This is a genomic window from Rhodococcus sp. SG20037, from assembly GCF_031763325.1.
Classification (GTDB): domain Bacteria; phylum Actinomycetota; class Actinomycetes; order Mycobacteriales; family Mycobacteriaceae; genus Rhodococcus_F; species Rhodococcus_F qingshengii.
On the sequence record NZ_CP134497.1, the window covers coordinates 745343 to 976028 of the forward strand.

The 230686-nt window shown below is 62.1% G+C and carries 221 protein-coding genes, 1 pseudogene and 1 riboswitch (2 of these 223 cut by a window edge); of the genes and pseudogenes, 115 read left to right on the forward strand and 107 right to left on the reverse strand.

The features are described 5' to 3' along the window. The 6 genes from RHP72_RS03460 to RHP72_RS03485 all read left to right on the forward strand — a co-directional run. Positions 1-431, forward strand: the end of a protein-coding gene (locus RHP72_RS03460) for a zinc-dependent metalloprotease (protein ID WP_047269664.1). Its footprint begins 643 nt before the window's first position; 431 of the gene's 1074 nt are visible here — the last part of the coding sequence; its start codon lies beyond the left edge, outside the window; its stop codon occupies positions 429-431. Beyond that, positions 432-1409, forward strand: coding sequence for a tRNA lysidine(34) synthetase TilS (tilS, locus tag RHP72_RS03465; protein ID WP_007727016.1), 978 nt, complete (start codon positions 432-434; stop codon positions 1407-1409). Positions 1410-1412: 3 nt separating this feature from the next. Then, on the forward strand, positions 1413-1967 hold the full coding sequence (gene hpt, locus RHP72_RS03470; RefSeq protein ID WP_020906068.1) for a hypoxanthine phosphoribosyltransferase: 555 nt from the start codon (positions 1413-1415) through the stop codon (positions 1965-1967). Positions 1968-2066: 99 nt separating this feature from the next. Then, positions 2067-2444, forward strand: coding sequence for a PH domain-containing protein (locus RHP72_RS03475; protein WP_030534814.1), 378 nt, complete (start codon positions 2067-2069; stop codon positions 2442-2444). Between the two features lie 89 nt (positions 2445-2533). Continuing rightward, positions 2534-4984 carry an AAA family ATPase gene (locus RHP72_RS03480; RefSeq protein WP_311094320.1) on the forward strand — a complete coding sequence of 817 codons (2451 nt, stop codon included), beginning with the start codon at positions 2534-2536 and terminating at the stop codon, positions 4982-4984. Beyond that, positions 4981-5337, forward strand: coding sequence for a hypothetical protein (locus RHP72_RS03485; protein WP_230587424.1), 357 nt, complete (start codon positions 4981-4983; stop codon positions 5335-5337). The genes RHP72_RS03480 and RHP72_RS03485 overlap by 4 nt, the downstream gene beginning before the upstream one ends. Before the next feature lie 11 nt (positions 5338-5348). Here the strand turns inward: RHP72_RS03485 and RHP72_RS03490 are convergent, their stop codons facing one another. The 3 genes from RHP72_RS03490 to RHP72_RS03500 are packed head-to-tail and all read right to left on the reverse strand — an operon-like array spanning position 5349 to position 11412. Continuing rightward, positions 5349-8090, reverse strand: a complete 2742-nt coding sequence (locus tag RHP72_RS03490) for a DEAD/DEAH box helicase (RefSeq protein WP_311094321.1) — start codon at positions 8088-8090, stop codon at positions 5349-5351. Further along, positions 8078-10114 carry a hypothetical protein gene (locus tag RHP72_RS03495; RefSeq protein WP_311094322.1) on the reverse strand — a complete coding sequence of 679 codons (2037 nt, stop codon included), beginning with the start codon at positions 10112-10114 and terminating at the stop codon, positions 8078-8080. Before RHP72_RS03495 ends, RHP72_RS03490 begins: the two co-directional genes overlap by 13 nt. Next, positions 10111-11412 carry a hypothetical protein gene (locus RHP72_RS03500; protein ID WP_311094323.1) on the reverse strand — a complete coding sequence of 434 codons (1302 nt, stop codon included), beginning with the start codon at positions 11410-11412 and terminating at the stop codon, positions 10111-10113. The genes RHP72_RS03495 and RHP72_RS03500 overlap by 4 nt, the downstream gene beginning before the upstream one ends. A 181-nt stretch (positions 11413-11593) precedes the next feature. Between RHP72_RS03500 and RHP72_RS03505 the strand changes: the two genes are divergently transcribed. Continuing rightward, complete coding sequence (locus tag RHP72_RS03505; RefSeq protein ID WP_042451975.1) at positions 11594-12895, forward strand: hypothetical protein; 1302 nt, start codon at positions 11594-11596, stop codon at positions 12893-12895. A gap of 73 nt (positions 12896-12968) precedes the next feature. Here RHP72_RS03505 and RHP72_RS03510 read toward each other — a convergent pair whose 3' ends face one another. Further along, positions 12969-14378, reverse strand: a complete 1410-nt coding sequence (locus RHP72_RS03510) for an acyl-CoA synthetase (RefSeq protein ID WP_311094325.1) — start codon at positions 14376-14378, stop codon at positions 12969-12971. Between the two features lie 28 nt (positions 14379-14406). Then, the gene (locus RHP72_RS03515; RefSeq protein WP_311094327.1) at positions 14407-15747 is read right to left on the reverse strand and encodes an SLC13 family permease; all 1341 of its coding nucleotides are present in this window, start codon (positions 15745-15747) and stop codon (positions 14407-14409) included. A gap of 99 nt (positions 15748-15846) precedes the next feature. Between RHP72_RS03515 and RHP72_RS03520 the strand changes: the two genes are divergently transcribed. The 14 genes from RHP72_RS03520 to RHP72_RS03585 all read left to right on the forward strand — a co-directional run bounded on the left by RHP72_RS03520 (position 15847) and on the right by RHP72_RS03585 (position 27880). Next, positions 15847-16494 (forward strand): FadR/GntR family transcriptional regulator, encoded by a 648-nt coding sequence (locus RHP72_RS03520; protein ID WP_070161950.1) that lies wholly within the window; start codon positions 15847-15849, stop codon positions 16492-16494. 267 nt (positions 16495-16761) lie between these two features. After that, positions 16762-19326, forward strand: a complete 2565-nt coding sequence (ftsH, locus tag RHP72_RS03525; protein WP_064075117.1) for an ATP-dependent zinc metalloprotease FtsH — start codon at positions 16762-16764, stop codon at positions 19324-19326. A 59-nt stretch (positions 19327-19385) separates the two neighbouring features. Then, positions 19386-20003 carry a GTP cyclohydrolase I FolE gene (folE, locus tag RHP72_RS03530; RefSeq protein ID WP_019746783.1) on the forward strand — a complete coding sequence of 206 codons (618 nt, stop codon included), beginning with the start codon at positions 19386-19388 and terminating at the stop codon, positions 20001-20003. A gap of 5 nt (positions 20004-20008) precedes the next feature. Further along, positions 20009-20869 (forward strand): dihydropteroate synthase, encoded by an 861-nt coding sequence (gene folP / locus RHP72_RS03535; RefSeq protein ID WP_311094839.1) that lies wholly within the window; start codon positions 20009-20011, stop codon positions 20867-20869. Position 20870: 1 nt separating this feature from the next. Beyond that, positions 20871-21236 (forward strand): dihydroneopterin aldolase, encoded by a 366-nt coding sequence (folB, locus tag RHP72_RS03540; protein ID WP_003945780.1) that lies wholly within the window; start codon positions 20871-20873, stop codon positions 21234-21236. After that, positions 21233-21736 carry a 2-amino-4-hydroxy-6-hydroxymethyldihydropteridine diphosphokinase gene (gene folK / locus RHP72_RS03545; RefSeq protein ID WP_064075118.1) on the forward strand — a complete coding sequence of 168 codons (504 nt, stop codon included), beginning with the start codon at positions 21233-21235 and terminating at the stop codon, positions 21734-21736. Before folB ends, folK begins: the two co-directional genes overlap by 4 nt. A gap of 17 nt (positions 21737-21753) precedes the next feature. Further along, positions 21754-22221 carry a DUF3180 domain-containing protein gene (locus RHP72_RS03550; RefSeq protein WP_153213529.1) on the forward strand — a complete coding sequence of 156 codons (468 nt, stop codon included), beginning with the start codon at positions 21754-21756 and terminating at the stop codon, positions 22219-22221. A gap of 68 nt (positions 22222-22289) precedes the next feature. Continuing rightward, positions 22290-23411: a DUF6779 domain-containing protein gene (locus RHP72_RS03555; RefSeq protein ID WP_197486205.1), complete on the forward strand. Its 1122-nt coding sequence runs from the start codon at positions 22290-22292 to the stop codon at positions 23409-23411. Positions 23412-23521: 110 nt separating this feature from the next. Beyond that, a complete protein-coding gene (locus tag RHP72_RS03560) occupies positions 23522-24463 on the forward strand; it encodes a Rossmann-like and DUF2520 domain-containing protein (RefSeq protein ID WP_003945822.1) in 942 nt (313 codons plus the stop codon). After that, complete coding sequence (gene panC, locus RHP72_RS03565) at positions 24456-25388, forward strand: pantoate--beta-alanine ligase (RefSeq protein WP_003945953.1); 933 nt, start codon at positions 24456-24458, stop codon at positions 25386-25388. Before RHP72_RS03560 ends, panC begins: the two co-directional genes overlap by 8 nt. A 27-nt stretch (positions 25389-25415) precedes the next feature. Beyond that, entirely contained in the window at positions 25416-25862 is a 447-nt protein-coding gene (panD, locus tag RHP72_RS03570) for an aspartate 1-decarboxylase (RefSeq protein ID WP_003945761.1), read from the forward strand. A gap of 3 nt (positions 25863-25865) precedes the next feature. Then, positions 25866-26681 (forward strand): type III pantothenate kinase, encoded by an 816-nt coding sequence (locus tag RHP72_RS03575; protein ID WP_007726991.1) that lies wholly within the window; start codon positions 25866-25868, stop codon positions 26679-26681. Between the two features lie 261 nt (positions 26682-26942). Further along, the gene (locus tag RHP72_RS03580) at positions 26943-27461 is read left to right on the forward strand and encodes a cysteine dioxygenase family protein (RefSeq protein ID WP_311094331.1); all 519 of its coding nucleotides are present in this window, start codon (positions 26943-26945) and stop codon (positions 27459-27461) included. Next, entirely contained in the window at positions 27458-27880 is a 423-nt protein-coding gene (locus RHP72_RS03585) for a rhodanese-like domain-containing protein (protein WP_003945445.1), read from the forward strand. Before RHP72_RS03580 ends, RHP72_RS03585 begins: the two co-directional genes overlap by 4 nt. A gap of 21 nt (positions 27881-27901) precedes the next feature. Here RHP72_RS03585 and RHP72_RS03590 read toward each other — a convergent pair whose 3' ends face one another. Further along, entirely contained in the window at positions 27902-28861 is a 960-nt protein-coding gene (locus tag RHP72_RS03590; protein WP_311094332.1) for an AraC family transcriptional regulator, read from the reverse strand. 80 nt (positions 28862-28941) lie between these two features. Here RHP72_RS03590 and RHP72_RS03595 point away from each other — a divergent pair, with 80 nt between their 5' ends. From RHP72_RS03595 to RHP72_RS03635, 9 genes are all read left to right on the forward strand, one after another. After that, positions 28942-29775, forward strand: a complete 834-nt coding sequence (locus RHP72_RS03595) for an NAD(P)H-binding protein (protein ID WP_311094334.1) — start codon at positions 28942-28944, stop codon at positions 29773-29775. Continuing rightward, a complete protein-coding gene (locus RHP72_RS03600) occupies positions 29772-30275 on the forward strand; it encodes an anthrone oxygenase family protein (RefSeq protein WP_311094335.1) in 504 nt (167 codons plus the stop codon). The genes RHP72_RS03595 and RHP72_RS03600 overlap by 4 nt, the downstream gene beginning before the upstream one ends. A gap of 11 nt (positions 30276-30286) precedes the next feature. Next, positions 30287-31798, forward strand: a complete 1512-nt coding sequence (lysS, locus tag RHP72_RS03605) for a lysine--tRNA ligase (RefSeq protein WP_003945834.1) — start codon at positions 30287-30289, stop codon at positions 31796-31798. A gap of 225 nt (positions 31799-32023) precedes the next feature. Then, a complete protein-coding gene (locus RHP72_RS03610; protein ID WP_167548962.1) occupies positions 32024-32176 on the forward strand; it encodes a hypothetical protein in 153 nt (50 codons plus the stop codon). A gap of 264 nt (positions 32177-32440) precedes the next feature. Further along, positions 32441-32779, forward strand: coding sequence for an Lsr2 family protein (locus RHP72_RS03615; protein ID WP_003945673.1), 339 nt, complete (start codon positions 32441-32443; stop codon positions 32777-32779). Positions 32780-32929: 150 nt separating this feature from the next. Beyond that, positions 32930-33826 (forward strand): triacylglycerol lipase, encoded by an 897-nt coding sequence (locus RHP72_RS03620; RefSeq protein WP_047269726.1) that lies wholly within the window; start codon positions 32930-32932, stop codon positions 33824-33826. A gap of 38 nt (positions 33827-33864) precedes the next feature. Continuing rightward, positions 33865-34722, forward strand: coding sequence for an alpha/beta fold hydrolase (locus RHP72_RS03625; protein ID WP_311094338.1), 858 nt, complete (start codon positions 33865-33867; stop codon positions 34720-34722). 297 nt (positions 34723-35019) lie between these two features. Beyond that, a complete protein-coding gene (locus RHP72_RS03630; protein WP_003945604.1) occupies positions 35020-37563 on the forward strand; it encodes an ATP-dependent Clp protease ATP-binding subunit in 2544 nt (847 codons plus the stop codon). 77 nt (positions 37564-37640) lie between these two features. Further along, positions 37641-38120, forward strand: coding sequence for a nucleoside deaminase (locus RHP72_RS03635; protein ID WP_311094341.1), 480 nt, complete (start codon positions 37641-37643; stop codon positions 38118-38120). 57 nt (positions 38121-38177) lie between these two features. Here RHP72_RS03635 and fadD5 read toward each other — a convergent pair whose 3' ends face one another. The 3 genes from fadD5 to RHP72_RS03650 all read right to left on the reverse strand — a co-directional run bounded on the left by fadD5 (position 38178) and on the right by RHP72_RS03650 (position 41628). Continuing rightward, the gene (fadD5, locus tag RHP72_RS03640; RefSeq protein WP_003945871.1) at positions 38178-39767 is read right to left on the reverse strand and encodes a fatty-acid--CoA ligase FadD5; all 1590 of its coding nucleotides are present in this window, start codon (positions 39765-39767) and stop codon (positions 38178-38180) included. Positions 39768-39862: 95 nt separating this feature from the next. Further along, the gene (locus RHP72_RS03645; protein WP_003945899.1) at positions 39863-40642 is read right to left on the reverse strand and encodes an enoyl-CoA hydratase; all 780 of its coding nucleotides are present in this window, start codon (positions 40640-40642) and stop codon (positions 39863-39865) included. Continuing rightward, on the reverse strand, positions 40639-41628 hold the full coding sequence (locus tag RHP72_RS03650) for a nitronate monooxygenase family protein (RefSeq protein ID WP_019746804.1): 990 nt from the start codon (positions 41626-41628) through the stop codon (positions 40639-40641). The genes RHP72_RS03645 and RHP72_RS03650 overlap by 4 nt, the downstream gene beginning before the upstream one ends. 339 nt (positions 41629-41967) lie before the next feature. On the opposite strand from RHP72_RS03650, the gene RHP72_RS03655 reads away from it, so the two are divergent. Next, positions 41968-43191, forward strand: coding sequence for a TetR/AcrR family transcriptional regulator (locus RHP72_RS03655; protein WP_311094345.1), 1224 nt, complete (start codon positions 41968-41970; stop codon positions 43189-43191). Positions 43192-43289: 98 nt separating this feature from the next. Next, positions 43290-43724 carry an OsmC family protein gene (locus tag RHP72_RS03660; RefSeq protein ID WP_042923588.1) on the forward strand — a complete coding sequence of 145 codons (435 nt, stop codon included), beginning with the start codon at positions 43290-43292 and terminating at the stop codon, positions 43722-43724. Here RHP72_RS03660 and RHP72_RS03665 read toward each other — a convergent pair. Together RHP72_RS03665 and RHP72_RS03670 are read right to left on the reverse strand one after the other, a co-directional pair. Next, positions 43699-44181 (reverse strand): hypothetical protein, encoded by a 483-nt coding sequence (locus RHP72_RS03665; protein WP_050656738.1) that lies wholly within the window; start codon positions 44179-44181, stop codon positions 43699-43701. The genes RHP72_RS03660 and RHP72_RS03665 overlap by 26 nt on opposite strands. Continuing rightward, positions 44178-44693: a DUF4352 domain-containing protein gene (locus RHP72_RS03670; RefSeq protein ID WP_003945701.1), complete on the reverse strand. Its 516-nt coding sequence runs from the start codon at positions 44691-44693 to the stop codon at positions 44178-44180. Before RHP72_RS03670 ends, RHP72_RS03665 begins: the two co-directional genes overlap by 4 nt. Before the next feature lie 24 nt (positions 44694-44717). On the opposite strand from RHP72_RS03670, the gene RHP72_RS03675 reads away from it, so the two are divergent. The 3 genes from RHP72_RS03675 to RHP72_RS03685 all read left to right on the forward strand — a co-directional run bounded on the left by RHP72_RS03675 (position 44718) and on the right by RHP72_RS03685 (position 47496). Then, complete coding sequence (locus RHP72_RS03675) at positions 44718-46073, forward strand: sensor histidine kinase (protein WP_054781748.1); 1356 nt, start codon at positions 44718-44720, stop codon at positions 46071-46073. 48 nt (positions 46074-46121) lie between these two features. After that, positions 46122-46775: a response regulator transcription factor gene (locus RHP72_RS03680; RefSeq protein ID WP_042451934.1), complete on the forward strand. Its 654-nt coding sequence runs from the start codon at positions 46122-46124 to the stop codon at positions 46773-46775. Positions 46776-46866: 91 nt separating this feature from the next. Further along, positions 46867-47496 carry a DsbA family oxidoreductase gene (locus RHP72_RS03685; protein ID WP_311094347.1) on the forward strand — a complete coding sequence of 210 codons (630 nt, stop codon included), beginning with the start codon at positions 46867-46869 and terminating at the stop codon, positions 47494-47496. On the opposite strand, the gene RHP72_RS03690 is transcribed toward RHP72_RS03685, so the two are convergent. Beyond that, positions 47475-48743, reverse strand: a complete 1269-nt coding sequence (locus RHP72_RS03690) for a GAF domain-containing protein (protein WP_311094840.1) — start codon at positions 48741-48743, stop codon at positions 47475-47477. The genes RHP72_RS03685 and RHP72_RS03690 overlap by 22 nt on opposite strands. Positions 48744-48802: 59 nt before the next feature. Beyond that, complete coding sequence (locus RHP72_RS03695) at positions 48803-49582, reverse strand: acetoin reductase (protein WP_054831662.1); 780 nt, start codon at positions 49580-49582, stop codon at positions 48803-48805. 220 nt (positions 49583-49802) lie between these two features. Here RHP72_RS03695 and RHP72_RS03700 point away from each other — a divergent pair, with 220 nt between their 5' ends. Continuing rightward, on the forward strand, positions 49803-50948 hold the full coding sequence (locus tag RHP72_RS03700) for a hypothetical protein (RefSeq protein ID WP_204856130.1): 1146 nt from the start codon (positions 49803-49805) through the stop codon (positions 50946-50948). Positions 50949-51088: 140 nt separating this feature from the next. Next, complete coding sequence (locus tag RHP72_RS03705; protein ID WP_311094348.1) at positions 51089-52924, forward strand: NAD(P)/FAD-dependent oxidoreductase; 1836 nt, start codon at positions 51089-51091, stop codon at positions 52922-52924. Between the two features lie 59 nt (positions 52925-52983). On the opposite strand, the gene RHP72_RS03710 is transcribed toward RHP72_RS03705, so the two are convergent. From RHP72_RS03710 to mhuD, 3 genes are all read right to left on the reverse strand, one after another. Further along, positions 52984-53760 (reverse strand): CbtA family protein, encoded by a 777-nt coding sequence (locus RHP72_RS03710; protein ID WP_007726928.1) that lies wholly within the window; start codon positions 53758-53760, stop codon positions 52984-52986. Further along, the gene (locus tag RHP72_RS03715; RefSeq protein WP_003945915.1) at positions 53751-53945 is read right to left on the reverse strand and encodes a CbtB domain-containing protein; all 195 of its coding nucleotides are present in this window, start codon (positions 53943-53945) and stop codon (positions 53751-53753) included. Before RHP72_RS03715 ends, RHP72_RS03710 begins: the two co-directional genes overlap by 10 nt. 24 nt (positions 53946-53969) lie before the next feature. Beyond that, a riboswitch (cobalamin riboswitch) is annotated at positions 53970-54109 on the reverse strand. 88 nt (positions 54110-54197) lie between these two features. Further along, positions 54198-54506, reverse strand: a complete 309-nt coding sequence (gene mhuD, locus RHP72_RS03720; RefSeq protein ID WP_007726927.1) for a mycobilin-forming heme oxygenase MhuD — start codon at positions 54504-54506, stop codon at positions 54198-54200. A gap of 45 nt (positions 54507-54551) precedes the next feature. On the opposite strand from mhuD, the gene RHP72_RS03725 reads away from it, so the two are divergent. Then, a complete protein-coding gene (locus RHP72_RS03725) occupies positions 54552-55289 on the forward strand; it encodes an alpha/beta fold hydrolase (RefSeq protein WP_065352849.1) in 738 nt (245 codons plus the stop codon). On the opposite strand, the gene RHP72_RS03730 is transcribed toward RHP72_RS03725, so the two are convergent. Together RHP72_RS03730 and RHP72_RS03735 are read right to left on the reverse strand one after the other, a co-directional pair. Next, a complete protein-coding gene (locus tag RHP72_RS03730) occupies positions 55274-55699 on the reverse strand; it encodes an HIT family protein (RefSeq protein WP_003945905.1) in 426 nt (141 codons plus the stop codon). The genes RHP72_RS03725 and RHP72_RS03730 overlap by 16 nt on opposite strands. Positions 55700-55738: 39 nt before the next feature. Then, positions 55739-58426 (reverse strand): LuxR C-terminal-related transcriptional regulator, encoded by a 2688-nt coding sequence (locus tag RHP72_RS03735; protein WP_287483004.1) that lies wholly within the window; start codon positions 58424-58426, stop codon positions 55739-55741. Positions 58427-58650: 224 nt separating this feature from the next. On the opposite strand from RHP72_RS03735, the gene RHP72_RS03740 reads away from it, so the two are divergent. Together RHP72_RS03740 and RHP72_RS03745 are read left to right on the forward strand one after the other, a co-directional pair. Further along, entirely contained in the window at positions 58651-59562 is a 912-nt protein-coding gene (locus tag RHP72_RS03740) for a hypothetical protein (protein WP_311094350.1), read from the forward strand. A gap of 59 nt (positions 59563-59621) precedes the next feature. After that, positions 59622-60647, forward strand: a complete 1026-nt coding sequence (locus RHP72_RS03745) for a hypothetical protein (RefSeq protein WP_311094352.1) — start codon at positions 59622-59624, stop codon at positions 60645-60647. On the opposite strand, the gene RHP72_RS03750 is transcribed toward RHP72_RS03745, so the two are convergent. The 10 genes from RHP72_RS03750 to RHP72_RS03795 form a co-directional block, all read right to left on the reverse strand. Continuing rightward, positions 60644-61525 (reverse strand): A/G-specific adenine glycosylase, encoded by an 882-nt coding sequence (locus RHP72_RS03750; RefSeq protein ID WP_007726916.1) that lies wholly within the window; start codon positions 61523-61525, stop codon positions 60644-60646. The two genes, RHP72_RS03745 and RHP72_RS03750, sit on opposite strands and share 4 nt — an antisense overlap. A 117-nt stretch (positions 61526-61642) precedes the next feature. Further along, on the reverse strand, positions 61643-62167 hold the full coding sequence (locus RHP72_RS03755; protein ID WP_042451875.1) for a hypothetical protein: 525 nt from the start codon (positions 62165-62167) through the stop codon (positions 61643-61645). Next, entirely contained in the window at positions 62164-63402 is a 1239-nt protein-coding gene (locus tag RHP72_RS03760) for an MlaD family protein (protein ID WP_042923604.1), read from the reverse strand. The genes RHP72_RS03755 and RHP72_RS03760 overlap by 4 nt, the downstream gene beginning before the upstream one ends. Then, a complete protein-coding gene (locus RHP72_RS03765) occupies positions 63399-64472 on the reverse strand; it encodes an MCE family protein (protein WP_042451872.1) in 1074 nt (357 codons plus the stop codon). The genes RHP72_RS03760 and RHP72_RS03765 overlap by 4 nt, the downstream gene beginning before the upstream one ends. Further along, positions 64472-65551, reverse strand: coding sequence for an MCE family protein (locus RHP72_RS03770; protein WP_037132219.1), 1080 nt, complete (start codon positions 65549-65551; stop codon positions 64472-64474). The genes RHP72_RS03765 and RHP72_RS03770 overlap by 1 nt, the downstream gene beginning before the upstream one ends. After that, positions 65548-66540, reverse strand: a complete 993-nt coding sequence (locus RHP72_RS03775) for an MCE family protein (protein WP_311094355.1) — start codon at positions 66538-66540, stop codon at positions 65548-65550. The genes RHP72_RS03770 and RHP72_RS03775 overlap by 4 nt, the downstream gene beginning before the upstream one ends. Continuing rightward, positions 66537-67547, reverse strand: coding sequence for an MCE family protein (locus tag RHP72_RS03780; protein WP_081557325.1), 1011 nt, complete (start codon positions 67545-67547; stop codon positions 66537-66539). Before RHP72_RS03780 ends, RHP72_RS03775 begins: the two co-directional genes overlap by 4 nt. After that, entirely contained in the window at positions 67544-68728 is a 1185-nt protein-coding gene (locus RHP72_RS03785) for an MCE family protein (RefSeq protein WP_311094357.1), read from the reverse strand. The genes RHP72_RS03780 and RHP72_RS03785 overlap by 4 nt, the downstream gene beginning before the upstream one ends. Continuing rightward, positions 68725-69570, reverse strand: a complete 846-nt coding sequence (locus tag RHP72_RS03790) for an ABC transporter permease (protein WP_003945610.1) — start codon at positions 69568-69570, stop codon at positions 68725-68727. The genes RHP72_RS03785 and RHP72_RS03790 overlap by 4 nt, the downstream gene beginning before the upstream one ends. Then, positions 69570-70424, reverse strand: coding sequence for an ABC transporter permease (locus tag RHP72_RS03795; protein WP_311094359.1), 855 nt, complete (start codon positions 70422-70424; stop codon positions 69570-69572). The genes RHP72_RS03790 and RHP72_RS03795 overlap by 1 nt, the downstream gene beginning before the upstream one ends. Before the next feature lie 228 nt (positions 70425-70652). On the opposite strand from RHP72_RS03795, the gene RHP72_RS03800 reads away from it, so the two are divergent. Next, complete coding sequence (locus RHP72_RS03800; RefSeq protein WP_003945421.1) at positions 70653-71291, forward strand: carbonic anhydrase; 639 nt, start codon at positions 70653-70655, stop codon at positions 71289-71291. A 97-nt stretch (positions 71292-71388) separates the two neighbouring features. Beyond that, positions 71389-72132 carry a DUF4232 domain-containing protein gene (locus RHP72_RS03805; protein ID WP_007726893.1) on the forward strand — a complete coding sequence of 248 codons (744 nt, stop codon included), beginning with the start codon at positions 71389-71391 and terminating at the stop codon, positions 72130-72132. A gap of 25 nt (positions 72133-72157) precedes the next feature. Here the strand turns inward: RHP72_RS03805 and disA are convergent, their stop codons facing one another. After that, a complete protein-coding gene (gene disA, locus RHP72_RS03810) occupies positions 72158-73243 on the reverse strand; it encodes a DNA integrity scanning diadenylate cyclase DisA (protein WP_024487741.1) in 1086 nt (361 codons plus the stop codon). Positions 73244-73339: 96 nt separating this feature from the next. On the opposite strand from disA, the gene RHP72_RS03815 reads away from it, so the two are divergent. Beyond that, positions 73340-73900 carry a PaaI family thioesterase gene (locus tag RHP72_RS03815; RefSeq protein WP_003945494.1) on the forward strand — a complete coding sequence of 187 codons (561 nt, stop codon included), beginning with the start codon at positions 73340-73342 and terminating at the stop codon, positions 73898-73900. 23 nt (positions 73901-73923) lie between these two features. Here RHP72_RS03815 and radA read toward each other — a convergent pair whose 3' ends face one another. Both radA and RHP72_RS03825 read right to left on the reverse strand, forming a co-directional pair. Then, on the reverse strand, positions 73924-75357 hold the full coding sequence (radA, locus tag RHP72_RS03820; RefSeq protein WP_003945739.1) for a DNA repair protein RadA: 1434 nt from the start codon (positions 75355-75357) through the stop codon (positions 73924-73926). Between the two features lie 98 nt (positions 75358-75455). Continuing rightward, entirely contained in the window at positions 75456-76091 is a 636-nt protein-coding gene (locus tag RHP72_RS03825; RefSeq protein ID WP_003945942.1) for a copper chaperone PCu(A)C, read from the reverse strand. 265 nt (positions 76092-76356) lie between these two features. Here RHP72_RS03825 and carD point away from each other — a divergent pair, with 265 nt between their 5' ends. The 5 genes from carD to rlmB are packed head-to-tail and all read left to right on the forward strand — an operon-like array spanning position 76357 to position 80423. Beyond that, on the forward strand, positions 76357-76845 hold the full coding sequence (carD, locus tag RHP72_RS03830; RefSeq protein WP_003945666.1) for an RNA polymerase-binding transcription factor CarD: 489 nt from the start codon (positions 76357-76359) through the stop codon (positions 76843-76845). Positions 76846-76867: 22 nt separating this feature from the next. Further along, positions 76868-77566 (forward strand): 2-C-methyl-D-erythritol 4-phosphate cytidylyltransferase, encoded by a 699-nt coding sequence (gene ispD / locus RHP72_RS03835; RefSeq protein WP_003945606.1) that lies wholly within the window; start codon positions 76868-76870, stop codon positions 77564-77566. Next, on the forward strand, positions 77567-78043 hold the full coding sequence (gene ispF, locus RHP72_RS03840) for a 2-C-methyl-D-erythritol 2,4-cyclodiphosphate synthase (protein ID WP_047269647.1): 477 nt from the start codon (positions 77567-77569) through the stop codon (positions 78041-78043). 11 nt (positions 78044-78054) lie between these two features. Continuing rightward, on the forward strand, positions 78055-79449 hold the full coding sequence (gene cysS / locus RHP72_RS03845) for a cysteine--tRNA ligase (protein ID WP_003945830.1): 1395 nt from the start codon (positions 78055-78057) through the stop codon (positions 79447-79449). Between the two features lie 2 nt (positions 79450-79451). Then, on the forward strand, positions 79452-80423 hold the full coding sequence (rlmB, locus tag RHP72_RS03850) for a 23S rRNA (guanosine(2251)-2'-O)-methyltransferase RlmB (protein WP_003945749.1): 972 nt from the start codon (positions 79452-79454) through the stop codon (positions 80421-80423). 34 nt (positions 80424-80457) lie between these two features. Here rlmB and RHP72_RS03855 read toward each other — a convergent pair whose 3' ends face one another. Both RHP72_RS03855 and RHP72_RS03860 read right to left on the reverse strand, forming a co-directional pair. After that, the gene (locus tag RHP72_RS03855) at positions 80458-82239 is read right to left on the reverse strand and encodes an ABC transporter ATP-binding protein (protein WP_311094362.1); all 1782 of its coding nucleotides are present in this window, start codon (positions 82237-82239) and stop codon (positions 80458-80460) included. Then, positions 82236-83864 carry an ABC transporter ATP-binding protein gene (locus tag RHP72_RS03860; protein ID WP_007726874.1) on the reverse strand — a complete coding sequence of 543 codons (1629 nt, stop codon included), beginning with the start codon at positions 83862-83864 and terminating at the stop codon, positions 82236-82238. The genes RHP72_RS03855 and RHP72_RS03860 overlap by 4 nt, the downstream gene beginning before the upstream one ends. A 200-nt stretch (positions 83865-84064) precedes the next feature. Between RHP72_RS03860 and RHP72_RS03865 the strand changes: the two genes are divergently transcribed. Next, positions 84065-85054, forward strand: a complete 990-nt coding sequence (locus RHP72_RS03865; protein WP_311094363.1) for an iron-siderophore ABC transporter substrate-binding protein — start codon at positions 84065-84067, stop codon at positions 85052-85054. A 4-nt stretch (positions 85055-85058) separates the two neighbouring features. On the opposite strand, the gene RHP72_RS03870 is transcribed toward RHP72_RS03865, so the two are convergent. Next, complete coding sequence (locus RHP72_RS03870) at positions 85059-85856, reverse strand: AraC family transcriptional regulator (RefSeq protein WP_031332820.1); 798 nt, start codon at positions 85854-85856, stop codon at positions 85059-85061. A gap of 180 nt (positions 85857-86036) precedes the next feature. Continuing rightward, complete coding sequence (locus tag RHP72_RS03875) at positions 86037-86756, reverse strand: hypothetical protein (protein WP_003945935.1); 720 nt, start codon at positions 86754-86756, stop codon at positions 86037-86039. 308 nt (positions 86757-87064) lie between these two features. Here RHP72_RS03875 and RHP72_RS03880 point away from each other — a divergent pair, with 308 nt between their 5' ends. Beyond that, positions 87065-87781: a hypothetical protein gene (locus RHP72_RS03880; protein WP_231915057.1), complete on the forward strand. Its 717-nt coding sequence runs from the start codon at positions 87065-87067 to the stop codon at positions 87779-87781. Positions 87782-87869: 88 nt separating this feature from the next. On the opposite strand, the gene RHP72_RS03885 is transcribed toward RHP72_RS03880, so the two are convergent. The 7 genes from RHP72_RS03885 to RHP72_RS03915 all read right to left on the reverse strand — a co-directional run bounded on the left by RHP72_RS03885 (position 87870) and on the right by RHP72_RS03915 (position 93747). Next, a complete protein-coding gene (locus RHP72_RS03885; protein WP_054781073.1) occupies positions 87870-88562 on the reverse strand; it encodes an LpqN/LpqT family lipoprotein in 693 nt (230 codons plus the stop codon). A 77-nt stretch (positions 88563-88639) separates the two neighbouring features. Beyond that, on the reverse strand, positions 88640-89512 hold the full coding sequence (locus RHP72_RS03890; protein WP_311094364.1) for a biotin-dependent carboxyltransferase family protein: 873 nt from the start codon (positions 89510-89512) through the stop codon (positions 88640-88642). A gap of 57 nt (positions 89513-89569) precedes the next feature. After that, positions 89570-90184 carry a 5-oxoprolinase subunit PxpB gene (gene pxpB / locus RHP72_RS03895; protein WP_158646408.1) on the reverse strand — a complete coding sequence of 205 codons (615 nt, stop codon included), beginning with the start codon at positions 90182-90184 and terminating at the stop codon, positions 89570-89572. Next, on the reverse strand, positions 90181-90942 hold the full coding sequence (locus tag RHP72_RS03900; RefSeq protein WP_054781063.1) for a LamB/YcsF family protein: 762 nt from the start codon (positions 90940-90942) through the stop codon (positions 90181-90183). The genes pxpB and RHP72_RS03900 overlap by 4 nt, the downstream gene beginning before the upstream one ends. A 34-nt stretch (positions 90943-90976) precedes the next feature. Continuing rightward, positions 90977-91858 carry a metal ABC transporter permease gene (locus RHP72_RS03905; RefSeq protein WP_003945811.1) on the reverse strand — a complete coding sequence of 294 codons (882 nt, stop codon included), beginning with the start codon at positions 91856-91858 and terminating at the stop codon, positions 90977-90979. Beyond that, positions 91855-92697, reverse strand: a complete 843-nt coding sequence (locus tag RHP72_RS03910) for a metal ABC transporter ATP-binding protein (protein ID WP_020723636.1) — start codon at positions 92695-92697, stop codon at positions 91855-91857. Before RHP72_RS03910 ends, RHP72_RS03905 begins: the two co-directional genes overlap by 4 nt. 99 nt (positions 92698-92796) lie before the next feature. Beyond that, entirely contained in the window at positions 92797-93747 is a 951-nt protein-coding gene (locus RHP72_RS03915; RefSeq protein WP_047269639.1) for a metal ABC transporter solute-binding protein, Zn/Mn family, read from the reverse strand. 139 nt (positions 93748-93886) lie between these two features. Between RHP72_RS03915 and RHP72_RS03920 the strand changes: the two genes are divergently transcribed. Continuing rightward, positions 93887-94975, forward strand: coding sequence for a LacI family DNA-binding transcriptional regulator (locus tag RHP72_RS03920; RefSeq protein ID WP_007733995.1), 1089 nt, complete (start codon positions 93887-93889; stop codon positions 94973-94975). Between the two features lie 3 nt (positions 94976-94978). Here RHP72_RS03920 and otsB read toward each other — a convergent pair whose 3' ends face one another. Together otsB and kstR are read right to left on the reverse strand one after the other, a co-directional pair. Next, entirely contained in the window at positions 94979-97519 is a 2541-nt protein-coding gene (otsB, locus tag RHP72_RS03925) for a trehalose-phosphatase (protein WP_003945932.1), read from the reverse strand. Positions 97520-97606: 87 nt separating this feature from the next. Next, positions 97607-98245 (reverse strand): cholesterol catabolism transcriptional regulator KstR, encoded by a 639-nt coding sequence (kstR, locus tag RHP72_RS03930; RefSeq protein ID WP_003945752.1) that lies wholly within the window; start codon positions 98243-98245, stop codon positions 97607-97609. 94 nt (positions 98246-98339) lie between these two features. Between kstR and RHP72_RS03935 the strand changes: the two genes are divergently transcribed. From RHP72_RS03935 to RHP72_RS03960, 6 genes are all read left to right on the forward strand, one after another. Beyond that, entirely contained in the window at positions 98340-100502 is a 2163-nt protein-coding gene (locus RHP72_RS03935; protein WP_275231348.1) for an acyl-CoA dehydrogenase, read from the forward strand. 83 nt (positions 100503-100585) lie between these two features. Next, complete coding sequence (locus tag RHP72_RS03940; RefSeq protein ID WP_311094369.1) at positions 100586-101626, forward strand: acyl-CoA dehydrogenase family protein; 1041 nt, start codon at positions 100586-100588, stop codon at positions 101624-101626. After that, positions 101611-102762 (forward strand): acyl-CoA dehydrogenase family protein, encoded by a 1152-nt coding sequence (locus RHP72_RS03945; protein WP_042451834.1) that lies wholly within the window; start codon positions 101611-101613, stop codon positions 102760-102762. Before RHP72_RS03940 ends, RHP72_RS03945 begins: the two co-directional genes overlap by 16 nt. A gap of 7 nt (positions 102763-102769) precedes the next feature. Then, positions 102770-103762 carry a bifunctional MaoC family dehydratase N-terminal/OB-fold nucleic acid binding domain-containing protein gene (locus tag RHP72_RS03950; protein ID WP_064075134.1) on the forward strand — a complete coding sequence of 331 codons (993 nt, stop codon included), beginning with the start codon at positions 102770-102772 and terminating at the stop codon, positions 103760-103762. 2 nt (positions 103763-103764) lie between these two features. Further along, complete coding sequence (locus tag RHP72_RS03955) at positions 103765-104205, forward strand: MaoC family dehydratase (protein WP_020968404.1); 441 nt, start codon at positions 103765-103767, stop codon at positions 104203-104205. Beyond that, positions 104202-105371: a lipid-transfer protein gene (locus tag RHP72_RS03960; protein WP_019746856.1), complete on the forward strand. Its 1170-nt coding sequence runs from the start codon at positions 104202-104204 to the stop codon at positions 105369-105371. The genes RHP72_RS03955 and RHP72_RS03960 overlap by 4 nt, the downstream gene beginning before the upstream one ends. A gap of 111 nt (positions 105372-105482) precedes the next feature. Here RHP72_RS03960 and RHP72_RS03965 read toward each other — a convergent pair whose 3' ends face one another. Further along, positions 105483-106799, reverse strand: coding sequence for a DUF222 domain-containing protein (locus RHP72_RS03965; RefSeq protein WP_311094370.1), 1317 nt, complete (start codon positions 106797-106799; stop codon positions 105483-105485). An 85-nt stretch (positions 106800-106884) separates the two neighbouring features. Here RHP72_RS03965 and RHP72_RS03970 point away from each other — a divergent pair, with 85 nt between their 5' ends. The 6 genes from RHP72_RS03970 to RHP72_RS03995 all read left to right on the forward strand — a co-directional run bounded on the left by RHP72_RS03970 (position 106885) and on the right by RHP72_RS03995 (position 112758). Beyond that, entirely contained in the window at positions 106885-107451 is a 567-nt protein-coding gene (locus tag RHP72_RS03970) for a GNAT family N-acetyltransferase (protein ID WP_285181509.1), read from the forward strand. A gap of 31 nt (positions 107452-107482) precedes the next feature. Next, on the forward strand, positions 107483-108484 hold the full coding sequence (locus RHP72_RS03975) for an AraC family transcriptional regulator (protein WP_285181508.1): 1002 nt from the start codon (positions 107483-107485) through the stop codon (positions 108482-108484). Between the two features lie 134 nt (positions 108485-108618). After that, positions 108619-109029, forward strand: a complete 411-nt coding sequence (locus RHP72_RS03980; protein ID WP_047269632.1) for a VOC family protein — start codon at positions 108619-108621, stop codon at positions 109027-109029. 126 nt (positions 109030-109155) lie between these two features. After that, positions 109156-110349 (forward strand): serine hydrolase domain-containing protein, encoded by a 1194-nt coding sequence (locus tag RHP72_RS03985; RefSeq protein WP_397517604.1) that lies wholly within the window; start codon positions 109156-109158, stop codon positions 110347-110349. Between the two features lie 103 nt (positions 110350-110452). Continuing rightward, the gene (locus RHP72_RS03990; RefSeq protein ID WP_003945658.1) at positions 110453-111301 is read left to right on the forward strand and encodes a mycofactocin-coupled SDR family oxidoreductase; all 849 of its coding nucleotides are present in this window, start codon (positions 110453-110455) and stop codon (positions 111299-111301) included. Then, on the forward strand, positions 111298-112758 hold the full coding sequence (locus tag RHP72_RS03995) for an MFS transporter (RefSeq protein WP_047269629.1): 1461 nt from the start codon (positions 111298-111300) through the stop codon (positions 112756-112758). Before RHP72_RS03990 ends, RHP72_RS03995 begins: the two co-directional genes overlap by 4 nt. Before the next feature lie 30 nt (positions 112759-112788). On the opposite strand, the gene RHP72_RS04000 is transcribed toward RHP72_RS03995, so the two are convergent. After that, positions 112789-114747 carry a glycoside hydrolase family 71 protein gene (locus tag RHP72_RS04000; RefSeq protein WP_311094371.1) on the reverse strand — a complete coding sequence of 653 codons (1959 nt, stop codon included), beginning with the start codon at positions 114745-114747 and terminating at the stop codon, positions 112789-112791. Between the two features lie 44 nt (positions 114748-114791). Here RHP72_RS04000 and RHP72_RS04005 point away from each other — a divergent pair, with 44 nt between their 5' ends. Genes RHP72_RS04005 through RHP72_RS04015 form a run of 3 tightly spaced genes read left to right on the forward strand, consistent with a single transcriptional unit; the run spans position 114792 to position 117205 of the window. After that, complete coding sequence (locus RHP72_RS04005) at positions 114792-115748, forward strand: daunorubicin resistance protein DrrA family ABC transporter ATP-binding protein (RefSeq protein ID WP_003945489.1); 957 nt, start codon at positions 114792-114794, stop codon at positions 115746-115748. Continuing rightward, complete coding sequence (locus RHP72_RS04010; RefSeq protein WP_003945537.1) at positions 115745-116545, forward strand: ABC transporter permease; 801 nt, start codon at positions 115745-115747, stop codon at positions 116543-116545. The genes RHP72_RS04005 and RHP72_RS04010 overlap by 4 nt, the downstream gene beginning before the upstream one ends. A gap of 30 nt (positions 116546-116575) precedes the next feature. Next, the gene (locus RHP72_RS04015) at positions 116576-117205 is read left to right on the forward strand and encodes a TetR/AcrR family transcriptional regulator (protein ID WP_007734052.1); all 630 of its coding nucleotides are present in this window, start codon (positions 116576-116578) and stop codon (positions 117203-117205) included. On the opposite strand, the gene RHP72_RS04020 is transcribed toward RHP72_RS04015, so the two are convergent. Beyond that, positions 117196-117990 carry a putative protein N(5)-glutamine methyltransferase gene (locus tag RHP72_RS04020; protein WP_208689889.1) on the reverse strand — a complete coding sequence of 265 codons (795 nt, stop codon included), beginning with the start codon at positions 117988-117990 and terminating at the stop codon, positions 117196-117198. The two genes, RHP72_RS04015 and RHP72_RS04020, sit on opposite strands and share 10 nt — an antisense overlap. A 209-nt stretch (positions 117991-118199) precedes the next feature. Between RHP72_RS04020 and RHP72_RS04025 the strand changes: the two genes are divergently transcribed. Then, positions 118200-119360, forward strand: a complete 1161-nt coding sequence (locus tag RHP72_RS04025; RefSeq protein ID WP_208689888.1) for a lipase family protein — start codon at positions 118200-118202, stop codon at positions 119358-119360. Between the two features lie 10 nt (positions 119361-119370). Here RHP72_RS04025 and RHP72_RS04030 read toward each other — a convergent pair whose 3' ends face one another. Beyond that, positions 119371-119937 (reverse strand): TetR/AcrR family transcriptional regulator, encoded by a 567-nt coding sequence (locus RHP72_RS04030; protein ID WP_047269626.1) that lies wholly within the window; start codon positions 119935-119937, stop codon positions 119371-119373. A gap of 127 nt (positions 119938-120064) precedes the next feature. Here RHP72_RS04030 and zapE point away from each other — a divergent pair, with 127 nt between their 5' ends. Beyond that, positions 120065-121012 (forward strand): cell division protein ZapE, encoded by a 948-nt coding sequence (gene zapE, locus RHP72_RS04035; protein ID WP_054781070.1) that lies wholly within the window; start codon positions 120065-120067, stop codon positions 121010-121012. Between the two features lie 9 nt (positions 121013-121021). Here the strand turns inward: zapE and RHP72_RS04040 are convergent, their stop codons facing one another. Further along, positions 121022-121771 (reverse strand): AraC family transcriptional regulator, encoded by a 750-nt coding sequence (locus tag RHP72_RS04040; protein WP_276116504.1) that lies wholly within the window; start codon positions 121769-121771, stop codon positions 121022-121024. Here RHP72_RS04040 and RHP72_RS04045 point away from each other — a divergent pair. After that, positions 121746-122591 carry an ABC transporter ATP-binding protein gene (locus tag RHP72_RS04045; protein ID WP_311094372.1) on the forward strand — a complete coding sequence of 282 codons (846 nt, stop codon included), beginning with the start codon at positions 121746-121748 and terminating at the stop codon, positions 122589-122591. The two genes, RHP72_RS04040 and RHP72_RS04045, sit on opposite strands and share 26 nt — an antisense overlap. Beyond that, positions 122588-123895, forward strand: coding sequence for an FtsX-like permease family protein (locus RHP72_RS04050; protein ID WP_020906135.1), 1308 nt, complete (start codon positions 122588-122590; stop codon positions 123893-123895). Before RHP72_RS04045 ends, RHP72_RS04050 begins: the two co-directional genes overlap by 4 nt. Before the next feature lie 18 nt (positions 123896-123913). Here RHP72_RS04050 and RHP72_RS04055 read toward each other — a convergent pair whose 3' ends face one another. The 4 genes from RHP72_RS04055 to RHP72_RS04070 all read right to left on the reverse strand — a co-directional run bounded on the left by RHP72_RS04055 (position 123914) and on the right by RHP72_RS04070 (position 127451). Then, on the reverse strand, positions 123914-124762 hold the full coding sequence (locus tag RHP72_RS04055; protein ID WP_054826812.1) for a sterol desaturase family protein: 849 nt from the start codon (positions 124760-124762) through the stop codon (positions 123914-123916). 82 nt (positions 124763-124844) lie between these two features. Further along, positions 124845-125654, reverse strand: coding sequence for a PE-PPE domain-containing protein (locus RHP72_RS04060; protein ID WP_234550868.1), 810 nt, complete (start codon positions 125652-125654; stop codon positions 124845-124847). A 188-nt stretch (positions 125655-125842) separates the two neighbouring features. Next, positions 125843-127030: a serine hydrolase gene (locus RHP72_RS04065; protein ID WP_050794088.1), complete on the reverse strand. Its 1188-nt coding sequence runs from the start codon at positions 127028-127030 to the stop codon at positions 125843-125845. 133 nt (positions 127031-127163) lie between these two features. Then, positions 127164-127451 carry a MerR family transcriptional regulator gene (locus tag RHP72_RS04070; protein ID WP_003945791.1) on the reverse strand — a complete coding sequence of 96 codons (288 nt, stop codon included), beginning with the start codon at positions 127449-127451 and terminating at the stop codon, positions 127164-127166. A gap of 484 nt (positions 127452-127935) precedes the next feature. On the opposite strand from RHP72_RS04070, the gene RHP72_RS04075 reads away from it, so the two are divergent. Continuing rightward, positions 127936-128172 carry a hypothetical protein gene (locus RHP72_RS04075; protein ID WP_007734072.1) on the forward strand — a complete coding sequence of 79 codons (237 nt, stop codon included), beginning with the start codon at positions 127936-127938 and terminating at the stop codon, positions 128170-128172. Positions 128173-128307: 135 nt separating this feature from the next. Here RHP72_RS04075 and RHP72_RS04080 read toward each other — a convergent pair whose 3' ends face one another. The 3 genes from RHP72_RS04080 to kstD all read right to left on the reverse strand — a co-directional run bounded on the left by RHP72_RS04080 (position 128308) and on the right by kstD (position 132712). Further along, positions 128308-130071, reverse strand: a complete 1764-nt coding sequence (locus tag RHP72_RS04080) for a cholesterol oxidase substrate-binding domain-containing protein (protein ID WP_007734073.1) — start codon at positions 130069-130071, stop codon at positions 128308-128310. A gap of 69 nt (positions 130072-130140) precedes the next feature. Further along, complete coding sequence (locus tag RHP72_RS04085) at positions 130141-130998, reverse strand: MaoC/PaaZ C-terminal domain-containing protein (RefSeq protein ID WP_042449393.1); 858 nt, start codon at positions 130996-130998, stop codon at positions 130141-130143. Further along, entirely contained in the window at positions 130988-132712 is a 1725-nt protein-coding gene (gene kstD / locus RHP72_RS04090) for a 3-oxosteroid 1-dehydrogenase (RefSeq protein ID WP_007734077.1), read from the reverse strand. The genes RHP72_RS04085 and kstD overlap by 11 nt, the downstream gene beginning before the upstream one ends. Positions 132713-132827: 115 nt before the next feature. Here kstD and RHP72_RS04095 point away from each other — a divergent pair, with 115 nt between their 5' ends. Genes RHP72_RS04095 through RHP72_RS04120 form a run of 6 tightly spaced genes read left to right on the forward strand, consistent with a single transcriptional unit; the run spans position 132828 to position 138407 of the window. Continuing rightward, positions 132828-134426 (forward strand): FAD-binding protein, encoded by a 1599-nt coding sequence (locus tag RHP72_RS04095; protein ID WP_064443102.1) that lies wholly within the window; start codon positions 132828-132830, stop codon positions 134424-134426. A 3-nt stretch (positions 134427-134429) separates the two neighbouring features. Then, positions 134430-135215 (forward strand): 2-keto-4-pentenoate hydratase, encoded by a 786-nt coding sequence (locus RHP72_RS04100; protein WP_042449395.1) that lies wholly within the window; start codon positions 134430-134432, stop codon positions 135213-135215. An 8-nt stretch (positions 135216-135223) separates the two neighbouring features. Then, entirely contained in the window at positions 135224-136126 is a 903-nt protein-coding gene (locus tag RHP72_RS04105) for an acetaldehyde dehydrogenase (acetylating) (RefSeq protein WP_311094373.1), read from the forward strand. After that, positions 136123-137166 (forward strand): 4-hydroxy-2-oxovalerate aldolase, encoded by a 1044-nt coding sequence (gene dmpG, locus RHP72_RS04110; protein WP_007734084.1) that lies wholly within the window; start codon positions 136123-136125, stop codon positions 137164-137166. Before RHP72_RS04105 ends, dmpG begins: the two co-directional genes overlap by 4 nt. A 3-nt stretch (positions 137167-137169) precedes the next feature. Beyond that, positions 137170-137922, forward strand: a complete 753-nt coding sequence (locus RHP72_RS04115) for an SDR family NAD(P)-dependent oxidoreductase (protein ID WP_019746895.1) — start codon at positions 137170-137172, stop codon at positions 137920-137922. After that, on the forward strand, positions 137919-138407 hold the full coding sequence (locus RHP72_RS04120) for a VOC family protein (RefSeq protein ID WP_064112422.1): 489 nt from the start codon (positions 137919-137921) through the stop codon (positions 138405-138407). The genes RHP72_RS04115 and RHP72_RS04120 overlap by 4 nt, the downstream gene beginning before the upstream one ends. Here RHP72_RS04120 and RHP72_RS04125 read toward each other — a convergent pair. Then, positions 138394-140001, reverse strand: a complete 1608-nt coding sequence (locus RHP72_RS04125; protein WP_311094842.1) for an FAD-dependent monooxygenase — start codon at positions 139999-140001, stop codon at positions 138394-138396. The genes RHP72_RS04120 and RHP72_RS04125 overlap by 14 nt on opposite strands. 140 nt (positions 140002-140141) lie before the next feature. On the opposite strand from RHP72_RS04125, the gene RHP72_RS04130 reads away from it, so the two are divergent. From RHP72_RS04130 to RHP72_RS04160, 7 genes are all read left to right on the forward strand, one after another. Then, positions 140142-140618 carry an HIT family protein gene (locus RHP72_RS04130; RefSeq protein ID WP_007734089.1) on the forward strand — a complete coding sequence of 159 codons (477 nt, stop codon included), beginning with the start codon at positions 140142-140144 and terminating at the stop codon, positions 140616-140618. A 171-nt stretch (positions 140619-140789) separates the two neighbouring features. Then, positions 140790-141965 carry an alkane 1-monooxygenase gene (locus RHP72_RS04135; RefSeq protein ID WP_003945652.1) on the forward strand — a complete coding sequence of 392 codons (1176 nt, stop codon included), beginning with the start codon at positions 140790-140792 and terminating at the stop codon, positions 141963-141965. Then, entirely contained in the window at positions 141962-142132 is a 171-nt protein-coding gene (locus RHP72_RS04140; RefSeq protein ID WP_007734092.1) for a rubredoxin, read from the forward strand. The genes RHP72_RS04135 and RHP72_RS04140 overlap by 4 nt, the downstream gene beginning before the upstream one ends. A gap of 30 nt (positions 142133-142162) precedes the next feature. Next, positions 142163-142354 (forward strand): rubredoxin, encoded by a 192-nt coding sequence (locus RHP72_RS04145; protein ID WP_050655879.1) that lies wholly within the window; start codon positions 142163-142165, stop codon positions 142352-142354. Then, positions 142354-143610: an NAD(P)/FAD-dependent oxidoreductase gene (locus RHP72_RS04150; protein WP_050655880.1), complete on the forward strand. Its 1257-nt coding sequence runs from the start codon at positions 142354-142356 to the stop codon at positions 143608-143610. The genes RHP72_RS04145 and RHP72_RS04150 overlap by 1 nt, the downstream gene beginning before the upstream one ends. 74 nt (positions 143611-143684) lie before the next feature. Continuing rightward, positions 143685-144311 carry a TetR/AcrR family transcriptional regulator gene (locus RHP72_RS04155; RefSeq protein ID WP_007734097.1) on the forward strand — a complete coding sequence of 209 codons (627 nt, stop codon included), beginning with the start codon at positions 143685-143687 and terminating at the stop codon, positions 144309-144311. A 197-nt stretch (positions 144312-144508) separates the two neighbouring features. After that, on the forward strand, positions 144509-145342 hold the full coding sequence (locus RHP72_RS04160) for a hypothetical protein (RefSeq protein WP_054188050.1): 834 nt from the start codon (positions 144509-144511) through the stop codon (positions 145340-145342). Positions 145343-145412: 70 nt separating this feature from the next. On the opposite strand, the gene RHP72_RS04165 is transcribed toward RHP72_RS04160, so the two are convergent. Beyond that, positions 145413-145784: a hypothetical protein gene (locus RHP72_RS04165; protein ID WP_003945499.1), complete on the reverse strand. Its 372-nt coding sequence runs from the start codon at positions 145782-145784 to the stop codon at positions 145413-145415. A gap of 2 nt (positions 145785-145786) precedes the next feature. Then, positions 145787-146947 carry a Rieske 2Fe-2S domain-containing protein gene (locus RHP72_RS04170; protein WP_003945847.1) on the reverse strand — a complete coding sequence of 387 codons (1161 nt, stop codon included), beginning with the start codon at positions 146945-146947 and terminating at the stop codon, positions 145787-145789. A 195-nt stretch (positions 146948-147142) separates the two neighbouring features. Here RHP72_RS04170 and hsaA point away from each other — a divergent pair, with 195 nt between their 5' ends. Genes hsaA through hsaB form a run of 4 tightly spaced genes read left to right on the forward strand, consistent with a single transcriptional unit; the run spans position 147143 to position 150690 of the window. Beyond that, positions 147143-148318 (forward strand): 3-hydroxy-9,10-secoandrosta-1,3,5(10)-triene-9,17-dione monooxygenase oxygenase subunit, encoded by a 1176-nt coding sequence (hsaA, locus tag RHP72_RS04175; RefSeq protein WP_039973406.1) that lies wholly within the window; start codon positions 147143-147145, stop codon positions 148316-148318. Positions 148319-148328: 10 nt separating this feature from the next. Then, positions 148329-149207 carry a 4,5:9,10-diseco-3-hydroxy-5,9,17-trioxoandrosta-1(10),2-diene-4-oate hydrolase gene (gene hsaD, locus RHP72_RS04180; protein ID WP_003945808.1) on the forward strand — a complete coding sequence of 293 codons (879 nt, stop codon included), beginning with the start codon at positions 148329-148331 and terminating at the stop codon, positions 149205-149207. Continuing rightward, positions 149207-150109: an iron-dependent extradiol dioxygenase HsaC gene (gene hsaC / locus RHP72_RS04185; RefSeq protein ID WP_003945585.1), complete on the forward strand. Its 903-nt coding sequence runs from the start codon at positions 149207-149209 to the stop codon at positions 150107-150109. Before hsaD ends, hsaC begins: the two co-directional genes overlap by 1 nt. Beyond that, on the forward strand, positions 150106-150690 hold the full coding sequence (gene hsaB, locus RHP72_RS04190) for a 3-hydroxy-9,10-secoandrosta-1,3,5(10)-triene-9,17-dione monooxygenase reductase subunit (protein ID WP_003945677.1): 585 nt from the start codon (positions 150106-150108) through the stop codon (positions 150688-150690). Before hsaC ends, hsaB begins: the two co-directional genes overlap by 4 nt. A 67-nt stretch (positions 150691-150757) precedes the next feature. Here the strand turns inward: hsaB and RHP72_RS04195 are convergent, their stop codons facing one another. Together RHP72_RS04195 and RHP72_RS04200 are read right to left on the reverse strand one after the other, a co-directional pair. Next, positions 150758-151582 (reverse strand): Abi-alpha family protein, encoded by an 825-nt coding sequence (locus RHP72_RS04195; RefSeq protein WP_165638601.1) that lies wholly within the window; start codon positions 151580-151582, stop codon positions 150758-150760. A 2-nt stretch (positions 151583-151584) separates the two neighbouring features. Continuing rightward, complete coding sequence (locus tag RHP72_RS04200) at positions 151585-152859, reverse strand: DUF445 domain-containing protein (RefSeq protein ID WP_007734105.1); 1275 nt, start codon at positions 152857-152859, stop codon at positions 151585-151587. 330 nt (positions 152860-153189) lie between these two features. Between RHP72_RS04200 and thrS the strand changes: the two genes are divergently transcribed. Beyond that, positions 153190-154410, forward strand: coding sequence for a threonine--tRNA ligase (thrS, locus tag RHP72_RS04205; RefSeq protein ID WP_058039227.1), 1221 nt, complete (start codon positions 153190-153192; stop codon positions 154408-154410). On the opposite strand, the gene RHP72_RS04210 is transcribed toward thrS, so the two are convergent. Next, on the reverse strand, positions 154407-154853 hold the full coding sequence (locus RHP72_RS04210) for a MarR family winged helix-turn-helix transcriptional regulator (protein WP_003945852.1): 447 nt from the start codon (positions 154851-154853) through the stop codon (positions 154407-154409). The genes thrS and RHP72_RS04210 overlap by 4 nt on opposite strands. Before the next feature lie 143 nt (positions 154854-154996). Between RHP72_RS04210 and RHP72_RS04215 the strand changes: the two genes are divergently transcribed. Next, complete coding sequence (locus tag RHP72_RS04215; RefSeq protein WP_311094374.1) at positions 154997-156193, forward strand: MFS transporter; 1197 nt, start codon at positions 154997-154999, stop codon at positions 156191-156193. A gap of 81 nt (positions 156194-156274) precedes the next feature. Here the strand turns inward: RHP72_RS04215 and RHP72_RS04220 are convergent, their stop codons facing one another. From RHP72_RS04220 to RHP72_RS04230, 3 genes are all read right to left on the reverse strand, one after another. Continuing rightward, complete coding sequence (locus RHP72_RS04220; protein ID WP_311094375.1) at positions 156275-158332, reverse strand: neutral/alkaline ceramidase; 2058 nt, start codon at positions 158330-158332, stop codon at positions 156275-156277. A 95-nt stretch (positions 158333-158427) separates the two neighbouring features. Beyond that, entirely contained in the window at positions 158428-159156 is a 729-nt protein-coding gene (locus tag RHP72_RS04225) for an acetoacetate decarboxylase family protein (RefSeq protein ID WP_042920495.1), read from the reverse strand. Next, the gene (locus tag RHP72_RS04230) at positions 159153-160013 is read right to left on the reverse strand and encodes an SDR family oxidoreductase (protein WP_064075148.1); all 861 of its coding nucleotides are present in this window, start codon (positions 160011-160013) and stop codon (positions 159153-159155) included. The genes RHP72_RS04225 and RHP72_RS04230 overlap by 4 nt, the downstream gene beginning before the upstream one ends. 139 nt (positions 160014-160152) lie before the next feature. On the opposite strand from RHP72_RS04230, the gene RHP72_RS04235 reads away from it, so the two are divergent. Beyond that, positions 160153-161358, forward strand: coding sequence for a cytochrome P450 (locus tag RHP72_RS04235; protein WP_064075149.1), 1206 nt, complete (start codon positions 160153-160155; stop codon positions 161356-161358). Here RHP72_RS04235 and RHP72_RS04240 read toward each other — a convergent pair. Beyond that, complete coding sequence (locus tag RHP72_RS04240) at positions 161347-161781, reverse strand: cupin (RefSeq protein WP_003945598.1); 435 nt, start codon at positions 161779-161781, stop codon at positions 161347-161349. The two genes, RHP72_RS04235 and RHP72_RS04240, sit on opposite strands and share 12 nt — an antisense overlap. Positions 161782-161906: 125 nt before the next feature. Between RHP72_RS04240 and RHP72_RS04245 the strand changes: the two genes are divergently transcribed. Next, positions 161907-162215, forward strand: coding sequence for a hypothetical protein (locus RHP72_RS04245; protein WP_253741529.1), 309 nt, complete (start codon positions 161907-161909; stop codon positions 162213-162215). 52 nt (positions 162216-162267) lie between these two features. Here the strand turns inward: RHP72_RS04245 and RHP72_RS04250 are convergent, their stop codons facing one another. After that, positions 162268-163212: an alpha/beta fold hydrolase gene (locus RHP72_RS04250; RefSeq protein WP_058039224.1), complete on the reverse strand. Its 945-nt coding sequence runs from the start codon at positions 163210-163212 to the stop codon at positions 162268-162270. A gap of 118 nt (positions 163213-163330) precedes the next feature. On the opposite strand from RHP72_RS04250, the gene RHP72_RS04255 reads away from it, so the two are divergent. Then, positions 163331-163930 (forward strand): TetR/AcrR family transcriptional regulator, encoded by a 600-nt coding sequence (locus RHP72_RS04255; RefSeq protein WP_007734129.1) that lies wholly within the window; start codon positions 163331-163333, stop codon positions 163928-163930. A 10-nt stretch (positions 163931-163940) separates the two neighbouring features. On the opposite strand, the gene RHP72_RS04260 is transcribed toward RHP72_RS04255, so the two are convergent. The 4 genes from RHP72_RS04260 to RHP72_RS04275 form a co-directional block, all read right to left on the reverse strand. Then, on the reverse strand, positions 163941-165023 hold the full coding sequence (locus RHP72_RS04260; protein ID WP_058039310.1) for an ABC transporter substrate-binding protein: 1083 nt from the start codon (positions 165021-165023) through the stop codon (positions 163941-163943). A gap of 78 nt (positions 165024-165101) precedes the next feature. Next, positions 165102-165899 (reverse strand): ABC transporter permease subunit, encoded by a 798-nt coding sequence (locus RHP72_RS04265; protein ID WP_311094377.1) that lies wholly within the window; start codon positions 165897-165899, stop codon positions 165102-165104. Then, positions 165896-166726 carry an ABC transporter permease gene (locus RHP72_RS04270; protein ID WP_003945560.1) on the reverse strand — a complete coding sequence of 277 codons (831 nt, stop codon included), beginning with the start codon at positions 166724-166726 and terminating at the stop codon, positions 165896-165898. The genes RHP72_RS04265 and RHP72_RS04270 overlap by 4 nt, the downstream gene beginning before the upstream one ends. Continuing rightward, on the reverse strand, positions 166723-167556 hold the full coding sequence (locus tag RHP72_RS04275) for an ABC transporter ATP-binding protein (RefSeq protein WP_003945415.1): 834 nt from the start codon (positions 167554-167556) through the stop codon (positions 166723-166725). The genes RHP72_RS04270 and RHP72_RS04275 overlap by 4 nt, the downstream gene beginning before the upstream one ends. 97 nt (positions 167557-167653) lie before the next feature. Here RHP72_RS04275 and recC point away from each other — a divergent pair, with 97 nt between their 5' ends. The 3 genes from recC to recD are packed head-to-tail and all read left to right on the forward strand — an operon-like array spanning position 167654 to position 176121. Then, positions 167654-170935 carry an exodeoxyribonuclease V subunit gamma gene (recC, locus tag RHP72_RS04280; RefSeq protein WP_311094378.1) on the forward strand — a complete coding sequence of 1094 codons (3282 nt, stop codon included), beginning with the start codon at positions 167654-167656 and terminating at the stop codon, positions 170933-170935. Positions 170936-170938: 3 nt separating this feature from the next. Beyond that, positions 170939-174256, forward strand: coding sequence for a UvrD-helicase domain-containing protein (locus tag RHP72_RS04285; RefSeq protein ID WP_311094379.1), 3318 nt, complete (start codon positions 170939-170941; stop codon positions 174254-174256). Next, complete coding sequence (gene recD / locus RHP72_RS04290; RefSeq protein ID WP_311094380.1) at positions 174253-176121, forward strand: exodeoxyribonuclease V subunit alpha; 1869 nt, start codon at positions 174253-174255, stop codon at positions 176119-176121. The genes RHP72_RS04285 and recD overlap by 4 nt, the downstream gene beginning before the upstream one ends. Before the next feature lie 26 nt (positions 176122-176147). On the opposite strand, the gene RHP72_RS04295 is transcribed toward recD, so the two are convergent. Together RHP72_RS04295 and RHP72_RS04300 are read right to left on the reverse strand one after the other, a co-directional pair. After that, positions 176148-176516 (reverse strand): cupin domain-containing protein, encoded by a 369-nt coding sequence (locus RHP72_RS04295; protein ID WP_311094381.1) that lies wholly within the window; start codon positions 176514-176516, stop codon positions 176148-176150. Positions 176517-176766: 250 nt separating this feature from the next. Then, a complete protein-coding gene (locus RHP72_RS04300) occupies positions 176767-177330 on the reverse strand; it encodes a TetR/AcrR family transcriptional regulator (protein ID WP_311094382.1) in 564 nt (187 codons plus the stop codon). Between the two features lie 97 nt (positions 177331-177427). Here RHP72_RS04300 and RHP72_RS04305 point away from each other — a divergent pair, with 97 nt between their 5' ends. Continuing rightward, entirely contained in the window at positions 177428-178654 is a 1227-nt protein-coding gene (locus tag RHP72_RS04305) for an amidohydrolase family protein (RefSeq protein WP_311094383.1), read from the forward strand. Further along, positions 178651-179523, forward strand: a complete 873-nt coding sequence (locus tag RHP72_RS04310; protein ID WP_003945529.1) for an alpha/beta hydrolase — start codon at positions 178651-178653, stop codon at positions 179521-179523. Before RHP72_RS04305 ends, RHP72_RS04310 begins: the two co-directional genes overlap by 4 nt. 165 nt (positions 179524-179688) lie before the next feature. Here the strand turns inward: RHP72_RS04310 and RHP72_RS04315 are convergent, their stop codons facing one another. Both RHP72_RS04315 and RHP72_RS04320 read right to left on the reverse strand, forming a co-directional pair. Then, positions 179689-180999 (reverse strand): FAD-dependent oxidoreductase, encoded by a 1311-nt coding sequence (locus RHP72_RS04315; RefSeq protein ID WP_311094384.1) that lies wholly within the window; start codon positions 180997-180999, stop codon positions 179689-179691. 257 nt (positions 181000-181256) lie between these two features. Next, positions 181257-182597, reverse strand: a complete 1341-nt coding sequence (locus RHP72_RS04320; RefSeq protein WP_161120950.1) for an MFS transporter — start codon at positions 182595-182597, stop codon at positions 181257-181259. A gap of 401 nt (positions 182598-182998) precedes the next feature. On the opposite strand from RHP72_RS04320, the gene RHP72_RS04325 reads away from it, so the two are divergent. Further along, on the forward strand, positions 182999-184216 hold the full coding sequence (locus RHP72_RS04325) for a helix-turn-helix domain-containing protein (RefSeq protein WP_161120949.1): 1218 nt from the start codon (positions 182999-183001) through the stop codon (positions 184214-184216). 641 nt (positions 184217-184857) lie between these two features. On the opposite strand, the gene RHP72_RS04330 is transcribed toward RHP72_RS04325, so the two are convergent. The 3 genes from RHP72_RS04330 to RHP72_RS04340 all read right to left on the reverse strand — a co-directional run bounded on the left by RHP72_RS04330 (position 184858) and on the right by RHP72_RS04340 (position 188442). After that, positions 184858-186282 carry a PQQ-binding-like beta-propeller repeat protein gene (locus RHP72_RS04330; protein WP_311094385.1) on the reverse strand — a complete coding sequence of 475 codons (1425 nt, stop codon included), beginning with the start codon at positions 186280-186282 and terminating at the stop codon, positions 184858-184860. A gap of 142 nt (positions 186283-186424) precedes the next feature. Then, on the reverse strand, positions 186425-187726 hold the full coding sequence (locus RHP72_RS04335) for a TrpB-like pyridoxal phosphate-dependent enzyme (protein WP_003945451.1): 1302 nt from the start codon (positions 187724-187726) through the stop codon (positions 186425-186427). Positions 187727-187983: 257 nt separating this feature from the next. Beyond that, positions 187984-188442 carry a PaaI family thioesterase gene (locus tag RHP72_RS04340; RefSeq protein WP_003945940.1) on the reverse strand — a complete coding sequence of 153 codons (459 nt, stop codon included), beginning with the start codon at positions 188440-188442 and terminating at the stop codon, positions 187984-187986. Positions 188443-188527: 85 nt separating this feature from the next. Here RHP72_RS04340 and RHP72_RS04345 point away from each other — a divergent pair, with 85 nt between their 5' ends. The 3 genes from RHP72_RS04345 to RHP72_RS04355 all read left to right on the forward strand — a co-directional run bounded on the left by RHP72_RS04345 (position 188528) and on the right by RHP72_RS04355 (position 190958). Beyond that, complete coding sequence (locus RHP72_RS04345; RefSeq protein WP_003945856.1) at positions 188528-189103, forward strand: TetR/AcrR family transcriptional regulator; 576 nt, start codon at positions 188528-188530, stop codon at positions 189101-189103. Positions 189104-189175: 72 nt separating this feature from the next. Beyond that, positions 189176-189679 (forward strand): SRPBCC family protein, encoded by a 504-nt coding sequence (locus tag RHP72_RS04350; protein WP_042920475.1) that lies wholly within the window; start codon positions 189176-189178, stop codon positions 189677-189679. Positions 189680-189707: 28 nt separating this feature from the next. Continuing rightward, entirely contained in the window at positions 189708-190958 is a 1251-nt protein-coding gene (locus RHP72_RS04355) for an NADH:flavin oxidoreductase/NADH oxidase family protein (RefSeq protein WP_007734160.1), read from the forward strand. Here the strand turns inward: RHP72_RS04355 and RHP72_RS04360 are convergent, their stop codons facing one another. Together RHP72_RS04360 and ald are read right to left on the reverse strand one after the other, a co-directional pair. Then, positions 190959-191834, reverse strand: a complete 876-nt coding sequence (locus tag RHP72_RS04360) for an aldo/keto reductase (RefSeq protein ID WP_007734162.1) — start codon at positions 191832-191834, stop codon at positions 190959-190961. It abuts the gene before it with no gap. 68 nt (positions 191835-191902) lie between these two features. Beyond that, complete coding sequence (gene ald / locus RHP72_RS04365) at positions 191903-193003, reverse strand: alanine dehydrogenase (protein ID WP_311094386.1); 1101 nt, start codon at positions 193001-193003, stop codon at positions 191903-191905. Positions 193004-193112: 109 nt separating this feature from the next. Here ald and RHP72_RS04370 point away from each other — a divergent pair, with 109 nt between their 5' ends. Continuing rightward, complete coding sequence (locus tag RHP72_RS04370; protein WP_019746936.1) at positions 193113-193634, forward strand: Lrp/AsnC family transcriptional regulator; 522 nt, start codon at positions 193113-193115, stop codon at positions 193632-193634. 7 nt (positions 193635-193641) lie between these two features. Here RHP72_RS04370 and RHP72_RS04375 read toward each other — a convergent pair whose 3' ends face one another. From RHP72_RS04375 to RHP72_RS04385, 3 genes are read right to left on the reverse strand one after another with little or no spacing between them, the layout of a single operon-like run. After that, a complete protein-coding gene (locus RHP72_RS04375) occupies positions 193642-194706 on the reverse strand; it encodes a maleylacetate reductase (RefSeq protein ID WP_042449442.1) in 1065 nt (354 codons plus the stop codon). Between the two features lies 1 nt (position 194707). Then, a complete protein-coding gene (locus RHP72_RS04380) occupies positions 194708-195496 on the reverse strand; it encodes a pirin family protein (protein WP_311094387.1) in 789 nt (262 codons plus the stop codon). A 37-nt stretch (positions 195497-195533) separates the two neighbouring features. Continuing rightward, positions 195534-196031: a VOC family protein gene (locus RHP72_RS04385; RefSeq protein WP_007734170.1), complete on the reverse strand. Its 498-nt coding sequence runs from the start codon at positions 196029-196031 to the stop codon at positions 195534-195536. Between the two features lie 111 nt (positions 196032-196142). Here RHP72_RS04385 and RHP72_RS04390 point away from each other — a divergent pair, with 111 nt between their 5' ends. Then, positions 196143-196613, forward strand: coding sequence for a MarR family winged helix-turn-helix transcriptional regulator (locus RHP72_RS04390; RefSeq protein WP_064075163.1), 471 nt, complete (start codon positions 196143-196145; stop codon positions 196611-196613). 62 nt (positions 196614-196675) lie between these two features. Next, the gene (locus tag RHP72_RS04395) at positions 196676-197494 is read left to right on the forward strand and encodes an HAD family hydrolase (protein WP_003945542.1); all 819 of its coding nucleotides are present in this window, start codon (positions 196676-196678) and stop codon (positions 197492-197494) included. 1 nt (position 197495) lies between these two features. Here RHP72_RS04395 and RHP72_RS04400 read toward each other — a convergent pair whose 3' ends face one another. The 8 genes from RHP72_RS04400 to RHP72_RS04435 form a co-directional block, all read right to left on the reverse strand. Continuing rightward, positions 197496-198383 carry an alpha/beta fold hydrolase gene (locus tag RHP72_RS04400; RefSeq protein WP_007734173.1) on the reverse strand — a complete coding sequence of 296 codons (888 nt, stop codon included), beginning with the start codon at positions 198381-198383 and terminating at the stop codon, positions 197496-197498. A gap of 225 nt (positions 198384-198608) precedes the next feature. After that, positions 198609-199274 carry a hypothetical protein gene (locus RHP72_RS04405; protein WP_064075164.1) on the reverse strand — a complete coding sequence of 222 codons (666 nt, stop codon included), beginning with the start codon at positions 199272-199274 and terminating at the stop codon, positions 198609-198611. A gap of 122 nt (positions 199275-199396) precedes the next feature. Further along, on the reverse strand, positions 199397-200161 hold the full coding sequence (locus tag RHP72_RS04410; RefSeq protein WP_054827265.1) for an SDR family NAD(P)-dependent oxidoreductase: 765 nt from the start codon (positions 200159-200161) through the stop codon (positions 199397-199399). A 146-nt stretch (positions 200162-200307) separates the two neighbouring features. Then, positions 200308-201360 carry an acyl-CoA dehydrogenase family protein gene (locus tag RHP72_RS04415; RefSeq protein WP_003945931.1) on the reverse strand — a complete coding sequence of 351 codons (1053 nt, stop codon included), beginning with the start codon at positions 201358-201360 and terminating at the stop codon, positions 200308-200310. Next, positions 201357-202322 carry an acyl-CoA dehydrogenase family protein gene (locus RHP72_RS04420; RefSeq protein ID WP_064443119.1) on the reverse strand — a complete coding sequence of 322 codons (966 nt, stop codon included), beginning with the start codon at positions 202320-202322 and terminating at the stop codon, positions 201357-201359. Before RHP72_RS04420 ends, RHP72_RS04415 begins: the two co-directional genes overlap by 4 nt. Further along, positions 202319-203479 carry an acyl-CoA dehydrogenase family protein gene (locus RHP72_RS04425; RefSeq protein ID WP_311094389.1) on the reverse strand — a complete coding sequence of 387 codons (1161 nt, stop codon included), beginning with the start codon at positions 203477-203479 and terminating at the stop codon, positions 202319-202321. The genes RHP72_RS04420 and RHP72_RS04425 overlap by 4 nt, the downstream gene beginning before the upstream one ends. Further along, entirely contained in the window at positions 203479-204351 is an 873-nt protein-coding gene (locus RHP72_RS04430; RefSeq protein ID WP_054188068.1) for an enoyl-CoA hydratase, read from the reverse strand. The genes RHP72_RS04425 and RHP72_RS04430 overlap by 1 nt, the downstream gene beginning before the upstream one ends. Further along, positions 204348-205889, reverse strand: a complete 1542-nt coding sequence (locus RHP72_RS04435; protein ID WP_007734186.1) for a FadD3 family acyl-CoA ligase — start codon at positions 205887-205889, stop codon at positions 204348-204350. Before RHP72_RS04435 ends, RHP72_RS04430 begins: the two co-directional genes overlap by 4 nt. Positions 205890-205944: 55 nt before the next feature. On the opposite strand from RHP72_RS04435, the gene RHP72_RS04440 reads away from it, so the two are divergent. The 4 genes from RHP72_RS04440 (at position 205945) to RHP72_RS04455 (ending at position 209894) form a co-directional block, all read left to right on the forward strand. After that, positions 205945-207174: an acyl-CoA dehydrogenase family protein gene (locus tag RHP72_RS04440; RefSeq protein ID WP_007734188.1), complete on the forward strand. Its 1230-nt coding sequence runs from the start codon at positions 205945-205947 to the stop codon at positions 207172-207174. Next, on the forward strand, positions 207174-207986 hold the full coding sequence (locus RHP72_RS04445) for an SDR family oxidoreductase (RefSeq protein WP_003945582.1): 813 nt from the start codon (positions 207174-207176) through the stop codon (positions 207984-207986). The genes RHP72_RS04440 and RHP72_RS04445 overlap by 1 nt, the downstream gene beginning before the upstream one ends. Before the next feature lie 76 nt (positions 207987-208062). Further along, positions 208063-208734 carry a TetR/AcrR family transcriptional regulator gene (locus RHP72_RS04450; RefSeq protein ID WP_003945807.1) on the forward strand — a complete coding sequence of 224 codons (672 nt, stop codon included), beginning with the start codon at positions 208063-208065 and terminating at the stop codon, positions 208732-208734. A gap of 11 nt (positions 208735-208745) precedes the next feature. Continuing rightward, positions 208746-209894 (forward strand): acetyl-CoA C-acetyltransferase, encoded by a 1149-nt coding sequence (locus RHP72_RS04455; protein WP_003945727.1) that lies wholly within the window; start codon positions 208746-208748, stop codon positions 209892-209894. Between the two features lie 54 nt (positions 209895-209948). Here the strand turns inward: RHP72_RS04455 and RHP72_RS04460 are convergent, their stop codons facing one another. Next, entirely contained in the window at positions 209949-210266 is a 318-nt protein-coding gene (locus RHP72_RS04460; RefSeq protein WP_020906277.1) for a DUF4333 domain-containing protein, read from the reverse strand. A gap of 97 nt (positions 210267-210363) precedes the next feature. Continuing rightward, the gene (locus tag RHP72_RS04465; RefSeq protein WP_007734205.1) at positions 210364-211764 is read right to left on the reverse strand and encodes a cytochrome P450; all 1401 of its coding nucleotides are present in this window, start codon (positions 211762-211764) and stop codon (positions 210364-210366) included. Between the two features lie 96 nt (positions 211765-211860). Here RHP72_RS04465 and RHP72_RS04470 point away from each other — a divergent pair, with 96 nt between their 5' ends. Next, positions 211861-212448 carry a TetR/AcrR family transcriptional regulator gene (locus tag RHP72_RS04470; RefSeq protein ID WP_003945528.1) on the forward strand — a complete coding sequence of 196 codons (588 nt, stop codon included), beginning with the start codon at positions 211861-211863 and terminating at the stop codon, positions 212446-212448. A gap of 47 nt (positions 212449-212495) precedes the next feature. Here RHP72_RS04470 and RHP72_RS04475 read toward each other — a convergent pair whose 3' ends face one another. Next, positions 212496-213506 carry an ABC transporter substrate-binding protein gene (locus tag RHP72_RS04475; protein WP_311094390.1) on the reverse strand — a complete coding sequence of 337 codons (1011 nt, stop codon included), beginning with the start codon at positions 213504-213506 and terminating at the stop codon, positions 212496-212498. 82 nt (positions 213507-213588) lie between these two features. After that, positions 213589-214467 (reverse strand): bile acid:sodium symporter family protein, encoded by an 879-nt coding sequence (locus RHP72_RS04480; RefSeq protein ID WP_003945620.1) that lies wholly within the window; start codon positions 214465-214467, stop codon positions 213589-213591. Positions 214468-214599: 132 nt separating this feature from the next. Here RHP72_RS04480 and RHP72_RS04485 point away from each other — a divergent pair, with 132 nt between their 5' ends. Continuing rightward, a complete protein-coding gene (locus tag RHP72_RS04485) occupies positions 214600-214872 on the forward strand; it encodes a DUF2277 domain-containing protein (RefSeq protein WP_003945457.1) in 273 nt (90 codons plus the stop codon). A 5-nt stretch (positions 214873-214877) separates the two neighbouring features. Continuing rightward, a complete protein-coding gene (locus tag RHP72_RS04490; RefSeq protein ID WP_065351939.1) occupies positions 214878-216299 on the forward strand; it encodes an alpha/beta hydrolase in 1422 nt (473 codons plus the stop codon). Positions 216300-216534: 235 nt separating this feature from the next. Here RHP72_RS04490 and RHP72_RS04495 read toward each other — a convergent pair whose 3' ends face one another. After that, on the reverse strand, positions 216535-217491 hold the full coding sequence (locus RHP72_RS04495) for an SMI1/KNR4 family protein (protein WP_058227638.1): 957 nt from the start codon (positions 217489-217491) through the stop codon (positions 216535-216537). A gap of 89 nt (positions 217492-217580) precedes the next feature. On the opposite strand from RHP72_RS04495, the gene RHP72_RS04500 reads away from it, so the two are divergent. Both RHP72_RS04500 and RHP72_RS04505 read left to right on the forward strand, forming a co-directional pair. Next, a complete protein-coding gene (locus RHP72_RS04500; RefSeq protein WP_154100282.1) occupies positions 217581-218168 on the forward strand; it encodes a hypothetical protein in 588 nt (195 codons plus the stop codon). 101 nt (positions 218169-218269) lie between these two features. Further along, complete coding sequence (locus tag RHP72_RS04505) at positions 218270-218761, forward strand: NUDIX domain-containing protein (protein ID WP_080726636.1); 492 nt, start codon at positions 218270-218272, stop codon at positions 218759-218761. Positions 218762-219145: 384 nt separating this feature from the next. On the opposite strand, the pseudogene RHP72_RS04510 reads toward RHP72_RS04505, so the two are convergent. The 11 genes and pseudogenes from RHP72_RS04510 to RHP72_RS04560 form a co-directional block, all read right to left on the reverse strand. Continuing rightward, positions 219146-219472, reverse strand: a pseudogene (locus RHP72_RS04510) (transglycosylase family protein); the annotation flags it as partial. 484 nt (positions 219473-219956) lie between these two features. Continuing rightward, positions 219957-220862, reverse strand: coding sequence for an oxygenase MpaB family protein (locus RHP72_RS04515; protein ID WP_047269604.1), 906 nt, complete (start codon positions 220860-220862; stop codon positions 219957-219959). 24 nt (positions 220863-220886) lie between these two features. Continuing rightward, the gene (locus RHP72_RS04520; RefSeq protein ID WP_047269603.1) at positions 220887-221444 is read right to left on the reverse strand and encodes a hypothetical protein; all 558 of its coding nucleotides are present in this window, start codon (positions 221442-221444) and stop codon (positions 220887-220889) included. Beyond that, entirely contained in the window at positions 221431-222651 is a 1221-nt protein-coding gene (locus tag RHP72_RS04525) for an MlaD family protein (protein WP_311094391.1), read from the reverse strand. Before RHP72_RS04525 ends, RHP72_RS04520 begins: the two co-directional genes overlap by 14 nt. Continuing rightward, a complete protein-coding gene (locus tag RHP72_RS04530; protein ID WP_054827260.1) occupies positions 222648-223712 on the reverse strand; it encodes an MCE family protein in 1065 nt (354 codons plus the stop codon). Before RHP72_RS04530 ends, RHP72_RS04525 begins: the two co-directional genes overlap by 4 nt. Further along, positions 223709-224806 carry an MCE family protein gene (locus RHP72_RS04535; protein ID WP_311094393.1) on the reverse strand — a complete coding sequence of 366 codons (1098 nt, stop codon included), beginning with the start codon at positions 224804-224806 and terminating at the stop codon, positions 223709-223711. Before RHP72_RS04535 ends, RHP72_RS04530 begins: the two co-directional genes overlap by 4 nt. Continuing rightward, positions 224803-225858 carry an MCE family protein gene (locus RHP72_RS04540; RefSeq protein ID WP_007734231.1) on the reverse strand — a complete coding sequence of 352 codons (1056 nt, stop codon included), beginning with the start codon at positions 225856-225858 and terminating at the stop codon, positions 224803-224805. The genes RHP72_RS04535 and RHP72_RS04540 overlap by 4 nt, the downstream gene beginning before the upstream one ends. Beyond that, complete coding sequence (locus RHP72_RS04545; protein WP_042449469.1) at positions 225858-226889, reverse strand: MCE family protein; 1032 nt, start codon at positions 226887-226889, stop codon at positions 225858-225860. Before RHP72_RS04545 ends, RHP72_RS04540 begins: the two co-directional genes overlap by 1 nt. Then, on the reverse strand, positions 226886-228109 hold the full coding sequence (locus RHP72_RS04550) for an MCE family protein (RefSeq protein ID WP_007734237.1): 1224 nt from the start codon (positions 228107-228109) through the stop codon (positions 226886-226888). The genes RHP72_RS04545 and RHP72_RS04550 overlap by 4 nt, the downstream gene beginning before the upstream one ends. A 3-nt stretch (positions 228110-228112) precedes the next feature. Next, entirely contained in the window at positions 228113-228970 is an 858-nt protein-coding gene (locus tag RHP72_RS04555) for an ABC transporter permease (RefSeq protein ID WP_003945491.1), read from the reverse strand. Then, on the reverse strand, positions 228970-229779 hold the full coding sequence (locus RHP72_RS04560) for an ABC transporter permease (RefSeq protein WP_311094395.1): 810 nt from the start codon (positions 229777-229779) through the stop codon (positions 228970-228972). Before RHP72_RS04560 ends, RHP72_RS04555 begins: the two co-directional genes overlap by 1 nt. 541 nt (positions 229780-230320) lie before the next feature. On the opposite strand from RHP72_RS04560, the gene RHP72_RS04565 reads away from it, so the two are divergent. After that, positions 230321-230686: the 5' portion of a TetR/AcrR family transcriptional regulator gene (locus RHP72_RS04565; RefSeq protein ID WP_007734242.1), read on the forward strand. 894 nt of this gene lie beyond the right edge of the window; 366 of the gene's 1260 nt are visible here — the first part of the coding sequence; it begins with the start codon at positions 230321-230323; its stop codon lies off the right edge, out of view.

Here is a 230686-nt window from a genome sequence, read left to right on the forward strand (position 1 = left end):
CGCGGAAGGAACCCGACTCCAGTGACGGTGCGACGGCGGGCGGCATCATCGGGCTGCTGCGCGCCTCGCAGGCGGAGCCTCAGCGTGACGCGCTGGATCGGATGCTTGTACTCGGCACCCTCCTCGAAGGGCATGCAGACCATGTGATGGACGCCGTCGGCCCCGCCGTGGTGCCGTCGGTGGCAACTATCCGCGCGGCCTTCGACAAGCGTCGGCAGCGCAAGTCCAACCCCGTGCAGCGGATCATCAAGATGCTTCTCGGCATGGACGCCAAGATGGCGCAGTACGTGCGCGGCAAGGCCTTCGTCGACGCGGTGGTTCTCAAGGTCGGCATGGAGCAGTTCAACACCATCTGGACCGGGCCCGAGACCTTGCCGTTGCTCGACGAGATCGACAATCCCGACGCGTGGGTAAAGCGCGTTCTCGGCTAGATGCTGCTGCCTGAGACGCCTGCCCTACTGGCGCTGCGACAGGCCGTGCGGGCGTGGACGCTCGCATTCGAGCCACGACGCCGTGTGGTCGTCGCCCTGTCCGGGGGAGCCGATTCGTTGGCCCTGACAGCAGCAGCGGTGGCGGAAACCGATTCGGTCGACGCGTTGATCGTGGACCATCGCCTACAAGATGGTTCGGATGCCGTCGCGCGCTCGGCCGCAGACCAGGCGCTGGCGCTGGGTTGCCGGACCGCGACGGTGCTGACAGTCGACGTAGCCGATGGTGGGAGTCTCGAAGCCGCTGCGCGTGAGGCTCGGTATAACGCCCTACGCGACGCGAGGGCTGACCTCCCGGTTCTGCTCGGACACACGCTCGACGATCAGGCCGAGACCGTGCTTCTCGGACTCTCGCGCGGGTCCGGTGGGCGATCGATTCAAGGTATGGCTGCATTCGACGCTCCCTGGGGACGGCCGCTCCTCGGCCTCCGGCGATCGGTGACCAGGGCGGCCTGCGTCGACCTGGGAATCACGCCGTGGGAGGACCCGCACAACAACAATCCCGAGTTCACTCGCGTACGTCTGCGGCACGAGGCGTTGCCGCTGCTCGAAGAAATTCTCGGCGGGGGAGTTCCCGAAGCATTGGCCCGAACCGCGACGCAGTTGCGTGAGGACGGTGAGGCGCTCGACGAGTACGCCGAGGCCCTACTCCTACGGGTTGTCGTCGACGGGGAAGTGGAAGTGGACACACTTGCCGAAGCGCCCACCGCAATCCGCCGACGCGCTCTGCGGGCCTGGCTGCTGCAGGGCGGCGCAAAAGCATTGACGGACAAACAGTTACGCGCAGTCGACGCCCTGGTGACCGACTGGCGGGGGCAAGGCGGCGTCGCGATCGGGGGCGGAACACCGGAGGCGAGGTTGGTGGCGGCCCGGCGACGTGGCAGGCTGATCCTCGGATTCGAAGACCGACGAAGGGTTTGACGCGTGTACGAGGGCGACATCGCATCGGTACTGATCTCCGAAGAACAGATCCGTGCACGAACGGCGGAACTGGCTGAGGACATCGCCAAGCGTTACCCGACAGGCGCCCCCGAAGGGGATCTCCTGCTGATCGGCGTCCTCAAGGGAGCGGTCTTCTTCATGACCGACTTCGCCCGCGCCCTGCCGATCCCGTCGCAGATGGAATTCATGGCCGTGAGCTCCTACGGATCCTCGACCTCGTCTTCGGGCGTCGTCCGCATCCTCAAGGACCTCGACAAGGACATCGCCGGTCGCCACGTGCTGATCGTCGAAGACATCATCGACTCCGGTCTCACGCTGTCGTGGCTGATGCGCAACCTCAAGACACGTAATCCCGCTTCGCTCGAGGTCGTCACATTGCTCCGCAAGCCCGACGCGGTCAAGATCGACGTCGATGTCCGCGACGTGGGCTTCGACATCCCCAACGAGTTCGTCGTCGGTTACGGCCTCGACTACGCCGAGCGGTACCGCGATCTGCCGTACATCGGCACCCTGGACCCCGAGGTCTACGGCGGCTGAGCCTGCTCGCCGGTAACACCACTGACTCGTCCACCGATAGCGTCGCTGTCGCCTTCGACCGTGGAGGCAGCTTGGACGAGCACGGAGGTATCGGGCCTGATGGGTCTCATGGACGGGTTGATCGGTAACGCTGGAAAGATCGATCCCGCTGCGGCGCACCACGAATACGCGCGTCTGCTCGGACACGGGGAGCAGGTTCATGCGGCGTATCAGTTGGTTCGCGACGCATTTCTGTTCACGAATCGGCGACTCTTGATGGTCGACAAGCAGGGGCTGACGGGTCGCAAGATCGAGTACCACAGTGTGCCGTACCGGTCGATCACCCACTTCGCGGTCGAGACAGCCGGAACCTTCGATCTCGACGCCGAGCTGAAGATATGGATCTCGGGGAACGCGACACCGATCCAGAAACAGTTCACCAAGCAGGTCGACATCTACGAAGTCCAGGCGATCCTGTCGCATTTTGTCGTGTCCTGATGTGCAGCTGAGCTCCCTCGCCAAGACGTACTGTCGGTCCCATATGAAACCGTTGGGTCGGTTGGGATCGACGAGGCGAGGGAGTTTTGGTGACAACTGCCAACAGAGATGCAGAAAGATCGCTCGACGAGGTCGTCTGGGACGCGATCGACGAAGACACGAATCTGCCTGATGCAGCGAAGTATCTCGTTCTTGCAGCACTCGAGGGTGATGATGCGCTCAGCAAGCAGATTGGCGGTACGGAGCAGCTCAGAACCCGACCCGAAACCGCCAGCGGCCCAGCAGAAGAACCAGTTGGAGCATTCCTTACATCTATCTCGGTCGCCGGCTTCCGCGGCATCGGACCGAAAGCCGTTCTCGATCTGCATCCTGCGCCTGGCATCACGATCGTCAGTGGACGCAACGGGTCGGGTAAGTCGAGTTTTGCGGAAGCTCTTGAATTTGCAGTTACCAGCTCGAGCTACCGGTGGAAAAACAAGGCGAAATTATGGGCTGACAGCTGGCGAAACCTGCACAGCCCGGATCCATGCGAGGTGCGCGTTGGGCTGACCGTCGAGGGTTCCGAACCGACCGTCGTCGCCGTCGACTGGCCGATCGGTGCCACGTTGCACGACAACGAAGCGTGGACCCAGACGGGCAAACAGAAGCGCACTGTCGGTACCGATGAACTCGGATGGAAGTCCGCCGTCGAGCTGCATCGGCCGATCTTGTCTTACGACGAGATCGGAGGGCTGGTCGAGGACAGCCCGTCCACGCTGTACGACGCACTTGCAAAGCTATTGGGACTGGACGAGATCGCGGACGCCGAGAAACGGCTCACCGCCGCGCTGAAGTCTGCCAAGACTGCGCGTCAGTGCGCGAATGAGGAGCTGCGTCAACTCAAGGAAATTGTCGCCGAATCAGCAGACGAGCGTGCACAAACCGCCGTCACTCAGTTGAAGAAGCGGACTCACGATCTCGACGAGGTGCTTGCGCTCGCCACAGGCTCTGGTTCGGCTGTTGCGTCCACCCTGTCTGGTCTGCGCAGGTGCGCGAATCTGGCGGTCCCACAGAAGCCGGCGATCGACATGGTTGTCGCCGATCTTCGGGTTGCGGTCGCCGACACCGTCGAGCACGCTGGCGATGCTTTGTCGGTAGTGGAACAGCGCAGCGATATCCTCGATAGAGCCATTCAATTGCACAGTGAGACAGGCACAATCGAGTGCCCGGTATGTGCGGCGGGGGTGCTCGACGACGCCTGGGCTACGCAATCCCGAACGCGCCTCGCGGAACAGAACAGCAAGCTGGGGAAGTATCGGAAGTCTCGACGCGATCTTGACAACGCATGTCGGGCAGCAAAGGAATTGCTGAACGAGCTGGTGCGTCTGGAAACGGTCGAGGGTCCGGAATTGGAGTCGTTGATCCGGTACCGAGACTCAGTGGCCGCTGCCCAAGGTGCGCCGACCGGGGTAACCGAGCTCGCCGAGCACATCGAGAAGACCTTGCCTGCGGTGATCGACGCTGCGAACGCCGTGCGCGAAGAGGCGGCGGTCGCAATCGCCGAGCAGGAAGACACATGGGCTCCGATCGCGGGTCGTTTGATGACGTGGGTCAACCTCGAGCGTGACGCACGATTGAGTGATGACACCGTCAAAGCCCTGGATGCGGCGAAGAGGTGGGTAGCCGCCCATGCGGCAGAACTGCGGAATCAGAGACTCGAGCCGATCGCGGAGCAGGCGCGCGAGATTTGGTCGGAGCTCAGGCAGGAAAGCAACGTCGACATCGGGTCGATCAGCCTGGAAGGCAGCAATACTCGACGCAGGGCGGTGCTGAAAGGGTCGGTGGACGGAGTGCCGACCGAAGCATTGGCGGTGATGAGTCAGGGGGAGTTGCACGCTCTGGCGCTTGCACTGTTCATTCCACGTGCGACCACACCGAACAGTCCGTTCCGCTTCATCGTTCTCGATGATCCGATTCAGGCGATGGACCCGGCCAAGATCGACGGGTTCATCCGAGTTTTGTCGAAGCTGTCGGAGACACGGCAGGTCATCGTGTTCTCCCACGACGACCGATTGGCCACTGCGATACGGCAACTTGCGGTGAATGCGCGACTGGTCGAGGTTGCACGTGAGACCGGATCGCAGGTCTGTGTCGCAGAGACACTGAACCAGGCGACCCGCTATGTGGACGACGTCCGCGCGCTGGTGCTCGACGAGAACGTTCCCGACGAGGTCAAGCGCCGAGTGGCACCAGGTTTGTTCCGGTTGGCCTTGGAATCCGCGGCGCAGCAGGTGTATTACGCGAAGCAGCACAAGGCGGGCGAGAGTCGGGTCGATACCGAGAACCGGTGGACGTCGGTGAAAAAGACGCGGGCCAAGATCGCGCTCGCGGTGTACGGCGATGCCGAGAAGCCTTTGTCGCAGTGGCAAATTCTGCGAGAAGGGCGCAAAGCGACGCTCAACATTGCCAACGCCGGCTCGCATGTCGGGGCCGACATGTCGATCACGAGGAGCGAAGTGAATGACCTCAGGAAGACGATCGACGGGATCCTCGCGGAATGACAACACAGATGCCGCCGGCTGTTGTGCTGCGAAATGCGGAGCTACTGCTCGATGGAAGTGTCGGTGCTGCTGGAAGTTCGGCACGGTTGGCTGCTTTTCTGGCCAGGCAGGCATTGGAGGAACTGGTAGCCGAACGGTGTATCGCGCTGAATGCCGAAGCGCCGCAAGCAAGCATGCGCTCGCGATTGGTGATACTGCGTTCCCTCGACACACCGGCACGTGCCGACGCCGCAGCAGTGGCGTGGAACAGATTGAGCAATGTCTGTCATCACCATGCGTATGAACTTGCGCCGACCGTCGCCGAGGTGCGGCATTTGTGTGGAGTTGTTGCCGTCCTGTTGGAGAGCGGCTGAGTATGTGTGCGTCAGTGGGATGACTCCGTGACTGCCAAGTCCATTGTGAGTTCACGTACCAGTGACAACGGAAGAGGCACCCTAGTTTCCACACCACCCGTTTCTGCATTGTCCGCAGTACGCGTATCTCCCATGACGACGCCGAACCAACGATCTCGATCTTTGACCACTCGATACATACGTTCATCGTGGGTGCCGCCGAGGTATGGCTCGTACACGATCAAAGGTTCGCCCGCCAGTTGCGCGGCCGAGCCGAGTCGATCCAGGCGACCCGTTCGTTGTTCGAGCGTCGCGGGGTTCCAGTCCAAGTCGTGGTGAATGACATGTCGGCAGGCAACGTGCAAATCCACACCCTCAGACATCACGGAACTGGCGATGAGCACATCGGGGAAGAACGGGGAGTTGAATGACGCCATGAGCCTTTGTCGAGTCTTTTGAGCTACTTCACCATTCGCGAGCCGCACATTGGGTGCAACCGTGGTGTGAAGGGGTGAGTGCTCTGCTGGATCGATTTCGTCGTCCGCGGATTCGTCGACTGTGATGTCGCCGGTTCGCGTTGTCAGCAGAATATTCAGAATGCGTTCGCGGTCCTCCGGGGTTCTCTTGGAAAGAAACTCGGCAAATGACTCGATACGCTTTCGTAGTGGAATGCCACCCGGAGGAGCTGTTTCGAGTCCCTTCATCAGTTCTTCGACGGTCATCGAAGGGGAAATGGGCGTGAACCGAACGAGGAAGGAATCCGTGCGAAGAAATCTCACGACTACTTCGCCGAGTTGGTATCGAGATTCTTTATCGAGAAGGTCGGCCCATTCCTCGACAGTATCTCGAATGCGTTTGTTTCCAGAGGAATCGCTACGTAACAGGCGATTGCGCAATCGATTGACGGCTTCGCCGACTGCTGTCGGATCAGTGGCATCGACGAACAGTGCGCCCGCTGCTCGCTCGGTTATGCGCTTCTGTAGTGCTCGTGCGATGTGCAACCGAAGTGCGCGCCCGGTTTCTCGGTAGAAACAGAAGATCAGGACCTTGTGGCCCTCGTCCCATAAACGGAGTGTAAGCTCCACTGTGGCAGCAATTTTCGGATGGCGCGCGAGGCTCTCTGGATTGTCGGGGAGTTGTTGTTCGATACGATCCAGATACCACTTGACGGGGCCTGTCGTGGGCGCGGTGCGCTTTGCGCCCTCGACATCGTCGATATCTGCCGCCCCATTTGATCGAGTTCTGCGATAGGCCTCGAACGATGATGCTATCCCGTAAGAGAAGAGCGATCGGGTGGAGCCTGTCGAGTCGCCAGACAACCGTGCGACAGCATCTGCGCGACCTGCAAGCAGGAACGGCAAAGCCGCGGCGCCGTCGATCGGCAACCCGAGATCGCCGGCCCTACTGTCGAGGACCGCCGCACCGGCACGATAGCGACGACGTTCGGTGTCGTTGGACTTCAGATGGCGGATGACCCACGGGCGCAATGCCTCTGCGGCGCAGTCTTTGGCCTTACGCGCATCGATCCCGCTTGTTACAGCGGCACGGGCCGAACGACTCAAACTCTCGATGTCGGCATTGTCGAAGCTCGAAAGCGATTTCAAACTGGAATCCTGTACGGGGTCAATGGCTGTCCAACGCTGCTCGAACCGTTGGGCGGCTGATCGCGCAGTGTCCAATGCATCACCGAGTTCGCTGATCGAGTCTTCGAACGCGACGCGGTCGATGGGGTTCGGCCATCGAATACCGTCGAACCGCCTTAGTACACTGAGTAATTCGTGATTTCCGAGCTGGAACGGGGTTGCAGTCAGGAACAACATGCGCTCGAACATTCCGCCGAGTGGGCCCCGGAGTGCTTCGGCATCTCCTTGGGCCTCTTCGTTCGCGAACAAACCGGATGTGGCGTTGTCGTTCTTGACGTGATGGGCTTCGTCCAACACGAGCAATGGGAGGGTGACATCGAGTTGGCGAAGCCCGTCAGCCCAAGCGCCGCGCATCGCCGTCGTCAAAGCTTTCTTGGCTCCGGACAACCGATCGTCGAAATTGATCGATTGCTTCATTGGTAGCAGTGTGAGTGCATCGCGGAGTGGTTCGAGGATGTCATTGTCGATGGCATCGACAAACGCGGCGGGAACCGGGTCGTCATCCAATGGTGCAGCCCCCGAGTGCTTGTTCCACAAGTCCATCCAGTTGCTCTCGGGCGTTTCGAGAAGGCGCGTAACAAGGGCTTCGTCGCGGAAGCGTTTGTCTGAGAGGAGGAATGATGCATGCCGAGCGATCGCCGGCCGTCGCCTCTGTAATTCAGCTCTTCTGCGGCCCGCACGTCGAAGTAGTGCGAGTCGGACGAACGGATCATTTGTCGTTCTTGTCAAGGCTCCGTGCGTCAGAAAGATGATGTGACGTCGGCGTTCTGGTGGATCATCGAGAAGCTTCAAGAACTCGATTCCGTGTCGAATGGCTCCCGAGACACGAATGTCCGACGCGTCCGGCAAGCACTTTTCGGCGAAGACATTCCACTCTCGAGGCCATTTCTCGGCGACGGATGGTGGCACCATCACCACGACCGGATGCCGGTGGCCGGTTGCTCGAACGACCGATGCTGCGACTGCCAGTGCCACAAATGTTTTCCCCATGCCGACTTCGTCGGCAAGTACCAGACCCGGCTGATTCGCGAATCTACGAAGAATCTCCTCAGCGGTTTTCTGCTGGCGCGTCGAGTCTGCTGTGGGGAGGTTGTCGTTCGAGAGGTCGATGTCCGGGCTCAAAGTCCACATGAGCGCCGTGCCTCCTTGAATGCGTCGGCAACGTATTCGAGCATGTCACTCTCCAATTCATCGGAATTCAGGGATCGTTGTCTGTCCTCGATCTTCGAAAGTGCCTCGGCGAGAACACTCTGTGCGACAGCGCGATCCAAAGATTGGAGAGCGCATTTCCAGTCGACGGTCCCGACCGTCAGTGCGATCTCAGCGAGAAGGAAATGAGTCTCGGCGGGTGCTGCGGTCCCTGTGCCCGACGAACCCCCATCGAGAGCTGTCTGGTCAAGTACGAGGAGCCTACCGATCTCGACTGGCCCGACCACACCGAACAGGCGATTTCGCAATACCTCGAGCGAAGCAGCACGTGTGCCGAGTCGCTCACGCAACGCCCAGAGGGCTGCAGACCGCGCGCGTGTGCGATGCAGCAGTAGACCGCTCGAATCGAATCGGCGTAGGGCGTCGGTTGCATCCGTACCCGCCAGCTTTCGAGCTTCGATTCGCCGGAGTTCATGCTCCACCGCAGCTGGGAGCGGACGGGTCGATCCGAGGGCGTCCAGTAAGAGTTGCACAGGAAGGTCCTCAAGTTCTGCGGGAATCGGCAGCTTGCTCGTGTCGTCGACGTTCGCTACCCATTGGGCTGATACCGGGGTTCCGTCAGCCGTCCAACCGACGTCGAGGAATGAAGGTACTGCGGTCCTGTCTACCGTCACAAAAAGTTGTTCAGGTTGCAATTGCTTCCGCCACAACTCTTGGTCCACAGCGCACTCGAGGCCAAGTGCGTGCACAGACCACGAGTCCGGCTCTTGCTCCGTTCGATCGAACGAAAGCGCCAACTGTGCGGAATTCGACGTCAGTTCGATTGTGCACCAAGAGAAGAAGAGCGGAAGTGAAGGAAGCTTGCTGTCGTCGTCATCAGTGTTCACCGTTTCGATGGCATTCAAGTCGACGGATTTCTGTGTACTGACCAGTGCGCGCAAAGCTCGACCTGTGGGCGACGTACGCGGGGCGCCGACCCACACATTGAGTTCTCGGTGGCCATGGGTCGTTGCGAGCCCCCAACCGGCCGTGGTTGCGTTCGATGATCCTATGAGTGCCGCGACCCACTCGTCGTTCTCCAACACAAGTGCCTTGGCATGCAAGGTGCGTTGCTCGGCATCGAGTGGCGCCAGTGCTCGCACTCGATCCACTTGTGAGGCGAGCTCAACCGGTGCCATTACCGCACCCACACGATCAAGGCCGACGACAGCGGTCACGCTTCGCGCAGTCTTCGGCTGGCCGGTGAGTAGCGATCGAACCGAGGTCAATGCCGTCGTGCTCGTTGCGGCATCCCAGAAGGGTGACAGTACGGATGCCCGCAGTGGTTTCTTCGATGTTCGCCACACAGCCTTGTAACCGTCGAGTGGGGAAGAACCGGGAGCTGAAGGCGCGACCGCGAGGTGCACTGCGGTTTCTGTCGGCAAGGCAGGGGAATGTTGCTCGATGCGGCTGGTGATGCGGTTGAGCGTGTCCGTTGCCCGATCCGTCGTCGAACTAGCTGCACCAGGCAACAATTCAAGGTAGCTGCGCAGTTCGCTCACTATGCCGAGAAGGACTGGGCGTGGTATCTGGCAGCCTTGGGTGATGTCGAATGCAAGCGCCGCCTCGATCTTTTCTCGGTAGCCCGCAGGGGTGAGGTTTGCCGAGCCGACGACGATGCGCGCATGGCGTTCCCATATGAGTATTACGACTTTGGCATGTAGTAGGCCATTGCCCGTCGAAACCGGTATCAGGTCCCATCGAAGATTGCGTCTGTCGGTGCGAGTGCCTCGATCGACCAGGACTGAGATGGCCGCGGTTTCACTAAGTCGAAGCTCCTCTTCGAAGGTTGCGGCAATCGAGCTGATCTTGTCCCCCTCGCCGGTTACCGCAGATAGCGCAAGAAATCTGCTAAGGCAATCATCCGTGAAGAACTGAGGGTCGAATGTGAATGTTGTTGCCAGACATGCCACTGCAGATCCGCTGCCTGCCGGCGCGGACCAGTGGTCGAGCATTTTTGTGGTCATACGGCGGTATCTCGTAAGAATCGACGCAATGCGTTTATTCGGATGGGATGAATGAATGGTCCGTCGAGCGATGGCCGGGTTCGTTCCTCGTGTCCGGGCCGCACCAACCAGCCGTTCTTGTACGGCTCGAACCATGGCCGCTTGCCCAGTGGCGGCTTCGACGCTTGTATCGCGCCATGATGATTCAGAACCAGTTGGGCCAGATCGGCGGGTGTGTGTTCGTCGGCGAAACCGGTGAAACGCGCATCGAATTCAACTGTGCCCGTTGTCGCGGAGAGCGTCTCGAACGCGCGCTTGTGGAGAGCCGGGAGATTTCCTGCTGCGCGGACGAAGGTCGGATCGTGCTTCAACGCGTCGGCTTTCAATGGCGTCGTGCCCAGCGAATACGAAACGTGGCACACCGTACGGAAGCAAGTGTCGAGGTAGCGCGCAAAGTTCTCGTATGCGATGACGGCGTTGATCGTCTCGCGAAGTGCGGGCGACGAAGCGCGAACAATCTCCGAAATCACATCGCTTTCCGTCAGGGTTTCGTCGTCGAGTGAAGGTTCCAGCAAGCGCGCGAGTTCACTGCGTAGCGGGTGGCGTTCTTCGGACAGGCCCCGGAGTAAGCTGCGTTCACCTGCTCCCGGGCCGTCGGGATCTAATGCCTGCGCAAGTGTGCCGACTGTCCTACCAGTAGGAGCAACATCGCAGCGAGATGACTCGAAGCTTCGACGTAGGGCGTTGCGCAGGTCGCGACGTAGTTCGCCACCGTCCGTTCCTGCGGTCTCATCGACGAAGCCAGGAAGGTTGGCTTCGCGTTCCCACATCGACACCAATGCTGTTTGCTGCGACCCCGCCGTCAAGCTCGAAGTAACGATGTCGAGCGTTTTCGCGAGCGGCTTGTACACGCCGTGAAAACCGAACACCGACGGACCTTTGAGGTACGAGTTCGCAGACAGGCGATCTCGGCGCCCGACCACCGCCCGTGCTTTCTGCATCCCGGGGACGCCACGCAGTGCACTTTTAGAACTTCGCGCAAACGCCTCCAGAACTATCCATTCGAATGCGATTTGGGGTGTTGTCACGCCGTCTGCGGCACGTGTGGATTCGAAATCGTCACAGACGATACTGCCGACGGCCATGGCTGTCATCAGGCGAAACCGAGTCATTCGCGCGCGGAAGTCGGGAACCAGTTTGTCAGACAACTTTTCCGAAATGGCGCCGAGACCCATTGGGTCCAGGCTCCCTTCTCCTGCGACCGGCGGATCGAACTCTGAGAACTGGGGGACCGTGAAGCCCGTGAGCGCTGAGGTCATGAGCACACCTCATGACATGTTGGTGCGAGCAGTGTGTCCACGAGATGGTTGTACCAGCACTGCAGTCTTGGCGTGGGGGAACGTTGGCGGCACTGGTCCATCCCAGCCGCATACCGTGTACGCATCCAAATATCTGAGTGACCGGATAGCGTGAGCGCGACGTAACCGAGGAAGGCTCGATGTGGTCGACAATGACAATGTAATTCCGGTGTGGACGCTTGCTACAAAGCAGGCGGAGGTGCCCGCTATTCCGGACGAGGGAACCATGACGCCCGACCGACTGGCGGAGTTGCGGACAGTCCTGGCGGTGTTGGCCGAGACCCCGATCGCAACACTCGAGGCGCATCCGCTTCCGAAGTCGATCGACCTCGATCGAGGGATCTCCCTGGATAGTGCGAGTCCACTGGCTACCCATCTGTCGCAGCTGATCAGCCAGACATCCAAAGCTTCGTCGAGTTCAGCGGTCGCGAGTGGCGAGACGTTGTACCGCATGGTTGTCCCGGCAAAAGTCGCCGCGCAAGTTGGCAGTGGGCTGGTGAAACCGATGACGTCCAAGGCGGCGGCGGGTGGCGTGCACAGTGCGCTTATCGGATCTTCGGGGATTGCTGCGCAGGCCTCGTTCGTGCCTGTTGCAGGACAGGCAGCCGCGGTTGGTGCCGCTGGCGGGTCCGCCGCGACGGCAGGTCTTGCAGCAGCCAGTGCGGGTGCACTGACAGTCGCGGCTCCCCTGGTGTTGATGGCAGTCGCGGTTGGTGTCAGCGCCCACGCCGACCACAAGCGTGAACTCGCAATCGAGAACATCACCAAGTTACTCGAGAAGCTCCACGATGACGCGTTGCAAAAGGAACGTAACTCCCTGAACGGATGTCGGGGCGCGATCGACACTGCGACTGCGATTCTGCTCGATCAGGGACGCATCGGCGCGTCAGTTGGACTGGACTCCGCCGTACACGCGATCAGTGTCGGTATGGCGGATGCCGAAGGGCGACTGAAGAAATGGCAGCAGGGACTCGACGCATTGAAGACCGGTCGCGTCGAGCTCGATACTCTGCGAAAAGCGTTCACCGGAATCGACGAGGACGGTGGCGAGTTCCGCGCCCACCTCGAGCTTGCCGCACTCGCTATCGCGCTCAAGAAGCGTGTGATCGTCCTTCAAGCTGTGGAGCACGCTCAGATGGACGAAGCCAACCCTTTCGAGAGCTTCACTCGCGCGTTGAAGAGCGATCAGCAGCGTGTCGCGAAGTTGGAGTCGGGCATCGCGTCACTGCTCATGGGACTTTCCGAGCTGAGGCTTGACCGATCCCACGGTGTTCGTGATTTTGTGTTCAAGTCGAGTGAAGTCGACAAGATGCTGCGGACCGCATACCTGTTGCGGGAGTTGGGAGATGGGGTCGCAATGTCGGACAACGAATCCGACGTGGCGATCGAGATCGCAAGACGGCGTGATGGATCGGTTGTCGTCTTTCCCGCCCTGGCCGCCTAGTCCGAGCTGACTCGCACCGCAAATGAGCACGTAGCAGCCACTGGGTTCGTCGGTGGCTGCTACAGGTCCAGCCTCAGAGCGTCAGCAGCTTCTTCTGGACTTTGCCCATAGCGTTGCGGGGCAAGCTGTCCACCAGACAAACCTGGCGTGGGCGCTTGTGGATCGACAGTGATTCGGCGACGAAGTCCGAAACCACAGCGCAGTCGGCTACGTCCCCGACGATGAATGCGACTATGCGCTGGCCGAGGTCGTCGTCCGGCACACCGACGACGGCGGCCTCGCGAACGCCGGGGTATGCCAGAAGTGCCTGTTCCACCTCGCCGGCACCGATGCGGTATCCACCGGACTTGATCATGTCGACCGACTCGCGACCTACGATGCGGTGGAATCCGCTGTCGTCGATCACCGCGACGTCGCCGGTGCGGAACCAGCCGTCTTCGGTCATGGATTCCGCTGTCTTCGAGGGGTTCCCGAGGTACTCGTCGAAGAGAACGGCGCCCGCAACTTCCAGTTGCCCAAGCTGCTCTCCGTCGTGCGCCGACAATTCGCCGTTCTCGCCGCGCAACCTCGTCCTGACTCCCGGAACGGCGTGCCCGACCCAACCCGGGCGACGTTCGCCGTCGTGCGTCGTGCTGACGGTGATGAGGGTTTCACTCATTCCGTAGCGCTCGACGGGAGCCAACCCGGTCAGCGATTTCATCCGCTCGAACAATGGAACCGGAAGTGGTGCACTTCCGGACACGAGCAAGCGCGCGGATCGCAATGCTGCTGCCGCCGAGGGCTCACCGCACACGCGTGACCAGACGGTCGGAACACCGAAGTACAACGAGCCACCCGCTGCGGCATACGAATCCGGAGTTGGTCTGAAGGTATGAATCAGCGGCGAACCCACGCGCAAGGCGCCCAACACGCCGAGAATCAACCCGTGGACGTGGAAGAGGGGCAGTCCGTGGACGAGTGTGTCCTCTGGCGTCCAATTCCACACATGAGCGAGCGCGTCGAGATCCGCAGCGATCGATGCTCGCGAGAGGACAACGCCTTTCGGAGCTCCGGTGGTTCCCGAGGTGTACATGATCAGTGCGGTAGCTGCCGCGCTCGGTTCGGGATAGGACGTCGCAGATCGCGCGTGAATATCGATGGGAATCAACGGGATACTCGAATCCGACGGTCCGTCTCCGAGTATCAGTTCGGCCTGGGAATCGGCGATGATGTGCTGACGTTCGAGCGGGCCGGAGTCCGGCGGGATCGGGACCACGGCAACACCGGCGATCAGTGCGCCGGCGACGGCGACCACTGTCTCGAGGCCGGCGGCGGCTTGTACTGCCACTCGCTGTGCACCGTGGATTCGATCGGCGACCGCGGTGGCGGCGGCAAACAAGTCGGCGCGAGAGAGGGTTGCGCCTTCGCCGAAACTGACCGCCGCTCCGTGATCGTCGAAGATGCGGGGGTCGAGGGAGCGCAGAAGTGTGGATTCGCTGTTCATCGCGAGTTCCCTTTCTTTGAGCGAAGATTCAGACGGACCAGGGAACAACGAACAGCAGCCAGGCGAGGATCGGCGTCACCACCATGATGGTCATGCCCCACCGCATCGTCAGCCCGAACACCACGTCGCGTTCTTCCGGAGCGGCGTTCGCGACCACCAGCGCGCCGTTGGTCGAGAACGGACTGCAATCGACCAGAGACGAGGAGATTGCCAGCGCGATGACCAGACCGGTTGCATTGACCTGACCGGTCATGAGGAATGGAATTGCCAAAGGGATGAGTGCGCCGAGGATTCCCGTGGTGGATGCAAACGCCGACACGATCGCGCCGATCAGGCAGATCAAGAAGGCTGCGAGAAGTGGAATCCCCACGTGTGCAACAGAATCCCCGAGCCACTGGACGGTGTTCTGGTTCTGCAGAAGAGCGACGTACGTGACGATTCCGCCGATGAGGAGCACGGTGCCCCAGCTGATCTTGTCGACGGCGCCGCGGGCGGAGGCCGGGAAGATCAGGGTGAGAAGTACCGCGACGGTCAGTGCGGTGAATCCGACGTCGAGGTCGAACACCAAGGCGCCGAGTGCAAGCGACGCCAGTCCGAGCAGGGTGAGTCGCCGCTCGAGATTGAGCGCTACCTCGTGCGGAGCGGCCCCACCCGAGGACTTGCCGCCACCCTTCGAGCTGTCGCCGGAACCCGAACCGGTGATGGTGTCGCCACCGCCAGACGCATTGCCGGCTGCGTTGACGAGCACGCGTTCGGAGGCGCCGCGCGCAATCAACGCGCGTCCGCCGAACGAGACGTACGCGATGGCAGCAACAACGGCCGCGGCCGCGAAGGTCGAGACGAACAGCAAGGCCGGGCTCGACGGGAGGCCGTTCTGACGCATGACGTCGTTGGTGATCACACCGAAGATTCCGATAGGGGAGAAGCTGCCCGCCGTTGCGCCCTGGACGACCATGAAGCCCATCAGCATGGGGTGGATCCGGTAGCGGGTGGCGAAGCCCATTGCCACGGGCGCGATGATGGCGACGGCAGCGGGACTGACCGCGCCCATGGCGGTCACGGCTGCGCACACCGCGAACATCGCCCACGGCACGAGGGCCACTCGTCCTCTGACCGCGCGGACTGCCGCGTGAATGATCCAGTCGACCGTGCCGTTGTTTCTGGCCAGCGCGAACAGGTAGGTGACGCCGACCAGGATGACGAAGAGGCTGGCCGGGAAGCCGTCGAGGATCTCGCTGGTATCGACGGTGAAGACCAGTGTTCCGACGACGAAGGCAGCCACCAGGGCGAGCGCACCCATGTTCACCGACCTCACGGTGGATATGACGAACACCAGGACAAGTACTGACAGGGCTATGACATTTGCCATCGAACTCTCAATCCGTTCGCGACCAGCTTGTGGTCTGCATCACTTGGAATTGGCCTAGCCTCTCTGCCACTGCTCCATTTGTCAAGTACACTCCGAGGCATGAATTCGACGTCATCGCCCGGCTCGCGCTCGGGCCTGCCCGGACGATTGAAGCGTCCGCGCCTGTACGAGCAGTTGGCCGAGCACATTTCGAATTTCATCGAGGCTCAAGGCCTTTCGCCCGGCGATCGGCTTCCTCCCGAACGCAGCCTGGCTGCCGAACTCGGCGTGAGTCGCGCGTCGCTGGCTCAAGCGCTCGTGGCCCTCGAGATTCGGGGCAGAGTCGAAATTCAGCACGGTAACGGTGCAGTGATTCGTGAAGCTCCGACGCCCGACGCGGGCCGCTCTGCGGACTCGGGAGTGCGGCTACAGGACCGAACCGTCGACGAACTGACTGCCGCCAGGGAGGCGATCATGGCCGGCCTGGCTCGGGCGGCGGCGTCGAATCCCAACGCTGCGCTTCGGGTCGCGATGTTGACCGACGACGGGACCGCGAGAAACTTCGCCGAGACATGGCGCTGCGTCAGGCACCTGGCCGGAGGTGGCTTACTGGCTGACCTCGACGAGACCATCGCCCAGCAGGCGGACGTGCCCGAATCCTCGGCTCGACTGTCTGCGCGACTCGATCATCTCGCTCACCGCATCATCGACGGTGACCAATCGGGCGCCGCTGACGCTGTTGCGGGAATCCTCTCCGACACGGCCTGACGAATAACGACGGACAAGCGTCGGAAAAACGCACGATAACCACTATGAGCATGTTCGCTCACAGGAAACTGTGCTGCGACGTAGCCCGGGAACCTGATCGGCAATGCGCACGTTGAACACAGTGACGACCGTTCCAACCAAGCGGCACGGCCGCTGGCGGGCATCGATGGGGCCGATCGCGGTAACCTGCAGGTGTCCGGTTGGCAGCCGGAAGGCGACCTGGCAGACCCGCACTCTCGAAAGGACCGGCCACATCGGCCGACCTGTATGAACCGTAAGACTGTGTTCCGTAACGTGCTACTCGTAGCCGTCGTGCTGTTGGTGATCTATGCCTTCAGCTACTTCAGCAACGACACCCGCGACTTCAAGACCGTCGACACCTCGGTCGCGATCTCCCAACTCGACGCCAAGAACGTTGAGTCGGCGCAGATCGACGACCGTGAGCAGCAGGTTCGTCTGTGGCTCAAGAACGGCAACGACGCCACCGACGGTAAGACGCAGATCCTGGCGAAGTACCCCGCGAGTGCGTCGGAGCAGATCTTCGACAAGGTCGAAGGCGCCGGTGCGGACAAGTTCAACACGACGGTCACTCAGGAGAGCTGGCTGACGTCGATCCTTCTGTTCGTGCTGCCGATGATCATTCTGTTCGGCATCTTCTTCTTCGTCATGAACCGGATGCAGGGCGGCGGTGGTCGCGGCGGAGTCATGGGATTCGGTAAGTCGAAGGCCAAGCAGCTCACCAAGGACATGCCGAAAACCACGTTCGCCGACGTCGCCGGTGCGGACGAGGCTGTCGAAGAGCTGTACGAGATCAAGGACTTCCTGCAGAACCCGGCTCGCTACCAGGCGCTCGGCGCCAAGATTCCGCGCGGTGTGCTGCTGTACGGCCCTCCCGGAACCGGTAAGACGCTGCTCGCTCGCGCTGTCGCAGGCGAAGCCGGCGTCCCGTTCTTCACCATCTCCGGTTCTGACTTCGTCGAGATGTTCGTCGGTGTCGGTGCTTCGCGTGTTCGCGACATGTTCGAGCAGGCCAAGCAGAACAGCCCCTGCATCATCTTCGTCGACGAGATCGACGCCGTCGGTCGTCAGCGCGGCGCAGGCCTGGGCGGCGGACACGACGAGCGCGAGCAGACACTCAACCAGTTGCTCGTCGAGATGGACGGCTTCGGTGATCGCACCGGCATCATCTTGATCGCCGCAACCAACCGCCCCGACATCCTCGACCCCGCACTGCTGCGTCCGGGACGCTTCGATCGCCAGATTCCGGTCGGCGCCCCCGACCTCGCCGGTCGCCGCGCGATCCTGCGCGTGCACTCGCAGGGCAAGCCGATCGATCCCAACGCCGACCTCGAAGGTCTCGCCAAGCGGACCGTCGGAATGTCGGGTGCTGATCTCGCCAACGTCATCAACGAGGCTGCGCTGCTCACCGCACGCGAAAACGGAACCGTCATCACCGAAGCCTCGCTCGAGGAATCGGTGGATCGTGTTGTCGGTGGACCGCGGCGTAAGAGTCGCATCATCAGCGAGCACGAGAAGAAGATCACGGCGTACCACGAGGGCGGTCACACGCTGGCTGCTTGGGCAATGCCTGACATCGAGCCGGTCTACAAGGTCACGATCCTCGCTCGCGGTCGCACGGGTGGCCACGCGATGACCGTGCCCGAGGACGACAAGGGTTTGATGACGCGTTCGGAGATGATCGCTCGTCTCGTCATGGCAATGGGTGGACGCGCCGCCGAGGAGTTGGTGTTCCACGAGCCCACCACCGGAGCGTCGTCCGATATCGACATGGCGACCAAGATCGCCCGCGCGATGGTCACCGAATACGGCATGAGTGCCAAGCTCGGCGCGGTTCGCTACGGACAGGAGGGCGGGGATCCGTTCCTCGGCCGTTCGATGGGCGTTCAGTCCGACTACTCACACGAGATCGCCCGTGAAATCGACGAAGAGGTGCGCAACCTCATCGAGGCAGCGCACACCGAAGCGTGGGCAATCCTCAACGAGTACCGCGATGCGCTCGACCTCATCGCTACCGAACTGCTCGAGCGTGAGACGTTGACTCGCAAGGACCTCGAGAAGATCCTTGCCGGCGTCGAAAAGCGTCCGCGCATCACGGCTTTCAACGATTTCGGTGGGCGCACGCCTTCGGATCGTCCGCCGGTGAAGACTCCTCGCGAACTCGCGATCGAGCGCGGCGAAACCTGGCCGGAGCCCGCTGCCGCACCTGTTCTCGTCAAGGCAGGTGCACCCAACAGCGGTGCACCCAACGGTGGTCTCCCCAACAACGGTGGTCTCCCCAACAACGGCAACCAGGGACCCTCGAACGGCTACGCACAGCCTTCGTACCCGCAGCCGAGTGCTCCGCAGCAGACTCCGCAACCGGGAACACCCGACTACGGAGCGCCCGCCGGATGGTCGGCACCGGGTTGGCCTCCGCGTGAGAACCCGTCGCCGACGTACCCCGGACAGCAGTCGGGTGGGTACACCGGTGGACAGAATCCGACCCCGCCGAACCAGTCGCAGGGCCAGTACGGTCAGCCCCAACACGGTCAGCCCCAGCCCGATCAGGGGCAGTACGGTCAACCGCACCCGGGGCAGCAGGCGTACCCGGAGCAGCCGCATCCCGGCCGCCGTTACCCCGCGCAGCCCGATTACCCGGTGCAGTACCCGGACAGTGGACCCTTCGCCGATCCGAACCGGGGAAACCCGACCGGCGAAAACCAGTGGCAGAGCCCCGCACCGGAACAGCCGCAAACTCCTCCGCCGCACCATTCGGCTGAGGACGAGGGACCGAGCACCGTTCGCTGGGACGGACCGGACGGATCTCGCTGACCTTGCGCCACTAGGCTCTGCGGCGGGGGACCTGTGAACAATTCTCGAGGAGAGTTCGGTTGTCGGTGAATGATGTGGCCAGTGAACTGGTGTCGCTCGGAACGGGCCGCCCGTTCGATCAGGCGCGGGCAGAGGCTGCCGTACGGGAATTGTTGATCGCGGTCGGGGAAGATCCGGAGCGCCCAGGCCTGCTCGATACGCCGGCCCGGGTTGCGCGCTCGTACAAGGAGATCTTCGCGGGTCTGTACTCCGAACCTGACGACGCGTTGAACACGACTTTCGACGAGGGTCACCAGGAGTTGGTGCTTGTGCGAGACATTCCGATGTTCTCGACGTGCGAGCACCACCTGGTGTCCTTCCACGGTGTTGCTCACGTTGGCTACATCCCGGGAAAGTCGGGCAAGGTCACCGGTTTGTCGAAGCTCGCGCGCGTCGTCGACCTGTACGCCAAGCGTCCGCAGGTTCAAGAACGCCTGACCAGTCAGATCGCGGATGCTTTGATGCGCAAGCTCGACCCGCGTGGAGCCATCGTCGTCATCGAAGCCGAGCATCTGTGCATGGCGATGCGCGGTATCCGCAAGCCCGGAGCCAGCACGACCACGTCTGCGGTTCGTGGGCTCCTGCAATCCAGCGCGGCCTCGCGGTCCGAAGCGCTGGACCTCATCCTGCGTAAGTGAGCAAGATGTCCGCGGCTCCCGTTGCAGGCAGCGATCCGGCCCGGATGGTCGTGATGGGGATTCTGAACGTCACCGCCGATTCGTTTTCCGACGGTGGTCAATTTCTCGATCGTGACGCGGCGATCGCTCGCGGACTCGAACTGCAACGCATCGGCGTCGACATCGTCGACGTCGGCGGCGAGTCGACGCGTCCCGGAGCCACCCGCGTGGATCCGAAACTCGAGGCGGACCGAATTGCCCCGGTGATCGAAGAACTGGTGGCAGCCGGAATTCGCGTCAGCGTCGACACGATGCGTGCTTCCGTTGCCGCCGCCGCGATCGAAGCGGGCGCAGGCATCGTCAACGACGTATCGGGTGGTCGCGCAGACCCCGACATGGCCTCCGTTGTGGCCGACGCCGGAGTGCCCTGGATCCTCATGCATTGGCGCTCGGCCGGTGACTACGTCCATCGTGGCAGCGCCGATCACTACGACGACGTGGTCCGCGATGTCCGTGACGAACTGCTGTCGCAGGTCGATCTGGCGTTGAAGGCGGGGGTCGATTCGTCGTCGATCATCCTCGACCCCGGCCTCGGGTTCGCTAAGAACGCCGACCACAACTGGGCACTGTTGCGTGCACTACCCGAGTTCAACGCGACCGGATTCCCGGTACTGGTCGGCGCTTCCCGAAAGCGGTTCCTCGGGTCTCTGCTCAGCGATCCCGACGGCAATCCGCGTCCACCTGGTGGCCGCGAGACTGCGACGGCCGTGGTCTCCGCCCTTGCAGCTAGCGAAGGCGCCTGGGGAGTTCGGGTGCACGACGCACAAGCTTCGCTCGACGCCATTGCCGTGGTCGACGCCTGGAACCGTGGACGAGAAAGGGCCTGACATGGGGGACCGAATCGAATTGCGCGGACTGAAGGTTCGCGGCAATCACGGAGTGTTCGACCACGAGAAGCGTGACGGTCAGGACTTCTTCATCGACATCACCGTGTGGATGGACTTGGCTCCCGCCGCGGCGTCGGACGACCTGACGCAGACCCTGCACTACGGCGAGTTGGCGGAAGCCGCCGCAGCGATAGTCGCCGGCCCGTCGCGCGATCTCATCGAGACCGTCGCCGCGGAGATCGCCGACGACGTCATGAAAGATTCGCGAGTCGAGAGCGTCGAGGTTGTTGTCCACAAACCGTCGGCACCGATTCCGCTGGTTTTTGCGGACGTCGCCGTCGTCGCACATCGGACCAGATCGGCATGACGCGCGCTGTTCTGTCGATCGGTTCCAACATCGGCGACAGCGTGGCTCACCTGCAGTCCGTTGTCGACGGGTTGGGCAGCGCCGTCGTTGCTGTCTCACCGGTCTACTCGACCGCGCCGTGGGGTGGCGTCGAGCAGCAGGATTTCTACAACGCGGTGGTGGTGGTCGACGATCCCGAAGCCGATGCCGCTGAATGGCTTCGCCGCTCGCAAGCTCTCGAGGAAGCCGCAGACCGGGTGCGCGAACAGCGGTGGGGGCCACGGAGCCTGGACGTGGACGTAGTCGACTGCGAAGGCGTCGTCAGTTCCGATCCCGTGCTCACACTTCCGCATCCGCGCGCGCATCTTCGGGCATTCGTTCTCGTTCCCTGGCTGGACGTCGAGCCTGACGCGACGCTGATCGTCGACGGCCAGGAGTTGCCGGTGGCACAAATTCTCGACGGCCTCGATCGCACTGAGCGCGAAGGTGTCCGCACTACCGATGTGGTGCTTGCGCGGTGACAGAAAACGACAAGGGTTTGAAGCCGACCCGGATCAGTGAACTCGCGGTACTCGCCGCAGTGGCGGCCGTGGCCACCTGGATTCTGATTCGCGTGTTCTACGGTTCGATGCCGCCCATCCCTGTTTATGCGGGAGCGTCGCTGTACTTCGTGGCCGTTGCCGAGGCCGTCTTCGCTTTTGTCATTCGTTCACGCGTCAAAAACCGGCAGGTCGGCGACGGGCTCAGACAGCTTCATCCGATCACCGCCGCCCGAGCGCTGGCATTGGCCAAAGCATCCGCTTTGGTCGGTTCAGCTACCGTCGGTGTCTGGGTCGGAGTGCTGGTGTATCTCATCCCACAGCGCTCGGTTCTGCAGGCTGCAGCCTCCGACACGCCGGGCGCGTGGGTGGGGTTGGGCGCCGCAATTGCGCTGGTAGCGGCAGCTCTGTGGCTCGAACATTGTTGCAAGACGCCGGAAGATACACCTGACGAGCCTGCGCACTGACAGCCTGGTCGGCAAATCACCCACCGAGGTACGTGGCGACCCCGGTCTCGGCAAGTACCCTGGCAACCATGACAAATTCTGGTCGATCGAAGTCTGCGCGCCGAAGCAAGCGCAGCGCGAGCCAGATGATCATTGCTGCTCTTCTGGCACTTGCTGTCATTGCTTCGCTGTTTCTGATTTTCAGCAACAGCGTTCAGCTTCTTCGGGTGGGTCTGGTCGTCGCTCTGTGGGCAGCCACCCTCGGCGCTATCGCCATGACCAAGTATCGGCGTGAGTCGGCACTGGACAAAGCCAAGGTTGCTGATCTGCAGACCGTGTACGAACTGCAGCTCGAACGTGAAATTTCTGCTCGACGCGAGTACGAACTGAGCGTCGAAGGTCGCGTGCGACGTGAGGTGACCGCGGACGCGGAGGAGCTGGCCGGGTTGCGCGCCGAATTGGTAGCGCTGCGCCGAAACCTCGAAGCACTGTTCGAAGGTGGGCTGCTGCCCGAACAGACCGCGCTCAAGACCGATTCGACGCGAGTGCCGGAACTTGGCGGTAGTTCGTACGGCGCGTACCAGCCGGCACCGTCGGGGTTGTACGTTCCCGGCGCCGGCCAGAGCGGGCCCAGCCAACCGGCACCGAACGTCGGCGGCTTGGCTTCGCCCAACGACGATCCGGTGACTGCTGAGACAACCGTCGTGTTCGCGGAGACGTCGTGGCGTGACAGCAGCTTCGTGGCGCCGCGCGTCATCCCGACCCAGAAGTCTCGAGAGACGCAGAAGCCACAAGAGACGCAGAAGCCCCAGAGCGGGAACCAAGTACCGAGTTCTCCGGTGAGTTCCTCGCCGACACGAACGGTGAAAGACGTTCCGGTGAAGAAGGATTCGGAGCCGGTCGCGCCGGTCGAGCCTGAAGTCAAGGCTCCCGCCCAGGCCCCGAACATCGAAGATGCCGTCATCGAAGACGCTGTCGTCGAAGAGGTGCCCGAGGTTGTTCGCGCGGTTGTTCCCGAAGCTGTCGCGGAAGCTGAACCCGAATCCGCTGCGGAGCCTGACGCGGAGCCGCGACGTCGTCGCCGTGCCGCTCCGGAAGATGCCGCCAGTGGTGCTCATTCCAACGGATTGACCGTCGCCGAAATCATGGCAAACCTGAGTTCGAACAACCCGTCCGAAGGCTCCGGCCGACGCCGTCGCCGAGAGGACTGAGTCGCAGATCACTCGCCCGGCCATGGCATGACGGTTCGGGCGAAGGATATCCTCGGACGCAGAACGTCTGGTACCCGCCGAGCGGGACTGGAACGAACGAGAGGAATCCGGTGACTTCCTTCGGGATCACTAATGGACCTGCACCTGCGCGATTGACGGTAGGAATTGTCTCCGCAGGCAGGGTCGGAACAGCTGTCGGTGCCGCATTGGAGCGAGCCGGTCATGTTGTCAGCGCTTGCTCCGCCGTCTCCAGCGCCTCGGTTGCCCGCGCTGTGAAGCGGCTTCCCGATACCGAAATTCTTCCGGCCGCCGACGTCGCAGCTCGTTCCGAGTTGCTGATTCTCGCCGTTCCTGACGATCAACTTGCGGACCTTGTTCGAGGTCTGGCGGCCACCCATGCCGTCAAGCCGGGCACGCTCGTCGCCCATACGTCCGGTGCCAACGGGATCGCGATCCTGACTCCACTCACCGAACTGGGCGCACTACCCCTGGCTATCCATCCGGCGATGACGTTCACCGGTCACGACGAGGACACCGCACGGCTGTCGTCGGCATGCTTCGGAATCACCGCTGCCGACGACATCGGTTACGCAATCGCGCAGTCACTGGTCCTCGAGATCGGCGGCGAGCCCGTCCGAGTGCGCGAGGAGAACCGCGCGCTCTACCACGCCGCACTGGCTCACGGCAGTAATCACCTGGTCACGCTCGTGGTCGACGCCGTCGAGGCCCTGCGAGCGTCGTTGCAAGGTGACGAGCTGCTCGGTCAACAGTTGGTCGACGGAGATCCGGGTGGAGTGGCCGAGCGTGTCCTGCAGCCGCTGCTGTCGGCAGCCTTGGACAACGCGCTACGACGCGGTCCCTCGGCGTTGACCGGCCCGGTGGCACGCGGCGACGCTGCTGCCGTCGACACACATTTGCGCGTACTGACAGACCTGGATCCGGAGCTCGCTGCCGGCTATCGGGCGATGTCCTTGCGATCGGCCCAGCGGGTGGGCGCCCCCACCGAATTGTTCGACATCTTGACTGAAACGGGAGGTGACCGTCGTGAGTGATCTGCAGGGCGGATACAAGCGCGGCGAACTGACGGTGCACCACGATCCGGACAAGCTTCGGCGCGTCTCGCGGGCGCTGCGAGGTGTCGGGCGTCAGGTGGCGCTCGTTCCGACGATGGGTGCGCTGCATGCCGGCCACATCGAACTGGTTCGTCAGGCCAAGGTCACCGGCGCCGTCGTGATCGTTTCCATCTTCGTGAACCCGCTCCAGTTCGGTGCCGGCGAAGATCTGGACGCGTACCCGCGCACTCTCGATGCGGATCTCGACCTGTTGCGCGCCGAGGGCGTCGAATTGGTGTTCGCGCCGAGCGCCAAGACGATGTACCCGCGGGGCCAGCGCACCACCATCGTGCCGGGCCCGTTGGGTAGCGAACTCGAAGGCGGAGCGCGCCCCACTCACTTCGCGGGAATGCTGACGGTAGTGGCGAAGTTGCTGCAGATCGCGGCACCCAATCACGCGTACTTCGGTGAGAAGGACTACCAGCAGCTGACGCTCATCCGTCAGATGGTGTGGGATCTCAACTTCGATGTACAGATCATCGGAGTTCCGACGGTTCGCGAGTTCGACGGTCTCGCGTTGTCCTCTCGCAATCGCTACCTCGACGAGAACCAGCGCGCGGCAGCGGTCGCGCTGTCCGCCGCTCTGATCGCCGGTGCACACGCGGCGGCTGGGGGAGCGGAAGCAATCCTGGAAACCGCACGCGCTGTTCTGGCAGCTGTTCCGGAAATCGAGGTCGACTACCTCGAGGTTCGGGGCGTCGATCTGGGCCCCGCGCCCGAGCGAGGTGACGGTCGACTGTTGGTGGCCGCCAAGCTCGGAACCACCCGTTTGATCGACAATGTCGGTGTCGCGGTGGGAACCGGCTTCCTCGAGCGTGACACCGACCCATCCGCCGACGCCATCGACGACCTGCTGTCTCACTGAGCACTTTTCACGAGTAAGGACCTGGATATGTTTCGCACGATGATGAAGTCGAAGATCCACCGCGCCACCGTGACTCACGCCGACCTGCATTACGTCGGCTCCGTCACCGTCGACCAGGATCTGATGGACGCCGCAGACCTCCTCGAAGGCGAACAGGTGTGCATCGTCGACATCGACAACGGTGCGCGTCTCGAGACGTACGTCATTGCCGGCGAGCGCGGAACCGGTGTCATCGGAATCAATGGTGCGGCAGCGCATCTGGTAAAGCCAGGCGACCTGGTCATCCTCATCGCCTACGGCGTGATGAACGAGCAGGAAGTCAAGGAGTACTCCCCGCGCGTCGTCTTCGTCGATGCCGACAACAAGCAGATCGAACTCGGTTCCGACCCGGCTCACGCGCCGGAGGGTTCGGGTCTGATCACCCCACGCATGCTGTCGACGCTCGAGGCCTCGCGCGAATCCAGCCTGGTGTAATCCATGCTGCTCACGGTCGACGTCCGGAACACCAACATCGTTCTCGGTCTGTTCTCCGGGACTGGTGAGTATTCGAAGCTGTTGCAGGACTGGCGAATGCGAACCGATCCTCGGATGACTGCCGACGAGTTGGCGTTGACCTTCCGTGGGCTGTTGGGTTCTCATGTCGATCAGATCACCGGCGTTGCGGCGCTGTCGACAGTGCCGTCCGTCTTGCGTGAAATCCGTGTGATGCTCGAGCGGTACTGGGGTCACGTTCCCCATGTGGTGGTCGAACCGGGTATTCGCACCGGTGTGCCACTGCTGGTGGACAACCCCAAAGAGGTGGGAGCCGACCGGATCGTCAACAGCCTTGCCGCTCACCATCTTTACGAGGGGCCATGCATTGTCGTGGACTTCGGTACGTCGACCTGTGTCGACGTCGTTTCCGCCAAGGGTGAGTTTCTGGGCGGCTGCATCGCGCCCGGACTCGAGATCTCGACCGATGCCTTGGCGTCGCAGTCCGCTGCGCTGCGCAAGGTCGAATTGGTGCGCCCGCGTTCGGTGGTCGGCAAGAATACCGTCGAATGCATGCAGTCCGGTGCGGTATTCGGCTTTGCGGGCCTCGTCGACGGATTGGTCAACCGCGTCCGCGACGAACTACCGGAGTTCGGTGGTGACGACGTCTCCGTGATCGCGACCGGGGACAGCGCACCGCTGATCATTCCCGAGTCCGACACCATCGATCACCTCGAACGGGACCTCACTCTCGAGGGGCTGAGGTTGGTCTTCGAGCGCAATCAGGCGCGTCGTGGATCCGGTCGACGACCCGTCGCCTGATCGATGGTTTCGTTCCAGCGGTTTCGCGATTGCAAAAGTTATGCCACAATGGTGCTCGTGAATCGCTGCATGGGTGCTCAGGAGTGTTGTCGAGGCTGACCGCTGCCTTGACCAATTCACATTCCTTGGAGCTAGCTCGTGCTATCCACATATTCTGCAGATCTCTCTGTTTTGACCCCGACTCTCGCTGCTGATCGTGCTGTTTCCGCAGGTCGTAGCGCTAATCGTGGGGCGTCCGGACGCCGTCCGAGTGGTGCGTCGTTGCCTACCCGCCTTCGCCCGGCCGATCTGCTGCGTCTGACCGACGAGGGAGCAAACGGCGTGCTCGACGGCCGTTTCGATCACCTCATCCCCGACACCTTCCCGACGCTCGACCGTTGGTCCACCCGCTTGCACGCGGACGACGACGTCGATGTGTGGCTCATCAGTTGGGTGCCCGAACGCAACACCGAATTGCACGACCACGCAGGCTCGTTCGGTGCCTTGACCGTCCTCAGTGGTTCGCTCACCGAATTCCGTTGGGCCGGTGACTCCCTGGTGGAACGCCAGCTCGACGCCGGCGATCAGGCTTCGTTCCCGCTCGGATGGGTTCACGATGTCGTGCGTTCGACGGATGCTCCCGGTGCTCCGATCGAAATCAGCTCTGATGCAACGACTCTGAGTGTTCACGCCTACTCGCCGCCGCTGACGGCAATGTCCTTCTACGAAGTGACGGATCACCGGACACTTCGCCGCACCCGTACCGAGCTGACCGACCTGCCCGAGGGGGGCACCAAATGACCATCGACCAAATGCTCGACGACGCTCGCGCACAGATCGATCGTATGTACGTCTTCCAGCTCACCGAAGCCTTCCACCGCGGCGCGATCTTCGTCGACATTCGCCCGCAGGCGCAGCGCGCCATCGAGGGAACTCTTCCCGGTGCACTCGCGATCGAGCGGAACGTGCTCGAATGGCGCCTCGACCCCACCAGCAGCGCGCACCTCGCGTTGGCCACCGACCACGACGTCGAGTGGGTGATCGTCTGCTCCGAGGGTTACACCTCGAGCCTGGCCGCAGCGTCGTTGCAGCAGTTGGGTCTGCACAAGGCCACCGATCTCGTGGGTGGATACCAGGCGATCAAGGCCGCCGGCCTGCTCGGTGCGCTCAGCGGAGTGCGTCATTGCTCCCGCGAGTTGGCGGCGGTTTCGGCTCATTGAGGTATTTGCTGTGCGCCTTTATTAACCGCGGGCGGTTAATAAAGGCGCACAGCGGGTCTGGCGGTACATCTTCGGGCTCATTCCGTGATGACGGGTGAACGCGGTTGTGAGGGCGAAGGGGCTCGAGTAGCCCACTTCTCGCGCGATCGACGACACCGTTCGTGCCGGGTCTGCGAGTAGATCCGCCGCCACCGACAAGCGCCACTCGGTCAGATAGCCGACGGGTCCGATCCCCATGAGGCTGGTGAACCGGCGCGCGAAGGCTGCTCGTGAACTGCCGGACTCCTGGGCCAGGCTCGCGACCGTCCAGGGGTGTTCCGGCCGATTGTGTATGAGCCGCAAGGCATGCCCGATGACGGGATCCTCGTAGGCCTTGATCCAACGCGGTGATCGATTCGGGTTCTCGGCGAACCAGGTCCGGGCCGCCGATATCAGGACAAGGTCCAGGAGCCTGTCCAACAACACTTCCTGTCCGGGCCCGTCGGCGGCGATCTGTTGTTCCAGAAGGTTTGTCATCGGCGCGGTTTCGATGCTGCGTCGCACTACCGCGACGGGTGTCAGGCTGTCGAGGATCTGACGGCTGACATAGGAGTCCAAACGGTATGTGCCCGTGAGCATGACGGTCTGACCACTGGTCGAGTTGCCCCAGGTGCGAACGCCGAGAACCGACATGTCCTCGAGCGGTGTGCCGTCGACCGCAGCGCAATTCTGTGCTTCGTCGATCAGTACGTGGACTGGTGTGTCCGGGTGATCGGCGACCGTATACGGATCGGGGCCGCGCAACAGTGCAACGTCGCCGGCCTCGAGTTCTTCTGTCTGGCCGGTATCGGAGACGACGACCGCGATGCCTCGAACCAGAACCAGCACGGTGATCGGTGCGTGGTCCTCGATACGTAGTGACCACGGTGGATCGAGCAGCGAGCGCAGTAGAAAAGCGCCCTCCGCCCGCGATCCCGCCAGCATCATCGACAATGCATCCATGCTTCGACCGTAGACGCTGGCGTATGTTTCTGCGACCTTCGGCTATGGATCGTATTGACGCTCCGCGGTCGAATGAGTGCATGACGACAACAAGCGACATTCAATCGGCAGTAGTGATCGGTGGTACCGGTAAGACCGGTGCGCGCGTTGCGCAGAGGCTGACGGCGGTGGGAATCCGTACCCGAATCGCGTCGAGAACATCCGGGACGCGTTTCGACTGGAACGATCAGGCGACGTGGCAGCCAGCAGTGTCCGGCGTCGACGTGGCATATGTGACGTATGCGCCAGATCTGGCTGTTCCGGAATCGAGCACCCACATCGAGGAGTTCGCGGAGCTTGCGTACCGCGAAGGGGTTCGTCGCATGGTGCTCCTGTCCGGGCGCGGTGAACCGGCGGCGCAGAAAGCCGAGCAGGTTCTCGCCGACAGCGGTCTGGAATGGGCTGTGGTGCGGGCCAGTTGGTTTGCCCAGAACTTCAGTGAGGGGTACCTACTCGATCCGATTCGGGAAGGCCACCTGGCACTTCCGGTCGGTGAGGTGGGGGAGCCGTTCATCGACGTCGACGATCTCGCCGACGTGGCGGTGGCCGCATTGACTCGAACCGACCTCCTCGGCCGAGTTCTCGAGGTGACAGGTCCGGAGTTGCTCACCTTCGCGGCGGCGGTGGATGCGATTTCGACGGCGTCGGGTCGTCTCGTGACATTCGAAAGAATTGGACTCAAACAGTTTTCCGACGGCATGGCGGAGGTCGGCGTCCCGAGTGACGTCGTGGAGTTACTCAGGTACCTGTTTGCCGAGGTTCTCGACGGACGAAATCAAAGTGTGACCGGTGTCGTCGAAGAGGTCCTGGAACGACCCGCTCGAGATTTCACCACTTTTGCCGCCAAGGCTGCCCGAACGGGGGTCTGGTCGTGAAGAGATCCGAGATTTTCTTGGAGCTGCTGCTCGGGGTGACTGCGCTCGGCGCGCTCGTCGCCGGTGGTGCGTTGTTTGCCTTCTCGTCCTTCGTGATGCCCGCTCTGCGGTCGGTCGATGCACATACCGCGATCACGTCGATGCAGGCGATCAACGTCGAAGCGCCGCGTAGTGCGTTGATGCTGCCGCTGGTCGGATCGGCGCTCACCGCGATCGCCGCTGGAATCTGGGCAGCGATCTCCAGACCGGACGGCTGGGTCCTTGCTGTCGTCGGTTGCGTCGGGGTGCTCGCGTCCTTCGCGGTGACCGCGATCTACCACGTCCCTCGCAACGACGCGTTTGCCTCGGTCAGCGCTACCGACGCAGCCGCATGGGCGTCGTACGAGGCGGGTTGGACTATGTGGAATCACGTTCGGGTCGGGCTGTACCTGCTGTCGGGAATCGTGCTCGCGGTGGCCGCGGTGCTACCAGCAACAAACGCGGTGGACACGGCCCAGTAGTCTTGTACCCCGTGAGTGATGTAGAAGCCCAGCCAGTCGACGACACCCCCGAGCAGCTCCGTATCCGGCGCGAGAAGCGTGAACGGATCCTCGCGCAGGGGCAGGAGGCGTACCCGGTTTCGGTCGATCGCACCCACACGCTCGCGCAGATCCGCGCGGAGTACCCGGAACTCGAGCCGGACACGGCGACTGGCGTGCTGGTCGGCGTCGTCGGCCGCGTCATCTTCATGCGCAACACCGGCAAGCTGTGCTTCGCGACTCTGCAGGAAGGCGACGGTACCCAGCTGCAGGCCATGATCAGCCTCGCCGGCGTCGGCGAAGAGGCACTGGCTGCCTGGAAGTCCGACGTCGACCTCGGCGACTTCGTCTTCATCCACGGTGAGGTCATCAGCTCCCGTCGCGGCGAGCTCAGCGTGATGGCCGACGCGTGGCAGATCGCGTCCAAGTCGCTGCGCCCCCTGCCGGTTGCTCACAAGGAAATGAGCGAAGAGTCCCGGGTGCGTCAGCGCTACGCGGATCTGATCGTTCGCCCCGAGGCTCGGGACAACGCCCGCAAGCGCGTCGCAGTTGTCCGTGCGCTGCGCAATGCACTCGAGAGCCGCGGCTTCCTCGAGGTCGAGACGCCGATGCTGCAGACGCTGCACGGCGGCGCGGCAGCTCGCCCGTTCGTCACGCACTCGAACGCCCTCGACATCGACCTGTACCTGCGTATCGCGCCGGAACTGTTCCTCAAGCGTTGCGTCGTCGGCGGTATCGAGAAGGTCTTCGAGATCAACCGCAACTTCCGCAACGAGGGCGTCGACTCCACTCACTCGCCCGAGTTCGCGATGCTCGAGACGTACGAGGCCTACGGCACGTACGACGATTCCGCGAAGATGATTCGTGAACTCGTCCAGGAAGTTGCGCAGGAAGCATTCGGCACGCAGGTCCTCACCCTCGCCGACGGTTCCGAGTACGACGTCAGTGGCGAGTGGCAGGTTCTCGAGATGTACCCGTCGCTGTCGGCTGCCATCGGCACCGAGGTCACGCCGGATACGACGGTCGACGAGCTTCTCGCTCTGGCGGAGAAGGTCGGCCTCGAGGTTCCCAAGGACAAGGGTTACGGCCACGGCAAGCTCGTCGAGGAGTTGTGGGAACACCAGTGCGGCGATCAGCTGTACGTGCCGACGTTCGTCCGTGACTTCCCGGTCGAGACGTCGCCCCTGACCCGTGATCACCGCAGCAAGAAGGGTGTCACCGAGAAGTGGGACCTCTACATCCGCGGATTCGAATTGGCGACCGGCTACTCCGAACTGGTCGACCCGGTCATCCAGCGTGAGCGCTTTGTCGACCAGGCGCGCCTCGCGTCGGCAGGCGACGACGAAGCGATGGTGCTGGACGAGGAGTTCCTCGCCGCGATGGAACAGGGCATGCCGCCGACCACCGGCACCGGCATGGGAATCGATCGACTGCTGATGGCTTTGACTGGTCTCGGTATTCGCGAGACGATCCTCTTCCCGATCGTTCGTCCGTCCGCTCGCTAGCTTTACTTCGATCAAGGTTCGGCCGCACATGTTGCGGCCGAACCTTTTTCAGTTGGGGCGCTCCCAAGGTATTCGATAGTTCCCAACGACATTCGCCTGCGGCAAAGGATTCATCCATGCGCGGTCGCCCGAGTTTCGGACTCTCGAATTGTTGCGATGATTTGGTCGATCGTGCCCTGGTTGAGTGCGTCAGGTAGTCCCTGATCCGACTGGACAAGGAAGACCATGACCTCGGCTGTGGAGTATCCGGGTGTGGTGACGACATCGAATTGTGCTGAGGGCGGATCGCATTCGTTGTCCGCCGGGATATTTGTGACGGTTGCGGTGTACCGGATCGCAGGGCGTCCGGAGATGGTGAAATTCGTGGGTCCGCTGTAAGCGGTGATGGCGAGAGTGCCGTTCTTGGAGGCGAAGATTGCGCTCGGTAGAGGTCTTTTCTCGAGCCGTCGTCTGTCATGATTCCCCCGTCTGGATGCATCCCCCGATGCGTCGCGAGGAGTGTATCGGCACTGTGCTTGTCGCAAGACAAGTCGACCGGCATACCCGGCGGCGAGAAGTCCCAATCATCCTGACGAGCCGAGACAGGACGTTTGTCCAGGTGCTATTGTCGCTGCTTATCGAAGGATCTGGGGAGGAATGGTCGTGGTGAAAAAGGTTGTTGTCACGATGGTTGACGATCTGGACAAAAAATCGCCCGCCGACGAAACTGTGGAGTTTTCCGTCGACGGAGTTGCATACGAAATCGATCTCACCGCCGCCCACGCCGCGGAACTGCGCGATGCACTGAAAAAGTGGATTCCTCATGCGAGAAAGTCGAATTCCGCCAAATCAGTCAACGGAGCGGTGACCAAATCCCGTCCCGTTGCGGACCGCGATCAGAGTGCCGCCATCCGCGAATGGGCCAAGGGTGCAGGCTTCGAGATTTCGGCCCGCGGTCGTATTTCCACCGAGGTGCGCCGAGCCTACGAAAAGGCCGTCTGAAATGGATCGCGAATGGATTCGGGCGCATTTTGCCGAAACGGATTGATAACGCGTTCTAGTTTGTTAGCGTCTGCACGGTTCGCATCTCTCGTAGAGGAGTCGGTCGTGCACAGAAACAGGTTGTTCGGGGGCGTGGTTCTTGCCGCTCTGATGCTCGTCGGGTTCACCTCCGTGGCTTCGGCTCAGGCCCCGTTGCCCGTGCCCAATGCCTTCCTTGCCGGTGTTCCTCAGGAGTTGGGAAATCCTGGCGGTTCAGCTCCTGGATCCAATGACTTTTCGTGTAAACCGACTGCCGAACATCCCAATCCGGTTGTGCTCGTTCACGGAACGGGTGGAAACAGGCAGACCAACTGGGCCACCTATGCGCCGTTGCTCGCCAACGAGGGCTACTGCGTCTTCGCGCTGACATACGGCAACTTCCCCGAGCAGCCGTGGCCGTTGTCGGCCATCGGTGGAATGCAGGAAATTCCTTCCAGTGCAGCGCAATTATCGAATTTTGTCGATCAAGTACTTGATGCCACGGGTGCTACATCGGTAGATCTGATCGGACATTCCCAGGGCACCATCATCAACGGGTACTACGCGAAGTTCCTCGGTGGTGCCGACAAAGTGGACAACATCGTCTCGGTGGCGTCGCTGTGGAAGGGAACGCTCGGAAACGAGCAGGCAAGTGTCGGCCGCAGCCTTCGCGAACTCGGGGTATCCGAGGCAGCGCAGGCCGGATTCCCGATCTGCAAGGCATGTCTGAACATGGGGGCAGGCTCGGAGTTCATCGAAAATCTCCGTGCGGGAGGCGTTTACGCGCCGGGTGTTCACTATACGAACATCACGACCCGCTACGACGAACTGGTGCTGCCGTATACAAATGGGCTGGAGCCTGGGCCGAACGCCACCAACATCGTCGTCCAGGACGGTTGTGAGCAAGACATCTCCGATCACCTCGCCATCGCGGCATCGCTGCGCGCCGCGACTTTTGCTCTCAATGCACTCGACCCCGCGCATCAGCGGCCGGTACCGTGCAACTCGGTATTGCCCGTCGTGGGTTGATCACTATGCGGAGGCCTTCGGTGGGGATTCGAACATGCGTGGGCGCTCTCGCTGTGGCGGGAGCCGTGGCCGTGTCCGCGCCGTCTCTTGCGTCGGCGAACGAACCTCTTCCCGTCCCGTCCGGTTTCCTCAGTGGAATCGCCCTCGAAGCGACCAACCCGGGCGGATCGGCCCCTGGCACCAACGACTTCTCGTGCACGCCTTCCGCTGCTCATCCTGATCCAGTCGTCCTGGTGCACGGGACGGCGGCCAACCGTCAGACCAATTGGGGCGTACTCGCACCCGTACTGGCCAACGAGGGATACTGCGTTTTTGCGCTCACCTTCGGGAATCGAACGGACCAGCCGTGGCCGATTTCCGCAGCCGGCGGTCTCGCACCACTCGGAGACAGCGCAGGGCAGCTGTCGGACTTCGTCGACGAAGTTCTCTCTGCGACGGGTGCCTCGAAGGTCGACCTGATCGGGCACTCCCAGGGGACGACGGTCAGTGCCTACTACGCCAAGTTCCTCGGCGGTGACACGCACGTTTCCAAGATCGTCTCCATCGCTCCGTTGTGGGACGGCTCGGAGGTCGGCCCGCCGGAAGGCGTCGGGGGACCGGATTTCGACAACGCCAGCTTCGTCACCGAACTGCGCGACGCGGGCGTCTACTCCGATGACGTCGAGTACACCAACATCGTGACTCGGTTCGATCAAGTGGTCGTTCCGTACAGCAGCGGAATACTGGCCGCGTCGAACGCGTCGAACATAGTTGTTCAGGACGGTTGCGAGCAGGACCTGTCGGATCACATCGCGCTGGTGGCGTCGCAGCGAACGGCGACTCTGACGCTCAACGCGCTGGATCCGTCGAATCCGCGTGAGGTGCCGTGCGCTCGGGTACTCCCGATATTCGGCTGATCAGGCGTCGAAAATCGCTGTTCGCTTCAGGCGTACAGGAACCGGGAAACGATTCCCTCAGCTGCGACGTTGTGAACGGTAAGCAGTCCGGCTTCCGCCGCCAATCGGGTGGAGGAGCAGCAGGTGGACTTCGCGCCCTCTAGAGTAATAAGTGGGGTCGTGCAACCTTTGTCGATTCGTGGACGTCAGTCCGCTGACCGGCGAGGCGATCAGTCTGTAGTGCCGGAGCGAAACGCGGCGACCAGGGACGAGACATCCGGTCTCGAACCTGCCCGCCGGAGAGTGTGAGGGAGAGCGATGTTCGAGAGGTTCACCGATCGCGCGCGGCGCGTTGTTGTCCTGGCTCAAGAAGAAGCCAGGATGCTCAACCACAACTACATCGGCACGGAGCACATCCTTCTCGGCCTCATTCACGAGGGCGAAGGTGTCGCAGCCAAGTCGTTGGAGTCGTTGGGTATCTCCCTCGAGGGAGTCCGCAGCCAGGTCGAGGAGATCATCGGCCAGGGCCAGCAGGCTCCGTCCGGTCACATCCCCTTCACACCGCGCGCCAAGAAAGTCCTCGAGCTGAGTCTGCGCGAAGCGCTGCAGCTCGGACACAACTACATCGGTACGGAGCACATCCTGCTCGGTCTCATCCGTGAGGGTGAGGGCGTAGCAGCCCAGGTTCTGGTCAAGCTCGGTGCCGATCTCAACCGCGTCCGCCAGCAGGTCATCCAGCTGCTGTCGGGCTACCAGGGCAAAGAGCCCACCGAAACCGGTGGCACCCGCGGAGAGGCCGGCACGCCGTCCACCTCGCTCGTGCTCGACCAGTTCGGTCGCAACCTGACGCAAGCTGCCCTCGAAGGCAAGCTGGACCCGGTCATCGGCCGCTCGAAGGAAATCGAGCGTGTCATGCAGGTTCTCTCGCGTCGTACCAAGAACAACCCGGTTCTCATCGGTGAACCCGGTGTCGGTAAGACCGCTGTGGTCGAGGGCCTGGCTCAGGCAATCGTCAACGGTGAGGTCCCCGAGACCCTCAAGGACAAGCAGCTGTACACGCTCGACCTCGGGTCGCTCGTGGCCGGCAGCCGTTACCGCGGTGACTTCGAAGAGCGCCTGAAGAAGGTTCTCAAGGAGATCAACACCCGCGGCGACATCATCCTGTTCATCGACGAGCTGCACACCCTCGTGGGTGCGGGCGCGGCCGAAGGCGCTATCGACGCGGCCTCCATCCTCAAGCCCAAGCTTGCTCGCGGTGAGCTGCAGACCATCGGTGCCACCACGCTCGACGAGTACCGCAAGTACATCGAGAAGGATGCTGCCCTCGAGCGTCGTTTCCAGCCCGTTCAGGTGGGCGAGCCGACCGTCGAGCACACCATCGAGATCCTCAAGGGTCTTCGTGACCGCTACGAGGCTCACCACCGTGTCTCCATCACGGACGGTGCTCTCGTGGCAGCGGCGACGCTGGCCGACCGCTACATCAACGACCGCTTCTTGCCGGACAAGGCGATCGACCTCATCGACGAGGCGGGCGCGCGAATGCGCATCCGTCGGATGACTGCACCGCCGGACCTGCGCGAATTCGACGATCGCATCGCCGACGCGCGTCGCGAGAAGGAGTCCGCGATCGACGCGCAGGACTTCGAGAAGGCTGCGAACCTGCGTGACAAGGAGAAGACCCTCGTTGCTCAGCGCGCTGAGCGTGAGAAGCAGTGGCGTGCGGGCGACCTGGACGTCATTGCCGAGGTCGACGACGAGCAGATTGCCGAGGTTCTGGGCAACTGGACCGGTATCCCCGTCTTCAAGCTCACCGAGGAGGAGACCACTCGTCTGCTCCGCATGGAAGAGGAACTGCACAAGCGGATCATCGGCCAGGAAGAGGCGGTCAAGTCCGTCTCGAAGGCGATCCGTCGTACGCGTGCAGGTCTGAAGGATCCCAAGCGTCCCTCGGGCTCGTTCATCTTCGCCGGCCCGTCCGGTGTCGGTAAGACGGAGCTCGCGAAGTCGCTCGCCAACTTCCTGTTCGGCGACGACGACGCTCTGATCCAGATCGACATGGGCGAGTTCCACGACCGCTTCACCGCTTCGCGTCTGTTCGGTGCCCCTCCCGGGTACGTCGGGTACGAAGAGGGTGGCCAGCTCACCGAGAAGGTGCGCCGCAAGCCGTTCAGCGTCGTGCTGTTCGACGAGATCGAGAAGGCACACCAGGAGATCTACAACACCCTCCTGCAGGTGCTCGAGGACGGCCGTCTCACCGACGGTCAGGGACGTACCGTCGACTTCAAGAACACGGTGCTGATCTTCACGTCCAACCTCGGTACGTCTGACATCTCCAAGGCAGTCGGCCTGGGCTTCAGCTCGGGAACGGGCACGGAGTCGAACTACGAGCGCATGAAGCTCAAGGTTCACGACGAGCTGAAGAAGCACTTCCGTCCCGAGTTCTTGAACCGTATCGACGACATCGTCGTCTTCCATCAGCTCACGAACGAGCAGATCGTTCAGATGGTCGACTTGATGCTCGCTCGCGTCGAGGCGGCACTCAAGAACAAGGACATGGCCATGGAGGTCACCGACAAGGCCAAGTCGCTTCTGGCCAAGCGCGGATTCGATCCGGTACTGGGTGCACGACCGCTGCGTCGCACCATCCAGCGCGAGATCGAGGACCAGATGTCCGAGAAGATCCTCTTCGGAGAGATCGGACCCGGCCACATCGTGCTCGTCGACGTCGAGAACTGGGACGGCGAAGGCTCGGGCGAGGACGCGAAGTTCACGTTCACGCCTACCAAGAAGCCGATCGACGTGCCGGACGCACCGCCGATCGAGCTGACCAAGGCCGGCGAAAGCGAAAGCGCAGCAGAGTAGTACAGCAGAGTAGGTAACGAACGGGCGGCACCTCACCGGTGCCGCCCGTTTCGTGTATCACGGGAGAGGGCGTACACATGAACGACATCGAACTGGGTCACCTGCGTCGTTGCGTCGAATTGGCAACGGAAGCATTGGATGCCGGCGACGAACCTTTCGGTTCCGTCCTGGCAGCGGCCGACGGAACATTTCTGGCGGAAGATCGAAACCGGATCGCGGGCGGCGACAACACTCGCCACCCCGAGTTCGAGCTGGCTCGGTGGGCGGCCCAGTATCTGACGCCGGACGAGCGTTCGACGGCAACGGTGTTCACCTCGGGAGAGCACTGCGCGATGTGTTCGGCCGCGCACGCGTGGGTGGGCCTCGGACGGATCGTCTACATCTGCTCTTCGGCCCAACTCGGCGACTGGCTCGCGGAGTGGGGTGTGGCTCCGTCGCCGGTGAAGTCTCTGTCCGTCAACGAGGTTGCGCCGAACGTCCCGGTCGAAGGCCCGGTGCCGGAGTTGGTTCCGCTGGTGCGAGAACTGCATCGGAAGTTGCATTCGCCGAGCGCTTGACGGGCACACACAAACGGGCGGCACCTCGCTGGAGGTGCCGCCCGTTTGCGTGTGGAGTCAGGAAACTGCGTCGACCGCTCGAACCTTCTCTCGCAGTTCACCCTTGACGACCTTGCCGCTTGCATTGCGCGGCAGTGCTTCCACGACGACGATGTCCTTCGGGTGCTTGTAGCGCGCGAGCCGATCGTTGAGGAAGCTGCTCAGCTCCTCGATGGTCAGGTCCACGGCTGAACCTGGCGCCATCGCGACTATCGCTACCGGCACCTCGCCCCACTTGGCGTCGGGGCGACCGACGACGGCCGCTTCGACGATCAATTCGTGTTCGTAGAGAACGTTTTCCACCTCCGCGCAGTAGATGTTCTCTCCGCCGGAGATGATCATGTCCTTCTTGCGATCCACGACGTAGACAAAGCCTTCGTCGTCGACTCGAACGAGATCGCCGGAGTGGAACCATCCACCGTGGAAGGCGTCAGCGGTGGCGGTGGGATTGTTCCAGTATTCGCTCATCATCGTGGGCCCGCGGTAGACGATTTCACCGATTTCACCGGGCGCCACGTCGTCCATGTTCTCGTCGACGACCCTGGCCGAGATGGTCGGGATGACCCGACCGACGGATCCGAGCTTACGAATCGCATCCTCGCCGTCGAGAACGCAAGTGATGGGCGACATCTCGGTCTGACCGAAGACCGCGACATTGAATGCGTCCGGGAAGGTTTCGGCCATTGCCCGCAGGATCGTATCGGACGACGGTGCGGCGCCCCACGAGATGTTCTTCAGCGACAGTGCTCGCGGTTGCGCCTTCTGTACGGCGCACACGGCCTGCCATTGCACGGGCACGAGGAACAAGCTGGTGACCTTCTCGGCTTCCAGAATGTCGAGTAGTTGACCCGGGTCGAATGCGCCGACCGGATGGATCACCGTGGTCGTGCCGAGTTGCAGGCTCGGCGCTATGGAACCGAGGGCTGCGATGTGGAACATGGGCGACGCGCAGAAGCCGATGGAATCGGCATTGAACAGGTGGAAGGCCCTGATACAGGTCAATGCTTGCGAAGACAGGTTGGAGTGGGAGAGCACCGAGCCCTTGGGGCGACCGGTGGTTCCCGAGGTGTACATGATGAGTGCAGGAGTGTCGTCCGGGATGTCGACGAACGCGTGCGACTCGCCCTCTTCGCTGATCAAGTCCTCGTAATTCAGGCTGTCACCCTCGGCGGGGGCGCCTACGGTGATGGAGATGTCGATACCCTCGGACGCGGCTCGCGCAGCTCCGGCCAACGGAGCCAACGGTCCTTCGGCGACAATGACTTTGGAGCCGGAGTCGTTTACCAGATAAGCGACCTCGGGTGGTGTCAGACGGAAGTTCACCGGAACAGCGATGGCGCCCAGTGCGTTGGTCGCGAGCACGACCTCGAGGTATTCGGGGCGGTTGAGCATCAGGATGAGCACGCGGTCGCCGAAGCTGACGCCGCGTCGGGCAAGAGCGTCCGCCAGCTTCTCGACGCGTGCGTCGAGGGTGCTCCAGGTGATGGAATCGCCCAGGAATCGCAGTGCGGTGCGATCGGGAATCATCTGCGCATGCCTGGCGATCTGATTGTTCCAGTTGGTGCGGCGTGAACGCTGCGCCTCGGAGACTGCATCGGTGGAGGCCATCGATGGGTTCCTCTCATGCGTGGGTGATTGTGTGACTCAGGCTACAGTGAGCCGTCGATTCGTACAGTGGTTTTGTTAACGAAAATTCGCAGTGATTACTTGAAGTGGGGCGCGCGTTTCTGCAGCATCGCCATCGCGCCTTCTTTGAAGTCCTCGCCAGTGAGAAGTTCTGCCTGACCGGTATTTTCGAGCTCCAGCGCAGCATCGAGGCGGTCCAGTGTCGCCGCATTGAGTGCGCGCTTGGTGAGTTCGAGGGCGCGTCGGGGAGCCTTCGACGTGCGATCGACGACGGAGTCGACGAGTGCGTCGAACGCGTCGTCGGCGACGGTGCGGGACACGAGCCCGAACCGCTCTGCGTCCTCGGCGGAAACTCGCTCGCCCAGCAATGCCATCTCGGCCGCTCGGGCGCGTCCGATCGCTGCCGGTACCAACGCACTGGCGCCGCCGTCGGGCATCAAGCCGATGTTGACGAAGGAGAGGAGGAAATAGGCGCTCGATGCGGCGTACGTCAGGTCCGCGGCTAGAGCGATGGACACGCCGACGCCGGCGGCCGGGCCGTTGACCGCGGCGATCACCGGGACCGGGGCGCTGGTGATGGCGCGAATCAGCGACGTCGCCGCATCCATGACGACTTTCGGGTCTGCGGGGTTGACGGCCGCTGCGGCGAGGTCGGCTCCGGTGCAGAACGCTCGACCGGATCCGGTGATGACGATGGTGCGAACGGCCGGGTCTGCGCCGCCGTCGTGGACGGCAGCTGCGAAAGCAGTCATCGTGGGCAGATCGATCGCGTTCATCCGCTTCGGGCGGTCGAAGGTCAATCGCAGTACACCGTCGGTGATTTCGGAGCGAAAGCCCGTCTCGGCGGTGGCGGTCATGCCGCGCTCACAGCGGTGACGAATCCGGAAAGCCGTGAGGTGATGAGGTGTTCGGCCTCCGAGACCATGCGGTCGATCATGTCGGCGACGGTCGGGATGTCGTTGATCAATCCTTGGCTCTGTCCGGCGGACCAGATGCCTGCATCGAGGTCGCCGTCCTCGAAGACCTTGCGTCCGCGGGCTCCGGCTACCAGATGCTGAATGTCGCTGAACTGCGCGTCGCCACGTGCTTCGATGTCGACGACCTCGGCACTGATCGCATTCGCGGCTACGCGCGCGGTGTTGTGAAGGGTCCGGAAGATGAGCTTGGTGTCGCGTTCGGTGTTTGCGACAATCTGCTCTTTAACCGATTGTGCGACAGGGGATTCCACGGTACACATGAAGCGAGTTCCCATGTTGACGCCGTCTGCTCCGAGCGCAAGCGCCGCGACGAGTCCACGTGAATCTGCGATTCCGCCTGAAGCGATCACCGGAATCGTGAGTTGCTGCGTGGCCGCCGGAATCAGAATGAGCCCTGGTATGTCGTCCTCGCCTGGGTGCCCGGCGCATTCGAAGCCGTCGATGCTGACGGCGTCGACGCCCAGTCTCTCGGCTTTGACCGCATGTCGAACTGCAGTGCACTTGTGGATAACCTTCACGCCCGCGTCCTTGAAATGCGGAAGATGATCGATCGGATTGGAACCGGCGGTTTCGACGATCTTGATCCCGGATTCGATGATCGCCTGGCGGTATTCGGCGTACGGCGGCGGCGTGATCGACGGCAGAATAGTGAGATTGACGCCGAAAGGCTTGTCGGTGAGATCGCGGGTTCGAGCAATTTCCTTGACGAGGTCTTCCGGTGTGGGTTGAGTGAGGCCCGTCAAGAACCCGAGGGCGCCGGAATTTGCCGTGGCCGCAACAAGTTCTGCCCGTCCCACCCACATCATGCCCCCTTGCACGATGGGATGGTCAACGCCGAACATTTCGGTGAAGCGAGTGCGAATCATCTGCTCACAACTACTTTCTTACGGTCGGTCATTCGGCATCGAACCCTCTTGCGGGCGAAGAAAACTTCACGCCGCAGGGAACGAGCCCGCCAGCGGACTACGTGCGAGGTTGTGCGAATCGTCACTAACATAACACCGCTGAGAGAGCGGGTGTCAAGACTCTTTTTCCGGAATCCGTCCGCCCCTACAACTGCGTTGTAGGGTTTCGGGTGAAGCAGTACCGGGCGCGAATTGCGACCTTCGCGACGGTTAACATGATCCGTTCGGACTCGCGCCCGTGGAAGTGCGGTGCAGCGGACGAAGGCAGTGCAAGAGAAAGCAACGGAAGTGGAGGGTCAGGTGCCCGGACAGACACGCGTCTCCGTGCGTGGCGGCGACCCTGCACCACGGACGCGTCCGAAGAATCGGAAGGCGCAAATCGCGGCCGCTGCTGCGGAAGCATTCAGCGAACGTGGCTACCACGCGGTGGGCATCGACGAGATCGCAGCGAAGGTCGGAATTTCCGGTCCGGCCCTCTATCGTCATTTCCCCACGAAATACGCCCTGTTCGTCTACACCGTGAACAACCTGACGCAGGCGTTGTTGGATGCCAGCGATCCAGCTGTGCACGGAAACGAAAATCCACGCGAGCAGTTGAACTCCACGATGGTGGGTGTCATCCGCGCGACGATCGAGAATCGGCGCCGGGGAGGGCTCTACCGATGGGAGGGCAGGTATCTGGTCGACGAGGATCGTGAGCAATTGCGGGTGGGAATGTGCACGCTCAATCTTCGGATCGCCGAGCCGCTGGCAGCGGTTCGTCCGGAACTCGACCCGGCGGATGTAGAACTCATCGCGCCCGCCGTGCTCAGTGTGATCGCCAGTATCACCGGTCATCGATCCGCGTTGTCCGCCAAGCAGATCGAAGCGCTGATTCTTGCGGCATGCTGGTCCGTCATCGGCGTCGAATTGCCCGTTGCCGAGGAGGACGGCGCGAGGGCAGGGGCGTCCGAACGCAAAACAGGCCTCGTACGGACGTCGAAACGCGAAGTGCTGCTTCAGGAAGCAGTGTTGCTGTTCTATCAGCGCGGCTACCACGACGTGAGCATCGAGGAGATCGGTGCCGCGGCGGGTATCAACGCGTCGAGTGTGTATCGGCACTTCGCGAGCAAGGCCGACCTTCTTGCTGCGGCCTTCCACCGTGCGTCCGATCGTCTGACTATGACGTTGGGCTCGGCGTTGGCTGAGTCGGAGACTCCTCTCGCGGCCGTCGAGACGTTGGCGAAGATGTACGTCGAGGTTTCGTTCGGAACCAGCGAACTGTTGGCCGTGTACTTTGCCGAGATCGGCAGTTTGCCGGATCGATCACGGACCGAGTTGCGCAACATTCAGCGTTTGAACGTCGAGGAGTGGGCGCACTTGTGTGTCGAGGCGCGTCCGGAGTTGACGATCGTCCAAGCGCGGTTCCTCGTCCACGCGGCGCTCGGACTGGTCTTCGACATCGGCCGAATTGTGCACTTTTCCTCGGAGAACTCCGCGCAGGCCCGCGTCGAGAAACTGCTGTCCGCGACGCTCCTCGGGTAGTCCCGCCCGAAACAGTAGGTGTGACTTCACGTATCGCGGGTAGGTTCGTGATCGCAAGGCGTTCACCGAATCATGTGAAGACGGAAGTAGGGACAGCAATGCCAACTCGTACCGCACGCACCGCCTGGAACGGCACCCTCGAGGCCGGATCGGGACAGGTGGAACTCACCAGCTCGGGCGTCGCCACCTTCGACGTGTCGTTCCCCAAGCGCGCAGCTGAGGAGGCCGGCGGAACCACCAGCCCCGAGGAACTCATCGCCGCGGCGCATTCGTCCTGCTATGCGATGCAATTGTCGGCCTTGATCGCCGAGGCCGGCGGGACCCCGCAGAGCCTCGACATCACCGCGGACGTGTCACTCGGCCCCGACGCGGTCGGATTCAAGCTCACCGGAATCAAGCTCACCGTTCGCGCCGAGGTCGACGGCCTCGACGCCGACGGTTTTGCCAAGGTTGCCCAGGCGGCCAAGGAAACCTGCCCGGTCAGCAAGGCGCTGACCGGCGTCGACATCACGTTGGATGCGGCCCTGGACTGATCATCTCGCGCTCGGGCGCCCCCTCCGGCGCCCGAGTGCGGTTGTGTGTGACGACCAGATAGCTCGCGAACAGGATCGGGAGCACCCACAGGTCCGAGGGATCGCGATAGACCAGGATCGGCAAGAGATCTCCGCGGAATCCTCCTGCGGTCAGGCGGAGAAACCCGATCACCCACTCGTATGCGTCGCCGATCGGCGATATCACCTTCACGGCGGCGAAGCCGATCCCCGTGACTGCGATGGACCAGGCGATCGCTGCTCGCCCCACCAGACTTCGCCTGAGCACCTCGAGAACCGAGAGCAGAAGCAGGGGAAGCAGGAACACACCGGCAACGTCGGACAGCTTGCCCGTCATCGTGTTCCCGAATGCCCCTTTGAGTACGTGGTCGTTGATCAAGATGACGGCCACCGAGACCAGTGCCCACGGATTCAGCAGCAGATCGCCCGGACGGTTCACGACAGGTTGATGGTTGCCGAGCCGGACGAGAACAGATCGCACTTGAACTGAAGGCGCAGACCGGTGGCGGCTTCGGGGACCTCGTACGCCAATTCGCCTCGTTTGGCAGCGCCCGGCGCGAGCTCTCCGTCGACACTCGACGTGCTGCTGTCGGTGAACGTGATGTTGTACGACTTGTTTGCCGAGTCCTGCAGTTCGAAGCACATCATCGACGAGACCGTCGACGGCTTGTCACTGTTGTTGGTGACCTCGGTGTCGACCACGACGTAGCGGTTTCCGGGATCAGCGGTGATGAACTGATTGGTCGAGACGTAGGGATCTACGACGCCGTGTACCTGGACGCGCCAGTCGCCCAGTTCGACGACGTCACCGATTCCGAAGGCGGCCGCAGGTGCGGCGGAAGAACCGTTGTCGTCGACCTTCTTCGCTTCGTCGGTCTCGCCCGAGGCGATGGTTGCGAACAGGGCTGCGCCGACGGCGAGGAGGGCGAGGGGAGTGCGGAGTGATCGCATGATGTGCGCCTTTCGAGAGTTGGTATGGCACAAGTCAACGATGTGAGGACTGCTCACCGCTTCGGTCGAAAGATCGGTCCGCCTCATCCTTTCGGTCGGAGCCTGGCGGTTCGTCCACCCGTTCGGCTGATTCGAGGCGTCGGTGGCGGTGGATACGCTTGCTCGGTGATCACCACCAAAGGAACCGTTGTGCGACGACGCGTATGGACTACCGCCGCTGTCGCGTTCAGCCTTTTCTGTTCCTTCATGACGGTGGGCATCGCAGGCGCGTCGGGAAATATGCCACCGGTATTGGTCGGTATCGGGTTCGTCCTGGGCGTGGCCGGTGGGATATCGCTTGTGTGGCGCCATCAGTATCCCTGGGTGGTTCTGGCGATCACGCTGGTCGGCCCGTTGTTCTTCCCCACCGATGCGACGGCGGCGCTCATCGCATTGTTCGCCGTTGCTCGGATCGCGCGTGGGCCTCGGCTTGCTGCCGCTGCGGCAGCTGTCTTCGTCGCGTGCGGAATTTCGTTGACCTACGACGCTTTTCGCAATCGTGAGTACTCCGTTCTCACGATGGGAACGATGAAACCCAAGGACGGTTCGGCGGTTGTTCAATACGACGTCGCCATCTGGATCCCGTGGCTCGTCGCAGCCGTCATGGTCGGCATCGTCGTGGCGCTCTCGCTCCTGATTCGGACCAGAACCGAACTCGTCGAGGCAGAGCACGTACGGGATCTTGCCACCGAGAAAACAGACGTGATGCGCGACGAGATGATTCGCACCGAGGAACGAACGCGGATCGCGCGCGACATGCACGACACGATCGCGGCCAGTCTGAGCCGGATTTCGTTGTTCGCCGGTGGGTTACAGGTCAGCGCGGCAGACAATCCCGAGAAGGTCGTCAACACCGCTGCGATGATCAGAACCACCGCGCACGAGGCTTTGGACGAATTGAAGGGAATCGTCGGAGTGCTCAGGGGAAGCGGTGATCGCCGCGAACACGGCGGGCACCAGGGGATCGACGCGATCGGCGATCTGGTCAACGGTGCACGCGCCGCGGGCATTCACTGCCGTCTCGAATCGGAGTTGCTCCCGGGTGATGTCGGAATGTTGGCGGGGCACGTCTGTTATCGCGTCGTTCAGGAATCGTTGACCAACGTCCAGAAGTATGCGAGCGACCAGATGCTCGTCATTTCGGTGACCGGGTCGCCGCACGACGGAATTCGTATCCTCGCACGCAACAAGCTGAGCGAGCTTGCACCCATGACGTCGATCGGTTCGCGGTCCGGCTTACGCGGGTTGGCCGAACAGGCAAGAGAAATCGGCGGCAAGGTGGAGGCAGGCGCGCTGGGGGACGATTTCCTCGTCAGTTGCTGGGTGCCCTGGTCGTCGTAACCCTCCCACCCTCCGACTGTCGGGGGCTCTGGGTAATCTGAGCGCACTATGGACGCTGACTCGCGCATCACAGTTTTGATCGTCGACAACGACGCCTGGGTTCGGCGCGGAATGAAGGACATCCTGGAAGCAGCGCCGGACATCGTGGTGGTTGCCGAGGCCGAGGACGGCGATCAGGTCGCAGCCAAAGTCACTCGGTTTCGTCCGCACGTGGTGCTGATGGATCTGAAGATGGCACGGGTCGGTGGCTTGGAGGCCACCCGAGAGTTGATGACCATGAGCAATCCGCCGAAGGTCATTGCGATGACCGCCTTCGACGTCGACGACATGGTCGTGCAAGCGGTCGAGGCGGGCGCGCACAGTTTCCTGAGCAAGGACGCGGCCCCACAGGCGTTCCAGCAGGCAGTACGGGTGGTGGCGTCGGACCACTCGTTGTTCAGCTCCGATTCTCTACGTGCCATCGTGGCCTCGGCGCCGCGTCGGCAAGCACCCGACCTGACTCCCCTCGCTTCGCTCACCGAGCGTGAGCGCGAAGTGCTGACAATCCTGGCGACAGGCGCGGCCAACAGCGTCATCGCGGAGCGGCTGTACCTCGGTGAGACCACCGTCAAGACGCATATCTCCTCGTTGTTCGCCAAGCTCGGTGTGCCCAACCGGGTGAGTGCGTCGTTGATCGCGTTCCGGTGTGGTCTGGTCACGTGATTCTGTGACCTCGTGACGTGAGCCGGGACTAATCCCGGCCCTGTTCGTTGTTGCACCTTCGGTGACTGATCAAATCGTGATTGACCAAGACGTGACCATCGAAGTGTGGTCGGACGTCGCTTGTCCGTGGTGCTACATCGGAAAGACCAGGTTCCTCTCGGCGCTGGATCGTTTCGAGAACAAGGACCGCGTCAACGTCATCTGGCGCTCGTACCAGCTCGCTCCGGAGACCCCGGTGGGAGAGGGCCGAACCGAACTCGACGCCTTGGTCGAGATGAAGGGGATGGCGCCTGATCAGGTACGTCAGATGTTTGCCCACGTCAGCGCGACGGCAGCCGAGGTCGGGTTGACCTTGGACTTCGACACCGTGATCGCCGCCAACACCTTTGATGCGCACAGGTTGCTGCATCTCGCGGGTGAGCGGCAGAACGAACTCCTCGAAGCGCTGTTCAAAGGGCACTTCAGCGACGGCAAGGTGATCGACGACCGTGAGGTGCTGGTCGAGCTGGCCGTGAGCGTCGGCCTCGACGCCGACGTCGTGCGCGAGCAACTGGGCTCCGATGCCGCAGCTGAGGCTGTTCGCGAAGATCTGTCCATGGCCCGCCAACTGCAGGTCAGCGGCGTTCCGTTCTTCGTCGCCAACCGTGCGGTCGCAGTATCCGGCGCTCAACCCGAAGAGGTGTTTCTGCAGTTGCTTACTCAGGCCTCCGAACCGGCCTGAGTAAGGCGCGCGGCACGAACTGCCGGGGCGTTCGAGAACGGCAACAGATGTGCACCGTCGTCGGGGCAGGAAAGCGTGACGTGCGCTGCATCGACGAACCGGTACGGCTGCGCTGCAACAACTCCGGCGAGGTTCTTTCGCAGACGCGACATCTCGGCCCGCGCGGTCACCGTGCGGGCCGGGTCGCCGAACAGATCTTGCGCCAACCGAGATGCAGTCAGTCCACGTCTCTCGGATCCGAGGAGGAACAGAATCTCCGCATGTCGTTGGGTGGGGGCGTATGCCCATTCGCCGAAACCCGACGTGACGGTCACCGACATGTTCTCGGAATCGCGCAGATCGATATGCACCGTGGGCGCGCTGATTCTCTCGCCGGTGGTGATCGGTCTAACCAGCCACCCGCCGGGAAGCGGATCCAGTTCGCACAGACCCAAAGCCGGGAACCACGTCCTGCCGGGAGCCAAAGCCGCGGGGAGCAGCACGCGCGAGCGATGAGGTAACGCGTCGACCGCCGCTACCCAGCCATGAGTATCGATCACCAATGCCGGTGATCCGCTACGTGCAAGCATCGGCCCTGCAACAGAACGCAATTGATCGAGATTGTCCCGATGCTTGTCGCGCAGGTGTGATTGAGCGAGGCGTGCGACGGCGTCGACCAGAGCGAGCGTCGTGGGATGGACGGTCTTGGCGGGACCACTGATGTCGACGACGCCGATGACACGGTCGTCCCGCGGATCGCGGATGGGTGCCCCCGCGCAGGTCCACGGATGATGGCTGCGCGCATAGTGTTCCGCCGAGAAGATCTGAACCGCCTGTCGTGACACCAATGCTGTTCCGATGGCGTTCGTGCCGACGCTGTCCTCGGCCCAGTTCGCACCCTCGACAAATCCCAGACGCGCAGCTTGGTCCAGTACACGATGGGACCCGCTGCGCCACAGTACAGTTCCGCGAAGATCTGCGACGACCATGATGTTCTCACCGCTCGCGGTAACCGATTCGAGTCCACGCGTCACGTCGTCGAGCACGTCGTACAGTCCGGACTCACGACGACGGAGATCGAGTTCGGCGACGTCCATGGACGGTTCGACCCGGTTGTGTTCGGGGTCGATACCTAACTCGCGCAGGCGTTGCCACGATTGGCGGACCACGTCCCTGGGGCGGGCCGGTGCGCGGTCTCCGGCCATCGTCGCGTCGTACACCGCGGCGAGGGTCCTCGCGTAGTCGCGAGGATCCTCGCCGGGCGGCATCGCAGGCTCTGGCAACCGCTTTTTCAGCGAAGACGCCGCTTTCAGTGAAGACACCTCGGTCAGCGGTAGACGAGGCCGCCGTCGATGAGACCGGCCTGACCGGTCATGTAGTCGGAATCGGGCCCGGCAAGGTACGAGACGAAACCGGCGACATCGTCGGGGGTTTCAGCTCGACCCAGCGCAATTCCGCCGACGAACTTCTCGTAGGTGGCGCCCTCTGGCGCACCGGTCAACTCGGCGAACCTCTTGTCGATCGTCACCCACATGTCGGTGCCCACGACGCCGGGGCAGTACGCGTTGACGGTGATTCCGTCGGACGCGTATTCCTTGGCCGCAGCCTGAGTGAGGGCCCTGACCGCGAATTTTGTTGCGCTGTAAACACCTAACATGGCGAACCCGTCGTGGCCGGCGATGGACGACGCGTTGATGATCTTTCCGCGCTGACCCAGAGCTTGGAACTTTGCTGCTGCAGCTTGAATTCCCCACAGGACACCGTCGACGTTGACGCTCCAGATCTTGGAGACCTCTTCCGGCGTCGCGTCGGAGATCGGGCCGACGAGAGCGATTCCCGCGTTGTTGACGATGACGTCGAATCCGCCCAATTCCTGGTGTGCATGTTCGACGGCTGCGTTGACCTGCGCTCGATCGCTGACGTCGGCGACAAACGTCGTTGCACGACGGCCGATCTGTCTGATCTCGTCGGCAACCGCATCCAGCTTGGTTTGGTCGAGGTCGACCAACGCGATGTCGGCGCCGTCGTGGGCGAGGCGGAGAGCGATTCCGCGTCCGATGCCTTGGCCGGCGCCGGTGACCAGTACTACCTTGCCCGTGATGCTCATGCAGATTCTCCTCGTAAGCAGTGAACCAGTCGGTTGTGAACCGGTGAGTGATTTGTATGTGACGGCGACCACAATGCGGAAGGGTTGCACGGTGTTGCAATTCCGGAAAATCGGACAGCAGTTGCAACCCTCGGCAACCCTCCCGGTACCCCGCGCGACGGTTCCATAGTTGCGCCACCACTTCGCGAATCATCTTGCGAGACAATCTGGGAGAGGGCACATGACCGCTACAGTCGACACACCCACGGAACCGGCCACGCCGAGCCGACAACCGTCACGCCGCTGGATCGGGTTCGGGATCGCGAACCTCGTGATCGTTCTCGTGCTGGCCGTGGCGAGTTGGTACCTTCTGGCCGATCCGACCACCAGTCCCTGGAGTTTCTATCCTCTGCCATTCAACGCGGCGCTTTTCTGGGCAATCCTTTTTGTTGTGTTCATCGGCTTCAACTGCGAGTTCGCCGGCTTCGACCGACTCCCGCAGCCGGCGAAAGGCCTGGCGATCATGGTCGCGACCGCGGTCTTCGCCGTCGTCGTGACGTGGCTCCTGGCAAACGGCTTGGGGAGTTTGTACCCGGATTTCGCGGCCGATCGTGAGGGCGGCCTCGGATATTTCGCGGGTGCGCTGTTCGTGCTCTTCGGCTTCGGGACCTGGGTGATGGTGGTCCTGAACTGGCAGCATTGGCCGTGGACTTCCCTGGGGATGAAGCAGCCGTTGGTGGGTTTGTGTGAGATCGCGTTTGTCGCCGTCCCGACGCTGGCGCTGTACTTCGTGTTCGGTCTGCCGTCCGTGTCGCTGTCCGCCACGGATCCGTTGATGACCGTCGACACCGTGCTCGGGTGGTTCTACTGCGTCGTGGTGGTTGTGATCCTGACTGGCCAGACGCTCGACAACTGGCCGTGGCGACTGTTCGGCGGCGGGGGTAAGACGGCGCTCGCAGCCACGATCGGTAACTTCGCCGTCGGAACCGGCTTGTACTTCGTGGCGCTTCCAGTGGTGAAGGCACTTTTGGGAAGCGATGCCGTTGCCGAGTTGGGCGGTGTGGTCCATCAGTTCCCGGCGCAGCTCGGTGTGTGCTGGGCATTCTGGATGATCTTCTGGGCCAACGCCTTCGGTAACAAACCCACGGGCTTTGCGGACGGGGTCAACCTGGCGATCCGCGCGCTGCTCACGTTTGTGCTCGCGGTGGTCACATTCTTGTTCTATTACCGCTTTGCAGCAGAGCACATTCTTCACGAGCCGGCAGTTGTCGACGGATTGCACGGCAATGCACTGGGTTTCGTGGACTGGGCCGTGTTGTGGACGCTGTTCTACGTCGTGGGATTTCAGTCGCTGGGACTCGGCAAATTCAAGCCTGCTGAGGGGTGAGTCGGTTGCCCGCACATCGGTGCGGGTAACCGGTATCGGGCGGCGGCACCGCGCCCGCTGATTGCAACAGACTGCAACGCTTGTGACCGGGGCCACTTATGGGATGTGCTGTGTGTCACATTCACAAACAAGGAGAAGTGATGACGCAAACCATCGATTCCGCAGTCACCCCCGAGGTGAAGTTGACGGCGGTGACACCTCAGGAGCGCGTCGACGCCTGGCTGGCGGATTTCGAGTCGGCCCTCGCGGCTCGTGACATCGAGCGTGTGGCAGGCAAATTCGCACTCGACAGCTTCTGGCGAGACCTGGTGTCGTTCACCTGGAACATCAAGACCGTCGAGGGTCGCGAGCAGATCGCCGACATGCTCTCCGCGCGACTCGACGACACCGATCCTTCGGGATTCCGGACCACCGAGACACCCGACGAAGCCGACGGCGTCACGTCAGCCTGGATCGAGTTCGAGACCGCAACCGGTCGCGCGCACGGGCACCTTCGTTTGAAGGGAGATGAAGGTTGGACCCTGCTGACGTCGCTGCAGGAATTGAAGGGACACGAAGAAGGCAAGGGCACTCGTCGTCCGCGCGGCGCCAAGCATGGGGCAGACCCGAACCGCATCACGTGGGCCGAGCAGAAGGAGATCGAAGACCGCGAACTCGGTTACACCACACAGCCTTACGTCGTGATCGTCGGCGGCGGCCAGGGCGGCATCGCGCTCGGCGCCCGGATGCGTCAGCTCGGAGTACCGGCCATCGTGATCGACAGCCACGAGCGACCCGGCGATCAGTGGCGCGGACGCTACAAGTCCCTGTGCCTGCACGATCCGGTTTGGTACGACCACCTGCCCTACATGCCGTTCCCCGACAACTGGCCGGTGTTCGCGCCCAAGGACAAGATCGGCGACTGGCTCGAGATGTACACCAAGGTCATGGAGGTTCCGTACTGGAGTTCCACGACCTGCACCTCGGCGTCGTTCGACGAGAAGACCCAGGAATGGAACGTCGAGGTCAACCGCAACGGCGAGAAGTTGACGTTGCGTCCCAAGCAGTTGGTGATGGCGACGGGTATGTCCGGCAAGGCCAACGTTCCGACGTTCCCCGGGCAGGACAAGTTCCTCGGCGATCAGCACCACTCGAGCAAGCACCCCGGCCCGGATCAGTACGTGGGCAAGAAGGTCGTCGTGATCGGGGCCAACAACTCCTCGCACGACATCTGCGGCGCACTGTGGGAGAACGGTATCGACGTCACGATGGTGCAGCGCAGCTCGACGCACATCGTGAAGTCGGATTCGCTGATGGATTTGGGCTTGGGCGATCTGTACTCGGAGCGAGCACTGGCCGCCGGCATGACGACACACAAGGCGGACCTCACGTTCGGTTCGCTGCCGTACCGGATCATGCACGAGTTCCAGATCCCGGTGTACGACGCAATCCGTGAGCGCGACAAGGATTTCTACGATCGCCTCGAGAAGGCGGGCTTCGAGCACGACTGGGGCGACGACGGTTCGGGCCTGTTCATGAAGTACCTACGCCGTGGCTCGGGCTACTACATCGATGTCGGCGCTGCCGAACTGGTTGCCAATGGAGACATCAAGCTCGCGCACGGTAATGTTCGTGAGCTGACCGAGAACAGCGTGATTCTCGAAGACGGTACGGAATTGCCTGCCGACGTGGTGGTCTACGCGACCGGTTACGGCTCGATGAACGGCTGGGTGGCGGACCTGATCGGTCAGGACACCGCCGACAAGGTCGGCAAGGTGTGGGGCCTGGGGTCGAACACCACCAAGGACCCGGGACCGTGGGAAGGCGAGCAGCGCAACATGTGGAAGCCGACGCAGCAGGAAGCGCTGTGGTTCCACGGAGGCAATCTGCACCAGTCGCGCCACTACTCGCTGTACTTGGCGTTGCAATTGAAGGCGCGTTACGAGGGCATCCCGACACCGGTGTACGGACTGCAGGAAGTGCATCATCTGAGCTGAAAAAGAACTGCTGTGCGCCTTTATTAACCGCGGGAGGTTAATAAAGGCGCACAGCAGGTTCAGCGAAGGGCGTACTTCTTTGCTACTTCGGTGTTCTTGGTTGCGCGCTCGGTAAGGAAGGCGAATGCCAACCCGAGTACGAGCCAGAGCGTCGCCTGCGTAGCGAGCGAGGAAAGTCGGAACTCCCACAGCAGAGTTGCCGGGAAGTCCTCGCCCACCTCGTTGATGCCGGGAAGCGAGACGTAACCGATCGCGACGATCACCAGGAACGCAGCCACCGGAGCAGCGATGCGCACGCTGAGGAACTCGTGCCCGGAAACTGCCTTTGCAGCCGCTGCTGCCGCGGTGACGGACAGCAGCCCGAGAATCACGGCGGCCAGCCACAGCAGTGTGCGCTGGTTGATGGTGTCGGGATCTCCGACGGCCGGCGGATTGGCCGGGTACTTGAAAAAGGGGACGGCCTCGATAGCCAGCCAACCACCGACGGCGATGGTGATCGCCAACAACGGCCCGGACATTCCGGTGAGTCGTCGAGCGTAATTGGCAACGACCGAGAAGATCGCCCCGAGCGCCAGTCCGGCAAGCGCCGTGGCCAGGAACAGCCCGGCGCGCTGCCCGTCGCGGCTCACCAGTGGTTCTTCTTCGTCACCGTGCGAATGCCCAGCGGCTTCGCCGGAAACCTCACCGGTGGCGCTGTTGGCTTCTTCGATCGCAATGGCAGCGTTGACGTGCGGTTCACCCAGCACGAATGCAACTCCGCCGGCAAGGATGCCTGCGATCAGACCAGCCAACAAACCACGAATGAGAAGCTTCGTGAAATTGTCGACTAGTGGCACGGCAGGCCCATCAAGTGTCGACCGTCGTGCATCAATTCATGCATGTACATGCCGGTGCGAGAGATAGCGCCCTGGTCGAACCCGACCAGGTAGAGAGCCAGCATCGCGAACAGAACTACTGCAGCGGCGAGGAAAGCAAGACGAGTCGAATCGATCGACGTATCGGGAGAATAGGCGAGAGCCATCGAAGCCTCCTGGGATTTTCGCGTCCCCTAGGTCCATGCGATGGCCGAAGTGTCTGGCTGTCGAAATAGTCGTGCCGAAAAAGGCACTTCACCTCGAATTACAGTGGCGCGACCGCTCCGGGCTTTCACCGGATTCCTGTCGGACCATCGCGTTTACATGCGAACTTTTGCACTACAGCCCGCACCGTGTCAACGCGTGAAGCCGAGATGACCGTCGATTGTGCCCGCCAAGGCAGGCACAATCGCTCGAGATCAGCTCTTTGCGGCGACGTCCAGGACAACTTCGAATTCGAGCAACGACGCACCCGAAGCGACGGGCTTCGCGCGCTCGCCGGAATGGGCTTCACGGGCGGGGCCGTCACGCCAATCGGCGAACGCCTGCTCGGACTCCCATTGGGTCACCACGAAGTAGCGGCTCTCACCGGCGGTGGGGCGGAGGAGTTGGAATCCGAGAAAGCCCGGGGAGTTCTCGACTGCGTGAGCGCGTGCTGCGAAGCGCTTCTCCAGTTCGGGGCCGGCGCCCTCGGGGACCTCGATTGCATTGATCTTCACGACTGCCATGCAAGCGACATTACCCGCGCACCTTCACCGCGTACCGTGACACTCGTGTTGCATGACGAAGGTGGAACGGGACAACCGATTCTGTTGTTGCACGGCCTCATGGGCAGCTCCCGAACGTGGCGACGCCATGTGCCGTGGATCCGCGAGTTCGGCCACGTCTACACCTTCGACGCTGCCGGTCACGGCAGGCCGGCGCCAGCGGCACTGACTACCGAGGCATTCGTCGAGGACCTGACATCGGCGGTTGCGTCCATCGAGGAGCCGATGATCGTGATCGGTCATTCGATGGGGGCTCTGCATGCGTGGTGCTTCGCCGCCGCGCATCCCGAAAAGGTTTGTGCGCTGGTCCTCGAAGACATGGCCCCGGACTTTCGTGGACGCACCGCTGCGGACTGGGCGCAGATGATCTCGGCGTGGCCGCAGCCGTTTGCTTCCGAGGAGGCGATGAAGGAATTCTTCGGCCCCGTCGCCGGCCAGTACTTTCTCGACTCTTTCGACCGCCGCGACGACGGGTGGTACCTGCACGGCGACGTGTCGACCTTCCGCGACATCTCGGAGGAGTGGGGCACGAGGCATTTCTGGGATCAGTGGAAGGCGATCGAGGTGCCGACCTTGCTGATCGAGGGAGAGTTCACCATCACCCCCGAGGGACAGATGCGAGAGATGGCCGAGAGGCCGGGAACTCGGTACGTACGTATTGCCGATGCAGGCCACCTGGTCCACGACGATCAACCGCAGCGCTATCGCGAAGTGGTGACGGAATTCCTTCAGACCGTGAGCTGACTTCGGATCGACGCGCCCACCTGCTCCAGCTCGACGGCTCGCCTGGCGAGGAGTCCAGCAGCGAACTTCGCCTTGTCGCCGCGATGGCGGGGGACGACGTGCAGGTGCGAGTGGAACACGGTTTGGCCCGCGGCACGCCCGTCGTTGACGAGAAAGTTGACTCCGTCAGCGGCGATGTCGCAGCGGCGTAGAGCTCCGGCGATGAGCGTGCCGACGCGGAACATCTCTGCGCCTTCGTGACTTTCGAGAGCATCGAGGTTCTCTGCATGACGCTTGGGGACCACCAGGGTGTGTCCGCGACTCACCGGCCGTGCATCGAGGAATGCGAGAGTTGTCTCGCTCTCGTGAACGAGAATCGCCGGCTCGGTCAGCGCGACGATCTTGCAGAAGACGCAGGAATCGGTGCTCATGCCTACAGAATGTAGTCCGAAATCAGATCCGACCCCGGACTACAGCAAGCGCAGTTGGCGTGCCCTCGTGATCGCTTCGTTTCGATTGTGTACGTCGAGCTTCTTGTAGAGAGTGCGCAGTTGAGTCTTGACGGTGTTGACGGACACGTACAGTTTGTCGGCCATCGCAGCCGACCCCATGCCGAGCGCCAGGAGTGAGAGGACTTTCTGCTCGCGTTCGGTCAACTCCACGATATGTACGAATTCCGGAAATGATTCCGCAGGCGACCTTTTCGAGAATTCGGCGAGTGCACGCGATTTCGTTTCGGCCATCGATTCGAGTTTCTCGACGTCCGCCGATGCGATGGTCGCGAACGAACGTAGAAGTCCGGTCTGATCCGCGATGCTGCACGCTCTGGACCACTCCTGAGAGGCGAGGCGTGGCTCACCCAGCTCGGAGTGTGCAACCGCTTGCACCAGAAGCGATTCCATCTGTGCCCGCGGATAGGATACGCCAGACCAGTCGAACTGGTGACACAGCGCCACCGCGGCCTCGTTCTGGCCGATCCGCTGACGCAAACGTGCCACCGACGTGAGCGTCCACGGATTGGCGGCAGGATCGATGATCTCCTTGGCCAGTGCTACGGCATTGTTCCCCTGTCCGAGAGCGAGCAAGAGATCGATCTCTGCGGATTGCAACAGAGGAAGCGCGAAGGATGTAGCCGTGTACTGCTTGGAATGTGCTTCGATCGCATTGTGGAGCAACAGTAGTGCCGCAGTGTGGTCGCCGGAGGTCAAGGCGAATTGGCAATGCGCATAGACGACGAATGCCCACAGTTCCTCGGTGTCGGACGGAAGACCGAGTTCGGTCAATGCGAGACGTGCGTCGTCGAAGTCGAGTGTGTCGAGAGCAGTGAGCGCCCGTGCTGTCAGGCCGGCGATCTTGACCACAGGTTCGAGCCAACCGCCGGGGTCCGGATGCTTCTGTTCGAGTTCGGACCAGTGTGTGGCCTGCCGCGGCTCACCAGCCAGCGCCCAATTCAGGGCGGCACTTCCCGCAGAGTTACGAGCGATGAAGTCGACTCCATGAGACAGGGCGCCGTGGTACGCCATTCGAGCCTTGATCGTGGATTCTGTGAACCTGCCGCTCAATTGAAAATTGATCGCCCATTGAAGTCGCATGAGAGGGAGCTGTGCGCTGACCGCTTCCGGGTTGTTCTCCAGCGCACTGCGACTGAGATGAGACAGGCGCCTGGTGGTTTCTGCTGCGAGCCCGTACTCGCCTGCCATCCTGAGCATGATCGATTGAACGCAGGCAATGCTCAAGGCGTCCTTCGCGCCGGATTCAGCGCCGAGAGCCCACAGTTCTGCCGGCGATTCGGGTAGCAAGTCGACTACCGTCGAGCGCTCGCTCGGATGCATCGTGAACAGTGCGCGCCCCGCCTCCACGGCAGAGTGTTTGTCCGCAGCTTCCGCCGGAATCCGTTGGAGAGCAGAGCGAACCGAGTCCAGATTGTGGACGATCATCGTCACCCAGTGTTGCTCGACGATGTCTACTGCCAGGGTCCAGTTCTGTGCCTCGACCGCGTAGTCCAGCGCCGACGCGTGATGACCGTGGTCGAGTCGGTTGTGTGCGAGGAACGAAAGACGTTGCGCCGGATCGACTCCAGCGCGCTTTTGGTGCGCGAGTATCGATCGACGAATGGCGGGAGGCAGCTCCCAGGTTTCTTCGGCTTCGGTCTCGACCCGTGACAACAACCCGGCTGTCTCCAGTATCGCCAGGCGCACGCGAATCTGATGAACGGTCTCGCCATCCTCAGGGTGTTGGGACTCGAACAGCATGGCGGCGATGTCGACGGTGATCGATCGCGCAAAGGCCGTCGCGAGCAGGAACTCGAGTTGTTTCACATGATCAGCGGTCATGAGAACGGATTTGTTCACGTAGTCGTCGATCGCCTGCGCGATGTTCTTCCTGATCATCTGCTCGCGGTTGCGGCTACCCGATGTCTGGACGGCGGGAACGGCGACACGAACCAGCGCTGGCAGCCCACCTGTCAGGGATGTGATTTGTTCTGCATCACCGTCAGTCGTGTGTACGTCAGCTTGTGCGAGCAAATGGGCGGTATCGGCTCTCGTGAACAACAGCTCACTCGCGCTTATCACCTCGTGGTCGGTGTCGAGCAGGTACGGCTCGGAGAACATGCCGAAGCCCGAGAGCGTGACCACGAGGTCCAGGTTGTGGCAGAGGGCGAGGAGTTCGATCAACTGATCGTCCAACTCTGGTTCCGATATCAGATCCGGCCTGATCAGCACGAGCAGCACGGGGCGGCTGAGGGCGTTCAGGGATTTGGCGACAGCGGTGAAAGGATCGGCGAGATCGTCGACGTCGGGCAGTGCGATTCCGGCAGCGTGGATTCGATCGAGGACAACGGCCCAGAAATCTTCGAGTGTCGACGAGGGCCGTGGGGCCGAGACCCAGACGAGTATTCGTTCGGATGCCAAATGGGCGCGCAGCCACGATGCGATCAACGACGATTTCCCGTGGCCGTTCGGTGCACGGACGATGGTCAGCGCGGCACGTCGGTCAAGTTTGTCGAAGAGCGCTTGCCGGGGAATCGACGTCGCGAGGGTGCGCCTTTCGGGAATAGCTGCCCAGTCGTGGCCGTCCATCCCGAACATCAACGCGGACCCTTTCTGCTTTCGCGCCCCGCAATGATTGAAGAGTTTGGGCGGATTGTCTCGATCCATCTATCTACAGGGAGGAGCGTAGCTGGTGCGAATCCAGAGCGTGCCATCCCGGGCAATTCACCCGGGAATTCACCCCGGCTGAGAGAAGTTCACCCACACAATCACGCCGTCACCATTGGCTTTCGAGTCCCTCGAGCGACTTCTATTGAACGTAGCTCGGGATTCGCCAAATGTGGCCGCGAGCGCCTGTCGGAGGCCCGAGAGTCAGACATCGAAGGAGCGTCGTGAGAACTCGTCTGTCAGAGGTGCGGTCGAAGGCCGTTGTCGTCGGACTCCGGCCGAGAGCGTGGCGCCGAGGAGTGCGAGGTATCGGCATAGTTGTCGTGACCGGAGCTCTGGTGGTCGGCGCTGCTGCGCTCGGCTTGGTGCCGATGCAGTCGGATGTTCGATTGGCGGCCGAGGGAGAGTTCGTGCCTCCCTTCACCGTCGAGCTGACGGCGATTGACGGTGCACCGCCCTTCGATCCCGCTGACGGTCCAGGGCTCGATTCGGGACCGTCCAACGGCATTGTCCGAGAGGGTGATCCGGTGACGTATGTCATCGACATCGGTGTCCGGGGCAACCCGCTCTCCGACGTGGTCGTGCAACTTCCGGTGCCTCGAGGTTTCGTTCTGCCGTCCGTGCCTGATTACTGCGGAGACGGCTCGGGTGTCGACGAGGTCGGATTACATTGCCTGATAGGCAATCTGGAAGCGGACCGGTACTTCACCCGAACGGCGACGATGACTGCGGGAAAGCGGGAAGACGCCGACGGTCTACCGATCGCTGCACTGGTCACCGCAGATCGGGGGGCGGTTCGCGTGCGGTCGGGCGATGTCACGGTGCGGGTGGCGACCACCCCGGGAGTGTGTGATCCGTACGGGATTTCTGTTGGTGGTCAGAGAAGCCAGTGGGCTGCTGTCTCGGCAGATGGACGAATCTCAGGTCTGGTGACATCGGGCATCTCGGAGGCGGTGGTGATCGACGGCGTCGATCAATGCGGGCACGCGACAGCGAGGACGGTGAAACCGTTCGAGGGTCACTTCTCGTTTGTCGGACTGTTACCGGGGACGTATCGCGTCACGGTCGACGGCCGAGCGCCGGTGGATGTGGTGCTGGAACCAGGTGCGATGGCGGTCGGTGGCCTGACGTTCTGATACAGCTTCGCAGGAATGGCAACACTCGTAACAGTCAGTAGCAGTCAATGGAGGATCCAGTGCGTGAAAGCCTGGGCGTTGTATTCGAAAATCAGTCAATTTCAACAGCTCTCGTAGATGCGGACACACCCCTTCTTGGCTCGATCGACGAGTTCCGTCACCCCTGGGGTGCAGACGGGACTGTTCCCTCTCCGCAAGCGTCGGCGCGCGCACTCGCCTCCGCGGCCGAGGTCGCCACCGGTCGAGCCCTGCGCTCGAATCTGTGCCCCACCGTCGTCGGAGTGATGTGCGAGCGTGCGGACGTGCGCGAACTTGTCTCGGATTCGTTGTCCTCCAGTCCTTTCGAGAACATCGAGTTGGTCAACGGTCTCGACGCACGGCTTGCCTACCTGCGGACGGTCGACGCTCTCATTGGTGTTTCGCCGATTCTCGCGTTCTGGCCGGACGGCAGTGAGAGCGTGATCGCGGCCGTCGACCCGAGAGCAGGCGTCGTGGACTCGGCGCATCGTTACGACACGGCCGAGTTGCTTGCGGACAGCTCGACATTTGCTGCGACATTGGACCTCCTCGTCGCCGAACGAGACCCTGTGCCCAAGATGCTCGTCGCGATGCTCGTGAAGGAAGACTCTCGGCAGCCGTCCGCGGAAGCCGCTGAACTGGCAGGTCTCGGCTTCCTGTTTCTCGGCGAGCGGACCCAACTGGCGATAGGGGCTGCGCTGGTAGCGGCCGATCGCGGAAGCGAAGTTCGGTCCGGTGACGGCATGGCTGTCCGGCCCGTCAACAGGGTCCGGTGGGCGGCGGCAATAGTACTGCCGCTTCTACTCATGTTGACGGGGTTGCTGATCGCGCTGTCCCCAGACGGGTCGCGCGCGGTGTCCACGGATAGCCCGAACATCGGCGCCGAGTCGGCGACCTCCACCAGCGGGCCCCCGCCCGGCGCTGCCCTACAGATTCCGACACTTGCGCCTTGCGATCCAGTGGTGCCTGCCGTTCCTGCTGTACTTCGGCGTTCTGATCCGGAAGTCGCACCGCTCCAGACCGACGAACCCACAGCCGAAGAATGCACCCCGCTGCGAGTCGGCTAAGCCGTACCCTCTCCGGCCAGCGCAAACAGGCCGTCGTCGGTCTGCTCGACCAGTCCGTCGACCAGCAGTGAATGCAACGCACGGTCACGCTGACCCGGATCGGCCGGCCAGACGATGTCGAGTTGCGCGCGCTCGACCGGACGGTGACTCTCGCGAAGAACGGCCATCAATTTTCCACGAACCTGGCGATCTGTGCCCGCGAACTTCTGCACCTTCTTGGGTGGTCCGGTGTGTGCCGGTTTGCCCGAAGCGACCCACGCGCAGTTCGGCAAAGGGCAGTTCTCGCAGTTCGGGTTCCGCGCCGTGCAGATCAGTGCACCGAGTTCCATGAGAGCTGCGCTGTAGGTGGCGGCGCGCGCACGCGTCCTCGGCAGCAGCGCCGCGACGTCGGCGAGGTCTCGCGTGTTGGACGGGTTCCCGGGTTCCGCATTGCCGTGGACGGCTCGCGCAACCACGCGTCGTACGTTGGTGTCCACCACAGGGACTCGCTGTCCGTAGGCGAAACACGCGACGGCGCGGGCGGTGTACGAACCGATTCCCGGTAGCGAGAGCAAAGTATCGACGTCTTCCGGGACCACGTCACCGTGCTCGGCAGCCAGGACGCCCGCGCATTCGTGTAACCGCAGCGCGCGTCGTGGATAACCGAGTTTGCCCCACGCGCGAAGCACCTCTGCCTGGCTCGACGCTGCCATCGCCGACGGCACCGGCCAGCGCTCGACCCACTCTTCCCAGATTGGCGCAACGCGCACCACCGGCGTCTGCTGGAGCATGATCTCGCTCATCAGGATCTGCCAGGCACTGACGCCCTCGCGTCGCCACGGCAGGTCGCGAGCCGTCTCGGAGTACCACTTCAGCAGCACCGAAGATTCCACTGCCACTGCTACCGACACACTCCTCGAACCTTGCGCTCCCGGTCGACGAAGGAGACGTCGACTTGTGGGGGCCACTTTATCGGCAGTCGCCGACACGGCTGTCTTTGACGCCCGACCGCCGGGTCACAACAACTGCACGTTGCTCAGTTTCCACTCGCCGTCCTCGCGGACCAGCGAAAGTTGCATCCGGTTGCGGTCGATTCTCGGATCGGGGGAGTTGGTGTTCGTGATCGTCTGATCGAGGAACACGAGAACCTCGGCGTTGTCGCGATCACTGCTCGCCAGCCCGGCTGAAATGATCTGAGCGGACGAGGTCGCCTGATACTGCACGATCATATTCTGAAGGTTGGCTGCCACCTGGGCGTACTGACCCGCGAATTCGCCGACAGAATTGTCACGGACCACGGAAAGATTCTGATCGAGGTTCTGGAAGTTGTACGTCGCAAGATCAGTGGCGAATTGCCGTCCGCTGTCCAGGGCGCTGATACGCGCGTTTTCGTCGACCGATTTCTGCCAGGTCGCGAATGCGCCCCATCCGAGCGCCGCGACCACGACCAGGGCGCCGGCAACGATCGCTACGGTCTGCTTGCGAAGCCGCTTGGGCTTGTCGACGATTGTGGGCGTCTGGGGTTCGGTTGTCTCGGTCATTGCGTTCCTTGTACTAGTAGTGCGGCAAACGAGTTGTCGCCGAGAACGGTGTTCTGACCACCGTTGAGGCCCAGACGAATCGACGTTCCGTCACCGGCTGCGACCGTTCCGAGGGCAGGATCGTATTCAGCAACCCCGTCGATCGTTCCAGTTCCGGTGGGGACGTTCTGCGATCCGCGATTCTGGATCCGGCCCGACTGGTCCGCGCAGTGTTGGTTCTTGTCGAGCGTGGTCGGTGAGGTGTCCTGTACCGATCGCCGGGGCGTGTCGTAGATACAGACCGGTCCGAGTGCTGTGATCAGATCAAGCTGTGCCCGTCCGTCTTTGACGATACTTCCGAACTTCTCGAATCCTTTGGGCACCACCACCAACAAGGCATCGACGGCGGGCATCCGTGCAGTGACGATCTGAGTGGAGACGAGAGAATTGGCCAACAGCAGACTGAACGGCTCACGACTCTGTTCGATGAGAGGCAGTATCTGATTGTCGAGAACACTCGGGCTTCGATCGAGGAGTGTGCGCAGTTGCGGATCGGAGTTTCGTACCTGATCTGTCAATTGGCGAAGTGTGAGTGCAACTTCGGGAAGAGCGTCAACATTTTCCTCGTTCGCAGTGAACAGTGAGCGCGAGTTCTCGACGAGTGTGTTGACACGCGGTTGATCGGATTGGACAGTGCGCGCGAGCACGTCGAAGTTGTCGACGAGCGCCTGCAGATCCGGACCCAATCCGTTCAATCCCTCGCCGAGTTCGTGCGAGAGGGTTCGCAGGTCTGCCGGATCGACGGTGTCGGCAGCAGCGTTGAAATTCGCAATCACGGTTCCCAACGCGACCGGGATCGAAGTGCGCTCAGTCGGAACGACGGAACCTTCAACCAGATACGGGCCGCCGTCGGTCTGCGAGGACAACTGAACTTTCAATACCGGAACGGCAGTGTCCTGGCTGATGGCCACATGCGAATCGTTGGGGATCTGTTTGTCGGCGGCGATGCTCAACGTCATCACGACGAGGTCCTGGGCAGAGTCCACCTCCACCGACTCGACGTCGCCGACGGTGACTCCGCGATAGGCCACTTCCGAACCGGGAGCGATTCCGGCCGCGTTCTCCAATTCGACGATGACCGAGAAGGTTCCGGTGAACGGATCTCCGGCACCGACTTGCCGGAGTACGTACGTCGTGCTGACCACCGCGATGAGGAGAAAGGCGGCGATCTCGAAATAGACGGTTCGGTTCTTCATCGCGTTCCTCCTTGCAGGGGTGTCGTGATCGGCAGTTCCCGATCGGAGGCGGGCAGAGGTGGCAGTGGCGGTGCGGCGCCCGGGATTATCTCGTTGAGCACTCCGGTCACGGTGCCCTCGACATCGACGTCGAGGTCGATATTCACGTAATCGCCTGGGCTGGCACGCTCGAGGAGCACTCTTGCGTTGTCCAGGTTGGCCATCGTCTCACCCAGTGTCGGCCCCATTGCCGAGAACTGGTCGAGGATGGGTGACAGTCGTCCGGTGATCTCGGAAATCTGGTCGGCCGACTGGTCGAGTACGGAATTGGTTGCGGTACTGAGCCGATCGGTTTCGTCGAGTAGATCGAGGAGCGGTTGTCGTTGGTCGGCGATCACGCCCAATGCGGGTGTGAGTGTGCGCAAGCCTTCGTCGATGGTGGCGCTCTCGTCTCCGATCAGAGCGCTGAGCCGGTTCAGTGAATCCAGTGCCGAATTGATCGATTCCTTTCGGTCGTCAAGTGTTCCGAGAAAAGTGTCAAGGCGTGCAAGCAGATCGCGGATCGTCTCCTCCCTGCCGTCGAGAATCTGATCAGCCTCACTGACGATGTTCTTGACCTGCGCCAACCCACTGCCGTTCAACAGAGTTCCGACGGCGCCGAGCAGTTGTGCGACATCGGGTCCGCGCACGGTCTCCGATCGCTCGATGGTGGAACCTGGTTCGAGAATGGGGCCCGCTGGATCGACCGGAACTTCGAGGTTGACGAACGCATCGCCGATCGGGGTCGACAGCTCGATCCGAGCGCGGGTGCCGACAGGTAGTTCGATGTCCGACGCGATTTCGGTATGTACCACGGCTGCAAAGGTTTGCGCGCTCATCGACGTGACTCTGCCGACCACTGCCTGGCCGATCCGCACCTCGCCGCCGACGGGAAGTAACGACGCGTCGACGAATTCCATGTTCAGCGGGTACGACTCTCCTGGCAGACCGCGTCCGAGGGGTAGGTGCTGGAAGTTGAGACTGCAGCCGGTCAATGGCGCCGCGATGACAAGTGCCACGACAACGCTCACCACGGACTTGTTCGACGCCATCAGTTGCCCCCACCGAGGATGCGTGCCAGGTCGGAGCTGCCTGCCGAAGGAAATTCGATGGGATTGACGATGCCCGGCCCGGTGCACAGCGGTATCGGCATCTTCTCGCACAGTTCTCGCGTCGTGTCGAACTGTGAGAGATCGGTGGCGACGTTCAATCGTGCTCTGGCTCGGCCTTCTTCGGTGACGAGGTTGGCGACGTTCTCGAATCCCGTTGGTGCCGTTTCGATGATCTCGCGCAGTTGATCCTGTTTGGTCGCGACTGCACCGGCCAACTGTGCGAGCGTACCCAGATCGGCGGTGACCGCCTCGCCGTGTTCGGCGAGTAGCGCTGAGACCTGTCCGAGCAACGTGGTCAGGGAATCGAGCGCCCCGCTGATGTCTTCTCGCTGGGCGCTGAACGTGCGGGCGGTGACTGTCACCGAGTTCGACAGGGAGTCGACCTTGGTCTGGTTGTCCGCGATCAACTGCACGAGGGTGTTCAGGTTCTTCACCAGTTCGGAGATGTCGGGACTTGCACCCGCCAGTACCGAACTGGCCTGTGAGATGGACCGAACGGCATCGTTGAATGCTTGCCCGTTGCCGTCCAACGCGTGGGCGCCTTCTCCGATGAGGTCACCGATCCCGCCACCGTCGGCGCCAGGGCCGAGCGCCACCGTCAATTCGTTCACCGATGCGGTGAGTTGGTCCCACGTCAGAGGGGAGTGAGTGCGTTCGAGAGGGATCACCGCGCCGTCGGTCAGGAACTCACCGTCCTCGTAGCCGGGGCCGAGTTCGATCGTGCGGTCACTGATGACCGAGGGAGACAGGACCCAGGCCTGCGCGTCGGCGGGTATACGTGTTCCGGATGGCAGGCTCAGCGCCACTCGTACCCGGGACCCTTCCGGCGTGACGCTCTCGACCCTCCCGCTGGGAACTCCCAGAATCGTCACTGTGTTCCCGGTGAAGATAGCGTCGGTCGAGGTGAATTCGGCGGTGAGAGTGAGTCTGTGTTCGTCACGCGTGACGAACAGGACGGCACCGATCGCGCAGATCACAATCGCTGCCAGCACGGCGAGTTTCTTGACGGTCGTGGTCATCGACACCCCTGAACGAGCCCGACGACGCACAACCAGTTGTCCGGGATGAGGGTGGAGGGCGAGTTGAGGTCGAGCCAGTTGCCGTTACCGGTCGCGTTGGTGACGTAGCGGACGCTGGGGGCGAAGTTGTCGAGCAGTGTGGTCAGTGATTGTTCGTTCTCGGACAGAACTCCCGTCACCACGTGGATGTCTCCCATGACCGAGTCGATCAAAGCCTGGTTGTCGCCCAGGAACTGGGCAAGTGTGGTGCTCAACTGATTGAGGTCTTGTACAAGCGCATTCAGCACATCTCGCCGGTCGGCGATCGTGGACATCACCAGATCCGCATTCCCCAGAAGGGTTTCCAGAGTGTCCTTCTGCTCGATCAGTGTTGCGGTCGTCTGCTGCGCTCCGGTGAGAAGGGAACGGAGCGCAACGTCGTTGTCGTTGACTACTCCGGAGAGTGCGTCGATTCCCTCGAGTGAGCGGCGAATGAGTTCGGGATCGTCCGGTGAGTTGTCGGACACCACGGTCAGCATGTTTCGCAGTTGTTGCAGATCAAGGTTTTCCGACGTGGATTGTGCTCCTCGACCGAGATCGTCGAGAGTGAACGGAACGCTCGTGTTCTCGATGGGGATGGTCGAACCTGCGGGTAACGAGCGCGATCCGTTCGGAGTGACGTCGAGCGAGCGTCGGCCGAGCAGAGTCGAGATCTTGATGTCCGCACGGGAGTCTTCGCCGAGAGTGACGCCGTCGTCGAGTCGGAAGGTGACTTCAACCGAGTTGCCGCTGACCGCCAACGAGGTGACCACCCCGCTCGGGACTCCCGCGACGTTGACCGGATCGTCCTGCGTCAACCCGGTGGCGTTGGCAAAGACAGCGTGGTACTCGTTGGTCTTGACCGTCAAGATCAGTTGAGGGACAACGAGTGCGGCCAGAACCACACCGACTCCGACGAGGATGCAGATGATTCCGTTGCGGACCGGGTTCTTGACGGTGAGCCAGTTCATCGGCACACCGCCGAACGCTCGGGGCCGCCGAGGGTCACCGATTGGTCCAGCGCGCTGAGCCGGAAGTTGCAGATGTAGATGTTCGCCCAGCTTCCGTAGCTCATCGCGATCCCCAACTGGGTGAACAGTTGATCGAAAGCGGTGATACCGGTCGCCAGCGACTCACGGTTGTCGACGACGACGCTGGCCGACTGATCGATCGAAGTCAGCGCGCCAGCCAAGTCCGGTTCCACGCGCGTCACCAAGTCCTGAAGTGAAGAAGTCAGGGCGCCTGCGGAATCCACTGCGGCCGAGATCTGTTGGCGGTCCTGTGCCAAACCGCCGACCAGTGCGTCGAGCGTGTTGATCATCTCGACGAAGTTGGGTCGATTCGTCGTGGTCACGGTAAGGACCCGGTCGAGGTTGTTCAGTAGTTGGTCCAAGATCGCGTCCCGGGATGTCAAGTTCTCGGTGACGGCAACAGTGCGCTCCAGCAGGCTTTCGATGGTGGAACCTTGTCCTTGGAATACCTGGACGACCTGTGCGGCAAGCTCGTTGACTTCTGCGGGGTCAAGTGCGTCGAAAAGGGGACGGAATCCGCCGAGGATGTCGGTGAGGTCGATCGCCGGCTGAGTCTGTTCCACGGGAATTGTGGCCCCGGGGGAGAGGTAGTTGCCTGTTGCGCGTTCGGCCTGTCCGGGTTCGATCGAAATTGTTCGCGCTCCCAACAGGTCTGCGTACCTCACCACAGCGCGACCGTCGGACGGAATACGTTGTGCAGATTCGAGTTCGAAGCCGACGACGGCTTGGTTGTTCACCAACTCGACGCTGTCGACGCGCCCTACTCGCACCCCGGCGATCTGAACATCGCTGCCGGTGACCAGGCCGGAGGCATTGACGAAGACGGCCCGGTACTGCGAACTAGACCCGGAGACTGGGTTGATCAGAGTGCTCACCACAACCACGGTGGCGAGAATCGACAGTGCAACAAACAGTCCGAACCTGATCAGAGATTTCTTCACGCTCATCCGCCCATCACCGTCGTGCCGCGAAATACCGGCCCCGCCACGAGAGTGTCCAAAGCTGTACCGCCCTGGGTGAGAGCCGAGATCAGGGACTGTTCGGCAGGGCTGCCGACCGGGCCGACGGTTCCGCCGAACGCGGTCGCGGCGGCAGGACAGTTGGGTCCGCGGGTTCCGTCGTACTGTGGGCAGTCGGTCTTTCCGTACGGATACAGATCTGTGACGGACAGCCGTAGATCGGTGCTGAGCCACGGACCATGCGCCAACGCGGGCGGGAGCTTGATCGTGAGATTGCGCAGGCCGTTGTAGAAGGTCGTGATGTGGTCCGGCCGCGAAGTGATTGCGCCGGTCAGGGAATCGGCGTCGTCGACCAAGGTGATCATGCGGTCGCGATTGTCACCGATCAGACTCGTGGCAGCAGCTCCCGTGCTGGTGCCGGCACGCAGAAGCCCCGCCAACCCGTCGGATTTCTCGACGACGGTCTTGGATGTGGTGATGGAGTTCTCGAATGCGGCGAGCATGTCCGGCGCACTCGTCGAGAGACTGTCGGCGAGGGTGGCTATGTCGTCGAGGTCGTCACCGAGTCCGTTGATGACGGGCTGCGCACCGACCAACGCTTGGTGGACTGAATCGAGCGATTCGCCGATCTGGTTTCCCTTGCCGCTCAACGCGTCCGAGACTGCCGTGAGTGCGACGTTGATGTCGGCGGGGTCGAGGGAAGAAACGAGCGAGTAGATCCGTGAGATCGATTGGTAGAGCTGGACCGCGACTTCGGACTGATCGGATACCAACTCGGTACCCGGCACGAGAGCAGGACCACGCGAGAGTCCGTCAGGTTGAATCAGGTCTACGAAGAAGTCGCCGAAGATGTTGCGGGGCATCAGTCGCACCTGACTTGTCGACGGTATGTCCTCGAACGCTCCCTCGTCGATCGCGAGTGAGACAGTCGAAGCGGTGGTGCCCGGCTCGATCTCGGCCACCGCGCCGACGACGACGCCGCGGTACTGTACCGAGGATCCGACTCGCAGCGCACCGGCACTGGCGGGGACGACAGCACTGACCTGCGGTGTGGAACCGGTGGAGTCCGTACCTCTGCTGAACAAGAAGACGTAGGCGAGGATCAGGATGACCACGGCGAGTAAACCCCGCAGTGCCAGGGTGATTCGGCTGGAATTCGTGACGATCATCCGGTCAGCCCGGGTACGTGAGGTTTGAGTCCCCACAGCGCAATGGTCATCGCGACGTCGGTGAATGCAAGGAAGACGATGCTGGTGCGCAACGCTCGTCCGGCGGCTCGTCCGACGCCTTCGGGTCCACCCGTCGCGGTGTAACCGTAGTAGCAGTGCACGAGGGTCACGACGACCGCGAACACCATGACTTTTATCAAGGACAACCAGATGTCGTTGGGAGAGAGGAAAAGACTGAAGTAGTAGCCGTACGTTCCCTCCGACTGGCCTTTGACCCGGATCACCGCAAGCGCCGTTGCCATGTACGAAGCAAACAGGCCGACCAGGTACAGCGGGACCACCGCGATGAGCGCCGCGATCATTCGGGTGGTGACCAGGTACCGCAGCGAGGGAATCGCCATGACTTCGAGCGCGTCGATTTCCTCGGAGATCCGCATCGCTCCGAGCTGCGCGGTGAATCCGGTTCCGACCTTGGCTGCCAGGGTGATTGCGGCAACGAGTGGTGCCACCTCGCGAGTATTCGCGATGGCGGACATCACGCCGGACAGCGGTGCGAGGCCGACGAGGTTGAGTCCGCGGTAGCCCTCGAGTCCGATCTGGGAACCGGCGAAGAACGAGATCGCGAAGATCACGACGACGCTGCCGCCTCCGGCGAGCAGGGTGCCCGAACCGAATGCCACCTGGGCGACGAGACGGGCGACTTCACGCCAATAGCGCTTGAGGGTTGCGGGAATCGAGGTGATGACACGCGCGTGGAACGTGAACTGATCGCCGAGTCGACTCAGGCCGTCGACGGTCCGCGAACTGACCCGCTTGGCACGAATTGCGATGGGCAGGTGCATCAATAGGCACCTTTCACCGAGACGAACAGTGGGTAGAACTGAGTAATTGCGAGGTTGGCGACAAACACGAGGACAAACGAGAGCACGACGGTCTCGTTGACTGCGTCGCCGACGCCTTGAGCTCCGCGCTTGACGGTCAGGCCCTTGTAGCAGGCCACGATTCCCGAGATGAGAGCAAAGGCAACGGCTTTGATGCCGGAGACGACGAAGTCGCTGGGTTGACTGAATTGAACGAGATTGCGCAGGAAACTCTGTGCGTTGCCGTCGAGTATCAGGACGTGAACGAAGAGGCTTGCGCCCAAACCGATTACGAGAACTATCGAGTTCAGTAGGAGGCAGACGACGGCAATGGCGATCATCCGGGGTACGACCAGGCGTTCGAGCACGGGTAGACCGAGCACTTCGAGTGCATCGATTTCCTCGCGTATCGTTCGCGCTCCCAAATCTGCGCAGATTGCGGAACCGCCGACACCGGCGATGATCAGGGCGCACACCAGGGGGCCGGCCTGTCCGATGATGAGGAACGCGACGACGGCACCGCTGTACGCACCCGCGCCGATTTGATCTGCGAGCGCACCGATCTGCAGTGCTACCCCGACACCGAGGGGAATCATCACCAGAGCGGACGCGACCGAGGTGACGTGGGCGAGAAACCACATCTGGTCGAGCGTCTCACGCCAGGCGAGGCGCTTGTGTCGAAGAGATGTGAACGCCGCAACGCACACGCGAACGGTGAAGGTGAAGAGCAGTCCGATCTCGGAGAGCAGGTTCGAGAACATGTTCGTCTTGGCGGGGGAGACAGCAGTTGTTTCCCCGGTTGTTCCATTCCCGGCCGTCGTAGCTTCGGTGCTCACGCCATCCCCCTCTCCGGCCGAATCGTTCTGGTCGGGTTTCTTCGATCACACTCGGGAGCTCGAAGTGCTCCAGGTCACATTCGGAGACGGTATCAGGAAACTGACTCTGAAGTAAGTTCCATTTCGGCCACTTCATCACCGGGCGCGAATGTCGACGCGGAACTTTCGTTTGCGTCCACGCAACCTTCCCGGCGAGAGCCCGAAATGCGGCGGGTGCACAATGAGTGAATGCCACGATCAAGCCCCATTTCCGCTTGGAAGTCCCTTCGCGAAGGCAACGAGCGATTTGTCAACGACGCGTCCATTCACCCCAGCCAGGGAATCGCGGACCGCGCGAAACTCGTCGATGGGCAGCACCCCACAGCGGTGCTGTTCGGTTGCGGTGATTCGCGCGTAGCCGCCGAGATCATCTTCGACCAGGGTCTCGGCGACATGTTCGTCGTGCGCACTGCAGGTCACGTGCTCGACGATTCGGTGCTCGGTTCCATCGAGTACGCGGTTCACGTGCTCAACGTGCCGCTCATCGTCGTACTCGGGCACGACGGTTGCGGTGCCGTGAAGGCAACGCTCGACGCCCTGGACGAGGGCGCAGTTCCCGACGGATTCATCCGCAGTGTGGTCGAGCGTGTTGCTCCGTCCATCCTGATGGGCCGCAACGAGGGCTTGTCCACCGTGGACGAACTCGAAGGCCGTCACGTCGTGGAGACCGGCTCGCTGATCATGCAGAGGTCCCGGATCATCGCCGACAAGGTGGACAAGGGTGCGTGCGCGATCGTCGGCGTCACGTACACATTGTCCGACGGTCACATGCGAGTTCAGGGCGCGGTCGGCGACATCGGCGAGAGCGTCGAGACCGTCGAGGGTTAGATCTTCCGGGGCAGTGGTACCTGGCAGCAGACAATGGGTACCGACACGCCGCCTCAGCTGACGGTTAGTGGACCCTGCGCCAACTACCGTTGAGTCCGTGTTGGAACCTAATGGACCACTGCCCCCCGAGATCTACTGGCGTCGCCGGGCGCTGGCCATTGGTGCCGCCGTCATTGCACTGGCGTTGATCATCTGGGCGGCGTCCGCCCTCTTCGGCGGTGGAAGTGATACCCCGGAGGCCGATTCGGCCGCTGCGAGTTCCTCGCTGACGACGGACGTCTCCTTCACCCCCAACCCTTCCGGCTCCAACGCGCCGGACGGTGGCGGTGGCTCGGGTGGCGGCGCTGCCGGTGGATCAGGTGGCTCGGGCACGCAGGCTTCGGGATCGTCTTCGTCTTCTTCCTCTTCGTCGACCACCGGGGCTCCGGTCCCGGCCGGTCAGTGCGCCGACTCGTCGCTGGCAGTCAAGGCCACCGCAGACAAGGCGACCTTCGCTCCCGGCGAAGAGCCGTCGTTCACGATCGTCATCACCAACATCGGTTCGGCACCCTGTGATCGAGATCTGGCGGGCGGCCTTCAGCAGGTGCTCGTCTACAGCATCGACGGCAAGACCCGGTTGTGGTCCAACGTCGACTGCTACCCACAGCCCGCAGCCGACGTACGCAATCTCGCGCCCGGCGAGCAAGCTGCGTTCAAGGTCGCCTGGTCGGCCACGACGTCGACCCCCGAGTGCGCGACCGCGCAGAACCCCGAGCGCAATCCGGTGGGCGCAGGCGCTTACACGGTTGTCGGGCAGCTCGGTGCACTGCGAAGCTCCCCGGAGCCGTTCAACATCGCATGAGCGCGGGCAAGCCTGAACAGGCCCGCTAGTTGAAGGATCCGGTGATCGACGTTTCCGCGAGCCGGGAAAGTCCCTCACGGATGTGACGGGCCCACAGCCCGCCGATGCCCTCGACCGACTGCAGATCGGCAGCCGTAGCGGCCAGCAGCGACTGGAGAGTGCCGAAGGATCCGACCAACCGGTGGATCTGATGGAACTGCAATCGAGGTACACGCATCAGCACGCGATATCCGCGAGGAGTCATCGGAGTGTCGAGGGCTTCGATCGTGCCCGGATAACCGAGAACACGCGCAAGAGTCGTGAGATCGAGTAGATCGGCGTCGGTGACGCGATCGAGTGCGACGAGGACGTTGTCCATCGCCGCGGTGCCGATGGGTTCGGGACCGGCAAGATAGTCCCGAACGATGAGTTGACGTGCAATGTCGTTGTCGCCGACCAGTTCTTCGAGCTGCAGTGCCAACTGGCGACCGTCGGTGCCGAGTTCGAGGACATCCTGTTCGATTTCGATCGACACGCGGCGAACCATTTCGAGGCGCTGTACGACGGTCAACGCGTCGCGCAGAGTCACGAAATCCTCGATCTCGACGACCGACAGTTGCCGTGTCACTTCGTCGAGTCGCGCTTTGTATCGTTCGAGCGTCGCGACGGCCTGGTTGGCGCGCGAAAGTATGGTGGCCGAGCCGTCGATGACGTGCCGAATGCCGCCGACGTACACACTGACGATCGACATCGACTGACTGACCGAGACCACGGGATAGCCGGTCTGAATTGCCGTGCGCTCGGCAGCGCGGTGCCTCGTGCCGGATTCGACGGTGGGAATCTTGTGATCGGGAACCAGCTGGACGTTGGCACGCACGATGCGTGTGCCGTCCGTCGAGAGGACAACCGCGCCGTCCATCTTCGACAGCTCGCGCAATCGGGTCGGTGCGAACTCCACGTCGAGGTTGAATCCGCCGTCACACAGCGCTTCCATTTCCTCGTCGTATCCGAGGACGATCAGCGCGCCGGTACGGCCGCGCAGAATTCGTTCGAGCCCGTCTCGCAAAGCGGTACCCGGCGCCAACCTGGCGATGGTCTCTCGCAATGCCGACGACGACTGTGTGTCCGCCATCGCACTGATCATTGAGAAACTCCCTGCTGAGGTCGATGTCACTTCGGTCGGGTCCGATGCCTGCGCCGGACGGATCCCCGTTTAGATTACCTATCCATGAGTAGTACCTGGACCCTGCCTGATGACCTGACTGTCCCGGAGCCGGTCGAATTCTTTCCGGCCGCCGGCGAGAAGCTGCCTCAGCACTGGTCGAAATGCTTCGGCTGCGGCGACGACCAGCCTGCGGGAATGGCGATGAGTTTCAGGGCTGGTAACGGACTGGAAGTGACCGGTCGTCTGGAGGTCGCCAAGAAGTATCAGGGCGGTCCAGGTGTCATTCACGGCGGCATTCTGTCGACGGCATTCGACGAGGCTCAAGGTATGGCATGTATGGCTCTCGGCTCGCCGGTGGTGACCGGGCACCTCGAGATCGACTTCGCCCGGCCGATCCCGTTGGGATCGGTGCTCGAATTCCGGGCTCGCATCGACGGTGTTGTACGCCGCAAGGTCTACACCAGTGCAGAAGCGGTGATCGTCGAAGGTCCGACAGCGGATCCGGACACGGTGGTGGGAACCTCCCGCGGACTGTTTCTGACCATCACCTCGGAACACTTCGCCAAGACCAAGGAGTTCGTGGACGGCGAACCGACGTCCCCGTTCGGCACCTCGTCGGTCTGACGAGGTAGTCGGCCGAACGACGATCACTTCACCGGCGTGAGCTTGGGGCGAGACGGGGCTTGTTTGCCGCCCATCAATCCGGCGTAGGCCAGTGCCTCGGCCAGATTCGCTACTTCGTTGACGCGCATGCCGGGAATGTTCGGGCCGGAATCGACCGGCACGATGGCGCTGGTGAATCCCAGTCGGGCAGCTTCGATCAGCCGTCGGTTCACCCCGGCAACCCGTCGAACCTCCCCGGCGAGTCCGACCTCGCCGAGGATGACGAGCCCCTTGGGGACGGGTTTGGCTTTCACGGCGGAAGCGACCGCAATGGCGAGAGCCAGATCGGCACCCGGCTCGGTCATCCGCATACCGCCGACGGTCGCGGCGTAGACGTCGGCCTTCGAGATCGACACTCCGACGCGGCGCTCCAACACGGCCAGAACCATGGCCACACGGGCGGTGTCGAGCCCGCTGACGGCTCGGCGAGGTGTCGGTAGCGGCGTGGCGGCGACGAGCGCCTGAACTTCACCGAGTAGAGGTCGCTTACCGTCCATCATCACGGTGACGGCAGTGCCTTCCACAGCTTCTTCACGGTGATGCAGGAACAGGCCGGACGGATCGCTGATCTCGTTGATGCCCTGCTCGCTCAGCTCGAAGCATCCGACCTCGTCGGCCGCACCGAATCTGTTCTTCACGCCGCGGACCATGCGCAGGGTGGAGTGCTTGTCACCTTCGAAGTGCAGAACCACGTCCACGAGATGCTCGAGCGAGCGCGGACCGGCGACGGCGCCGTCCTTGGTGACGTGGCCGATCAGAAGCACCGGGATTCCACTGGCCTTGGCCAGGGAGGTCAGGGCGCTGGTGACGGCCTTGACCTGAGTCACGCCGCCGACGACCCCGTCGACGTCGGCAGCAAGCATGGTCTGCACCGAGTCGACGATGACCAGTGTCGGTTTGACCTGCTCGATGTGGCCGAGGATGGTCGCGAGATCGGATTCGGCCGCCAGATACATCCGTTCGTGGACAGAGTTGGTGCGATCTGCCCGAAGCCGAACCTGACCGGCAGACTCCTCGCCCGTGACGTACAACGCTCGATCATCCGCGCTGCGCATCGCCCAGCGGTAGACGACCTCGAGAAGTAGCGTCGATTTTCCGACGCCGGGCTCGCCCGCGAGCAGCACCACCGAACCCGGTACGACGCCACCGCCGAGGACGCGGTCCAACTCACCGATCCCCGTGGGTTTGGCCTGCGTCGAGGTGCTGTCGATCTGTGTCAGCGGCGTGGCCGGCGTCGTAGGCAGCACGGCGCTTGATCCTGCTTTGGCGAGTGAGGCGCCGGCGCGACTGGCGACGGGTGCCACTACGGCGACCTCGGTCATCGAGCCCCACGAATCGCAGTCCGGACATCTACCGACCCACTTGGGCACTACCGACTGGCATTCGGAGCAGCGGTAGTTCGATTTCACTTTGGCCACCGGGACAGACTAGAGGCGGGGTCCGACATGGACCCCGCCTCTAGTGTGATTCTGAAGTTGTTCTGCGAGGCGCATTGTGCGCCTTGGTGATTCGAGGCTCAGTGCCCAGCTTCTGCAACGTCGGGTGACTTGTCCGACTCGTTGCGCTCGAGCTGCGGGCCGGCGTCGACAGGCACGTCGACGGTAACCGATCCGGCCTTCTCGAACTTGAAGGTGATCGGGACGGTCAGGCCGGGGCGAACGCCTGCCTTGATGTCCTGCAGAACGACGAGAGTGAGCGCAGCGGGTGCGTCGTCGTTCTCTTCGTTGTTCTTGATCTGGGTCTCGGCCTCGGTCGCGGCGCCTTCGCCTGCGGGCAACTGACCGGCCTGCAGCGACGTCTGCGGCTTGATCGTCAAGCCACCTACCTCTTCACCTGCGATGACGCGTGCTGCGTAATCGGTGGTGATGCTGACGAGCTTGTCCGTGGTCTCGGCGCTGTCGTTCACGACGGTGAACGCGAGCACGGCATTGCCGCCCGGCTCGATGCTGTACTCCTCGGACGAGGGGTAAGCGATGTGCACGTTGCGCAGTGCGATCTCACCGAGGTCGGCGCTGTTGCCGTTCACGGCGGCCTGCTGGACGGCGGTCTGGCTCACCTGTCCGGAACCGCAAGCGGACAGCGCGATGGCTGCGCCTGCAGCCAGTGCAATGGCGGTAGCGACTCGACGAGTCGGCTTACGGATAGCAGTCACGATTTGTCCTCCACGGCGTCAGGTTCGCACTCCACTAGGCAGAGTAGTAGATAAGGTCCCGCGGGCTGGCCGTCGGGTCGCCACAACGGTTGTCTGCGTGGGCTTTCAGTCCGTTACGCAGGGGTGCTCCGGACCAGTTGAATGCACGTACAACAAGCCCTGTCAACCCCTACGCTCGAGCAAGGATGCCCCTGACCTGCACAGTTGATGAGTGGTCGGTTCTTTCACGTGTTAAACTAGTGGAATCGAAAGGGGCACGGGACACATGATTTTCAAGGTCGGAGACACCGTCGTATACCCCCATCACGGTGCGGCGCTGATCGAAGCTATCGAAACCCGCACCATCAAGGGTGAGCAGAAGGAGTACCTGGTTCTGAAGGTCGCTCAAGGCGATCTCACAGTACGGGTTCCTGCAGACAACGCAGAGTACGTCGGAGTTCGTGACGTGGTCGGCCAAGAAGGCCTCGACAAGGTTTTCCAGGTTCTGCGAGCACCGCACACCGAAGAGCCCACCAACTGGTCTCGTCGATACAAGGCAAATCTCGAGAAGCTTGCCTCAGGTGACGTGAACAAGGTTGCAGAAGTTGTTCGTGACCTGTGGCGTCGTGAGCAGGACCGCGGACTTTCCGCTGGTGAGAAGCGCATGCTCGCCAAGGCTCGTCAGATTCTCGTCGGAGAGCTCGCGCTCGCCGAGGGCACTGACACCGAGAAGGCAGAGACCATTCTCGACGAGGTCCTCGCGGCCGCGTCCTGACTGCAACACAACAAAGCTGACAGTGGCAGTAGTAGCCCTGGTACCTGCCGCAGGTCGGGGAGTGCGATTGGGCGAGAAGTTGCCCAAGGCATTTGTCGAACTCGGTGGGTGCACCATGCTTGCACGCGCGGTCGATGGACTCCGGAAATCCGGAGCGATCGACCGCGTTGTTGTCATTGTGCCGCCTGAACTGGTCGAATCCGTCGTAGCCGACCTCGGTCGTGCAGCGGACGTCGACGTCGTCGGCGGTGGTGCCGAAAGAACCGATTCGGTTCGAGCCGGCCTCAGTGCTGCCGGCGACGCAGATTTTGTACTCGTGCACGATGCCGCACGGGCATTGACACCGCCGGCGTTGATCGCGCGCGTCGTCGACACTCTCCGAGCCGGCAGCTCCGCTGTTATCCCGGTACTTCCGGTTACCGACACGATCAAGTCGGTCGACGTACTCGGCGCAGTCACCGGTACGCCTCTGCGTTCGGAGTTGCGTGCGGTTCAAACTCCCCAAGGATTCTCCACCGACGTCCTGCGCAGTGCGTACGACGCCGGTGACGTCGCCGCGACCGACGACGCCGCTCTGGTCGAGCGTCTCGGTGTTTCGGTGCAGACGATTCCCGGCGACGCCCTCGCCTTCAAGATCACCACTCCGCTCGACCTGGTCCTTGCACGGGCGCTCCTGAGCTCGGAGACAGCGTTGAGTGCGGATTCACAGGACGGAAATTAGATGCGCGTCGGTCTCGGCACGGATGTTCATCCCATCGAGGTCGGTCGTCCTTGCTGGATGGCCGGGTTGCTGTTCGAGGAAGCAGACGGGTGCTCGGGCCATTCGGACGGCGACGTCGCCGTCCACGCGCTGTGTGACGCGTTGCTCTCTGCGGCGGGCCTCGGTGACCTCGGTTCGGTTTTCGGCACCGGCAGGCCCGAATGGGACGGCGTGAGCGGCGCTCGAATGCTTGCCGAGGTTCGCCGACTGCTCGAAGAGAACCAGTTCGCCGTCGGCAACGCCGCGGTGCAGGTCATCGGCAACCGTCCGAAGATCGGGCCACGTCGCGACGAGGCACAGAAGGTGCTCTCGGACATTCTCGGCGCGCCTGTTTCGGTGTCCGCGACCACCACGGACGGCCTCGGCTTGACCGGTCGCGGCGAGGGGATCGCCGCCATGGCCACCGCGTTGGTCATGACAACCGAACACGACAGGTAAGATCGCTGGTCGTGACCCTGCGCCTATACGACACCGGTACGCGGGCCCTTCGGGATTTTGTTCCGTTGGCCCCCGGACATGCATCGGTGTACCTGTGTGGGGCGACAGTTCAGGGCGATCCTCACATCGGACACGTTCGTAGCGGCGTCGCTTTCGACGTGCTGCGTCGCTGGCTGTTGGCGCACGGCAACGACGTTGCCTTCGTGCGCAACGTGACGGACATCGACGACAAGATTCTCAACAAGGCCGCCGGCGCCGGTCGACCTTGGTGGGAGTGGGCGGCGACGTTCGAGCGGTCGTTCACGTGGGCCTACGACCAACTGGGCGTGCTGCCACCGTCCATCGAGCCACGGGCCACGGGCCACGTGACGCAGATGGTCGAGATGATGGAACGTCTGATCGAGAACGGCCACGCGTACGCGGCGGGCGGTGACGTCTACTTCGACGTGCAGAGCTACCCCGAGTACGGCGCACTGTCCGGCCATAAACTCGACGACGTTCATCAGGGCGAGAGCGCTGCCGAGGGAAAGCGTGATCCTCGCGACTTCACCCTCTGGAAGGCCGTCAAGCCCGGTGAGCCCTCGTGGCCGACACCGTGGGGACCCGGCCGTCCGGGCTGGCACCTCGAGTGCTCGGCCATGGCGGAGTTCTATCTCGGGGCGGCATTCGACATCCATTGTGGTGGACGCGATCTCGTCTTTCCGCACCACGAGAACGAAATTGCGCAGGCCAAGTGCGCCGGCGACGATTTCGCTCAGTACTGGTTGCACAACGGCTGGGTCACGATGAGTGGCGAGAAGATGTCCAAATCGTTGGGCAATGTTCTCTCGGTGCCGAACGTGCTCAAGAAGGTTCGTCCGCAAGAACTTCGGTACTACCTCGGTAGTGCGCACTACCGTTCCAATCTCGAGTACTCGGACGAGGCGTTGGACGAAAGTGCGAAGTCCTACCAGGGGCTCGAGTCGTTCGTCCTGCGCACACACAAGCGTGCGGGCGGCGTCGAACTCGGTACGTGGACCGAAGGTTTCGCGGCGGCTCTCGACAACGACTTGTCGGTGCCGATCGCGTTGGCCGAGATTCACGGCAAGGCGAGCGAGGGTAATTCCGCGCTCGCTGCCGGTGATCTCGACGCGGCTCGGGTGGCTGCCGGCCAGGTGCGGGCCATGCTCGCGATCCTGGGCGTCGACCCACTCGACGAGCATTGGACGCAGTCCGGTGGCGACACCGAGACGGCAATGGAAGCTTTGGACGTGTTGGTGCGGGCCGATCTCGATCGTCGGCAGCAGGCACGTACGGAAAAGAACTGGGCGGTGGCGGACGAGGTCCGCGATCGCCTCATCAAGGCGGGTATCGAAGTAACCGATACTCCCGACGGACCCGAATGGTCCCTTAAGGCAGGGCAGTAACAATGGCTGGAAACTCGAGCAGGCGCGGCGCAGTCCGTAAGGGCGGCACCAAGAAGGGCCAGGTTGCCGGTTCCGGCGGTAAGCACCGTCGCGGTCTCGAAGGGCGTGGCGCTACGCCGCCCGCCGAGGCACGCACCAAGCATCCCGCGGCAAAGCGTGCAGCGCGCGCCGCACGTGCCGACGAGAAGCAGGGCCGCGGTGGCCGTCCGGGTCCGGGCCGCAAGGTTCTCGACGGTCCCGAGACAGTGCTCGGACGCAACCCGGTGGTCGAGTGCCTACGCGCCGGCGTTCCGGCGACTGCACTGTGGGTCGCCGTCGGCACCGAGAGCGACGATCGACTGAAGGAATCCGTTCAGCTCGCTGCGGATGCCGGCATCTCGATCCTCGAGGTCCCCCGCACCGATCTGGATCGCCTCAGCGCCAACGGTCTTCACCAGGGCATCGCCCTGCAGGTTCCGCCGTACCGCTACGCGCACCCGGACGATCTTCTCTCGGAGGCGCGCAAGCATGCCGAGCCGCCGCTGCTCGTCGCGCTGGACAACATCACCGATCCCCGCAACCTGGGTGCCGTCGTGCGCTCGGTCGCAGCTTTCGGTGGACACGGCGTCGTGATTCCGGAGCGTCGTAGCGCGAGCGTGAGTGCTGTCGCTTGGCGTACCAGCGCCGGCGCTGCCGCTCGTTTGCCGATTGCTCGGGCAACCAACCTCACCCGGACGCTCAAGGACTGGGCATCGAAGGGTGTTCAGGTCGTCGGTCTCGACGCCGAGGGCGACACCACTCTCGACGATTTCGACGGCAGCGGTCCCGTTGTGATCGTGGTCGGTTCCGAGGGCAAGGGCCTTTCGCGCCTCGTCCGCGAGAACTGCGACGCGATCCTGTCGATTCCGATGGCCGGTCCGGTCGAGTCGCTCAACGCCTCGGTTGCCGCCGGAGTCGTCCTGGCGGACATCGCCCGCAGGCGTCGTAGCAGCTGAGTTGTAACGGCTTTCGGGTGAGTCTGGCGGGGTTCTAGCTCCGTACCGACCAGGCTTCCCACAGTGCAGCGTAGGAACCGTCCGCGCCGATCAGTTCGTCATGTGTCCCGCTCTCGACTACGCGGCCACCGCTCATGACGAGTATGCGATCGGCGCGGACTGCTTGGCTCAGCCGGTGTGCGATCACCACGGCGGTCCTGCCGGCGACTGCGAGCTCGGCTGCCTGATCGAGTAGACCGGCTGCGGTGGTTCCGGCTTCGGCAGTCGCCTCGTCGAGGATGACGACGGGAGGATCGAGCAGAGCCAGTCGGACGAGGGCTATGTGCTGTGCCTGCGCCGCCGTCAACTGGTACCCACCGGCCCCGACCCTGGTCTCGAGTCCGTCCGGAAGTTCATGAATCCATTGAGCTTTCATCGTGTCGACGGCTTCGGCGATCTTCGCATCGTCCGAATCTGGTGCACACAACCGGAGATCGTCGGCGATCGTCCCGACGAACACGTGAACTTCCTGGCTGACGAGGACGACTTCGTGCCGAAGTTCGGCATCACTCAGGTCGTCAATCAGTGTGCCGTCGACGGTGATTCGCCCGTCCCCGACGGGAATGATGCCGGCAATCAGTTTGGCGAGCGTGGTCTTTCCGGCGCCGCTGCTTCCGACGACGGCGATTCGTTCCCCCGGTGCGATCGAGATCGAGATCGAATCGATCACCGGGGTGGAGTTGTCGTACGAGTAGGAAACCCGGTCCACCTCGACGCCGATGGGTTCGGACCGAGCCGAGGCAGGAATGCTCGTGGGCCGCCCGGGCATCGCGGTGACTCCGATCAGGCGAGCCAGGCTGGCACCCGCATCCTGCAATTCGTCGATGTTCGAGAGAAATACCGCGATGGGGCTGAACAGACTGTGGAAGTAGAGGGCGGCGGCGGTAGCGGCCCCGATGGACACCGAGTCTGTGGTCACGAGCCAGTAGCCGACGCTCAGGACGGCGGCCAGTCCGAGCAGTTCGGCGCCGTTGAGTTGGGCGAAGAAGTTGGTGCGCAGGCGAACTGCCTGCATGTCGAAGCTGATGGCATGCTCGGAGGTCTCGGCGATTCGGTCGATGTGCTCGTCTGTTCGCCGCAGGGCAGTGACAGTGCCTGCGCCTCCGAGAGTTTCGATGAGCTGTTGTCCCCGCCTGGCCTGCGCAGCGCGAGAGCGTCGGTAGACGGGTCCGGAGCGTCGGAGGAAATGACGAAGAGCGAAATAGTGAATCGGCGCAACGGCAACGATTGCCACGGTGAAGCGCCAATCGATCACTCCCACACCGACAAGCGTCAGTGAAATCATGAACAGGGCAGACACGGTGGCGGGTAGTACTCGCGCGATGACGGTGTTTACCGCTTCGACGTCGCCCGAGACCCGGGAAATCAGATCACCGGTTCCGGCATCCTCGACCAGTGACGACGGCTGCGCGAGGGTGGCGGCGAACACGTCCTCGCGAAGATCGGCCAGCACGTTCTGCGCGACATTCGCCAGAAGCTGTGTGCTCCAACAGGTCAGCGCAACTCCTGCTGCCGCTGCGCCGAGCATGAACGCGGTGATACGCAGGAGTGAGGCAAACGGTTTGCCCTCCGTGACCGCATCGACCATGAGTCCGAGCAGTGCCGGGGTGGACAGGCCGCAGGCCGTAGCAGAGAGAAGTACGACGGTCGTGAGTGCGAGCGCTCGCTTGCGTGGCCGAAGCAGTGCGATCAATGCGCGGACGGTCTGCTTGGTCGACGCGATCGGCAGGGCAGATACAACCGGAACAGCAGATGCATCCGGAAGGGTATCGGTCACAGCGACTCTCCCTCCCGAACGCCGTGGTCGATCGTGACGACACGGTCACACGAATGGAGCAGGGTCGGGCTCGAGGTGATCACCAGAATGGCCTTGTCGGGGAAGTTTCTCAGGGAGTGTGCAATTCGATGCTCGGTGACAGAGTCCACGGAAGTGGTGGGTTCGTGGAGGACCAGGATCGGCTGGGGTTGATGGAGAGCGCGGGCGAGGAGAAGGCGTTGGCGTTGACCTCCGGAGAGTTTCTTTCCTTGCTCGCCTACCTCGGAGAGGTGGCCGTCGGGCAGATGCGTCAACACGTCGTCGAGCGCAGATGACGTCATTGCCGACGAGTCGACGTTCGGTGCAGCCAGATTGTCGAAGACGGTGCCGGTGAACACGGTTCCTTCATGGGCGGAGACGAACACCTGATCGCGAACTCCGTCCGGGCCGAGGTCGGTTGCATCGGTGCCGAATACGAAGTAAGAGTCGGGGGCGAGCGGGGTCTGATAGGCGAGTTGTCGTGCCAGTCGGTCGGCGGAATCATCAGCGCGCACACCCACCACTTCTCCGCGGCGAGCTGAGACGACGGTTCCGTTGTCCGCCGAAATCAATAGGGCGTCTTCAGTTCTGGCAGGTTCGGTCGCGGCCGTGGGGGCCAGCGATTCGATCAGGTGTGGCTCGGCCAACAGTTCGGACAGTCTGCGCGCGGAACCTCGCTTGGCAGCGAGTTCGGCACCGAAGAACCCCAGCGTTTCCATCGGACCGGCAATCACTCTGCTCAAGCCGACAACGGTGACGAAGTTGCCCACGGTGATCGTGCCTTGATGCGCCATCCACGCGGCTCCAAGCGCAACCGAAGCCAGCACCAACGCGGAGACCCCGGAATTGAGCGCGGTCAGGCTGGACATTGCTCTGACCGTCCGGATCGCTGCCTTCATCGACTCCCGGCTCGCGTTGACGTATCGCGACAGGGCGGTGGGTTCAGCCCCGAAACCCTTCAGTACCCGCAGTCCCAGCGTGAAATCCGTTGCAAGCATGCCTGCCTCGGCTGCCTTCTTCTGCTCTGCATACACGCGCTCGTCCAACGGACCGCTGATCTTGTGGATGAATATGAGCTGCGCAGCGGTGATGAGTACGACGATCAGTGCGAGCGGCCACGAGACGAAGGCAAGCGAAATCACTGCCGCGGCGAGCCCCGCAAATGCCGAGCCCTGTTCGGCGACAACCCAGGAGAAGCCCGAGACGTGTGAGGCATCCGAGGTAGAGATGGTGAGAACTTCACCGGTCGAACGCTGAGCTTTCATCCCCCTGGCATCGAGTACTCGTCTGGCAGCATTCAGTCGTAGGTCGTGTTCGCCGTAGACGAAGACCTGCGTGTTCAGGCGAACTGCGATGCGCCACGACAGAGCGAGTCCCACGAACAGAGCACACAGCACCGCAAGCCACACGAGAAGTGCTGTGCTGTCGGACTTTCCGATTGCCCGGTCGACGACGGTGCCGATCAGCACCGGGATGAGGGCTTGAGCTACCTGATACGACGCCTGCCCGGTGACGGCTGCAACCAGTCGCGGGCCGCGTCCGGAGGAGAATGATCCGACTCGGATCATCTCCATCGGACCGGAACGAGTTTCGGGCAGCGCTGACACTCGTGAAACTCCTCGCCCAGATCTGAACACTCGTTGTGCAGTTCTACGGTAGAGCCGGTGCGAGTGCGGAAAGTGCTCGCAGATGCCAAGGGCTACGCGGCAGCGGACAGATGGAGTATCGACACCCCATTACCGGGATCGGGTCTCGATATACCTGGCTGGTCGAAACAAAGTACGTTTGCGAAGAGAGCTGACAGAAGATGAAGAGCACTACCCGAATAGTGGCTGCGTTGGCCGCGATTGCCCTGCTCGCAGGCTGCCAGAGCAGCACCGAGTCAACAGCGGCGGAGGGCACGACGCAGTTGGCCGAGGCCGGCGCGCTGCCGGTCACCGTTGATCACGCGTACGGGTCGACCACCATCGAGACCGAACCTCAGCGGATCGTGACGATCGGCTGGAACAGCCAGGATTCGGTCCTCGCACTGGGCAAGACACCCGTCGCCATGGAGTCGTTCAGTGGGGCAGGCTTGGAGAACGGCATCCTGCCGTGGGACGAAGAATTGTTGGGCGATGTCGAACCCACGTTGCTCGACAGCACGTCCGGTGTGCCGTTCGAGCAGATCCTGGCGTTGGAGCCGGACGTGATCATCGCAGTGGTCTCGGGAATCACCGAAGACGACTATGCACGTCTTTCCCAGATCGCACCCACCATTCCGTTCAAGGAGACCGCATGGGCGACCACGTGGCAGGAACAGTTGTCGACCATCGGATCAGTACTCGGCCAACCGAAGCGGGCTGCCGAGCTGATCGAGGAAACTGACGATTCCATAGCCGACCTGGCTGCCGGATCCCCGAATCTGAACGGGAAAACCTTGACCTTCCTCTCGGGAAACATCGACGGCCTCACCAATTACTGCGCTGACGACGGCCGAGTCATCCTGATGTCCCAGCTCGGACTGAAGCAGTCGGCCGGAAGCGCAGAGCTGTGCGGCGACACCCAGGGGTCGGTGACTGCATCGCGCGAACAGTACAACGAACTGGACGCGGACGTGATCGTGCTCAACGACGCGAGTGGGCAGGGGCTCCCCGGATTGATGGGGGACAAGTTGTTTGCCGACCTGCCGGCAGTCAAGGACGGCAGGCTGATTCAGCAGCTCGGTCTGGCGCGAGTCATGGCCTTGGCGTCACCCACGTCGCTGAGCGTCAAATATGCTTTCGTGGAACTGGTCTCGAAGATGAACGGGTTCTGACCAGTTAGGCTGACAACTCGCACGCGTCCGAGTAGTAGTTCTTCGGTGTGCGTCCGGTGACCTTGCGGAACACGCTGGTGAAGGCGCTGGGGGTTTCGTATCCGACGCGACGGCTTACCGTCGAAACAGGAACGCCCGCAGCGAGATAGGACATCGCAGCGCGGACGCGAACTTGAATTCGCCACTCGGTGAAGGACATCCCCGTGCCTTGAGAGAACACGCGGCTCAGGGTGCGGGGGCTTCCGCCTACCACGTAGGCCCAATCGGCAAGCCCGCGTTGATCGGCGGGGTCGGCGATCAGGCGGCGTGCGACGGCGAGGGCCCGGGGATCGGCGGGCATCGGTACTGCGACATCAGCCGCCTCGATGGGCGCGAGCGTGTCGAAGACTACGGATTCGGCGCGCAAGCGAGCCTCGGTAGGCATATTTCGCTGGTGCAGATGGATGAGCATCGTCTTGACGACGTCGTCGATGCCGATGATCGCGGGTTTTGTCCACGGGTGGGGGAACGACTCGGGCCGGAAATAGGTGAAACGAGCCTCGGTGGATGCGCCGAGCGTGATGCGCCGTGGAGTTCCAGCCGGAATCCACATGCCGACCGTCGGTGGTATCTGCCAACGAACGTCGTCGATGTACGCGCTCATCTCGCCGGAAGCGCCCCAGAGGAGTTCGTGTTCGGGATGGCGGATCTCACGCCACGCGCGCTTCTGATCACGCCCGATGGTGGACGTCGTCATCGAGAAGGGGAGCGGAACGTACCGGCCTGCCGGCACAGCCCAGTACGGAAATCCTGTGGAACTCATCGGTGGATCATACCGCGAATGACTTAGGTAATGCTTTCCTATTTGGTTCTTTGATGCAGGCGCGACGGAGTGTGATCGCCACAAAAGATCGAGGGTGGCAACGAGTCCGAAGACTCGATGCCACCCTCGAACACATTCCCCGACGGAGTGTTTACAGGTGGAGCAGGCGGAGCGAGTGAATCAGCTGCCGTTGGCCAGGACACCGCTGATGATGTCGGAGATGAAGCCGGCCGGGTTGTCGAGGATGGAGGATCCGGCCGAACCGGTTCCGCCCTCGCCGTCAGAAGAGCCGAAGCCCAGATCTGCCGAGCCCGATGCGGCCGCCTCGCCGGGGTTCTTGGCGCGGATCTTGGCGTAGACGCCGCTGATGTTCTGTTCGGTATTGAACGTCGAGATACCGATCGAGCTCGACATTTCCTGGTACGAACCGATCGGTGCATCGTCGGCGACGAGGTACTGCGCCTCGATCGTCACGGTCTTGCTTCCGGTGGGTGAGATCAGCCAGCCGGTGCTGGGCACATTCACGGTTCGGGCGGCAGTGTCAACCGAAGGCGTGACGGATTCGGTCTTCTGACCGCCGATCAAGTGCCACGCGTTGACCGTTGCCGTGCCCTGGATGTACTTGAACGTGGCGGGGTAGCGGTCGACGAACTGGTCGACGTAACGCTCGGGGTGGCCTGTTGTGGAGATGACCGTGCGCACGGTGACTTTGCCGCCGGGTGCAACTTCGCCGTCGCCCACGATGCTCTTGGTGATTCGGACGTTGGAGGAGTTGACCGTTGCCGCGGACGGGTGGGTGGCATCGGCGCTCGCGGTGCCTGCGGTCATCACGAGTCCGCTGGTGGCAAGCGCAGCGATTGCGATTCCGGTAAGTGTTTTGCGCATTGAAAAACGTGACATGAAATTCTCCGTTCGAGGGGTTCACGCTGACGGCGATGGGATGACTCTTCAAAGGTTGCGCCGCGGTAACCATTGAAACCTATCGGACGCTTGCCTATGTATCAGTTCGGCAGAATTTACGGAAAAGTCCGAATTGAGAGGACCTTTTCGGTGTCGATTGCCTGCCGTTAACTGATTGTCGCTTATTTCGACGAAAAGCTGGGCGAATGTCCAGGTCGACTGTATCGTACTTCGAGAGTCGGGTTGCAACAAGTTTCAGTAATCAACGAATTCAGTTGTCCTGGAACCTCACAGAGTGGAGATTGTTCGTGGCAAAGTTCGGATCCAGGAATCGTAATCTGTCCACCGTTGGTGTTGGTTTGGGGGTGATCGCTCTTGCTGTGGGCGCAAGCGCGCTGGGTGCGGGAGTCGCGACTGCCGAGACAGCAACTTCCGGTGCCTACACATTTACTCGGACCGTGGACAATGCATCCCCGAAGGTCGGTGACACGATCACCTACACGACAGTGTCGAGTAAGAACGGGCTCGAAGGGTATGTCAACCGGCTGACCGAGATTCATGCCGGCTGTCTCGAGTTCGTGCCGGGCTCGGCAAAGATTTCGAAACTGATGGGCGGCCTCCCAGGTTTGGGAGGTGTCATGAAGGAAACTGTGGAAACCCCGAATGCCTCCCAGTCGACCGCAACCACGAAGGTTTTCACCAGTAACGGTTGGTACAACAACAGCAAGAACCCGATAACGATGAAGACCAGCTATGTCGTGAAGTGTGATCCGGGTACCTACGGCAGTGGGTTGACTGTCGACGCGACGCTCATGGGTGGTGGGGCCGGAACCAGCGCCAGCTTCCCGGAAATGGGGCCCGCCATCGTGGTGCAGACGACGGATCCGACCGGCCCAGGTACTGATCCTGGTACTGATCCCGGAACCAACCCCGGCACGAACCCCGGTACCGGTGGCGGAACCGGATCGCTCGGCTCGTTGAGTGGTGGCCTCGGTTCCCTCAGCGGCCTGTTCGGCTCCAGCTAGGCGAGAGTTGTGAAACGGCGGGCCGAGACTGTCGTGGTCTCGGCCCGCCGCGGTTGTTCGGTGATCGGGTATTCAAACCATCAGGTGCTCAGCCGAATTCGATCGAGGTGTTGATTTCTTCCACCTGGTTGGAGGTCTGCATGTTCGTCGTGTCGGTGAACTGGTTTGCAAAGCTGACCAGGTAGACCGGCGAGTTGTCGTCGGCTTGGTAAGCGACGACCGTCATGACGGCGTAGAGCGGAACGTCCAGGTTTGGGGCGGTCCAGGTTCCGGAGAGGCGGAAACCCTGCTGTCCGTCGACGTCGATCTCGGTGTACTTCACCTCGGTCCACCCGTCGAGAGTGGCGATCGTTTCACGCGCAGCGGCAAGAACCTCGTCTTTTGTTGCGGTGCCTTGATTTTCGACCGTCACCGTGGTGTTCGGCATGAAACCGCTGGGTTCCTGGCTGTTGCTGGACAACGCGTCCGTAACGCCGGCGGGGATGTTCTCGCCGTGAGTCCAGCTCGGAGGGAGGCTGACGCTGATGCTCGGCGCTTCGGAGTCGTCGCCGGTTTCGATCGTCGTCCGCTCACCGATGAACGGTGTTCCGTCCCGCAAAGTCGGCGTCGCGGCAGCGGCAGACGGCGAGGATGCAGAACTTTCGGAAGCAGTGGTCTCACTGGTGTTGGTATCACTGGAGACGGCGTCGCCGCTTTCCGAACTGCTGCATCCGGACAAGACGAGTGCAGCAGTGATCAGTGACGCTATTCCGAGAGCAAGTGTGCTGCTCTTAGGGCTCATAGTGTGACAGTCCTTCAGGTTCTGGCGACGGCCGAGCGCCGCCGGCAGCATTGCTGGCGCGGCTGAGACTATCAGCGCTACGACGGCCGAGTAGTGGCCTTGAAGGTAATGGTGCTGCCGGGCCGCAGCTGTGCCAGCGACGCAATCCCGGCGTCGGAAACGACGGCGATGACCGGGTATCCGCCAGTCACGGGATGGTCGGCGAGGAACACGACGGGCTGGCCGCCTGGCGGCACCTGGATGGATCCCGTCACGACGCCTTCGCTCGGCAATTCCCCGGTTCGTGAGCGATGCAAAGGTCCTTGGCCCTGTAGCCGGACCCCGACTCGGTTGGTGTGTTCGGTGGCTTTCCACGTGGTGTGAAGGAGCGCGTGAACGGATGCGGCCGTGAACCAGGAATTTCGGGGGCCGAGCGTGATCTCGATCGGAACCGCGCCGAGTGCAGGTGCGGGCGGTGGAATCAACTCTTCAGTGGGCCACGTCCCTTCCTCGGCCCCGAGGAGGAGCAGATCGCCGGCGGCGAGCGGCGGCGGCCCGAGTCCGGAGAGCGTGTCGGTGGATCTGCTTCCGAGTACCTGCGGGACGTCGACGCCACCGCGTGCAGAGATGTATGTTCTCAACCCGGTTGTGCTGTAACCCAATTCGAGAATGCTGCCACTACCCAGATGGATGCTCGCGTAGTCAGGTGCCGGCCGTCCGTCGACGGCCAGCGGCACCCGCGCGCCTGTCGCTGCCACCGTCATCGAACCGACGGCCCGCATAGCGAAACCCCCAGCGGTGACTTCGATGGTTGCTGCTCGAAAAGTGTTGCCTACGAGTCTGTTGGCGCTGTCATGCGAGATCATGTCGACGGCGCCGGATCTTCCGACCCCGAGGGCGCCGTAGCCTCTCCGCCCGCGGTCCTGAACTGTGGCGAGCGGGCCGGTACGCACAACCTCGAGCCAGGCCATGAATCCATTGTCCCGCAACAACGCGGTGAAGACACCAAAATCATGCTTGCACCAAAATCATGCACGAACAAAGGTGACTGTGGTGCCGGGTAGAAGCAGCGCCGGCGGGCGGCGCTCGGCATCCCACACCGACAGTTCCGTCGTTCCGATCAACTGCCAGCCGCCCGGGGAACACCGTGGGTAGACGCCCGTGAACGGTCCGGCCAACCCGACTGCACCGGCCGGGACCTGCCTGCGCGGGTCCGATCGACGTGGAACCTCGAGCTTTCTCTCGTTGCTGGTCAGATACGCGAAGCCGGGGGCGAAACCGATGAACGCGACGGTCCACGACGCAGACGTGTGAGCGTCGATCACACCGTCGACCCCGAGGCCGGTCAGCTTGCCCACCTCTACGAGATCGGGGCCGTCGTAGCGGACCGGAATCGCGACAGCAGGCCCGCTCTCATCTGCTGTGAGTTCGATCGGTACGGCCCCACGTACCCATTTCTCCACCAGTTGGTGCGCGGTGATCGTGTTGTCGTACTCGATCAAGATGGTTCGCGCCGCGGGAATCAGGTCGATCACTCCGGGGATCCGACTGGCGTCGAGAGCCCTGAAGTTGCCCAGCACGCTCCGCAGTTCGTCGTACTCGACGAGGACTGCGGATTCACCGGCGGGCAGGATCGTGATCATGTGAACGGCGTGATCTCGACGTCGGAAGATTCGAGGAGAGCACGGATTGCCACGGCCATGTCGACGGCTGCCGGACTGTCACCGTGCACGCACACCGATGCGGCAGCGACTTTCAACGTGCTCCCATCGACTGCGTCCAATTCGCCGTCGACGACCATTCGCCGAACCCGTTCTGCAACAAGTGTCGGGTCGTGCAGAACGGCGCCCGACTCGGTGCGGGGGACCAGGGTGCCTTCCGCCGTGTACGCACGATCGGCAAAAGCCTCGGCGACGATCTCGAGGCCGGCCTCGCGCGCCTCTTCCAGAAACACCGAACCCGGTAGTCCGAGAACAGGTAGCGAACTGTCATAGGCAACGACGGCGGCGACCACGGCCCGCGCCTGCCGTCGGTGATGGACTATTGCGTTGTAGAGCGCGCCGTGGGGTTTGACGTACGTGACCCGCGATCCGGCGACACGAGCCAAACCGTCGAGTGCCCCTATTTGATAAATGACGTCGGCGGTGAGGTCCTTCGGCGAGACGTCGATGAAGCGTCGGCCGAAACCGGCGAGGTCTCGGTACCCCACCTGCGCGCCGATCCGCACGCCGCGGGTGGCTGCGGATTCGCAAGTCGCCAACAGCGTTGTCGGGTCGCCGGCATGGAATCCGCAGGCGATGTTCGCGCTGGTGACAAGTTCGAGCATGGCGTCGTCGTCGCCCAGGGTCCAGGCTCCGAAGCCCTCGCCGAGGTCGCTGTTCAGATCAACGCTGTAGCCCATACCTCGATTCTAGGTAGGTATGGGCTCTCGGTGTTCAGGCGTGCGCCGGAATCCGTCCCGCATTCTTGCGGCGTGCGGATCCGAAGAGTCGGCATATCAGGTAGATCACGAACGAGACCGAGGTGACGAAACTCGAGACGGGAACGCCGGGTGCCAGCGAGAGAAGGATGCCGCCGACGGCTGCCAGTTCGGCGAACACGACGGAGAGGATCGTGGCCTTGAGTGGGCTTGCCGTGACGTACGCGGCGGCCGCTGCGGGGGTGATCAGCAGCGACATCACCAGCAGAGCACCGACGATCTGCACGCCCAGTGCTGCGGTGATGCCGACCAACACTGCGAACACGATCGACAGTGCCCGGACCGGAACACCGCGAGCTGCAGCAACTTCGGGGTCGGTGCTTGCGAACAGCAAAGGGCGGTAGATGAATCCGAGTGTGCCGATCACGATGACCGCGCACAGCAGCAGAAGTTCGAGACCACTGTTCCCCGGCGCCACGATCTGTCCGACCAACAACGAGAAGCTGGTTCCCGTGCGACCGTCGTACGCCCAGAGGAACAACACCGACAGGCCGAGGCCGAAAGCCATGATCACGCCGATCACCGAATCTCGGTCGCGCGCTTTGGCTCCGAGCAGTCCGAACAGCACTGCCGCGACCACGGATCCGACGATGGCACCGAAGCCGACGCCTACACCGACGAGAAGTGCGGCGGATGCGCCCGTCAGTGACAGCTCACTCGTTCCGTGCACCGAGAACGACATCTGACGGCTCACGATCAGCGGCCCGATGATGCCTGCCAATAATCCGAGGATGGCACCGGCAATCAACGCCTGTTGGACGAAGTCGTACTGCAGTAGGTCGACGGTGGCGGACACGTCGAACATCCGCGACATCGCGTCGGTGAACTTGTTACTCACTGGTGGTGATCCTCATCAGAATGGTGAACGCCTTCTCCCGGGCGTAGTCCGCCTGCGCTGCCGAGCGCGTCGATGGCGTCTCCGGTGCCGATCACGACGAGGCGGCCACGAACCTGCAACACTTCGACGTCGGTGTTGTACAGATCCGAGAGAACCTCGGACGTCATCACTTCGGCCGGCGTCCCGATCCGGAATTTGCCGTCCACCAGATAGAGCACTCGATCCACCAACGGCAGGATCGGATTGATCTCGTGCGTCACGAACAGCACCGCGGTGTCATGGCTGCGCCGACGCTTGTCGATCAGCGTCGAGACCAGGTGCTGGTTGGCGAGGTCGAGGCTGAGCAGCGGCTCATCGCACAGCAGGATCCGCGGGTCGCCGACCAAAGCCTGTGCGATCCGCAGTCGCTGCTGCTCACCGCCGGACATGGAACCGATGGGAGCGTCGGCGAACGACTGGGCGCTGACCTGTGCGATGGCGTCGTCGACGATCTTGCGGCGACGACCCCGACGCAGTAGGCCAGTACCCCACTGGTGACCGTCGACGCCGAGGCCGACCAGGTCGCGGCCGCGGAGCGGGAGGCCGTCGTCGATCGATTTCTGCTGCGGGATGTACCCGACGTGTGAGTTCCCGGCCCGTGCCGGCGTGCCGACGATCTGTGCACTACCGCCGCTGAGTTGTAGTTGGCCCAGCAGAATCTTCAGGAGCGAGGTCTTGCCCGACCCGTTCGGCCCGAGTACGGCGATGAACTCACCTGGCTGTACCTCGAGATCGAGCCCGTCCCACAATGTGCGGGCGCCGAAGGACAATCGAGCGTCCTTCAGCGTCACAGCGGGCACGGAGGCCGCTGAAGGCGCGGTGTTACCAGGGGGCACAGGAGTATTCGCGGAAGTTTCTGTCACAAGCCGATCGGTTCTTCTCGGAAATGGTGGGGCAAATTACTGGGCAGAGAGGGCGTTTGCGAGCGACTCCGCGGTCTGCGTCTGCCACTGAATGTAGTCCAGGCCCTCGGGGAGAGTCTCCGTAACCTCGACGACGGGCACTCCGGCGGTTTCGGCGGTGGTGCGCATATCCTGGGTCACTTTGTCCTGCGTCTGGATGTTGTAGACCAGTGCGCGGGCCTGCTTCTCCGAGAGGAGTTGGCGGGTTGCGGCGATTGCGGCCGGTGACGGATCGTTGCCGTCTTCGATGGCGCTGGTGAACTCCTCGGGAGTTGCGTCCTTCAGTTCAGCTGCGACCAGGAGGTAGTGCGCGATCGGCTCGGTCTGAGCCACCGGTGCGCCCGCGTGGGCAGCGGCGATGGAATCGGTGATCGCTGTGACGCCGGCGAGCTTCTGGCTGTATGCCTTCGCGTTGTCCTCGTAGGTCGCCGCGTTGTCCGGATCGAGAGCGCTCAGCTGATCGGCCACCGAATGTGCGACGGCGTCGACGGTCGGGATGTCGAACCAGACGTGTTCGTTGACTGCGCCGTGGGTGTGACCGTCATGCGATTCGCCCGCGGTTTCGCCGGCGTGGATGCCGCCGTCGAGCAGGTTGTAGGCGTTGACCGTCTTCTGCTCGCCCTTGCCTGCGTCGAGGACGTCGGTGATGAACTGGTCGTAGCCGCCACCGTTGTAGACGACGAGCGATGCGTCGGTGATCTTGGCGGCATCGGCGGGAGTCGCCTCGAACGAGTGCGGGTCCGCGGACGGCTCGTTGATGATCGACGTCACGGTCAGCTTGTCGCCGGCGACGGCCTGCGCGACGTTGCCCCACACGTTCGTCGATGCGACGACGGTGATGCCGTCGTCCTTCGAGGAGGTTGAGCTGCACGCGGTGAGCGCGAATGCTGCGGCGACCGAGACGGCCGCGAGGGCGGTGGCGGTGCGGAATTTCGACGACGAACGCACGTGCTTTTCTCCTGAACAAAGGCTGGGCTAAATGCTATTGGAAACCGTTACCGTTACACATTAGCGCATAGTCGCTGGTAGTTCACCTTCGGTTCAGCCCCAACGCGCCGTCTGCGGGCACTACGGCTAACGTCCGTTTATGCCCCGGTCCCGTCAGCCACGCCGTCAAGCCACTTTGGCGTCGCTTGCCGCCGAGCTCAATGTGTCGAGAACTACAGTCTCGAACGCGTACAACCGACCCGATCAGCTCTCCGTCGAGCTGCGGGATCGAGTGCTCCAAGCGGCCAAGCGACGCGGATACCCCGGACCTGATCCGGTCGCCCGCTCCTTGCGAACTCGCAAAGCCGGCGCCGTCGGTCTCCTGCTCACCGAAGCACTCAGTTATTCGTTCCGCGACCCGGCCGCCATGAGCTTCCTTGCCGGTCTCTCGGAATCATGTGAGGACGCCGGCCAGGGCTTGCTGCTTATCCCGGCCGGGCCCGGCCGCGACGAGGTGGATGCTGCCGCCGTGGTCCAGCAGGCGGGCGTCGACGGCTTTGTCGTCTACTCCGTGGCCGACGACGACCCGTATCTCGCTGCCGTGCTCGAGCGTCACATTCCGATCGTCGTCTGCGACCAGCCCCGCGAGATTCCCGGTGCATCCCTCGTGGGCATCGACGACCGCGCTGCCATGCGCAAGGTCGCCGACTACCTCATCGGGCTCGGCCACCGCGACATCGGCGTGCTCTGCATGAGGCTGGGGCGCGACCGGATGGACGGCGTCGTCAGCCAGGAACGACTCAAGTCCCCACACTTCCACGTCCAGCGTGAGCGGATCGAAGGAGTGCGCGACGCGATGGTGGCGTCCGACATGGACCCACTCTCACTCACCGTGATCGAGCGGTACGTCCACACATCGCAGTCCGGGCACTCGGCGGCGGCGGAAGCTCTCGCGACCAACCCCGAGATCACCGCACTGGTCTGCACCACCGACGTGCTGGCTCTCGGCGCCTTGGACTGGGCGCGCTGGCAGGGCATAGATGTACCTGGCCAACTGTCGATCACCGGATTCGACGGCGTCGACGAGGCGCTGCGCGAATCACTGACAACGGTGCGCCAGCCCCAGGAAGAGAAGGGCCGGCGCGCCGGTGCGCTCCTGATGTCGCCGTCCGGATCCGGCGTTCCGATAGTCGAGATGCTCGACACCGAACTACTGGCCGGGCGAACATCAGGTCGGATCAAGGGGTAGCGCTCACGCCAGGAGTTGGGCGCAGCGCAACAAGCCCAGATGGCTGTACGCCTGGGGGTGGTTGCCCAGCGAGCGTTCCGCGATGGGGTCGTACTCCTCCGCGAGCAGTCCGGTAGGACCCGCTGCCGCGACCAACTGATCGAACAGTGCCTCTGCTTGCAGGCGTTGCCCGATCAGCAGGTAGGCCTCGACGAGCCAGGCGGCACAGAGATGAAATCCACCTTCGATGCCGGGCAGGCCGTCGTCATGATGGTAGCGGTATACCGTTGAGCCGCTGCGTAGTTCGGCCTCGGTGGCTACGACGGTCGCTGCAAAGCGCGGATCCGTCGGATCGATCAGCCCCGACAGTCCGATGTGCAGAGTCGCCGCGTCGAGATCGGTGCCGTCGTAGGCCGCGGTGTACGACTGGACGTCGTCCTTCCAGCCTTTGTGTCGTACTTCGTCGGCGATCTGGTCACGCAGTTCCGCCCATTCCGGCAGAGCCTCGCGAGAAAAGCGGGTCGCAAGATCGACGGCGCGGTCGACGGTGACCCAGCCCATAACCTTGGAATAGACGTGGTGGCGCGGGTTGTCGCGAATTTCCCAGATGCCGTGATCGGGTTCGAACCAGCGCCGCTGCACTGCTTCGACCATGGCGCACACCAGTTCCCAGTCGCGGTCGCTCAAAGGATCGGGATCACCGGCCTTTTCGCGTGCATTCGCCAGTTCGACGATGAGCTCGACGATCGGGCCGAACACGTCCAGTTGAACCTGCTGATTCGCGGCGTTTCCGACGCGGACCGGCCGGGAGCCGGCGTATCCGGGGAGTGAATCGATGACGGCCTCTGGCGGTAGCGAAGTCCCGTAGAGCGTGTAGAGGGGGTGCAGGCGCTCGGGTCCCGGCAGTGTTTCGAGCACGCGGTGGACCCAGTCCAGGTAGTTCTCGGCCTCGTCGGTGGATCCGACGCTCACGAGAGCTGTTGCGGTGAGGGCGGCGTCGCGCAACCAGCAATAGCGGTAGTCCCAGTTGCGGACTCCGCCGATCTCTTCCGGCAGGGACGTCGTCGCGGCAGCCATGATGGAACCGGAATCGGCGTGGACCAGCCCGCGCAAGGTCAGTGCAGAGCGTTTCATCAAGTCCGGCTTCAGCTTCGGGAGTTCGAGCGTCTTGGCCCAATCGGACCAGTAGGCCTCCGAGGTCGCTCGACGCTCGAGCTCCGGAACGTCGGACGGGCCGATTTCTTCTGTTCCGCAGCGCAATTCGAGGACGACGTCACCCTTGGACGGCTCGACGATGGCGTGGGCGGTCTGCTGGTTTCCGTCGGTGGCGATGTTCCACAGCACACCGGGGGAGCGGAGCACGTACGGCTCGTTGGTGCCGAGGACCCGAATGCCCTCGTCGACGACCTCGAGCGTGACCTGACCCTGGCCGAACTCGGGACGGGGTGCAAACGAGACGATCGCGTCGGCCTGACCGGAAATGATGCGGGTCAGGTCGGTTCGTCCCTGTGGGACGTCGTGGGGGAGGTAGTCGGTGACGGACAGGCTCGCCCAGCGGGTCTGAACTGTCATCGTGCTGTCGATGTACTTCTGGCTCAGCGGCAAGGCTGTGCGTCGAGGCCCGACCGAGAAGTGGCCGGCCCCGGTTCCGCCGAGAAGGTGTGCGAAGACGGCCGCTGAATCCGGTTCCGGGTGACACAACCAGGTCAGCGTCGCATCCGGGGTCACCAAAGCGACGGTGCGCGGACTGGCGAGCATCGAGAGCCGCTCGATGGGCGGAGCGTCGGCGCCGGAAAGCCACGTACGACGCTCGTCGAGCAGGAACGCCAGAGCGGCAGCGACGTCCTCGGTGCTGTCGACGCGATAGTCGGCGACGGTGTCCCCGCTGCCGACCTTGATTCCGATGTCCGGCCCCTGAAGCCTGCTGAACGCCTTTTCGTCGGTCACGTCGTCGCCGATGAAGACGGCAGCGGTTGCGCCGTCCTGATGGCGAATCAAGTCGAGTGCGTGCCCCTTGTCGGTGGCGATGACTGCCAACTCGACCACCGATTTGCCCTCGGTGACCTGAACGCCTGGCCAGAGTGCCGATTCGGTGCGGACGGCGATGAGCGCCTTCTCGGCGTCGTCGGCACTGGTGTTGCGTACGTGCAGTGCAACGCTGGCGGGCTTCTTCTCCACCGTTGCCCCAGGGGTGTCGGCGGCGATTCGGCCCAACTCGGTGACGATCTCGTCGAGCAGTTTCCTGGCGTCGGCGTCGATCGCGTGAACGAATCCGATGTCGAACTCGGAGCCGTGGCTGCCGACCAATTGCACTTCGGCGGGAAGTCGGGACAGCGCAGCCAGATCCTTGAGGGCGCGGCCCGAGATCACGGCAGCCGTCGTCGACGCGAGGCTGGCGAGAGAGCGAAGCGCACGCACCGTTTCCGCCCGGGGATACGCCTTGTCCGGGTTGGCGACGATGGGTGCCATCGTCCCGTCGTAGTCGGAGGCTACGAGCAGACGCGGCGTGCGTGCCACGCCTGACAGCGCTCGGCGGAGTTCGATGGACAGATCTTGTGCGCTCACCTCTTCAAATCTAGGTGATGCAGCGACTCCTGGCTCGATACGTTTCCGGCCGATCAGTGCAAAAATGACAGATGCGACAAAGGATGTCTATTCGGGTTTCCGAGTTCCGTCACCGAGCAGCAGTTCAACCGTCAATTCCAGTCGATTGGCGACATCGGTAGCCGAAGAGCGTCGCGTGAGCCATGCCACCAAATTGGACAGCCACACATCGGAGATCACGCGCGCGATCGCCAACTGCTCTTCGGTTGGCTCCTCTTCGGTCATCGCTCGTGCGAAGAGGCGGTCCATCAACTGGCCCACCTGATCGACCTCGGCCGCTGCGGAGGCGTCGGCGAACATGAACGCGCGAGTCATCGCTTCGGTGAGGAGCGGATCGCGCTGCATCGCGCGGGTGATGAGGCTGAGGATCAGCTGCATCCGCTCGAGCGGACTGGTTCCAGGCGGGATCTTGCCCTTGGAATCGATCTTCTCGAATTCGCGTGCCAGGGCGGACACCAGTAGGTGAACCTTGGACGGGAAGTAGCGATAGAGCGTTCCGACTGCGACGTCGGCACGCTCGGCCACGGCGCGCATCTGAACAGCCTCGTAGCCCCCCTTGGACGCCAAGGCGAGTGTTGCGTCGAGAATCCGCTTGCGGCGTTCACGTTGCGCGTTGGAGCTGAGATCGTCGTCCCCGAGCGTTGCAGAAGCAACCGCGTTGGAGCGGGATCGGGATGTTGTGGTCATCGACAAATTCCTTCGCGCCTTGACTCTTGGCCAGGTGTCATATTAGAACACGTTCTAAGCAATTGTGTCACTTATCGAGAGGCGGGAACCAGTTGTGACAATCGCCACGACCGATGAACAGCGGGCGGTCCAGGAATCGATAGAGGCCTGGGCTCGCTCGGCCACGCCGATGGACATGGTACGCCGTGGACCAGCAGTTTCGTGGCGGGAGAAATGGTCCGAGTTCGCGTCTCTCGGGATATTTTCGGTCGCCGTTCCCGAAGCGGTAGGCGGAGCCGGGGCCGAAATCGTCGATCTCGCAGCAATGCTCGAGCAGGCGGCAATCGAACTCGTGCCGGGTCCTGTTCTCACGACTGCACTCGCAGCTCTGGTGGTGGGGCGTAGTTCGTCGCCCGCTGCCAAGCGATGGTCCGAAACGCTCGCCGACGGTGCGCTGCCGTGTGCCGTCGTATTGGACGAAAGTCCAGTTGCGGCAACGGCGAATGCGTCCGGCGGCATCGAGCTTCATGGCGAAGGAGGTTACGCCTGGGGCGGCGATTCGGGCGTATCGGTACTCGTGTCGGCGGGCGTCGTGTCCGAAGACGAAGGCTCGCGTGTCGTCTGGGCTCTCGTCGACGGAGACGGCGAAGGCGTGACCTACGAAGCGGTCGACACGATCGACAAGTCGCGACCACTGGCGCGAGTCTCCTTCGATCGAGTGACGGTCGATGCCGACCGAATCCTCGATGACATTGCGCCAGGATCGGTTTCCGACCTAGCGGCGGTACTTGGGGCTGCCGAAGCTGCCGGAATTGCGGCGTGGAGCCTGCGTACTGCGGTGGAGTACGCGAAGATTCGCGAACAATTCGGAAAGCCCATCGGCTCGTTCCAGGCGATCAAACACATCTGCGCCGAAATGCTGTGTCGCGTAGAGAATGCCGGAGCCGTCGCCTGGGATGGTGCGGTCGCTGCCGAGTCGGGCGACGAACTTCCGATCGCCGCAGCAGTGGCCGCCGCGGTGTCGCTGGATGCCGCTGTCGACACGGCAAAGGACTGCATTCAAGTGCTCGGCGGCATCGGATTCACCTGGGAGCACGAGGCGCACTTCTACCTTCGTCGAGCACTGTCGCTCCGGCAGATTCTGGGCGGATCGTCTCATTGGCGCGCACGCGTCGCGGAATTGACGATCGGCGGCGCACGGCGTCACCTTCAGATCGACTTGAGTGAGCTCGAATCCGACCGGTCCGAAATTCGCGAAGAGGTAGCGCAATTGGTGACGCTGCCCGAATCCGAGCAGCGCAACGCGTTGGCCGAATCGGGCTACCTTGCGCCGCACTGGCCCAAGCCGTACGGCCGGGGCGCCAAGGCCGCGCAACAGATTCTGATCGAAGAGGAATTGGCGGCCGTCGGTATCGGCCGACCCGATCTGGTGATCGGCTGGTGGGCAGTGCCGACCATCCTCGAGCACGGCAGTGCGGAGCAGATCGAAAGATTTGCGACTCCGACGCTCAAGGGCGAGATCACCTGGTGCCAGCTCTTCAGTGAACCCGGCGCAGGTTCGGATCTTGCGGCACTGCGCACGACCGCGGAAAAGGTCGACGGCGGTTGGAAGCTGAACGGCCAGAAAGTCTGGACTTCGCTTGCGCGTGAAGCTGACTGGGCCATCTGCCTCGCCAGGACCGATCGCGAGGTTCCCAAACACAAGGGCATCACGTACTTCCTTCTCGACATGAAGACGGCTGGGATTCGGATCTCGCCGCTGCGCGAGATCACCGGAGATGCCCTGTTCAACGAAGTCTTCCTCGACGACGTCTTCGTCCCGGACGAGTGCGTCGTCGGCCAGCTCGGTGGAGGCTGGAAACTGGCCCGAACGACCCTCGCCAACGAGCGGGTCGCAATGAGCGGTGGCTCTTCGCTCGGCGGTGCGATGGAGGAATTGCTCGAGCTGGCCGGCGACCCCGATCCTGTGGTGGCAGACAAGCTCGGTGGGCTGATCGGAACCGCCATGGTGGGCTCACTGCTGGAATTGCGCACGACACTGCGGCAATTGGACGGTCAGGATCCGGGTCCGGCGTCGAGCGTCCGCAAGCTGGTGGGCGTGCGCCAGCGTCAGAATGTCGCAGAGTTCGCCATGGAACTGGGTGGCCCGGCCGGATGGGTGGAGGGTCCGCTCTCGCGTGAGTTCCTCAACACGCGATGCCTGTCGATTGCCGGCGGAACCACGCAGATTCTGTTGACCGTCGCCGCGGAGAGAATTCTGGGCCTGCCCCGTGATTAGACGGCGTGAGTAGAGGCCTTTAGAAATGTCCACGTTGGTGATACAACTAGAACACGTTCTACATCAGAGACAGGATTGCCAGCGTGGACTTCACTCCCGATGAAACCCAGGAAGCGGTAGCCGAGGTGGCTACCGCGCTCCTTGCCCGCGAACTGGAGCCGGACGCGCTCTGGGCGGCATTCGCCGATGCCGACCTGCTCACGTTGGCCCTGCCCGAGCGTCTGGGCGGCGAGGGACTCTCCGTCGCCGACGTCGGTTCCCTCCTCGTCGAGGTCGGCCGGGCCGCCGCTCCAATTCCGGCTCTCGCAACCCTCGGCTTCGGTGTACTCCCCATAGTCGCTCTGGGGTCCGACGCTCAACAGGACGAATTGCTCACCGGAGTCGGCGCCGGACGGGTGTTCACCGCGGCGCTCGGTGAGCCGGGTCAGCAGTTCCCGGCACAGCCGTCGACCACCGCGCAGCAGTCGGGCGACTGGTATCGCGTCAGCGGGACGGTGCTTGCCGTTCCCTTCGCGGCGAGCGCACACAGAATTCTTGTGCCCACCGACGCCGGAGTCGTTCTCGTCGATCCGACCGCCGCCGGCGTCGCATTGACGCCGACTCCCAGTGCGTCCGGCAGTCCGGAGTTCGCAGTCACCATGGACGAGGCAGTCGGTGAACTTCTCGGTGCCGGCGAGGAAGCCGTCCAGACGCTGTACCGGATCGGCACGGCAAGCATCGGAGCCGTTGCAGACGGTTTGGTGTCCGGCGCCGTCGATCTCACTGCGGCACATGTCGGCTCGCGTGAGCAATTCGGTAAGCCGCTCGCCACGTTCCAGGCAGTCTCACAACAGATAGCCGACGCGTACGTCACCTCCCGGACCCTTCATGTCGCGGCGTTGTCGGCGTCCTGGCGCGTGTCGGAGGGCCTGGACGCCCAGTCGGACCTCGACGTCATGGCGTACTGGATCGCCCAAGAAGTGCCTGCCACGATGCAGGTGCTTCACCACCTGCACGGCGGTCTGGGCGTCGACGTCACGTATCCACTTCATCGTTACTACTCGACTGCAAAAGACCTGGCACGCCTGCTCGGCGGTGCTTCGCAGCGACTCGACCTCGTGGGGGCCCGGTGTTCATCGATCTGACCGACAGTCAGCGCGCATTGCAAGCTGAACTTCGACGCTACTTCTCGACGCTGATCTCGCCCGAAGAGGCCAAGATCATGCGCGTGGAGCGGCATGGCCCTACCTATCGCGAGGTCATCCGTCGTATGGGCAAGGACGGCTGGCTCGGCGTCGGCTGGCCGGTGGAGTTCGGCGGACGTGGGTTCGGTGAAGTCGAGCAGCAGATTTTTGTCAACGAGGCTGTGCGGGCGGATGTCCCACTGCCTTCGGTGACGTTGCAGACCGTCGGTCCGACCCTGCAGAAGTACGGCAGCGAGGAGCAGAAGCAGAAATTCCTGCCCGCGATCCTCGCCGGTGAAGTGCACTTCGCGATCGGCTACACCGAACCGGAAGCCGGCACCGACCTTGCAGCACTGCGCACTTCGGCGGCACGAAATGGTGACGAGTACGTCGTCAACGGCCAGAAGATTTTCACCACCGGCGGGCATGACGCCGATTACGTGTGGCTCGCCGTGCGGACAGGGTCTGCCGATTCACGGCACCGCGGCATCTCCATCCTGATCATGGACACCAAAGATCCCGGCTACACCTGGACCCCGATCATCACCTGCGACGGTGCGCATCACGTCAACGCCACCTACTACGAGGACGTTCGCGTTCCGGCGAACATGCTTGTGGGTGAGGAGAATCAGGGCTGGCGCTTGATCACGACGCAGCTCAACCACGAGCGCGTCATGCTCGGTCCGGCAGGTCGTGTCGCAGGGATTTACGACCACGTCTTCGATTGGGCCAAGCGTGAAAACCTGCTTGATCACATTGACGTACGGCGCGCGCTCGGCGAAATACATGCGACGTACCGCCTCAACGAACTGCTCAACTGGCAAGTGGCGTCGAGTGATTCGGATTCGGTGGATATCGCCGACGCTTCGGCAACCAAAGTGTTTGCGACCGAGCGTATCCAGCGGGTCGGTCGACTGGCGGAAGAGATCGTCGGGCGGTACGGAAATCCGATCGATCCCGAAACTGCTGATCTCATGGAGTGGTTGGACATGCAGATCAAGCGCAACCTGGTGATCACCTTCGGCGGTGGAGTCAACGAGGTGATGCGCGAACTGATCGCCACCGCCGGCCTGAAGCTTCCTCGCGTTCCGAGATAGGAAACAAATCGTGTCAGATCCCATTCTCACTGCTGCCGAGCGGGTTCGAGAGGACGGGCCAAGCGCTCCTCGCGCCGGCCGGGACCCCGTGAACCTGCCGATGATCCGCAACTGGGTCGAGGCGATCGGTGACGAGAACCCGATCTATGTCGACGAATCGGCCGCCCGCGCCGCCGGACACGACGGAATAGTCGCACCGCCGGCGATGGCGCAGGTATGGACGATGCGCGGTCTGGGGGCAATTCGAGAAGCCGACGATCCGTTGGGCCGGATGACGGACATCCTCGACGAGGCCGGATTCACCTCCGTCGTCGCGACCAACTGCGATCAGATCTACCACCGCTACTTGAAGCCGGGTGAAGAAGTCACCATCTCCTCGGTGTTGGAAGACGTTGTGGGACCCAAGAAGACAGGTCTTGGTGAAGGATGGTTCTTCACTACTCGCAGCTTCTGGCGGGTCGGCGAAGAACTGGTCTCGGAGATGATGTTCCGGATCTTGAAGTTCGCGCCGCCAGTCAGCGAGAGTTCCTCCACTGACGTGCCTGCGGACCTGGACGCATCTCGAATGCTGCGTCCGACAGCATCCCTCGACACGCAGTTCTTCTGGGACGGTGTCGCCGCACACGAGTTGCGTATTCAACTGCGTGCGGACGGTTCGGTACAGCACCCGCCGGTGCCCGCGATCTGGAAAGACAAGTCGGAGCAGACCGACTACGTGGTCGCGTCAGGTCGGGGAACGGTCTTCAGCTTTGTCGTTCACCACGCCCCCAAGGTTCCTGGTCGGTCGTTGCCGTTCGTCGTGGCCCTGGTCGAACTGCCCGAGGGTGTGCGGATGCTCGGCGAATTGCGCGGTATCGATCCGTCGAGTGTGTCGATCGGGATGGAGGTGGAGGCGGTCTACCTCGACTTCCCCGGAGACGACGAGACCGGGGGAACTCCCTGGACTCTGTACGCCTGGCAGCCGGTTTCTGTGTCTGCGGTTTCTGCGGTGAAGGAGTGACGATGACTTTGACGACGGATATCACTGTGGGAGAGGTTCTTCCGCAGCTCTCGATTTACGGCGACCCGACGTTTGTGGTCTCGGCGGCGCTCGCTACCCGCGATTTTCAAGATGTTCACCACGACCGCGATCTCGCACAGAAACGCGGCTCGAAGGACATCTTCGTCAACATCCTCACCGACACCGGCTTGGTGCAGCGATTCGTGACCGATTGGGCCGGACCGCGGGCTGTACTCACGTCGATCAAACTCCGCCTCGGAGTCCCCTGGTACGCCTACGACACCTTGACGCTCTCCGGAACGGTGACCTCCTACGACGAGGATCTCGTGTCGCTCGCGGTGGTCGGCAAGAACAGCCTGGGAGATCACATCACCGCACAGGTCACACTGGCATTTCCGGCGTCGGGCTCGAATGGAGACATTGAAAACGGAGACATTGAATGAGCGCATTGTCCGGCAAGGCAGCGATCGTCGGAATCGGAGCCACGGATTTCTCGAAGGACTCCGGTCGCAGTGAACTGCGACTTGCCGCCGAGGCTGTTCAAGCCGCGTTGGACGACGCCGGTCTGACACCCGCCGACGTCGACGGTCTTACCTCGTTCACCATGGACACCAACACCGAAGTGGCAGTAGCTCGTTCGGTGGGGATTCCGAACCTCAAGTTCTTCAGCCGCATTCACTACGGAGGCGGTGCCGCTGCGGCGACGATTCAGCAGGCCGCCATGGCTGTTGCCACCGGCGTCGCAGACGTCGTCGTCGCTTACCGCGCGTTCAACGAGCGATCGGGTGCGCGTTTCGGGCAGGTGAACTCCGGCCTTGTGGCGCAGGTCAATTCGTCGGGAACGGACAACGCCTTTTCCTATCCTCACGGATTGGGTACTCCCGCATCCTTTGTCGCGATGGTCGCGCAGCGATACATGCACGTATACGGAGCGTCCAGCGAGGACTTCGGTCGAATCGCCGTCGCCGACCGTAAGCATGCAGCCACCAATCCGAAGGCGTTCTTCTACGGAAAACCGATTACCCTCGAGGACCATCAGAACTCGCGATTCATCGCTGAACCTTTGCATCTCCTCGATTGCTGCCAGGAATCCGACGGCGGCATCGCGATCGTCGTCACCTCGCCAGAACGAGCCAAAGATCTGAAGAACACCCCCGCCGTTATCGCTGCCGCCGCACAGGGCAGCGGGGCAGATCAATACATCATGACCAGCTATTACCGCGACGGTTTGACCGGCCTACCGGAGATGGGCCTTGTCGGCGATCAGCTCTGGTCACAAAGTGGGCTGCGCCCGTCGGACATGCAGACGGCGATCTTCTACGACCACTTCACGCCCTATGTTCTGATGCAGCTCGAGGAACTCGGTTTCTGTGGCAGGGGAGAGGCAAAGGACTTCATCGCCGGTGGCGCAATCGAACTCGGCGGCAAGCTTCCGATCAACACCCATGGTGGACAGCTCGGCGAGGCATACATTCACGGGATGAACGGTATCGCCGAGGGTGTTCGGCAGATCCGCGGTACTTCGGTCAACCAGGTCGACTCCGTCGAGAATGTACTGGTGACTGCGGGAACGGGCGTTCCGACATCGGGGCTTGTGCTGACTCGCTGATTATCGTGGGCACAGCTTCATCAAGCGTCACGGCCGGTTGGCACCGCATCGAGGTCTCCTTCGATGCGGTGCTCGGTTCGTGTTCTGTTGTCGCCAAAGAGGTTTGACCTCTCAGGTTTTGAAGGTGGTGTTCGCCGGCCTGGGTTGCTGCCCGGGGTCGATCGAGGGTGGCGGGATGAACCACGGTTTGTTGTCGGCGCCGATGCGGATCGCCCACTTCCCGACGAACCCTGATTTCCGGTGCATCAACCGGTGGTGTGAACGGCACAGCAGGACCAGGTTGTTCATCACCGTCGGGCCACCGTTCGCCCAGTGCCGGATATGGTGCGCATCCGTCCAGGCGGGCACGCACGTGCAGCCCGGGAAGGCGCAGCCTTTGTCTCGGGCGATGAGGGCGACGCGTTGTTCGGCGGTGACCAACCTCTTTCCTGGTTGCGCATCCAAGGGCGTGCCGTGATCGTCGAGCAGAACGGTGGAGAGGAAGCAGTCGCATCCGAGAAGTCGGGTCTGCGACACCGAGAGTGGCCCGAGCCAGGGCATGTGGCCGACATCAAGATCCGACAAGTCCAGATCGGGTGAGCCTTCGTCGTCCACATCAGAAGGCGACGCGGCGCAATCCCGATGCTCAGCGAGATCACGCGCATTGATGTGCACGTTCACGTGTGGACGCTGACCACCATCGGTACCAGTCTTGGCGCAATCGAGATAGCGGCGGATCAGTTCGGCGAACCCGTCCGCCGTCCGCTTCGCTGCCGACCGAGAATCCGGGGTTCCATCCGGTGCCGGGGTGGGCATCGTCAAATTCGACAGGGCCGACAGCAGCATTTCTCCGGTGAGGGCATCGAAATCACCACGCACCACCACCCGACCATTCAACGTCGACGCGATCCGCAACTCATTCCGATCCACATCCTCGGCGGGCGGAATCTCATCCGATTCGAAAATGCGCTCTAACGTCGCGATCACGTTCCGCACTTTCGTGGTTGTCGCTTCCACTCCGGACGCGGCAGCCAACAACAAATCGATACAGCGAGGGAGCGCTTCCTCCGGCATGCCCTTCGGTGGTGACTCACAGAACGCCACGATCAACACGGCATGATCGAACGAGCAATCCCCGCCATCAAACCGAGCCGCCACCGCAGGAAACGGCCGCAAAGCCGCACCCAATGCGGCGATCTTCTTCCCGTCCCGAACCTGCAGCATGGTGTTGGCCGCCAACCACGCACCCACCCCGCGGCTGGCAATCACCTGATCATCCGGGTGCAACGACAACTCGTCCACCACCGCCACTCGAACGGCTTCGAGGCGCAGAATCTCCGCACTCGCTTCGACAGCAGCAGCACGCAACTCAGCAGCAGTCAACCGCCACAGGCGTCCGCGTAACCCCACCGCAGAACCAGACACCACATCCGACAACAAGACGCTCATTGAATCCCCCGATCCCCTCCCCAAAGGATACTCGAACATACGTTCGAGTCAAGAGGTGCTTTTGGGCTCGCTCTAGGATCGCTGGATGTTCACGTTGACTACGGAACGCCTTGTTCTTCGAGATTTCACTGCCGCGGATGAAGGTGCCGTCCATCAGTACGCATCCGACCCTGCCGTCTGTAGATATGTTGATTGGGGGCCGAACACCCCCGCGGTGACCAGGGCATTCCTGGCTGACGCGGCACTCGAAGCTGCGCTCGTCGAACGTCGCACGTTCACCCTGACCATCACGTCGAAGGCCGATGGAGCGGTCATCGGTTCGGTAGCTGTGTGGGAAGTATCCGCCGCGCACCGGCGGGCGGAACTCGGTTTTGTCGTGAATCCGAAGTTCCAAGGGCGAGGCTATGCGTCGGAGGCGGCGCGCGCGGTTCTGGAATTCGCCTTTGCTCGCTTCGGAGCGCAGCGAGTGCAGGCAACGTGTCGTCCGGAGAATTCGGCGTCGGCGTCGGTGCTCACCAAAATCGGAATGGAGGAGGAGGGGCGAATGAGGGCACACATGGTGATCCGGGGGACCGCGGTGGATTCGCTGCTTTTTGCTGCAACACGACCCGCCGCCGTACAGCCAGTGATCACGTCAGCTCACTTCGCGTGACCTTCCCGGGCCCTGGTGCGATACTCGAACCATGTTCGAGGATGCCTTGCTCATCGACGCGGCCGGCCAGCCCACTATGCAGCATCACCAGGCCTTTTCTCGGGACTGGGACCGCATCAAGGAGTGGTCCGACAACATCTACATGCCGTATACGGTCACGCCGATCGGAAGTCGGTTGAAGCCGGCTTCGGACATGTACTCCGCGGCAGTCGGCAAGATCGACGTCACCAGATTCTGTTACGGGATTCCGGTCTCCGTCGGTGAATGTTCGCCTGAGGCCGGAAACATTCTGGTTCTGACGACTATCAGAGGCAACGGTCGACATGCCCTCGGCGGAGGAACTGCGGTGAATACTGCCGTGGGGGAGACCTTTGTCGCCGACTGTAGCCGGACCGACTACTTCGTCGAATTCGACGAAGATCATCTGCAGCTGAATCTCACTGTGCCGCATCAGCTTGTCGCCGATCACGCCATGCAATGGTTCGGGTCGGTTCCCGACGACCGTCTGTGGCGGCACAAGTGCACCATTGGCGGGCGGGGCTCGAGTTGGCTGGCATTGATGGACTACGTCGTTCGCGCAATTGCAGAGTCGCCTGAGGCGATGTCGAGCGAAAGGCTGGGTGCCAGGGTTCAAGAACTCATCGCGGCTCAGCTTCTCGACGAGTGGGCGACGCAGGCCGGGCTGCAACTCGGCGTCGACGTCGCCTCCGCCGAACCTGCCTACGTGCGATCGGCAGAGGAGTACATCGATACGTTTGCTCGCTCGGTGCCGACGGCATCGGAGATCGCGGCTGCGGTGGGTGTCAGTGTCCGGGCGCTCACTGCGGGATTTCGACGGTACCGAGACACCACGCCGGGACAACGATTGCGCGCGCGTCGGTTGGAGGGTGTACGCGGCGAACTGTTGCGTTCCGACGGGAGAACCGTCTCCGAAATCGCCAACGTGTGGGGCTACGTCAATCTGGGCATGTTTGCGGCCGCCTACCGGAAACGGTTCGGAGAGTTGCCTTCCGAGACCCGGAATCGACTCTGAGGACAGTTGTTTGAACGGTCATGACGATCGTTTTACGCACTCGATGAACTGCCGTGATCCGTTGTTTCGTGTCGGAGCGTTCTGCAAGGATTGAAATCGAACGTGACAGCAATCCCACGAGCTAGGAGTACGTCATGGCAACTCGACTCAATCCGTACATCAGCTTCAACGGCAATGCCCGTGAGGCGTTGGAGTTCTACAAAGAAATCTTTGGTGGCACGCTGGCGCTGAGCACGTTCGGTGAGTTCGGCAATCCCGGTGAAGGCGGCGACAAGATCATGCACGGAATGCTCGAAACCGATCAGGGATACACCCTGATGGGTGCCGACACTCCGCCCGGCATGCCGTACAACCCCGGCGACAACATCACGGTCAGCCTCAGCGGCGACGACGGCGATGTGCTGCGCGGGTACTGGGAGCAGTTGTCGGGAACGGGAACGGTGAGCGTTCCACTCGAGAAGCAGATGTGGGGCGACGAATTCGGCGCCTGTACAGACAAATTCGGCATTTCCTGGCTGGTGAATATCGGAGCGCCCCAGAGCTGACTCCAATCTCTGCCCGGTTCTGCCGAAACGAGACAGTTTTCCTGCCGTTTCGAGGCAGAGCCGGGTGTGTGATCGCCGTTACATTCTGTTCGACAAGACAAGTTGCAAGTCGGATGGAGAAATGCAGTGACGATCGAAGATATTGCGCGGAAGCCCCTTTCGAAGCAGCGCCTCGACGACGTGCTGGCGCGAGCAACTCAGGGGGCTGATCGCGTCCCGGGTGTGGTCGCGATGATCACGGATCGAGAAGGCAACATCTACGAGGGTGCTGCGGGCGAGCGGACTCTCGGTTCCGGCGTTCCAATGACCCTCGATACAACCTTTGCGCTCTTCTCCACCACCAAGGCGATTACCGGTACCGCTGTCCTGCAATGTGTGGAGGAGGGGTTGCTCGATCTCGATGCACCTGCAGCGACCTATGTTCCCGACATCGGTGAGCTGAAGGTCCTGGACGGTTTCGACGCCGGCGGAAACCCCGTTCTTCGGGAACCCAAGCGTGACATCACCACTCGCATGCTGCTCCTTCACACTGCAGGGTTCGGCTACGACTTCTTCAACGAGTCGTACAACCGGCTCTCGCAGGAACATGGGCAGCCCAGCGTGATCACGTGTAGCAAAGCGGCGCTCACGACACCGCTGCTCTTCGACCCGGGTGAGAAGTGGGAGTACGGCACCAACATCGACTGGGCCGGACAGGTCGTCGAGTCGATTCGAGGTCAGCGACTCGGCGATGTCATGCGCGAGCGCATCTTCGAACCTCTCGAGATGACGGATATGGCATTCACGATGAGCCCGTCGATGAAGGATCGACTTGCACCGATCCATCAGCGCGAGAGCGACGGAAGCCTCACTCCGCTCATCGGATTCGAGCTTCCGGCCGAACCCGAGGTGCACATGGGTGGTCATGGTTTGCACGGCACTGTCGGCGACTACATGAAGTTCATTCGTATGTGGCTCAACGACGGCGCGGGCACATCCGGTCGCGTGTTGTCGCCGGAGACGGTAGCTGCAGCCGTTCAGAGCGGGCTCGAAGGCCAGCACGTGGGGTTGTTGCCCGGAGTTCTCCCGACGCTGTCCAACGATGCGGAATTCTTCCCCGGTGTACCCAAGGGATGGGCATACTCCTTCATGACAAATGAAGAGGTGGCACCCACCGGTAGGCCGGCCGGATCGCTGGCTTGGGCGGGTCTTGCCAACCTCTATTACTGGATCGACCGGCAGACCGGCGTCGGCGGGTTCTGGGCAACGCAGATTCTGCCGTTCGCGGACCCTGGATCCATCAACGGATACCTGGAATTCGAGACCGCCGTTTACCAGTAACCGGCTGGATTCCCGCTGTCCGGGATCGACTGTTTCTTTCGGGCGGGTTCGGAGTACGCATGCAGTACAGCGCACGCTTGCATACGACGAACTAGGAGACGGCATGAACAGCCTCGAAGGCAGCTTCGAAGGAAAAGTTGCACTGATCACCGGTGCCGCACGCGGTCAGGGGCGCGCCCACGCTGTCGCATTCGCGGAGCGTGGCGCGGACATCGTGATCTGCGACCGGTGCGAGAACAGTGATGTCGTCGCCTACCCCCTCGCAAACGAGGAGGATCTGAAGGAAACCGTTCGTTTGGTGGAAGCCACCGGTCGTCGGTGCATTGCCGTCAAGGCAGACACTGCTGATCGCGACGCAATGGACGCGCTCGTTGCCCGCGCTGAAGCCGAGTTCGGCCGTGTCGACATCGCCGTCGCGAATGCCGGTGTGTCCGTGCCCGCTCCGATCACGTCGATGACGTCGGCGCAGTGGAACGAAGTCATCTCGTCGAACCTGACCGGTGTGTTCAACACCGTTGCGGCCGTGTCAGGTGGAATGGCGGAACGTGGTTACGGTCGCATCATCACGATTTCCTCGATGATGGGTCGCTCCGGTGGCACCCAGATGGCGGCGTACGGCGCCTCCAAGTGGGGCGTCATCGGTTTGACGAAGAGTGTGTCGCTCGAACTGGCAAACTCGGGTGTGACCGTGAATGCTATTGCACCGGGGAACATCTCGACGCCGATGATTCACAACGACATGATGTACGCGATGATGCGGCCTGACCTCGAATCGCCGACGGCAGACGACGTCGAACCCGTGTACGCGACTCTGCATGCGCAGCCGGTCGGTTGGCTGGATCCCTTCGAGATCACGCGAGTAGTCCTGTTCCTCGCCGCCGACGCGAGTGCCCACATGAGTGGCATCGTGGTTCCTGTCGACGCCGGAGTAGCCGCTCGCTCGAACGCTTGACGGACAAGACTGTTCGCGCGAAAGCGCGGACCGGGTGGGTCGTCGGCGTCCTGAGTCTGAGCGGTGTGGTGGTCGCGCTGCAACAGACCTTGGTGGTGCCGGTCCTGCCTGCGTTCGCGACGGCATCGGGAGTATCGTCCTCCACCGCTTCCTGGCTGGTGACCTCGACGTTGCTGACCGGTGCCGTCGCGACCCCTCTCATCGGCAGACTCGCCGACATGTTCGGAAAGCGCGCGATGATGCTCGTCTGTCTTGCCGTGATGATCGTCGGCTGCATGGTTGCGGCGCTCAGCCAGAGTTTCTGGTTACTGATCCTCGGACGCTCGTTGCAGGGGTTCGCGACGGCACTTCTGCCCGTCGGAATCAGCATCATGCGCGATGTCCTTCCTCCGGAAAAGCTCAGTGGTGCAGTAGCTCTCATGAGTGCGACGTTGGGGATCGGCGGCATGTTCGGTATGCCGATGGCGGGGGTGATCTCGGCGCACTGGGGGCTACCCGCGCTTTTCTGGGTCACCGGTGGATTCGGGGTCGTACTGATAGTCGTCTTGCCCCTGGTGGTGCCGGAATCGGCTGTGAAGAGTCGCGGACGCTTCGACTTTCTGGGAGCCACAGTCCTCACGCTCGCTATGACTGCACTGCTGCTGGCCGTTTCGAAAGGAACAGAATGGGGCTGGGCAAGCCCCGAGGTTCTGGTTCTGATCGCGTCCGGCGTGGTCTTGCTCTGTGGATGGATTCCGTGGGAACTGCACACGCCGGCACCGCTGGTCGATCTGCGGACTTCCCTTCGCGCTCCGATTCTGGTTTCGAACGTCTGCGCAGTATTACTCGGTTTTGCCATGTTCATCAGCGCGTTGGCGGCAACGCAGGAACTTCAGTTGCCCCTGGCGTCGGCGGACGGTCTCGGACTCTCGGCTGCCGAAGCCGGACTGGCGATGATGCCGGGCGGAGTCCTGATGATCGGATTGGCGCCGGTGTCGTCGAAGGTGACGAGGCGATGGGGAGCGAAGGCCACGTTGGCCTCAGGAGCGATCGTCATCGCAATCGGATACGTCTTGCGTGTGCTGTTGACGCCGACGCTGGTCAATATCGTGATCGGCGCTGCCGTGGTATCGGCCGGTGTGGCATTTTCCCTGGCAGCCATGCCGACTCTGATCACCGAATCTGCGCCGATCCATCAGACTGCCTCGGCCAACGGATTCAACAGCCTGCTCCGTTCGGTCGGTACCTCCACCGGAAGCGCCGTTGCGGCAGCGGTATTGGCCGGTTCGACGGTGGTGATCGGTGCGAGCACTGTGCCGACCCTGCATTCGTTCGCGGTTTTGTACTGGATCGGAGCGGGCGTATCGGCACTGGCGGCCGCGGTGACCTTGGCAGTGAGGGTGGAGCGGACGGGGGCGGTATCGCGGCCCGAGTTACCAATTGCAGCCGAAACCGATGGCGCAACGAAGATCGGGTGAGTCGACGGACTCACCCGATCTTCGTCACCGTTATCTCCGACTGGAATCGACCAGGTACTCGAGATTCTGGTTGTACGGCGTGGCCGTCACCGCCGCGTGCGAACTCACCCGAGACACCTCGGTAGTGCCGCGAACGACAGAGGCCTTGATGGAACCTACTTTCAACGGGGCGATGCAGCTGCTCATCCCGGCCGGGGCATTGCAGGTGGTTGTCGTGGTTCCCACCGTCACTTTGACGACCGCCGGCGCCGTCAAGAAGGAAAGGACTTCGACGGTATCGCGAGCGGGGGATGACCATTGGCGCAGTGTCATAGGGGCAGCAGAGCGATTGACGGGGACCGCGGAGACCGACTGATTGCGGTAGATGAGATACGCGGTGTCGCGAACAATCGCGGGTGAGGCGCCGGAGCGGAAGCTGTACAGCCCGTAGGAACTCATGTCGAGTAACGCGCGCCCATGACCGGCGCTGGGTGCGAACGACGTTCCCTCGCTGTAGTCGTTCCAGGTGACGAGCTGTACCCATTCACTGTTGGACGCAATCGCAATCTGCCACATGTTCTGCAGATTCTGTGAATTCTGTGCCTCGTCGTAGATCGACTGACTTGGACGAACATCTTGGAAGGCGACTGGTTGCATCCATATCTTTCCCAAGGAGTGAGCGGCAGCGGCAAGTCCCATCGGAGAGTTCGGGTTCGATCCCGAGAGCGGATTTCCTGCCGGATTTCGATTACCCCAATTCGACATCCCGTAGCTGATCGATGCAAAAGAATTCCGGTTGGCTGCAGCGTCGAGGAAAACCGGAACAAATGCCACATTTATGCCGTAAGAATTCTTCATCAGAGTGATGAACTCCGACCACCAGCCCGCAGTCTTGTTTTCGGCAAGGAATGGAGATATCACGAGCCGTCCGTCGTTCAATTTGAACGATGATGCCATGGTCGAATACGGTTTCATCTCTGCTGCCATTTGAGCTGCGGTCATGTTTTTGAACGCGCCGTTCATATCAGGCATGAGCATGATCTTGAAATTCGGATCGACTGCTGCGGCCGCTTTGATCAGGGCGGTGGGCACGGTGGAACCCCACCAACTGGTGTCGGTTGCCTTGGCGATGATGTCGACGGAGAATCCGTCGATGCCCGTGGCGATTGCCGAACGAACTTCGTTTTCGAGGTCGCGTTGGCGCCACTGCGTATGGGCGATGGGTTGCCGCGGTGTCGGCCGATCGCGGAGGAATCCTCCGTAGCGAACGTGTTTATTGTTCTCGCCGTTGAACGTAAGATATTGTGTCGCATAGTAATCGCCAGACGGATTCGCATTGTCGATCGAAACCGGATAGGGCGGGAAGTAGTGAGCGAAAACCAACTTTCCGTTCAGTGCTGACTTGGGTGGAATGTCGAAGGGCAGCGCTGCAGATTCAGGATTCGCCGAGAACGAGGCCGGCGTGTACGTCGACGCGGAGCGTGGTTGTGTGTTGTACGCGGCGATCAGTGCGGCCGCGACAATCACGGCCAGGGTGAAGCAGATGGTCTCGAAGGAATATTTCGCCGTTTTTCGGATCCACGGAGTTCGGATGTATCGAGTTCTGATACTCATGGCACAGTCAGCCTTTCTCGATCCCCCGAAGTGTGAGTCTTCCCCGCGTGCACTGAATCGGTGATTCAATTCTTTTCGGCCTCTGTCTGATTTGTAATTCGAGATTCGACACCATAAGTCAACCGTCACCGGCCCGAGTGTCACTTGCTGAACGAGTGTAACGCTGCCGCGTTCATCATGAATACCTGAAAGCGGTCTTTGTTCAAGAATTTCGGGTTTTTCTTTCCGGTATATATCCGTCGAAAGGTCGGTGAAATTTATCGGCTGTATTGGACAGGACTGGGACGTGTGGTCTGTTCCGTACCTCGTGGCCGAAAGGCACCGGCGAAACCAGGGAGGTGATTGCAGCCGGGCAACTGACGAAATTTCCTGGAATGTGTCGGCCTCCTGGGTCACACTGGGGAACGGACTACCGACGGATTACCGACGCGGGAGGGCTCATGACCGAAGCGATTGTGGCCGAGGGGCTGGTCAAGAAGTACGGCGACGTCACGGCATTGGACGGCATCGACCTGGAAGTGCGCGAGGGTTCGGTGATGGCCCTGTTGGGCCCCAACGGCGCCGGAAAAACCACTGCGGTAAGGATATTCACGACGCTGCTCATTCCCGACGGTGGACGCGCCAAGGTTGCCGGGCTGGACGTGGTCGAGGATGCGCGGGCGTTGCGATCCAAGATCGGTGCTTCGGGTCAGTACGCCGCGGTCGACGAGTACCTGACGGGCTATGAGAACTTGGACATGGTCGGGAGGCTGTATCACCTCGGCGCCCGAAGCAGTAAGGCCCGAGCGCGTGAATTGCTCGAGCAGTTCGATCTCGTCGAGGCTGGAGATCGGCCGGTCAAGGGCTATTCCGGCGGAATGCGGCGACGTCTCGATCTCGCCGGCGCATTGGTTGCTCGGCCGCAGGTGTTGTTTCTCGACGAGCCGACCACCGGCCTCGATCCTCGGGCGCGACTCGGTCTCTGGGACGTCATCGAAGGGTTGGTGGCTCAGGGGACCACGCTGTTGCTCACGACGCAATACATGGAGGAAGCCGAGAGGTTGGCCGACCAGATCGCCGTCATCGACCGCGGCTCGGTCATTGCGCGCGGTACTGCAGATCAGTTGAAGGCGCGGGTCGGGGGTGAGCGCATTGAACTGAGTGTGCACGAGGTCGAGCATCTCGACATCGTCCGCGAGGAATTGCGCTCGCTTGCCGTGGGGGACATTCAGGTTCAAGAGAATGTCCGTCGCGTCACCGTTCCTGTCGACGACGGCACCGACGCGTTGGTCGCGGCGCTGAATCTTCTGTCGGCACGAGGCATCCGCGTATTCGACGTCGGCCTGCGCAGACCCACTCTCGACGATGTCTTCCTCACACTGACCGGGCACCAGGCTGAACTGGAGGATCAGAAATGACCGTGCAGATGGCGCTCGAAGACGGTTTGACCATCGCCAGGCGAAACTTGATCAAGATCAAGCGCGTTCCGGACCTGTTGGTGTTCACCACTTTGTCGCCGATCATGTTCGTGCTCTTGTTCGCGTATGTGTTCGGCAGTGCGATCTCCGTCCCGGGCACGTCGTATCGAGAATTCCTGATCGCCGGAATCTTCACGCAGACGGTCATATTCGGTGCTACCTGGACTGGTTTGGGGATGGTCGAAGACATTCAGAAAGGAATCATCGACAGATTTCGATCGCTGCCCATGGCTCCGTCTGCCGTGCTGACCGGCCGAACATCGAGTGACGTGTTGATCAACGTCATCAGTTTGGTGGTCATGTCGTTGACCGGTCTTCTGGTCGGGTGGCGGATTCACTCCAGTTTCCTCGAAGCGGTGGCGGGTTATGCGCTGCTTCTGTTCTTCGCGTACGCGTTGTCGTGGGTCATGGCTGTTGTCGGGCTTTGGATCCGGACACCGGAGGTATTCAACAACGCGAGCTTCATCGTCATCTTTCCGCTGTCGTTCATCGCGAACACTTTTGTCGAGACCACCAATCTTCCCGGCCCGCTCAAAGTGATCGCCGAATGGAATCCGGTGTCGGCGGTTACCCAGGCGGTGCGTGAATTGTTCGGCAATACCAATCCTGCAATGACGGTTCCGGATGCGTGGCCACTGCAGAATCCGGTCATTGCGTCGTTGTTGTGGACTTTCGGTTTGCTGATCGTCTTCGTGCCGTTCGCTATTCGTCGGTATCAGAAGGCAGTCAGCCGCTGACCTGGTGATTCCGGCCGGTAGGGTGGATATGTGCCGGAGCCCGAACGCATCGACAAACGCAGCCTGAGATACGCCGGGCGACGTGAGGAGTTGCTCGACGCGCTGACCCGCTACGTCATCGACAACGGTGTCGGGGAATTGACGGTGAGGCAGCTCGCCAAGGCCGTGGGTGTGTCGCATGCGTCGCTACTCAACCATTTCGAGAGCAAGGAGAATCTGCTCTCCGAGGTCATCGAGAACATGCGTGGTGAGTCCATTCCGATTGCGGTGCCGATGAAACCGGGGGTCGATCCGGCGACAGTGCTGACTGCGTGGTGGACCGAACGTACGACGCCGGAGGTCCTGCCGCGGTTCCGGGTGATGGTCGAGATCTACGCCCTCGCGCTCGGCGACCGCGACCGCTACGGACGGTTCCTGGACCGTTTTGTGGGCGATTGGATCGAGGCACTGGAAGCCGGTCTACGACAAGCGGGTTGCCCCGAGGACGATGTTGCCTCTGTCGCTACTCTGTTGCTCTCGCAAATGCGGGGTCTGTCGATGGATCTTCTGGCCACCGGCGACCGGGCCCGCGTCGATCGCGCGTTCGGGCTTTTTGTCGACGGCTTTGCCGCCCGCGCTCGGGAGTGGTCCACGCCAGGATCCGATCGCCTTCAACGCTGACCGATCACCACGGTCGACGCGGTCTCGCTGTAGGTTGCCACCCGAGTGAGAAACCCTCCCCGAGTGAATGTTTCAACAGTCATTTCGACCTGCTCCGTACTCGTCTCGACGAGAAGACAGCCACCCGGTCGTAGCCACGGCGCGGCGTCCGCGATGATGCGACGCTGCAGGTCCAGTCCGTCGGTACCGCCGTCCAACGAGACCAGCGGTTCGTGAAGACGGGCTTCGGGCGGCATCAGCCTGATCGATTCGGTGGGGACGTAAGGTGCATTGGCGACGACGACATCCACGCGACCGAGTAATTTCGTCGGCAGTGGTTCGAATAAATCGCCTTCGAGTACACGCTCGGGCGGTGTGATGTTTCGGCGAGCGCACCGCACTGCGGCCGGTTCCACGTCTACCGCGTACAAATCGACGGCGTTGAGCGTCGACTGCAGGACAACACCGACAGCTCCTGAGCCGCAACACATGTCGACGACGACGCTTCCTGGGGTGACAAGTGAGCAGGCCTGCCGGGCGAGGAACTCGGTGCGCCGGCGTGGGACGAAGACTCCGGAGTCGATGTGAATGCGCAAGCCGCAGAACTCGGCCCATCCGAGGACGGGCTCGAGTGGTTCGCCGGCAACTCGTCGGTCGACCATCGCGTCGAGTTCATCGCGAGAGCGTGCGGTGTGAAGAAGTAGGCGAGCCTCGTCTTCGGCGAAGACGCAACCTGCTGCTCGGAGGATCGCGGCCACCGACTTCTGCTGCGAAGCAGGGAAGGTCGGGAGATCAGGTGCTGACATGAGAGAGCCTTTCGGCCTCCTGATCTCGCGGGGGACCTGCACGTATCGAACACCGCCACCCTACCCGAGCAGGCGTGTCACGACGGTCGATGCGCAGCGAAAATTTGGGTTGACCAAATGGTAAGGCTGTTCTATGGTCTGAACTCGATCAGCTGATGTGGGGCCGATCACCACATATGCACCGTCACCGCAATCGGTAGGAGAAGTACGTGAGTAAGCGACTGTGTAGGACGCTCGTCGGACTGAGCGCGAGTGCGTTGGTGGCGTTGACAGTTGCGGCGCCGGCCGGAGCGGAACCGAACGATGCTCCGGGTGCTGTCGTGAGTCAGGAGTTGCTCGGTCCCGACCGGGTGATCCCGGGTGCCGTGAGCGCAACGAAGGTGACGTACTGGTCGACGGGCCCGAAGGATGCGCCGATGACGAGTACCGGTGTGGTGTATCGCCCAGAGGGAGCTCCGCCCGAGGGTGGTTGGCCGGTCATCTCCTACGCGCACGGGACGGTGGGTGTCGCGGATCAGTGTGCGCCGAGCAGCAGTGTTCCACTCGAACGGACCGCGACGCATCTGGGTCACTGGCTGGAGCAGGGATACGCGGTCGTGACCACCGACTACGTGGGGCTCGGAACACCCGGTGTTCACCCGTATCTCGACGGTCGTTCCGCTGCACACAGCGTTGTGGACATGGTGCGTGCCGCTCGTGCGGTCGACGACGACCTGTCGAGCGCATGGGTTGCGATGGGGCAGTCGCAGGGCGGGCAGGCGACTATGTTCACCGCTTCGCTTGCCACTGCTTACGCGCCGGAGTTGGACTACCGCGGCGCTGTCGCCACTGGTGTCCCCTCGAGCATCGAGAATCTTCTACCGCTCGGTGGTCCGGCTTTCCCGGCGCTTCCGCTCAAGGGTTCGACGGTCTACATCGCGAACGTTCTTGATGGACTGCGTGCTTCGCGGCCGGATATCGACATCGACTCGTATCTGACCCCGCTCGGCAAGACCATCCTCGACGACGTCGAGAACAACATGTGCTACACCGAGGCGCGCACGAAGTACGGCACCGTCACGCTCGGGCAGGTGCTGACGAAGTCGCTGGACAATCCAGTATTCATGGAGGCTGCGCGTGACCTGCTCACTGTGCCGACCGCAGGATACGACCGCCCGTTCTTCATCGGTCAGGGGTTGTCGGACATCGATGTTCCGGCACCGCTGACACTGAAGTTCGCGGCCGACCTTACTGCCAACGGTGTCGACTTTGCATTCCATACCTATCCCACTGATCATCTGGGAACCGTTCCGGCTTCGGTTCCAGACAGTACCCCGTTTGTCGCGGCACTGTTCTCTGGTCAACGGCCCTGCACCGGAAGCCTCTGCTGACCAACATCTTTCAGGCGGCACCAACTCCGCGCAGATAGATGTCGATCGGGATCCGAAGTTGCCGAACGGTTTCGGAGGAGCGGGGATCTCGGCTACGCGCTCCGAGGCAGTAGTCGAAGATCAAGCCCTCCAGAAGGCTCAGAAAATTTGCGGCGGCGACGTCAGGATCGTCAACGCCAACGATGTCGAAGACAGGCCTTGCCTTCTCCCGTGAAAACAGGCTGTCTTCGAGGAGTTGGTGCAATGCCGAATCTCGGGGAGTTTCCAAGAGCAGTGCATATCTCGCGATCAATTCGTGTCTGCGGTGCGAAAGAAGATCATCGAGATACTCGGCCGTCAGGGCAGCAGGATCGCTGGGCCTCTCGCGGAGTTCGTCGAATATCGAACGTGACCGGTGCACGATGTGCAATGCGGTTGCTTCGAGTAGTGCCTCGCGAGTGCGGAAATAGTACGACGTCGAACCGGCAGGAAGTTCCAGGGACTGATCAACCGCCCGATGGGTGAGTGCACGCGGGCCCTGCTCGGCGATGATCGTGACGGCGGATGCCGCGATGAGGGCTCTGCGATCAGGCTTCATGTCGTTCCTTGTTGTCGATGTTGCATGCTGCCGGAGTTGAATGTTGCAGATGGTGCGTCGTGAGGGTCACATTGACTCGATTTGCCTTCGATCACTAGCCTCGACTCTACAGACGTAGAGGAGTCTTATGCTACTGGACGAAGAGCAGTTGGCGGCACGCGAAGCCCTCGACGCACTGCAGGCCCGGATCTCGGGCGGTGAGGTCGGGGGTGGGATCTATCTCTGGGGTAGCGTCGGCCGCGGGAAGACGATGCTCATGGACGAGTTCTACGACGGGCTCCCGGTCGGCAAGCGGCGCATTCACTTTCATCGGTTCTTTGCAGATCTGCACTCTCGGGCGCATGAACTCGGCTCGATGGGCGTGGCACTGGATCACGTCGTCGATGGAATCCGTGTGCTCTGTTTCGACGAGTTCCACCTCGACGACGTCGCCGACGCCATGTTCATGGCAAGGGTTCTCGACACAATCGTCGCGAAAGGCGTGACTGTTGTCGTCACGTCCAATGTTCCGCCGACCGATCTTCTTCCCAATCCGCTTTTTCACGAGCAGTTCGTTCCGTCGATCGAGTTGATGGAGCGGACTCTCGAGGTGATCGAGTTGGGTGGCTCCGTCGACTATCGGACGGCAGGACAGCCAGGTGCCGGGGACTACCGATTTGCGACAGGGGAATTCCTCGTCGGCTCGGGAATTACGCGGCCTTCGGGCGAAAGTGTCGAATTGACGATAGGCACACGCACATTGGAGTGCTCGGCGATTCGAGACGGTGTCGTTTGGTTCGATTTCGAGGTGCTGTGCGCTGGTTCGACCGCGGCTGCCGATTATCTCGCGCTCGCCGCACGCTTCGACGACTGGGTGATCTTCGGAGTGCCGGTGCTCGCCCAGGCGTCGGAATTTGCCCTTCGCCGTTTCGCGAATGTCGTCGATGTTCTCTATGACGTCGATGCGCGGCTGACGATCTACGCCGACGCCTACGTCGAAGAAGTGGCAGGCAGCCTCCGGGACGTGCCGGGGTTGGCGCGCCTCTACAGTCGTCTGTCGCTACTGGCGAGGTCGGCGGCGGGCAGCATCAGTTGAGGAGTAGCGTCAATTCCAGGTGAGGCCGCCGGTCGCGGCGCTGGGCGTGAGCCCGAACATACTGTGGCAGATACGGTTGAGATGGGCGCTGTCGGTGAAGCCGGCCTCGTGGGCACTGGTTGTCAGGCTTGCGCCACCGCTCATCACTTCCATGGCGCGTCGTAGCCGCAACCAACGAATGTAGGTCGAAAAACTCATCTGCAGTTGATCGTTGAAGATTCTTCCCAATCGGCCGGGCGAGATGGAGACCAGCGCGGCGGTGTCCGTCACCGTTATCGGCCCCGAAAGTCGCTCGGGCAGTATCGTCAGAGCATGCTCGAGTGCAGGGTGAAGAGCGCCTAAGTTCGACGGCTGTCTACTTTCGGACAGTGAATCGATCAGCCTCGCTGCGTATTCCAGATCCGAATCAGCGCCACGGTCCGTCATCGCTACTGCGGTCCGCCCACGGTCCGACCAGTCGGCCACACCACCGTGCTCGGATACAGGCGGCCTGATGCGCCGGCCCATCCCCGTGGTGGAGTCAATGTAAATCGCTCGTCCCCGCGCACCCTCGGAGGCGGACAACGCGTGGACCGCCCCGGATGGAATGACCACGGACCGCACGACTTCACTGTGGCCGTCCCCGTCCGTGACCGTGACGTCCCCGTCGTCGACGATCATGATCTGAACGGCGGCATGCGAATGCATGTGCGCGGATCCCACTGCGCCGGTGAACATGAGAATTCCGGGCTCCATGTGGACGGCGCCGGACCAGGTCATGTCGGAAATCATAGTGACGACCCTGACAGAGCTCGGGGTCCGGTCATCCTCCGGTAGGACCGCACTCGGTTCGAAGATCGTGCGCTGGGCCGATGTGCTGGCGAGGGGTTCACGAGAAGGTGGAATCATGAACAACGCACAAGCACCCGCAGTCCTGTCGGTCCACGCGCTGGGCAAGTCGTACGGCGACGTTCCAGTGCTCCGAGGTGTATCGCTGGAAGTGCGCGCCGGTACTGCTACGGCCATCATGGGTCCTTCAGGGTCGGGCAAGTCGACTCTGCTGCATTGCATGTCAGGAATCGTCAAGCCCGACTCGGGAGCAATCCTGCTGAGCGGCAGGCATATCGAGAACCTCGGTGAGAACGACCGCAGCCGCCTCCGGCGCGAGTCGTACGGATTCGTTTTTCAATCGGGCCAACTGTTGCCGGAGCTTCCGGCGATCGAGAACGTCGCTTTGCCCTTGGTGCTCAACGGGTTGTCCATCGCCGAAGCCAAGCGGACGGCGCAGGGCTTCTTCGCGCCATTGGGACTGGACGGGCTGCAGGACCGTCGCCCGGGTCAGATGTCGGGTGGGCAGTCGCAACGTGTGGCGATTGCGCGAGCGTTGGTGACCAAACCCGCCGTTCTCTTCGCAGACGAGCCGACCGGTGCCCTCGACGCGCAGACGAGTTGGGAAGTGATGAGGGTGTTGCGTGATTCGGCTCAACAGATCGGTTCTGCGTTGGTCGTCGTCACTCACGATGCCGAAGTCGCTCGGTGGTGTGATCGCACGATGATGATGCAGGCCGGTTCGCTCGTCGGGACACAGGTGGCGGCATGAAGGCCACAGCGCGCGTTGCATTGATGACGGTGCGAGGTGAAGGCCGAAAGGCCTTGAGTACCTTCGCGCTCCCAGTGTCCGCATTTGCCGCCTCGACGACGTTGTTGCTGACGGTGCTCGGCGGCTACGGTGCATTTGCGGGCAGATCGAGCGAACCCGAAGCCGAGGCGTACCTAGCGCTCGCAGGGGTTGCTTCGGTGTTGATGATCGTTCCAGCCGTCACTCTCGGTCTGGCGGCGGCCCGCTTGGGCGCGCGCCGTCGCGACGAACGACTTGCCTCGCTGCGACTCATCGGATCCACCCCTCGCCAGATCGTTGCGCTGTGCGCTGCGGAATCGGGTATCCAGGGCTTGGCCGGTGCGTTGATCGGTGTGGTGGGATACCTCCTCGCGTTGCCGCTCGTAGCTCTCTTGAGATTTCAAGGTCGGACATTCGAGTGGAGTGAGCTTTGGGTAGGCGCACTTCCGCTGGTGGGCATCGTATTCGGAATGACCATCCTGGCTGCTTTGACGTCGATGCTCGGGATGCGCCAGGTGTTCGTGAGCCCGTTGGGCGTCACGGCGGGCAATCCCAGCGCCGCACCGAAGATGATCTTCGCGGTGGCTGGGGTGGGGGTTCTTGTGGGATGGAGTGCATTCGGGGGCTCCGCGGCAAGCATCGCGGCAATCCTGGTGGGCCTTGGTCTCTGCTTCGGCGTTGTTGCGTTGGTCGGTCCGTTCGTCATTTCGCTGCTTGGACGGATCATGCTCAAATGCGCCAAAGACGGTGCTTCGCTGATTGCGGCGCGTCGGGTCTTGGATAATCCGAAGGCTGTGTGGCGCACGGTCAGCGGTGTGACGATGGCCAGCTTTGTTGCCGCAGGAACATCTCTCCTCGCCGCGATCGGCAACGGGGAAGGGCAGGATTTGCAGCCAGGGCAGGAGTTCCTGTTCGCGGACATGAGAACCGGGGTGTTGTTCACTCTCGGAGCAACATTCACGTTGGCGGCAATCTCGTCTGCGCTCACCCAGGTATCCGGGATCCTCGACAACCGTGAGCTGTATCGGAGTCTGACTTTGGCCGGCACACCTGTCGAGGTGATGGACAGCGCCCGCATGAGGCACGTTCGCACTCCCGTGGTGGTGATGGCACTGGCCGGCGCCGGCGCTGCACTGCTGTTCCTCTTCCCGCTGGCAGGGGCAGCCGTATTGACCACTCCGATGGCGCTGGTTCAGTTGGGCGTCACCCTGGCTGTGGGGATCGCGTTGGTGTTGGCCAGTGCGTTTGCAGCCAAGCCCGTCATGCGACGGGTACTCGCGGGCTGAATCTCCACCGATCGTCCGTCAGTTCTGTCTCCGGAACGGTTCGGCCAACTGGCCGAGGTAGTCGTCCGGGTAGTCGGGCTTGGCCGCCATTCCGAGATCGTCACTGCTGAATCGCTTTTCCGGATCGAAAGAATAAGTGCGGAACAGGTGATCCCAGATCAGAGTGAACAAACCGAAATTGACGTCACCGATTCCCGCCCACTTGAGGTGATGGAATCGGTGGCCGGCGTTGAGGGCGAGTATCGGGCGCAGGGGGCCGATGCGGTAGTCGGCATTCGAATGCTGAAGCAGGAGTTGGACAGCGACACAAACCGCGAGCGCCGAGGCAACTGGAACGGGCATCCCGAGGAGGATCAGTGGCAGGACGCCACCGGCGGTTTCGAAAGTCTGATGTACGGGGTGCTTCATCAGTCCGTTCATACCGTAGAACCGTTCGAGGCTGTGATGAACCGCGTGGAAACGCCACAACCATCCAACCTTGTGGCTGATCAAATGCACCACGGTGATGCCGAAATCGGCAACCAACACTGCGAAGACGACCTGAAGGACAAACGGAAGACCGCTCGGCCACAGCCCGTCGAACGGAATCACCGCGGCCATCAACGGGATTACCGCGACGCTGACCAAGATGAGGGATTCGTTGACAAACGCATGGACAGCGTCGCGAAACCTGTCCGGTCCCGGGGCATTCCACGAAGATTCGTAGGGAAGCGCCCGTTCGGCCGCGAAAGAGCAGACCACTGCGAAGAGAATCAATGCCACCAGTGACCATTTCGGCGCACCGGATGCCGCCAGCGCGATTGCGGCTCCGTTGATTCCCAAGAGCATGAACGGGACGTACCCGTATCTGACGATGAGGGTGAGCATGTATTCGATGGTGCACGGCGCGGGTGGTCCTCGACTTGTACGAATCGGTCGACTTTCAGTCAGCCGAACAAGCGGTGTCGCGTTACTTCGTCAGCACGGTGGCGAGTGCAGCGCTCAGATACGGAGTGATGTTCTCGACGACCCGTGTCACGATCGCAGTGGCGACGTCAGCCGGTTGCAGTGGCACCGACGGTGTCTGCGGCAGCGCCGGGGGAGCAGGCGGAGCGGGCTCGGACATCATCGGCGTGTAGGTGTTGTGCTTCGTGAAGTAGCCGAAGACCGAATCCACGAACACCTCGGGCGCATCACGCGGCTTGGGCATGTTGCAGATGCCGTCACCCTCGATGCAGACTTCCTGTACTGCGATGTCTCCGAATCCGCCGCGTGCTCCGGACATCGTCGCTCCCGGAACGACATTGGGCACTACGGTTTCGATGCCCCCGGCCGAGTTACGAGGGTCGGCGTAGAGGACGCCTTCGACTTGCGACTGCGGAATGGATCCGTCGCGTGCGATGTCACCGAGCACGTCGCCGGCAATACGCGCTCCCTGTGAGTATCCGGTGACGACGATCTCGCTGCCCGGGCACTGAGCGTGGAAAGCGTTGACTTCAGTGCGAAGCGTCTGGGCGCCGGCGGCAACGCTCTGGTCGTACGTCTGTTCGCCGAGCGGCCAGAAGCTGGCGGGGTAGGTCACCGGCTTGGAGGCGTAACCCTGGGCGACGTAGCGGTCGGTGACGGGTTGCGTCGTTTGTCCCGTCGGATCCCACGTTCCGCCGACCGCGAATACCGCACCGGCCGGGCACGACCCACCGTCATTCGGGTCCGCTCCGGCAGGTACCGACATCACAAGAGCCACCCCCGCTGTGACTGCAACCGTGCATGCCACTGACATCGCGTATTTCCTCATCGGGCCTGTCCCCATCTATCTACGTTCTCGTTCACTGGCGAGACAACCCGCGGTCCGACGCGTTTCGTTCGGTACTGAAGAGAATGGTGATGGGGCGATAAGTCCTGGAGGTAATCCGTGCGTAAACAGGAAGTTGCCGACCGGCGCTGTTTACTACCAGCGTGTGTGGGGCGTCACGGCGTCGGTACCTGCGGCGGGTGATCCGGCTCGAGGAGGGTTCCGATCTCCTTCCCCATCGACACGGCGTTGTTGAGGTCCGCGTTGGTTGTCGGCCCGAGTGTGGCGTAGACGACGATCGTCGTCTTCGAGTCGGGGTAGTAGAGCGCGAGACCGTTGTAACCGCCGTACGACGGGTTCATCACCAGCCAGCCGTCGAGGTGCCCGGTCCCGAAGGAAAAGAACTTGTCCGCCGTCATACTTCCCAAGCCCGCAGTCGTCGGCGCCATCTGCTGCTCGAAAGCCTTGTCGGATAGTAACTCTCCCGTTCCCAGTGCGCGCACCCACTTTCCGACGTCGGCGACAGGCGCGTTCATGTTTCCGCTGTGCAGGAACGCCGTCGGATTCCAGAAAGTGGAGTCTTCGAATACTCCACGTTCATTGGTGTAACCGTGCAGGATCGGTTCGTCCATCTGCGACGTGAGTACAACGCTGCTGTGATCCATCCCGAGTGGATCGAAGACGCGCTGCTGAAGTAGTTCGCCCAGCGGTTTTCCAGTCGCTTTCTCCATGACGTCGCCGAGTAGCGTCAGGTCGCTGTGCGCGTACGCCCAACTGGTGCCGGGTTCGAACAACGGCGGGCGGGAGTTGGCAAGATCCAGGATCTCTCGAGAAGTCCAGCCCTTCATCGGGTTGTCCGTGAAGAGTTTGAGGAACTGTGGATCGGTCACGTAGTCGGAGATGCCCGACGTGCTGTTGGCCAGCATTCGCGGAGTGATGGTGTCTGCGCGTGGAAAGTTCGGTTCCCACTTCGCGATCGGTTGATCGAGGGGAAGCGTTCCCTCTTCGTCGAGTTGCAGCAGGACTGTCGAGAGCATCGGTTCCATCGGTTGGCCGACGCGCAACTGCATGTCGGTTGTCGCCGGAACTCCGACAGGGGACTCTCCGACGGCGCCGAGAGCAACTTCGTCGTCGCCTCGCCACACCCCGAACACAGCGGCACTGAGGCCCAAGTCGGCCACTTGGCGGCGGACGATGTCCGTGATCTCGGTGGATTCTCGACTGCTCGAGGTGCTGGGAGAGGCGCTGCCCGTGTTTGTTGCGGAGTCATCGTCGGAACTGCACGCAGCGGTTGCAATGGCAACGGTCAAGGCGATCGACAGAGCAGACAGCCGCACCCGAGCGCGGTGGTGGGAGGAAGTCATGCCTGCGATCCCTTCGATGTGGAAATCGAGCAACCGACGCCGAGCAATGTCCCAATTGGCCGAATTTACCGCAGTTGGAAGGAGGAGGGGTCAGATCGACCGTATAGGCGCATCTGCTGTTCCAGTGCAGTCCTCATTCGGGTGCCGCGTCCGGTTCCTCTCGCAGGTCCTGCGCTTGCTGAAGCTCGGCGTTGATGCGACGGGCTTCGGTGAGTTGGTCTTCGAGGATGATGATGCGGCAAGCCGCGTCGAGCGCCGTGCCGTTGGCTACGAGTTCGTGCGCGCGGGCTGCGATGCGCAGCTGGTAGCGGGAGTAGCGGCGATGTCCGCCCTCAGAGCGTTGCGGGGTAAGTAGTTTCGCGGCATCGAGGCTACGAAGGAAAGCTTGCCTGACACCGAGGATCTCGGCCGCATGTCCCATGCTGTACGCAGGATAGTTCTCGTCGTCGAATCTGCCGGAGGGGTCCCCCGGTGGTGTATCTGCCGGAATGGCTCGCTTCTTTCGCTGAACGGACGGGGCCCCCGGCGCGAGGAGCGCCGGGGGCCGGATGGGGTTGAACTTACTTACATAACTGCATTCTTTCGAACTTCCGGACTCGCACAAGACATCCGGTAGCCGCTTTGAAGGGGGGTGCCGGGTCCGACTACACACTCACACACGAATTCGGCCCCGGCACGTCCCTGCCCTGCGGTACTGCTTGCGGGTAGTTCATCTCTCCCGCATCTCTTGACTCGTTCCTTGCTACGAGAAAAAAGATACAACAGCCTCGCGAGAATGTCTACCCTGACCGCTGTAGATATTTTGTTGCGAACATTCTAGGTGTTGATATTCAGGAACGGCCTGGTCGCCGGGGGTGAGAGCGCTCAATGTGAGTCATAGGAGATGGATCTGGGACAATGCTCCGATGCGAAATACCCCGAAGTCCGAGTCGTTGTTGCGCGCCCGCGCGGAGAGGGAAGAGCGCACCGGCTCCTCCGAGCATCCAGCTGGTGGCGCGCCGAACCCCGGAGAGGACTCGTCGTCGTCCGAGCCGGGGGCACGCAGCGACAGCGCCACGATTCGGTCGGCTCGGTCCGAGCTCTCAACTCACGCCAGGGCAGTGGAAAGTATGCACGAGGCGATCCATCCTGATCGCGATTGAGGCAGCTGCCTCGTCGGAATGCGGGGGACTCCTTCATCCCGCTCACTGCAACGCACGACGGCCGCCGCACTCCCGAAAGTAAGGGGAGTGGCGACGACCGTCGAGTTGTCAGAGTGTGCGCTCAGTACTTGAACCTCAAGGCAGCAACTGGTCCAGGAAGGTGTTGCTGAAGACCTTGTGCGGATCCAACGCGTTGAATGCGGCGTTGGCGGTGTCCCAGTTGTCGCTCGATGGGACGCCGTCGCGGTAGGTCTGGGGGAGGCCCTGGGTGATGATCGGGGTGTCGGTGTACGGCTTGTCGGGGCCGAACGCCCAGCCCTTGGACCACTCGGGGCGGAAGGTGGCGTCGTTGTTGTTGTAGTGATTACGCATCCACTGTTCCATTTCGCGGTAGAACGCGAACATGCCGGGGGTTCCGGGGACGCCGAGGACGTTGAGCCAGATGGCGGTGTCCCATTCCGGATGGTCGGGGCGAGGGCGCATGGCCGAGATGGTGGGGGCGCCTGCCGAGTCGACCTCGACATCCGACGGTTGATCGAGGCCGCAGCAACGGATTTCGACGGGGCCGTTGAGGGGGAACTGTCCGATAGAGCGGTAGTACTCCATGCGACCGTTGAACCACTGGGTGAAGTCGTGGATGACCTGGCCGATGTTGGCGCGCGAGGTGATGACGGCTCCGCCGCCCTCGGTCAGGCGCAGGGTGGTGGCCCGGATGTAGAACTGGACGTCCTTGGACCATCCCCACAGGTCGTTGGAGAACGTCGCGGCGAGTCCGGCAACGGTGGTGGCGTACATGATCTGCCCGAATGCCGGTGCGATGCCCGGGTTTCCGGAGTTGATCTGGCCGATCATGTCGGTGACCGGCTCCGGGAGGTTGTCGGAGAAGATGTAGTTGTACGGTCCGGTCACCTCACGCGAGAACGGCGGCTTGGTGGGTGCAAGTGACCACACCTTCATCCACGGGCGTTCGGTGAAGGGGTACCAGATTGCTTCTGCGCGACCGTTTTCGCGGACGAACTTCTCGAAGGTGCGTCCGGACGCTCCGCGGGCGCCGAAGAGTTCCTGCCAACCGATGTCGGTGTGGCTGACGCAGCGCATGCGGTAGTTGGGGGCGGCCTGCAAGGTGACGGAGGTGAGGAAGGTGCGTCCGAGGTGAGTCAGCAGCGGCTTGATCGCCGCGTCGCTACGTGCATACGTCTTCAGTGCGTACTCGCTGCCGTTCCAGACCACTGCGGTCAGGGACGTGACGAGGTTGGAGAGTGAGCCGAAAGTCTGTCCGGGAACGTGTGCTTCGCCTTCGGCGGGAAGAGCTGCGCCGTGAGCGTCGACGGCGAGGCAGCCGGCAATGGTCAACACACCCGGCGCCGGCAGGTTCGCGAACCCGAGGCCCTGTGCCTGCAGTGCGGTGGTGATGGCGTCGAGGGTCGCGCCGGGTCCTGCGGTGACGGTGGCTGGGCTGCCACCGGCGTTGACGGAGACTCCGGTGAGGTGGACCGTGGTGTCGGCGAGGATGACCTTGTCGACCGGCGCACCGTTGACGATGGTCAGCGGCGTCCAGCCGTGCATGGCACCGCGGGGACGAATGGTGTAGCCGTTGGCATGGCCCCAGTTCGCGAGGCGGACTACGTCTTCGGGCGTCTTGGGCGAACAGGTCCAGATCGCGTCGAGCATGATCTCCTTGGACCAGTTCTGATATGCCTGCTGGTACAGCGCGATGCCTTCGGGGAAGGCAGGCGGCGGCGTGAGGGTGGAGACAGGACCACCCGCGGAGCCGGAAGAGCCGGCGGGGACGGCGTAGGCCGGCGTCCAGCCGGCGAATGCGGTCGCTGCCACGGCGCCGGCTCCAGCGGCCATGAAACCTCGTCGGGACAGTCGGAACTTTTCGTCTTGTGCCGTCATCTTCGGGCTACTCCATCGGGTTCGAGAACTACGGTGAGTTCTAACAGGTGGGTATCAGACAGGTTGGTATCAGACAAGAGTGAGAACTACGTCAGCCAGGGCAGGAGCTTCGCGCTCCAGTACAGAAGCTGAGATCAGGAGTCGCCCATTGTCTTTCCAGATCTGGATACTCAAGTTCTCGCCGGGAAATACGACCCCGGCAAAGCGGGCCCGAAATCCGGCTACCCGACTGCTGTCGCCGTCGAGCATGGTATCCACTGCGGTCTTGCAGACCATTCCGTAAGTACACAGTCCATGCAGGATAGGCGCTGGAAAGCCTGCCGCGGAGGCGAATTGCGGATCCGAGTGCAACGGATTCCGATCACCACACATCCGGTACAGCAAAGCCTGCTGTGGAAGCACAGGCGTCACCACTGTCTCATCTGCTTCGCGATCCGGAAGCGTAATCGACTCCGACGGACCACGTTCACCCCCGAAACCACCCTCGCCGCGGGCGAAAATGGACGAGCGAGCTGTCCACAGCGGGTTGCCCTCGGCGTCGACCGTGACGGATTCCTGCACGATCACCGCGGCCTTGCCCTTGTCCCAGATCTCGGCGATTCGAGTTGTGGTGCGGCCACTTCCGCTTGCCGGGATCGGCTGATGGACAGTCACTTCCTGGCTTCCGTGCACCACCTTCGCCAGATCGATTTCGACGCCGGGGAACGACACCTTCGGTGCTTCGGTGGCGTGGAAGTTGGCGGCGACGGTGGCAAAGGTGGGTAGTACCTGAGGCTTTTCGTCGTCGAGGTATCGAAGCTCGTTCGGATCAAGCGGACGAGCACCTGCCCCCAGGGCCAAGTGGTAGTGCTGCACGTCCGACGGGGTCCACGAGAACTCTTGTGGCGCAAGCTCGGCGCCGAGTGCGATCTTCGGATCAATTGGCATGGTCGACCGCCGTCTTTTCAGCTGCAGGTGCTTCGGTTGTCTCGGCCTTCTTCGCACGCTCGACGATGTCGAGTACGGCCAAGTAACCGAAAGTCATTGCGGGACCGATGGTCGCGCCTGGTCCGGCGTAGGTGTGGCCCATGACCGGAGCGCTCGCGTTGCCAGCCGCGTAGAGGCCGTCGATGACGCTTCCGTCTTCGCGTAGTGCTCGGCCGTTGACGTCGGTGCAGATACCACCCTTGGTGCCGAGGTCACCCGGAACCATCTTGATGGCGTAGAACGGAGCCTTGCTGATTTCGGCGAGGCTGGGGTTCTTCAGTCGGGGATCGCCGTAGTACGCGTCGTAACCACTGTCACCGCGTCCGAAGTCCTCGTCCTTGCCGTTGCGTGCGAAGCCGTTGAACCGGTCGACGGTTTCGGTCAGCGATGCGACGGGAAGCCCTGTCTTCTCGGCCAATTCGGCGATGGTTCCCGCCTTGACCACGATGCCGGCCTTGAGCCAGCGGCCGGGGAAGGGGGAGCGGGGAGTGATACCGGCAAACGTGTAGCGGTTGCGGTAGCGCTGATCGAGAATCATCCACGTCGGGATGTTCTCGCCGGGGCCCTCTCCCTGACCGTACTCACCGCCGTACATCGCATGGGTCGCCTCGACGTACGGAGCCGCCTCGTTGCCGAAGCGCTTGCCCGACATGTTGACCATCATGCAGCCCGGGAGGGTGCGCTCGGAGAGCGCGAACCACGGTCCGCCGGTCAGCGGAATGGACGGGCCCCACCAGGCGTCGTCCATGAAATCGACTGCAGCGCCCACTTCTTGGCCTGCGCGGATACCGTCGCCGGTGTTTGCCTTCGCGCCGACGGTCCATTCGGTGCCGATAGGTGCGCGCTGGTACTTCTCACGCATTTCCTTGTTGTGCTCGAATCCGCCGGATCCCAACACGACTCCGTGGCGAGCGCGGATGACCTGCTCCTCGCCGTCGACGATGACGTTGACGCCGCGAACTGCGCCGTCTTCGGTGTACAGGGAGGTCAGCGGGGTGTTCAGCAGGATGGGTACTCCGGCGGACTGAAGTCCGAGTCGAATACCGGCGACCAGTGCCTGGCCGCGAACCAGCAGATCCTTCTTGGTGGCCTTCGCTGCGAGGAATCGCATGCCGACCTTCATGGCGCGCAGGGGTCCGCGAGGATTGCGCATCAGCAGGTTGAGCCACTTGTAGTCGGCCTGGGTGATGACGAAGTTCTTGGGGGCCTTGACGTAGTCGGGCTCGAGGTTCTTGCGGTCGGCGCCCAACTTGTTGCCGTCGAACGGGGTGGGCTCGACACTGCGGCCACCGAGGCGTCCGCCGGGTGCTTCCGGGTAGTAGTCGGAGTAGCCGGGAACCCACTGCAGCTCGAGCGGGCTGTTCTTCAACACGAACGAGAGCATCTCGGGACCGCGCTCGAGATAGGTGTCGATGCGTTCGGGAGCGACAACGTCGCCGATGATGCTGTGCAGGTAGGAACGTGCGGCCTCCGGTGTATCGGTGACACCGTCCGCTTGAAGTGCCTCGTTGTTGGGGATCCAGACCCCACCACCGGAACGGGCGGTCGATCCGCCGTAGTGGGCGGCTTTCTCCACGATGACCACACTCAAGCCCTGGTGGGCTGCGGTCAAGGCCGCTGTCATACCTGCGGCACCACTGCCGACGACGACGATGTCGTATTCCTGCTTGCTCATGTAGAACACGTTATAGAATGATGGGGGTGTCAGTCCATGCTTTCTGCCAGGAAGTATTTCCGGACGTTGTCATTGATAACGAAACACGTTGCAGTGAGATTGAGGGTGGTGCGGTGTGACCTGGGATACTTCGGTTGACGTCCTTGTGGTCGGGTTCGGTGTGGCGGGCGCCAGTGCGGCGCTCGAAGCTGTAGCGGCCGGTTCGTCGGTTTTGGCAATCGACCGAGCACTCGGTGGTGGTGCCAGCACGATTTCCGGAGGAATCTACTACGCCGGCGGCGGCACCGTGATTCAAAAGGAAGCCGGTGTCGAGGACAGTCCCGAAGCCATGCTCGCCTACCTGAACCGCGAGGTCGGTGACGCGGTGACGCCGCAGACTCTGCGCCGGTTCGTCGACGAGAGCCCGGCGTCGATCGACTGGCTGCGCAGTCACGGCGTGCCGTTCGAGGCCTCACTCTGTCCGTACAAGACGTCGTACCCGAGCAACAAGCACTACCTCTACTTCTCGGGTAGCGAATCGGCCGGCGGGTTCCGTGACATCGCAAAACCTGCTCCGCGTGGTCATCGCGCCAAGGGGCGTGGCACGTCGGGAAAGATGCTGTACGGCCCGCTCGCGAAGTCCGCGGAGGCGAAGGGCGTCCAGTTGCTCGGCCAGACGCGAGCGGACCGGCTGATCATCGAGGACGGCCGGGTGATCGGCGTCGAAGCACTGACGCTGCGTGACGCACCCGCCGGAGTTCGTCGCCGTCACGCGACGCTCGGGTCCTTGTCCTCCAAGCCCGGCGTCTACGCACCGCAGTTGCGCACGATTCTCGACGCACTGATCGCGAAGATCGAGAAGAAGCACGCCAAGCGGATTCGTATCCAGGCACGCGGCGGCGTGATCCTCAGCGCCGGCGGCTTCGTGTCCAATCGCGAGATGATGCGTACCCATGCTCCCGCCTACAAGGGCGGTATCCCGCTCGGCACCTCCGGGGACGACGGCAAAGGCATCAACCTCGGTGTCGAAGCCGGGGGAGCCACCGACAAGCTCGGCAATGTGTCCGCCTGGCGATTCATCGTCCCGCCGAGTGCTTTTCTCGGTTCCATTTTGGTGGGTGAATCCGGTGCGCGAATCGTCGACGAGTCCCGTTACGGTGCCGCTCTCGGTCAGGCGATGGCGGAGAAGAGCAGCGGAATCGGTTGGCTGCTGGCAGATTCCGAACTCGTTCGCGAAGCGAAATCGCAGATAAGTGACCAGTCGATGTGGTTCCAGCGGGTACAGACCACCGGAATGATGCGTACTGCATTGCGTGGCAACACCATTGCCGAGGTCGCCCGCAAAGCGGGGATAGACGTCGCCGGCCTTCAAGCCACCGTCGACGCGCACAACTCCGCTGCCGCTGCCGGACAACCTGATCCGATGGGTAAACCGTCGGACTTCGTCAGGCCGATACTGTCTGCGCCGTTCACGATGTACGACGTCTCGATCAAGCCCAACATGATGAATCCGTGCCCGATGCTCACGCTCGGTGGATTGGTGGTCGACGAATCGTCCGGCATGGTGAAAAACGAGGCCGGGGAGGGTATCCCTGGTCTGTACGCCGCCGGCCGTACCGCGGTCGGTATCTGTTCCAACTCGTATGTGAGCGGCTTGTCGCTCGCCGACTGCGTATTCTCCGGACGACGAGCCGGTCAGCACGCAGCCGCATTCTCCACAGTCGGAAAGGCCTGAACGATGCTCTCGACGCAGATCCGTGGCGAACTTGCCGACCATCTTGATTCGGCGGAACGGGATCGCGCTCCGATCAGCCCGCTGATCGCCACGTATCCGGACATCGACGTCGTCGACGCCTACGAGATCCAGCTCATCAACATCCGGCGTCGTGTTGCCGGTGGCGCAAAGGTGGTCGGACACAAGGTCGGACTCTCGTCACTGGCGATGCAGCAGATGATGGGCGTAGACGAGCCAGATTACGGTCACCTGCTCGCCGAGATGGAAGAGTTCGAGAACCGTCCGGTCGACACGTCGCGCTTCTGCTTCCCGCGCGTCGAGGTGGAGGTCGCCTTCATTCTGGGAGCAGATCTGCCGGGCGCCGGGTGCACCGAACAAGACGTCATCGACGCTACTGTCGCCTATGCGCCGTCCATCGAGTTGATCGACAGCCGGATCAAGGACTGGAAGATCGGCCTCTCGGACACCATCGCGGACAACGCGTCCTCCGCCGGGTTCATCCTCGGCAAGGAACGAGTTCGCCCGTCGGACATCGACATCAAGGCCATCGACGCGGTGCTGACCTGCAACGGGGAGCGGATTGCGGAGGGGCGCAGCGATGCGGTTCTCGGTAACCCGGTCACCGCTGTCGCGTGGTTGGCGCAGAAGGTCGACACGTTCGGAGTTCGGCTCAAGGCCGGCGACATCGTTCTGCCGGGTTCGTGCACGCGAGCGATCGACGCTCATCCAGGCGACAACTTCCGAGCCGAGTTCAGCGGCCTCGGTTCCGTCTCTCTTCAGTTCACGTAGGAGTAGTCATGACCAAGGCAAGTGTGGCGATCGTCGGATCGGGAAACATCAGTACCGATCTGTTGTACAAACTGCAGCGTTCCGAGTGGCTCGAACCGCGATGGATGATCGGAATCGATCCCGAGAGTGAAGGATTGGCGCGCGCCCGCAAGATGGGACTCGAGACCTCCGCCGAGGGCGTCGACTGGTTGCTCAGCCAGGCGGAGAAACCGGACCTGGTCTTCGAGGCGACGTCGGCATACGTGCACCGCGAGGCAGCACCACGCTACGACGCCGCCGGTATCCGTGCCGTCGACCTGACTCCGGCCGCGGTCGGCCCGGCTGTGGTTCCGCCCGCGAACCTGCGTGAGCACCTGGACGCACCCAACGTCAACATGATCACTTGCGGTGGGCAGGCAACCATTCCGATCGTCTACGCGGTGTCGCGTGTCGTCGACGTGGCGTACGCCGAGATCGTCGCCTCCGTTGCATCATTGTCCGCCGGCCCGGGAACTCGCGCGAACATCGATGAGTTCACCAAGACCACCAGCCGCGGTATCGAGACCATCGGCGGCGCACAGCGCGGCAAGGCGATCATCATCCTCAACCCCGCGGACCCGCCGATGATCATGCGCGACACAATCTTCTGCGCTATCCCCGAAGACGCCGACCAGGCCGCGATCACCGACTCCATTCACCGCGTCGTCAAGGACATCCAGCAGTACGTGCCCGGCTACCGGTTGCTCAACGAACCGCAGTTCGACAAACCGAGCGTCGTTTCCGGTGGCTATGCAACGGTCACCACGTTCGTCGAGGTCGAAGGCGCAGGCGATTTCCTACCGCCGTACGCGGGCAACCTCGACATCATGACGGCAGCAGCCACCAAGGTGGGCGAGGAAATCGCCCAGAAGCTTCTGAGTGTGAAGGCATGAGCGACATGATTCATTTCGATTCGAGCTGGGACATCCGCGTCACCGACACATCGCTGCGCGACGGCTCCCACCACAAGCGTCATCAGTTCACCGTCGACGAAGTACGAGCCATCGTCGGTGCCCTCGACGGAGCCGGAGTGCCGGTCATCGAGGTCACTCACGGCGACGGTCTCGGCGGATCCTCCTTCAATTACGGCTTCTCGAAGACTCCCGAGCAGGAACTCATCAAAGCTGCCGTCGAGACGGCGACAAACGCGAAGATCGCCTTCCTGATGCTGCCCGGACTGGGCATCAAGGACGACATCGTCATCGCGCAGGACAACGGTGCGTCCATCTGCCGTATCGCAACTCACTGCACCGAGGCCGACGTATCCATCCAGCACTTCGGCCTCGCGCGTGAGCGTGGACTCGAAACAGTCGGATTCCTCATGATGGCTCACTCGATTCCGCCGGAGAAGCTGGCCAAGCAGGCTCGCATCATGGCCGACGCGGGTTGCCAGTGTGTGTACGTGGTCGACTCGGCCGGCGCGCTGGTACTCGAGCAGGTATCCGATCGCGTCGAGGCGCTGGTTCAGGAACTCGGCAACGACGCTCAGGTCGGCTTCCACGGCCACGAGAACCTGGGCCTGGGCGTCGCCAATTCCATTGCGGCAGTTCGTGCGGGAGCCAAGCAGATCGACGGTAGTACCCGTCGGTTCGGTGCCGGCGCCGGCAACGCCCCGGTCGAGGCCTTCGTCGGTGTTTGCGACAAGATCGGCGTCAAGACCGGTATCGACTTCTTCGCCATCGCCGATGCAGCCGAAGATGTTGTGCGCCCGGCAATGCCGCAGGAATGCCTGCTCGATCGTCAAGCACTGATGATGGGCTACGCCGGCGTGTACTCGAGCTTCCTCAAGCATGCCGAGCGTCAGGCCGAGCGGTACGGAGTGTCGTCCGCGGAACTGTTGGTGCGCGCAGGTAAGCGCAAGTTGGTCGGCGGACAGGAAGATCAGTTGATCGACATTGCGCTGGAACTCCAGCGCGAAGCAGCGGCTTCCTAGCCCATGGCAGACGTACTGGCCGGAAAAGTGGCCTTGGTAACCGGCGCGTCCTCAGGGTTGGGGCGCGCCGTCACCGAGATTCTCCACCGCAGGGGCGCACAGGTTTTCGGTATCGCCCGCGACAAGGAAAAGCTGCGACAGTCGATGGTCGAGGTGGTTGGCGCGGATGGAGAGCGTCGTTTCGCGGCGACGGACGTCTCGGATTCCGCTCAGTGTGATGCGGCCGTGCAGGCGTGCGTCGACGAACTCGGTGGTATCGACATCCTCGTCAACGTGGCGGGATCGCACTCGCTTCGTCATACGGCGGATATTGCGGATTCCGAATGGGCACATGACCTTGCGGTCAATCTGAACGGACCGTTCTTCCTTTCCCGAGCAGCGCTGCCGCACTTGCTGGAACGGGGCGGCAACATCGTCAACGTCTCCTCGATCGCGGGGCTGGAAGGGCAGGCGTACTCGGCTGGATACTGCGCTGCCAAGCACGGACTCATCGGACTGACCCGAGCGATGGCGATGGAGTTCACCGGAAAGTCTCTGCGTGTCAACGCAATCTGCCCCGGCGGCATGATGACTCCTCAAGTCACCGGATTCACCTTCCCCGACGGAGTCGACTTCGACCTCGTCATGAAGGTTGCCTCGCCGCGTGGCTTGATGGAAGCCGAGGACGTTGCGAAGATGGTGGCTTTCGTTGCCTCCGACGACGCCTCGGCGATACACGGGGCCGTCTACTCGGTGGACAACGGAAAAATGGCATGACCCCGTTGGTCTCGGGACCGATCTTCCAAATCTGCTGGGTGGTCGAGGACATCGAGGCCGCCGAACAGGAGTTCACTCGGCAGTGGGGAGTGGAGCGATGGCTACGTATGCCAGACATCGCCTTTGGTCCCGAGACCACAACGTATCGAGGTGAGCCCGCGGACTATGTCGTTCACGTGTCGATCGGATATGCGGGCAGCCAACAGCTCGAGTTGATCCAACCAGTGTCCGGACGCAACCTGTACACGGAGTTCCTGGAGACTCACGGCGTCGGAGTTCATCACATGGCTTGGGTTCCTGACGATTACGAGGCGACGTTGCTCGAGGCCGAGCGTCGCGGAATGTCGGTGGTGCAACAAGGTCGGGTAGAGGGCGCCGGCATGGAGTTCTCCTACCTCGATGCCGGGCCGTTGGGTGGATACGTCGAGTTGATGAAGCTCTCGCCCGAGATTCGGTTGATGTTCGCTTCGCTCATTCCTGATTGACGGCAAACACTTTCGTGAAGTAATCGGAAATGTTCTCCGGGTGACCACGGAATCCGAGGTAGCCGTCGGGGCGAATGACCAGCGCCGCCGTACCTTCGACCCCATACGCGGCGCACAGTTGCGAGGCGTTGTCCTCGATGATCGGCACCAGCGAGTCGACGGTCACGGTTCCCGGTGGCACTATCGCGTAGACGTCCAGCAAGCCGTGCGCTGATCGAATTGCGGCGTCGGCGACCTTCTCCAAGCTGTTGATGCTCTCCGCGGATCCGTCCGAAGTCAGCAGTAACGTGTGGTCGAATCCGGACAGCAAGTCGAACAACCGAATTGGATACTGCACACCGTCTCGGCGCATTCCGCGTGCATCGGGTGCACGCTCGCCCGGTTGAACGTGTGGACTCGAAGAATTACGCCCGGTGTTCAGCGGACTCTCCGAGTAGTCGATCAACAATTGAGCCTGGCGCCGCATTGCCGTGTCGATGGAGGACTCTCCCGAACCGATTCCTTCTCGAGCATTTCGGACCGTCATCCCGACGACTTCTTCACCGACCGGCCGCCTTTCGGCGTCGTAGGTCTCGAGAAGATCCGCTTTCGCAACACCTTTGACGGCGAGCGCTATCTTCCACGCAAGATTGTGGGCGTCCTGGATCCCGGTGTTCATGCCCTGCGCGCCAGTCGGGGGATGGATGTGCGCGGCGTCGCCGGCGACAAAAACCCGTCCGCGGCTGTAAGCGTCGACGATGCGGTGGCTGATGCGGAAGACCGAGGACCATCGCAGCATCGAGGCGGTTGTCGGTTCTGGGGACAGTCTGTCGAGCACGGCCTGGATGTGATGGAGTTCAGGTGTCTTGCCGGTTGAAAAACCGTGTTGTACAGCGGCTTTGTTCGACGATTCGTCCGGCATCAACTCGTCCGGAACGAGCATCGACATGCGGTACCGCTTGTGTCCGGGAAGTGGGATGCAGACGAGTAGATCGTCGGTGGTTCCGTCGTCGCTGGTGTGGTTGGCGCGGACGGAGTAGCCGCTGGGTATCGACCAGTCGACTTCGACGTCGCCGAGCATGTAGCTCTCGGCAAACGCGCCGCCCTCGAAGCTCAGGCCCAGCCCTTTGCGGACCACGCTGTGCGCGCCGTCGGAACCCACCAGGTACCGGGCTGTCACAGTGCTGCCGTCGCTGAGGGTGCAGGTGACGGCGTCGTCGGATTGTTCGAATGCAGTGAGGCCGACTCCGCGTTCGACGGTTGTTCCCAACTCGGTGAGGCGCTCGGTGAGGATGCGCTCCGTCGAGTACTGAGGCAGACAGAGAAACCAGTAAGGAACGTCCTCGGGGAGGGTGAGGTCGACGCGGCCGACCTCGACGCCGTTCGTGTACATGATCTGACCGCGCATCAATGTCGAGGCGTCGAGTGCCTGGCGGAGCACCCCCATGTTCTCGAAGAGTTCGAGAGTGCGTGGCTGAATCCCGACGGCTTTCGCGTATTGCCGCGGTTCGTCGAGCGGGTCGACTATTCGACAGGAGATACCGCGTCTGCGCAGCTCGATCGCGGTGGTCAAGCCGATCGGGCCGGCGCCCGCTACCAATACGTCGGTATCCATGAGGACCCACTCACGTCGGGGACAGTCGGTCATTTCAGTATGGGTAAGCGAACTTTCGTTTTGGGGAAATTCGCGCAGATCGGGCATTTTGGGGCTTTCCGCACGGGTTGCAGACGTTGAGGTCGTGGGAAGATCGCGACGTGAAGGCAGGCGAGTTGCATCATGAGCCGCCGGGGTACCGGTGCCCGTTCTGTCGCTTCGCGCTGGGCGAGTTCGACGAGCACAACTCGTCGACCGACCTGGTTGCTCGAACCGACCACGCAATCGCTCGGATTTCCCCGAAGTGGTGGCCGGGCAACCCCGGCCACGTACTTGTGTCGCCGATCGAGCACTTCGAGAATCTCTACACTTTGCCCACGAGCGTCGGGCACTCGGTTTTCGACCTGGTTCAGGCCGTGGCTGTTGCAATTCGTGAAGCCTACGGCTGCGACGGCGTCTCGACCCGGCAGCACAACGAACCGGCGGGCAACCAGGACGTCTGGCACCACCACGTCCACGTATTTCCGCGATACGAGGACGACCACCTGTATTCCCGGCATGGCGAGGCGGCCTACGTTCCGCCTGAGGCGCGAGCGCCTTTCGGCGCACTTTTGCGCCCTCGATTCCTTGAACGCTGATCTGCCGCCACATCCAAGTGATGTACAAATCTGCGTGTTTGTAAAACTTTTACCCCAAAAATCGTTGACAAAACGCCATCATTTGTCCACTCTCTATACATAGATGTTGTTCGTGTCGCGGATTACCGCGCAGGACGCACTCACTGATCCGAACGAGAACTGGAGAATTCGATGGCGGCGTTGGTGTACACCGAGCCAGATGGTCGGCTCGCAACTTGGAGAGACCGGAAACGCTACTTGTGGCTGTTGGCGCTGATTCCGTCATCGGCAACTTTCATCGCCGTGGGGCTTGTTACCGCCACCGGATGGAATGTCTTCTGGTGGACCGGCCCACTGATCGCGTTTGCTCTCATTCCCGTCATCGACATCCTGGCGGGTGAGGACGGGAAGAATCCGCCCGACGAGGTGATCGACGAACTCGAGAACGACCGCTTCTACCGGTGGTGCACCTACGCCTATCTGCCGCTGCAGTACACGGCCTTCTTCCTGTCCTGCTACATCTGGGCGCGTTGGGATTTGAGCGTTCTCTCCAATATCGGACTCGCAGTGACGATCGGTGTGACGGCCGGAATCGGCATCAACACAGCCCACGAACTCGGGCACAAGAAGGAGAGCGTCGAGCGCTGGTTGTCCAAAATCGTTCTCGCACAAAGTGCTTACGGTCACTTCTACCTCGAACACAACCGTGGCCACCATGTGCGAGTGTCGACTCCGGAAGATCCGGCGACCTCGCGCTTCGGTGAGACCCTCTACGGTTTCTGGCCGCGCAGCGTCGGCGGGGGATTGAAGTCGGCGTGGCATCTCGAGAAGACCCGCTTCGAGCGTTTGGGCACCACGCACTGGAGCATCAAGAACGACGTGCTCAACGCCTGGCTCATGTCGGTTGTTCTGTTCGGTGTCGCGCTTGCAGTGTTCGGGATCGGCATCGCGCCGTACCTCGTGATCCAGGCGTTCATCGGGTTTTCGCTGCTCGAAGCGATCAACTACCTCGAGCACTACGGACTCCTACGTCAGAAAACCGCAAGCGGACGGTACGAGCGATGCACGCCGGCACACAGCTGGAACAGTGATCGCATCTGCACTAACGTCTTCCTTTATCACTTGCAGCGGCACAGCGATCATCATGCGAATCCGACACGTCGTTACCAGGCGCTTCGCAGTATGGAAGAGGCCCCTCAGCTCCCGAGCGGCTACGCCAGCATGATTATGCTCGCAACAGTCCCGCCCCTGTGGCGCAAGGTGATGGACCACCGCGTTCTCGAGCACTACCGAGGTGACATCACCCAGGTCAACATCGCGCCGAAGAAGCGGGCCAAGATCCTCGCAGCCTACGGGGTGAATGCATGAACGCCTACATCTGCCCGATCTGCGACTACACGTACACCGAATCGACAGGTGCTGCGCGAGAGGGCTTTCCGCCCGGTACGCCGTGGTCGAGTATCCCGGACGACTGGTGCTGCCCCGACTGCGGCGTCCGCGAGAAGGTCGACTTCACGCTCGTCACGCAATCCTGATCGAACTACCCACCGGTGAAAGGGAAACCGATGTCCGAGACTGCCACTGCTTACAAATTGTTCCGCTGCCTCCAGTGCGGGTTCGAGTACGACGAAGCGATCGGCTGGCCCGACGACGGTATCGAGCCGGGTACTCGCTGGGACGAGATTCCCGAAGACTGGTCTTGCCCTGATTGTGGTGCCGCCAAAGTCGATTTCGAAATGGTGGAGGTGAACCGCTGATGACAGCGGTCAGCGAGCCCGACACACGCACCGTCGTGATCGTGGGCACGGGCATCGCCGGTTCCGGTGCCGCGCAGGCCCTGCGCAAGGAAGGGTTCGGCGGCAGCATCATCCTGATCGGCAGCGAACCTGAGGAGCCGTACCGCCGCCCGGCGCTGTCGAAGGAGCTACTGTCCGGGAAAGCGTCGATCGATCGGGCTCGGTTGCGGCCGTCGACTTTCTGGACCGAGCAGGGTATCGATCTTCGGATCGGCGCAACTGTCACGAGTATCGACACAGATTCCCGCACAGTACTTTTAGCCGACGGTGACAGCATCGACTACGACGTTCTGATTCTTGCCACGGGTGGACGGTCCCGACGGTTGGAGAACGAAGATTCCGAGCGCGTTCACTATCTTCGGGATATCGCAGACATGCGACGCTTGCAATCCCAGCTGATCGAAGGATCCTCGCTACTGGTGGTCGGCGGTGGCTTGATCGGATCGGAGGTGGCGTCAACGGCACGCGACTTGGGTTGCAGTGTGCAGGTTCTCGAAGCGCAACCGGTGCCCCTGTCCAGGCTGCTTCCACCGTCGATAGCGGAGAAGATCGCCGCGCTGCACGCCTCGGCGGGCGTCGCCTTGCAGACGGGAGTCGACCTCGAGACGCTCACGACGGGTGCCGACGGCGTCACCGCACGTGCGCGTGACGGACGCGAGTGGACAGCGGAGTTGGCCGTCGTCGCAATCGGATCCTTGCCCGATACCGATGTGGCTGCTGCTGCGGGTATTGCGGTGGACAACGGGATTTCGGTAGACGGATACCTCAGGACGTCTGTCGATAATGTGTACGCGATCGGCGATGTGGCCAACGTGCCCAACGGTTTTCTCGGCGGCATGCACCGTGGTGAGCACTGGAACACTGCGCAGGACCACGCAGTTGCAGTTGCCAAGACCATCGTCGGGAAGGAAGAACCCTTCGAATCCGTCCCTTGGAGTTGGTCGAACCAATTCGGCCGCAACATTCAAGTAGCGGGTTGGCCAGGCGCGGACGACACCGTGATTGTTCGAGGAGACTTGGACTCCTATGACTTCACTGCGATCTGCATGCGCGACGGAAATATCGTCGGTGCTGTGAGCGTGGGCCGGCCGAAGGACATTCGTGCCGTCCGAACCCTTATCGAACGCTCCCCGGACATCAGCGCCGACGTACTCGCCGATACAAACAGGGATCTGACCGAACTTGCGGCGGGTCTTGTCGCCTCACCGGTGCTCTGAGTGCACTCGTGACTTCTGTGGCTTGCGTGTCCACCGTTTTGACACCGAGCACGGGCGATGGAAATCTTCCCGATATGTCCACCGCTCGTGCCCGTGTCCCGTACCACGAGGCAGCTCGTCAACTCCTCCGTGCGTCAGCGCTCGACGCCACACGCGAACTCTTGACCGAGAAATCGTGGAACGACATCACGATGGCGCATATCGCGGAAGCTGCGGGTATGAGCCGGCAGACGTTGTACAAGGAGTTCACGTCTCGCCAGGGATTGGCGTCCGGATACCTCATCCGGTTTGTCGACGAGTTTCTCGAAGAAGTGGAACGCGAAGTAACGCTGCATCATTCGGATCCGCGTGGCGCGGTCTCGGCTGCATTTCGTGCCTTCTTCGACGCCGGTGCCCGGGATCCGATGGTGGTCAGCATTGTCGGTCCCCGGCCGCAGCACGACCTGCTGAGCTTGGTCACCACTGACGGGACTCCGCTGCTCGAACATGCGAGCGCGAGGTTGGCCGAGATCTTCATGACCAGTTGGGCGAACGTCGACCGCATCCATGCCGAGATGTTCGGCAGCACGATAGTGCGTCTGGCGATCAGTCACGTGACGTTGTCTTTCGGTACCCCCGATCAGATCGCCGAGAACCTGGGGGAGATGTTCGGGCCGTTCCTCGATCAGGTCATCGGTTCGGGCACAGTCGAACCGAACTGAGCCGACAGGATCGATACGGTTTCCGGGCTAGGGCGGAAGTTCGATCGAGCGTGATCGCCGTAGTTCTTTGGTGGGAAATATCGTCGTTATGTGTGAATCCGCGTCTCACTTCTCGGTAGCGTGCCGGGCGTAGATCGAGGTGCGATCCGCAGGGGGTGGCTCTCGTGAATTTCCGTCAACGGTGGAGGAATTCGAAGATGAAGAGCCGCAACAAATCTCGAGTGATGTCGACAGTCGCGCTAGTTGCAACATTTGTCATGGCCGGTGCAGGTGTGGCACTTGCCGACGAATCATCGTCAGGGTCTTCCGGCAGCGGATCGCTCGGTTCCTCCGGTGCGGCAGCGGTTGATCCGTTGACCTTCGACGGTTGGGGCACGTGCCCGATCGAGGATCTCGAGGTGACGACGTGCGCCAGCGTCGTAGTTCGCGGAGGGACCATGAAATTGGGCGCACTTTCGGTGCCGATCCCGGACGGAAGCCTCAAGGTTGCGGGCGGAGTGAAATACGCGACCCAGCCGGACAACAGTTTCATCGAGACGTTCGTCGCCAAGCAGGACGGGTCCAACGGGGTCTATTCCAATCCGATTTCGGTACCCGGAGGTGCTCTCGGGATCGATACTCCGCTGGGACTGACTCAGATCAGCGCGACGGTGGAATCGGTGGGAGTCCCGGATCTGAAGGTTCTCGAGCAGGAACTCACCATGCCTGTTCGATTGAAACTGTCTAATCCCTTGCTCGGTGACGATTGCTACATCGGTTCGGTTTCGAATCCGATCAACCTTCACCTGACCACAACCGGAAACCCTCCGTCGGAACCTATCGGTGAGTTCCCCGGTGCAGTGTTCCCGGCAGTCCCACATTCGGATGCGGTGTTTGCGGCGCCGGGAGCCAGCGGGTGTGGACCGCTGGGTGCGCTCAACTGGGCCGTGAATCTACGCGGGGGAGTGCCGGCGGCCAGCGGAAAGAACTCTCTCACCACGTCGAGCGACGTCTACGCGGTGGCTGCACGAAAGGTGCGACCGCCTGCCTGACGGACACGCGGGCGCTGGAACGTAAAACGAGGGCCGACCCGTGGGTCGGCCCTCGTTCTACACAATCAGGTCAGCTGACCTCGGGATCACGCACCGTGATGGTGCCGTCCCTAACCGCGTCGGCGATGCTGTCGTGCAGTTTCGGGCATCCGTCTTTCAATGCCGACGACTGCCCGGAAGCAATTGCCTCTTTGAAGGTGTGGCAACGCAGCGCCGGGTCGGAAGTCCACTGAACGCTGGTGTGTTTGTACGTGTTCTTGCGAACCAGTACGCACGCGCCGCATGCCTTGCAGTCGACTTCCTGCAGACCCGAGTCGAGGTATTCGTGCTTGTCCTCGATCGTCTGGGCCGCGATCGCCTCGAGCCGTTCCGTTTGCCCGGCAAAGTCCGGTGCCTTGGCCCAACGAGCCCACCGTGCGTCGGTTCCGATCGAGGCGCTCACGACTAGACCTCTGCTTCCTTCTTTGCCGCTTCTGCTGCAGCTTCCTTCTCGGCCTTCTGGCGTGCGAGGTTTTCCTCGACCTCGGCGTGCCAGGCTTCGTTTGCCTTGGTGGTGTCCACCTCGAACTCGAAGCGCTGCGTCATCTTCTCGGTGACGTCGGCCTTGTCCACGTAGAACTGCTCGTACCAGCGTCGTAGCTGGTAGACGGGGCCGTCTTCTTCGCAGAGAAGGGGATTCTCGATCTTGGTCTTGTTCTTCCAGATCGCGACGTCCTGCAGGAATCCCTCGCTGATGCCCTCGGTGAACTTGCCGGCCAACTTGTCGGCCATCTCGTCGGAGACACCCGTCGGCTTCTTCACCGTCACGCCCCACTGCAGCACGAACGAGTCCGGGCTGATCGGGTAGTGGCAGTTGATCAGAACACTCTCGACCTCGTATCCGCTGTAGCTGTTCCACAGGGGATTGACCATGTACGACGGTCCGTAATACGCAGCTTCGGAGCGAAGCAGCGTGTCGCCGCCGTACTGGGAGGCCATTCCGATGTCGGGACGGCCCGTGGTGTTGAGGTACTGAGTGGCGATCTCACCTTCGAAGACGTTCTTGAAGTACGTCGGGAAGGCGTAGTGGATGTAGTAGAAGTGCGCCATGTCGACCACGTTGTCGATGATCTCGCGGCAGTTGGACCCCTCGATGACCATGGAGTTCCAGGTCCAGTCGGTCCATTCGTCGCTGTACGCGCCCTCGATACGAGGAATCACGATCTCTTCGGGCGGCGGATTGCCCTCGGGGTCGTTCCAGACGAAGAGCTGACCGTTCTGCTCGAGGGTCGTCCACGCGCGGGTGCGTGCGAGCGGAGGCACGCGGCGGGCATAAGGAATGCCGGTGCACTTGCCGTTGCCGCCCCAGCGCCAGTCGTGGAAGGGGCAGGCGATGGAATCGCCCTTGACCTCGCCTTGTGTGAGGTCACCACCCATATGACGGCAGTATCCGTCGAGAACTTTGATGTCGCCCTTGCTGTCGGCGAACACCACGAGCTTCGTACCGAAAGCCTCGATCGCGTGCGGTTTGCCGTCCTTGAAGGTCTTCAGTAGACCCAGGCAGTGCCAACCGCGGGCGAAACGAGTTTGCACCGTTCCGACGTCGATCTCGCGAATCTGCGCCATTGTGACCTCACATCCCTTCTAGCTGTTAGTAGAACACGTTATAGAACTCGATCCGGTTCCGCCAGATTTTGGGGGCACTTGTTACAGCATTGCGGCCACAAACGGGACCTTTGTCAGCGTCTCGACAGAAAAGAGAACGTGTTCTAGTCTCAAGTGTAAGTGAACCAACCGATCGAGGAAGACGGGAGCGTCGAAGTGGGTAACCATGACAGCCACGAGGTGATGCAGAGGCTCGACGCACTACTGCCGGCACTGCGCGAGCGCGCACAGGAGACCGAGGATCTGCGTCGTATCCCCGACGAGTCCATCAAGGCTCTCCAGGAAACAGGCTTCTTCCGCTTGCTGCAGCCGAAGCAGTGGGGCGGATACGAAGCCGATCCGGTGCTGTTCTACTCCGCGGTCAAGAAGATCGCCAGCGCGTGTGGTTCCACAGGGTGGGTCTCCTCGATCATCGGGGTACACAACTGGCACCTCGCCCTCTTCTCTCAGCAGGCGCAGGAAGACGTGTGGGGCAACGACACTGACGTTCGCATCTCGTCCTCTTACGCCCCGATGGGTATGGGTGAAGTAGTCGAGGGCGGATACAAGGTCAACGGTGCGTGGGCGTGGTCCTCGGGTTGTGACCACGCCAGCTGGGCCGTTCTCGGTGGTCCGGTGTTCAAAGACGGCCGCGCGGTCGATTTCGTGAGCTACCTGATTCCTCGCGAGGACTACCAGATCGACGACGTGTGGAATGTGGTCGGCCTGCGTGGAACCGGCTCCAATACCGTTGTGGTCAAGGATGTTTTTGTTCCCAAGCATCGCGTGCTGAGCTTCCGGGCGATGAGCGAACTGACCGCCCCGGGCCTCGAGAACAACACCGCGCCGGTCTACAAGATGCCGTGGGGAACCATTCACCCCACCACGATCTCGGCACCGATCGTCGGAATGGCTTACGGAGCTTACGAAGCGCACGTCGAGCACCAGGGCAAGCGTGTTCGCGCTGCGTTCGCCGGCGAGAAGTCGAAGGACGATCCGTTTGCCAAGGTGCGCATCGCCGAGGCATCCAGCGACATCGACGCCGCGTGGCGTCAGCTCTCCGGCAACGTCGCCGACGAGTACGCGTTGATCCTTGCGGGCGAAGAGGTTCCGATGGAACTGCGGCTGCGCGCTCGACGTGACCAGGTGCGCGCCACGGGCCGCGCGATCGCCTCGATCGACAAGCTCTTCGAGAACTCCGGCGCCACGGCGCTGCAGAACGGCACTCCTATTCAGCGTTTCTGGCGCGATGCTCACGCTGGTCGCGTCCACGCCGCCAACGATCCCGAACGCGCGTACGTCATGTTCGGAACCGGCGAATTCGGTCTGCCGATCACCGACACGATGGTCTAGAGGAGGCTCAGTGACAACCACCGAAGAAGCCCTCACCTACGAGTCCACTTCACGGTTCGCGCAAGTGCGCCCCGATCTGAAACTGCACTTCCACGAGGCGGGCGTCGGAAACGACAAGACCATCGTGCTGCTGCACGGCGGTGGCCCAGGCGCGTCGTCGTGGTCTAACTTCGCCCGCAACATTCCGGTGTTGGCGAAGAGCTTTCACGTCATCGCGGTCGATCAGCCCGGTTACGGGCAGTCCGACAAGCCGACGGAGCATCCGCAGTACTTCGTTCACAGTGCGTCGGCGCTCAACGATCTCCTGGACACGCTCGAGATCACCGGTCGCGTTGATCTGCTGGGCAATTCGCTCGGTGGTGGCGCTGCTGTTCGCTTTGCGCTCGACTACCCGGACCGTGCGGGTCGCCTCGTTCTGATGGGCCCCGGCGGTCTGAGTGTCAACCTGTTTGCGCCGGACCCCACCGAGGGCGTCAAGAACCTCGGAAAGTTCAGCTACCAGCCCACCCGAGAAAACCTCGAAGCATTCCTGCGGATCATGGTCTTCGATCAGAAGCTGATCACGCCGGAACTCGTCGACGAACGTTTTGCTGCCGCCAGCACTCCCGAGTCGCTGGCTGCGGCCAAGGCGATGGGTAAGTCCTTCTCCAGCGGTGACTTCGAGCTCGGCATGCTCTGGCGCGAGGCGTACAAGCTTCGTCAGCGTGTGTTGCTGATCTGGGGCCGTGAGGATCGGGTCAACCCTCTCGACGGCGCACTGGTCGCGCTCAAGATGATCCCGCGCGCGCAGCTCCACGTCTTCGGCGGTTGCGGTCACTGGGCGCAGCTCGAGAAGTTCGACGAATTCAACCGGCTCGCAACCGACTTCCTGCTCGACGGAGGTAAATGATGGGTATTCGATCTCTGGCGTACATGCGCATCGGGGCCACCGACATGGCTGCGTGGCGCGAATACGGACTCAAGATCCTCGGAATGATCGAGGGCAAGGGCGTCGACGCGGAATCGCTGTATCTGCGTATGGACGACTTCCCGGCGCGTCTTGTCATCGTTCCGAACGACACGGACCGTCTGCTCGTCTCGGGTTGGGAAACCGCGAATGCCGCTGAGCTGCAGGATATCCGTGACAGGTTGTCGGCAGCCGGTGTTCCGTTCAAGGAAGGCACGGCGGAGCAGCTCAAGGACCGTCGCGTCGTCGAGATGATCGCGTTCGAGGACACCTCGGGCAACTCCCTCGAGGTGTTCCACGGAGCTGCTCTCGAACACCGCCGGATCGTGAGCCCGTACGGGCACAGGTTCGTGACGGGTGAGCAGGGGCTCGGCCACGTCGTGCTCACCACCGACGATGACGATGCTTCGCTGCGGTTCTACCGCGACGTACTCGGATTCAAGCTTCGCGATTCGATGCGTCTGCCTCCGCAGATGGTCGGCCGGCCCGCGGACGGCGACCCGGCGTGGCTGAGGTTCCTCGGCTGCAACCCGCGTCACCACAGCTTGGCGTTCCTGCCGTTGCCCAACCCGACGGGCATCGTGCACCTGATGCTCGAAGTGGAGAACTCCGACGACGTCGGACTGTGCCTCGACCGGGCACTGCGCAAGAAGGTCAAGATGTCGGCGACTCTCGGTCGCCACGTCAACGACGAGATGCTCTCGTTCTACATGAAGACTCCAGGCGGGTTCGACATCGAATTCGGTTGTGAGGGGCTAGAGGTCGAGGACGAAAACTGGATCGCGAGGGAAAGCACGGCCGTGAGCCTGTGGGGTCACGACTTCACGGTGGGAATGAAGCCGTGAGTTCGCCCGACGCGTCGGTGAGTGCGGAGCAGGCGATCGATCCACGCCAGTTCCGCACGGTTCTCGGGCAATTCTGCACGGGCATCACCATCATCACGACAGTCGACGACGGTGAGCCTGTCGGGTTCGCATGTCAGTCTTTCGCGGCCCTGTCACTCGACCCGCCTTTGGTGTTGTTCTGCCCCACCAAGGGTTCTCGGTCGTGGGCGGCAATCGAGCGGACCGGTAAGTTCGCCGTCAACGTGTTGGCGGAGGAACAGCAGGCGGTGTGTGCTCGTTTCGGGTCACGTGAGCCGGACAAGTTCGCGGGCATCGATTGGACGCCATCGCCTCTGGGCTCGCCGATCATCGACAAGTCCCTTGCACACATCGACTGCACGGTGGAAACCGTCCACGACGGCGGCGATCACTACGTCGTCTTCGGTCGGGTGTCGTCGATGAGTGAGATCAAGACCGAACGCCCGCTGCTCTTCTATCGCGGGCAGTACACGGGCATCGAGCCGGACAAGACTGTTCCGGCTACCTGGCGTGACGATCTGGAAGCGTTCCTGACGACCACGACAGAAGATACCTGGCTGTAGGGGGCAAGCCCCCTGTGCGCCTTTTTGGTAGTGGTAACTACCAAAAAGGCGCACAGGGCCGGAGGCCCTACAGAGAAAAACAGGTATGACAGAAGTCGTCACCGAACGGCGTCAACAGGATGCTACGACGCACTATCTTGTTCGATCGGCCGGCGCGCTTGACCGCCTCGATCACCGATGGCTGCACCTCGACCACCTGGTACCGGTCGGCCTCGACGGGCTCGCGTGAGAACGCCACCAAACCGAGCCGATGCAGGTTGTTCAGGTACGCGCTGATGCGGTCCAGATGTCGACAGCCTGCCAGTTCTCCGATCATCGACAGACCCTCGTCGATCATCTCCGAGCCGACTCCGAACGGCCGCGCCGTGCGCACGTCGACGCTCGGTTGTGCGCCGGAGGTGGCCAGCAACCGAAGAATTCGAGCTTCGTCTGGTGCGATCTCGTCGAGGATCCGGTCGTAAGCCGGGTGCAGATCGTCGCGATCGGTCACGTCCGCGGAACGGTCCAGCAATCTGTCGCCACGTGCCCGCAGCGCCGCGAGAGTGGCCTCGACGCTCTGCTTGCGATTGGTTCGAGTTGCCATTGCTGCCCGTAGGTTCTCGGTCCGCGAGCCGTCTCCGTTGGAGTTCTCGGCCCGACGTTCGGATTGAACATTGGCCGATTCAGCGGCCTCTGCCGCGGCTTCGGCCGCAGCCTGAACGATCTGCCGCGTCGCCTCCTTCGCCGTTCCGAAAGCCCAACCCGTCAGCTTGATCGACGTGAGCGTCGTCGTGGCGGTAAGCCCGACAAGGCTACGGATCAGACGCTTTTCGACGGATTCGACCGGCGCGATGTCCGCAGCCCAGTCGTACGATTCCGCTTCGACGATCATGCGATGGTCGTGCTCACTCATGCTCATACTCCGAATATTGCGAGGTGTAGGAAACCGGCAAACGAGCCCAGCACGGCCCCGTGTACGAACAACAGCCACTCGTCCTGCTTGACGGCTGAGCGTAGTAGTTCGCTGAAATCTTCCGGTGAAAGGATGCTCATGCGTTCGGTGACGAAGACACGAATCTTCTCCGACTGGTTCTCGGCGAACTCCGCATCCTCGAAGACCCGGGGGTACAGGTCGAGCACTTCGGTGGTGGCCAGGCCGGGCAGACGCTTGTAGCTCTGCGAACCAACGGTCATCTTGACCACCGACTTTGCCCAGCCGGCTGCGTCGTCGACGGATTCGCGCAGTACCTGATCGAGCATCCGCCGCGTTCGGTCCGAGCGGGGACCTTCGAGGAGTTCGGTGCCGATGTTCTCGAGCGTCACGACGTGATCGGCGAGGGTTTTTGCGTACCCGGCGATGATCTCGGTGCGGCGTTTCAGGAACAGTCCCTGCCGCCACGGCACCCAACGGCTGGGGGTGATCGGTTCGAAGATCATCGTGATTCCGAGGTAGTTCACGATGTACCCGATGATCACGCCACCGATGGGAAGCACCCACCACTGCGGAACCAGATGGAGGATTCCGACGAGCACGAAGCCCATCGGGAACCCGAAGTAGAAGCCGAAGTTCTGCATGAACCTGAGCTCTTTGTTGCCCATCGTGCGGAAGATGTCGTTGAGCAGTTTGGGGTGCGAAGAGAGGTAGCGGATCACCATCAGCTTCGCGTCGATGAACTCGTCGATGTCCTCTTCGATGCGGTCGGTGATCATGCGCACGCTGGCCGGCAGATCGTCCTCCACCTTGCGGAAGACGGCCTCCTTCACCGACGTCGGAAGGTTGTGCCAGAGCTGAGGATTCTCGGCCGTCATGATTCTGGTGACCACGCCGCGCACTTCACTGCGAGAAATGTTCACCAAGTGCTCGGCGATGCTGTCCGGGTCCAGGACGCGATAGAAGTCGGCGATGCTGCCGACTTTCGCGAGGGATTTGTCGACGGCGATCGACGCCATCTTCTCCGCCCGCGAGGGGACGATGCCTTGCCAACCGAATCTGCCGTCGCTGGTGATCGCGGGGATCACCTGGACGCGTCGGGGGAGGAACGGGAAGAGCAGTTTGAGGCCGGGCACTTTGATCCCGTGGAAGTTAATCGGCGCAAACAGCATCAGGACGCCCGACCAATTGGTGATGTACCCGATGATTCCGGTGAACAAAGGAATGGTGATCAACTGTTCGAGCAAGTGGTCCGGCACCGTCGCACATCCTCCTCATATCCGAGAACCTCACGTTCGGACATGATTGCCGAAACTTCGCTCTTCGTGGGTGTTTCGTTGGCTACTGCTGCGCCTTCCCAGTTGCGTCAGCATAGAGGCCCGACAATTCGGGCTGTAGGTGGGTAGGAAGTTGATGTAACCTCACGTACATGGTCAGTATTGCGCACAACACGACGACGCCGGTTCTCTTCCGGCGCATCGTTTAGGAACTGCTGACCAAACCCTTTCAGCCCCGGGAGTTATCGCCCCGGGGCTTTCCTGTTTCGTCGCTCCGTGTGCGTCTCCCCTTGAACGATTTGGAGACCTCTCATGAGCGTTGACCACCGCGAACTCGGGCGCGACCTGGAGTTTTTCGCCACCACCCCCACCGTCGGGGCCGGCCTCCCACTCTGGTTACCGGACGGCGCGATCATCAGGAACGAACTCGAAAAGCTCGCCGCCGAACAAGCAGCGCGATCCGGATGCCGGGGTGTCTATACCCCCGTTATGGCGAAGAAAGAGTTGTACGAGAGATCTGGGCATTGGTCCATGTTCTCGGACGACATGTTTCCCGAAATGAAGATAGGCGGAGAGTCATTTCTCCTTCGTCCGGCTAACTGTCCTCATCACGCTCAGGTATTCGCCGCTCGCGGTCGTAGTTATCGCGAGCTACCTTTCCGCGTTCGTGAACTCGGCTCGATGTTCCGTAGCGAACTCTCCGGTGTTCTCAGCGGATTGAGTCGAGTCAGACAGATCAATCTCGACGACGCACATGTCTTCTGTAGTCGCGAACAAGTGCAAGCGGAAGTGATCGTCGCGCTCGACGCGATCGAGCGCTGCTACTCGACTCTGGGGATTGCCGAACGGAAGTACCGCCTCTCGATCAGAGGGGGAGAGGGGCAGTACCTCGGCACCGACGAGCAGTGGGCGGACGCCGAGGATCACCTTCGCGGGGCGCTGAATGCACGCTCGATCGAGTACGTGGAAGCGAAGGGGGAGGCAGCGTTCTACGGTCCCAAGATCGACGTCCAGGTGCGAGACGCGCACGGCCGCGAGGAAACACTCTCGACCGTGCAACTCGACTTCAATCAACCGGAGCGGTTCGACCTCGAGTACACCGCTGAGGACGGATCCAAGGCTCGCCCCGTCATGATCCATCGGGGCTTGCTCGGATCGATGGAACGCATGACTGCGCTTTTGATCGAAAGGTTCGAAGGGCGGATGCCGCCGTGGCTGGCACCCAACCAAGTCTCGATTCTGCCCGTCGGCGACCGGCACCAGGTTGAGGCCGAGCGTTTGCGGGCCGATCTCGAGGCTCGCGATGTTCGAGTGGCGATCGCGCCTGACGGATCGTTGGGACGTCGCATCCGCGAGGCACGCACTCACCGTGACCCGTACATCGCGGTGATCGGAGACAACGAGGTGCACGGCGGCACCGTCGACGTTCTGGTCCCCGCGCGTGGTGGGCGGGTGGTCGTCGATGCGAGTGTGTTTGTCGCTCAGGTGGTCTCGGGCATCAAAGAGCGTGCCCTGCTTCCGGCAGACTTCTAGCCGACGGGAAGCTCGTGGAGGGCGCGCACCAGTGGCGCGAGTTCGGGTGTCTTGCATGCCTCGTCGAGTGCGGCTTCGAGGGTGGCGTCGTGCGTCGGCCGTGCGCTTTCGAGAAGCTCGCGGCCGGCCGGCGTCAGCTCGGTGTAGATGCCTCGACGGTCGTCGGCGCACAGGATGCGCGTCAATAGTCCTCGATCTTCGAGTCGATTGACCAAGCGCGTCGTGGCGCTGCTGCTCAGTGCGGCAGCGCGAGCCAACTGAGCCATCCGCATGTGCCAGCCATCCTGGCGGCTCAGTGCGTCGAGCACGGTGTATTCGACGACGGACAGTTTGTGCTCACGCTGGAGCGCGCGTTCCAGTTCGGTGTCGAGGGCGCCGTGCAGTGCTGCGAGCGTGCGCCACCCTTGCGAACGGATTTCGACGGCGTCGTCGGCGATCCCCATGTGATTCTCCTTGTCCGTTTCCTGCGACTCCAGGTTACCAGCTTGCGCATGTAGCGCGCGCGTGCAACTATTTATAGCGCGCCTGCAACTACTGCGCACGCCCGCTAACGGCTTACGCGTAAATCTGTGAAAGGAACATCGAGATGCCATTGGGTCTCATTGCCCTCGCTATGGGCGGGTTCGGGATCGGCCTCACCGAATTTGTCATCATGGGCCTCCTGCCCGAGATCTCGGCTGATTTCGAGGTCACCGAGTCCGTCGCGGGCTACCTGATCTCGGGCTACGCACTGTCGGTGGCGATCGGCGCGATCCTCCTGACCGCTGCCGTCACCCGCTTCGAGCGCAAGAAGGTCCTTCTCTCGCTCATGGTGCTGTTCATCATCGGCAACCTGATGTCCGCGCTCGCTCCCTCCTACGAGGTCATGATGGGCGGACGCATCGTCGCGGCGCTGTGCCACGGTGCGTTCTTCGGAATCGGCTCGGTGGTTGCCGCCGACATGGTCGCGCCCAACAAGCGCGCCGGCGCCATCGCGATGATGTTCGCGGGCCTGACCATCGCCACCGTTCTCGGCGTTCCGTTCGGCACGCTGCTGGGCCAGCAACTCGGATGGCGCTCGACGTTCTGGGCCATCACCGTCATCGGCGTCATCGCCCTGATCGGAATTGCAGCACTCGTCCCGACGACGCCCGCCAGCACGACCGGTGGCGGATTGCGCGGAGAGTTGGGGGCATTCCGCAACAAGCAGGTATGGCTCTCGATCGCCATCACCATCCTCGGCTACGGCGGAATGTTCGGAGCCTTCACCTACATCGCCTTCACCCTCACCGAGGTCACCGGCTTCGCGACGTCCAGCGTTCCGTGGCTGCTCATCCTCTTCGGCTCGGGCCTGTTCGTCGGCAACTTCCTCGGCGCCAAGGCGGCCGACCGTTCGCTCACGAAGGCGCTGGTCTGGATTCTCGCGATCCTGACCGTCGTTCTGATCGTGTTCGCCGCCACCGCGGAGAGCAAGGTCGTGACTGTGATCTCGCTGTTCTTCATGGGCGCCTTCGGTTTTGCGACGGTTCCCGGTCTGCAGATGCGGATCATGAACTACGCGTCGGCAGCACCGACCATGGCATCGGGTGCCAACATCGCCGCCTTCAACGTCGGCAACGCACTCGGGGCATGGCTGGGCGGAATCACCATCGCCGCGGGACTCGGCTTCACCTCCCCGATCTGGATGGGAGCGGCAGTCACCGTCGCCGGTCTGCTGGTCTTGCTCGTCGCGGCGAAGATCGACCGCCCGGCAGCGTCAGAGCCGTCGACGCCGACCACCTCGCTGCACCCGACCGCCGCCTGAACCTGTCCATTGCGCTCTGACCCCATCGCGTGAACGTATCGCTCCCCTTGTCCAACAAGGGGAGCGATACGTTCACGCGGGTCAGTTGAGGCGGAATTCGGACGTCACCCCGGAGAAGGGCGTGATCGCGCCGCTACCCCGAGCCTTCGACGCACCGAAGTGTTGGACTCGATACGTACCCGCCGGAGTATCGGCCGGAACATCCCACGTGATGCGCACGACGGAACCGTTGCTCCCGACCCGGCGCCAGTGCAGTTTGGTGGACCAGTCGTTGTCGTCGGCCACGCGCGTCCAGGATCCTCCGGTATTGCGCTGGATCTCGTAGAAGGTCCCGTTTCGGTGAGTGTCGTTCTTGGGGTGGCCGGTGACGAACTCGACGGCAACCTGCCCACCCGGTGAGGTGTCGCCGGGTTGAACGGTTGCATCGCCGAATTGTGTTCCCGGCAAGGGCTCGTCGAAGTCGACGCCAGGTCCGAAGCTGGGTTGGAACCCGGACAGGTCGGCCGGAGCGGGGCCGCGAGGAGGTTCGGTGCCGTCGCGCATCGCGGCTGCAAGGGCGGCATACCCCTGCTGATAGGCCGGCAGTGTGTAACGACCGAACATCGTCGAACCGCCCTCGTACTGCTGCGAATCGTATTCCTGTGGTGTGGTGCAGTAGCTCGAGTACGAGTTCGCGTATCCCTGGAAGATGACGTTCTCGAGGGGAACCCCAAGCTCCTCGGCGACGGTTCGACGCACTCGTAATCCGGAGACGATGGTGAATTCCGCAGGGCCACCGACGATGTAGAACTGACCGATCCGCAGGATCTGGATCTTGAGTACGTTCGGCACCCATCCTCCCGGTGGCAGCAGGCCGACCGGAACGACTACGAGTTTGGGCGCCTGTGCGTCCTGAAGCCATTGAGGCACAGGAGCATCCATACCGCCCAGGGCGTCGATCATGGGGTTTCGGGTGCCCTCGGGGAAGATCGGGATTGCCGGCCCGTCCTCGACGCTTCCGGCGCTCATTGCCGCGCCGATCGCGGCCGGAGCGGTGCGGTGCTCGCGTCCGTCGGGGGTGAATCTTCCGCTCACCACCTGATTTGCCATGTCCAGGTACATGATCCGACTGTCGACGCCACCGGTGACGGTGTCGGACGCCGCGTCGAAGGCAGTTCGAGCCGCCGCAACCTGGCGCAGCCCGATGATGCGTGCGTTCTCGAATTCGTCTTCGGTCGGTCCGCGTCCGGGCTCGAGGAAGAGGTTGGGTGACATGTCGCCGCTGTTGGTCTGCGGAAACGCAGCAATGAAGCTGGTGTCGCCGTCGAGGTAGCGCACGCCCTGGTCGTCGTGCTCCCAGAAGTACGCCGCGGCGCCCTTGTTGTCCCCGGAGATGAGATGGTTCTCGTTCGTGAGCGAGGCGCAGTGGGTGGCGAACCAGTTGATCGCTCCGATGTCCTTGCTGCCCCGACTGATCCGCATGACACGCATGTGGTGGTCGTTGCCACCGGGGTAGTAGGCCTTGTCCTCTTCGGGATTGAGGTCGAACGCCACTCGCGATCGGTTGACGCTGGCATCGGTGAGATCGGACCGCCCGAAACGGACCGTGCCTGGCGCCAGGTTCTCGTGCGCAGCGCTGATCGCCTCGACCATGCCGTTGACCTCGGCTTCGAACACCTGCAGTTCGAAGCCGAGAACTGCGAGGTTGTACGCGTAGTTGTGCGAGGCCCCACCACATGCCGCGTGTGAATGGATGGCCGTCAACATGACGTTGCGTTCGGTGTAGATGTCACCGAACCTCCCGGCCAGTCGGCGCAGGACCTCGTCATGAACGGACTGGAAGATCATGCAGTTGTCGACGCACACGTAGGCGACCCGCGACCCGCCGGACTCGAAGATGAAGGCGCGTGCGCGCATTCGCTGGTGCAGGCCTTCGGCGCGTTGATCGAAGCTCGAGTAGCCCATCATGCCGACTTCGGCGACCGGTCCGGTCACGTCGGAAATTCCGACGCCCACCTGCAGTGACGCCGACGACTTGTCGGTGCGTGCGGGTGAAACGGTGCGTGCCGGCGAAGCTGCGACGGCCTGGTTCGTCGACAGAGCGGCGAGCGCAGGTGCGGCGGCAGCGCCTGCCAGTACGGTGCGTCGGGTGATCTGCACGAGTGTCCTTTCGGGCGGTCTGACGCGAGTTGGTCAACCGTCCAGGAGTGTAGCCCGAGTCACACGTGACCGAAAGGGGTGCCGTCGGCCGACACTCAGATTGTTGTGGCCTCCCCGAACGTCATCGCCAGGTTCTTGATGGTCGTGGTCATCAGGGCCCGGCGGGGGAGTCCCAGTTTCCGAAGTTCCGCCGCCATCGGGTGACTGCCCAGTTGAACCTCGGCTCCACCAGGGCGCGATTTGACGCCGGTCGGTGCCATGTCCCACGACGTGCACCTGGTGGCGCCGTCGAGATGTGAGTACGCGGCCAACGACATGTTGGCTCCGCCGCCCGGCACGCTGACGCCGGATTTCACACTCAACTGTGTGATGAGTTTGCCGTCGCGAGAGACCGATCCGCGCTTGACCGAGCCGACGTGCTCGGTGTCGAACTCGGCGAGCACCTTCGGGAATCCCCAGATTTCCCGGCCGGCGGCCTTGGTGAACTCGCCGTCCACCGGCAACTCGTGAATGAGTGCCCCTGCAGTTCCGGCAGCGAGCGAACGTAGATCTCCCAGCACCGAGGTTTCGGGAGGCGCAGTGTGGCTGCGCACCATGTACGTCACTCCGAATTCGTTGTACGGCCCCAGATCCCCGTCGATGTAGTCGACAAAAACCAGGCCGCACAGCGCCCGGCCAGGGCGGTACTGGAGCACGGTCAAGCCGGTGTAGTCGATGATCGACTGCGCGGTTGTGCTCGGTACCGAGTACAACGCCATGAAGGCCGACGCGGTGCGAACTTCGACGGGCATCTCGACCCTCTTGCCCAGAATCGTGTAGCTCATGGCGCTACCACCCCACGGAGTCCGTCGGAGCCGTAGACGGGTTCGAGCATCGAGCGGAAATCCGGTCCGCGGCGCAGCATTTGGCCTCCGTCGACGTTGATGATCTGCCCGGTGATCCAGGTGGATTGCGGTCCGAGTAGGAAAGAAGCGAGTCCGGCGACGTCCTCGACCTCGCCGACGCGTTCGAGCGGCGTGTTGGCCAGGTAGTCGTCCAGGATGGGGCCACCGTCGGTGATGAGCGCGACCAGATCCGTTCGGGTCAGACCCGGCCGGATCGCATTGACACGAATGTTGCTGGCGCCCAGTTCGTCTGCCGCCAATTGCACCAGGTGGTCGACGCCGGACTTCGAGACGCCGTACGCGCCGAACCAGCGATGTGTGTTGCTGCTGGCGATCGACGAGATCGCGACGATGGATCCACCGCCTCCTGCCACCAGTGCCCGCGCGCCGTGCTTGATCGTCAGCATGGTCCCCGTGACGTTGAGGTCGACGGTGCGGCGCCAGGCGTCGACGTCGAGTTGCGTGACCGGTGCGATGGTTTCGTTCCCGCCGGCGCAGGCCACGACTCCGTCGAGCTTTCCGGTGACGGACACCGCCGCGGCGACAGCGGCGACGACGTCTGTCTCGATCGTGACGTCGGCGGGGGAGACGCTGACCGATCCTGCGGCAGTCGCCTGCCGGATCGATTCGGCGGCAGCATCGAGTTTCTCCTTGTTGCGTCCGCAGATCGTGACGTGAGCGCCGGACGCAACGAGCGAACGAGCGATGCCCAGGCCGATGCCACTACCGCCGCCGGTCACCAGTATCGATGTGCCGGTGAAAGTGGGTATGCCCGCTGAGGCGGTGTCGTCGTCCATGCGTGTCTCCTGGTCGTTGCTCCGGCGGGCTCGCGTGCTGCTTCTGGAGGTTTTCCGGTCCGGCTTCGGTGAAAACGCCCCACGCTATATAGGAACAGGTTCTACTTATTGAGGCAAGGGTTGTGCGAGAGGTGGAGTGATGGCTACCAGACCGACCTTCGATTTGATCGACGGACGCTTCTACAGCGGAGACCTCGGGAATGTGCGCGACGCATACGCCTGGATGCGTGATCACGAGCCCGCGTACCGAGACGACGCCAACGGAATCACCGCGGCCGCGAGTTACGACGCCGTCGTCGCAGCCGAGCGGGATCCCGAACTGTTCTCCAACGCCGGTGGCATCCGCCCCGAAACCGGTCCATTGCCGCAGATGATCGACATGGACGACCCGCAGCACCTCACACGTCGACGCTTGGTCAACGCGGGTTTCACACGTAAGAAAGTCGAAGCCAAGGCCGGCCGTATCCGGGAGATCTGCGATCAACTGATCGACGCCGTCTGTGAGAAAGGAGAAGCCGACTTCGTCGCAGACCTGGCAGCACCGCTGCCGATGGCCGTCATCGGTGACATGTTGGGTGTCCGTCCCGAGGAACGCGCGTTGTTTCTGCGGTGGTCGGATGATCTGGTGAAGGCATTGGGAAGCAACGCTTCCCAGGATCAACTGCAGGCCATGATGGTTGCGTACGTCGATTTCACCGCGTACATGATGCGAACCATCGCCGAGCGGAGGAGCGACCCGGCCGACGATTTGGTGAGCACGTTGATTCACAGTGCGGTCGACGGCGAAGCCCTCTCCGATCAGGAAATCGTCAACGAATCCCTGCTGATCCTGATCGGCGGTGACGAGACCACACGGCACGTGCTCAGCGGCGGCATGGAACAGCTACTGCGCCATCCGGACCAGCGCCGGGAGCTAGTCGACGATCCCGATGCCATTCCCTTGGCAATGGAGGAGATGCTGCGGTGGTCCTCGCCGATCAAGAACATGGCTCGAACCCTGACCCGTGACACCGATTTCTTCGGCGCGCAGCTGAAGGCAGGTGAGAAGATGCTGCTGCTCTTCGAATCGGCAAATTTCGACGAGTCCGTGTTCCTGAACGCCGAACGGTTCGATGTCGGCCGCACACCGAATCCGCACGTGGCCTTCGGCTTCGGAACTCATTTCTGTCTGGGCAATCAGCTGGCCAGGTTGGAGGGACGGATCATGTTCGAGCAACTCTTCGCCAGGCTGCCGGACATGGAACTTGCCACCGACGCGCCGTTGCAGCGGCGTGCGGCCAACTTCGTGTCCGGGCTCGAATCGATGCCGGTGCGGTTTAACTCTTCTGCCCCGTCAGCCGGGTAGTTGGCAGTTAGGAGGCGCAGCATCTTCGGAGAGGGGGCTGCCCGCCGGATTGACGTAGACGACCTCGAGCACCAATGGTGTTGTCTGCGAGTTGTTTCCGATGTGCACATGATCTGAACCGCTCGGTTCGATCAAAGTATTTCCGGCGCTGTAGATCCCGTCGACGGAGCAATCGGATCGGTAGTGGCTCAACGTGCCCTGCGCGATCAGCGCGTAGAGCGTCCCGTCGTGGAAGTGCCAACCGGTGGAACCGCCGGGGTCGATGGTGATCTGACGCAGGATGTAGTCCTTGCCGTCGAAAGTCACCTGCCCGAGAATTTCACCGTGTACTCCCGTGCTCGGTGTCGCCGACGCATTGATCGGCGTCAGAGACAGCCCGATCGCTGCGGACACTGCAAGCAGAACCTGATGGCGTTTACGCATGAGCGGCCCTCCCAGACGGATGTGCTCCTGAGTGTCCTCCGTCGATGCCCGGTTTATCCCAGTTTTCGTGGATCCAGCACTGCGAAGGCAGAGGTATGCCCTTGAGAGGCGGTTACGCTCGTGCCATGCTGCAAGTCGCGACGAGGCGCCGGAGCCAGCCGCCGCCTGCGCGCTTCATGTTCGAGGCATTGATCGATCCGTACCGCCAGCCCGCCCGGCACTGGCTGGAACTTCTCGAGAGCGAGATCGCACCGGAGATCGTCAGGGCTGAAGAACCGGAGCTGGTGATCTGGTCGTCGATCTGGCCGGACCGACCCGACGCCGTCATCCGATTCGACATCGAGGCGGTCGGAAACAGCACGATGCTGCGTTGGACGATCCGATACCGCCCGAGGCAGAGGTTGTCAGAATGCGAAAGCGGCTCAACACCTTGATCAATGCGAATCTCAGGTTCAACTTCGGCCAATAAGTCGGATCACTGCCGCATTACTTGGTGTCGACTCGGCCGATCGGGTCGGCGTTGTCGCTGAATGCGGCCCGGGCCGCTGGCCAGCTGGTCTCATCGATGCGCAACGTGGTCCGAAGGTAGGCAGTACTCATCCGTTGGATGGCGGCGACCCGCTCTGGGTTCTCGTCAGTGGTCTCGGCGACTTCGTATCCGACGATTCCGCCGAGTGCGTGCTCGGCACCGTAGAAGGTCAGGAGGTCGGTGGCTCCGGGGCTGTGCGTGTAGGCGTCGGTGAACCAGTCAGGTCCGCGGCTGGACATCTTGGACTGGTCGTGGTCGCCCGCGACGACGAGTGTCGGCGTCGTCAGTTCCTGGAACGAGGGGCGCATGAACGGGAAGTTCGCCTGCGCGAACGGATGTAGGTTCTCGCCGCCGAGACCGGTTGCTGCGAAAAGGATTCCCGCGGTGACGCGGCTGTCGGACATGTCCTGGCCGACCTGGCCGGACTCGTCGAAGATCCTTGCTCCGAGGAGTGACTGAGCGGTTTGCCCGCCCCAGGAGTGACCAGTGACGGCAACTCGACTGCGGTCGATGCGGCCGGCAAGCCCGGGCACGGCAAATTCGATGGTGTCGAGCTGATCAAGGATGCGTGTGAGATCCGCGATCCTCTCAGTCCAGATCGTCGGGAAAACCGGGTGGTCGAACCCGAAACCGTTCCGGCGCGAGTCCAGATGTGTCGGCTGGATCACCACGAATCCGTGGGATGCCCAGAATGCCGTGAGTGGCGAGTATCCATCGAGGTTCCAGCCGTTGCCGTGGGAGAACACCACAACGGGGAGGTTCGTGCCTGCTGCCGGAGCAGACACACGTACTTCCAGCGGGACAAGTCGATCGGGGGCGAACAACTCGACGGGGGCAACGGAGACGACCGGGGTGCCGGCGCCGATGATGCCGTTCAGAGTGTCGATCATTGATGAGGTCATGGCAAGTTCCTTGCTGAGGCTGCACCCTGCGATACTGTTTATCGGAGCGTCGCTCCGCAACATTACGGAGCGTTGCTCCGTAATGCAAACATATGTTGTGAGTCAGCGAGGAGTGCACATGGCTGATGCCCAGGACGAGCAGTCGCGCGTCGCGTCTCCCAAGCAAGTCGGTCGCCCACGTCGAAGCGAGCAGGCGCTGCTCGACGCGGCGGCAGCAGTGTTCGTGGAGTCCGGAGTCGACGCTCCGGTGCGGGAGATTGCGGCGAAGGCCGGCGTCGGCATGGGGACGATCTACCGCCACTTCCCGACGCGTCCCGAGTTGGTGGTAGCCGTATACCGACACCAAGTCGAGGCGTGTGCGGACGCGGGCCCACAGATGCTCGCGGAGAGTGCAACGCCCGAGGCGGCTTTGCGGGCATGGGTGGCTTTGTTCGTGGAGTTCCTGGTAACCAAGCATGGGCTCGCCGGTGCACTGCAAGGAGACAGCGCCGGGTCCGACGCTCTGCATATCTACTTCGTCGACCGCCTCGTTCCGGTATGTGACTCCCTCCTCGCGGCAGCGCTCGAGTCCGTTGGCACTGCTTCGCGGGTCGATGCGTACAACGTGCTCAAAGGCATCGGGAACCTTTGTATCGGTGCTGGGTCCGATGACCGGTACAAGGCCGAGGTCCTTGTACAGCTATTCATCTCGGGCGTACTCGCGCGGGAGGTTCGCTGACGCTCGGCAGTCAGATCAGCTCCGGATTCTCGGCGTACACCTCTTCGAGGATCGACATGTCGAACAGTTGCTCCGCCGTAATCTCCAGCCCCGCTTTCGACAGTGCCGCGATGTTCTGTTCGATCAGTTGGGGTGTCATCGTGAACAACCCGTTGGCTTTGGTATCTGCCGACACCACCAGATCATTCTGTGCGGTGGCTTCCTTGATCTGCTCTTCGAGTTCGAGGTTCTGGTCCTTGCCGTAGACCTCGACGGCAAGCCGTGCCGACTCTGCCGGATCGGCGACCGCATCCTTCCATCCTTGGATCTCGGCCTTCAGGAATGCCTTGAGTTTGTCCCTCTCGTTGTCGATGGTGGACTGGAGAACCGTGAACGATTCGGCGACCAACGGCAGGTTGTAGTCCGCGAAGAGGAAGTGGGCGTTGGGGAAACCTTTGGCGGCCAGTGTGATCGGCTCGTTGGTCACGTAGGAGACCCAGCCGTCCACCTCGCCGTTCGCCAAGGGGCTCGGATCGAACTGCGCGGGCACGATCGTCATCTGGCTTTCGGTCAGGCCGTTTGCTGCCAGGAGAGCTCCGAAGACGAGCTGATTGGAATCCTGGACACCGATCTTCTTGCCGATCATGTCCTGTGGTGAGTTGATCGGTGCCGCAGCGGAACTGACAATCGCAAACGGGTTCTTCTGGAATGTCGCACCGACGATCTTTGCCTCCAGCCCGTCGAGTACGGCGGGGGCTGTGAGCTGCGGTGCGGACATTCCGATCCACACCTTGCCGGTGTCCAAACCGGCTTCGACGCCGGTGCCGGCTGCGCCGCCTGCCACCAGGTCGACATTTCCGAAGCCGGCATTCTTGTAGTACCCCTTGTCGAGAGCGAAGTACTCACCGGCGAACTCGATGTTCTTGATCCAGGACAACTGCACTGCAACTGTTCCGAATTCGGAACCGTCGTCCGTGGTTCCGCCACTCGAACTGCTGGAGTCACTGCTACACGCGAGCAATGACGCACTACCGGCGACTGCGATGCCGGTCAGCGCGGAGTAGCGGAAGAAGGCCCTGCGGTCCAGCTGGCGGACGGGCTTGAATGGCGTCATGAATCGGAACACTAGGGCCAGTCGGTTTCGTTCAGTTTGCTTGGGAGAGAGAGTTTGTTGAGGTCGTGTTAACAGATGTCACGACTTGCCCGCCGAAGGACCGAAACGAGACAGAGCGATGCTTTCGAAGATCCCGACCACGGCGTAGAGGACGATCGACACCACGGTGATCACCACGATAGATGCCCACAATTCGTTGTACTGGTAGCGCGGAATGGCTTTGATCATGCTCGAACCCAAGCCTTGACCGCTACCGAGCCATTCGCCGATCAGTGCTCCGATCAAAGCGCCGGGCACTGACACCCTAGCGGCGGCGAACACCGCCGGAAGTGCGGACGGTACGGACACCATTCGCAATGCGGTCCAACGACTCCCGCCGTACGCAGCGATGAGGTCTTGTGCCTGAGCTGGAGCGGCGCGCAGACCGACCATGATCATGACCAGGGCCGGAAAGAACACCACTATCGCAACCATGACCGTCACACCCACGATTCCGCGGCCGAATATCAGGACGATGATCGGGGTCATCGCAACGAGAGGAACAGATCGTAGAAGCATTGCAACGGGCATGAAAGTCTGTTCGACAGTGCGGAAAACGACGAAGATCGATGCCACCACGAGCGCGGCAGTCATTCCGACGGCAAAGCCGACACCGGCGTCGCGCAGAGTGATGAACAGGTTGTCGATGATGCCCGAACGAGCGTCGGCGGATTTTGGGCCGGAGAACAGGTACTCCCAGACGTCGGCCGGCGTCTTTCCCACACGCGGGCCGACCTGGGGGAAGGCGTTGAGGAAGACCACCCAGATGACAAGCAACAGCGCCGAGGCGATGGCAATCGGGGCGAGGAATCTCAATGTTCCTCGTACCGCGGTCATTTCTGTGCTCCCGGAGCGCTCGTCCACGGGGTGACGAGCCGGGCGATCGCTGCGACGACGGCGTACCCCAGACCGGCGAGCAAGGCGGCGGCGATAGCCATTCCCCACGTTCGCGGGACGTTGTACGACGTCTGAGCGGCTGTGAGTGCGACGCCGATCCCGCTGTCCACCCCGCCGAGATACTCACCGAGAATTGCACCCAGTACGGCCGAAGGTGCAGCAATCTTGAGGGCAGCAAAGGTGCTCGGAAGTGCGCTCACAAGTTGAACTTTGGTGAACTTCTGCCAACGCCCACCGCCGTAGGCGGCGACGAGATCGAGGCTCGTCTTGTCGGCCGATCTCAGGCCGGCGAGTGTGCCGACCATCGTGGTGAAGAAGCAGTACATTGCGGCGAGAAAGATTGTGGGGGTCCGGCCGCCGAAGACGACCAGGATGATTGGGCCAAGCGCCAACAGCGGTGTGCAGTAGCTCAGGATCGCCAGTTGTGTGGCCAATCCCTCGATGGGCGGAATGAGAACGACAAGCACGGCAAGCGTTATCGCCAGCAGGTTTCCCCAGAGAAAGCCCTGCAGCGCACCGGAAGCCGTGACGGTGAAATTGGGTCCGTACAGCGACCAACCGTCGTCGAACATCGTCGAGACAACTACCCACGGCGTCGGAATCGTGCCTCCCGCAACACCGGCCGCCGCCAGAATCCACCAGAGAGCGATCAGTCCGCAGATGCCGACTGCACCGCCGAACCACGTTGGACGCTTCAATCGGATCCGGCGCGGCACAGATGGCTGCGCCGCCGCGGTCGCGACGTTCTCGATATCGGTAATTGTCATGCGACGCCTGCTTTTCCGAAGAGCAGTCCGGAGAGGTAGTCGTGGATCTCGTGGAACTCGGGTGTACGCATCATCTCGGGTGTACGCGGGCGCGGCAGGTCGATCGGCACGACTTCGAGGACGCGTCCGGGCCGCGGCGTCATGACGGCAACGACGTCGGAGAGGAACACGGCTTCGGCGATTCCGTGAGTCACCATCAACGTGGTCGCCGGTTTCTCGGTCCAGATCCTGAGCAATTCGATGTTGAGCCGTTGACGGGTCATGTCGTCCAGCGCGCCGAAGGGTTCGTCGAGTAGGAGGACACTCGGCTTGACCACGAGCGATCGTGCGATCGACACACGCTGACGCATACCGCCGGACAATTGGGCGGGCTTGGCCTTCTCGAATCCTTCGAGGCCGACGAGCGCGATCAGGTCGGCTATCAGGTCGGGGTCGGGATCGATGCCGGCAACCTGAAGGGGCAGTTTGATGTTGGAGGCCACTGTTCGCCACGGCAGCAAAGCCGAATCCTGGAAGGCGATTCCGAGTTCGCGGCGCTTGCGTAACTCGGCGGGCGACTGCCCGTTGACAAGGGCCGTTCCCGACGTCGGACTATCGAGGCCCGCAAGGATGCGGAGAACGGTGGACTTCCCGCATCCGGACGGCCCGAGCAGAGACAGGAAAGAGCCTTCGCTGGTTTGAAGGGACACGTCGGTCAGCGCGGTCACCGACCGACGACCCATCTCGAAGGTCTTGCCGAGGCCGGAGATGTCGAGACCGGTTCCAGCGGGGCGAGGTGTGGTGACGGGACTGGTCATTCCCGCACAGTACGAACGTCCGGTTGCGGTCATGTTGCCTGCGCGTCACCGCTGCGTGAGGCTGGTTCGGCGTCTCCTGTCACAGCGCCGTGGTGAGATGGACGTCTGGACGGAGTGAGGGGAGCGAAGATTGCTGAAGTTGTACCGGGCCGAGCGTTCGGACACCTTGGTCTCGGCGTTGGCCACGCTCCTCCGTACCCCGCTGTCGGATCCATTCGCCCGGGAAACTGTTGCGGTGCCGGCCAAGGGCGTCGAGCGTTGGCTCAATCAGCGGCTGTCCTCCCAGCTAGGCACGTCCGGACCGTCAGCAGTGGACGGAATTTCTGCGAACATCGCGTTTCCTTCACCCGCGCGCCTGGTCGCGGAGTCCGTGGCCGCGGTCAGTGGAATCACGGCTGACGACGACCCATGGTCGCCGACGCGATTGGTGTGGACGGTTCTCGATGTGATCGACAAGTCCCTCGGCGAGCCCTGGTGCGGAGTCCTGGCGAAACATCTCGAAGGCCATCGTGAAGGTCGACGGTTTGCCTCCGCCACACATGTCACCGAACTCTTCCGCAGTTATGCCGCGCAACGCCCGCAGATGCTGATCGACTGGGCCGCCGGGCGGTTGACCGACGGACACGGATTGGCGCTGTCGGAGGATTTCGAATGGCAGGCACGTCTGTGGTGCATCGTCGCGGACAAGATCGACGTTCCGGGGCCCGCAGAGCGACTGGGGCAAGTGAGCCGCGCGCTGGTCGAGGACCCGGCCTTGGTCGACCTACCGGAACGTCTGTCGGTCTTCGGGCCGACCCGGCTGCCGGTCGATCAGCGAATGATCTTGAGCGCACTCAGTGCGAATCGGGACGTGCACATCTGGCTCCCGCATCCCAGCCCCGCGCTGTGGACCAAGATGAGCTCGCGCATGCAGCCTCGAAGTGAGAGCACGATCCGACGTTCGGAAGACGGGTCAGCGCTGATATCCGCCAATCCGTTGCTGTCGAGTCTTGCTCGCGACGTTCGTGAACTTCAGATCAGCCTCGGTGCCGCCGAGTTCGAGTCGGTGCATCTTCCCGAACCAGCCGGCCCGAAATCCCTCCTGGCGACGGTCAAAGCCGACGTCATCGCAGATCGTGCTCCCAGCGTTGCAGCGGAACCGGATGGGACAGTTCAGGTCCACGCTTGCCACGGGCCGGCACGGCAGGTCGAGGTGCTCCGCGAATGCTTGCTCCGATTGTTCGAGGACGACCCGACATTGCAGCCACGCGACGTACTCGTGATGTGCCCGGACGTCGAAACGTACGCACCCTTGGTTCGTGCTGCATTCGGACAAGGCGTCCATGGCCACCCCGGGCATCTTCTTCGAGTAAGGCTGGCAGACCGCGGATTACGTCAGACCAATCCAGTCCTGGCCGTTCTCGGCTCTCTCCTCGAATTGGCCGACGGCCGGGCCACAGCCAGTGAGGTTCTCGACCTGGCAGCGGCCGAGCCTGTCCGCACACGTTTTTCGTGGGGCGACGACGAGTTGGAAAGACTGCGGGAATGGACGACGGAAGCGGGTGCTCGCTGGGGAATCGGTAGTCGGCAGCGTGCCACGTTCGGCCTCGACGCATTTCCGCAGAACACCTTCAACACCGCCATGGACCGAATCTTGTTGGGGGTCAGCGCGGACGAATCGGAAAATGCCTGGTTGGATCTCGCGCTACCACTCGATGACGTGGACGGCACAGACATCGACCTGACTGGACGTTTCGCAGAGTTCGTCGATCGCCTGGCCGTCTCGCTTCGCGATCTTGCCGGCCCACATTCACCGGCCGAATGGCTTCGTGTGCTGATGCGGGCCCTGGATCTGCTGACCGACACAGCGCCCGCAGATTCCTGGCAGAGCGCGGGGGCCCACCGCGAACTGGTAGCTGCTGTCGAATTCGGCGGAGAGACGGTGTTACGTCTGGCCGATGTTCGCGCGATGCTCTCGCGCAGCCTCGCGGGCAGACCGACGCGTGCCAACTTCCGAACCGGCGAACTGACGGTGTGCACGATGGTTCCGATGCGTTCGGTACCGCATCGCGTGGTCGTGCTGATCGGACTCGACGACGAATTGTTCCCTCGAACCGGTGGAGTCGACGGCGACGACATCTTGTCACGTGATCCCGTTGTGGGGGAGCGCGATCTGCGCAGTGAAGACCGGCAACTGCTTCTCGATGCCGTGATGTCTGCGGGCGAGCATCTGATTCTGTTGTATACCGGTGCCGATCCGGTCACCGGTGTCGTCAGACCACCGGCGATCCCCCTCAGTGGCCTTCTCGACGTACTCAGTGCGACGGTAGGTCCGGACGCTGTGAACGGGGTGCTGACACGGCATCCGTTGCAATCGTTCGACAATCGAAACTTCGCGCCGAACAAGCCGTTCAGCTTCGACACGGCAGCGCTGGCCGGTGCGAGGGCTGCCTCCGGAACACCGGTCGAATTGCCGACAGTCTTGTCGGCCGAGCTACCCGAGGTGCATCCGAAGGAAGTGAACCTCGCCGACTTGGTGAACTTCCTGGTACATCCCGCGCGTGGTTTTCTGCGCCAACGCCTCGGCGTCCGGGTACCGGAACTCGACGACGACATCGCGGATTCGCTGGCAACCGAGCTCGATCCACTGTCCACCTGGGCTCTGGGTGACCGAATGCTTCTCTCGCGCTTGGCTGGACGCAGCTCTGCGGATTTTCGTGCAGCCGAGTGGCGCCGCGGCACTCTGCCGCCCTACAACCTGGGCGCTACGGTTCTGGGCAACGTCGAATGGGTGGTCGATCAGATTGCCGGACTTGCCTTGCCGCACTTCGACGGAGACTCCGAAGCTGTCGACGTCGACATAGACCTCGGTAACGGGCGTCGTCTCACCGGAACGGTAACCGGTGTGCACGGCAATTCAGTGGTGCGAGCGTCGTATTCCTCACTGGCGCCTAAACATCGGATGACGGCCTGGATCAATCTCCTCGCCTTGAAATCACACGGACGACCCGGTCCGCTCGATGCAGTCTCGATCGGACGGGGTCGGGGAAAGATCGCAGCGGCACGGTCGGTGCTCGATGCGCCGGGCAATGCGGTCGAGATACTGCAGCAATTGGTGGACCTACGGGAGCGGGGGCTGCAGCGCCCGTTGCCGATGTGGGCCGCGACTTCAGCCGAATATGCGCGCCGACGCTTTGGTGGCGAGTCGGTCGACGATGCGACAAACGGTGCGGACACCCAGTGGACCGGGCAGTACGGCGAGATGATCGATCCAAGCAACGCTTACGTTTTCGGAGAAGCTCGAACACTGGCGGAGTTGGCTGCGGATCCGCCGTCGGACGACGAATTCGTCTGGGCCGAGGAACCGACTCGATTCGGAGTTCTCGCCCGACGACTGTGGGATCCGTTGCTGACCAACGAAAGAGCGGAGTAACCCGTGGACTTCGATCTATTGGGGCCACTGCCTACCGGCACTACGGTGTTGGAAGCGAGCGCCGGAACTGGCAAGACCTACGCGATCGTCGGACTCGCGACCCGTTGTGTTGCCGAAGGTCTCGCCGACATATCGCAAGTTCTGCTGGTGACATTCAGTAGGGCCGCCACTCAGGAACTTCGTGAGCGTGCCAGGGAGAGGTTCGCGGGAGTGTCCGCCGCTCTGGTCGACCCGGAGGCGGCGAGGCGGTCGGATGATGATCTGGTGGCGTACCTCGCCACAGCTGACGACGAGGAGATCGGCGTGCGGCGTCGCCGACTCCTGCGCGCTCTCGCGGAGTTCGACGCCGGCACCATCACGACCACCCACAGTTTCTGTCAGAGGATGCTCGACGGGCTGGGCATCGCCGGGGAACGTGAACCGGACACAACTTTTGTGGAGTCGGTCGACGACCTGATCAGTGAGGTCGTCTCGGATTTGTACCTCAGCCGCTACAGCCGGACGGACTCGTCTCCACCGTTCTCCACGAAGGACGCGCTGGCCATCGCCCGAAGCGCAGTCGGCGATGGTCAGGCAATTCTCGAACCCGACGGCGAGGAGGAGACCGCACCCGGTCAGCGCGTCCTCTTCGCGGCTGCTGCTCGCCTCGAGGTCGAACGACGTAAGCGGACCAAAGGAATTCGCGACTTCAACGATCTGCTGACGCTGTTGCACGGTGTATTGACGGATCCGGAATACGGTCCCGTCGCGTGTCGTCGGGTGCGCGAAAAGTTCAAGGTTGTGTTGATCGACGAGTTCCAGGACACCGATCCGTTGCAGTGGGACATTCTGCGGTTGGCCTTCCACGGACACACCACCCTGGTCCTGGTCGGTGATCCCAAACAAGCCATCTATGCGTTCCGCGGGGCAGAAGTCCTGAGTTATCTCGATGCGGTCGATCAGGCGGATGCGCACCAGGAATTGACCACCAATTGGCGTAGCGACCCAGGGTTGTTGGCGGCACTCGAACACCTCTACGGTGGTGCCGCACTCGGCAACGAAGGCATCGTCGCGCATTCAGTGGAGGCTTCGCACAAGAAGTCTCGGTTGTTCGGCCCGGTGCCGATGCGTGTACGCCATCTGCCTCGTACCGGAGCCGGACCGCTCAATCGTTCGGGATTTCCTGCCGTAGGCAGACTTCGCAGTCGCGTCGCGGACGACGTCGCAGCAGACGTGGTCGCCCTCCTGGGCGGCGATGCCCGCTTGGCAGTCGACGGTGATCCACGCCCGGTCGAACCAGGAGACGTCGCGGTGTTGGTGCGCACCCACAAGCACGTGGCGATGATCCGCGATGCTCTCGATGCCGTCGGTGTACCTTCCGTATTGACCGGAGGGTCCAGTGTTTTCGCGACACCCAGTGCGACCCAGTGGCTGTGGCTGTTGCAGGCGATCGAGCAGCCCCATCGCTCCGATCGTGTCCGGTTGACGGCCCTCTCGCCGATTTTCGGGCGCACCTCCGAAGAACTGGACAAGGACGGCGACAACGTCGTTGCAGAACTTGCAGGTCAACTGCGCTCCTATTCCGGGCTGTTCGCACGCGTCGGGTTTGCGGCTGTGTTCGAAAGAATCTCTGCCGAAACAAATCTGGAGAAGCGTGTACTCGAGGCCCCGTCCGGCGAACGAGATTTCACCGATCTGCGGCACGTCGCACAACTCCTCGGTCGCGTCGCGACCGAGGAAGCGTTCGGGTTGAGCGCACTGGTTCGCTGGCTTTCCGACCGGATCAAGGAACCGACGTCCGGGAGTGCGACCGACAGAAGCCGTCGCCTCGACAGTGACGCTGCCGCAGTGCAAATCGCTACGGTGCATGCCACCAAAGGGCTCGAGTTCCCGATCGTCTACGTCCCGTTCAGTTGGGAGAGCGTTGGCGGCTTCAACTCGCCGACGCAGCTGTTGCACGACCCGGAGGGACGCCGCATCCTCGACGTCGGCGGGCAGGAAGGCCCGGGGTACAACGCCAGAAAGACTGTTGCGGAGGCCGAAGAAGCGGGCGAAGAACTGCGGCTGCTGTACGTGGCGCTGACCCGGGCGCAGTGCCAACTCGTGCTCTGGTGGGCACCCAGCTACGGGACCTCCCGCTCGCCGCTGCACCGGTTGATGCTCGGACGTACTCCCGGCATCGCCGAACCTGCTCGGGTAGTGAAGGTGCTCGACGACGGTACAACCGCAGCACGGCTCGCAACCTGGCCGGCAGCAGCTTCCGACGTGATCTCGGTGGAACCTGTTGGTCCCCATCCGCCCTCGCCCGTGCACTGGTCCAGAGCGGCTGCGGACGTGACCGAACTGGCCGCGGCGCGTTTCGATCGAGACCTGGACACTCTGTGGCGTCGTACGTCGTACTCGGCACTCACCGCCGGAGCGCACCACGCGGTCACGACCACGGGCAGTGAGGTCGAGGATCCCGAAAAAGACGACGAGCCAGAGGATTCCGTAGATCTCGAGAGCATTACCCCCTCGCCCCTGGAGGCGTTCCCTTCACCCATGAACGGACTTCCCGCGGGCGCCGCATTCGGCACGCTGGTGCATGAGGTGCTCGAGGTGGTGGACACGGCTGCGGCAGATCTGAGAGCGGAACTCGGGATGCGTTGCGCCGAGGCGGTCTCGGTTCGGGCGGCCGAGGTCGACTCCGAAGCACTCGCGGATGCGCTGTATCTGGTGATGCAGACTCCCTTGGGATTCGGAACCTTGGCCACGATCGCGCCGAAGGATCGTCTTCCCGAACTCGATTTCGAACTCCCACTGGCCGGTGGCGACGATCCGGTGTCGATGAGTGTCACACTCCGCGGAGTGTCGGAACTGTTGAGGCGCCACCTTTCCTCCGACGACATTCTGGCGTCGTACGCCGACTATCTGGACCGTGTCGAGACGTCACCGATGCGCGGATTCCTGACGGGCAGTATCGACGCAGTCTTGCGGATCCCGGGCCCGTCGTTCGTGATCGTCGATTACAAGACCAACCGGATCGGTCGCGGCGATCTGACGGCTGCCAACTACACGCGTGAACTCATGGCGACGGAGATGATGCGCTCGCACTATCCGCTGCAGGCACTGCTGTATTCGGTTGCACTGCATCGGTATCTGCGGTGGCGCCTGCCCGACTACGATCCGCACCGTCATCTCGGGGGCGCGCAGTATCAATTCGTGCGTGGGATGCTCGGCCCGGACAGCCCGCCGGAATGCGGTGTCTTCGAATGGAAACCGCCTGCTCAGCTGACGGTTGAACTATCGGATCTGCTGGCCGGTCTTGATGCGTCCCACACAGTAGGGGAGAAGATTCGATGACCGAGGCGCAATTGGCGCAGCGCGCCAAAGGGATCGTGCGAATCTTCAACGAAGCCGGGGTTCTGGTTGCCGCCGATGTTCATGTCGCGACGAGAGTGTGCAGCCTGGGCGGTGAAACGTCGGACGAGGTGATGCTGGCCGCAGCGTTGGCGGTCCGCGCTGTGCGCTCAGGTTCGGTGTGCCTCGATCTGCAACGGATGCGTGATGTGAGCGTCGACAATGCGACGGAGGAGGAACTCACGTCGTTGCCGTGGCCCGAACCGTCGGAGATCGTTGCCGCCCTTCGGCTGAGCCCTCTGGTGATCGGCGGAAACGCCGGACCTCTCAGACCGCTCCGGTTGGTCGACACGGACGACGGTGAACTCCTCTACCTCGATCGATATTTCCTGCAGGAGCAGACGATTCGGCGAGTGCTCGACGAGCGGGCGTCCACGTGGCCGCCCGCCGACCTGAAAGCGGTCCGAACGCGGCTGGATTCGCTGTTCGTCGACGAGAACGGGCCGACCATCGCGCCGGATCGTCAACGGATAGCAGCTGCTCTCGCCGCGACACAGTGGACCACCGTCATCGCCGGTGGGCCCGGAACCGGCAAAACCCATACGGTCGCACGTATTCTCGCTCTCCTGTCGGAGGAACTGGGTTCGAATGCTCGTATCGGTCTGGCCGCACCGACGGGTAAAGCCGCAGCACGGCTGCAGGAGTCCGTACGTGAGCAGACCGCGAGCCTTGGCCTTCCCGAAGAACTCGCGGCCATGACCCTGCACCGCCTACTCGGTTGGCAGCGGGGGAGTTCGAGTCGTTTCAAATACAATGCGACCAACAGACTTCCCTACGATGTGGTCGTCGTCGACGAGACGTCGATGGTCTCCCTTACGTTGATGGCGCGCCTGCTCGAAGCCGTTCGCCCCGATGCCCGGCTACTGCTCGTCGGCGATCCCGACCAGTTGACCTCAGTCGACGCGGGCGCTGTTCTTGCTGATCTTGTCGCCCGCCCGGTAAAGGTCAGTGGAAATCCGACGCTGACACAGTTGGTGGGTGACGATCTCACGGCCACTGGTTCCGAAGAGGCATTGGGTGCGGATGAGCAGGATCGTCTGCGGGGCGGGATCATTCAACTCTCACGCGGGCGCCGCTTCGACGGAACCATCGCGTCGTTGGCCAGGGCAGTTCGAGCGGGAGATTCCGCTGAGGTTCTGCGTATCCTGCGCAGCGGTGATCCCGCCGTCTCCTTCCATTCGCCCGAGGATGTTGACGCATTGCGCGCCGACATCGTTGCGAGTTCAGAGGTGGTGACGGCGTCGGCCGAGGTGGGTGATGCGATCGGCGCACTGAAAGGCCTGGAATCGCACCGCCTTCTGTGCGCCCACCGTGACGGGCCCTACGGAGTCGGGCGATGGGCGCAACAGGCGATGGAGTGGGTCGGCACGGCATCAGGGCAGTTTCTTGACCCGACGCGGTGGTATCCGGGCCAACCGCTGCTCGTGACGGCCAACGACTACGAGGCGAAGATCTACAACGGGGACGCCGGGGTGATCGTGCAGCGTGAGGATGGCGTGCCTATTGCCGCATTCCAGCGGGGCAGTGATGCGTTTCTGATTCACCCGAGCCAACTCTCGTCGGTGCAGACCGTTTACGCGATGACGATTCACCGGAGCCAGGGCAGCCAGTACGACACCGTATCGGTGATGTTGCCGGCCGAGGCGTCGTCACTGCTGACTCGGGAGTTGTTGTACACGGCGATCACTCGCGCCAGAAACCATGTGAGAGTAATCGGCACCGAGGATTCCGTGAGGGCGGGAGTGCAGCGACAGGTACTCAGGGCAAGTGGGCTGCGTCGTGAGATCCGTCCGTACGACGGGCCGTGAAAGTCGGATGTTGCGGATTCTCTCGGTCATACGTTGTATACGACGAACACCTTGCGTACGGTCTCGGTGACCGTCCACGTACCCTTCCATCCGATTGGGAAGATTGCACTCGTACCGGCAACGAGATGTACGGGATCGCCGTCGTCCTCCTCGACGGTCATGGCGCCGGAGACGATGGTGATGATCTCGCCGCGGGTGAGGAACTCCCACCGCGACTTTCCCGGTTCGCTCTCCCAGACTCCGGATTGAATGCGGCCGTCGTCACTGGTGAACTCGACATCTGCACGAGTGATGATGTCTCCGCCGAGTGGCTCTGCACTGGGTTGGCCCAGCAGTGCTTGCTGGAAGATCCCACTTGCGCTGTTCAACTCTGCGGCGCGGAAGGTAACGGTCACAATTCGATCCTGACTTTCGAAACTCGTGTGAATCATCGGACTTGTCGATGATGTCGTGTGTCTGCTGAGCCGGGATACATTCACTTGTCGCATCTTTCGGCGTTTCGCTCGTACAGATGTCGAAAGGGTGATCGACCATCATTCAACCGGGGCTCAGGGAACCGTCTCACGCCGAAACATGCCCGAGCCCAGGGAAAACGCCCCCGCGCCGGTGATCTCGAACGGGGGTGATCGGTTGTGTATGAGGGGTTTACGTGGTGGACGCTGTCAACGAGGTGATGAAGCGCTCGGCTGCCGCGTCGACCTCGGCGTCGGGGGTGAGCAACCTCTGCAGCAACAGTCCTCGCAGACATGCGGTTGCGATGATGCTCTGCTGCTTTGCATCCACCACTGTGAATCCTTCGCGAAGGGCCGCCGCTTCGAGGAGGTGCGCCAAATCGTCGAGGTCGGCGGCGAAATCTTGAAATGCTTTGTGCTCGTAAACCGCAAGTCCGGCCAGGTGAAAAAAGGTGCGGCTTCGATCTTCGTGCTCGGCGTTCGAGTAGAAGCTCCAGATCACCCTGCACAGGGCTGCGAACCCGAGATCTTTGCCCATCGCGGCGATGACGAGGTTGTCACGGCGGCGAGCTTCCGACAGCACGGCGCTGAGGAGTCCCGGTCGTGATCCGAAGTGATAGGTCAGCAGCGTGTGGTGCACTCCGAGTCGCTCCGCTACTTGGCGCATCGACAGCTTCGGGCTTGGGCCGGTTTCACCGAACTCGTCGAACAGTGCCTGCAACAGTCGCTCTCGACCCTCCCCAACCGGCGATCTCACGCTACCTCCATTGACGGGTTCACCACTGTTGAGTACGGTACCGCATATCGAATTCACCAGTGTTTAGGAGAGTGGTTTCCAATGCTCGGAGGTCCCTTTGACTGACGTATGGTTTGCCGGCGGCATGGTCGCGGATGGATCGGGTACCGACCCGGTCGAAGTCGACGTGTGCGTGAGCGACGGCATTGTCACCGCGATCGGACAGGCGCCGTCGGGTTCGACCACGGTTGACTTGGACGGCATGCTTCTAACTCCGGGGCTCATCGATGCCCATGTCCACCTGGGCATTTCGAGTCCGATCCGAAGGCAATTCGGGTTTGAGCTCTCGGCAGCCGAACTGGCTGCGGGCATCTTCGCCACCGCGGGCCATGCCCTCGACGCGGGCTTCACCACGGTGCGAGACGTCGGTGGCATCGACGGCGGAGTCGTCGACGTTATCGCGAGCGGCAAGGTGCGTGGTCCGCGCGTCCTCTCGTGCGGTCCTGTGCAGTGCCAGACCGGTGGACACGGCTACTACGGGGCCGCGTGGGAGCCGACCGAGCTGTGGAACATGCACCACATTCCCGGGCTCTGCGCCCTGTCCTTGATGTCGGGCAATGCCGACGAGCTACGACGCAATGTGCGCGAGTCGTTCCGCCGAGGTGCAACATTTCTGAAACTGTGCGTCACCGGCGGTGTCGTCGGAGGCCATGACCACCTCACCGACACACAGTTCACCGTCGAGGAAATCTCCGTGGCAGTGGAAGAAGCAGCGTCGCGCGGCACCTACGTCACGGTGCACGCGCACAACAATGCGGGCATTCGCAACGCAGTGCGAGCCGGTGTCCGGTGCGTGGAACACGGCACCGACATCGACGAAGAGACCGCCCAGCTGATGCGCGAGCATGACGTGGCTCTGGTCCCTACCTTCGCCGTGGTCGAGCAGTTGGCGGACACCGAAAGCATGGACCTGGACCCGGCAATACGAGAGCGTGCAGCCGGAGTGCGTCAACGCATGGCCAGAGCGCTCGAGGCCTCTCGCGCAGCAGGCCTGAGGATCGGCCTGGGCTCGGACCTCATCGGGCCGCACCAAAAGCGCCGAGGTGAGGAGTTGCACTTGCGCGCGGAGTTGGAGTCGCCGATGCATGCACTCGTTTCGGCCACCAGCGTCAATGCCGACATTCTCGGTATCGGGGAAAGCGTCGGGACGATCCGCGTCGGTATGCAGGCGGACATGGTTGCCTGGCAGCAAGACCCACTCCGAGACGCAAAGGTGTTCGCCGATCCGGACATGGCTGTTCTCGTCGTGAAGTCCGGAAATATCGTCAAGGGAGACGTTCGATGAGCGCAATGCTGCACGGATGCTTTGCAGACACGGAGTACTTCGAAATCACGGCGAAGTCGGGACACAGCTACGGCGTCTGGGTGACCACACCCCCCGGCTACGCGGACTCCATGGATCCCTTACCGCTGATCTACGTGATGGACGGCAACTGGGCTGTAGGTCTTACCGCCCCGCTCATCGTCACGCAGGCAGACCCGTACCTGACGGTCGCCCCGTACATCCAGGTCAGCGTCGGATATGCCGGTGAGGAAGCTGCCAACTGGGCACGGCTCCGCAACCGCGATCTCGTGCCGCCTGGGGAACCGGTAGGCGAAGAAATGATGGCTACTCTCGCCGCTGCTCGCGACTCGGGTGCAATGACCCAGGAGTACGTGGACGCCTACCTCGAGGAGCTGGCAGACACCCACGGGGACGTCTTCCTCGACTTCCTGACCAACGAACTCCACCCTCGCCTGTACTCGTCGGAGCTACGTGTCAGCGAGTCCGGGCACGGACTCTTCGGGTACTCGTACGGAGGCCTTTTCGCCCTCTACGCATGGCTGCGCGACGCGCCCCCATTCGCGACCTTCGGTGCGGGTAGTCCCGGAGTTGTGAACGCCGACAGCCAGATCCACACACTGGTCGAGGCACTGCCCGAGCGTGGCGTGGGCTCAGTCGTGCCGCAATTGCACGTCACGCTGAACGAAGCCGAACTGACAGGGCCCATTCCGATCTATCGCGGACTGGCACGTAACGTTCTTGCTGTCGTGGAGCAGTTGCACGGCAATGGGTGGTCGCAGGATGTTTCGACCGCGTTGTTGCACGAGACGCACGTCACCGGGCTGCAGGCATCGTTCCTGAGCTACTTGAAAAAATGCCATGCACGGTAGCTGTTCGTCCCGGCGACGATGTGCACGCTGACACGTTCGACGGGCGATTTTCCGTAGACGCCGTTGAAGGAGAAGTCGGCTGCGGGTGTCCACCACGTGGTGGACACCCACAGCCGTGTCTATTCAGTTGTCGCGGCTATCGATTCTCCAAGCCGGACAACACTTCTAACCCATGACGGTCCCGGTCGACTCGGCATTGGGTGCCCGAAGGCGGGAGAATGCGCCGAGGTCGATTTCGAGCCCGGTGTGCATCCCGACATAGGTCAGGGGATCAGCGTCGTGATCGTGTCCAGCTTCCACCTGGTCGATGATCCTGGACATGAGGCGCCCAGCGATAGGGGCATTCTTGAATTGGTTCCCGCTGGTGCCCATGGCGACGTAGAAACCTTGCCTGTCTGTCTTGTCATAGATCGGGGTCCAGTCGGATGCTGCGTCGTACACGCCGGCAATACCTTTCGGTTGTGACGGGACCTCCAGTGTGGGGAAACGCCTGGCGGCGCGGAAAACCTGCGCTTCGAACCGGGCAACAGTGCGATTCGGGTTGGCGGTATCAGGATCGTCGATCCACTCGAGCGGATCGCAATCCGGTTCGGTTCCGCCGACAAGGAAACCGTTTCCAGGTTCGGCTCGCATGTAGGTTCCGAGATCCAAATCGGCGATCATCGGGCCGAGGATCTCGTCGTCGTTGTAGCCAGTGGGTGCGGTGACGTGATGAACTTCCTGGCGCAAGGGCCGAACCGAAACCTTGAAGTCGGCCCCGACGTTCGACAGCTTGTTGAACGCTCCTGACCAGGGGCCGGCTGCATTGACGACAATCTTGGATTTCACACTTTCCCCGTCGTCGAGCCCTAGCTGCCAGATGCCGTCAGGCAACTGCTCGACTGCCACTACACGCGTGTTGTATGCGAAAACCGCACCGTGCGAACGTGCTGCCGCAGCAAGATTCGCGGCAGCCAGTTGCGGGTCGTCGACGAACCCCGCCTGAGGTGTGTACAGCGCGCCGAGCGTGGTTTCCGCATCTGCGAAGAAGGACTCCGAGTCGACTGGCTTGGGTGGATAGTATTTACCTGCGTCGATACCGGGAATCTTCTCGACGAGTGTCGTTGCGTCCCAGAGCTGGTAGTCGATTCCGATCTTCTCGAATAATCCAATCGTGCGCGCGTGGGGTGCGACGTCGACGTCGAGCAGTGCCATTCCGCATTGCCGAAACTTCGCAAGCGCGCCGTCGACTTTCGCGTTGAGATGCTCGTTCCAGTTTTGCCAGCAATGCAGCGACTCCCAAGCCGCAGCCATACCGTCGAATGTGGAGTAGTTGAACCGGATAACCGCACTGGATGCACTGGTCGAGCCGTAGCCCGGACCACCAGACTTGTCGATGACCAGGACTTCGTAACCTCGAGCGGCCAGTTCGTAGGCGATGGAGCTGCCGATCACTCCAGCTCCGACCACAACTGCATCGGTCTTGTCGGTAGGCACTTTCGGCCTCTCTTTCTACTGATGGCTTCGCCGGATCGAAAGCACAGCTGTTCGATCCGGCAAGCTTGGGTTCTGGTAATTCCGACGCCGTCGACTTCCTCTGGAGAGCTTCATCCCGACTTCTCGGATTCGGCTCTGTCTTAATGAATTTGGCACCTGAAAGTCCAGAGGTGTTCGTCGTCCTCAACTCTCTCGTGGCGGCCATCGGAACGCTATCGACAGCTGCGCAAAAAATCACAGCCGTGGCGCGTCCGTTGTCAGAAATGTTTCGTCGGGCTGCCCTGCGTGGCAGACCAGTTTTTCGTTTCCGGAATCCCTCGCCACAGAATGGGAAGCGCGATCAAAGCGATGGCGGTCGCATAGAAGGCAGGCGACAGATCGCTTCCAGTGGCGTTGACCAGTGCTGCGCACACCAGAGGAGCGGTCCCTGCAAAAAGTGCATATGCGATGTTGTAGGGGATTGCCGTGCCGGTGAATCGCGCATGCGTCGGCATCATTTCGAGAATTACGAGCAAAGCGGACGCGAGTAAGGAAAGCGCGAGGACCAGAGAAGCCAGTGCAACGGCAATCGCGAAAATGTTTCCGGTACCGATGAGCATGTAGCTGGGCACCGAGACGAAAACTGACATCACCATGCCGATTCTGACGAGTGGCCTCCGGCCGATTCGGTCGACCGTGGCGCCGAAGAAGATGAACAGCGGTACTGCGAGAACCAAAGCGCCGGTTGTCATCAGCAGTGCAACCGTGCTCGGAACATCGGCTGAGAGAACCAGAAATGTCGGCATGTAGCCGAGCAGCATATGAGTAACGACACCGAGCGAGGCGAAGTACACGAAGGACGTGAGCAGAGTCCGCCAGTGATTGCGGAACAGATCTGCGAGTGGGCGGGTTGGAAGGGAATCGTTTTCTTGCATTTCCTTGAACGCCGGAGTCTCCTCGACGGCAAGCCTCATGAACAGGCCCACCATGGCGACAACGCCTCCGATGATGAACGGCCAACGCCATCCTCCGTCGGCGAAGTGCTCAGCGCCGACCGAGCTGAATGACAAGACTGTGACCGTGGCCAAGATGCTGCCGACAAATGACGAAGAGCTGATTATCCCTGCGTACAAGCCTCGGCGGTGGGACGGCGCATGCTCGACGACGAAGGTGGCAGCTCCGGTGTATTCGCCCCCGGCCGAGAATCCTTGAACCAATCGGCACAGCAGCAGCAACAGCGGTGCGGCAACACCGATCGAAGCGTACGTCGGTAGGAGACCGATTGCCGCCGTCGAGCAGCCCATGAGCGTAATTGCCAGGGACAGTGACCTCCGTCGGCCGAGGCGGTCACCAAGCCGTCCGAAGAATATGCCGCCGGCAGGTCTGGCCAAGAAGGCGACTCCGTAAAGAGCGAAGGTGGCAAGCAGTGCGCCACTGCCGAACTCCGGAGGGAAGAACACTGTCGCGAGAACTGCGGCAGTGAAACCGTAGATCGTGAAATCGAACCATTCGACGATGTTGCCTGTCGCGCCGGCAATCAGGGCCCTACGGCGCGCCGATCGACGTCCAGGTGGAGTCTCGGTTTGATGCTCTGCAGGAGCATTTGCTGTGCCCGTCATGATGATTCCTCTCGGGATATGCTGAATGGCAACGGCTTTGCGACGTCACGGTCACCGATGTCATTCGAGGTATTCGACATTGAAAGAGGTCGGTGGGATTCGATGTTGAACTGGCGACCGAAGGTCGTTTGTCGATTTCGGGTCGGAGGCGACTTCGTCTGAGGGAGATCGTGCCGGCCGGCCTCGCTCCCCATTACGCAAATCCCACGGCTGCAACAGATCTCGTCGCTGCCACTTCTGCCGGTTTGCGGACCGAGTGAAGACGTCACGGGTCTCGGGTGCTTGGCATGAAGCGAGCCTATGGTGCAAAAGTTATTTGCATCACTGTCATGTGTTCAATTTTCTACGTAGAAATTTGGGCATATGTTGCAAACCGGAGAGGGGGCTCGTACAGTTCGACCATGGTCGGAGAACTGCAGCATTTGGTGGACACTACCGGGCGCCGACTGGACCGTTCCGTTGCGATCGATGATGTACAGATTCGTCTGCTCGCGTACAACTCGCATGACAGTGCCGTCGATTCAGTCAGAATGAATTCCGTTCTACAGCGGAATGTTTCACGCGAGATCGTAGACTTCATCTACGCGAGTGGAGGCCGTGAAGCCCTCGATCTCTTCACTGTTCCCGTCAACAAAGAACTAGGGCTGACCCTTGGCCGGGTCGGGATGCCGATCCGATACCGCAATGCGCTGCTGGGCTTCGTCTGGCTGTTGACTTCGGAGGGCGAAGTTGACGAGGATCAAGCCGAGGTCTTGAGGCGCACGGCTGATGCGGCAGCGATGATCCTCCACCGCGAACAGTTGCTGGACGAGTTGTCCCGAAGTCGGGAGCGGGAACTTACTCGAGACGTCCTGTCGGGCGAGCGGTCGCTGCGCGAGGACGCGGCAAACAGGTTGGCCGAGGAGGGCTTGTTGGCTGCGGGTCCAGCAGTCGTGGTCACTGTGTTGCTCCGTCCTGGCGACCAGTCGACATTGACCGAAAGAGATCGTCTGAGTGTTGCCGTCGGCGTCGATCAGCTTCGTCGGAGGCTCCCGCGGAACAGTGCAATCCAACTCGACCGCCCCGACCACAGTCTGTTGATCGTATCGGTGGCCGAACGCTCGACTCAAACCCATCTGGTCTCGCTGATCGTGGCAGCCCGGGAGCGAGTCTTGTCTGAAAGTGGGCGCCAGAACATCGAATGTTGGGTCGGTATCGGTGAACCGCGAACCTCGGTTGCACACGTGCGCGAATCCTACGAAGAGTCCAGACGTTCCGCAGATGTGGCCCAGGTCGTCAAGGTGCTCGGAAATGTTGTGCGTTATCGGGATCTCGGCGTCTACGGACTTCTGGCCGAACTGTCGGAGGATCGACTCGAGAACAGTATTCACTCAGGTTTGCAGTCCTTGCTCAGCCATGAGGACTCGAAAAGTGAGGCTCTTCTCGCGACGCTGGAGAGTTTTTTGGACCATGCCGGTGACGTAAAGCGAACGTCAGAGGCGCTCTGTGTGCATCGAGGGAGCTTGTACTATCGCTTGCGGCGAATTCAGGAGATAACACGAGCAGACTTGGCAAACGGCGACGACCGGTTGGCCTTGCATTTGAGCCTGAAAGTCGCGCGGCTGTTGGATCTCCGATGATCCCGATCCGAGAAGAGGGGACTGCGGAAGAATCAAGCGGCTCAACGTAGTTGGCGGCTTTCGATCGTCAAGCGGGATGATTCCGGGGTGGGAAAGGAAGCGCGTCGTACATCGGCCGGGGTGGGTTGGCTTGACCTGCTGAGACGTTCATACGTTTGATCGGGCACCTTCTATCCTCCTGTCGGCAGATGCGGCGGAGTGCAACTTTTTCGGGCATTGAAAGTGCAGAATCGTCCAGATGGGTGTCGAGCTGCGTGAAGAACGCGCGCTTTTGCAAACCGAAATGACGACGAATTTGGTCTGAGTTCGGTCCCCCGGTACGCAGATGTTTGCGCGCGAACTGGACTATTTGTTGCCGACTGCAAATTGGGGATTTCGCGACCATCCCGTTGGCTCCCTTTACGGTTGGATTGGATCAGATACCTGAGTCGGTGCGATTTTTACGCACCCCTTCACTGCAGGTCTGGTCTGATCTTTCCGAAATTGGAGTCGCGGAGATATATGCAGTTGTTCGAGATCGTTCCCCCGAAATTGAACAAACGCGCCAGACTGGATTGTGGCCATTGATGCTGCACGTCTAGCCATTTGCTTGCTGCTGAACTGGCTGGTCAGTACGACACGGTATCGGTGATGTTGCCGGCCTAACGCCAAACGGTGAAATGGTTCTGCCAGGAGAACGACACGTTTTTGCCGGCATTCGAGACGACGACTCCGCGTGGATCAACTTCTGGGGGAAGGGGAACCGACCACATCATCTTTCCGTCGCGAGCCCGGATCGCGTGCATGCCGGTGTAGTCGCTGAAGACGAAGTGGTCGCCATCGGTCGCACCGCTTCGAACCCAGTACGCGTCTTGCCAGGGCGTTTGCCACAACTGTCGGCCACTCTCGATGTCGAGACCCGAGATTGTGCGCGTCTCGGGAGACGTGACCAGGATTGTTTTTCCTACCACCGCGGCGATGGCGCTTCCTGTCCCGGCCGTCGCGGTGTTGACGATTTGTGAACTGCGCCAAAGTTCGTCACCCGACTCCGGATCGTAGGCGCCGTCGCCGAGAAACATCGGCACCGCCGTCGAAGGCTTACTTGGGTAGGACGACGATGAGTACGAGGGAATCGGTATCGCACGAATCGTGGATCCGTCGGAAGCCAAGAGGTTTTGGGTTCCGGCATATCCCGACCGGCCGCCGACACTGGTGAGGAACAATCCGTTCCCGTTAGGGACAAGCGAATCGCCCTCGAATCGGAATCGTTCGGCGCCGGACTGCAGATCGTAGATTCGATAGCGGTACTGCGGGTCCCCGCCGTCGCCCTGTTCCATCGCAATGACAGTGTCGGTGTGAGGGACCGTGTAGACGGCTCCGAACTTCTCACTTGGTTCGAAGGTACGCACGAAGTTGGCCGTCAAATTGGTTGTGGTGCCGCTGGCAAGAATTCGTGTTCGAACCGTTCCGTCCATCCTTTCGCCGGACGTGTACACGGTGTCTCCGGCGATGGTGGCGCCATTGAGATCGAAGTCGGTTCCGAGGTCGGACATCAGAGTTCCGGTCGCGGTATCGACAAAGATCATCCGTCGATCGCCCCAGCACGTGATGATCGTGGATTCGTTCTGCTGACTGCACTGGCCGATGACTCCGCCGATTCGCGTTTTCCACAGCGGACTTCCGTCGTCGGGATTCACCCCGACGAGTGTGACGGCACCGACTCCCTGACTCGACGAAGACTCGTCGGTCTTGGGAAGCGGATAAGCAGTCGCGGCCACCAGCACGTCACCGACTTGGTACGTGTTGCCGTAGCCGTAGTAGCCATCGAGCGTGGAAGGCATCGACAGCAGCACGTCCCCGGGGTTGTCCGTGAGCGCTCGGACATCGAGTTCCCAGGCTTGTTGCGGAGGATCGGAGAGGTCTACGTCGACAACGCCTTGCTCGACGATCGGACCGCCTGTCTTCTGCTTCGGCCATGCCGCATCACTGGAGTCGGAGATTACCGATACGACGATGAACGCGATCGCCACGAGCAATGCCAGTCCGAGTGCGACCAGTTTCCAATGTTCCTTCAACCGAAGCTGCATCGAAAGACCGTAACCGATCGATCAAACTGATCGGTTCGTTTCGCGGACGGCCGGCACGATGTCGATCGCGAGATCGAGCCCACGTGCTCGGTGTGACGAAGTGTGGTGGCCTCGTACGCACGAGACCACCACACCGACGGCGTCAGACGTACGGCGAGTACGCCGGAAGATCCAACTGACCGTTGCCGGACAGCCCGATCACGATCACCTCGGGTTCGGTGACGGCACGGGCGTGAGCGATAGCGCCGGCAACCGCGTGGGTTGATTCCGGAGCCGGGATGATTCCTTCGGCGCGGGCGAAAATCAGACCTGCCTGGAGTGCGTCGTCCTGATCGACGGCAATTGCATCCATGAGTCCGAGGTTGACCGCGTGCGAGACCATCGGCGACATGCCGTGGTAGCGGAGGCCACCGGCATGGATGGCCGGCGGTACGAAATCCTTACCCAGAGTGTGCATCTTGAGCAGCGGCGTCAGGCCGGCGACGTCACCGAAGTCGTAGCGGTACTCGCCCTGGGTGAGGGACGGGCATGCCGACGGCTCGCAGGCGACCAGACGAGTCTTGGTGCCTTCGCGAAGGTTTCGTCCCAGGAACGGGAAGGTGAGTCCGGCGAGGTTGGAACCGCCGCCGGCGCAACCGAACACGGTGTCGGGGACGGCGTCGCCGGCTTCTTCGAGCTGGACCATTGCTTCCTGACCGATCACGGTCTGGTGCAGCATGACGTGGTTCAGCACGCTACCGAGTGAGTAGTGCGTGTTCGGATCCTGCGCAGCGACCTCGACGGCCTCACTGATGGCCATACCGAGCGAGCCGGTGGTGTCGGGATGCGACTTCAACAGTGCGCGTCCGGCTTCCGTCAGGTCCGAAGGCGACGGGTGACAGATTCCGCCGTACGCCTCCATCTGGATGCGTCGGTACGGCTTCGAATCGAAGGACGAGCGAACCTGCCATACCTCGACGTCGAGTCCGAGCAGCGCGCCCGCGAACGACAGCGACGCACCCCACTGTCCCGCACCGGTTTCGGTGGTGAGCTTGGTGGTTCCCTCGATTGCGTTGTAGTAAGCCTGCGCGACAGCAGTATTCGGCTTGTGTGAACCGACCGGGCTCACGCCTTCGTACTTGTAGTAGATGCGGGCAGGTGTGCCGAGAGCGCGCTCGAGTCGATGCGCGCGGAACAGGGGAGAGGGCCTCCACATGCCGTAGATCTCGCGAACCGTCTCCGGGATCTCGATGTAGCGCTCGGTTGCGACTTCCTGCGCGATGAGGTTCATCGGGAACAGCGGCGCCAAGTCCTCGGGGCCGAGCGGCTCACGAGTGCCCGGATGCAGGTGCGGGGGAACAGGCTCGGGGAGGTCAGCCGCCAGGTTGTACCAGTGCGTCGGCACTTTCGACGGGATGGAGACGCCCAAAGGCTCGAGCGAACGGTTGAGTGGGGTGGTGGTCAACTAACTCTCCTTCGTGGATTCGGTACCTGATCTTGGCGGTCGTAGCGACGACGCGTACGGCATTTGCCGGATCGGGGATCCTGAGAGGAGCCTGCTGGACCACCCGATATCGGTCCGGGCAGCACGCAGTTGCGGCTGACCGTCAGCGGTCGGGCCACCAGAGGTGCGCAGTGAGCAGGGTCACGAGCCGATCGTACATCGGCACTCGCACCCTGCTCACGTCGGGCGCAGCTACATTCTCGCCATCCTTCGTCGGCTCAGCGAAAAATCATGCACGTCGTAGTTCCGTGCGCCACCAACTTGCCGTTCTTGTCCAGGACCTTGCCCTCTGCGGTCGCGGTGCGCCCGCCCACGTGAATGACGCTGCCGTGGGCTGTCAGCTCGTCACCGTCGAGAGGCACAGTGCGGATGTAGTTGAGCTTGAGTTCGAGGGTCGTGTAGCCGACGCCCGCGGGAAGCATCGTGTGTACCGCGCAGCCCATGACCGAATCGAGCAGCGTTGCGCAGATGCCGCCGTGAACAGTGCCGAGCGGGTTGCTGAAATCGGCGCGCGGGGTCAGGGCGAAGCTCACGGATCCTTCGTTGACCTCGCGCATCTCCATGCCGAGGAGGCGTCCGATGCTGGGTCGGTCGTTGACCTGCGTTCCCATCCAGCGGAGAAGTTCGAGGCCTGTCATCTGCGCCGGATCGACGGTCGCGGTTGTCTCGTCACTCATTGTTTCATCCCATCACTATGTAGGTCGTCATACATAACGTAGCGTATGAGTCGACAGGTGTACCGACGGCCGAAGGATCTGTGACATGGCAGAGCTGAGCTCACGTGATCGCATGATTCGCAGTGCGGTTGAACTGATCAGCCGCAACGGTGTCGACGCGACGTCCTTCAGCGACGTCATCAAGCACAGCGGCGCACCCCGTGGGTCGATCTACCATCACTTTCCTGGCGGTAAGACCGAGTTGATGGTCGAAGCCGTGCGCGCGGCCGGTGCGATCATCACCAGACGGATCAGCTCGGCTGCGGCTACCGGTTCCACGGCCGACGTGATCGAAGCGGTCGGAGACATCTGGCGACTCAATCTCACACGCTCGGACTTCGCGATCGGCTGCCCGGTGATTGCCGGCGGGTTGGCGCGTGCCAGTGAGCCGGAAGTCGCGGAAGTGTCGGCTGAGGTCATGCTGGGATGGCAGAAGTTGATCGAATCGCAACTCGAAACTGCGGGTTATCCTGCAGTGCAGGCAAAATCGATGGCAAACCTGACGATCACGTCGGTCGAAGGTGCGGTGGCGGTGTGCCAGACGACTCGAAGTATCGAGCCGCTCGAACAGGTCATCGCTTCACTGCAGGGGCTCTCTCGTTCTGAGGCTTGGTCCGGCTGAGCCTTCGGGGGTTGACTTCGGTCGTCAAGTATCCGTAACTTCATGTAACGGCTAATTGGGCAGGAGTAGGCGATGACACATTGGTTCGACCTCGAACCGGTCGGTGTCGATTTCTTCGACACGGCACCGCATATCTTCACGTACTCGATCGACCTCACCGCCGAACCGGATGACGTCTGGGCTGGTCTGACCGCGGACGAGCCTTTGTCGTGGTGCCGGCTGCTCACCAAAGTGCACTACACCTCGCCGCGCCCCTACGGCGTCGGCACGCGCCGAATCGCGGAGGTGGGCGGCGGTGCGATGCAGATGCGCGAAAAGTTCATCACCTGGGACGACGAAACGCGTCGGCACTCGTTTTACGTCGAACAGTCCAATGTTCCGCTGTTCCAATCCTTCGCGGAGGACTACCGCGTCGACGAGCTCGCAGTGGGTTCGAGACTGCAGTGGAATTTTGCATTCTCGCCGCGTCCGAAGCTGTCGCTCGCGGTGCGCGGCGGGCTACCGGTCAACTCGCTGATCTTCTCGAGCTTCGTGCGCGATACCAAGCGGCACTTCGGTTCTGCGCCGCGCCATTGACTTTCTTCCCTTCATACGAGAGGCATCCATGACCACGCTCGGAGAATCGTTGACTTTGCCCTGCGGGCAGATCCTGCGGAATCGCACGATGAAAGCTGCGCTCAGCGAGGCTCTGGGTGACCGCACTCATGGACCGTCCACTCGCTTGGAAACGCTGTACGGTCGTTGGGGCAGTGGCGGGTTCGGTTTGCTGATCACCGGCAATGTCATGGTCGATCGATCGCAGATCGCCGAACCGGGCAATGTCGTCGTCGACGACGATCGTGATGCCGAAGCACTGACTGCCTGGGCCAAGACCGCCAAGAACGGCGGCGCCGAGATCTGGATGCAGCTGAACCACCCAGGGCGGCAATCTAACCCGATTGCCAGCAGAGGTAGACCGGTCGCCCCGAGCGCGATCGCGCTGAAGATTCCGGGAATGGCGACGCCGCGAGAACTCTCGACCGCTGAGATCGACGAGATCATCGACAAGTTCGCGGAAACCGCTCGCGTCGCCGAGTCCTCCGGCTTCGGGGGCGTGCAGATACACGCAGCGCACGGTTATCTTGTTGCGCAGTTCCTTTCGCCCTTGTCCAATCAGCGGACGGACGAGTGGGGTGGAGATCCTGAGCGTCGACGACGCTTTCTGATCGAGATCGTTCGGCGCATACGCTCTGCCGTTGCTCCGGGATTCGCGGTCTCGGTCAAGCTCAACTCGGCTGATTTCCAACGAGGTGGATTCTCGGAAGACGAGTCGCGAGAAGTAGTGCGCGCGTTGACCGAAGAGTCGGTGGATCTCATCGAGATCAGCGGTGGCAGTTATGAATCGCCGGCCATGATGGGTAAAGCGCAGAAGCAGAGCACTCGCGATCGAGAGGCATATTTCCTCGAGTACGCCGAGACAGTCCGAGCGATTGCCGGCGACATTCCCTTGGCGGTCACCGGCGGCTTCCGCTCGCGATCGGCGATGGTCGAGGCACTGGCTTCCGGCGCGTGCGACGTGATCGGCCTCGGCCGGCCGACGATCACGATCCCCGACGCGGCAACCGTTCTCCTGGAATCGGATCGGGAACGATTGACCGTGCCGACTGTTGAGTTCGGAGCGCGGAAGTTGTTGGGGAAGGTTGCCGACATCTCGATGCTCGACGGTGCACTCGACCTGCAGTGGCATACCGATCAGCTGCACCGGATGGGCGACGGAAGCGAGCCGGATCCGGCTCGGCCGTGGTGGAAGACCCTCGGAACGATGGTGAGGCGAAACGGATTCGATGCGCTTCGCCCCACCAAACGAGCGGCTTGATCAGTTCGGTGCACCGATGTTGAGTTCATCGGGATGCGCGCCGACGCGGGTGCCGTCGTCGAGAGTGTCGATTTCGCTCAGGTCGAGATCGGTGAGTTCGAAGTCGAATACGTCGATGTTCTGAGCGATTCGAGCATCGTGTACGGATTTCGGGATGACGATCAGGCCGTTCTGAAGGTGCCAACGGATCAGGACCTGCGCGGCAGTCTTGCTGTGGCGGTCACCGATTCGTGTGATGATCGGGTCGGTGAGCAGGGTGTTGGGCTTGGACGCCTTACCCCAACCTGCGTTACTGGTACCGCCGAGTGGGCTCCACGATTCGACCTTGATCCCGTGCTCGGCGGCCTTGTCGCGAATGGCGTGCTGCGTGAGATGCGGGTGCAGTTCCACCTGATCGACTGCGGGCAACAATCCACCGCGTTCGACGAGAAGCTGCAGATGATGCGGCTCGAAGTTGCACACCCCGATTGCCTTGGCGCGGCCCGATTCCGCGATCTTTTCGAGTGCGTCCCACGTGCGGAGGAGTCGGTCGTTGTCCTGCAGAGGCCAGTGGATGAGGTAGAGATCGACGTAGTCGACGCCCAGCTTGTCGATGCTGGTGTCGAAAGCCTTCAACGCCGGCTCGTAGCCCTGATCCGCATTCCACAGCTTCGTGGTGAGGAAGATGTCCTCTCGCGCGACGGACGAGTTGGCGATACCTCGTCCGACGCCCTCTTCGTTTCCGTAGGCGGCAGCGGTGTCGATGTGCCGGTAGCCGGCCTCGTCGAGTGCGAACCGTACTGCATGCTCGGTTTCGTCGTTGGTGGCCTGCCAGACTCCGAGGCCGAGTTGCGGGATCGTGGTTCCGGAATTCAGCGTGATGTCAGGAATGCTCATGGATCAAGGCTAGCGATCTCGAGCTGTCCTTGCCTGGGTCAGAGCTGCCTGGGTCAGAGCTGCCTGGGTCAGAGAGTGGTAGCCGAGTACCCATGCGCCGCTGCAACACTGTCGGACAGGAGCAGGCCGTCGTGTGTGCTCAGACCTGACCCCAGGCCGGGAACTGTCGCGACCGCGTCCTTCCACCCCTTGTCGGCCAAGGCGACGACGTACGGAAGCGTCGCGTTGGTGAGTGCGTAGGTGGACGTACGGGGGACCGCTCCGGGCATGTTCGCAACGCAGTAGAAGACCGAACCGTGAACCTGGTACGTCGGATCGGCGTGCGTGGTCGCGTGTGAATCCTCGAAGCAGCCGCCCTGGTCGATGGCGATGTCGACCAGGACAGAACCCGGCTTCATACGCGCCACCAGGCTGTTGGAGACGAGAGTCGGCGCCTTCGCCCCGGGGACCAGCACTGCGCCGATGACCAGGTCGGCGTCGAGTACTGCCTGTTCGAGTTCGAAGCTGTTGGACGTGATGGTCTTGACCTGGCCGTGGTACAGCTCGTCGATTTCCCGCAGGCGCGCGATCGACAGGTCGAGAACGGTGACGTCGGCCTGCATGCCGTAGGCCACGGCGATGGCGTTCTTGCCGGAGACTCCCGCACCGATCACCGCGACCTTGGCGGGGCGCACTCCGGGTACGCCGCCCATCAGCACTCCGCGTCCGCCGCCGTGACGCATCAAGTGATAGGCGCCCGCCTGCGGTGCCAGGCGTCCGGCTACTTCACTCATCGGGGCGAGGAGGGGCAGTGAACCGTCGGAACCGACAACTGTTTCGTAGGCGATGGAGGTGGTCTTCGACGTCAGGAGCGCGTCGGTGCATTCCTTCGACGCCGCCAGGTGCAGGTAGGTGAAGAGAACCTGATCCTTACGGAGTCGCGAATACTCTTCTGCAATAGGTTCTTTGACCTTCAGGAGTAGATCTGCGTCCGTCCAGACCTGATCGGCAGATCCGAGGATCTGCGCGCCCGCGGCCTTGAAATCCTCGTCACTGAACGAGGAGCCGACGCCTGCACCCGTTTCGATGACGACTTCGTGTCCTCGGCCGACCAGTTCGTGGACGCCTGCTGGGCTGATGGCCACGCGGTACTCGTGGTTTTTGATCTCGCGGGGGATTCCGACCTTCATGACACGGCTCCGAACTGAGTCTGTTGTTTCTTCGAATGGCAGGTGCCAAGCATGAAGTTTCGTCGCCAGATAGTGAAGAGAAGTGAAGATAATTCTCTAGGCTGTATTCATGGTGCGCGAAAGTTCAAAAATCGGTATTCAGACGGCTGCCTCGCCGAAGCATGTTCGGGCTGCCGTGAAGTTGGACGAGGTCGACCGGGTTCTGCTCGAAGAGCTGGCGAAAGACGCGAGGATTCCGAACAATGCGCTGGCCGCGATCGCGGGAATTGCGCCGTCGACATGCCTCGGACGTGTGCGCGCCTTGGTGGACAACGGTGTGATCAGGGGATTCCATGCGGACATCGACCCCGCCGCTCTAGGAATGGATCTGCAGGCGATGATCGCAGTTCGACTGCAGGCCAACGCGCGGTCGCACCTCAACCGGCTCGGTGACGACTTCGCCAAGCTGGACTCCGTGCTCAACGTGTACTTCGTGGCCGGTGTCGACGACTACATGCTGCACGTCGCAACGACGGATTCGGCGCAGTTGCGTGACTTCGTCGTCAACAATCTCTCGGCGCATCCGGCGGTTGCTGCGACCGAGACGATTCTGATCTTCGAACATGTCAGGCCGCGAGGCGGTACTGCCTGATTCGTTCTCACCTGATGGCGGGTCGACGCCCGGACCAGGCGTTCTCGAGGAGTTCGCTCAGGCCTGCCGGGGTGATCTCACGCGGGTTCGGATAAGCGGCGGCGTTCGCGAGTTCGACTGCACGGCCGATCTGATCGTGACTCATTCCCACCTCTCTCAGGGAGGTCGGTCCGCCGCACGAGGTGACGAGGTCGAAAACGCCGGTGGCGGCGTCGGATACACCCAAGGCAGTCGCTATTCGAGACATCACATCCGGGACAGCAGGCGCGTTGAATGCCATCGCGTGTGGGAGGACAACGGCGTGGGTGGGAGCGTGCGGCAAACCGAAGCTGCCACCGAGGGTGTGGCACAACTTGTGATGAAGTCCCATACCGACTGTGCCCAAGCAGGTTCCGGCCAACCAGGCCGATTGCAGCAGATCTGCCCGGCCTTCCACATTTCTCGGATCGCCGACGATGATCGGCAATGCCCGGGCGATTCCGGAGAGTGCCTCGATTGCCATCAAGTCCGTGATCGGGTTGGACTCGGTGGAGTACAACGCTTCAACCGCATGCGCCATCGCGTTGACGGCACTGGTGACCGTGGTGTCCAGCGGCAGATCGAGAGTGAGGTCGACATCGTATACGACGGTTTCGGGTCTGATGTGGGGAGAGGAGCGAGTTGTCTTGCGTCCGTTCTCTGTTTCACCCAACACCGGAGTGACTTCTGATCCCGCGTACGTTGTCGGAACGACGATCTGATCGAACCCCGCTCGTAGTGCCAGTGCCTTGGACAACCCGGTTGCCGAACCGCCGCCGATCGCGACGACCGTGTCGACGTGATGGTTCTCGGCAAGTCTCAGCGCGGCTGTCGTGACTTCGATCGGAGTATGCATCACAGCGCCGTCGAAGCGGACCACCGCCATGTCGCCGAGAGATTCGGTCACGGCGGCGGCAACCGCGTCGAGTCGACGACTTGCCAGCACCATCACTCGGCTACGGCCGAGCCGCCGCACTTCTTCGGCGATCGTATCGATCATCCCTTGGCCGAAGACGATTCGAGCCGGTGAAGCGTCGTACGAGAAGGGCTTCATGTCATCCCTGCGAAACGGTGGCGTGCATTTCCCAGACGATGACCTCTGCCCCGGTATCGGAGCTGAGCTGCTGACCTCCGCCGCCGGACACGCGTACCGCGTCACCTTGTTCGAGCACTCCGACGCCTTCCATGGCGGCCTGACCGTCGGCGACAAAAACGTGCAGGAACGGTGCGTCGGGCAGGGTCACGGGCTGTCCGGGTTGCAGACGCGCAACGTGCATCGCGGCGTACTTGTTCTTGATCCGGATTGCCGAGTGATCGGCGTACGCGTCCATGCCCGACGCGACGGGAACCAGTCCACCGGCAAGCAATTCGGCGTCGATCTCCAACTGCTCGTATCCGGGCGTGATTCCGGCCTCGTCGGGGACGACCCACATCTGGATGAAGTGAACCGGGTCGCTGTGCTTGTCGGAATGCGCACCCGCCACGTCACCGAGTCGCCACGAATCGTTCTTCTCCGAATGCAGGATTCCCGTTCCAGCGCTCATCCGCTGGGCGAGACCGGGGTAGATGACGCCCGAATGCCCCATCGAATCCTGATGTACGAGAGAACCTCTCAGTACCCAGGTGACGATCTCCATGTCCTGGTGCGGGTGGGTGTCGAATCCCATTCCGGGCGTGACGATGTCGTCGTTGTTGACCAGGAGAAGACCGTGGTGAGTGTTCTTCGGGTCGTAGTGATTGCTGAACGAGAACGAGTGCTTCGAGTCCAGCCAGCCGGCATTGGACTGGAAGCGATCCCCGGATCGACGGATATCGAGGTTCGGCTGAGACAGAGTGGAGGTCATGGTGTGCCTTCCGAATGGTATGGGGGAGAGCAAGTTTTCAGAGGACGTGATTGCCGTACATCTCACCGAGTGGGTCTGCGATCAGTTCGAGTCGAGCGCCGTCGGGATCGCGGAAGTACAGCGAAACCTCACTGTGCTCGATCAGTTCGACGCCGGCCTCGGTCAGTCTGGTACGTAGCTTCGCCCACTTGGCAGGTTCGACGCTGATCGCGATGTGGTGGAGGCCGCCGAGTACTTCTTGGTACGGGCCCACGTCGAGTCCCGGGAAATCGAAGAAGGCCAGGAGGTTCCCGTTGCCGATGTCGAAGAAGAAGTGCGAAGACCCGGGATAGTCGCGGTTCTCGATCAGCTCGGTGAGAGGGAAGCCGAGGAGATCTTGATAGAACTTCACGGTTCGTTCGACGTCGCTGCTGATCAGGGCCGTATGGTGCAGGCCGCGTGCGGTCGATGCGGGTCGTTTGTCGGCGGGGAGCAGATGTCGATCCCTGATCTCGGCCCGGCGTTCCTCGAACTGCACTGCGTTGTTGTCGCTCATAGCGCCCGCCTCTCGGTTGAACCTTCTCTTCGAACAGGTAGTTGACTGATCAACTACATTGAGAATAGATCATTTGATTTCGTTGTCAACTACTTCGGATATGCTGGTGTCATGGAATCGACGCGGTGGTTGAGCGACTCGGAGCAAACGGCCTGGCGGGCTTACCTGGACTCGACCCGACTGCTCCAGCGTGTTCTCGATCAGCAGTTGGTGCGAGACTCCGACATTTCGTTCACGGACTTCGAACTGTTGGTTGCTCTATCCGAAGCGCCTGGGCGGCAACTGCGCATGAGTGAGCTCGCCGATGCTGTGATGGCGACCCGAAGTGGTGTGACCAGGGCCGTCAATCGGCTGGTCGGTGCCGGGTGGGTGCGCCGGGTCGAGTGTGTCGACGACAAGAGGGGCGCTAATGCGGAGCTGACCGACTCGGGTGCCGAGAAATTGGCGTCGGCAAGCCCGGCGCACGTGGCCGCTGTACGGGAGAGCATGTTCGACCTGCTGAGCCCGCGAGATGTCGAGCGGCTGGGTGTGGTCTTCGGTGAGATGCGTCGGCACCTTCTCGAGGCCCAAGTAAGTAATTGACAGAGCAACGGCCCATGTCACGTAGTTGGTGAGGGCTGCGAACGGACTGCCATCATTGTCTGGTGACCCGTATTCGTATGTTCGCAACCGACCTCGACGGCACCCTGCTGCGCTCCGACCGAACGATTTCGGCGCGCACCGCGCAGGCCATGGAGAACGCGCGGCTCGCGGGGATCGAAGTTGTGTGGGCGACGGCCCGGGCCAGGCATTCGGTACACACGTTGGCGAGCTCGTGCGGATTTCGCGGTAAAGCTGTGTGTGCCAACGGAGCTGTCATTCTCGACCTGGCGGACGGGACTCCGGAGATCGTCGACACCGTTTCGATCGAAACATCTTTGGCTGCAACAGCTATGGAGCAGGTTCGTGCTCTGATTCCTGGCGTAGTGTTCGCGAACGTCGGACCCACGCAGTTCTTTGCCGAGCCGGAGTATGCCGCTCTGTGCGAGTTCGCGGACCATCACCGGCACCTGCACGAGATGGTGCTCGCCGATACGCTGCCGCTGGACGTGGAGCCGATGGTCAAGATCGTGGCCCGGCATGCCGAGGTTCCCAGCGCCGACCTGTACCGAACAGCGGTCGCTGCGGGTATCGAGGGTGTGGAGTTGACCCACTCCGGGGCCCCGTACATGGAAATGGCAGCGGCGGGCGTCTCGAAGGCCAGCGCTCTCGCGCAGTTGTGCGCGATCGACGGCATCGACGCGTCGGAAGTGGCCGCGGCCGGTGACGCCTTCAACGACGTTGCCATGCTGACCTGGGCCGGAACGGCTCTGGCGCCCGCCAACGCCAGAGCCGAGGTCATCGAGCTCGCCGACCGAATTTTGCCCACGAACGACGAGGACGGGGTGGCGAGCTACCTCGAAGAGCTGGTTGCGGGGAGCTAGTTCAGCTGCTGACGGCCTTGGGTCCGGTGCCGATACCGACTCCGCAGTCCGTCATGAATTCGGAGAAGACACGGTCGAAGCGATCCGGGTAGTCAAGGTGCGGGAAATGTCCGGCGCGCTTGAAGATCTCCACCCGCCCCAGCGGTAGTTCGGCGCGAGCGTTCTCGGTGTGGGCGTTGGGGATGATGGTGTCTTCCTCACCCCACACCAGTAGTGCCTGCAGATTCTTGAAGTTGGCGAAATGCGGAGTGGCATTGACGGTTTGACCGTTGTAATTGATGACCGATCGTGCCGTCGCCAGAAATGCCTGACGCGTCGACGCGTCCGACACCGAAGCAAAGCTCTTACGGGCCTCACTCGCGCTGGCACCGAGCTTGAACAGGCCGATCTTGTTGAAAAGTCCGAGCGCTTTGTCTGTCACGTCGGTCAGCGTCCGGGACGCGAGGACGGGAAGTACCAGTTCGCTGCCGGGCAGAGTTGCTGCACGCAGGAGTGGGCTCACCTCGGGGCCGAGTCCGCCGCTGGCTACCAGGCACAGCCGCTCCACACGCTCGGGGAAGAGATACAGTGTCTGCATCGCGATCCCACCACCGAGGGAGTGGCCGACGAGGGTGGCCGACGGAATGTCGAGGGCCTCGAGGAGGTCACGCACAGTGGCGGCGTGAGCGCTGAGTGAGTAGTCGCCGGCAGGCTTGTCCGACGCACCATGTCCGAAGAGATCAGGGGCGATCACGCGGTAATGACGCGAGAGCGTCTCGATCTGCGGCTCCCAATTGGAGTGCGCGCCCAGTAGGCCGTGAATGAGCACCACAACGGGGCCACTGCCTTGGTCGACGTACTTGAGCTGGTCGCCGTGCAATACAACCGTCTGTAATTGGTCGGTTGCCATGATTGAACCTTTCGGAGCCGCCAGTGTCTGTGGCTGCTCGCGTGTTGTCGGACCGCACCCGCCCCGACGCGGATCCACGGGTATTTGTGACCGGGAGTAACCCCAGTTCCCTCAGTATGCCCACCGAGGGGCCCGATGTCGTCGCCATCGGGCGTGTTGTGACGAACCGTGAGCCGTCGGCTGAGGGGAGACGTACAACTCACCGCCGCGTGTCGGCGCCGCTGATCAGGCGAAATCGACCAGTTTGCCGAAAGTGAGGTTGATGTCCCACGGTGTGACGCCCCACGTCTCGATCGCTGATACCGCGAAGATTCCGGCAGCCTCGATGGTGTCCTGTGAGGCTGGTGCCGAAACGGAAACGCCGGTTTGTCCGCTCGGAACCTCCGGCCAGACGCCGGTTCCGGCGGGCGCGGGGGTGGCCTCCATGACCGCGTTGGCCAGTCCCGATTCGTCGACGGTCGTGAAGAGGCAGTTCGGCTCGTGCGGAGAATCCCACCCGCCGAGTTCCGCGAGCCAGAATTCGCCACGTCCAGCAGCGGAGATCGCGACCGACGCGAGTACCGATTCGAGATCTTCCCAAGCGTCGGACGTCGGGGCCGACGCCTCGGTGAGCTTGAACGGTGCGGCAAGTGCAGTGCTGTCAGGGGAAGCGAAGCGCGGCTGCACAGTGAGGGCCTGGGTCTGGGTATCCAGAAACGCAACCTCTCGGAACTTGTTGTCCGGCAGGGTCGTACGGGCTACGAGACCGCGTCCCAACAGTGCGCCGAGCGCCGCGGGATCGTCGACGCTCCACAAGCGGGTCTCGTCCTCGGACCAGGTGCGGATCTTTCCGCCGACGACGGGACTGATCAGCACGGGCTCGAGGTTCGTAGTGCCTGTTGACTCGCTCACCGCTGGCTCCCCACCGCACGTCGTACCGCCTGACCGGTTCCGGGCGACGAGATAAGTATGCCGCCTCGCTGCTGTGCGCCTTTATTAACCGCCGGCGGTTAATAAAGGCGCACAGCAAGTGGTCACATATGCGTGCCGCCGTCGATGCGGATTTCCGTTCCGGTGACAAACGAGCCGTCCTCGGAAGCGAGCATCGCGATCACGCCGGCGACCGCGGACGGGGGAGCGAAACCCTCACCGATTGCCGGGGCCAGCTTGCCGAGCAGCGTGAAGTCGATGTCGGCCGGGAAGCCGGGATCGGAGGTCATGCCCGAAGCGATGCTGCCGGGTGCGACGGCCACGGCGCGAAGGCCCTGCTTGCTGTACTCGAGTGCAAGTGCGTGCGTGAAGGATTGGATTCCGCCCTTCGACGCTGCATATGCCGTCATATACGGGTGGGCGAAGGTGGCCGACGTGGAACTGAAGTTGACCACGACGCCTGCCCCGCTTTCGAGCAGTGCCGGCAGGGACTCCCTCGTCATGAGGAATGTTCCGGTGAGGTTGACCCCGATGACGGTGTTCCAGAAATCGAGTGTCATCTCGTGGGTGTGTGCGGAGCGCAGAATGCCCGCCGCGTTGACCAGCACGTCGAGGCCGCCCAGAGCCTTGAGCGCAGCGCCGACCTGTTCGCGAACAGACTCTTCGCTGGAGATGTCGACCTTCACCGTGGTGAGGCGATCGGAGTGGCCGGCGTCCTTCGCGGTGTTCAGCGTCTGTTCGAGGCCGGTCTCGGAAATGTCGGCGGCGACGACGGTGCCACCTTCTGCCAGGATGCGGGCAACGGTGGCCTGGCCGATTCCGGATCCTGCGCCGCTGATGAGGACGCGCTTGTCGTCGAATCGATTCACGAGAAAACTCCGGTCTGTGGGATGGACAGCTGTCTGGTGACCGATTCTGCGCGATCCAGAGCTATTAATCTGCTGGGCATTCCACTGACTGGGCACCAGTGGTGCTTGTTCGCTCGCAATCCCGAGCGAACAAGCACCGACGTCTCCTAGAGGCCCGCTGCCTGCGCGAGGCTCGGCAGGTAGGTGCTCGGCTGACCGAAGAGCTGAGCGCTGCCGTGTGCACGCTTGAAGTACAGCTGAGCGTCGTGCTCCCAGGTGATTGCGATTCCGCCGTGCAACTGAACCGCTTCGGAGGTGATCTGCTGCAAGGCTTCCGAGCAGTAGACCTTCGCCACTGCCGCGTCGTCCGCCGACTGCGTCGCCACGGCGGCGTACGTCATCGAGCGCGCCGTCTCGACCAACGTGTACATGTCGGCCATCCGATGCTTGAGGGCCTGGAAAGAACCGATCGCGCGACCGAACTGCTTGCGCGACTTGGTGTATTCCACGGTCTGTTCGACGATCGCTGCGGCCGCTCCCACCTGTTCAGCAGACAAGGCGATCAGAACGACGGTTCGGATCCGATCGACCAGATCTTCGGACCACTCCAGTGGCCGACCACGAACACCGGAGAACGTGACCTCCGCCAGCGTTCGCGTCGGATCCATGGTGGGGACGCGTCGGCGGGAGACGCCTTCGGCCGCTGGATCCACTTCGTAGAACCCGTCGGCCGTGAGAACGAGCAGGGTGTCTGCGACGTGTCCGTCGAGGACGTACGACGCCGTGCCGGTCAACGCGTCTTCGGTTGCCTCGACGCCGAAGGTGCTCCAACCCGCGGCACCTGCCCAGCACAGAGCGAGCGTGCTCTCGCCGGACGCGACACCGGGCAGCAGTCGCGAGCATGCGTCGTTGTCACCGGAAAGCAGCAGTGCCTGTGCGGCAAGAATCGCCGAACCCAGCATCGGTGACGGGGTCAGCGTGCGGCCCAATTCCTCCTGGACCACGTGTACTTCGCCCAAACCTGCTCCGACGCCGTCGAACTCCTCCGGAATCGCCAACGCGGCGACGCCGATCTGCTCGCACAGCTTGCTCCACAAAGCGGCGTCGTAGCCGATCTCTGTGGTGATGGCGGCGCGGACGGCAGCGGAGTCGGAATGCTTGCTCAGGAGATCGCGTACCGATGCGCGCAATGCTGCCTGGTCTTCGGTGTCGATGCTCATGATGCAACCAGCGCTTCGACGACGCGTGCGCGATGCTCGGACGGTGTGCCCCACGCGGTGAGCAGCGCCCGTACCTTGGTGAGCCACAAGGAGAGATCGTGTTCCATCGTGTAGCCGATGGCGCCGTGAACCTGGAGTCCGACGCGAGCGGCCTTGTACGCAGCATCCCCGCACGCGACCTTGGCCGCAGAGATGTCACGCGAGGCGTCGGCCGACTGATCGCGAACCGACAGTGCGGCGCCGTGCAGCAGGGGGCGAGCCATCTCGAGGGAGACGGCAACCTCGGCCAGGTGGTGCTTCATGGCCTGGAACTGTCCGATGACCTTGCCGAACTGCTTGCGCTGCTTCGCGTATTCGGTGGTGACCTCGAGCAGTGTCTGTCCCAGGCCCTGCAACTGCGCGGCAGTGGCAAGAGCGCCCATGTCGAAGGCGGCCGAGAAGTCGGCGAAGCCCAGTGATTCGCCGGCGGAAACCTCGTAGAGCTTGCGGGAGAGATCCACTGATGCCTTGGCTTCGCCAGGGACGCCGAGTGATACGGCACCGTCCTGCGCTAGCAGAACCAGATCCACCGCATCGGCGTCGAGCGCGAACGGTGTGCGCGGGGGAGCTGCGACGGTTGCCAGCGAACCCTCGGCGAGAGCAGAGAGACGTTCCGGTGCAACGGAAGCCAGGAGCGTCGGCGCCACGGCGATCGTTTCGACGACCGGTCCGGGTACTGCGTGCCGACCGAGCTGTTCGAGCGCAACGACCAGGTCGACGGCGTCGGCGCCGAGTCCGTCGTGCTCTTCGGAGATGACGAGACCGTTGACGCCGGTCTCGGCGAGGCGCTGCCAGAGCTTCTTGCCCGGCTCGGTGTCACCGTCGTTCCACGAACGGATGACGGCGGGCATGTCGGACTTGGTCAGCAGCGCATCGATGCTTGCAGCGAAGTCCTGGTGGGAGGAGTCGAGCGCGAATCTCATCGGTCCGCCTTCGGTAGGCCGAGCAGACGCTCAGCGATGACGTTTTTCTGAATCTCGTTGGTGCCTGCGTAGATCGGGCCGGACAGGGAGAACAGGTATCCGTCCATCCAGTTGTCGGCCAACTCGGCTTCAGGGCCCTGAAGTTCGAGAGCAGTCTCGTGGGTGGCGATATCCCACTCGGACCAGAAGACCTTGTTGATCGAGGACTCGGCGCCGAGCTGTCCACCGTCGGCCAGACGGGTGACGGTGCCGAATGTGTTGAGTTGGTAAGCGCGAGCGCCGATCCAGGCGTCGGCGACCTGGTTGCGCAGAGCGCTGTCGTCGGTGCGTCCGCTGGACTTGTACAGCTCGAGCAGGCGGTCGACGGTGGCGAGAAAGCGGCCGGGGCTGCGCAGCGAGAGACCACGCTCGTTGCTCGCGGTGCTCATCGCGACCCGCCAACCTTCGTTGACGTTTCCGATCACACCCGACTCACCTGGGTTGGCCGGGTCGTCCGGAACGAAGACGTCTTCGAGGAAGATCTCGGCGAAGCCGGGCTCACCGTCGAGCTGATCGATCGGGCGAACGGTGACACCCTTCGACCGGAGGTCGAACATGAAATACGTGATGCCCTTGTGGCGCTGCGCATCCGGATCGGAGCGGAACAAGCCGAAGCCCCAGTCGGCGTAACTCGCGCGTGAGCTCCACGTCTTCTGACCGTTGAGCAGCCAGCCGCCGTCGACCTTCTTCGCACTCGAACGCAGGCTAGCGAGGTCGGAACCGGATTCGGGCTCGGACCAGGCCTGGGCCCAGATGTCGTCGGCACGAGCCATGCGCGGCATGATGCGAGCCAACTGCTCGACATTTGCATGCTCGAACAGTGTGGGAGCCAACAAGAAGATGCCGTTCTGGCTTACGCGGCCGGGCGCGCCCGAGCGGTAGTACTCCTCCTCGAAGATGACCCATTCGAGCAGGGACGCATCGCGTCCGCCGAGTTCCTTGGGCCAGGAGACGACGGCGTAGCCGGCATCGGCGAGTGTGTGCTCCCACTGACGGTGCTCTTCGAAGCCTTCGGCGGTATCCATCGACTTCAGGGGAGTCGCGGGCACATTCGCTTCCAGGAACGAGCGAACCTCGTCACGGAATGCGGTTGTGGCGTCGTCGAATACGAGATCCACTAGTTTGTTCCTTCCTGCGGTGCGCGAGCACTGGCAGCCATAGCTTTGGCGTCGAGACCACCAAGCGAGTCTTTGCCGACTTCGGCGTTGTGAGCGTGAGCGAAGTGATGCAGACCGAAGACGGAGTCGATGCCGTTCCGCATCCCCATCTGATCCTCGCACTGATTGACGGCCTTCTTGGTCAAAGCCAGTCCGAAGCGCGGCATCTCGGCGATACGTCCGGCGAGCTCGAACGTCTCCTTCTCGAGATGCTTGCGGGCGACGACGCGGTTCACCATGCCGATTTCGTATGCACGTTGCGCGGTGAACCGATCGCCGGTGAAGAGCATTTCCTTGGCGAATCGTGAACCGACCATCCACGGGTGCGCGAAGTATTCGACGCCGGGGATGCCCATGCGGACAACGGGATCGGAGAAAAAGGCGTCGTCGGCCGCGACGATCATGTCGCAGACCCAGGCGAGCATGAGCCCGCCGGCAATGCAGGCGCCTTGCACCATCGCGATGGTGGGCTTGGGGATCTCCCGCCAACGGCGGCACATGCCCAGGTAGACCTCCATCTCGCGGGCGAAACGCTGGTCACCGCCTGGCTTGTCGACGTGATCCCACCACATGGTGGCCTTGTTCTCGTACTCGACGTGATGGTCGCGTCCCGGAGTTCCCAGGTCGTGACCGGCACTGAAGTGAGGTCCGTTGCCTGCCAGGACGATCACCTTCACGTCGTCGTCCTCGACGGCGCGCTGGAATGCCGCGTCGAGGGCGTACGTGACCACCGAGTTCTGGGCGTTGCGGTAGTCGGGTCGATTCAAGGTCACGACGGCGACCGAGTCACGAACCTCGTAGGTCACGACGTCGGCTTCGAAGGGAACGGTCATGATTGTTCCTCGCGCAGAACCGTTTTGAGGACCTTGCCCGAAGGGTTACGGGGCAGATGATCTACGAAGCGCACCTCGCGGGGCACCTTGAAGCCTGCGATCTTCTCCTTGAGGAAGGCGATCACCGACTCTTCGGTGAGGCCGGCACCGTCGAGTTGGGCGATGTAGACGCGGCCCACCTCTCCCATCCGGTGATCGGGGATGCCGATGGCAGCAGACTCGTGGACGCCGGGCAGGCGAGCCAACATGCCCTCGATCTCGGCGGGGTAGACGTTGAATCCGCCGCTGACGTACATGTCTTTCAGACGGTCGGTGATGTCGAGATAGCCACGCTCGTCGAGGGTTCCGACGTCTCCGGTGTGCAGCCAGCCGTCGGCGTCGATTGCCTTGGCGGTGGATTCGGGGTCGTCGAGGTATCCGAGCATGACGTTCGGTCCACGAAGCAGGATCTCACCCTGGTCGCCGATCTTGACCTCGAAATCGGCTGTCGCGCGGCCGGAACTGGTGGAGACGGTGACCGGGTCGTCGTCGGTGCGGCACATGGTCGCGACCACTGCCTCGGTCAAACCGTATGCCGTGAGGACGGCGTCGAAAAGCTCTGCTTGCATGCGCTCGACGAGAGCAACCGGCACGGGTGCTGCGCCCGTGATCGCGATGCGGAGCGAGGACAGGTCGTATTCGCTGCGGCGGGGATGATCGAGGATGGTCTGGTAGATCGTCGGGGCGCCGGGCAGGATGCTGATCTTCTCGCTGCTGACCAATGCGAGGGTGTCGTCGATGTTGAAGACGGACACCGGCACGATCGTCGCACCGTTCAACAGGCAGACCAGGATTCCGGCCTTGTATCCGAAGGTGTGGAAGAACGGGCTGATGATGAGGAAGTTGTCGTCGGCGGTGACCTCGGCGCATTCACCCCACGACTTGGCGACGGCGATGGACTGACGATGCGCGGTGATCGCACCCTTGCTGCGTCCCGTGGTGCCGGAGGTGAAGAGGATGTCGCTGACGTCGTCTGGCTGCACCTTCGCAGCACGCGCGTCGGCTTCGGTGCGGGCGGCGTCGGTGGCGAGCGCGAGGAAGTCCTCGAACTCGATGACGCCGTCACGGTCGTCGTCCCCGTCGATCGGTACCTGGATGACGGTGGGGATCCTCAGGTCCGGATTGGCGTCGAGCAACTGCTGGTACCGGTCGGCCTTGAGGAACGTGCCGACGACCACCAGGGCAGCTGCGTCGACGCGCTCGATGATGTCGAGTGCTTCGGTGCCGGTGTAGCGCGTGTTGATCGGGATGATGGCTGCGCCGGCGTACTGAGCGCCGAGCAGGGCGATCACCCAGTGGTACGTGTTGGGCGCCCAGATGACGACGCGGTCGCCTGCCTTCACCCCACGGTTGATCAGTGCGCCGGCGAAATCGCGGACGCGCTGATGTAGCTGTGCGAAGGTCAGTCGGGTGTCGCCATCGGCGATAGCCGCGCGCTCACCGAACTCCTCGGCGGCCCGGATGAGGGCTGATGGGATGGTTCTCGGTTGTTCGGTCACTGGACTCCTACCTGACACGCTACCTAGCAAGTGCTTGGTAGGTTATCTTACATATGTGGACCAGAGCGAGAGCCCGGACGGGCAGATGACGGACGACGAGTTTGCGGCCACGGTCGCGCAGTGGTTGGCCGAGAACTTGACGGGCAAATTCGCCCAGCTCAAGGGTAAGGGCGGCCCCGGCAGTGAGCACGAGTTCTTCGAGCAACGACTCGAGTGGGACAAGCACCTCGCAGCGTCGGGGTGGACGTGCCTCGGGTGGCCGAAGGAGTTCGGCGGGCGGGGAGCAAGCATCTCCCAGCAGGTCATCTTCCATCAGGAGTACGCGAAGGCCGGTGCGCCCGCTCGCGTCAGCCACATCGGTGAAGAGCTGCTCGGCCCGACGCTGATCGCGTACGGCACCGACGAGCAGAAGCGCCGATTCCTTCCTGGCATCAACACGGTCAGTGAACTGTGGTCGCAGGGCTACTCCGAGCCCGGCGCCGGTTCCGACCTCGCGAACGTCTCCACGACCGCACGCCTCGAAGACGGCAAGTGGATCATCAACGGCCAGAAGGTGTGGACCTCACTGGCTCACGTCGCGCAGTGGTGCTTCGTGGTCTGCCGCACCGAGGTGGGCTCCAAGCGTCACCAGGGGTTGAGCTTCCTGCTTGTCCCGTTGGATCAGCCCGGTGTGACAGTTCGGCCCATTCAGCAGCTCACCGGCACATCGGAGTTCAACGAGGTCTTCTTCGACGACGCCGTCACCGATGCCGATCTGGTGGTCGGGGAACCCGGCGAGGGCTGGAAGATCGCGATGGGGCTGCTCACCTTCGAGCGCGGTGTATCCACGCTCGGACAGCAGATCGGATTTGCCCGCGAGCTCCAAGGCGTCGTCGACCTGGCGAAAGCCAATGGCAGTGACCAGGATCCGCACATTCGCGAAAAGATCGCCCGCGCGTGGGTCGGACTGCGCGTGATGCGCGCCCACGCGATGCGCACTCTCGACGCGGTCGACGCCGGAACCGGTGGCGGAGAAGCGTCCGTCGCAAAACTGTTGTGGGCCAACTGGCATCGTGATCTGGGACAGCTGGCGATGGACGTGCAGGGTGCGTCGTCGTTGGTTGCACCGTGGGCGGATTCCGAAGGCAATGCCTCGGACATCACCGATCCCGAGCACCTCGAGCTCGACGAATGGCAACGCCTCTTCCTCTTCACCCGCGCCGACACGATTTACGGCGGCTCCAACGAAATTCAGCGCAACATCATTTCCGAGCGCGTGCTCGGTCTTCCCCGAGAGGCCCGTTAATGTCTGACACCAAAGCCGCGTCCCCGCTTTCCGTTGCGCCGGAGGAAACCCCGGGCCACGGACTGCTCGCGGGCAAGAAGGCGATCATCACCGCCGCAGCCGGAACCGGCATCGGTTTCTCCACTGCGCGCAGGGTGCTTCTCGAGGGCGGCGACGTTCTCGTCTCCGACTTCCACGAGCGTCGACTCGGCGAGACGGTGGAGAAGCTGAAGGCCGAATTCCCCGGTCAGCAGGTCGAATCGATCATCTGTGACGTCTCGAGCACCGAGCAGGTCGACGCGTTGTTCGTCGGCGCCGCCGAGAAGTTGGGACGTATCGACATCGTCGTCAACAACGCGGGCCTTGGCGGTGAAACTCCCGTCGTCGACATGACGGACGATCAGTGGGATCGCGTTCTCGACATCACCCTCAACAGCACCTTCCGTTCGACGCGCGCAGCCCTGCGGTACTTCAAAAGCGTTCCCCACGGCGGTGTTCTGGTGAACAACGCGTCCGTTCTCGGTTGGCGCGCGCAGCATTCCCAGGCGCACTACGCCGCAGCCAAGGCCGGCGTCATGGCGCTGACTCGGTGCAGCGCCATCGAAGCAGCGGAGTACGGAGTCCGTATCAACGCGGTCTCGCCTTCCATTGCGCGTCACGCGTTCCTGGCGAAGGTCACCAGTGAGGAACTGCTCGACCAGTTGGCTTCCGGTGAGGCCTACGGCCGCGCCGCGGAGGTCTGGGAGATCGCAACGGTCATCGCGATGCTCGCCAGCGATTACTCCACTTACATGACCGGCGAGATCGTCTCCGTTTCTTCGCAGAGGGCCTAGCGTCCCCGTGCGCGGTTAAGGAGTCCCTGGACTCGCTGACCGCGCACAGGGGAAGGCCCTGGATAGGATTGAATACATGACGCCACCTCGAAATTCCGACGAATCAAACGGCAAGTCCGGGCGCCGCGACGAGCTGCTCGAGATCGCGGCGGGGCTCTTCGCCGATCGCGGAGTGCGCGCGACGACCGTCCGCGACATCGCCGACGCCGCCGGGATCCTGTCCGGCAGCCTGTATCACCATTTCGATTCCAAGGAGTCGATGGTCGACGAGATCCTGCACCAGTTCCTCGACGAACTCTTCGGAAAATACCGCGAGATCGTCGCGGCGGGGTTGGACAGTCGCGCGACGCTCGAAGCACTGGTCGTGACGTCGTACGAGGCCATCGACGCCTCACATTCGGCTGTGGCGATCTACCAGGACGAGGTCAAGCACCTCGTCGGGAACGAGCGCTTCGCTTACCTGGCCGAGCGCAACACCGAATTCCGGGACCTGTGGGTCGGCGTCCTCGAAGCCGGCGTCGCGGACGGGACCTTCCGCTCCGACATCGACGTCGAATTGGTCTTCCGCTTCATGCGCGACACCGTGTGGGTCGCGGTTCGCTGGTACCGCCCGGGTGGATCCCTCTCGGCTCACGCCGTCGCGGCTCAATATCTCGCGATCGTGCTCGACGGGCTCTCCGATCCGGCCACAACTTCAGACGCTATTGCTGAATCAACTTCAAGAACTATTGCTGCACAACGAAACTAGGAGCTAACGCTATGTCCGAGGTTTACATCGTCGACGCCATTCGCACACCGATCGGCAAGAGGGGCGGCGCGCTGTCCGGCGTGCACCCCATCGATCTCGGTGCGCACGTCGTCAAGGCACTGGTCGAGCGCACCGGTATCGACCCCAGTGACGTCGACGACGTGATCTTCGGTTGCGTCGACGCCATCGGCGGCCAGGCCGGCAACATCGCCCGTATGTCCTGGCTCGCAGCGGGATTCCCGGAGCACGTTCCCGGGGTGACCGTCGACCGTCAGTGTGGTTCGAGCCAGCAGGCAGTGCACTTCGGCGCTCAGGCCATCCTGTCGGGCACCGCGGATCTGATCGTTGCCGGCGGCGTTCAGAACATGAGCCAGATTCCGATCTCGGCAGCGATGATCGTCGGTCAGCAGTACGGATTCGACACGCCGACTTCGGGTTCGGTCGGTTGGACCGAGCGCTACGGTGACCAAGAGGTCTCGCAGTTCAAGGGCGCCGAAATGATCGCCGAGAAGTGGGACATCAGCCGCGAAGAGCTCGAGAAGTGGGCCCTGCAGAGCCATGAGCGCGCCAAGGCTGCAATCGCCGCAGGTCGCTTCGACAACGAGATCGTCGCCATGGGTGACGCGACCGTCGACGAAGGACCCCGCGAGACCAGCCTCGAGAAGATGGCGACGCTCAAGGTTCTCGTCGAAGACGGACGCATGACCGCAGCAGTGGCCAGCCAGATCTCCGACGGTGCGAGTGCGCTGCTGCTGGCGTCGGCGGAAGCGGTGGAGAAGTACAACCTCAAGCCCCGCGCCCGGATTCATCACCTCAGCGCACGCGGCGACGACCCGATCTTCATGCTCAGTGCGCCGATCCCGGCCACGAAGCATGCTCTCGCGAAGGCCGGCCTGAGCATCGAGGACATCGACATCGTCGAGATCAACGAAGCTTTTGCCCCGGTCGTCCTGGCCTGGATCAAGGAAATCGGCGCAGATCCGGCCAAGGTCAACGTCAACGGCGGCGCGATCGCACTCGGTCACCCGCTCGGCGCGACCGGCACCAAGCTGATGGCAACCCTGCTCAACGAACTCGAGCGCACCGGCGGTCGTTACGGCTTGCTGACCATCTGTGAAGGTGGCGGCACCGCGAACGCGACGATTATCGAGCGTCTCTGACGCCTTGCTGTGCGCCTTTATTAACCGCCGGCGGTTAATAAAGGCGCACAGCAGTTAGTTGTTCGGCACATCCGCAACCTTGATGTCGAAGTTCGCACTTTCACCGTCAACGCTGGTCACGGTAGCTGTGACGTCGTATTCGGTGCCCTGCTCGGTCAGGATGCACGTGATCGATGCGCCGACTTCGGCGTCGAGGTTCTCCGGACACGTCACGTCGTCGGGTGGCTCGCCGATCTTCTCGGCTAGTTGAGTGGAGATCTGACTTGCGACTTCGGACTTGTCCACTTGCGGCGTCCCGACGCTTGCCGAGCAAGCTCCCGTGGCCAATGCCGCCGAGAGTAAGACGATTCCCACTGCAGGCCTCTTTGTCATGTGAACTCCCAGGGTGCGCCGGTGCTCGCTGCTGCCACCTCAGGGATTACCGCATTCGGGACTGTTCAACCGAGTTGCGCGACGCAGTTTTGCGAGGTCAGCGTCGGCGGACCGTCAAGTTGAAGCCTTCGGGCATCAGGGTGAGCCGTTCGGCTACCTTCAACTCGTAGTCCGGATCGGCCTCGATCGTGTATTTCTGCAAGATGGTGCCCAACACGAGGACCGCTTCGTGAATGGCGAATTGTCTTCCGATGCAGGCGCGTTCACCCGTTCCGAATGGCTTGTACACGTGCGCCGGCCTGGCTTTGATGTTGGCAGGCAGGAAGCGATCCGGATCGAACGCCTCGGGATCGTTGCCCCACACCGGATCACGATGAAGTGACGGGATGAGCACGAGCATCCAATCGCCCTTCTTCATCGGATACTTGCCGACGAGCGTCGTGTCTTCGAGCGCCGCGCGCCCGTAGGCGGGAGCGGTCGGCCACAGACGCAATGATTCGTCGAGGACGCGTCGTACGTATCGAAGTTTCGCGATCTTCTCGAAGGCGGGCTCCTCGCCCTCCCATACCTTGTCGACCTCGGCTTGCGCCTTGGCCAGCACGTCAGGGTTTCGTGACAGGTAGTACAGCGCGAACGACAATGCGCCGGAGGTCGTTTCGTGTCCGGCGACGAGGAAGGTCACGACCTGATGGCGGATGTTCAGTTCGTCGATACGGTTGGGATCGTTCTCGCGTGCCGCCCGCAGCATCAGTTCGAGAAGATCTTCGGGCCCCGGTTCGGTACTTGTCCGCCGGGCACGGATCACTTCGTCCACAACCTCGGCCATGTACGCCTTGCGGACCTCGTCACGTTGATCGGCGCGACGTGCGAGCACTCGCCCGAGGGCGGTCGACTTCAGGAACGTCGTGCGCTGCGAATGGGAGAGTGCGCCGACCATTGCCTTGACGAACGGATGCTGTTCTTCACGTTCGAAGGAGTCGAACGAGTAGCTGAATCCAGTGCGTCCGATGGTCTCCAGCGTCAGCTTGGTCATGTCTGCGGAGACGTCGATGGGGGAGTCACTTTCACGACTGTCCCAATGGTCGACCAACTCGCCGGCTACGTCGAGCATGGTGCGGTGGTACGAGCGCATCGCAGTCTGGCTGAACGCCGGTGCCAGGAGATTGTGCGCCTTGCCCCAGTTGGGTTCGTGGTTGTACGCCGTGAACAGGCCGTCGCCGCCGATTCCGCGGAGTGCTTTGACTCCAGGTGCAAGGTGCTTCGCGAACCGGGACTCGTCGGACAGTTCTGCCACCATGTCCGCGCCCGAGGCGAAGACGAAGCGATTTCCCAGGACATTTCTCTCGAAGATCGGGCCGAGTTCGCGGCCGATGCTCACGGAGTTCTGCAGCGGTGTCCGGATATTGATCCCGAGAACGTCCCCGAGGACCGGCAGGCGCCACGCCGGATGCGGGATCCGAGCATCGGTCGTCGCCTCTGGAGTGGTGTCGACGCTCATTGTGTGTCCCCCGGGGTGAGATCGCTTACTGAATTGATGTCTAGTACGCAAAGTACGCCTTACTGAATCGGTGTCAAGTAGTAATCTGACTTGCCTATGGTCGCACCACGAAAACGCCTGGACCGAGAGCAGCGGCGCACGCAGTTGCTCGACATCGGCGCGCAACTTTTTGCCGATCGCTCGTACGAGGATGTGTGGATCGAAGAGGTCGCCGAGATTGCGGGCGTCTCGCGCGGGTTGATGTACCACTATTTTCCGACCAAGCGAGACTTCTTCGCCGCAATCGTCGAGCGCGAATCGCAGCACCTGCTCGAGGTGACCGCACCCGATGCGACGCTACCGGTGCGCGAACAGGTGGCAGCCGGGTTGGACGCCTACTTCGCGTACGTGAAGTCGCACAGCAGGGGAGTGCGCGCCATCAACGTCGGGACGCTGTCGGCCGAGGCCGGTATCCGGGCGATTGTCGAGCGCGAACTCGAACAGCAGCAGATTCGAATCCTCGATGCACTGGGATTCGAGGGCGAAAGAAGACAGCTCGCTGCCGTTGCAGTTCGGGGATGGATCGCGTTCGTCCGAGCTGTCTGCCTCGACTGGCTCGATCAACCTTCCATACCGCAGGAAGAGTTGAGAGTGATCTGTCTGCGGACCCTCTCCGGAGCGTTGGGCATCGACCTCGAAACGTGAAATGCCGACCGCGCGGGAGCGGCCGGCATTTCCACGGACAAGTCTGATCAGTCGAGCGTCGAATAGAGATCGTCCCAGCCCTTGGCGACGTACATGTTGGTGTAGATGGACCCGTAGTACGTACTTCCTTGCAGAACGGTGACGTTCCCGGCCTGCACAGCCGGAAGTCTTTGCCACAACTTGGTGTCCGAGAGTTGTTCGAAGGTGGTGTCATTGCTGTCTGTGACAGAAACCATGAACGCGTCGCAGCCTTGCAGACGATCCATCTCTTCGATGCTCAGTCGTCCCTGATTGTCGAAACCGGTTGTGTTCAATGTTCTTCCGCCGATATCGGCGAGCGTCATGTCGGTGGGTTGACGATTCTTCTTTCCCGTTTCCTCCGACACGGGCAGGCTGTCGATGTAGATCGTGGCCTTGTCCGGACTGTAGGACAAGCTTGCGACGGTCTTGCCCGCGATCGCCGAAGCGTGTCGAGAGCGGATGTCGGTGATCAGAGCGTCATAGTCGGTGATCAGGCGATCCATGGTGGGTGTTCGGCCCAGCCAATCGGAGAGCCGGGTCAGGTTCTCCCGCCACGTCTGCTTCGATTCGGTCGTCAGGACAGGAGCGATGGCTTGGAGCTTTGCAGCGGGCCAGTACTCGTTGTCGGCGTTGACGCAGATGATGAGATCGGGTGCGAGTCCGAGGATCTGCTCCAGATTGGGCTTGTCGCTGAGGTATTCGGCCGAGCCGTCGACGGGAACCCACTTGGTGACGGGCGAGATGTTGTATCCGAACACCGGTAGTTCCAGGGCAATGGCGAGCTCGAGGTCGGTTCGGGCGTCGACGGCCAAGACCCGCTTCGGGTTGGTAGGTATGTCGTAGGTCCCCAACGGCGTGGTGACGGTGCGCATTTGAGCGTCATCATCGGTACCTGAACCGTCGCTGGAACTGCAGGACGACAGAATAGTTGCGACTGCTGCCATCCCGGCTCCGATGCCGAATTGGCGACGGGTAAGTGCGTCGACTAGCTCTTGCCAGACGCGTTCGTCCGGCACGGTAGGTGTGTTGGTCAGCATTTTTTCGATACCCTTCGGTCTGAGTCCGTATCGATCGTAGGGTTGGCGATACCAGATCACCTATATCGAAAACCGCCTGATATTAGTCGATTTCGGCCATGGTCCGTGACTTTCGGGTAATGGCGGCGCCGAAGGCTGCAGCGAGCGGGAACATCAGAACGCCGTACACCGCGGCCGGCACTGCCAATTGCACGTTGTCGAGGAGACTGACGGCGATGGTGATCGCCAACGTGCTGTTGTGGATGCCGATTTCCATGGAACTGGCGATGGCCTGACGATCCTCGATGCCGAATATCCGGGGAACGACGTAACCGATCGAGAGGCTCAGTAGGCAGAACAAGGCGGCGACGACGCCGATGTCGACGAGATAGTCCGCGATGTTCTCGCGCTCGGAAACAACCGTTCCGACGATCACCAGTGCCAGAACCACCGCGGATCCGATGCGGACGGGCTTGTCCATGCGCTCGGCAAAGGCGCTCGAGCGCAATCGAACCCACATTCCGAGGGCGACAGGAATCAGTACGACGGCAAAGACCTGAAGTACCTTCGTGAACTGCAGTCCGAGGGTGCCGTCCGCGTCCTCGGGTTCGAAGTACCCCAACGCGAAGTTGGTGATGAGCGGAAGGGTGACCACCGCTATCACCGAATTGACCGCAGTGAGTGTCACATTGAGAGCGACATCGCCGCGGAACAGATGACTGAACAGATTTGCCGTGGTGCCGCCCGGTGATGCGGCGAGGAGCATCATACCGACGGCGAGCAGCGGGTCGAGGTCGAACAACGTGACCAGACCGAAGGCCGCGGCCGGGAGCAACAACAACTGACAGATCAGGGCAATCGAGACGGCTTTCGGCGCTTTTGCCACGCGGGCAAAATCTCCGACCGTCAAGGAAAGCCCGAGGCCGAACATGATGATGGCGAGTGCGGCGGGTAGGCCGACGGAGGTGAGTGCAGAGTCCATGAGTTAGTGGCTACTTCCAGTCACTGGGGGAATTTCACTGAAACTACCGTGATGCCCGGATCTGCGTGGCAGTTTGGATACATTGATGTATCGAACCGTGACGGCGTCGGTGAGCAGGGTTATCGTCGAATTATGTGCAGAAACATCACTGAACTTCGTGGACTCGAGCCCGCTGCTACGCCGGAGGAGATCGAGGCGGCCTCTCGCCAATACGTACGTAAGGTGAGCGGAATAGCCAAGGTGTCCGACGCGAACCGAGACGCCTTCGAACAGGCGGTGCGTGAGGTGACCGAAACGACGACGCGCCTGCTCAGTGCGTTGCCGCCTCGCAGACAGCCACCTCAGACCGTCCCTCCGTTGCGTCGCCCGGAAGTACAGGCCCGGATCGCTGCTCGTTCGTCCTGACCCGAGTGGATCTCACAGATATCGACGTATGGGACGTCGAAGCCTTGGATCAACTGTCTGCTGGGTTGGAAGGCGTTCTGGTCGCTCACCGCGTTCGCGATATCCGTCGACGGCTGGATACGCTGCGCAAAGAGGCCGTCGCCGACGACTTGCATATTCGTCAGGATGGGACCGTCTCTGCTGTTGCGCCCATCGCCGACGGTCACCCGCTCCACGTGCACGCCCAGTTGCTCGAGGTCGCAGTTCGAGAATTGATCGGTGAGGCACTGCTGGTCAGCGCGGATCTTCATCATGCGTTGTCTCTGCGGTCTCAGGTCGGCACCGACCTCCGTGACAAAGCTGTGCGTGTGGGGGAGGAGTGGCGAGCGTTCAGCCCTGATCGGCAGCGTCAGATGTTGCGTCATGCACCAGGCCTGATCGCCAACCTCGACGGCATTCCTGCTGCGATTCGCAGCCCGGCCAATCTCGATCGAATTCAATCGGAACGAGCACGGCTGCAAGATGATTCAGTCCGAATCTCGCAAGAACTTCACCGCGAGTTCTTCGGCGGCAGACTGAGTAACACCGGGGCGGGCCAGTGGTACGCCGAACGCAAACTCGAGGATCTGGACGCGCTCGACGAGTTGTTTCGCGCCGAACCTGATCGACGGTTACTGCTCATGGACATGCGCTCGGGCGAACGCGGCTTCGCTGCAATTGCGATCGGTGATCCGGACACAGCGGATCACATCTCCGTGACGATTCCCGGACTGAACACCAACGTCAAGGACTCGATGCGCGGAATGGTCGGCGAGGCAACGCGATTACGAGCCGAGGCGATGCGGCAGCTCGAACTGGCCGGCCGAAAGGAAAGCGTGGCCACCATCGCCTGGATCGGATACGACGCGCCACAGGTGATCGGGCCGGGAAAGTTCGACATCGGTCGGGCCAGCTTCGACGTCAGTCGATCGTCCAAGGCCGGCATAGCCGCCGACGCATTGGGCAGCTTTTTTCACGGTCTTCGTTCTGCGTCGGTCAACGACGGAGTCCATATCACCGCGTTGGGCCACTCCTACGGATCCCTCGCGACTTCTCTTGCGCTGCAACGCGGGGCAAGCGCAGCGGTCGACGACGTGGTGTTCTACGGTTCACCCGGGGTGCGAGCCAAGGTGGAGTCGGACCTCGGTATCGCCGACCGCCACGTCTACGTCATGAAAGCGGAAGGCGACAGTATCGCGGGGTTCGGCCGTTTCGGTGGCGATCCGACGCGCACCGAGTTCCATCGGTTGTCCACGGCCGAGGGGATCACCCCGGATGGAGTGAAACACGAGCGGGCGTTCGGGCATGCGGAGTACGCGAGGACAGGGGACAACGGAGAACTGCGGATGTCGGGATACAACCTCGCGGTTGTGGTTGCCGGACTGCCGGAGCGTGCTGTTATTGATTGATCGTGCCACCTGAGCGACCGCATGAATCGACTGGAACTATTTCGTGTATAGAGATCTGTCCGATACCCCGACCCCGACCACATCGGCGTCGCTCGCCGTACTTTAGGCGTCCCCTGACGACCCGGAACGGCGCGCCTGGATCAAATGGGCGCAACAACGGGGGACAAGTGCCGATCATTTAGGTCAACTCAGCAAAGTCTCGCTGACATGGAATCTCCTTACTTACCAAGAGAAGTCAGTCGTCGACTATGAATTCGAATCCTCCTGGAGGCATTTCGTAGACGATGACGTTGTTCTCGACTCCCGTGACGATCGTCAGGTAAAATCTGGGCACTCCGTCTATCTGGACGTAGGAGTTCACGGTCACCCCGCGCTGGCGCGGGACCTGCGGAAATATCGCCTCGCCGCCCTGCACATGCGAACCGGGGTGGAGGGACTGCGCAGTGTCGAGGACAGATTTGCGGACGGCGTCGAGGTCGATGAGGTCGTCATCTGAATTGACCAGCGAAGGCTGAAAGTCCTTCAGCGGAAACGGCAGGTGCAGCGGTATCGGGCTCGGCTGGGGATGTGGGATCGGCTGATCCGAAAAGTCGACGTCCCAGACCAGCACGCCGTCAGTGACTGTCGGCATCAAGTACGAGTGCTCGGATCCTGACTCGATACTTCGACGAACCGAATCCACGTAGTCGGCCAGAGAGCCGAAAAGGGAGCCGCCTTCGTCGGCGGCTTCGGCGGCGAAATAGCGGATGCAGCCGTGGTGTAGGCCACCTCGGGTATCGACATAGAGAAAATCACCGGCTCCGTCCTCGGCGAACGGAATGTAGGTAGGGAGGAACATCTCTGCAGTTTCACCTGCGTGTTGTGCTCGAACGGTGATGGGCCAGTCGGGTCCGAGGTAGTCGATAGGATGCAATTGTTCACGGCAACGTCTGTGCGTGGAAACCACATGGTCGAGTGAAAGCAGTTCCACTCCTGGTAGGGCTTCGCCGACGAACTGGTTGTCGTCGGAGCGGAAGGGTTGGCCGTCATGCAGGGCGAAGAACTCGCGTAGGTCCTCCGGCCATGGATTAGTGACGCGTTCGGCGGTTTCCCGATCGGACCGAGTCCGAGGCGGACGTACCGCAGCGGCGGTGACCGGTGCACGGTCGCGGAGTACCTCCATGAAGGCGAGCCATGCGTCGGTAAGAGTCATGGTTCGAATCTATCGACAGAAATCCCGCTGCGAGATCGAACGCGGCCGTCAGATGTCATGGATCCGTGAGGCCGGGATAGCGTGCATTCATGAGCGTTGAAGAGCACTGGCGCAGACTCAACGGTTGGTGTCAGCGGGAAGCCCCGGTGACGGCTGCCGCTATCGACCCGCCCGCGCCAGTGGACGTCCTGAAATCCGTGGAAACATTTACGGGCAGGACGTGGCCGGCCGAGCTACGGACGTGGTTCGGTTTGCAGAACGGAAACCCCGACGGAGGGCACTCGGCCCTGATATTTCCGGAGTTTCAACCGTTGCCTTTGGATCGTGTCGCGTCTGTGTGGGAATCGATGACGACAGAGTGGGGAGAGACGACAACAGCCGCCGGTGGCATCGCTTTGCCTGATCAGCCAGCGGGAACGGTGGCTGACACCTTCTTGGCGGCATACATTCCCATAGCTGCCAACATTCGGGGCGATCTCTTGTTCGTCGATACGCGGACCGGTCAAGCAAGCGGATGTGTACGCGAATTCCTCGGAGACAGCGCCGACCAAGGGACAACCTGGCCCTCCGTCGCCGCGCTATTGGAGGACGTCGTTTTTGCGTTGGAGCACGGACAGCCATGCGGCGGTTGGATTCCGAGTGTCGACCAGGGCTGGTTGAGTTGGGATTTGCCCTAGGCTCACGACTTACGAGCGTGGAGCGTGACGGTGATTGAATACTGATGTGAGCACTGCACATCCACCGTTCCAGGGCGCGAGCCGGGTTTACAGTGGCACTCATGCGTCTGAGGCATTCGGCCAGGGGGTTGGTCGTTGACGACCAGTCCCGTCTTCTGCTTTACCGATTCATCGCGCCCGGGGGCGGGCTGACGGTCTGGTGTCCTCCGGGCGGAAGCTTGGAAGGAGACGAAACCCCGTCCGAGGCGCTCGCGCGCGAATTGGACGAGGAGATCGGCTTGCGCGACTACGGCGCAGCCACCCATGTGTGGCATGAGGAGATCCGTGACCCGGCGATATTGCCGGGTTGGGGCGGTGCGATCAACGACTACTTCCTCGTGCCGGTGGCGACCGCATTCGAGCCCTGTGGGTCGTTGGGGCGCGAAGCGCTGGCCGCCGAGCTGGTCGAGCACTTCGAGTGGTGGAGCGTTGACCGCCTCTTGTCACACAGTGGTCGAGAAGTGTTCGGGCCACGCGATTTACCCGACCGGTTTGCACGCCTGGTCAAGGATGGGCCATCGAGTGCGCCGGATCGATTTGTTCGGTCGCCGTGAGGGATGCGAGGTAGCGATTGAAAACGAACATTTCGGCATCGAAACACGGCTACGCTGGGGTTATGGAGCACAACGTGCGTAAGGACCCCATCCCGTACGCTTCTACGGCTGCGCTGGTCAGCTCTCACAACCGGTTGGCGAGGGCGGCCCAAAAATTGTGGATGGCTTTCCGAGGGCTGATGCGTGATCGGAAGGCGAGTCGGTACACCTCGCTCGCTCCGCGTCATCCCGACGGATCACGTACCGCCGTAATGTCTTTCAACAGCAGCGGCGGAGGGGCCGGATCAGGCGGGGCATGAAGGTCGCTAGTACGACGCTGCCCGGGGCCCGTCGAATTCTCGACGAACACCGGGCAGTGACGCACTACTCGAACTGGGGTCAGCGGAGGTACTGTCCGCACACCGGCCACGCGCCGGCGCCCTGACCGGCAAGGACGTTTTCAGCAACGCGGACCTGTTCTGCCTGGCTGGCGTTGGCGGCGCTGCCCGCTCCGCCGTAGGCCTCCCACGTGCTCTGGCTGAACTGGAGTCCGCCGTAGTAGCCGTTTCCGGTGTTCGCGGCCCAGTTGCCCGAAGATTCGCATTCTGCGACACCCGACCAGTCGTGGGTGGCTGCGGATGCGGTGCCTGCGCTCAGTCCGAGGGCTCCGGCCGCGAGGGCTCCGGCTGCGGCGACAGAGGCAAGTGCACGGGTAACGGTGGTCTTGGTCATTTTCGGTAAATCCTCTCGAGTCCCGCCGACGGAGGACGGTGACCGTCTCAGCTCCGCTCCCACCACTAGGAATGTTGTCGAGTCCGAACCGCGGGGTGGGACGGGCGGTGGCGATTCGGTAATGCCCGGTTGATCGGGCTGTCACCAACCATAAGAGATGATTACGGATTGGTCACGGGTCGGCGTGTCGACACATGTTTGTGCAACAGAAATGCATCAAAGAGTGTTTTCCCAGGTCGCATGGCGATATGCCACCTCTCCCGGCGTTACATAAACGAGATAAAATGTGATGTAAGTCACCTTAAACGTGCCTCGGCGGCGTCGATATGCGGCGAATGTGACACTCAATCAGCCCGGTTTGTCGGCTTTTCGACCCGGTTTCCAGTCGTGCTGGAACCCATGTCCAGCCGTGATCTGTTGTCGACCGACCGGCCCGATTTACCTGTAGGGCAGCAGAATTGACAACGAATAACGCGCCGCTGGCTCAGACGAGATTCTTGCTCGCCTTGATCCGGCGGCGAATGTCGCGCATCTGAATGGTGTTGCCGGCCTGACGAACGGAGCGTGGGATGAACCTGTTGACGAACGACACGAAAATGAAGAGGTGTTCGAACCGGCGGCGGTCGTCTTCGGTCCACTCGAGATCGAGTTGGTCGCGGTAGATCGGTGGAAGGAATCCGACCGTCAGGAACCGCAACAAGTTTCGGAACACCAGGCGTATCGGCCACGCGATCATCTGTAGGTTGACCAAGTCGATCAGGTACTGCTTGGTGCGTTCGTCGATGACGACGCGTTCGCAACCGAGGTTCCAGTAGCGCTCGAAGTCGGCACGTGTGGCCGGCCACATCTCTTCGGTGACCTGCAGCGTCGTTCCCAAAGTTGACGCGGACTTGTAGAACGACTCCGCCTGTTCATCGGACATCTTGCCGTGCAGCAACTGATGACTGTCCTCGAAACCGATGAACAGGCATGCAGCAACCCATAATTGGAGTTCGCGATTGAAGGCGTTGTACTTGACCGGGCTGTTTGAATCCGACTTCACATGTCGGTGCACCGAGTTCACGGCCTCGCGGTAAGCCTTTCGCTCTTCCTCGTCACCCAGGATCGCGACCGTCAGGTACTGCGTCGTGGTTCGTGCACGCTTCCACGGATGCGCTGTCAGAGCACCCGATTCGACCTTGCTCTCCATGACGCCGTACGCCACCTCGGGCCAACCGAGTTGCAGGATGACGTTGGCAGCGGCTCCGGCGAACGACCAGAAATCGAGTGCGTCGGTGATGTGTGCGGGCTTACGTGCCCACCGTCTACGCTCGGCCGTGATGGTGATGCGTGTCTGATCGGTGCGAAGCGACGACTCGGACTTTTCCGAATCCAGGTAGTGAGTGGGCATGGATCTTCCTCCGCGTGTGGTGAGTTACTTGGTCTCGACGTTGCTCACGAGCCACCGGTCGCCCGAGCGGACCAGGGACACGACCATGCGGTACTTCTGTGTGTTTCCCTCTGGCGCTGCGACATTCTTGGCTTGTTGGTCGACGAACACGAGCACCTTGGCCGACGAATCGTCCAGTGATCCGATGCCGACGTCTGTCGCCGTCGCGCTCGCCTGGCCTTGGCCCCCGGCAACGACTTCCCTCAGGGAATCCACCATCGTTCGGTAGGTGCCGGCAAACTCGTCGGTCGACATCGAGGCGATGGTGTCCTTGTTGACATCGAGGTTCTGATAATCGAAGGAGGACATGATGGTTGAGTAATCCCGTGCGGTGTCCAAAGCCTCCTGCCGCAGCGTGTCTTCCTGATTCGCCGAGTACATCTGGAATCCGAGCACCGCCAATGCTGCGACCAGCGCTACCGCCATTAGTGAGATCAGTGCGTTGCGTGGCTCCTTCAGGCGGTGAAGTAGCGACGGAGAAGTCGGATGTTCGGCCACCTCGGCTTCTGTCTCGTCGAGTAGTGCGTTGTCACCGTGTGCCATTTCCCAGTCCTTCCAACATCAATCTCCAGTAGTTCAGGGCGTCGACTCCGGTCGGGACGAGAATCGGATCTGCGACGACGGGCGGTCCGATCGGAGTGCCCGGGACGGTCGAGTTCTGCAAACCGAGGTCGTTCGGACGCGGAGCATTCTGTGCTCCGCGTTGGACGAGGTCGTCGGCGGGGGGACAGTACATCGCCAGACTCGGACTGGTGGGAGACAGATCGCCGACCTCACGCCGAGGGGTGTCGTAGTTGCAGACCGGCCCCTGGGTCGCAACCAAGGCAAAGTCGGCGCGATCGCCTTTGACGATGGATGCCAGTTTGGCGAGACCTTCAGGAATCGTGACAAGTCCGGTTTCCAGGGCCTCTGTGCGGTCGGAGATGATCGGTGCGACAGTGACGAGATTGGCCAGGACCGCTCCGAAAGTGTTGTGGTACTTGTCGAACAACTGTTGAGCGCTGTTCAGGGCGGCGGGCGAATGATCGGTGAGGTAGATCAGCACCGGCGCATTGGATTCGAGTTGTTCGGTGAAGTTCTTGGCAGCTGCCATTCCCCGGACGAACGAATCCGATTGTGTCGCCATGGAGTCCACCAACGTGGAGGTTCGCGACAGCAGCGCAGCGAGTTCGGCCGACTGGTCGTTCAACTGCGCCGACATGGTCCCACCGTTGTCGATCATCGTCGCCAAGCTCGGGCCGAGCCCGTTGAACGAATTCCCCAGCTCGGTCCCGATGTCGCTGATCGCTTGTGGATCAATCCCTTCCAAGACACCGGACGCCTGAAGCATCAACTGGCTCATCTGGACCGGTTGCTGATCCGCGGGCATGGCGATCTCGTCGCCGTCCCTAAGATACGGGCCGTGGTCTGTGTTGGGGTAGATGTCGACATTCTGAATTCCGGCTGCGGTCCCCATCGTCACCTTGGCGACGCTGTCGGTAGGTATCTCGGTGTTGTCGTTGAGTGAGAGTTCCACCCGAGCCGTGCGGGTGCCTGCGTCGAGTTCGACTTCACTCACTTTCCCCACCTGTACGCCGCGATACGTGACGACCGTGCCCTTGGTCAGTCCGAAGGCGTCGGACATGTTGGCGTGCAGCAGGATTTGACCCCCGAAACCCTGAGGGCCGACCACGTAGACGATCCCGAAAGGGATGACCACAGCAGGGATCAGAGCGAACAGGACAAGTTGAACAAGCGCAAGGCGACTCAACGCAGACCTCCCTGAAGTAGATCGGTGAGAGTTCCCGCTGGTGCGATCGATTGACCGGCCATACCGCCGCTCCAGAGCTTGTCGATCGTTCCCGGAATATCCAGGGCGCCGTCGAAAACGAGGTAGTCGCCCTGCACTGCACCGGTGAAGTTTTCGAGCAACCCGTTCATGTTCGTCAGCGTCTGGCCGATCTCCGAGTTGAACGAATCCAGAGTCCCGACAACGGTCGACGCATCGTGCAGCATCGCGTCGAGGCCGTTGGGAGACGAGTCGAGAATGGTGTTTGCGTTGGTGGCGAGCTGAACGGTCGAGTTCAACAGGCTCGCAATCTGATCCTTCTGTCCCACGAGAATCGACACCACCTGTGGAACGGAATCGAGGTAGTTGTCGACAACTACGCGTTGGCCGGCCAGTTGGGAGGAGACCCGGGCAGCGAGGTCGACGGCCTCGTCGAACTCGCTGCGGTGACTGCTTGCCTCTGCCATGAGCGAGGTGAGGGTCTCGGTCAGAGAACGAACTTCACCGGAGCGCCCGGAAAACGCGGTGTTCAGCTCGCGCACCACGGTATCGAGTTGGTCGATGCCGCTTCCGGTCAGAACCGTGCCGAGGGTGGCAAGCGCACTTTCGACCTGCGGACCGATCTCGGTGCGAGACTCCGGAATTGTGTCTCCGTCGCTGAGCGTGGAGCCGGACGGAACTTCCGGCACCAAGAGTCTGATGAACGGATTGCCAAGTGCGGACGGGAGTTCGACGGAAGCTTCGACGTTGTCGGGCAATGGCGTCGCGGCGTCCAGACTCAGAGTCACATCGGCTCCGACGACATCGGCTGACAGCGCGGATACTCGACCGATGACTTTCTGGCCGCTGCGGACGTCTGCTCCCAACACCAGGCCGTCGGCGCCGGCCAGCTGCAGCGCCACGTTGTACGCGTCACCGTCGGCCGAACGACCCAGGGGTAGGTCTTGAATGCCTGCGCTACAGCCGCCGAAGGCGAGCACGGCCGCAGAACCCACACCGATGATCACGATACCGGCGATTATTCGAACCGATTGCCGCGTCAATTGCCACCTCCGGGGACGGCTCCGCCGGAAATCGCGGAGGCGATGCCGAGCGGATCAGAAGTGCTGAGGGGGAAGGAAATCGGATTCGTGAACCCGGCTCCGGTGCAGATCGGCAACTTGTAGGTGTCGCACAGCGGTTTCGCCACCGCGAACTGAGTCAATGCAGTCGAGACGTTGAGCCGAATGCGCCCGCGCTGATCAGGACCGATTGTCTGGGAGAGGTTCTGCATCATCAACGGCACCAGGTCCATGAACTCGGCGAGGCCGGGTTCTTTGGCAGCCAGAGTGTCACCGAGAACTCGCACGTTGTCGGCTATGGCACCGACATCATCGCCGTGAGTTGTCATGAAACTGTTCAACTGGTCGAAGACCACCTGCAGATCCTGCAGAGGCTGTGAGATGTCCATGTTCTGGCTCGCCCATTGATCACCCAGGACGCCGAGGTCGCCGACAAGTTCGTCGAGGCTGACCTGCCGTGCGTCCAGAGCATTCATCAAAGTGTTGAGATTGTCGACAAGGGCACCGATGTCTTCCGACCGAGCGCCGACAACTCCGGTTGCTGTGCTGAGGTTGCGAATTGCGGTGTTGAATTGATCGCCCTGGCCCTGCCACCCGGCGGCGCCGCGGCTCACGAGATCGCCGAGATTGCCCCCATCCCCGGCAAATGCGTCGGCCAAAGTGCTGACGCTTCCCAACAAGCCGTCGAAATCTATGGGGGAGTGGGCACGTTCGATCGGAATCTGGTCGCCGTCTTTCAGTGTCTCTCCGCCGGTGTACGCCGGGCCGAGTTCGATGTGTCGATCGCTGATCACCGATGGATTGAGGACATAGGCCGAGGCGTCGGCGGGCAGGTCCACGGAGTCGGGCATCGACATCGCTACTCGAACAGAAGTTCCGCGAGGTTCCACCGACGTGACCGTCCCGACGCCGACTCCGAGGACGGTGACCTTGCTTCCCTCGTAGATTCCGCCGACGTAGCTGAAATCGGCGTAGACGGTCTTGGACTGATCTGTTCGTCCGAATATGTACCAACCGGGCAGGGCGATCGCCAAGGTCACTACCAGCATGGCCGTGACGGCTTTTCGTGTATTCACTTGCAGCCCTCCATGATGCCGAGCGCGCAGAGCAGATTGTCCGGGATCACGGCCGCCGGTGCGTTGACGTCGGTCCAATTGCCGGTGCCGGTTGAATCGGTGACCGAACGCAGCGCGGAAGGAAGACGAGTCAACAGCAGGTCGATCTGATCTGCGTTGTTCTTCAGCGTGGTGGTGACCGCGACGAGGTTGTCGGTCATGGCTCCGAACTCGTCCTGACGATCGACGAAAGTGGTGGAGAGCTTCGAGATGATGATTGTCAGGTTGTCGACCAGCTGAGTCAGTGCGTCCTTGCGCATCGCAAGAGTTCGAACGATCGTCTGAGCATTGGCCGCAGTACCGACGATCGAATCGGTTTGTGCCGCAGCCATGTCCGACAGCTCACGAGACATGATGAGAATCTGGTCGATCTGTTCACTGTTCTGCGCGAAAGCCGCCGAGGCGCCGCTGATTCCGGCCAGAGCCCGGCCCACCTGATCGGAATCAGTGGGAATCACCTGCGAAAGGGTGTTCATCATGGACTCCATCGCCTGTAGGTCGACGCCTGTTGCCGCAGTGGTGGCATCACTGCTGACGTCGTCGAGGCTGTACGGCACGGTTGTGCGGGAGAGCGGGATGACCCGCGCCTCGGAGTCGTCGACCACTCCGGCCGGCACGATCTCCAGGTAGCGCTTGCCGAGGACCGTCTTGAGCCTGACCGTCGCCGTGCTCTGGTTTCCCAAAGGCTGGTCCTTGTCCAAGCGGAAGTTGACGACGACGTGGTCGCCGGCAAGGTCGATCGAATCCACTCGGCCCGCGGGAACCCCGGCCACGTAAACCGGATCGGTGTCGGAAAGCCCGCTGGCATTGGCTAACTCGGCTGTGTATGCCGACGTGCGTACGTTGTACCAGAGCTTCGGAATGCCCAAGGCGGCGCCGAGTCCCACCACCAGAACGAAGATTCCGAGACTGCCCAGGGCGAGAGCGGTGCCGCTACCGCTGCGACGGCGATCCCCTTTGAACAGGAAGAGCATGATGCCGACGAACACGTCGATCAGCTTGACCAGGAACATCATGAGCACACCGGCGAGTGTGTCGGACCGAAGATGTTGGCTTCCATGTCGCCTGCCTTCAGAGTGAAATTGCACAGATACAGGCTGATGAAACTTCCGTAACTTCCGATCCGGTTGGCGGCGTCGGCGAACTGGGGAAGGTTGACGAGAAGTCTGTTGAACTCGTCGGTGCTCGCAATCCAACTCCCGGTGACACTTTCGAGTTGTTGCACGGTCTGACCGAATGCACCGTTCGACCCGGCCATGATCTGAGCCAACGACGAGACAGTGCGGTTTCCCTGATCCAAGAGCGAGACCAGTTGATCGTTCTGCCCGACGACGGAAGTACTCAGATCGTTCAAACCGTCCAACAGGCCGACCAATTCGGGTTGACGCTCGTCGACGGAGGTGAGAAGAGTGTTCATGTTCGTGAGTAGTTGCGCGAAGACGTCCTGACGGTCGACCAGGCCGGAACTCATGGTCGCGATCTGGTCGAGCAGGGTGGTCATTGCCTGGCCCTGGCCGTTGAAGGTTTCGACAAAACTTCGCGTGAGCGTGTTGACCTGCTCGGGCTGCAGCGCGGCGAACAACGGTTTGAACCCGTTCATCAGGGCCGTCAAGTTGATCGGCGGTGTTGTCTGCGCCAGCGGTATCGTGTCACCTGGTTCGAGCTGTCGTGCGGATACCGTTGTTGCGCTGTCGTCCTGCGTCAGTGCCAGATATCGAGCACCGAGCATGTCGCCGTAGCGCACGGCGGCACGGACATCCGACTCGAGGGAATATCGCGACTCGATTTCGACGTCGACGATCGCCTTGCTCGTCCCGCCTCCGTTGTCGGCGAACGCAACCGAGTCCACGCGGCCGATACGCACACCCGACATGGTGACCGGGTTGCCCGGGTTGAGTCCTTCGACGTCGGTGAACTCGAACGAGTACGAATCGGTGCTTCCGCGAACCGGGACCGACAACGTGTTCGCCACGAACGACGCGCAGGCGACGCCGGTGAGACAGAAGAGTGACAACCGAATTACCTGGCCAGGACGGACCTTCACGGGACGGTCACCTCGTTACCTCTGACCATCGGCCCCAACATCAGTGTTGTTGCCGGGTTGGGGGTATCCGAGGGTTCCGGCGATCCGCCCAGTAGTTGATCTTCGAGGTACCGCAGGGGGGCCGCTTCGGCTACGCCGCCCACGACCGGGGCACTGACGGGTTGTTCAGGCGTCAGGTTGGAGCCCGAACACTGTGCTCCGCGCGAGTCACCGTACTGCGGGCAATCATCACCCGTGTATGGGAGCGGTTCGGCGAACGTGGCAACTGCTGTGATGTCGAACTTTCCGGTGGCGAAGACCCGAGCGCCCGCGGCGCCGAACGTACTGGCATTCGCGAGGGTGGAACGCAGTCCTCCGGGATTGGCCGCGGTGGTTGCGAGTATCTTTCCGGCGGAATCGATCACAGTGATGATGTTTCGGTTGTTCGCCCCGACAAAATCGTCGACGGTAGCGGCGAAGACTGCGGCCGCGCCGATCGAGGACTCGAGATTCGCTCTGTTGGCGACCATGTCGTTCGAGACAGTTGTGGCGGCTGCCAAGGTATCGAGAATGTCGGGGGTCGCACGGTCCAACGCGTCGACGACCGACTTGAATTCGGGTGTCGATTCGAGGAATTGGTGTGCGGCGGGTGTCAGTACGCCGGACGCGGCACTGAGATTGTCTATCGTGGTACCGATCTCGGCTCCGTTTCCGTCGAGCGCCTGGCCCAGCGCAGTCAGGGCTGTCTGCAACTTCTCGGGCTGCATCGCAGTGAGGACGCCCACCAACTTGGTGTACACGTCGTAGAGCGCAACGGCTTCGGGACCGTCGTCCATGTGGATCTCGTCTCCGTCCGCCAGAGTCGTCTGGCCCTGCTCATTCGGACTGTCCACGAGCTGCATGTAGATGTCGCCGAAGAACGTGCGTGGAACAACGCGAGCCACCACGTCAGCGGGAATCTTCGACGCGTCATCGGTCTGAATCTGCAACTGCACAACGGATTCGGCGGTTCCTGATTCGATTTCGCCGATTCGGCCGACGTTGACGCCGTGGTACCGAACCGGAGCTTCACCGCTGATGAGACCGGCTGTGGCTGGAACAGCGACGAAGATGTCGGTGCTCTGCTCGAGATTTCCCGAACCGCGTAGAACCATTGTCACGGCGGCGGCGACGGCTACGACTATGGCGATCGCGCCGCGAAGGGCGTACACGATCTTCGTGCGTGTAGTGAGTCTGTCCACGGCTCAGACCCCCATTCCCGGGATCTGGGGCACGAGGCCCCACAGCGCGAAAGTCATCAGTACGTCGAGGATTCCGATCGCGAGGATCGCAGTTCGGAGCGCGCGCCCGGCCGCTTGCCCGACGCCGGCCGGACCACCGGAGGCATAGTAGCCGTACGCGCAGTGAACCAGCGCGACAACAGCGGCGAACACCACGGCCTTGAGACCCGAGTACAGGAGATCCTGCGGAGAGATCGCCAGATGGAAGAAGTAGTCGTAAGTACCGGCCGATGCGCCGTTGAAGAACACGACGACCAGTCGGGTCGAGAGGTAACTGGCCAGGAGTCCGATCATGTAGATCGGGATGACACAGATCATGGCAGCGATCACCCGGGTACCCGCGAGGAAGGGGATCGATCGGATCGCCATCGAGTCCAGCGCGTCGATTTCGTCGGAGATACGCATGGCCCCGATCTGGGCGGTGAAACCCGTTCCGACCTTGGCGGCCAACGCGATCGCGACGACAACAGGGGCCAGTTCACGGGTGTTGGCAACCGCGGACAGCATGCCGGAGAGCGAGGTCATCCCGACAAGCTCGAGGCCCCGGTGGGTCTCGACGCCCAACATCATCGCCGCGGCCAGCGACATCGCGAAGACGATCCCGATGGTGCCGCCGCCGGACAACAAGGAATTCGTGCCGAAGCTGACCTCGCTGATCTGACCGAGTACATGCTTGCGGTACTTGGTGAGCGCAAAGGGGATCGATGCGATAGTGCGGACGTAGAAAGTGACGTGCTGACCGAGGGAGACGAGGCCGTCGCCCGCGGTTCGCAGGGGTCTGCTCGCTTGACGTGCTCGAACACGGAGATCGACGAGCGACATCAGAATTCACCGACTGCCGGGACGATTACGGTGTAGAGCGCGGACAACACTGTGTTCACGATGAAGACGAGCGCGAACGCGATGACCACGGCTTCGTTGACTGCGTCGGCAACGCCGCGTGGGCCACCTTTTGCATGTAGACCTTTGAAGGTGGCGACCAAAGTCGAAGCGATGCCGAAGACCGCAGCCTTCACCAAAGCCATGACGAAGTCGGAAGATCGCCCGTACTGACTGAACGTTGCCATGAACGTTCCGGCCGGAAGATGCTGGACGTAGATGTGGTACAGGTAGCACGCGATCACACCGCCGAAGGTGACCATCGAACATAGTGCAAGGGAGACGATCACTGCCGCAACCAATCTCGGTGCGACGAGGCGCTCGATCACGTCGATGCCCATCACTTCCATCGCGTCGATCTCTTCCCGGATCTTTCGTGAACCCAAATCCGTGCAGATCGCCGATCCTGCGACACCGGCCATCATCAACGCGCACACCAGCGCCGCGGCCTGACCGACGATGATGAAAGCTACGACAGCTCCGGAATATCCACCGGCTCCGATCCGGCCGGCCAGTTCACCGACCGAGACGGCGATGAATACACCGATCGGAATCATGAGAAGCAGCGACGGGCCGGTGCTGACGCCACCGATGAACAGGGTCTGAGTAACCGTCTCGTGCAATGAGAGTCGTCTGCGCAGGATTGCCGTGAACAGGCCGAAGAGTGCCTGAACCGAGAATCCGATCAGATAGCCCCCCTGTAACGCTACGTCTCGCACCGGGCCCTTCGCGGCTGGCAGCTCGTACGTCATCTAATTGAATTCCTTTGCAGATCAACAGTGTTCGGCACGGAGTTCGAACTGTTCGAGCGCTGGCGGTCGAGCGAACTGCCTGTGAAGCATCTCACACATATATGTGTCCAAGCAAGCATTATGTGAACCGAAATTCTCGTCGAACTGTCAGCCCTGTTGACCGAGTTTCCTTCATTGACGTGGAGATATCGGAACTGTTCATATCGACATCCTGTGTATGTTTACGAATATTCCGAATCTGTCAGTCGGATTGCTTCGTGGATGCGGGCTGGATGCTTCGAGCGGTGACCCTACCCACTGCTGGTGGCCACAGACAACGTTTTGTTAACGAAGATTCTCGGTGGAAGCAACGGGGGAGGTGGCGAAGGGCGAGTGGTGTGTTCTGATCAAAGGCAGCGTTACCTGCATGTATGAAACTCTAGACGCGCGATGTGCTGAAATCGGTGTACGAGATTTCAGAATCATGCTTATGCTGATTCTCGTCTGATGAGCAGGCGGATCGAAGTGCTTTGTGCGTGAGGGCTGGAGAGTGGGGTACACGGTGAGCCTGAACGATCAGTTCGTCGACGCGCAGACGTCGAATGGGATTGTTCGGCAGCCGAGGTCCGACTCCGTCAAGAGGCGACCGAAGGACCGCAAGGCGCAGATCGCGGCTGCAGCGGCAATCGCGTTCAGTGAGCGCGGATATCCTGCTGTCAGTGTCGACGACATCGCGTCGGCGGTCGGTATTTCGGGTTCGGCGCTCTATCGGCACTTTCCGAACAAGTACGCGATGTTCCGCCACGCGGCACTGGAGTTGACCGGAGCGCTCGCCAGTGCCCTCGATGCCGTTTCGGTTGCGCCTGCGGCAACCGATGCGCAGCGGTTGCGCGAAGATCTGATTGCAGTGATACGAACGACGATCCGC

Excerpts from the sequence above, each read along its gene's own strand:
- tilS (WP_007727016.1), top strand. The coding sequence starts at position 432 with ATGCTGCTGCCTGAGACGCCTGCCCTACTGGCGCTGCGACAGGCCGTG.
- RHP72_RS03475 (WP_030534814.1), top strand. The coding sequence starts at position 2,067 with ATGGGTCTCATGGACGGGTTGATCGGTAACGCTGGAAAGATCGATCCC.
- RHP72_RS03485 (WP_230587424.1), top strand. The coding sequence starts at position 4,981 with ATGACAACACAGATGCCGCCGGCTGTTGTGCTGCGAAATGCGGAGCTA.
- RHP72_RS03490 (WP_311094321.1), bottom strand. The coding sequence starts at position 8,090 with ATGTGGACTTTGAGCCCGGACATCGACCTCTCGAACGACAACCTCCCC.
- RHP72_RS03495 (WP_311094322.1), bottom strand. The coding sequence starts at position 10,114 with ATGACCACAAAAATGCTCGACCACTGGTCCGCGCCGGCAGGCAGCGGA.
- RHP72_RS03500 (WP_311094323.1), bottom strand. The coding sequence starts at position 11,412 with ATGACCTCAGCGCTCACGGGCTTCACGGTCCCCCAGTTCTCAGAGTTC.
- RHP72_RS03510 (WP_311094325.1), bottom strand. The coding sequence starts at position 14,378 with ATGAACAGCGAATCCACACTTCTGCGCTCCCTCGACCCCCGCATCTTC.
- RHP72_RS03515 (WP_311094327.1), bottom strand. The coding sequence starts at position 15,747 with ATGGCAAATGTCATAGCCCTGTCAGTACTTGTCCTGGTGTTCGTCATA.
- RHP72_RS03520 (WP_070161950.1), top strand. The coding sequence starts at position 15,847 with ATGAATTCGACGTCATCGCCCGGCTCGCGCTCGGGCCTGCCCGGACGA.
- ftsH (WP_064075117.1), top strand. The coding sequence starts at position 16,762 with ATGAACCGTAAGACTGTGTTCCGTAACGTGCTACTCGTAGCCGTCGTG.
- folP (WP_311094839.1), top strand. The coding sequence starts at position 20,009 with ATGTCCGCGGCTCCCGTTGCAGGCAGCGATCCGGCCCGGATGGTCGTG.
- folB (WP_003945780.1), top strand. The coding sequence starts at position 20,871 with ATGGGGGACCGAATCGAATTGCGCGGACTGAAGGTTCGCGGCAATCAC.
- folK (WP_064075118.1), top strand. The coding sequence starts at position 21,233 with ATGACGCGCGCTGTTCTGTCGATCGGTTCCAACATCGGCGACAGCGTG.
- RHP72_RS03555 (WP_197486205.1), top strand. The coding sequence starts at position 22,290 with ATGACAAATTCTGGTCGATCGAAGTCTGCGCGCCGAAGCAAGCGCAGC.
- panD (WP_003945761.1), top strand. The coding sequence starts at position 25,416 with ATGTTTCGCACGATGATGAAGTCGAAGATCCACCGCGCCACCGTGACT.
- RHP72_RS03575 (WP_007726991.1), top strand. The coding sequence starts at position 25,866 with ATGCTGCTCACGGTCGACGTCCGGAACACCAACATCGTTCTCGGTCTG.
- RHP72_RS03585 (WP_003945445.1), top strand. The coding sequence starts at position 27,458 with ATGACCATCGACCAAATGCTCGACGACGCTCGCGCACAGATCGATCGT.
- RHP72_RS03590 (WP_311094332.1), bottom strand. The coding sequence starts at position 28,861 with ATGGATGCATTGTCGATGATGCTGGCGGGATCGCGGGCGGAGGGCGCT.
- RHP72_RS03595 (WP_311094334.1), top strand. The coding sequence starts at position 28,942 with ATGACGACAACAAGCGACATTCAATCGGCAGTAGTGATCGGTGGTACC.
- RHP72_RS03610 (WP_167548962.1), top strand. The coding sequence starts at position 32,024 with ATGACCTCGGCTGTGGAGTATCCGGGTGTGGTGACGACATCGAATTGT.
- RHP72_RS03620 (WP_047269726.1), top strand. The coding sequence starts at position 32,930 with ATGCTCGTCGGGTTCACCTCCGTGGCTTCGGCTCAGGCCCCGTTGCCC.
- RHP72_RS03630 (WP_003945604.1), top strand. The coding sequence starts at position 35,020 with ATGTTCGAGAGGTTCACCGATCGCGCGCGGCGCGTTGTTGTCCTGGCT.
- RHP72_RS03635 (WP_311094341.1), top strand. The coding sequence starts at position 37,641 with ATGAACGACATCGAACTGGGTCACCTGCGTCGTTGCGTCGAATTGGCA.
- fadD5 (WP_003945871.1), bottom strand. The coding sequence starts at position 39,767 with ATGGCCTCCACCGATGCAGTCTCCGAGGCGCAGCGTTCACGCCGCACC.
- RHP72_RS03645 (WP_003945899.1), bottom strand. The coding sequence starts at position 40,642 with ATGACCGCCACCGCCGAGACGGGCTTTCGCTCCGAAATCACCGACGGT.
- RHP72_RS03650 (WP_019746804.1), bottom strand. The coding sequence starts at position 41,628 with ATGATTCGCACTCGCTTCACCGAAATGTTCGGCGTTGACCATCCCATC.
- RHP72_RS03660 (WP_042923588.1), top strand. The coding sequence starts at position 43,290 with ATGCCAACTCGTACCGCACGCACCGCCTGGAACGGCACCCTCGAGGCC.
- RHP72_RS03670 (WP_003945701.1), bottom strand. The coding sequence starts at position 44,693 with ATGCGATCACTCCGCACTCCCCTCGCCCTCCTCGCCGTCGGCGCAGCC.
- RHP72_RS03675 (WP_054781748.1), top strand. The coding sequence starts at position 44,718 with ATGGCACAAGTCAACGATGTGAGGACTGCTCACCGCTTCGGTCGAAAG.
- RHP72_RS03680 (WP_042451934.1), top strand. The coding sequence starts at position 46,122 with ATGGACGCTGACTCGCGCATCACAGTTTTGATCGTCGACAACGACGCC.
- RHP72_RS03690 (WP_311094840.1), bottom strand. The coding sequence starts at position 48,743 with ATGCCGCCCGGCGAGGATCCTCGCGACTACGCGAGGACCCTCGCCGCG.
- RHP72_RS03695 (WP_054831662.1), bottom strand. The coding sequence starts at position 49,582 with ATGAGCATCACGGGCAAGGTAGTACTGGTCACCGGCGCCGGCCAAGGC.
- RHP72_RS03700 (WP_204856130.1), top strand. The coding sequence starts at position 49,803 with ATGACCGCTACAGTCGACACACCCACGGAACCGGCCACGCCGAGCCGA.
- RHP72_RS03705 (WP_311094348.1), top strand. The coding sequence starts at position 51,089 with ATGACGCAAACCATCGATTCCGCAGTCACCCCCGAGGTGAAGTTGACG.
- RHP72_RS03715 (WP_003945915.1), bottom strand. The coding sequence starts at position 53,945 with ATGGCTCTCGCCTATTCTCCCGATACGTCGATCGATTCGACTCGTCTT.
- mhuD (WP_007726927.1), bottom strand. The coding sequence starts at position 54,506 with ATGGCAGTCGTGAAGATCAATGCAATCGAGGTCCCCGAGGGCGCCGGC.
- RHP72_RS03730 (WP_003945905.1), bottom strand. The coding sequence starts at position 55,699 with ATGAGCACCGATTCCTGCGTCTTCTGCAAGATCGTCGCGCTGACCGAG.
- RHP72_RS03735 (WP_287483004.1), bottom strand. The coding sequence starts at position 58,426 with ATGGATCGAGACAATCCGCCCAAACTCTTCAATCATTGCGGGGCGCGA.
- RHP72_RS03755 (WP_042451875.1), bottom strand. The coding sequence starts at position 62,167 with ATGACCGAGACAACCGAACCCCAGACGCCCACAATCGTCGACAAGCCC.
- RHP72_RS03760 (WP_042923604.1), bottom strand. The coding sequence starts at position 63,402 with ATGAAGAACCGAACCGTCTATTTCGAGATCGCCGCCTTTCTCCTCATC.
- RHP72_RS03765 (WP_042451872.1), bottom strand. The coding sequence starts at position 64,472 with ATGGCGTCGAACAAGTCCGTGGTGAGCGTTGTCGTGGCACTTGTCATC.
- RHP72_RS03770 (WP_037132219.1), bottom strand. The coding sequence starts at position 65,551 with ATGACCACGACCGTCAAGAAACTCGCCGTGCTGGCAGCGATTGTGATC.
- RHP72_RS03775 (WP_311094355.1), bottom strand. The coding sequence starts at position 66,540 with ATGAACTGGCTCACCGTCAAGAACCCGGTCCGCAACGGAATCATCTGC.
- RHP72_RS03780 (WP_081557325.1), bottom strand. The coding sequence starts at position 67,547 with ATGAGCGTGAAGAAATCTCTGATCAGGTTCGGACTGTTTGTTGCACTG.
- RHP72_RS03785 (WP_311094357.1), bottom strand. The coding sequence starts at position 68,728 with ATGATCGTCACGAATTCCAGCCGAATCACCCTGGCACTGCGGGGTTTA.
- RHP72_RS03790 (WP_003945610.1), bottom strand. The coding sequence starts at position 69,570 with ATGCACCTGCCCATCGCAATTCGTGCCAAGCGGGTCAGTTCGCGGACC.
- RHP72_RS03800 (WP_003945421.1), top strand. The coding sequence starts at position 70,653 with ATGCCACGATCAAGCCCCATTTCCGCTTGGAAGTCCCTTCGCGAAGGC.
- disA (WP_024487741.1), bottom strand. The coding sequence starts at position 73,243 with ATGGCGGACACACAGTCGTCGTCGGCATTGCGAGAGACCATCGCCAGG.
- RHP72_RS03815 (WP_003945494.1), top strand. The coding sequence starts at position 73,340 with ATGAGTAGTACCTGGACCCTGCCTGATGACCTGACTGTCCCGGAGCCG.
- carD (WP_003945666.1), top strand. The coding sequence starts at position 76,357 with ATGATTTTCAAGGTCGGAGACACCGTCGTATACCCCCATCACGGTGCG.
- ispF (WP_047269647.1), top strand. The coding sequence starts at position 77,567 with ATGCGCGTCGGTCTCGGCACGGATGTTCATCCCATCGAGGTCGGTCGT.
- rlmB (WP_003945749.1), top strand. The coding sequence starts at position 79,452 with ATGGCTGGAAACTCGAGCAGGCGCGGCGCAGTCCGTAAGGGCGGCACC.
- RHP72_RS03865 (WP_311094363.1), top strand. The coding sequence starts at position 84,065 with ATGAAGAGCACTACCCGAATAGTGGCTGCGTTGGCCGCGATTGCCCTG.
- RHP72_RS03870 (WP_031332820.1), bottom strand. The coding sequence starts at position 85,856 with ATGAGTTCCACAGGATTTCCGTACTGGGCTGTGCCGGCAGGCCGGTAC.
- RHP72_RS03875 (WP_003945935.1), bottom strand. The coding sequence starts at position 86,756 with ATGTCACGTTTTTCAATGCGCAAAACACTTACCGGAATCGCAATCGCT.
- RHP72_RS03885 (WP_054781073.1), bottom strand. The coding sequence starts at position 88,562 with ATGAGCCCTAAGAGCAGCACACTTGCTCTCGGAATAGCGTCACTGATC.
- RHP72_RS03890 (WP_311094364.1), bottom strand. The coding sequence starts at position 89,512 with ATGGCCTGGCTCGAGGTTGTGCGTACCGGCCCGCTCGCCACAGTTCAG.
- pxpB (WP_158646408.1), bottom strand. The coding sequence starts at position 90,184 with ATGATCACGATCCTGCCCGCCGGTGAATCCGCAGTCCTCGTCGAGTAC.
- RHP72_RS03900 (WP_054781063.1), bottom strand. The coding sequence starts at position 90,942 with ATGGGCTACAGCGTTGATCTGAACAGCGACCTCGGCGAGGGCTTCGGA.
- RHP72_RS03920 (WP_007733995.1), top strand. The coding sequence starts at position 93,887 with ATGCCCCGGTCCCGTCAGCCACGCCGTCAAGCCACTTTGGCGTCGCTT.
- kstR (WP_003945752.1), bottom strand. The coding sequence starts at position 98,245 with ATGACCACAACATCCCGATCCCGCTCCAACGCGGTTGCTTCTGCAACG.
- RHP72_RS03955 (WP_020968404.1), top strand. The coding sequence starts at position 103,765 with ATGACTTTGACGACGGATATCACTGTGGGAGAGGTTCTTCCGCAGCTC.
- RHP72_RS03960 (WP_019746856.1), top strand. The coding sequence starts at position 104,202 with ATGAGCGCATTGTCCGGCAAGGCAGCGATCGTCGGAATCGGAGCCACG.
- RHP72_RS03965 (WP_311094370.1), bottom strand. The coding sequence starts at position 106,799 with ATGAGCGTCTTGTTGTCGGATGTGGTGTCTGGTTCTGCGGTGGGGTTA.
- RHP72_RS03970 (WP_285181509.1), top strand. The coding sequence starts at position 106,885 with ATGTTCACGTTGACTACGGAACGCCTTGTTCTTCGAGATTTCACTGCC.
- RHP72_RS03975 (WP_285181508.1), top strand. The coding sequence starts at position 107,483 with ATGTTCGAGGATGCCTTGCTCATCGACGCGGCCGGCCAGCCCACTATG.
- RHP72_RS03980 (WP_047269632.1), top strand. The coding sequence starts at position 108,619 with ATGGCAACTCGACTCAATCCGTACATCAGCTTCAACGGCAATGCCCGT.
- RHP72_RS03990 (WP_003945658.1), top strand. The coding sequence starts at position 110,453 with ATGAACAGCCTCGAAGGCAGCTTCGAAGGAAAAGTTGCACTGATCACC.
- RHP72_RS04005 (WP_003945489.1), top strand. The coding sequence starts at position 114,792 with ATGACCGAAGCGATTGTGGCCGAGGGGCTGGTCAAGAAGTACGGCGAC.
- RHP72_RS04010 (WP_003945537.1), top strand. The coding sequence starts at position 115,745 with ATGACCGTGCAGATGGCGCTCGAAGACGGTTTGACCATCGCCAGGCGA.
- RHP72_RS04020 (WP_208689889.1), bottom strand. The coding sequence starts at position 117,990 with ATGTCAGCACCTGATCTCCCGACCTTCCCTGCTTCGCAGCAGAAGTCG.
- RHP72_RS04030 (WP_047269626.1), bottom strand. The coding sequence starts at position 119,937 with ATGAAGCCTGATCGCAGAGCCCTCATCGCGGCATCCGCCGTCACGATC.
- zapE (WP_054781070.1), top strand. The coding sequence starts at position 120,065 with ATGCTACTGGACGAAGAGCAGTTGGCGGCACGCGAAGCCCTCGACGCA.
- RHP72_RS04045 (WP_311094372.1), top strand. The coding sequence starts at position 121,746 with ATGTGGACGGCGCCGGACCAGGTCATGTCGGAAATCATAGTGACGACC.
- RHP72_RS04040 (WP_276116504.1), bottom strand. The coding sequence starts at position 121,771 with ATGACCTGGTCCGGCGCCGTCCACATGGAGCCCGGAATTCTCATGTTC.
- RHP72_RS04050 (WP_020906135.1), top strand. The coding sequence starts at position 122,588 with ATGAAGGCCACAGCGCGCGTTGCATTGATGACGGTGCGAGGTGAAGGC.
- RHP72_RS04055 (WP_054826812.1), bottom strand. The coding sequence starts at position 124,762 with ATGCTCACCCTCATCGTCAGATACGGGTACGTCCCGTTCATGCTCTTG.
- RHP72_RS04060 (WP_234550868.1), bottom strand. The coding sequence starts at position 125,654 with ATGTCAGTGGCATGCACGGTTGCAGTCACAGCGGGGGTGGCTCTTGTG.
- RHP72_RS04065 (WP_050794088.1), bottom strand. The coding sequence starts at position 127,030 with ATGACTTCCTCCCACCACCGCGCTCGGGTGCGGCTGTCTGCTCTGTCG.
- RHP72_RS04070 (WP_003945791.1), bottom strand. The coding sequence starts at position 127,451 with ATGGGACATGCGGCCGAGATCCTCGGTGTCAGGCAAGCTTTCCTTCGT.
- RHP72_RS04075 (WP_007734072.1), top strand. The coding sequence starts at position 127,936 with ATGCGAAATACCCCGAAGTCCGAGTCGTTGTTGCGCGCCCGCGCGGAG.
- RHP72_RS04080 (WP_007734073.1), bottom strand. The coding sequence starts at position 130,071 with ATGACGGCACAAGACGAAAAGTTCCGACTGTCCCGACGAGGTTTCATG.
- RHP72_RS04085 (WP_042449393.1), bottom strand. The coding sequence starts at position 130,998 with ATGCCAATTGATCCGAAGATCGCACTCGGCGCCGAGCTTGCGCCACAA.
- kstD (WP_007734077.1), bottom strand. The coding sequence starts at position 132,712 with ATGAGCAAGCAGGAATACGACATCGTCGTCGTCGGCAGTGGTGCCGCA.
- RHP72_RS04100 (WP_042449395.1), top strand. The coding sequence starts at position 134,430 with ATGCTCTCGACGCAGATCCGTGGCGAACTTGCCGACCATCTTGATTCG.
- RHP72_RS04105 (WP_311094373.1), top strand. The coding sequence starts at position 135,224 with ATGACCAAGGCAAGTGTGGCGATCGTCGGATCGGGAAACATCAGTACC.
- dmpG (WP_007734084.1), top strand. The coding sequence starts at position 136,123 with ATGAGCGACATGATTCATTTCGATTCGAGCTGGGACATCCGCGTCACC.
- RHP72_RS04115 (WP_019746895.1), top strand. The coding sequence starts at position 137,170 with ATGGCAGACGTACTGGCCGGAAAAGTGGCCTTGGTAACCGGCGCGTCC.
- RHP72_RS04120 (WP_064112422.1), top strand. The coding sequence starts at position 137,919 with ATGACCCCGTTGGTCTCGGGACCGATCTTCCAAATCTGCTGGGTGGTC.
- RHP72_RS04125 (WP_311094842.1), bottom strand. The coding sequence starts at position 140,001 with ATGGATACCGACGTATTGGTAGCGGGCGCCGGCCCGATCGGCTTGACC.
- RHP72_RS04135 (WP_003945652.1), top strand. The coding sequence starts at position 140,790 with ATGGCGGCGTTGGTGTACACCGAGCCAGATGGTCGGCTCGCAACTTGG.
- RHP72_RS04140 (WP_007734092.1), top strand. The coding sequence starts at position 141,962 with ATGAACGCCTACATCTGCCCGATCTGCGACTACACGTACACCGAATCG.
- RHP72_RS04145 (WP_050655879.1), top strand. The coding sequence starts at position 142,163 with ATGTCCGAGACTGCCACTGCTTACAAATTGTTCCGCTGCCTCCAGTGC.
- RHP72_RS04150 (WP_050655880.1), top strand. The coding sequence starts at position 142,354 with ATGACAGCGGTCAGCGAGCCCGACACACGCACCGTCGTGATCGTGGGC.
- RHP72_RS04155 (WP_007734097.1), top strand. The coding sequence starts at position 143,685 with ATGTCCACCGCTCGTGCCCGTGTCCCGTACCACGAGGCAGCTCGTCAA.
- RHP72_RS04160 (WP_054188050.1), top strand. The coding sequence starts at position 144,509 with ATGAAGAGCCGCAACAAATCTCGAGTGATGTCGACAGTCGCGCTAGTT.
- RHP72_RS04170 (WP_003945847.1), bottom strand. The coding sequence starts at position 146,947 with ATGGCGCAGATTCGCGAGATCGACGTCGGAACGGTGCAAACTCGTTTC.
- hsaC (WP_003945585.1), top strand. The coding sequence starts at position 149,207 with ATGGGTATTCGATCTCTGGCGTACATGCGCATCGGGGCCACCGACATG.
- RHP72_RS04195 (WP_165638601.1), bottom strand. The coding sequence starts at position 151,582 with ATGAGTGAGCACGACCATCGCATGATCGTCGAAGCGGAATCGTACGAC.
- thrS (WP_058039227.1), top strand. The coding sequence starts at position 153,190 with ATGAGCGTTGACCACCGCGAACTCGGGCGCGACCTGGAGTTTTTCGCC.
- RHP72_RS04210 (WP_003945852.1), bottom strand. The coding sequence starts at position 154,853 with ATGGGGATCGCCGACGACGCCGTCGAAATCCGTTCGCAAGGGTGGCGC.
- RHP72_RS04215 (WP_311094374.1), top strand. The coding sequence starts at position 154,997 with ATGCCATTGGGTCTCATTGCCCTCGCTATGGGCGGGTTCGGGATCGGC.
- RHP72_RS04225 (WP_042920495.1), bottom strand. The coding sequence starts at position 159,156 with ATGAGCTACACGATTCTGGGCAAGAGGGTCGAGATGCCCGTCGAAGTT.
- RHP72_RS04230 (WP_064075148.1), bottom strand. The coding sequence starts at position 160,013 with ATGGACGACGACACCGCCTCAGCGGGCATACCCACTTTCACCGGCACA.
- RHP72_RS04235 (WP_064075149.1), top strand. The coding sequence starts at position 160,153 with ATGGCTACCAGACCGACCTTCGATTTGATCGACGGACGCTTCTACAGC.
- RHP72_RS04240 (WP_003945598.1), bottom strand. The coding sequence starts at position 161,781 with ATGCGTAAACGCCATCAGGTTCTGCTTGCAGTGTCCGCAGCGATCGGG.
- RHP72_RS04245 (WP_253741529.1), top strand. The coding sequence starts at position 161,907 with ATGCTGCAAGTCGCGACGAGGCGCCGGAGCCAGCCGCCGCCTGCGCGC.
- RHP72_RS04250 (WP_058039224.1), bottom strand. The coding sequence starts at position 163,212 with ATGACCTCATCAATGATCGACACTCTGAACGGCATCATCGGCGCCGGC.
- RHP72_RS04255 (WP_007734129.1), top strand. The coding sequence starts at position 163,331 with ATGGCTGATGCCCAGGACGAGCAGTCGCGCGTCGCGTCTCCCAAGCAA.
- RHP72_RS04260 (WP_058039310.1), bottom strand. The coding sequence starts at position 165,023 with ATGACGCCATTCAAGCCCGTCCGCCAGCTGGACCGCAGGGCCTTCTTC.
- RHP72_RS04265 (WP_311094377.1), bottom strand. The coding sequence starts at position 165,899 with ATGACCGCGGTACGAGGAACATTGAGATTCCTCGCCCCGATTGCCATC.
- RHP72_RS04270 (WP_003945560.1), bottom strand. The coding sequence starts at position 166,726 with ATGACAATTACCGATATCGAGAACGTCGCGACCGCGGCGGCGCAGCCA.
- RHP72_RS04275 (WP_003945415.1), bottom strand. The coding sequence starts at position 167,556 with ATGACCGCAACCGGACGTTCGTACTGTGCGGGAATGACCAGTCCCGTC.
- recD (WP_311094380.1), top strand. The coding sequence starts at position 174,253 with ATGACCGAGGCGCAATTGGCGCAGCGCGCCAAAGGGATCGTGCGAATC.
- RHP72_RS04310 (WP_003945529.1), top strand. The coding sequence starts at position 178,651 with ATGAGCGCAATGCTGCACGGATGCTTTGCAGACACGGAGTACTTCGAA.
- RHP72_RS04320 (WP_161120950.1), bottom strand. The coding sequence starts at position 182,597 with ATGACGGGCACAGCAAATGCTCCTGCAGAGCATCAAACCGAGACTCCA.
- RHP72_RS04325 (WP_161120949.1), top strand. The coding sequence starts at position 182,999 with ATGGTCGGAGAACTGCAGCATTTGGTGGACACTACCGGGCGCCGACTG.
- RHP72_RS04330 (WP_311094385.1), bottom strand. The coding sequence starts at position 186,282 with ATGCAGCTTCGGTTGAAGGAACATTGGAAACTGGTCGCACTCGGACTG.
- RHP72_RS04340 (WP_003945940.1), bottom strand. The coding sequence starts at position 188,442 with ATGAGTGACGAGACAACCGCGACCGTCGATCCGGCGCAGATGACAGGC.
- RHP72_RS04345 (WP_003945856.1), top strand. The coding sequence starts at position 188,528 with ATGGCAGAGCTGAGCTCACGTGATCGCATGATTCGCAGTGCGGTTGAA.
- RHP72_RS04350 (WP_042920475.1), top strand. The coding sequence starts at position 189,176 with ATGACACATTGGTTCGACCTCGAACCGGTCGGTGTCGATTTCTTCGAC.
- RHP72_RS04355 (WP_007734160.1), top strand. The coding sequence starts at position 189,708 with ATGACCACGCTCGGAGAATCGTTGACTTTGCCCTGCGGGCAGATCCTG.
- RHP72_RS04360 (WP_007734162.1), bottom strand. The coding sequence starts at position 191,834 with ATGAGCATTCCTGACATCACGCTGAATTCCGGAACCACGATCCCGCAA.
- ald (WP_311094386.1), bottom strand. The coding sequence starts at position 193,003 with ATGAAGGTCGGAATCCCCCGCGAGATCAAAAACCACGAGTACCGCGTG.
- RHP72_RS04370 (WP_019746936.1), top strand. The coding sequence starts at position 193,113 with ATGGTGCGCGAAAGTTCAAAAATCGGTATTCAGACGGCTGCCTCGCCG.
- RHP72_RS04375 (WP_042449442.1), bottom strand. The coding sequence starts at position 194,706 with ATGAAGCCCTTCTCGTACGACGCTTCACCGGCTCGAATCGTCTTCGGC.
- RHP72_RS04380 (WP_311094387.1), bottom strand. The coding sequence starts at position 195,496 with ATGACCTCCACTCTGTCTCAGCCGAACCTCGATATCCGTCGATCCGGG.
- RHP72_RS04385 (WP_007734170.1), bottom strand. The coding sequence starts at position 196,031 with ATGAGCGACAACAACGCAGTGCAGTTCGAGGAACGCCGGGCCGAGATC.
- RHP72_RS04390 (WP_064075163.1), top strand. The coding sequence starts at position 196,143 with ATGGAATCGACGCGGTGGTTGAGCGACTCGGAGCAAACGGCCTGGCGG.
- RHP72_RS04400 (WP_007734173.1), bottom strand. The coding sequence starts at position 198,383 with ATGGCAACCGACCAATTACAGACGGTTGTATTGCACGGCGACCAGCTC.
- RHP72_RS04415 (WP_003945931.1), bottom strand. The coding sequence starts at position 201,360 with ATGAGCATCGACACCGAAGACCAGGCAGCATTGCGCGCATCGGTACGC.
- RHP72_RS04420 (WP_064443119.1), bottom strand. The coding sequence starts at position 202,322 with ATGAGATTCGCGCTCGACTCCTCCCACCAGGACTTCGCTGCAAGCATC.
- RHP72_RS04430 (WP_054188068.1), bottom strand. The coding sequence starts at position 204,351 with ATGACCGTTCCCTTCGAAGCCGACGTCGTGACCTACGAGGTTCGTGAC.
- RHP72_RS04445 (WP_003945582.1), top strand. The coding sequence starts at position 207,174 with ATGTCTGACACCAAAGCCGCGTCCCCGCTTTCCGTTGCGCCGGAGGAA.
- RHP72_RS04450 (WP_003945807.1), top strand. The coding sequence starts at position 208,063 with ATGACGCCACCTCGAAATTCCGACGAATCAAACGGCAAGTCCGGGCGC.
- RHP72_RS04455 (WP_003945727.1), top strand. The coding sequence starts at position 208,746 with ATGTCCGAGGTTTACATCGTCGACGCCATTCGCACACCGATCGGCAAG.
- RHP72_RS04460 (WP_020906277.1), bottom strand. The coding sequence starts at position 210,266 with ATGACAAAGAGGCCTGCAGTGGGAATCGTCTTACTCTCGGCGGCATTG.
- RHP72_RS04465 (WP_007734205.1), bottom strand. The coding sequence starts at position 211,764 with ATGAGCGTCGACACCACTCCAGAGGCGACGACCGATGCTCGGATCCCG.
- RHP72_RS04470 (WP_003945528.1), top strand. The coding sequence starts at position 211,861 with ATGGTCGCACCACGAAAACGCCTGGACCGAGAGCAGCGGCGCACGCAG.
- RHP72_RS04475 (WP_311094390.1), bottom strand. The coding sequence starts at position 213,506 with ATGCTGACCAACACACCTACCGTGCCGGACGAACGCGTCTGGCAAGAG.
- RHP72_RS04480 (WP_003945620.1), bottom strand. The coding sequence starts at position 214,467 with ATGGACTCTGCACTCACCTCCGTCGGCCTACCCGCCGCACTCGCCATC.
- RHP72_RS04485 (WP_003945457.1), top strand. The coding sequence starts at position 214,600 with ATGTGCAGAAACATCACTGAACTTCGTGGACTCGAGCCCGCTGCTACG.
- RHP72_RS04495 (WP_058227638.1), bottom strand. The coding sequence starts at position 217,491 with ATGACTCTTACCGACGCATGGCTCGCCTTCATGGAGGTACTCCGCGAC.
- RHP72_RS04500 (WP_154100282.1), top strand. The coding sequence starts at position 217,581 with ATGAGCGTTGAAGAGCACTGGCGCAGACTCAACGGTTGGTGTCAGCGG.
- RHP72_RS04505 (WP_080726636.1), top strand. The coding sequence starts at position 218,270 with ATGCGTCTGAGGCATTCGGCCAGGGGGTTGGTCGTTGACGACCAGTCC.
- RHP72_RS04515 (WP_047269604.1), bottom strand. The coding sequence starts at position 220,862 with ATGCCCACTCACTACCTGGATTCGGAAAAGTCCGAGTCGTCGCTTCGC.
- RHP72_RS04520 (WP_047269603.1), bottom strand. The coding sequence starts at position 221,444 with ATGGCACACGGTGACAACGCACTACTCGACGAGACAGAAGCCGAGGTG.
- RHP72_RS04540 (WP_007734231.1), bottom strand. The coding sequence starts at position 225,858 with ATGTTCCTGGTCAAGCTGATCGACGTGTTCGTCGGCATCATGCTCTTC.
- RHP72_RS04555 (WP_003945491.1), bottom strand. The coding sequence starts at position 228,970 with ATGTCGCTCGTCGATCTCCGTGTTCGAGCACGTCAAGCGAGCAGACCC.
- RHP72_RS04560 (WP_311094395.1), bottom strand. The coding sequence starts at position 229,779 with ATGACGTACGAGCTGCCAGCCGCGAAGGGCCCGGTGCGAGACGTAGCG.